At 64.8% G+C, this 230,001-nt stretch carries 207 protein-coding genes, 1 tRNA gene and 1 pseudogene; 112 read left to right on the top strand and 97 right to left on the bottom strand.

Translation table 11 applies throughout. The features are described from left to right. The first annotated feature begins 32 nt into the window (after positions 1-32). The 9 genes from FFS37_RS13465 (at position 33) to FFS37_RS13420 (ending at position 10,804) form a co-directional block, all read left to right on the top strand. Positions 33-2,168: a caspase family protein gene (locus tag FFS37_RS13465; protein WP_137931439.1), complete on the top strand. Its 2,136-nt coding sequence runs from the start codon at positions 33-35 to the stop codon at positions 2,166-2,168. Positions 2,169-2,329: 161 nt separating this feature from the next. Beyond that, positions 2,330-2,767, top strand: a complete 438-nt coding sequence (locus tag FFS37_RS13460) for a hypothetical protein (protein ID WP_137931438.1) — start codon at positions 2,330-2,332, stop codon at positions 2,765-2,767. A gap of 150 nt (positions 2,768-2,917) precedes the next feature. Beyond that, complete coding sequence (gene pncB, locus FFS37_RS13455) at positions 2,918-4,222, top strand: nicotinate phosphoribosyltransferase (RefSeq protein ID WP_137931437.1); 1,305 nt, start codon at positions 2,918-2,920, stop codon at positions 4,220-4,222. A gap of 181 nt (positions 4,223-4,403) precedes the next feature. Further along, positions 4,404-5,852 (top strand): hypothetical protein, encoded by a 1,449-nt coding sequence (locus FFS37_RS13450; protein WP_137931436.1) that lies wholly within the window; start codon positions 4,404-4,406, stop codon positions 5,850-5,852. A 153-nt stretch (positions 5,853-6,005) separates the two neighbouring features. Then, positions 6,006-7,307: an ABC transporter substrate-binding protein gene (locus FFS37_RS13445; RefSeq protein ID WP_137931435.1), complete on the top strand. Its 1,302-nt coding sequence runs from the start codon at positions 6,006-6,008 to the stop codon at positions 7,305-7,307. 218 nt (positions 7,308-7,525) lie between these two features. After that, entirely contained in the window at positions 7,526-8,407 is an 882-nt protein-coding gene (locus FFS37_RS13435) for a branched-chain amino acid ABC transporter permease (protein WP_137931434.1), read from the top strand. Beyond that, positions 8,404-9,366 carry a branched-chain amino acid ABC transporter permease gene (locus FFS37_RS13430; RefSeq protein WP_137931433.1) on the top strand — a complete coding sequence of 321 codons (963 nt, stop codon included), beginning with the start codon at positions 8,404-8,406 and terminating at the stop codon, positions 9,364-9,366. Before FFS37_RS13435 ends, FFS37_RS13430 begins: the two co-directional genes overlap by 4 nt. Further along, positions 9,363-10,088, top strand: a complete 726-nt coding sequence (locus FFS37_RS13425; protein WP_137931432.1) for an ABC transporter ATP-binding protein — start codon at positions 9,363-9,365, stop codon at positions 10,086-10,088. The genes FFS37_RS13430 and FFS37_RS13425 overlap by 4 nt, the downstream gene beginning before the upstream one ends. After that, positions 10,085-10,804, top strand: a complete 720-nt coding sequence (locus FFS37_RS13420) for an ABC transporter ATP-binding protein (protein WP_137931431.1) — start codon at positions 10,085-10,087, stop codon at positions 10,802-10,804. The genes FFS37_RS13425 and FFS37_RS13420 overlap by 4 nt, the downstream gene beginning before the upstream one ends. Before the next feature lie 249 nt (positions 10,805-11,053). Here FFS37_RS13420 and FFS37_RS13410 read toward each other — a convergent pair whose 3' ends face one another. Both FFS37_RS13410 and pncA read right to left on the bottom strand, forming a co-directional pair. Beyond that, positions 11,054-12,466, bottom strand: a complete 1,413-nt coding sequence (locus FFS37_RS13410; protein ID WP_137931538.1) for a sodium:proton antiporter — start codon at positions 12,464-12,466, stop codon at positions 11,054-11,056. 46 nt (positions 12,467-12,512) lie between these two features. Then, entirely contained in the window at positions 12,513-13,127 is a 615-nt protein-coding gene (pncA, locus tag FFS37_RS13405) for a bifunctional nicotinamidase/pyrazinamidase (protein ID WP_137931430.1), read from the bottom strand. A gap of 288 nt (positions 13,128-13,415) precedes the next feature. On the opposite strand from pncA, the gene FFS37_RS13400 reads away from it, so the two are divergent. From FFS37_RS13400 to FFS37_RS13360, 9 genes are all read left to right on the top strand, one after another. Further along, the gene (locus FFS37_RS13400; RefSeq protein ID WP_137931429.1) at positions 13,416-14,273 is read left to right on the top strand and encodes an FAD binding domain-containing protein; all 858 of its coding nucleotides are present in this window, start codon (positions 13,416-13,418) and stop codon (positions 14,271-14,273) included. Further along, positions 14,270-17,260 carry a molybdopterin-dependent oxidoreductase gene (locus FFS37_RS13395; RefSeq protein WP_232375643.1) on the top strand — a complete coding sequence of 997 codons (2,991 nt, stop codon included), beginning with the start codon at positions 14,270-14,272 and terminating at the stop codon, positions 17,258-17,260. Before FFS37_RS13400 ends, FFS37_RS13395 begins: the two co-directional genes overlap by 4 nt. After that, positions 17,257-18,801 (top strand): 6-hydroxynicotinate reductase, encoded by a 1,545-nt coding sequence (locus tag FFS37_RS13390; protein WP_137931428.1) that lies wholly within the window; start codon positions 17,257-17,259, stop codon positions 18,799-18,801. Before FFS37_RS13395 ends, FFS37_RS13390 begins: the two co-directional genes overlap by 4 nt. Next, positions 18,801-19,685, top strand: coding sequence for a UPF0280 family protein (locus FFS37_RS13385; protein ID WP_137931427.1), 885 nt, complete (start codon positions 18,801-18,803; stop codon positions 19,683-19,685). The genes FFS37_RS13390 and FFS37_RS13385 overlap by 1 nt, the downstream gene beginning before the upstream one ends. Beyond that, positions 19,678-20,262, top strand: coding sequence for an amino acid synthesis family protein (locus FFS37_RS13380; RefSeq protein ID WP_137931426.1), 585 nt, complete (start codon positions 19,678-19,680; stop codon positions 20,260-20,262). The genes FFS37_RS13385 and FFS37_RS13380 overlap by 8 nt, the downstream gene beginning before the upstream one ends. After that, entirely contained in the window at positions 20,259-20,720 is a 462-nt protein-coding gene (locus tag FFS37_RS13375) for a MarR family winged helix-turn-helix transcriptional regulator (protein ID WP_137931425.1), read from the top strand. The genes FFS37_RS13380 and FFS37_RS13375 overlap by 4 nt, the downstream gene beginning before the upstream one ends. Positions 20,721-20,934: 214 nt before the next feature. Beyond that, on the top strand, positions 20,935-21,747 hold the full coding sequence (locus FFS37_RS13370) for a basic amino acid ABC transporter substrate-binding protein (RefSeq protein ID WP_210240454.1): 813 nt from the start codon (positions 20,935-20,937) through the stop codon (positions 21,745-21,747). 97 nt (positions 21,748-21,844) lie between these two features. Beyond that, a complete protein-coding gene (locus FFS37_RS13365) occupies positions 21,845-22,513 on the top strand; it encodes an amino acid ABC transporter permease (protein ID WP_137931423.1) in 669 nt (222 codons plus the stop codon). Next, complete coding sequence (locus tag FFS37_RS13360; RefSeq protein WP_137931422.1) at positions 22,500-23,222, top strand: amino acid ABC transporter ATP-binding protein; 723 nt, start codon at positions 22,500-22,502, stop codon at positions 23,220-23,222. Before FFS37_RS13365 ends, FFS37_RS13360 begins: the two co-directional genes overlap by 14 nt. A gap of 72 nt (positions 23,223-23,294) precedes the next feature. Here the strand turns inward: FFS37_RS13360 and FFS37_RS13355 are convergent, their stop codons facing one another. The 3 genes from FFS37_RS13355 to FFS37_RS13345 are packed head-to-tail and all read right to left on the bottom strand — an operon-like array spanning position 23,295 to position 27,171. Then, positions 23,295-24,263, bottom strand: a complete 969-nt coding sequence (locus FFS37_RS13355; RefSeq protein ID WP_137931421.1) for a substrate-binding domain-containing protein — start codon at positions 24,261-24,263, stop codon at positions 23,295-23,297. Then, positions 24,260-25,585: an ABC transporter permease gene (locus FFS37_RS13350; protein ID WP_137931420.1), complete on the bottom strand. Its 1,326-nt coding sequence runs from the start codon at positions 25,583-25,585 to the stop codon at positions 24,260-24,262. The genes FFS37_RS13355 and FFS37_RS13350 overlap by 4 nt, the downstream gene beginning before the upstream one ends. Next, a complete protein-coding gene (locus tag FFS37_RS13345; RefSeq protein WP_137931419.1) occupies positions 25,582-27,171 on the bottom strand; it encodes a sugar ABC transporter ATP-binding protein in 1,590 nt (529 codons plus the stop codon). Before FFS37_RS13345 ends, FFS37_RS13350 begins: the two co-directional genes overlap by 4 nt. A 221-nt stretch (positions 27,172-27,392) precedes the next feature. Between FFS37_RS13345 and FFS37_RS13340 the strand changes: the two genes are divergently transcribed. After that, a complete protein-coding gene (locus FFS37_RS13340; RefSeq protein WP_137931418.1) occupies positions 27,393-28,412 on the top strand; it encodes a LacI family DNA-binding transcriptional regulator in 1,020 nt (339 codons plus the stop codon). On the opposite strand, the gene FFS37_RS13335 is transcribed toward FFS37_RS13340, so the two are convergent. The 5 genes from FFS37_RS13335 to FFS37_RS13315 all read right to left on the bottom strand — a co-directional run bounded on the left by FFS37_RS13335 (position 28,409) and on the right by FFS37_RS13315 (position 33,567). Continuing rightward, entirely contained in the window at positions 28,409-29,203 is a 795-nt protein-coding gene (locus FFS37_RS13335) for an inositol monophosphatase family protein (protein ID WP_137931417.1), read from the bottom strand. The genes FFS37_RS13340 and FFS37_RS13335 overlap by 4 nt on opposite strands. A 142-nt stretch (positions 29,204-29,345) precedes the next feature. Further along, the gene (locus FFS37_RS13330; RefSeq protein WP_137931416.1) at positions 29,346-30,347 is read right to left on the bottom strand and encodes an LLM class flavin-dependent oxidoreductase; all 1,002 of its coding nucleotides are present in this window, start codon (positions 30,345-30,347) and stop codon (positions 29,346-29,348) included. Continuing rightward, positions 30,344-31,177, bottom strand: a complete 834-nt coding sequence (locus FFS37_RS13325; RefSeq protein WP_137931415.1) for an arylamine N-acetyltransferase family protein — start codon at positions 31,175-31,177, stop codon at positions 30,344-30,346. Before FFS37_RS13325 ends, FFS37_RS13330 begins: the two co-directional genes overlap by 4 nt. Before the next feature lie 69 nt (positions 31,178-31,246). After that, complete coding sequence (locus FFS37_RS13320; RefSeq protein ID WP_137931414.1) at positions 31,247-32,413, bottom strand: AI-2E family transporter; 1,167 nt, start codon at positions 32,411-32,413, stop codon at positions 31,247-31,249. 101 nt (positions 32,414-32,514) lie between these two features. Next, positions 32,515-33,567 carry an LLM class flavin-dependent oxidoreductase gene (locus FFS37_RS13315; RefSeq protein ID WP_137931413.1) on the bottom strand — a complete coding sequence of 351 codons (1,053 nt, stop codon included), beginning with the start codon at positions 33,565-33,567 and terminating at the stop codon, positions 32,515-32,517. Between the two features lie 279 nt (positions 33,568-33,846). On the opposite strand from FFS37_RS13315, the gene FFS37_RS13310 reads away from it, so the two are divergent. Next, positions 33,847-34,275 (top strand): DUF6481 family protein, encoded by a 429-nt coding sequence (locus FFS37_RS13310; protein WP_137931412.1) that lies wholly within the window; start codon positions 33,847-33,849, stop codon positions 34,273-34,275. An 89-nt stretch (positions 34,276-34,364) separates the two neighbouring features. On the opposite strand, the gene sugE is transcribed toward FFS37_RS13310, so the two are convergent. Further along, entirely contained in the window at positions 34,365-34,679 is a 315-nt protein-coding gene (gene sugE / locus FFS37_RS13305; protein ID WP_137931411.1) for a quaternary ammonium compound efflux SMR transporter SugE, read from the bottom strand. Positions 34,680-34,888: 209 nt separating this feature from the next. Further along, positions 34,889-35,071, bottom strand: a complete 183-nt coding sequence (locus FFS37_RS13300; RefSeq protein WP_171026257.1) for a hypothetical protein — start codon at positions 35,069-35,071, stop codon at positions 34,889-34,891. A gap of 178 nt (positions 35,072-35,249) precedes the next feature. Here FFS37_RS13300 and FFS37_RS13295 point away from each other — a divergent pair, with 178 nt between their 5' ends. The 3 genes from FFS37_RS13295 to FFS37_RS13285 all read left to right on the top strand — a co-directional run bounded on the left by FFS37_RS13295 (position 35,250) and on the right by FFS37_RS13285 (position 37,560). Beyond that, positions 35,250-36,215, top strand: a complete 966-nt coding sequence (locus tag FFS37_RS13295) for a cation diffusion facilitator family transporter (protein WP_137931535.1) — start codon at positions 35,250-35,252, stop codon at positions 36,213-36,215. 67 nt (positions 36,216-36,282) lie between these two features. Further along, positions 36,283-36,687 (top strand): GFA family protein, encoded by a 405-nt coding sequence (locus FFS37_RS13290; protein ID WP_137931410.1) that lies wholly within the window; start codon positions 36,283-36,285, stop codon positions 36,685-36,687. Positions 36,688-36,747: 60 nt separating this feature from the next. Continuing rightward, a complete protein-coding gene (locus tag FFS37_RS13285) occupies positions 36,748-37,560 on the top strand; it encodes a class I SAM-dependent methyltransferase (RefSeq protein ID WP_137931409.1) in 813 nt (270 codons plus the stop codon). A gap of 18 nt (positions 37,561-37,578) precedes the next feature. Here the strand turns inward: FFS37_RS13285 and FFS37_RS13280 are convergent, their stop codons facing one another. Continuing rightward, a complete protein-coding gene (locus FFS37_RS13280; protein ID WP_137931408.1) occupies positions 37,579-38,844 on the bottom strand; it encodes a DNA recombination protein RmuC in 1,266 nt (421 codons plus the stop codon). A gap of 103 nt (positions 38,845-38,947) precedes the next feature. Between FFS37_RS13280 and def the strand changes: the two genes are divergently transcribed. Then, a complete protein-coding gene (def, locus tag FFS37_RS13275) occupies positions 38,948-39,478 on the top strand; it encodes a peptide deformylase (protein ID WP_137931407.1) in 531 nt (176 codons plus the stop codon). 3 nt (positions 39,479-39,481) lie between these two features. On the opposite strand, the gene FFS37_RS13270 is transcribed toward def, so the two are convergent. Further along, complete coding sequence (locus FFS37_RS13270) at positions 39,482-39,739, bottom strand: hypothetical protein (RefSeq protein WP_137931406.1); 258 nt, start codon at positions 39,737-39,739, stop codon at positions 39,482-39,484. A 119-nt stretch (positions 39,740-39,858) separates the two neighbouring features. Between FFS37_RS13270 and FFS37_RS13265 the strand changes: the two genes are divergently transcribed. From FFS37_RS13265 to truA, 5 genes are read left to right on the top strand one after another with little or no spacing between them, the layout of a single operon-like run. Beyond that, positions 39,859-40,146, top strand: coding sequence for a plasmid stabilization protein (locus tag FFS37_RS13265; protein WP_137931405.1), 288 nt, complete (start codon positions 39,859-39,861; stop codon positions 40,144-40,146). Beyond that, positions 40,143-40,568, top strand: a complete 426-nt coding sequence (locus FFS37_RS13260; protein WP_137931404.1) for a type II toxin-antitoxin system VapC family toxin — start codon at positions 40,143-40,145, stop codon at positions 40,566-40,568. Before FFS37_RS13265 ends, FFS37_RS13260 begins: the two co-directional genes overlap by 4 nt. 43 nt (positions 40,569-40,611) lie before the next feature. Continuing rightward, positions 40,612-41,565 (top strand): methionyl-tRNA formyltransferase, encoded by a 954-nt coding sequence (gene fmt / locus FFS37_RS13255; RefSeq protein ID WP_137931403.1) that lies wholly within the window; start codon positions 40,612-40,614, stop codon positions 41,563-41,565. Beyond that, a complete protein-coding gene (locus FFS37_RS13250) occupies positions 41,562-42,068 on the top strand; it encodes a GNAT family N-acetyltransferase (RefSeq protein WP_137931402.1) in 507 nt (168 codons plus the stop codon). The genes fmt and FFS37_RS13250 overlap by 4 nt, the downstream gene beginning before the upstream one ends. A gap of 23 nt (positions 42,069-42,091) precedes the next feature. After that, entirely contained in the window at positions 42,092-42,841 is a 750-nt protein-coding gene (truA, locus tag FFS37_RS13245; protein ID WP_137931401.1) for a tRNA pseudouridine(38-40) synthase TruA, read from the top strand. Between the two features lie 19 nt (positions 42,842-42,860). Here the strand turns inward: truA and FFS37_RS13240 are convergent, their stop codons facing one another. Together FFS37_RS13240 and dapE are read right to left on the bottom strand one after the other, a co-directional pair. Then, positions 42,861-43,493, bottom strand: coding sequence for a transporter (locus FFS37_RS13240; protein ID WP_137931400.1), 633 nt, complete (start codon positions 43,491-43,493; stop codon positions 42,861-42,863). A 5-nt stretch (positions 43,494-43,498) separates the two neighbouring features. Next, positions 43,499-44,692 carry a succinyl-diaminopimelate desuccinylase gene (dapE, locus tag FFS37_RS13235; RefSeq protein ID WP_137931399.1) on the bottom strand — a complete coding sequence of 398 codons (1,194 nt, stop codon included), beginning with the start codon at positions 44,690-44,692 and terminating at the stop codon, positions 43,499-43,501. A gap of 125 nt (positions 44,693-44,817) precedes the next feature. On the opposite strand from dapE, the gene FFS37_RS13230 reads away from it, so the two are divergent. Further along, positions 44,818-45,864, top strand: coding sequence for a 2-dehydropantoate 2-reductase (locus FFS37_RS13230; RefSeq protein ID WP_137931398.1), 1,047 nt, complete (start codon positions 44,818-44,820; stop codon positions 45,862-45,864). Here FFS37_RS13230 and FFS37_RS13225 read toward each other — a convergent pair. From FFS37_RS13225 to dapD, 4 genes are all read right to left on the bottom strand, one after another. Then, positions 45,861-46,562, bottom strand: coding sequence for a hypothetical protein (locus FFS37_RS13225; RefSeq protein WP_137931397.1), 702 nt, complete (start codon positions 46,560-46,562; stop codon positions 45,861-45,863). The genes FFS37_RS13230 and FFS37_RS13225 overlap by 4 nt on opposite strands. A 30-nt stretch (positions 46,563-46,592) precedes the next feature. Then, a complete protein-coding gene (locus FFS37_RS13220) occupies positions 46,593-46,970 on the bottom strand; it encodes a DUF805 domain-containing protein (protein ID WP_010912753.1) in 378 nt (125 codons plus the stop codon). Further along, positions 46,963-47,325: a DUF805 domain-containing protein gene (locus FFS37_RS13215; RefSeq protein WP_137931395.1), complete on the bottom strand. Its 363-nt coding sequence runs from the start codon at positions 47,323-47,325 to the stop codon at positions 46,963-46,965. Before FFS37_RS13215 ends, FFS37_RS13220 begins: the two co-directional genes overlap by 8 nt. 72 nt (positions 47,326-47,397) lie before the next feature. Beyond that, positions 47,398-48,252, bottom strand: coding sequence for a 2,3,4,5-tetrahydropyridine-2,6-dicarboxylate N-succinyltransferase (gene dapD, locus FFS37_RS13210; protein WP_137931394.1), 855 nt, complete (start codon positions 48,250-48,252; stop codon positions 47,398-47,400). 144 nt (positions 48,253-48,396) lie between these two features. On the opposite strand from dapD, the gene FFS37_RS13205 reads away from it, so the two are divergent. Continuing rightward, the gene (locus tag FFS37_RS13205; protein ID WP_137931393.1) at positions 48,397-49,242 is read left to right on the top strand and encodes an LOG family protein; all 846 of its coding nucleotides are present in this window, start codon (positions 48,397-48,399) and stop codon (positions 49,240-49,242) included. A 41-nt stretch (positions 49,243-49,283) separates the two neighbouring features. On the opposite strand, the gene FFS37_RS13200 is transcribed toward FFS37_RS13205, so the two are convergent. Next, entirely contained in the window at positions 49,284-49,988 is a 705-nt protein-coding gene (locus FFS37_RS13200; RefSeq protein ID WP_137931392.1) for a pyrimidine 5'-nucleotidase, read from the bottom strand. A gap of 162 nt (positions 49,989-50,150) precedes the next feature. Between FFS37_RS13200 and FFS37_RS13195 the strand changes: the two genes are divergently transcribed. The 3 genes from FFS37_RS13195 (at position 50,151) to FFS37_RS13185 (ending at position 52,712) form a co-directional block, all read left to right on the top strand. Beyond that, positions 50,151-50,912 carry a GGDEF domain-containing protein gene (locus tag FFS37_RS13195; RefSeq protein ID WP_137931391.1) on the top strand — a complete coding sequence of 254 codons (762 nt, stop codon included), beginning with the start codon at positions 50,151-50,153 and terminating at the stop codon, positions 50,910-50,912. A 181-nt stretch (positions 50,913-51,093) separates the two neighbouring features. Next, a complete protein-coding gene (locus FFS37_RS13190; protein ID WP_137931390.1) occupies positions 51,094-51,276 on the top strand; it encodes a hypothetical protein in 183 nt (60 codons plus the stop codon). Next, positions 51,273-52,712, top strand: coding sequence for a GMC oxidoreductase (locus tag FFS37_RS13185; RefSeq protein ID WP_137931389.1), 1,440 nt, complete (start codon positions 51,273-51,275; stop codon positions 52,710-52,712). Before FFS37_RS13190 ends, FFS37_RS13185 begins: the two co-directional genes overlap by 4 nt. Before the next feature lie 39 nt (positions 52,713-52,751). On the opposite strand, the gene FFS37_RS13180 is transcribed toward FFS37_RS13185, so the two are convergent. After that, the gene (locus tag FFS37_RS13180; RefSeq protein WP_137931388.1) at positions 52,752-53,963 is read right to left on the bottom strand and encodes an FAD-dependent oxidoreductase; all 1,212 of its coding nucleotides are present in this window, start codon (positions 53,961-53,963) and stop codon (positions 52,752-52,754) included. Positions 53,964-53,965: 2 nt separating this feature from the next. Next, a complete protein-coding gene (locus FFS37_RS35755) occupies positions 53,966-54,133 on the bottom strand; it encodes a hypothetical protein (protein ID WP_171026267.1) in 168 nt (55 codons plus the stop codon). Between the two features lie 95 nt (positions 54,134-54,228). Between FFS37_RS35755 and FFS37_RS13175 the strand changes: the two genes are divergently transcribed. Then, positions 54,229-54,726: a MarR family winged helix-turn-helix transcriptional regulator gene (locus tag FFS37_RS13175; protein ID WP_137931387.1), complete on the top strand. Its 498-nt coding sequence runs from the start codon at positions 54,229-54,231 to the stop codon at positions 54,724-54,726. Between the two features lie 51 nt (positions 54,727-54,777). Here FFS37_RS13175 and FFS37_RS13170 read toward each other — a convergent pair whose 3' ends face one another. Then, positions 54,778-55,410, bottom strand: a complete 633-nt coding sequence (locus tag FFS37_RS13170) for a TetR/AcrR family transcriptional regulator (RefSeq protein WP_137931386.1) — start codon at positions 55,408-55,410, stop codon at positions 54,778-54,780. 102 nt (positions 55,411-55,512) lie between these two features. Here FFS37_RS13170 and FFS37_RS13165 point away from each other — a divergent pair, with 102 nt between their 5' ends. Beyond that, on the top strand, positions 55,513-55,917 hold the full coding sequence (locus FFS37_RS13165) for a VOC family protein (protein WP_137931385.1): 405 nt from the start codon (positions 55,513-55,515) through the stop codon (positions 55,915-55,917). Positions 55,918-56,034: 117 nt separating this feature from the next. Here FFS37_RS13165 and phhA read toward each other — a convergent pair whose 3' ends face one another. Then, on the bottom strand, positions 56,035-56,871 hold the full coding sequence (gene phhA / locus FFS37_RS13160) for a phenylalanine 4-monooxygenase (RefSeq protein ID WP_137931384.1): 837 nt from the start codon (positions 56,869-56,871) through the stop codon (positions 56,035-56,037). A 138-nt stretch (positions 56,872-57,009) separates the two neighbouring features. Here phhA and FFS37_RS13155 point away from each other — a divergent pair, with 138 nt between their 5' ends. Next, positions 57,010-57,486 carry an Lrp/AsnC family transcriptional regulator gene (locus tag FFS37_RS13155; RefSeq protein WP_023810775.1) on the top strand — a complete coding sequence of 159 codons (477 nt, stop codon included), beginning with the start codon at positions 57,010-57,012 and terminating at the stop codon, positions 57,484-57,486. A 110-nt stretch (positions 57,487-57,596) separates the two neighbouring features. Beyond that, positions 57,597-59,165: a magnesium-protoporphyrin IX monomethyl ester anaerobic oxidative cyclase gene (bchE, locus tag FFS37_RS13150; protein ID WP_137931383.1), complete on the top strand. Its 1,569-nt coding sequence runs from the start codon at positions 57,597-57,599 to the stop codon at positions 59,163-59,165. 7 nt (positions 59,166-59,172) lie between these two features. Here bchE and argB read toward each other — a convergent pair whose 3' ends face one another. Together argB and FFS37_RS13140 are read right to left on the bottom strand one after the other, a co-directional pair. Beyond that, positions 59,173-60,066: an acetylglutamate kinase gene (argB, locus tag FFS37_RS13145; RefSeq protein WP_137931382.1), complete on the bottom strand. Its 894-nt coding sequence runs from the start codon at positions 60,064-60,066 to the stop codon at positions 59,173-59,175. 158 nt (positions 60,067-60,224) lie between these two features. Beyond that, on the bottom strand, positions 60,225-61,724 hold the full coding sequence (locus FFS37_RS13140) for an amidase (RefSeq protein ID WP_137931381.1): 1,500 nt from the start codon (positions 61,722-61,724) through the stop codon (positions 60,225-60,227). A gap of 144 nt (positions 61,725-61,868) precedes the next feature. On the opposite strand from FFS37_RS13140, the gene FFS37_RS13135 reads away from it, so the two are divergent. The 4 genes from FFS37_RS13135 (at position 61,869) to msrB (ending at position 64,633) form a co-directional block, all read left to right on the top strand. Next, the gene (locus tag FFS37_RS13135; protein ID WP_027040874.1) at positions 61,869-62,408 is read left to right on the top strand and encodes a sigma-70 family RNA polymerase sigma factor; all 540 of its coding nucleotides are present in this window, start codon (positions 61,869-61,871) and stop codon (positions 62,406-62,408) included. Continuing rightward, entirely contained in the window at positions 62,405-63,127 is a 723-nt protein-coding gene (locus FFS37_RS13130; protein ID WP_137931534.1) for an anti-sigma factor, read from the top strand. Before FFS37_RS13135 ends, FFS37_RS13130 begins: the two co-directional genes overlap by 4 nt. A gap of 225 nt (positions 63,128-63,352) precedes the next feature. Beyond that, entirely contained in the window at positions 63,353-63,910 is a 558-nt protein-coding gene (locus FFS37_RS13125; RefSeq protein WP_137931380.1) for a fasciclin domain-containing protein, read from the top strand. Positions 63,911-64,129: 219 nt separating this feature from the next. Continuing rightward, positions 64,130-64,633, top strand: a complete 504-nt coding sequence (msrB, locus tag FFS37_RS13120; RefSeq protein WP_137931379.1) for a peptide-methionine (R)-S-oxide reductase MsrB — start codon at positions 64,130-64,132, stop codon at positions 64,631-64,633. Positions 64,634-64,752: 119 nt separating this feature from the next. Here msrB and FFS37_RS13115 read toward each other — a convergent pair whose 3' ends face one another. Continuing rightward, on the bottom strand, positions 64,753-66,357 hold the full coding sequence (locus tag FFS37_RS13115) for a DHA2 family efflux MFS transporter permease subunit (RefSeq protein WP_137931378.1): 1,605 nt from the start codon (positions 66,355-66,357) through the stop codon (positions 64,753-64,755). Positions 66,358-66,430: 73 nt separating this feature from the next. Beyond that, entirely contained in the window at positions 66,431-67,621 is a 1,191-nt protein-coding gene (locus FFS37_RS13110; protein WP_137931377.1) for an HlyD family secretion protein, read from the bottom strand. A 127-nt stretch (positions 67,622-67,748) separates the two neighbouring features. Here FFS37_RS13110 and FFS37_RS13105 point away from each other — a divergent pair, with 127 nt between their 5' ends. Further along, positions 67,749-68,483 (top strand): TetR/AcrR family transcriptional regulator, encoded by a 735-nt coding sequence (locus tag FFS37_RS13105; protein ID WP_137931376.1) that lies wholly within the window; start codon positions 67,749-67,751, stop codon positions 68,481-68,483. Between the two features lie 40 nt (positions 68,484-68,523). Here FFS37_RS13105 and yihA read toward each other — a convergent pair whose 3' ends face one another. The 3 genes from yihA to FFS37_RS13090 all read right to left on the bottom strand — a co-directional run bounded on the left by yihA (position 68,524) and on the right by FFS37_RS13090 (position 70,312). Continuing rightward, a complete protein-coding gene (gene yihA / locus FFS37_RS13100) occupies positions 68,524-69,183 on the bottom strand; it encodes a ribosome biogenesis GTP-binding protein YihA/YsxC (RefSeq protein ID WP_137931375.1) in 660 nt (219 codons plus the stop codon). Next, a complete protein-coding gene (locus tag FFS37_RS13095) occupies positions 69,180-69,818 on the bottom strand; it encodes a CatB-related O-acetyltransferase (RefSeq protein WP_137931374.1) in 639 nt (212 codons plus the stop codon). The genes yihA and FFS37_RS13095 overlap by 4 nt, the downstream gene beginning before the upstream one ends. Before the next feature lie 119 nt (positions 69,819-69,937). Beyond that, positions 69,938-70,312 carry a hypothetical protein gene (locus FFS37_RS13090; RefSeq protein WP_232375642.1) on the bottom strand — a complete coding sequence of 125 codons (375 nt, stop codon included), beginning with the start codon at positions 70,310-70,312 and terminating at the stop codon, positions 69,938-69,940. A gap of 116 nt (positions 70,313-70,428) precedes the next feature. On the opposite strand from FFS37_RS13090, the gene FFS37_RS13085 reads away from it, so the two are divergent. From FFS37_RS13085 to FFS37_RS13075, 3 genes are read left to right on the top strand one after another with little or no spacing between them, the layout of a single operon-like run. Then, positions 70,429-70,893 (top strand): MarR family winged helix-turn-helix transcriptional regulator, encoded by a 465-nt coding sequence (locus tag FFS37_RS13085; protein WP_137931373.1) that lies wholly within the window; start codon positions 70,429-70,431, stop codon positions 70,891-70,893. Beyond that, positions 70,886-72,184: an HlyD family secretion protein gene (locus FFS37_RS13080; protein WP_137931372.1), complete on the top strand. Its 1,299-nt coding sequence runs from the start codon at positions 70,886-70,888 to the stop codon at positions 72,182-72,184. Before FFS37_RS13085 ends, FFS37_RS13080 begins: the two co-directional genes overlap by 8 nt. Further along, positions 72,181-73,728, top strand: a complete 1,548-nt coding sequence (locus FFS37_RS13075; RefSeq protein WP_137931371.1) for a DHA2 family efflux MFS transporter permease subunit — start codon at positions 72,181-72,183, stop codon at positions 73,726-73,728. Before FFS37_RS13080 ends, FFS37_RS13075 begins: the two co-directional genes overlap by 4 nt. A gap of 183 nt (positions 73,729-73,911) precedes the next feature. On the opposite strand, the gene FFS37_RS13070 is transcribed toward FFS37_RS13075, so the two are convergent. The 4 genes from FFS37_RS13070 to rpmH all read right to left on the bottom strand — a co-directional run bounded on the left by FFS37_RS13070 (position 73,912) and on the right by rpmH (position 76,962). Further along, positions 73,912-74,472, bottom strand: a complete 561-nt coding sequence (locus FFS37_RS13070; RefSeq protein ID WP_137931370.1) for a fasciclin domain-containing protein — start codon at positions 74,470-74,472, stop codon at positions 73,912-73,914. Positions 74,473-74,636: 164 nt separating this feature from the next. Beyond that, positions 74,637-76,445 (bottom strand): membrane protein insertase YidC, encoded by a 1,809-nt coding sequence (gene yidC / locus FFS37_RS13065; RefSeq protein ID WP_137931369.1) that lies wholly within the window; start codon positions 76,443-76,445, stop codon positions 74,637-74,639. Between the two features lie 14 nt (positions 76,446-76,459). Next, a complete protein-coding gene (gene rnpA, locus FFS37_RS13060) occupies positions 76,460-76,813 on the bottom strand; it encodes a ribonuclease P protein component (RefSeq protein ID WP_137931368.1) in 354 nt (117 codons plus the stop codon). 14 nt (positions 76,814-76,827) lie between these two features. Next, positions 76,828-76,962, bottom strand: coding sequence for a 50S ribosomal protein L34 (gene rpmH, locus FFS37_RS13055; RefSeq protein ID WP_008833937.1), 135 nt, complete (start codon positions 76,960-76,962; stop codon positions 76,828-76,830). A gap of 276 nt (positions 76,963-77,238) precedes the next feature. Here rpmH and FFS37_RS13045 point away from each other — a divergent pair, with 276 nt between their 5' ends. Together FFS37_RS13045 and FFS37_RS13040 are read left to right on the top strand one after the other, a co-directional pair. After that, positions 77,239-78,726, top strand: coding sequence for an ATP-binding protein (locus FFS37_RS13045; RefSeq protein WP_137931367.1), 1,488 nt, complete (start codon positions 77,239-77,241; stop codon positions 78,724-78,726). Positions 78,727-78,940: 214 nt separating this feature from the next. Then, positions 78,941-79,017: transfer RNA gene (locus FFS37_RS13040), tRNA-Arg, on the top strand. A gap of 105 nt (positions 79,018-79,122) precedes the next feature. On the opposite strand, the gene FFS37_RS13035 is transcribed toward FFS37_RS13040, so the two are convergent. After that, the gene (locus FFS37_RS13035) at positions 79,123-79,506 is read right to left on the bottom strand and encodes a VOC family protein (protein ID WP_171026266.1); all 384 of its coding nucleotides are present in this window, start codon (positions 79,504-79,506) and stop codon (positions 79,123-79,125) included. 189 nt (positions 79,507-79,695) lie between these two features. Next, positions 79,696-79,914 (bottom strand): hypothetical protein, encoded by a 219-nt coding sequence (locus FFS37_RS13030; protein ID WP_137931365.1) that lies wholly within the window; start codon positions 79,912-79,914, stop codon positions 79,696-79,698. 149 nt (positions 79,915-80,063) lie between these two features. Between FFS37_RS13030 and FFS37_RS13025 the strand changes: the two genes are divergently transcribed. Continuing rightward, complete coding sequence (locus FFS37_RS13025) at positions 80,064-81,551, top strand: winged helix-turn-helix domain-containing tetratricopeptide repeat protein (RefSeq protein WP_137931364.1); 1,488 nt, start codon at positions 80,064-80,066, stop codon at positions 81,549-81,551. 34 nt (positions 81,552-81,585) lie between these two features. Here FFS37_RS13025 and FFS37_RS13020 read toward each other — a convergent pair whose 3' ends face one another. The 3 genes from FFS37_RS13020 to FFS37_RS13010 are packed head-to-tail and all read right to left on the bottom strand — an operon-like array spanning position 81,586 to position 85,987. Next, positions 81,586-82,707, bottom strand: coding sequence for a siderophore-interacting protein (locus tag FFS37_RS13020; RefSeq protein ID WP_137931363.1), 1,122 nt, complete (start codon positions 82,705-82,707; stop codon positions 81,586-81,588). 2 nt (positions 82,708-82,709) lie between these two features. After that, complete coding sequence (locus FFS37_RS13015; RefSeq protein WP_137931362.1) at positions 82,710-83,849, bottom strand: ABC transporter substrate-binding protein; 1,140 nt, start codon at positions 83,847-83,849, stop codon at positions 82,710-82,712. After that, positions 83,843-85,987 (bottom strand): TonB-dependent siderophore receptor, encoded by a 2,145-nt coding sequence (locus FFS37_RS13010; RefSeq protein ID WP_137931361.1) that lies wholly within the window; start codon positions 85,985-85,987, stop codon positions 83,843-83,845. The genes FFS37_RS13015 and FFS37_RS13010 overlap by 7 nt, the downstream gene beginning before the upstream one ends. Before the next feature lie 274 nt (positions 85,988-86,261). Between FFS37_RS13010 and FFS37_RS13005 the strand changes: the two genes are divergently transcribed. After that, positions 86,262-86,906, top strand: coding sequence for a TetR/AcrR family transcriptional regulator (locus tag FFS37_RS13005; RefSeq protein ID WP_137931360.1), 645 nt, complete (start codon positions 86,262-86,264; stop codon positions 86,904-86,906). A gap of 151 nt (positions 86,907-87,057) precedes the next feature. Next, positions 87,058-87,816 carry an SDR family oxidoreductase gene (locus tag FFS37_RS13000; RefSeq protein WP_137931359.1) on the top strand — a complete coding sequence of 253 codons (759 nt, stop codon included), beginning with the start codon at positions 87,058-87,060 and terminating at the stop codon, positions 87,814-87,816. Positions 87,817-87,882: 66 nt separating this feature from the next. On the opposite strand, the gene FFS37_RS12995 is transcribed toward FFS37_RS13000, so the two are convergent. The 3 genes from FFS37_RS12995 to FFS37_RS12985 form a co-directional block, all read right to left on the bottom strand. Then, on the bottom strand, positions 87,883-88,674 hold the full coding sequence (locus FFS37_RS12995) for a hypothetical protein (protein WP_408631435.1): 792 nt from the start codon (positions 88,672-88,674) through the stop codon (positions 87,883-87,885). Continuing rightward, positions 88,671-89,987: a hypothetical protein gene (locus FFS37_RS12990; RefSeq protein ID WP_171026265.1), complete on the bottom strand. Its 1,317-nt coding sequence runs from the start codon at positions 89,985-89,987 to the stop codon at positions 88,671-88,673. The genes FFS37_RS12995 and FFS37_RS12990 overlap by 4 nt, the downstream gene beginning before the upstream one ends. A 223-nt stretch (positions 89,988-90,210) precedes the next feature. Further along, positions 90,211-90,999 carry a hypothetical protein gene (locus FFS37_RS12985; protein ID WP_137931357.1) on the bottom strand — a complete coding sequence of 263 codons (789 nt, stop codon included), beginning with the start codon at positions 90,997-90,999 and terminating at the stop codon, positions 90,211-90,213. Positions 91,000-91,225: 226 nt separating this feature from the next. Between FFS37_RS12985 and FFS37_RS12980 the strand changes: the two genes are divergently transcribed. The 3 genes from FFS37_RS12980 to FFS37_RS12970 all read left to right on the top strand — a co-directional run bounded on the left by FFS37_RS12980 (position 91,226) and on the right by FFS37_RS12970 (position 95,359). Then, positions 91,226-91,735, top strand: coding sequence for an RNA polymerase sigma factor (locus FFS37_RS12980; RefSeq protein WP_137931356.1), 510 nt, complete (start codon positions 91,226-91,228; stop codon positions 91,733-91,735). Positions 91,736-91,824: 89 nt separating this feature from the next. Then, a complete protein-coding gene (locus FFS37_RS12975; protein ID WP_137931355.1) occupies positions 91,825-92,760 on the top strand; it encodes a FecR family protein in 936 nt (311 codons plus the stop codon). A gap of 106 nt (positions 92,761-92,866) precedes the next feature. Next, a complete protein-coding gene (locus FFS37_RS12970) occupies positions 92,867-95,359 on the top strand; it encodes a TonB-dependent receptor (protein ID WP_137931354.1) in 2,493 nt (830 codons plus the stop codon). Positions 95,360-95,437: 78 nt separating this feature from the next. On the opposite strand, the gene FFS37_RS12965 is transcribed toward FFS37_RS12970, so the two are convergent. Further along, entirely contained in the window at positions 95,438-96,139 is a 702-nt protein-coding gene (locus tag FFS37_RS12965) for a GntR family transcriptional regulator (protein ID WP_171026264.1), read from the bottom strand. 240 nt (positions 96,140-96,379) lie between these two features. Here FFS37_RS12965 and FFS37_RS12960 point away from each other — a divergent pair, with 240 nt between their 5' ends. The 8 genes from FFS37_RS12960 (at position 96,380) to FFS37_RS12920 (ending at position 105,216) form a co-directional block, all read left to right on the top strand. Further along, a complete protein-coding gene (locus FFS37_RS12960) occupies positions 96,380-97,420 on the top strand; it encodes an ABC transporter substrate-binding protein (protein WP_137931352.1) in 1,041 nt (346 codons plus the stop codon). Between the two features lie 89 nt (positions 97,421-97,509). After that, on the top strand, positions 97,510-98,595 hold the full coding sequence (locus FFS37_RS12955; protein WP_137931351.1) for an ABC transporter ATP-binding protein: 1,086 nt from the start codon (positions 97,510-97,512) through the stop codon (positions 98,593-98,595). Further along, positions 98,592-99,518 (top strand): ABC transporter permease, encoded by a 927-nt coding sequence (locus FFS37_RS12950; RefSeq protein ID WP_137931350.1) that lies wholly within the window; start codon positions 98,592-98,594, stop codon positions 99,516-99,518. Before FFS37_RS12955 ends, FFS37_RS12950 begins: the two co-directional genes overlap by 4 nt. Continuing rightward, positions 99,515-100,315: an ABC transporter permease gene (locus tag FFS37_RS12945; protein ID WP_137931349.1), complete on the top strand. Its 801-nt coding sequence runs from the start codon at positions 99,515-99,517 to the stop codon at positions 100,313-100,315. The genes FFS37_RS12950 and FFS37_RS12945 overlap by 4 nt, the downstream gene beginning before the upstream one ends. Positions 100,316-100,346: 31 nt before the next feature. Beyond that, complete coding sequence (gene ggt / locus FFS37_RS12940) at positions 100,347-101,933, top strand: gamma-glutamyltransferase (protein ID WP_137931348.1); 1,587 nt, start codon at positions 100,347-100,349, stop codon at positions 101,931-101,933. A 273-nt stretch (positions 101,934-102,206) separates the two neighbouring features. Continuing rightward, a complete protein-coding gene (locus FFS37_RS12930; RefSeq protein ID WP_137931347.1) occupies positions 102,207-103,733 on the top strand; it encodes an acyl--CoA ligase in 1,527 nt (508 codons plus the stop codon). Positions 103,734-103,735: 2 nt separating this feature from the next. Continuing rightward, positions 103,736-104,716 carry a 2-dehydropantoate 2-reductase gene (locus FFS37_RS12925; RefSeq protein ID WP_137931346.1) on the top strand — a complete coding sequence of 327 codons (981 nt, stop codon included), beginning with the start codon at positions 103,736-103,738 and terminating at the stop codon, positions 104,714-104,716. A gap of 107 nt (positions 104,717-104,823) precedes the next feature. After that, entirely contained in the window at positions 104,824-105,216 is a 393-nt protein-coding gene (locus FFS37_RS12920; RefSeq protein WP_137931345.1) for a lysozyme inhibitor LprI family protein, read from the top strand. Positions 105,217-105,257: 41 nt separating this feature from the next. Here FFS37_RS12920 and FFS37_RS12915 read toward each other — a convergent pair whose 3' ends face one another. The 8 genes from FFS37_RS12915 to FFS37_RS12875 all read right to left on the bottom strand — a co-directional run bounded on the left by FFS37_RS12915 (position 105,258) and on the right by FFS37_RS12875 (position 114,393). After that, positions 105,258-107,033 (bottom strand): ABC transporter ATP-binding protein, encoded by a 1,776-nt coding sequence (locus tag FFS37_RS12915; protein WP_137931344.1) that lies wholly within the window; start codon positions 107,031-107,033, stop codon positions 105,258-105,260. A gap of 211 nt (positions 107,034-107,244) precedes the next feature. Further along, the gene (locus tag FFS37_RS12905; RefSeq protein ID WP_137931343.1) at positions 107,245-108,189 is read right to left on the bottom strand and encodes an acetamidase/formamidase family protein; all 945 of its coding nucleotides are present in this window, start codon (positions 108,187-108,189) and stop codon (positions 107,245-107,247) included. Continuing rightward, positions 108,179-109,822 (bottom strand): ABC transporter substrate-binding protein, encoded by a 1,644-nt coding sequence (locus FFS37_RS12900; RefSeq protein WP_137931342.1) that lies wholly within the window; start codon positions 109,820-109,822, stop codon positions 108,179-108,181. The genes FFS37_RS12905 and FFS37_RS12900 overlap by 11 nt, the downstream gene beginning before the upstream one ends. A 34-nt stretch (positions 109,823-109,856) precedes the next feature. Beyond that, entirely contained in the window at positions 109,857-110,777 is a 921-nt protein-coding gene (locus FFS37_RS12895) for an ABC transporter permease (protein ID WP_137931341.1), read from the bottom strand. Between the two features lie 13 nt (positions 110,778-110,790). Next, positions 110,791-111,696, bottom strand: coding sequence for an ABC transporter permease (locus tag FFS37_RS12890; protein WP_137931340.1), 906 nt, complete (start codon positions 111,694-111,696; stop codon positions 110,791-110,793). Then, a complete protein-coding gene (locus FFS37_RS12885; protein ID WP_137931339.1) occupies positions 111,674-112,285 on the bottom strand; it encodes an ANTAR domain-containing response regulator in 612 nt (203 codons plus the stop codon). The genes FFS37_RS12890 and FFS37_RS12885 overlap by 23 nt, the downstream gene beginning before the upstream one ends. Beyond that, a complete protein-coding gene (locus tag FFS37_RS12880) occupies positions 112,282-113,376 on the bottom strand; it encodes a transporter substrate-binding protein (protein ID WP_137931338.1) in 1,095 nt (364 codons plus the stop codon). The genes FFS37_RS12885 and FFS37_RS12880 overlap by 4 nt, the downstream gene beginning before the upstream one ends. Positions 113,377-113,523: 147 nt before the next feature. Continuing rightward, complete coding sequence (locus FFS37_RS12875; RefSeq protein ID WP_137931337.1) at positions 113,524-114,393, bottom strand: helix-turn-helix domain-containing protein; 870 nt, start codon at positions 114,391-114,393, stop codon at positions 113,524-113,526. Between the two features lie 92 nt (positions 114,394-114,485). Here FFS37_RS12875 and FFS37_RS12870 point away from each other — a divergent pair, with 92 nt between their 5' ends. Together FFS37_RS12870 and FFS37_RS12865 are read left to right on the top strand one after the other, a co-directional pair. Next, positions 114,486-116,030 carry a 4-hydroxyphenylacetate 3-hydroxylase N-terminal domain-containing protein gene (locus FFS37_RS12870; RefSeq protein WP_137931336.1) on the top strand — a complete coding sequence of 515 codons (1,545 nt, stop codon included), beginning with the start codon at positions 114,486-114,488 and terminating at the stop codon, positions 116,028-116,030. 5 nt (positions 116,031-116,035) lie between these two features. Further along, positions 116,036-116,545, top strand: a complete 510-nt coding sequence (locus FFS37_RS12865; protein WP_137931335.1) for a flavin reductase — start codon at positions 116,036-116,038, stop codon at positions 116,543-116,545. Positions 116,546-116,554: 9 nt separating this feature from the next. Here FFS37_RS12865 and hpaR read toward each other — a convergent pair whose 3' ends face one another. Continuing rightward, entirely contained in the window at positions 116,555-116,950 is a 396-nt protein-coding gene (gene hpaR / locus FFS37_RS12860; RefSeq protein ID WP_232375651.1) for a homoprotocatechuate degradation operon regulator HpaR, read from the bottom strand. A 213-nt stretch (positions 116,951-117,163) separates the two neighbouring features. Here hpaR and FFS37_RS12855 point away from each other — a divergent pair, with 213 nt between their 5' ends. The 5 genes from FFS37_RS12855 (at position 117,164) to hpaH (ending at position 121,997) form a co-directional block, all read left to right on the top strand. After that, positions 117,164-117,550, top strand: coding sequence for a 5-carboxymethyl-2-hydroxymuconate Delta-isomerase (locus FFS37_RS12855; RefSeq protein WP_137931333.1), 387 nt, complete (start codon positions 117,164-117,166; stop codon positions 117,548-117,550). 12 nt (positions 117,551-117,562) lie between these two features. Next, positions 117,563-119,080: a 5-carboxymethyl-2-hydroxymuconate semialdehyde dehydrogenase gene (hpaE, locus tag FFS37_RS12850; RefSeq protein ID WP_137931332.1), complete on the top strand. Its 1,518-nt coding sequence runs from the start codon at positions 117,563-117,565 to the stop codon at positions 119,078-119,080. 16 nt (positions 119,081-119,096) lie between these two features. Then, positions 119,097-120,077: a 3,4-dihydroxyphenylacetate 2,3-dioxygenase gene (gene hpaD / locus FFS37_RS12845; RefSeq protein ID WP_137931331.1), complete on the top strand. Its 981-nt coding sequence runs from the start codon at positions 119,097-119,099 to the stop codon at positions 120,075-120,077. A 244-nt stretch (positions 120,078-120,321) separates the two neighbouring features. After that, on the top strand, positions 120,322-121,194 hold the full coding sequence (locus FFS37_RS12835; protein WP_137931330.1) for a fumarylacetoacetate hydrolase family protein: 873 nt from the start codon (positions 120,322-120,324) through the stop codon (positions 121,192-121,194). After that, positions 121,191-121,997 carry a 2-oxo-hept-4-ene-1,7-dioate hydratase gene (gene hpaH / locus FFS37_RS12830; RefSeq protein ID WP_137931329.1) on the top strand — a complete coding sequence of 269 codons (807 nt, stop codon included), beginning with the start codon at positions 121,191-121,193 and terminating at the stop codon, positions 121,995-121,997. The genes FFS37_RS12835 and hpaH overlap by 4 nt, the downstream gene beginning before the upstream one ends. A gap of 30 nt (positions 121,998-122,027) precedes the next feature. Here hpaH and FFS37_RS12825 read toward each other — a convergent pair whose 3' ends face one another. Genes FFS37_RS12825 through FFS37_RS12800 form a run of 6 tightly spaced genes read right to left on the bottom strand, consistent with a single transcriptional unit; the run spans position 122,028 to position 128,487 of the window. Further along, positions 122,028-123,047 (bottom strand): phosphotransferase enzyme family protein, encoded by a 1,020-nt coding sequence (locus FFS37_RS12825; protein ID WP_137931328.1) that lies wholly within the window; start codon positions 123,045-123,047, stop codon positions 122,028-122,030. After that, positions 123,044-124,366 carry an aminotransferase class III-fold pyridoxal phosphate-dependent enzyme gene (locus FFS37_RS12820; RefSeq protein WP_137931327.1) on the bottom strand — a complete coding sequence of 441 codons (1,323 nt, stop codon included), beginning with the start codon at positions 124,364-124,366 and terminating at the stop codon, positions 123,044-123,046. Before FFS37_RS12820 ends, FFS37_RS12825 begins: the two co-directional genes overlap by 4 nt. A 35-nt stretch (positions 124,367-124,401) precedes the next feature. Then, positions 124,402-125,751: an aminotransferase class III-fold pyridoxal phosphate-dependent enzyme gene (locus FFS37_RS12815; protein ID WP_137931326.1), complete on the bottom strand. Its 1,350-nt coding sequence runs from the start codon at positions 125,749-125,751 to the stop codon at positions 124,402-124,404. A gap of 20 nt (positions 125,752-125,771) precedes the next feature. Further along, positions 125,772-126,440 carry an HAD family hydrolase gene (locus FFS37_RS12810; protein WP_137931325.1) on the bottom strand — a complete coding sequence of 223 codons (669 nt, stop codon included), beginning with the start codon at positions 126,438-126,440 and terminating at the stop codon, positions 125,772-125,774. Beyond that, positions 126,437-127,720 carry a Tm-1-like ATP-binding domain-containing protein gene (locus FFS37_RS12805; RefSeq protein ID WP_408631436.1) on the bottom strand — a complete coding sequence of 428 codons (1,284 nt, stop codon included), beginning with the start codon at positions 127,718-127,720 and terminating at the stop codon, positions 126,437-126,439. The genes FFS37_RS12810 and FFS37_RS12805 overlap by 4 nt, the downstream gene beginning before the upstream one ends. Further along, positions 127,717-128,487 carry an IclR family transcriptional regulator gene (locus FFS37_RS12800; protein WP_137931323.1) on the bottom strand — a complete coding sequence of 257 codons (771 nt, stop codon included), beginning with the start codon at positions 128,485-128,487 and terminating at the stop codon, positions 127,717-127,719. Before FFS37_RS12800 ends, FFS37_RS12805 begins: the two co-directional genes overlap by 4 nt. 171 nt (positions 128,488-128,658) lie before the next feature. On the opposite strand from FFS37_RS12800, the pseudogene FFS37_RS12795 reads away from it, so the two are divergent. The 6 genes and pseudogenes from FFS37_RS12795 to FFS37_RS12770 all read left to right on the top strand — a co-directional run bounded on the left by FFS37_RS12795 (position 128,659) and on the right by FFS37_RS12770 (position 135,781). Beyond that, a pseudogene (locus FFS37_RS12795) lies at positions 128,659-130,106 on the top strand (APC family permease). 75 nt (positions 130,107-130,181) lie between these two features. Beyond that, positions 130,182-131,381 carry a cytochrome P450 gene (locus tag FFS37_RS12790; RefSeq protein WP_137931322.1) on the top strand — a complete coding sequence of 400 codons (1,200 nt, stop codon included), beginning with the start codon at positions 130,182-130,184 and terminating at the stop codon, positions 131,379-131,381. Next, positions 131,378-132,865 (top strand): aldehyde dehydrogenase, encoded by a 1,488-nt coding sequence (locus tag FFS37_RS12785; RefSeq protein ID WP_137931321.1) that lies wholly within the window; start codon positions 131,378-131,380, stop codon positions 132,863-132,865. Before FFS37_RS12790 ends, FFS37_RS12785 begins: the two co-directional genes overlap by 4 nt. Before the next feature lie 243 nt (positions 132,866-133,108). Continuing rightward, positions 133,109-133,963, top strand: coding sequence for a MetQ/NlpA family lipoprotein (locus FFS37_RS12780; RefSeq protein ID WP_137931320.1), 855 nt, complete (start codon positions 133,109-133,111; stop codon positions 133,961-133,963). 83 nt (positions 133,964-134,046) lie between these two features. After that, positions 134,047-135,144 carry a methionine ABC transporter ATP-binding protein gene (locus tag FFS37_RS12775; protein WP_137931319.1) on the top strand — a complete coding sequence of 366 codons (1,098 nt, stop codon included), beginning with the start codon at positions 134,047-134,049 and terminating at the stop codon, positions 135,142-135,144. Continuing rightward, on the top strand, positions 135,125-135,781 hold the full coding sequence (locus FFS37_RS12770) for a methionine ABC transporter permease (RefSeq protein ID WP_137931318.1): 657 nt from the start codon (positions 135,125-135,127) through the stop codon (positions 135,779-135,781). The genes FFS37_RS12775 and FFS37_RS12770 overlap by 20 nt, the downstream gene beginning before the upstream one ends. 4 nt (positions 135,782-135,785) lie before the next feature. On the opposite strand, the gene FFS37_RS12765 is transcribed toward FFS37_RS12770, so the two are convergent. Beyond that, on the bottom strand, positions 135,786-136,901 hold the full coding sequence (locus FFS37_RS12765; RefSeq protein WP_232375640.1) for an aminomethyltransferase family protein: 1,116 nt from the start codon (positions 136,899-136,901) through the stop codon (positions 135,786-135,788). Positions 136,902-137,066: 165 nt separating this feature from the next. After that, positions 137,067-137,837 carry an ABC transporter substrate-binding protein gene (locus tag FFS37_RS12760; RefSeq protein WP_137931316.1) on the bottom strand — a complete coding sequence of 257 codons (771 nt, stop codon included), beginning with the start codon at positions 137,835-137,837 and terminating at the stop codon, positions 137,067-137,069. 278 nt (positions 137,838-138,115) lie between these two features. Between FFS37_RS12760 and FFS37_RS12755 the strand changes: the two genes are divergently transcribed. Next, positions 138,116-139,000: an SGNH/GDSL hydrolase family protein gene (locus FFS37_RS12755; RefSeq protein ID WP_137931315.1), complete on the top strand. Its 885-nt coding sequence runs from the start codon at positions 138,116-138,118 to the stop codon at positions 138,998-139,000. A 27-nt stretch (positions 139,001-139,027) separates the two neighbouring features. Here the strand turns inward: FFS37_RS12755 and FFS37_RS12750 are convergent, their stop codons facing one another. Both FFS37_RS12750 and FFS37_RS12745 read right to left on the bottom strand, forming a co-directional pair. After that, positions 139,028-140,710, bottom strand: coding sequence for a hydantoinase B/oxoprolinase family protein (locus tag FFS37_RS12750; protein ID WP_137931314.1), 1,683 nt, complete (start codon positions 140,708-140,710; stop codon positions 139,028-139,030). 1 nt (position 140,711) lies between these two features. Next, positions 140,712-142,796 carry a hydantoinase/oxoprolinase family protein gene (locus FFS37_RS12745; protein ID WP_137931313.1) on the bottom strand — a complete coding sequence of 695 codons (2,085 nt, stop codon included), beginning with the start codon at positions 142,794-142,796 and terminating at the stop codon, positions 140,712-140,714. A 220-nt stretch (positions 142,797-143,016) separates the two neighbouring features. Here FFS37_RS12745 and FFS37_RS12740 point away from each other — a divergent pair, with 220 nt between their 5' ends. From FFS37_RS12740 to FFS37_RS12710, 7 genes are all read left to right on the top strand, one after another. Continuing rightward, positions 143,017-143,844 (top strand): ferredoxin--NADP reductase, encoded by an 828-nt coding sequence (locus FFS37_RS12740; protein ID WP_137931312.1) that lies wholly within the window; start codon positions 143,017-143,019, stop codon positions 143,842-143,844. A gap of 572 nt (positions 143,845-144,416) precedes the next feature. Next, positions 144,417-145,640: an efflux RND transporter periplasmic adaptor subunit gene (locus tag FFS37_RS12735; RefSeq protein ID WP_137931311.1), complete on the top strand. Its 1,224-nt coding sequence runs from the start codon at positions 144,417-144,419 to the stop codon at positions 145,638-145,640. Next, positions 145,640-148,798, top strand: coding sequence for an efflux RND transporter permease subunit (locus FFS37_RS12730; protein ID WP_137931310.1), 3,159 nt, complete (start codon positions 145,640-145,642; stop codon positions 148,796-148,798). The genes FFS37_RS12735 and FFS37_RS12730 overlap by 1 nt, the downstream gene beginning before the upstream one ends. An 87-nt stretch (positions 148,799-148,885) precedes the next feature. Next, the gene (deoC, locus tag FFS37_RS12725) at positions 148,886-149,935 is read left to right on the top strand and encodes a deoxyribose-phosphate aldolase (protein WP_137931309.1); all 1,050 of its coding nucleotides are present in this window, start codon (positions 148,886-148,888) and stop codon (positions 149,933-149,935) included. 115 nt (positions 149,936-150,050) lie between these two features. Beyond that, a complete protein-coding gene (locus FFS37_RS12720; RefSeq protein WP_137931308.1) occupies positions 150,051-152,426 on the top strand; it encodes an aldehyde dehydrogenase family protein in 2,376 nt (791 codons plus the stop codon). A 185-nt stretch (positions 152,427-152,611) separates the two neighbouring features. Continuing rightward, on the top strand, positions 152,612-153,343 hold the full coding sequence (locus FFS37_RS12715; protein WP_137931307.1) for an SDR family oxidoreductase: 732 nt from the start codon (positions 152,612-152,614) through the stop codon (positions 153,341-153,343). A 174-nt stretch (positions 153,344-153,517) separates the two neighbouring features. Further along, the gene (locus FFS37_RS12710; RefSeq protein ID WP_137931306.1) at positions 153,518-154,363 is read left to right on the top strand and encodes a fumarylacetoacetate hydrolase family protein; all 846 of its coding nucleotides are present in this window, start codon (positions 153,518-153,520) and stop codon (positions 154,361-154,363) included. Between the two features lie 169 nt (positions 154,364-154,532). Here FFS37_RS12710 and FFS37_RS12705 read toward each other — a convergent pair whose 3' ends face one another. The 6 genes from FFS37_RS12705 to FFS37_RS12680 form a co-directional block, all read right to left on the bottom strand. After that, positions 154,533-155,531 carry an ABC transporter ATP-binding protein gene (locus FFS37_RS12705; RefSeq protein WP_137931305.1) on the bottom strand — a complete coding sequence of 333 codons (999 nt, stop codon included), beginning with the start codon at positions 155,529-155,531 and terminating at the stop codon, positions 154,533-154,535. Between the two features lie 15 nt (positions 155,532-155,546). Continuing rightward, positions 155,547-156,605 carry a Gfo/Idh/MocA family protein gene (locus FFS37_RS12700; RefSeq protein WP_137931304.1) on the bottom strand — a complete coding sequence of 353 codons (1,059 nt, stop codon included), beginning with the start codon at positions 156,603-156,605 and terminating at the stop codon, positions 155,547-155,549. A 250-nt stretch (positions 156,606-156,855) separates the two neighbouring features. Beyond that, positions 156,856-157,695 (bottom strand): carbohydrate ABC transporter permease, encoded by an 840-nt coding sequence (locus FFS37_RS12695; protein WP_137931303.1) that lies wholly within the window; start codon positions 157,693-157,695, stop codon positions 156,856-156,858. Positions 157,696-157,705: 10 nt separating this feature from the next. Then, the gene (locus FFS37_RS12690) at positions 157,706-158,635 is read right to left on the bottom strand and encodes a carbohydrate ABC transporter permease (protein ID WP_137931302.1); all 930 of its coding nucleotides are present in this window, start codon (positions 158,633-158,635) and stop codon (positions 157,706-157,708) included. Positions 158,636-158,881: 246 nt separating this feature from the next. Then, positions 158,882-160,141, bottom strand: coding sequence for an ABC transporter substrate-binding protein (locus FFS37_RS12685; protein WP_137931301.1), 1,260 nt, complete (start codon positions 160,139-160,141; stop codon positions 158,882-158,884). 116 nt (positions 160,142-160,257) lie between these two features. Beyond that, positions 160,258-161,208 (bottom strand): N-acetylmuramic acid 6-phosphate etherase, encoded by a 951-nt coding sequence (locus tag FFS37_RS12680; RefSeq protein WP_137931300.1) that lies wholly within the window; start codon positions 161,206-161,208, stop codon positions 160,258-160,260. A gap of 198 nt (positions 161,209-161,406) precedes the next feature. Between FFS37_RS12680 and FFS37_RS12675 the strand changes: the two genes are divergently transcribed. From FFS37_RS12675 to FFS37_RS12645, 7 genes are all read left to right on the top strand, one after another. Beyond that, a complete protein-coding gene (locus tag FFS37_RS12675; RefSeq protein WP_137931299.1) occupies positions 161,407-162,288 on the top strand; it encodes an N-acetylglucosamine kinase in 882 nt (293 codons plus the stop codon). Beyond that, positions 162,285-163,067, top strand: a complete 783-nt coding sequence (locus FFS37_RS12670; protein ID WP_137931298.1) for a GntR family transcriptional regulator — start codon at positions 162,285-162,287, stop codon at positions 163,065-163,067. Before FFS37_RS12675 ends, FFS37_RS12670 begins: the two co-directional genes overlap by 4 nt. Continuing rightward, on the top strand, positions 163,064-164,098 hold the full coding sequence (locus tag FFS37_RS12665) for an SIS domain-containing protein (protein WP_137931297.1): 1,035 nt from the start codon (positions 163,064-163,066) through the stop codon (positions 164,096-164,098). Before FFS37_RS12670 ends, FFS37_RS12665 begins: the two co-directional genes overlap by 4 nt. Further along, positions 164,095-165,261, top strand: coding sequence for an N-acetylglucosamine-6-phosphate deacetylase (gene nagA, locus FFS37_RS12660; protein WP_137931296.1), 1,167 nt, complete (start codon positions 164,095-164,097; stop codon positions 165,259-165,261). Before FFS37_RS12665 ends, nagA begins: the two co-directional genes overlap by 4 nt. Before the next feature lie 83 nt (positions 165,262-165,344). Beyond that, the gene (locus FFS37_RS12655) at positions 165,345-165,719 is read left to right on the top strand and encodes a VOC family protein (protein ID WP_137931295.1); all 375 of its coding nucleotides are present in this window, start codon (positions 165,345-165,347) and stop codon (positions 165,717-165,719) included. Positions 165,720-165,897: 178 nt separating this feature from the next. Further along, positions 165,898-167,010 (top strand): NAD(P)/FAD-dependent oxidoreductase, encoded by a 1,113-nt coding sequence (locus FFS37_RS12650; RefSeq protein ID WP_137931294.1) that lies wholly within the window; start codon positions 165,898-165,900, stop codon positions 167,008-167,010. Between the two features lie 85 nt (positions 167,011-167,095). Next, positions 167,096-169,174 carry an ABC transporter ATP-binding protein/permease gene (locus FFS37_RS12645; protein ID WP_137931293.1) on the top strand — a complete coding sequence of 693 codons (2,079 nt, stop codon included), beginning with the start codon at positions 167,096-167,098 and terminating at the stop codon, positions 169,172-169,174. Positions 169,175-169,188: 14 nt separating this feature from the next. Here FFS37_RS12645 and FFS37_RS12640 read toward each other — a convergent pair whose 3' ends face one another. The 5 genes from FFS37_RS12640 to FFS37_RS12620 form a co-directional block, all read right to left on the bottom strand. After that, a complete protein-coding gene (locus FFS37_RS12640) occupies positions 169,189-170,703 on the bottom strand; it encodes a malonate--CoA ligase (RefSeq protein ID WP_137931292.1) in 1,515 nt (504 codons plus the stop codon). A gap of 180 nt (positions 170,704-170,883) precedes the next feature. After that, positions 170,884-171,633 carry a GntR family transcriptional regulator gene (locus FFS37_RS12635; RefSeq protein WP_137931291.1) on the bottom strand — a complete coding sequence of 250 codons (750 nt, stop codon included), beginning with the start codon at positions 171,631-171,633 and terminating at the stop codon, positions 170,884-170,886. Between the two features lie 412 nt (positions 171,634-172,045). After that, a complete protein-coding gene (gene rpe / locus FFS37_RS12630; protein WP_137931290.1) occupies positions 172,046-172,723 on the bottom strand; it encodes a ribulose-phosphate 3-epimerase in 678 nt (225 codons plus the stop codon). A 211-nt stretch (positions 172,724-172,934) separates the two neighbouring features. Then, the gene (locus tag FFS37_RS12625) at positions 172,935-176,813 is read right to left on the bottom strand and encodes a DUF7929 domain-containing protein (RefSeq protein ID WP_137931289.1); all 3,879 of its coding nucleotides are present in this window, start codon (positions 176,811-176,813) and stop codon (positions 172,935-172,937) included. Between the two features lie 10 nt (positions 176,814-176,823). After that, on the bottom strand, positions 176,824-178,791 hold the full coding sequence (locus FFS37_RS12620) for an NHL repeat-containing protein (RefSeq protein ID WP_137931288.1): 1,968 nt from the start codon (positions 178,789-178,791) through the stop codon (positions 176,824-176,826). Between the two features lie 487 nt (positions 178,792-179,278). On the opposite strand from FFS37_RS12620, the gene dnaK reads away from it, so the two are divergent. The 6 genes from dnaK to FFS37_RS12590 all read left to right on the top strand — a co-directional run bounded on the left by dnaK (position 179,279) and on the right by FFS37_RS12590 (position 185,181). Then, complete coding sequence (gene dnaK, locus FFS37_RS12615) at positions 179,279-181,195, top strand: molecular chaperone DnaK (protein WP_137931287.1); 1,917 nt, start codon at positions 179,279-179,281, stop codon at positions 181,193-181,195. A gap of 202 nt (positions 181,196-181,397) precedes the next feature. Further along, positions 181,398-182,528, top strand: a complete 1,131-nt coding sequence (dnaJ, locus tag FFS37_RS12610; protein ID WP_137931286.1) for a molecular chaperone DnaJ — start codon at positions 181,398-181,400, stop codon at positions 182,526-182,528. 136 nt (positions 182,529-182,664) lie between these two features. Then, entirely contained in the window at positions 182,665-183,270 is a 606-nt protein-coding gene (gene pmtA / locus FFS37_RS12605) for a phospholipid N-methyltransferase PmtA (protein ID WP_137931285.1), read from the top strand. Between the two features lie 293 nt (positions 183,271-183,563). Further along, the gene (locus tag FFS37_RS12600) at positions 183,564-184,160 is read left to right on the top strand and encodes an NADPH-dependent FMN reductase (protein ID WP_137931284.1); all 597 of its coding nucleotides are present in this window, start codon (positions 183,564-183,566) and stop codon (positions 184,158-184,160) included. Beyond that, a complete protein-coding gene (gene pyrF / locus FFS37_RS12595; RefSeq protein WP_232375639.1) occupies positions 184,157-184,864 on the top strand; it encodes an orotidine-5'-phosphate decarboxylase in 708 nt (235 codons plus the stop codon). The genes FFS37_RS12600 and pyrF overlap by 4 nt, the downstream gene beginning before the upstream one ends. Positions 184,865-184,893: 29 nt before the next feature. Next, positions 184,894-185,181, top strand: coding sequence for a DUF1330 domain-containing protein (locus FFS37_RS12590; protein ID WP_137931283.1), 288 nt, complete (start codon positions 184,894-184,896; stop codon positions 185,179-185,181). Positions 185,182-185,275: 94 nt separating this feature from the next. Here FFS37_RS12590 and FFS37_RS12585 read toward each other — a convergent pair whose 3' ends face one another. From FFS37_RS12585 to FFS37_RS12550, 8 genes are all read right to left on the bottom strand, one after another. Beyond that, the gene (locus tag FFS37_RS12585; protein WP_210240453.1) at positions 185,276-186,538 is read right to left on the bottom strand and encodes a low temperature requirement protein A; all 1,263 of its coding nucleotides are present in this window, start codon (positions 186,536-186,538) and stop codon (positions 185,276-185,278) included. Positions 186,539-186,688: 150 nt separating this feature from the next. Further along, positions 186,689-187,744, bottom strand: coding sequence for a D-alanine--D-alanine ligase family protein (locus FFS37_RS12580; protein ID WP_137931282.1), 1,056 nt, complete (start codon positions 187,742-187,744; stop codon positions 186,689-186,691). A 131-nt stretch (positions 187,745-187,875) separates the two neighbouring features. Next, a complete protein-coding gene (locus FFS37_RS12575) occupies positions 187,876-188,757 on the bottom strand; it encodes an SMP-30/gluconolactonase/LRE family protein (RefSeq protein WP_137931281.1) in 882 nt (293 codons plus the stop codon). After that, a complete protein-coding gene (locus tag FFS37_RS12570; RefSeq protein ID WP_137931280.1) occupies positions 188,754-189,395 on the bottom strand; it encodes a 2-dehydro-3-deoxy-6-phosphogalactonate aldolase in 642 nt (213 codons plus the stop codon). The genes FFS37_RS12575 and FFS37_RS12570 overlap by 4 nt, the downstream gene beginning before the upstream one ends. Further along, positions 189,392-190,351 carry a 2-dehydro-3-deoxygalactonokinase gene (locus FFS37_RS12565; RefSeq protein WP_137931279.1) on the bottom strand — a complete coding sequence of 320 codons (960 nt, stop codon included), beginning with the start codon at positions 190,349-190,351 and terminating at the stop codon, positions 189,392-189,394. Before FFS37_RS12565 ends, FFS37_RS12570 begins: the two co-directional genes overlap by 4 nt. Beyond that, positions 190,348-191,115 carry an SDR family NAD(P)-dependent oxidoreductase gene (locus FFS37_RS12560; protein ID WP_137931278.1) on the bottom strand — a complete coding sequence of 256 codons (768 nt, stop codon included), beginning with the start codon at positions 191,113-191,115 and terminating at the stop codon, positions 190,348-190,350. Before FFS37_RS12560 ends, FFS37_RS12565 begins: the two co-directional genes overlap by 4 nt. Before the next feature lie 158 nt (positions 191,116-191,273). Continuing rightward, positions 191,274-192,623, bottom strand: a complete 1,350-nt coding sequence (locus FFS37_RS12555; protein ID WP_137931277.1) for a putative bifunctional diguanylate cyclase/phosphodiesterase — start codon at positions 192,621-192,623, stop codon at positions 191,274-191,276. A 206-nt stretch (positions 192,624-192,829) separates the two neighbouring features. Beyond that, positions 192,830-194,626, bottom strand: coding sequence for a GtrA family protein (locus tag FFS37_RS12550; protein ID WP_137931276.1), 1,797 nt, complete (start codon positions 194,624-194,626; stop codon positions 192,830-192,832). 162 nt (positions 194,627-194,788) lie between these two features. Here FFS37_RS12550 and FFS37_RS12545 point away from each other — a divergent pair, with 162 nt between their 5' ends. Next, the gene (locus FFS37_RS12545; protein ID WP_137931275.1) at positions 194,789-195,790 is read left to right on the top strand and encodes a glycosyltransferase; all 1,002 of its coding nucleotides are present in this window, start codon (positions 194,789-194,791) and stop codon (positions 195,788-195,790) included. A 3-nt stretch (positions 195,791-195,793) separates the two neighbouring features. Beyond that, positions 195,794-196,168, top strand: a complete 375-nt coding sequence (locus tag FFS37_RS12540; protein ID WP_137931274.1) for a GtrA family protein — start codon at positions 195,794-195,796, stop codon at positions 196,166-196,168. 21 nt (positions 196,169-196,189) lie between these two features. Here the strand turns inward: FFS37_RS12540 and FFS37_RS12535 are convergent, their stop codons facing one another. Further along, complete coding sequence (locus FFS37_RS12535; RefSeq protein ID WP_137931273.1) at positions 196,190-197,116, bottom strand: class I SAM-dependent methyltransferase; 927 nt, start codon at positions 197,114-197,116, stop codon at positions 196,190-196,192. Between the two features lie 236 nt (positions 197,117-197,352). Between FFS37_RS12535 and FFS37_RS12530 the strand changes: the two genes are divergently transcribed. Further along, positions 197,353-198,495, top strand: a complete 1,143-nt coding sequence (locus FFS37_RS12530) for a helix-turn-helix transcriptional regulator (RefSeq protein WP_137931272.1) — start codon at positions 197,353-197,355, stop codon at positions 198,493-198,495. Positions 198,496-198,587: 92 nt separating this feature from the next. Here FFS37_RS12530 and FFS37_RS12525 read toward each other — a convergent pair whose 3' ends face one another. From FFS37_RS12525 to FFS37_RS12515, 3 genes are all read right to left on the bottom strand, one after another. Further along, positions 198,588-199,097, bottom strand: coding sequence for a hypothetical protein (locus FFS37_RS12525; protein ID WP_171026260.1), 510 nt, complete (start codon positions 199,095-199,097; stop codon positions 198,588-198,590). Positions 199,098-199,219: 122 nt separating this feature from the next. Continuing rightward, positions 199,220-201,133, bottom strand: a complete 1,914-nt coding sequence (locus FFS37_RS12520; protein ID WP_137931270.1) for a sensor histidine kinase — start codon at positions 201,131-201,133, stop codon at positions 199,220-199,222. A gap of 68 nt (positions 201,134-201,201) precedes the next feature. Then, the gene (locus FFS37_RS12515) at positions 201,202-201,885 is read right to left on the bottom strand and encodes a response regulator (protein ID WP_137931269.1); all 684 of its coding nucleotides are present in this window, start codon (positions 201,883-201,885) and stop codon (positions 201,202-201,204) included. A 307-nt stretch (positions 201,886-202,192) separates the two neighbouring features. On the opposite strand from FFS37_RS12515, the gene FFS37_RS12510 reads away from it, so the two are divergent. Continuing rightward, positions 202,193-202,891, top strand: a complete 699-nt coding sequence (locus FFS37_RS12510; protein WP_137931268.1) for an outer membrane protein — start codon at positions 202,193-202,195, stop codon at positions 202,889-202,891. Positions 202,892-203,109: 218 nt separating this feature from the next. Continuing rightward, the gene (gene gshB / locus FFS37_RS12505; protein ID WP_137931267.1) at positions 203,110-204,051 is read left to right on the top strand and encodes a glutathione synthase; all 942 of its coding nucleotides are present in this window, start codon (positions 203,110-203,112) and stop codon (positions 204,049-204,051) included. Positions 204,052-204,107: 56 nt separating this feature from the next. Here the strand turns inward: gshB and FFS37_RS12500 are convergent, their stop codons facing one another. Next, a complete protein-coding gene (locus FFS37_RS12500) occupies positions 204,108-208,274 on the bottom strand; it encodes a beta strand repeat-containing protein (protein WP_456299323.1) in 4,167 nt (1,388 codons plus the stop codon). A gap of 228 nt (positions 208,275-208,502) precedes the next feature. Between FFS37_RS12500 and FFS37_RS12495 the strand changes: the two genes are divergently transcribed. From FFS37_RS12495 to FFS37_RS12480, 3 genes are all read left to right on the top strand, one after another. After that, on the top strand, positions 208,503-209,597 hold the full coding sequence (locus tag FFS37_RS12495) for a helix-turn-helix domain-containing protein (protein WP_137931265.1): 1,095 nt from the start codon (positions 208,503-208,505) through the stop codon (positions 209,595-209,597). A gap of 296 nt (positions 209,598-209,893) precedes the next feature. Beyond that, positions 209,894-211,426 carry a YifB family Mg chelatase-like AAA ATPase gene (locus FFS37_RS12485; protein ID WP_137931264.1) on the top strand — a complete coding sequence of 511 codons (1,533 nt, stop codon included), beginning with the start codon at positions 209,894-209,896 and terminating at the stop codon, positions 211,424-211,426. Between the two features lie 292 nt (positions 211,427-211,718). Beyond that, positions 211,719-213,110 (top strand): aldehyde dehydrogenase family protein, encoded by a 1,392-nt coding sequence (locus FFS37_RS12480; RefSeq protein WP_137931263.1) that lies wholly within the window; start codon positions 211,719-211,721, stop codon positions 213,108-213,110. A gap of 24 nt (positions 213,111-213,134) precedes the next feature. Here FFS37_RS12480 and FFS37_RS12475 read toward each other — a convergent pair whose 3' ends face one another. After that, complete coding sequence (locus FFS37_RS12475; RefSeq protein WP_137931262.1) at positions 213,135-213,722, bottom strand: TetR/AcrR family transcriptional regulator; 588 nt, start codon at positions 213,720-213,722, stop codon at positions 213,135-213,137. Positions 213,723-213,852: 130 nt separating this feature from the next. Continuing rightward, entirely contained in the window at positions 213,853-214,464 is a 612-nt protein-coding gene (locus FFS37_RS12470; protein ID WP_137931261.1) for a DUF308 domain-containing protein, read from the bottom strand. Positions 214,465-214,809: 345 nt separating this feature from the next. Between FFS37_RS12470 and FFS37_RS12465 the strand changes: the two genes are divergently transcribed. From FFS37_RS12465 to efeO (FFS37_RS12445), 5 genes are all read left to right on the top strand, one after another. After that, on the top strand, positions 214,810-215,727 hold the full coding sequence (locus FFS37_RS12465; RefSeq protein WP_137931260.1) for an NmrA family NAD(P)-binding protein: 918 nt from the start codon (positions 214,810-214,812) through the stop codon (positions 215,725-215,727). 149 nt (positions 215,728-215,876) lie between these two features. Beyond that, positions 215,877-216,722, top strand: coding sequence for an iron uptake transporter permease EfeU (gene efeU, locus FFS37_RS12460; protein WP_137931259.1), 846 nt, complete (start codon positions 215,877-215,879; stop codon positions 216,720-216,722). After that, the gene (gene efeO / locus FFS37_RS12455) at positions 216,719-217,894 is read left to right on the top strand and encodes an iron uptake system protein EfeO (protein WP_137931258.1); all 1,176 of its coding nucleotides are present in this window, start codon (positions 216,719-216,721) and stop codon (positions 217,892-217,894) included. Before efeU ends, efeO (FFS37_RS12455) begins: the two co-directional genes overlap by 4 nt. Further along, the gene (gene efeB, locus FFS37_RS12450) at positions 217,891-219,186 is read left to right on the top strand and encodes an iron uptake transporter deferrochelatase/peroxidase subunit (protein WP_137931257.1); all 1,296 of its coding nucleotides are present in this window, start codon (positions 217,891-217,893) and stop codon (positions 219,184-219,186) included. The genes efeO (FFS37_RS12455) and efeB overlap by 4 nt, the downstream gene beginning before the upstream one ends. 37 nt (positions 219,187-219,223) lie before the next feature. Continuing rightward, positions 219,224-220,045: an iron uptake system protein EfeO gene (efeO, locus tag FFS37_RS12445; protein ID WP_137931256.1), complete on the top strand. Its 822-nt coding sequence runs from the start codon at positions 219,224-219,226 to the stop codon at positions 220,043-220,045. Between the two features lie 82 nt (positions 220,046-220,127). Here efeO (FFS37_RS12445) and FFS37_RS12440 read toward each other — a convergent pair whose 3' ends face one another. From FFS37_RS12440 to FFS37_RS12415, 6 genes are all read right to left on the bottom strand, one after another. Next, positions 220,128-220,328, bottom strand: coding sequence for a hypothetical protein (locus FFS37_RS12440; RefSeq protein WP_137931255.1), 201 nt, complete (start codon positions 220,326-220,328; stop codon positions 220,128-220,130). Positions 220,329-220,756: 428 nt separating this feature from the next. Further along, a complete protein-coding gene (locus tag FFS37_RS12435; RefSeq protein WP_137931254.1) occupies positions 220,757-222,922 on the bottom strand; it encodes a malate synthase G in 2,166 nt (721 codons plus the stop codon). 267 nt (positions 222,923-223,189) lie between these two features. Beyond that, positions 223,190-225,232, bottom strand: coding sequence for a hydantoinase/oxoprolinase family protein (locus FFS37_RS12430; protein WP_137931253.1), 2,043 nt, complete (start codon positions 225,230-225,232; stop codon positions 223,190-223,192). A gap of 182 nt (positions 225,233-225,414) precedes the next feature. Then, positions 225,415-226,041: a CDGSH iron-sulfur domain-containing protein gene (locus FFS37_RS12425; protein ID WP_137931252.1), complete on the bottom strand. Its 627-nt coding sequence runs from the start codon at positions 226,039-226,041 to the stop codon at positions 225,415-225,417. A 105-nt stretch (positions 226,042-226,146) separates the two neighbouring features. After that, positions 226,147-226,518, bottom strand: a complete 372-nt coding sequence (locus FFS37_RS12420; RefSeq protein WP_137931251.1) for a hypothetical protein — start codon at positions 226,516-226,518, stop codon at positions 226,147-226,149. A 118-nt stretch (positions 226,519-226,636) separates the two neighbouring features. Beyond that, entirely contained in the window at positions 226,637-226,894 is a 258-nt protein-coding gene (locus tag FFS37_RS12415; RefSeq protein WP_408631434.1) for a DUF1127 domain-containing protein, read from the bottom strand. Positions 226,895-227,113: 219 nt separating this feature from the next. On the opposite strand from FFS37_RS12415, the gene FFS37_RS12410 reads away from it, so the two are divergent. Beyond that, the gene (locus tag FFS37_RS12410; protein WP_137931249.1) at positions 227,114-228,622 is read left to right on the top strand and encodes a winged helix-turn-helix domain-containing tetratricopeptide repeat protein; all 1,509 of its coding nucleotides are present in this window, start codon (positions 227,114-227,116) and stop codon (positions 228,620-228,622) included. A gap of 27 nt (positions 228,623-228,649) precedes the next feature. On the opposite strand, the gene FFS37_RS12405 is transcribed toward FFS37_RS12410, so the two are convergent. After that, a complete protein-coding gene (locus FFS37_RS12405) occupies positions 228,650-229,006 on the bottom strand; it encodes a hypothetical protein (protein WP_137931248.1) in 357 nt (118 codons plus the stop codon). A gap of 184 nt (positions 229,007-229,190) precedes the next feature. On the opposite strand from FFS37_RS12405, the gene FFS37_RS12400 reads away from it, so the two are divergent. Together FFS37_RS12400 and FFS37_RS35750 are read left to right on the top strand one after the other, a co-directional pair. Continuing rightward, a complete protein-coding gene (locus FFS37_RS12400) occupies positions 229,191-229,370 on the top strand; it encodes a hypothetical protein (RefSeq protein ID WP_171026258.1) in 180 nt (59 codons plus the stop codon). A 97-nt stretch (positions 229,371-229,467) separates the two neighbouring features. Further along, a complete protein-coding gene (locus FFS37_RS35750; protein WP_171026256.1) occupies positions 229,468-229,641 on the top strand; it encodes a hypothetical protein in 174 nt (57 codons plus the stop codon). Positions 229,642-230,001 lie beyond the last annotated feature (360 nt).

The following is a 230,001-nucleotide window of genomic DNA, read 5'->3' as shown; positions in this document are numbered from 1 at the left end:
AGCCGGGGCTAAAATAGCGGTGGGCGAGCGGCATGTTTGTGCGCTTGGGGCGGCTGTGTGTCTTTGCCGGTGTCTTTCTGTTTGGCTGTACACTGGTACATGCCGAAACCAGGGCGCTTGTGGTCGGCGTATCCGGCTATCCCAACCTCCCTGAAGCCATCCACCTTGTCGGACCGAAGAATGATGCGCGCGAAGTCGCCAACACGCTCGTTCGCCTTGGCGTCCCGGCGAAGAATGTCACCGTGCTCGCTGATGGCGTCAGGGACCTGGATGCCGGCATAGCCGCGCCTGGACCAGGCACGAGGGAGGCGGTCCTGACGGGGCTGGACCATCTCGCGGACACGGCGCGGGACGGCGACCTCATCATCTTCTATTTCTCGGGGCATGGCTCGCAGCAGCCCGACCTCAACGGCGACGAGGAAGGCGGTCTCGACCAGATTTTCCTCCCTTACGACATCGGCCGATGGAACGGCGAAAACGTCGACCGCGCCATCGTCGATGACGAGCTTGGGCAGCGCGTTCAGCGCATACTCGACAAGGGCGCCGACTTCTTCGGCGTCATCGACGCGTGCCACTCCGCCAGCGGCTTTCGCGATGTCTTCGGCGACGACGCCCGGGCCCGCGGCGTCGACCCGGTGGACCTTGGTGAACCCGCCGACAAGGTGTCATCGCAGCGATCCATCGCGCTGGAGCAGAAGCCGCCGCCCAAGGGGCGCGGACGCGCCGCCTTCTTCTATGCCGCGCAGACGACCGAGGTGGCGCTGGAGAAGACGCCAAAGGGAGCCGCGGACGGCGAAAGCTACGGCGTGTTCACCTACACGATGCTGAGCCGGCTCAACCAGACGCCGAACCTGACATACCGGACGCTGCACCAGGCCGTGGTCGCCGACATCAAGCGCAACACGCTGATGGCGACGCAGACACCGGACCTGGAGGGCACATTGATCGACGATCCGGTTCTGAGGCTGGGCAATGCGCCCGTCGTGCGGCAATGGCCGATCTATGCCGGAGACCTCCAGGCCGGCCAGCTTGCCGGCCTCAGCGACGGCACGATCGTGTCGCTCTACACGGACCCCGCCGCGCCCGATGCAGAAGCCGTCGCCCATGGCGTCATCGAAAGCGCCGGCGCGACCAGAAGCGTCGTGACCCAGATCGCATGGCCATGCCCGGTTGCCCTGAAGGACGGCTCCTGTCCCGCCGCGCCGGATGAGACAGCGTTCAGGAAAGGGCGCTTCGCGCGCGTCGTCGAACCCGGCGTCGATTTCTCCGTGACCTTGTCCAAGCCCGTCAGGCTCGACCCGGCGGACGGCAGGGACTACGCTCCGGCGATCGCCGCGCTGCGGGCGGCGTTGACGTCCGACGCGTTGTCCAGGCGCATATCGCTGCGGTCGAGTGGATACGACGTCGCGGTCGCGCTGGTCGACGGCAAGCTGGCCTTCTCCGCCACGGGCGGACAGATCGACCAGAACGGACCGGGCTCGTCGCCACGCCTGACATTGCCCGACAACCCGTCGGCCGCCGCCTCGACGGTGGCTGCGGCCATCAGCCGGATGGCACGCGCGCTGGCGCTGCAGCGCTTGGCTGGCAGCGCGGCGGGACAGGCGGTCGGATTGGAAACACGGATGCTGATCGCCAAGGCAAGGCCGCGGGCCGTTGCCGCCAAAACCTGTTCCGACGACCGCGCCGATTATGAGCCGCCGGCGGAGGCCGGACCGGCGCCGCGCCTTGGCGGCTGCGACATAATCTCAGTCAAAATGAGCAATGGCGGCCCCAAGCCCGTCGATGTCACGGTGCTTTTGATCGATCAGGATTTTTCGATCACCACGCTGTGGCCGGCCCAGGGCACGATCAACCGGATCGCCCCGGGCGACCAGAAGAATGCCGACATCGCCCAGATCGATCCCGGCTCGGCGGCCAGTGACCAACGCCTGGTCGTCATTGCCGTGCCTGGACTGGGCAAGGCCCATACGGTCTTCGACAACCTCGAACAGGAGGGTCTGCGCGATGCTGCCGTGGGCCAGGAGACGGCAGCGGAACTGTCCGACCTGCAGGATCTGGTTTCGACGGGGCTCAATGACATGACGCGAACGTCGGCAAGCAAATCGCCGCGCATCGACGAGGAAATGTCGATCGACATCCGGCCCTTCACGACCGTGGTGGGCAAATAGGCCGCCCGGGCGGCAGGAAGGAATAGGCGCCGGCATGGCCGGCGCCCGAGAGGTCCGCAACTGGTCTCGCTGCGAAGGGAGGCGGCATCGATTGGGGAAGCGCCGGCGGAACGATTGACCGCCGGTGGGGGTAATGAACCGACACAACAGAGGACTGACCAATGATGAAGAAACTGCTTCTTGCCGGCCTTCTGGCCGCCACCAGCCTGACCGCGGGCGCCTCGCTCGCGGAAGACAAGAAACCCGACATTTCGGCTGCCCAGCAGGCCGAAGGCCGCCAGATCCTGCAGACGGCGCGGGCTCTCGAAAGCTACGGCGAAGCCAAGGGCGACGCGCTCGCCCTGGTGACGGCGGCCAAGATGGTGGCCAGCGTTCCCGGCCGCGTGCTGGCCGACGGCCAGCAGGGCGACAAGGGCGCCAGCTTCGACATCGAGACGGTGCTGAAGAAGGCCGAAGGCCTTGCCCAGGGTGACGAGCTGATCACCAAGGTTGCCGGCGACGTGCGCACCATGGCGAAGGCCAATTCCAAGGCCGTCTGCTACTGGCAGTATTACTGCTACTGGAACGGCTACTGCGAATACGCCTACTACTGCTATTGATCGCAGCGTCATGAACGGGAACCCTGCGGCCGTTGCCGCAGGGTTTTCTTTTTGTCGGGCCAGCCGGAAAGCGGGCAGCGTTTTGGCCAATTCGATGCTATGAGGCCTGTCGCGATTGTGGAAGGCAGGCAGCGAAGGCGGTAACGAGACATGGCCAGGACCGATATTGCGCGGCGCGTCTACAACCACACCTGGAAGCTCGATCCGATCGTGCGCAGCCTGCTCGACACGGATTTCTACAAGCTCCTGATGCTGCAGATGATCTGGGGCATGTACCCCAAGGTCGATGCCACTTTCTCGCTGATCAACCGCACCACCTCGGTGCGGCTCGCAGATGACATCGACGAGGGCGAACTGCGCGAACAGCTCGACCATGCGCGTACGCTGCGCTTCTCCAAGAAGGAGATGATCTGGCTCGGCGGTAACAATTTCTACGGCCGCAAGCAGATCTTCGAGCCGGAGTTCCTCGCCTGGCTGGAAGGCTTCCGGCTACCCGACTACGAGCTGTCCAGGCGCGACGGGCAGTACGAGCTCTCCTTCGCCGGCCCCTGGATGTACACGACGCTATGGGAAATCCCGGCGCTCGCCATCATCAACGAACTGCGGTCCCGCGCCGCGATGCGGGCCTTCGGGCCGTTCGCGCTCGATGTGCTTTATGCCCGCGCCAAGGCCAAGATGTGGGCCAAGACCGAGCGGCTGAAAGCGCTGCCCGGCATCCGCATTTCCGATTTCGGCACGCGCAGGCGCCACTCCTTCCTGTGGCAGCGCTGGTGCGTCGAGGCGCTGAAGGAAGGCATCGGCGATGCCTTCACCGGTACGTCCAACGTGCTCCTGGCCATGGACAACGACCTCGAGGCGCTCGGCACCAACGCGCACGAGCTGCCGATGGTGTTCGCGGCGCTTGCCAATTCGGAAAAGGAATTGAAACAGGCGCCCTACAAGGTGCTGCAGGACTGGCAGCGCTATTACGGCGGCAACCTCCTGATCGTACTGCCCGATGCCTTCGGCACGGCGTCCTTCCTGCGCGACGCGCCGGACTGGGTGGCCGACTGGACCGGCTTCCGGCCCGACAGCGCGCCGCCGATCGAGGGCGGCGAGAAAATCCTGTCCTGGTGGCGCGAGAAGGGCAAGGACCCCAAGCAGAAGCTGCTGATCTTCTCCGACGGACTCGAGGTGGAAACGATCGAGGAGACCTACCGGCACTTCAAGGGCAAGGTGCGCATGTCCTTCGGCTGGGGCACCAACCTGACCAACGACTTCGAAGGCTGCGCGCCGATCGAAACCAACAGCCTCGACGCCATCTCGCTGGTCTGCAAGGTGACGGAGGCCAATGGCAGGCCGGCGGTGAAGCTTTCCGACAATCCGGCCAAGGCGACGGGAGACGACAAGGAGATCCAGCGTTATCTGCGCATCTTCGGCGAGAAGGACCGCGTGGAGCAACTGGTCAAGGTGTGAGGATAGTGTGGTCGCAAGGGACATGACCCCGAAGTCGCATTCTTTCACACCCCTCTCTGTCCTGCCGGACATCTCCCCCGCAAGGGGGGAGATCGGATGTCGCCGAGGCTTTCGCCAATTTTCAACGTCGAACAAAGAGGCGGGCTGGCAGACGCGGCCAATCTCCCCCCTTGCGGGGGAGATGTCCGGCAGGACAGAGGGGGGTGTGAAGGATCTCAGCGGCGAAGGCCGTCGCCTCTTAAAGACAAGCTTCACCTGCTTATTCGCATCCCTCCCCACTCCAGCCTTCGCCCACGCCTCCGACCGCGGCCATGTCCTGCTCCTTCCGACCGGCTACTATCTCGTCGGCGGCGCTTTTGCCGTCGCCGCCAGCTTCCTCGTACTGGCGCTGCTGCCGGCAGACCTGCTCGACCGTTTCTGGCGCCGGCGCCTGCCGCTCTTCACCTTCGGCGACAATGCCCGCACCACCATCAGCCTGATATCCTTTGCCGGCTTTGCAATTCTTGTGGTCGCCGGCTTTTTCGGCAGCCGCGACCCTCTGTCCAACCCACTGCCGCTGGTGGTGTGGACGCTGTTGTTGGCGGGCCTCACCCTGCTGCAGGGCGTCTTTGGCGACCTCTGGTCATGGCTGAACCCATGGTACGGACCGTGGCGCCTGATCTCGCGCCTGACCGGCAGGGGCGACGAGGCATGCCGGCGCCTTCCCCGATGGCTGGGCTGCTGGCCGGCCGTCGTCCTGTTCTTCGCCTTTGCCTGGTTCGAGCTCATCGATCCGGCGCCCGACGACCCGGCACGGCTGGCCCTTGCCGCCGGCTTCTACTTGCTGCTGACCTTCCTGGCCATGCTGCTGTTCGGCTATGACAGATGGAGCCGAAGCGGCGAATTCCTGAGCATCTTCTTTTCGATGGTCGCCCGTTTCGCGCCGGTCGAGCGCGACGAACATGGCCGGCTTGGCCTGTGCTGGCCAGGCGCCAAGCTGTTGGCGGCCGAGCCGCTGCCGCCCGGCGGCGTCGCCTTCCTGCTGCTTGCCCTGTCATCGGTCTCGTTCGACGGCCTGTCCAAAACCTTCTTCTGGCTCGGCCTGTTCGGGATAAACCCGCTCGAATTCCCCGGCCGCACGGCTGTGATCGGCAGCGGCACGCTCGGGCTCGTCGCAACCTTCGTGCTGCTTGCGGGCGTGTTCCTGCTTGCCGTCTGGCTCGGCCAGCGCCTTGCCGGAGGCAACCAGCCGCTCGCCCAAGCGGCGGGGCTGCTGGTATGGTCGATCGTGCCGATAGCGCTCGCCTACCATGTTGCCCATTACCTGACGGCGCTGCTGGTCGACGGCCAGTACGCGGCAGCCTCGCTCTCCGACCCGTTCGCGCTGGGCTGGAACCTGTTCGGCACCGCCGACATGCAGGTCGAGGCCGGAATCGTCGCCGGGGCCAGTTCCGCCTGGTGGCTGTGGAACATCCAGGCCGGCGCCATCATAGCGGGCCATGTGCTGGCCGTGCTCGTCGCGCACGGCTTTGCCTGGCGCTTGCATCCTCGGCCTGCCGGCGCCGCACTCAGCCAGCTTCCCCTTACCCTGCTGATGATCGCCTACACCGTCTTCGGCCTGTGGCTGCTGGCGACACCGACGGTCGGCTAGTCGGTTTGCACTGGAAAATAAACGTCACTTCCCCTAGGGAACCGGCATTGCCGTGTCCGGACTTTGGTGATTTAGTTTGTACACATGCAATTTTTCGACTTCCGGACATGAGCGGACTTCTGCGCTCCTAACGCTGAACAAGGGGAACGGCATATGGACAAGAGCAAGACCTTCAACCTCCAGAAAACCGGGCTCACCCGCCGCACGGCGCTGAAGGGCCTGGCCGCCGGCGCCGGCCTTGCCATGGCGCCTGGTTTCGTCCGCTACTCCCAGGCGCAAAGCTCGGCGCCGATCAGAATAGGCTTCCAGTCGCACCGCACCGGCATCGGCGCCGCCTATGGCCGCTGGTACGAGAAGACCACCGCGGCGGCGATCAAGGCGATCAACGATGCCGGCGGCATCAACGGCCGCCCGGTCGAAGTTATCATCGAGGACGACGGCACCGATCCCGGGCGCGGCGCCGAGGTGGTCGGCAAGTTCGCCACCCAGCACAAGACCGACATCGTCTTCGGCACGCTGTTCTCGCATGTCGTGATCGGCTCGGCCCCCGCCGCAGGCGAGGCCAAGATGCCTTATTTCGTGGTCAGCGAGGGCCACCACGTCGCCTCGACCAAGCTCAACCGTTACGTCTTCCAGCCGGGCATCACCGACGTGAAGAGCCAGATCCAGTCCATGGCGCCGTGGATCGCGGCCAATGCCGGCAAGAAGGTGACGCAGATCTTCCCCGATTTCGCCTTCGGCTACGATCACCGCGACTACCTGCCGCCGGCGCTGAAGGCACAGGGCGCCGATGTCATCGCGCAGATCGCCATCCCGCCGACGGAAAGCTCCTTCACCAAATACTTCCCGCAGATCCCGGCCGAGACGGAGGTGATCTATCACGTGATGGTCGGTCCGGCGGTGCTCACCTTCGTCAAGGAACTCGGCGAGTTCTACGGTTCGCAAAGGCCGCAGCTGTTCGGCTTCATCGATTCGCTGGAAGCCGTCGACATCAACAGCCCCGGGCTCGAATTTCTGGACGGCAGCCACTTCTGGGAAGGTTCGCCGCGCTATGCGCAGGCCGACGATTCCGCCGCGCAGAAGGCCTATCGCGCCGCCGTCGGCATCGACGACAATGGCGCTGCCGTCGGCGACCCCAAGGACGTCTCCACCGCTGCCCACATGTTCGGCTGCTGGGAAACGCTCTACGTCGTCAAGAAGGCGATGGAAGATGCCGGCTACAAAGGACCCGAAGACCGCGCCAAGCTGGTCGAGGCAACCGAGGCGCTGAAGGAATTCGCCGAAGGGCCGGAGCATCCGCAGGGGCCAAAAACCTTCAACGGCAAGATCCATCAATGCTTCGGCATCCAGAACATCTCCAAGGTCGAAGGCGGCAAGCTCAAGGTCGTCCACAAGACCAAGATCGAGGACGGGCTTTACGAGGCCGAAGGGGATTATACGACGCAGGCGCTTTAGACCCGGCTTTGCCTCTAAGCGTGGGAGCCAAGTCACCCCCCTTTGGCCTGCCGGCCATCTCCCCCGCAAGGGGGGAGATCGGCGGTTCGCGCGGCAGCGCCTATTTGCCGGGGCTGATGATTGGCGGACCCGGTGGCGACATCCAATCTCCCCCCTTGCGGGGGAGATGCCCGGCAGGGCAGAGGGGGGTGCCTCGCGCATCCCTCGGTGCATAGCCCATGCATTTCGGACCCCATCTCCTCCTTGCCACCCTCGAAGGTCTCGTCACCTCGGCCGTGCTGGCGCTGACGGCGCTTGGACTGTCGCTGGTGTTCGGCGTCATGCGGGTCGTCAATGTCGCGCATGGCGAGTTCTTCATGCTGGGCGCCGTGCTTGCCTGGGCGATCTCGACGGCGGTATCGGGCCATCCGGCGCTCGGCTTCCTGGCGGCGCTGGTGATTGCCCCGCTGATCGTCGGCGCCATAGCGCTGGTCGCCGAGCGGCTGGTGCTGCGCCGGCTCAACTACAATCCGGAAGCCACCATCGTCGCCACCATCGGCATGCTCTACATCATCCAGCAGCTGGCCCTGACCTTCTATGGTCCGGAGGCGCGGCCGGTCGAGCCGCCTTTCAGCTATCGCATCCTTTTGCCGTGGTTCGGCTATTCCGGCTACAAGCTGTCCATCATCGCCGCTTCCGCGCTGCTTTTGACGGCGACATGGCTGGTGCTCACCCGCACCAGGATCGGCCTGATCATGCGCGCGACGCAGTATGATGCCGAGACGGCCCAGGCTTTCGGGATACCCGTCGGCCGCGTCTATGGCGGCGTCTTCGCGCTCGGCGCGATGCTGGCCGCCATCGCAGCGGTGCTGATCGTGCCGATCAGCCAGGCGCACTACCTCATGGGGCAGGACCCGCTGCTGCTCTCCTTCATCGTCGTCATCATCGGTGGCCTCGGGTCGCTGCGCGGCACCGTGGTTGCCGCCGTGCTGATCGGCCTGTCCGACGGCATCATCTCGATGTTCTTCTCGCCGACACTGGCCAAGATCATCGCCACCCTGGTGGTCGCCATGGTGCTGGTCTTCCGCCCGCAAGGCCTGTTCGGAACGGCATCGCGATGAGCGAGGCTTCGCCGGCAAAGGCCTATGGCCTGCATCTCGGCGTTATTGCGCTGCTTTTTGGGCTGAGCTTCGTGCTGCCCGACTATTATCACGGCCTGCTCGCCCGCATCATGGTGCTGGCGGTCTTCGCCATGGGCTACAACATGCTGTTCGGCTATGTCGGCCTGCTCAGCCTCGGCCATGCCATGTTCTTCGGCGCCGGGCTCTACGGCGCCGGGCTTGCCATCATCCAGCTCGGCTGGAGCGTGCCGGCCGCCTTTGCCGCGGGGCTCGCCTGCGGCGTCGTTCTGTCCGCCATCATCGGGCTGCTGGCTCTGCGCACGACGGGTGTCGCCTTCATGATCGTCACCATGATGTTCGCCCAGGTCTTCTATCTGCTGATTCTCTATTTCGCGGCATGGACAGGGGGCGACCAGGGTCAGGTCGTGCCGCAGCCGGCGCGCGTCCTCACGTTCGGTGCGACCGTGCTCGATCTCACCAATCCGACCGTGCGCTATATGAGTGCGCTAGCGTTGTTTTCGGTCGCGCTGCTGATCACGCTGGCCATCGTCCGATCCCGATATGGCCGGGTGCTGGTCGCCATCCGCGAGAACGAGGAGCGCACGAAGATGCTGGGCTTCGACACCTTTTCGAACAAGCTCTCAGCGGTGGTGATCTCGGGAACCATCTGCGCGGCGTCCGGCGCCGCCTACGCGCTGCTGTTCGGCTATGTCGGCTCGAGTTTCGCCTCGGTGCAATATTCGATCCTGCCGCTGCTCTGGGTGCTGCTCGGCGGCGCCGCCACGACGCTTGGGCCGCTGATCGGCACGCTGTTCATGTACTATGTCATCGATATCACCAGCGGCTACACCTCGGCCTATCTGCTGATCGTCGGCGTGGCGCTGATCCTGCTGGTGCTGTTCTTTCCCAAGGGCATTCTCGGCACCATCCGCCAGCGCTGGCTCGGGTGGCTGCCATGACGCCGCTTTTGACCACCAAGGGCCTGTCGCGGAATTTCGGCGGCCTGCGCGCGGTCGACAATGTCGACTTCGCCCTGATGCCGGGCGAGATCCGCGCCGTGATCGGCCCGAACGGAGCGGGAAAGACCACCTTCGTCAGCCTGGTCAGCGGCCGTATCCAGCCTTCATCAGGCATGATCGTCTTCGACGGCGCCGACGTCACCGGCCTTCCGGCCTATGTCAGGGTCCGCCGGGGGATTGCCTACACGTTTCAGATCACCAGCATCTTCGCCAATCTCAGCGCCTACGACAATGTGGCGCTGCCGGCGCAGCGCACGCTGAGCGATGGCCGCTCGAAGGGAGCGGTCAAGGCCGGCGTGATGGCCGCGCTCGAACGCACCGGCCTGGCGGAACGCGCCCACACGCTGGCCGGGCAACTGTCCTACGGCCATCAGCGCCTGCTGGAAGTGGCGATGGGACTGGCGCTGAAGCCGCGACTGCTTATTCTCGACGAGCCCACGCAAGGATTGGCCGACAGCGAGATCGACAATTTCATCGCGCTGGTGCGCGAAATCGCTGCGAGTGCCACCGTGCTGCTCATCGAGCACAACATGCCGGTCGTCATGCAACTGGCCGACCGCATCACGGTCTTCAACGCCGGCAGGATCCTGGCCGAGGGCACGCCGGAGCAGGTCCGCGAGAACGCGGCGGTGCAGGAAGCCTATCTGGGGACGGCGCCATGACCGAGGCGGCATCCCCTGCACTTGCCATCTCGGGACTGGACTGCTCCTACGGCGAGGTCCAGGTGCTCTATGGCCTCGACCTCGTGCTGAACAAGGGCGAAGTGCTGTGCCTGTTCGGCCGCAACGGCGCCGGCAAGACGACAACGCTGAAGGCGATCATGGGCCTGGTTCGGGCGAGCTCGGGCTCGATCAAGCTAGAGGGCAAGGAACTGACCACCCTGCCCGCGCATGACGTGCCGAAGGCCGGAGTCGCCTATGTGCCGCAAGGAAGGCGGCTGTTTGCCGAAATGACCGTGGCCGAAAACATCGAGATTGGGCTGATGGCGCGCGGCAAGGGCAAGGCCGTGCGCGAAAACGTCCTCGACCTCTTCCCCCTGCTGCGCCAGCGGCTCAGGCAGCGCTCGGGAACGCTCTCCGGCGGCGAGCAGCAGATGCTGGCCATGGCGCGCGCGCTGTGTCTCGAGCCTCGGGTGCTTTTGCTCGACGAGCCGACTGAAGGGCTGATGCCGTCGATGATCGCGAAGATCCGCGAGACCGTCTCCAAGCTGCGCGAGATGGATGTCTCGACAATTCTGGTCGAGCAGCGGGTCGATGCCGTGCTGTCGGTCGCCGACCGTGTCTCGTTCATCGAGAACGGCCGCAACCGCGAGACGGTCAACGTCGAGGCGCTGCGCGCCGACCCGTCAGCGGTCAGGCGCTATGTCGGCGTTGGCTGAGACTGCTGCAATTGCAACGACAATGACAGTCTGCAGACGACAGCGCCGCCCCTCATCGCCCTACCGGGCACTTCTCCCCGTATAGTGACGGGGAGAAGGACGCCGTCACCGCTGGTTTCGCCAATCATGAACATTGCCGGAAGGGCATCGGCGTCGCGGCCATCTCCCTTCTCCCCGTCACTATACGGGGAGAAGGTGCCGGCAGGCGGATGAGGGGCAGCGCTGACGGTACATCATTGTTGCGCCGGCTCACCCGAAGAACAGCCAGCCTGCAACCAAAAATGTCGGGATCAGCACCAGACCGGACCACATCATGTAGCCGAAGAAGCCGGGCATGGTGACGCCGCGCTGGCGAGCGATGGCGTAGACCATGAAGTTGGGCGCATTGCCGATATAGGTGTTGGCGCCCATGAACACCGCGCCCGCCGAGATCGCCGCCAGCGTCGAGGCGAATTCGGTCATCAGATGGCGCGGATCGCCGCCCGCAAGCTCGAAGAACACCAGATAGGTGGGCGCATTGTCGAGGAAGGACGACAGCGCACCGGTCAGCCAGAAGTAGGCAAGGTCGTTGGGCGTGCCTTGCGCCGAGGTGACGAGCGCGACCAATGGCGCTAGCGCGCCGTCGTGGCCGGCCCTGAGGATGGCGACGACCGGGACGATGCAGATGAAAATGCCGGCAAACAATTTCGCCACTTCCGCGATCGGACCCCAGTTGAATCCATTTGCCTCACGGTACTCCTTGCGTGAAACAGCCAGCGAAACGAAGGCGAGCGCCAGGATGACGGCGTCACGCACAAGGTTCTGCAATTCCAGATTCACGCCGTGGATGGCAAGGCTGACCCCGGGCTTCCATGTCGCCGACAGCAGGATGGCGCCGATCACGCCGGCAAGCAGCGGCAGGTTGGGCAGGCCGCGGAGACGCACCTTCGAGTCGGGCGTCGGATCCTTGATCTTGGGCGCGCCGGCCTCGCGCCGATGCAGCATGATGTCGATGACAAGAAATATCGCCAGCACCGCACCGCCGGTGAACAGCGTCTCGCGCCAGAGATTGGTGGTGGTCCAGAAGAAGTCGACGCCGCGCAGGAAGCCGACGAACAGCGGCGGATCGCCGAGCGGCGTCAGCGAGCCGCCGATGTTGGACACCAGGAAGATGAAGAAGACCACCACATGGGCGTTGAACGGCCTGGCGTCGTTGGCGCGGATGACCGGGCGGATCAGGATCATCGACGCGCCCGTCGTGCCGATGACCGAAGCCAGCAGCGCGCCGATCAGCAGCAGCCCGGCATTGACCAGCGGCGTGCCGTGGATGTTGCCGGCGACAAGGATGCCGCCCGAAATGGTGAACAACGCGAACAAAAGGATGATGAAGGACATGTATTCGGTGAGCAGCGCGTGCAGCACCGCCTCGGTGGCGGAAGGCGCTCCAAAGGCCAGCGCCAGCGGCACGATGACCAGCGCGGCCCACAGCGTCGCGATCTTACCGTAGTGATGTTCCCAGACATGGTGGAACAGCAGCGGTCCGGTGGCGATCGACAGCAGCAGGCCGGCAAAGGGCAGCGCCCACCAGAGCGACATCGAGGCGCCGGGCAAAGCGTGGGCGTCGGCGGCGAAAGCCGGTTGCGCAAAAGCGGCAATGGCGGGGGCGATCACACCCGCCGCCAGTGTTTTCGTAAGCCCCGCAAGTCCCCCTCGACGCCTCACGGGCAGGTCAGTCCTCCGCGTGATCTTCGAGCGTCACGCCGGCATCGCGCATGCGCGCGATCATCGTCTCGAGCGATCCGTTGAGATCGATGCCGCGGCAGGCATCCAGCCGCACCGTTACCTTGAACCCCTGTTTGACCGCGTCGAGCGCCGAATAGGCGACGCAGTAATCTGTGGCGAGCCCGACCAGTGTGATGGCGCCGATGCCGCGCTCCCTGAGATAGCCGCCAAGGCCGGTCGGCGTCTTGTGATCGTTCTCGAAGAAAGCGGAGTAGCTGTCGATGGCGGGCCGAAAGCCCTTGCGGACGACCAGCTCGGCCTTGGTCCATGCCAGTCCCGAATGGAAGTCCGAACCGAGGCTGCCCTGGATGCAATGATCCGGCCACAGCGTCTGCGGGCCATAGGGCATGTCGATCGTGGTGAAGGGCTGCGCACCGGCGTGGCTGGAGGCGAAACTCGAATGGCCGGCGGGGTGCCAATCCTGTGTCAGCACGACATGGTCGGTCCGGCGGATCAGGTCGTTGACCAGCGGCACGATCTCGTCGCCGCCGGCGACCGCCAGGGCGCCGCCCGGGCAAAAGTCGTTTTGAAGGTCGATGACAACAAGCGCTTCGTCGGCCATTGGGCCTCCTTCTTCTCTGTCTTGGGCTCAGGCTCCAGTAGAAAGATGCCGCTGACGCGACCGGAGGCAGAAACTTGACCAGATGGACGGCCGCGTCAACCTCCGAAGACATAACAATCGCGTTGTGGCCTGGACAGCGGAGCCAACTCTGGCTTTGACAAATTCCACCAGCTTGATATCATTTGCATACGAATGAATTTCCGGTTCTCGCGCCGGCAAGATCATCCCGGGGCAAACACCTTGGGAGGGCCAATTTCGGGGAAGGCCCACTCTCTGGGAAGGCAAAGCGTGATCCGTTACGCGAAACCCACCACGGTCGAAGAGGCGCTCGCGCTGCTTGGCGAGGGTGCGTGGCGCATCCTTGCCGGCGGCACCGATTTCTATCCGGCCCAGGGCACCAGGCCGGTCCGCGAGAATGTGCTCGATATCAATGCTCTCGCCTCGCTGCGCGGCGTCGCCGAGACGGACGACCACTTTGTCATTGGCGCGCGCACGACATGGACGGACATTATCCGCCGTCCGCTGCCGCCAGCCTTCGACGCGCTGAAGCAGGCGGCGCGGGAAGTCGGGTCGCCGCAGATCCAGAACGTCGCTTCCGTCGCCGGCAATCTCTGCAACGCCTCGCCGGCAGCGGACGGCGTGCCTGGGCTGCTTGTGCTCGACGCCGAGGTCGAGTTGCGCTCTGCCGCGGCCACGCGCTATCTGCCCTTGTCCGGCTTCATTCTCGGTAACCGTCGCACGGCCCTGACGCCTGGCGAGATGGTGACGGCGATCCGGGTGCCGAAGCCCGCCGGCAGATCGGCTTTCGTCAAGCTTGGCGCGCGGCGCTATCTCGTGATTTCCATCGCCATGGTGGCGGCGCGCCTGGTGATCGAGGACGCGACTGTCAGGGATGCGGCTATCGCCGTTGGATCGTGCTCGGCCGTCGCCAGGCGACTTGCAGGTGTCGAGGCGAAACTGATCGGGTCGCCGGCTGATCGCGGGCTTGCCGCGATCGTTCAGTCCGCGCCGATGACGGAGCTGTCGCCGATCGCCGATGTGCGCGGCAGCGCCGAATACCGGCTGGATGCCGTGCGCGAGATCGTGGCCCGGGCCGTGCTGATGGCCGCCACGGAAACGAACGACCACATGGTGGCGGTGGCATGAGCAAGGTTCTGCCCGACATGAGCCAGGTTCTGCCTGAACTGGATGATGCTCCGCTCGGTCTGGACGCGGGCGGGCCCGACCTCGGACGGGCCGATATCGCCTTCGCGGTCAACGGCACCGCCGTCTCGGTCAACGTGCCGCCGCTGCGCCGGCTGTCCCTGGTTCTGCGCGACGAGTTGCGGCTTACCGGCACGAAGGTCGGCTGTGACGCCGGCGACTGCGGTGCCTGCACGGTGCTGGTCGACGGCGCTCCCGTCTGCGCCTGCCTGATGCCGGCGGCTTCCGTGTCCGGCGCTGCCGTGACGACCGTCGAAGGGCTCGCCAATGGCCGGCTGTCGGCGTTGCAGGCCTCCTTCCTCGCCCATGGCGCGGCGCAATGCGGCATCTGCACGCCGGCGCTGCTGGTGGCTGCGACCGCGCTGCTGGATGTGAAACCCAGGCCGACCGAGGCCGAGGTTCAGGATGCACTGGGCGGTATTCTGTGCCGCTGCACCGGCTACAGGAAAATCATCGCGGCGGTGATGGATGCGGACCGGTTCGAACCATCGACCGACGGCGCCGCCCCTCATCAGCCTGCCGGCACCTTCTCCCCGTATAGTGACGGGGAGAAGGGACAAGCTCCAGCGTCGACGCCCCCTCTCCCCGTCTCTATACGGGGAGAGGGTAAGGGTGAGGGGCAGCGCCAACGCCATTCATTTGACTTCGGTCTTGATCGTAGAATGCCACTTTCTGGCAGCGCCGTAGGCTCCTCACCGATCAGGCTCGACGGCATCCCAAAAGTTACCGGCGGCGAGAAATTCGGTGGCGACTCCTTCCCGGCCGACGCGCTTGGCGTGCTGGTGATTCGCTCGCCGCATTACCACGCCGGCTTCACTTTCGGCGATCTCGGCGGCTGGGCCAAGGCGCATCCCGGCATCGCCGGAATCTTCACGGCAGCCGATGTTCCCGGGAAGAACTGCTTCGGCGTCATCGGCCCGTTCGCCGACCAGCCGGCTCTGGCCGAAGGCTTCGTGCGGCTTCGGGGGGAGGCGGTGGCGCTGGTCGCGGGCGAGCGCGAGGCGATGCTCGATCTCGACCTGTCGGATTTCCCGATCCGCTGGAGCGAGCTACCGTATCTCCTTCACCCGACGGAGGCACAGGCCGAAGGAGCGTTGCTGGTCCATAACAGCCGTGCGGCCAACCTCCTGACGAAGGGCTTTGTCGAACGCGGCGACCCCGAGGCGGCGCTTGCCGGTGCCGCCGTCACCGTCTCCGGCGCCATCGACACCTCCTATGTCGAGCACGCCTATATCGAGCCGGAAGCCGGCCATGCCTATCTGGACGGCGACACGCTGGTGATCGTCGCCTGCACGCAGGCGCCCTATATGGACCGCGACGACACCGCCAAGGTGCTTGGGCTGCCCGTCGACAAGGTGCGCATCGTGCCGACAGCGACCGGCGGCGGCTTCGGTTCCAAGCTCGACGTCTCGCTGCAGCCGCTGATCGGACTTGTGGCGCTGAAGACGGGGCGGCCGGCCGCACTCGCTTACACGCGCAACGAATCGATGATGTCGACCACCAAGCGTCATCCAGCCGAGATGAAGGCCACCATCGGCGCCGATGCCGAAGGCCGTGTCACCGGCATGATCTTCGCGGGCGACTTCAACACCGGCGCCTATGCCAGTTGGGGCCCGACGGTCGCCAACCGCGTGCCGGTGCATGCCTCCGGACCCTATGCGACACCGAACTACCGCGCGGAGGGCCGTGCCATCCACACGCATGGACCGATTTCCGGCGCCTTCCGCGGCTTCGGCGTGCCGCAGGCGACCATCATGCAGGAAACGCTCTATGACGAGCTGGCCGGCAAGCTTGGCATAGACCGGCTCGATTTTCGCCTGAAGAACTGCCTTCGGAACGGCTCCGAAACGGTTACGGGGCAGCGTCTGGAATCCGGCGTCGGCATCGCCGAATGCCTCGAGGCGCTGAGGCCGCATTGGGCGCGCGCCAAGGCGGATGCGGACGGTTTCAACAGTGTCCACGCGGATACAAAGCGCGGCGTCGGCGTGGCCTCGTGCTGGTATGGCTGTGGCAACACCTCGCTGCCAAACCCCTCCACCATCCGGGTCGGCATCGCGGCCGACGGCACGGTCGTGCTGCACCAGGGCGCCGTCGATATCGGCCAGGGCTCCAACACCGTCATCACCCAGATTTGCGCCGATGCGCTCGGCCTGCCGCTGGCGAAATTCCGGCTTCGGAGCGCCGACACGGCGATCAGCCCCGACGCAGGCAAGACTTCGGCCTCGCGCCAGACTTTCGTGACCGGCAAGGCGGCGGAGAAGGCCGGGCGCGCCCTGCGCGAGAAAATCCTGCGCTTCGCCAACGTCTCCGAACAGGCCTCCCTCCAGCTGGACGGCACGGCGATCGTCATGCGTGAAGGCGATGCGACGCGCCGCATCGAGCTCACCGGGCTCGAGGCCGATGCCGATGGCCTGATCTTCCGCGCCGAGGAGACCTACGACCCGCCGACCCTGCCGCTCGACGCCAAGGGCCAGGGCAAGCCCTATGCCGTCTATGGCTATGGCGCGCAGATCGCGGAGCTCGAAGTCGACCTCAGGCTCGGCACGGTGAAGTTGTTGAAAATCACCGCCGCACATGATGTCGGCAAGGCGATCAACCCGCTGCTGGTCGAGGGCCAGATCGAAGGCGGCATCGCCCAGGGCATCGGCATGGCGCTGATGGAGGAATATATCCCCGGGCGCACGGAGAACCTGCACGACTACCTCATCCCGACCATCGGCGACGTGCCGCCGATCGAGACCATCCTGGTCGAGGTTCCCGACCCGGAAGGGCCGTTCGGCGCCAAGGGCCTGGGCGAGCATGTGCTGATCCCGACCGCCCCGGCGATCCTCAACGCCATCCGCCACGCCACCGGCGTGCTGGTCACCAAGGTGCCGGCGACGCCAAGCCGCATCCTGGCGGCGATCCGCGACAAGGAGGCACGCGCATGAGCGAGCTTGCCGAACGTTTCGAAACCCATGATCCCGGCGAGAAGCTGGTGGCGGAGAAGATCCGCTGCGATGCCTGCCCCGTCATGTGCTACATCGCGGATGGGCGCACCGGCGCCTGCGACCGCTATGGCAATGTCGGCGGCCGGATCGTGCGGATGGACCCGCTGACCATCCTCGACCACGCGGCCGAGACCGGCGCGGCGATGGTGCCTTTCGTCGCCGAGGGCGAAGCGTGGAACGGCGAACTGGTCAACACCGGCCGCCGTTTTGTCACCGCGATCGGCGCCGGCACCACATACCCCGACTACAAGCCAGCGCCGTTTATCGTCAGCCAGGAGGTCGAGGGCATCGACCTCGTCACCGTGGTCACCGAAGGCATTTTTTCGTATTGCGGCGTCAAGGTGAAGATCGATACCGACCGCCATATCGGACCGGAAACGGCGATCGTGCGCTCGCAGGGCGAGGCGATCGGCCATGTCACGACCGGTGAATACGGTTCTCAGATGCTCTCGCTGGGCGGGGTGCATCACCTGACGGGCGGTTCGAAGGCGGAAGGCCGGGCGACCTGCGATGCGCTGCTCGACCTGTGCAACCGCAAGCCGGTGGAACTGACCATCGATGGCGGCGCCACCATAACGGTCGAAGCCGGCAAAGCACCTGTCATAGATGGCAAGCAGGAACACCGCATGCGCGTCGGCTGCGGCTCGGCGACGATCGGCATGTTCGCCACGCAATGGCGAGGACTGGTCGATGAGGTTGTTGTGGTCGACGACCACATCACCGGCGTCGTTTCCGAGCACCAGGCCGGAAAGGTGCTGGGCTGGCAAGATACGGGAATAAAGATCATCGGGCGCCGTTCGACGCCGGGCCGCTATTTCAAGGTCTCCGAGCCCGGTCTCGGCTGGGGCGGCACCTCGATTTCCGACCCGCTCTCGATCCTTGGCGAGTGGAATGCCAAGAAGGGCGCCCGGCCCGGCCTGTCGCTGCTGATGGTTTCGACCACCGGTGAACAGTTCGCCTACTACGAGCTCGATGATGAATTGAAGCCCGTCGAAAAGCCGTTTCCGGCACGGTTGCAGAAGTCGGTCAATCTGATCGAGGACAATTGCGAGCCCGCCTTGTGCACCGTGCTGTTCATCGGCGGCGCCGGTGGTTCGCTGCGCGCCGGCGTCACCGAAAACCCGGTCAATCTCACCCGCTCGGTGCACGGCCTGAAGACCTATGTCACCGTCGGCGGCGCCCCGGTCTATGTATGGCCGGGCGGCGGCATCACGCTGATGGTCGATGTCACCAGGGTACCGGAAGGCGCTTTCGGCTATGTGCCCACGCCGGCGCTGGTCGCGCCGATCGAATTCACCTTGCGCCGCGACGATTACATCAGGCTTGGCGGTTACGAAGCCGAGATCCGCAGCGTGGCGGACATTGTCGCCAGGGGCGGTGAATACCTCAACGCGCGCCAGGGCACCCGCTCGCCGGACGGCAACCCGTGGCCGCCGCTGGCGCAGTTGCGGCGTGCCGCACCAAACGGGGCCGCCGGGTGATGGAGGGACCGCAAGCGCACTGGCTGGAGGACGGCAAGCGGCTGCATCTCAACCATGGGCCGATCGACCTGATCGTCGAGGCCTTTGGCGATGTGGATGAGTGTCGCATGGCCTATGAGCAGGCCGTCGCGCGCTTCCAGACGATCCTGATCGAACTTGTCAAGGAACTTCCCGAACTGCGGCTTCCGGCATTTTTCCTGGCGCCACGCACCTTCGCCGGCCCGACGGCGCGCCGCATGGAAGCCGCCGTCATGCCTCTGGCGGAATGTTTCATCACACCGATGGCCGCAGTTGCGGGATCGGTAGCCGACGAAATGCTCGCCGCGCTGCTTGCCGGCCGCAAACTCGATCGCGCCTATGTCAACAATGGCGGCGACAGCGCCCTCCACATCGGCAAGGGCCGGTCGATGGGGCTGGCGGTCGCCGGCACCGGCAATGGCATGGCGGACCGGATCACGATCCGCGCCGAGGATGGCGTAAGAGGCGTCGCCACCAGCGGCTGGCGCGGCCGCTCCTTCTCGCTGGGCATCGCCGACGCGGTCACCGTGCTCGCGCGCACCGGCGCCGAGGCCGATGCGGCGGCGACGCTCATCGCCAATGCGGTGGATCTGCCCGGTAATCCCGCCATCAACCGAATTCCGGCACGCGACCTGTCGCCGGACAGCGATCTCGGCGCGCGGCTGGTGACGCAAGGCGTCGGCACGCTTGCGCCTGGCGAAGTGGCGCGGGCGCTGGACAATGGCCTTGCCGTCGCCGAAGATTTCCGCCGGCGCGGCCTGATCGCCGCATCGGCGCTGTTTCTGGCCGGAGAGGCCCGCATCAGCGGCTCGATTTCAATCGCCGCGCCCAAGAAGAGTTCAAGGGAGGAAGTAGCACATGCCTGAGTTTCCGATCCGCAAAATCGCCGTGCTGAGCGAAGAGATCTTTCACGAGGGCGGTCCTGTTGCGACCGTACCGCGCCGGCGAGCGGCGGCGATGGCTGTGGTCAAGAACCTGTTCGCCGGGCGCTATGTCGAGGACCTGCAGAGCGCGATGGCGGATTTGAAGCCGCTCGGGCTGCTGCTCACCGACCGGCTGATCGCCGCCCTTGGCGGCGACGTGAAACAGATCGACGGCTACGGCAAGGGCGCCATTGTCGGCACGGCGGGCGAACTGGAGCACGGAGCGCTCTGGCATGTGCCCGGAGGCTACGCCATGCGCGAGCGGCTGGGCGACGCCAAGGCGATCGTGCCCTCGGCCAAGAAGGTCGGCGCCTTCGGCTCGAAGCTCGACGTCCCGATCGGCCACGTCAACGCCGCCTATGTGCGCAGCCATTTCGACGCCATGGAAGTGGGCGTCAGCGACGGCCCGCGCCCTGACGAAATCCTGTTCTGTCTGGCCATGACCTGCGGCCCACGCATCCATAACCGCATGGGTGGCCTCGCGGCCGACGAGATAAAAGCCTGGGACGGGCTGCGGTGAGCGGCGGGGACAATCTGCTCAAGCTGGTTGAGGCCGAAGGGCCGGACGATCAGGATTACCTGCTGCAGGAGCAGGTCGGCTTCATCCTGCGCAAGGCGCACCAGCGCCATGTCTCGATCTTCGCCGGCCGGATCGGCGACCTGACGCCGCCGCAATTCGCGGCGCTGGCCAAGCTGCGCGATGTCGGCGAGACCTCGCAGAACCAGCTCGGCACTATGATCGCCATGGACGCGGCGACGGTGAAGGGTGTCATCGACCGGCTCAAGGCGCGCGGCCTGGTCGAGCTTTCCAGACATGAGGTCGACAAGAGGCGGCTGCTGGTCAATCTGACCCCGGATGGCCGCGCGGCGATCGAACGGCTTATTCCGCTCGCAAGGGAGATCACGCAGGAAACGCTGGCGCCTCTCTCGGCCAAGGAAGTCGCAACCTTCATGAGGCTGCTGGCCAAGCTGGCGTAAGCGTCGACCACCGCACCGGCGGACCGGCCGCAAGGGAGCGAGCGCCCGCAGACCTGGCCCAATCCAAACGCGAATGTGAAGCATCTCCAAGCCTTGACTTGGAACTCTCTCGATCCAGATGGCTCTGGACGGGCCCGGAGGTCATGCACCCACGCATCTATCCTCATCGCCGCTTTGCTCGAAGCTGACGAATGCCCGCCGAAAGGAGACATCTGTGAAAAACAAGTCGCTCATCGTGCTGGTCACGTCATTGGCTTCCGGCCTTGCGCTGTCATTGGCAGCAACGTCGATGGCGGTCGCGCAGAGCGCCACGACCCTCATCGTAGGCGCCGATACGACCTTCCCGCCCTTCGAGACAGAAACGAACGGGCAAGTCACCGGCTTCGACATCGACATGATCAGCGCGATCGCCAAGGCTGAGAACATGACGCTCACGCTGAAGACGCTGCCATTCGACGGCATCATTCCAAGTCTGCAGGCCGGCTCGATCGATGCCGCGGTCGCGGGAATAACCATCAAGAAGAGCCGCATGCAGAATGTCGATTTCAGCGACGCCTACTATAAATCAGGCCTTTCGGTGCTGGTGAAGAAGGACTCCGAAATCAAGAGCTTTGATGACCTCAAAGGCCATGTGGTTGCCACCAAGAAGGCAACGTCGTCCGTGGACTATCTGACCGGCCACGGGATTGAGCAGGACTACATCAAGCAGTTCCAGAGCATCGATGCCGCCTATCAGGCGCTCGAGACCGGCGGGGCGGATGCCGTCATCTTCGACAACCCGGTCAACGTCAACTTCAAGGCCGCCCATGACGATGTCCAGACGGTGGGCCCGCTGCTGACCGGCGAGTATTACGGCATTGCCGTCAGCAAGCAGAAGCCGGAACTGGTCAAGCAGATCAATGACGGCCTCGCCAAGATCAAGCAGACCGGCGAATACCAGAAGCTGTTCGAGAAATATTTTGGCGGCGACACCAGCGGCGTTGTCAATGACGTGCAGAAACCGGACGCCGTGGCGATTTCGGGCTGAGGCCGGTTCCGATCATTTGAGCAATTGACCAATTGATCCATCGGCCTTCCCGGCGGTCTTGCGAAGATGGCCGGGAAGGCCAAACCAGGGCACGGTCATGGACCCAATCCGGCAAAACCTACCCGTCCTCCTCGACGGTCTGCGGCTGACCATCCAGTATTCGGTCGTCGCCATCATCCTGATGGTTGTCATTGGTCTGGTCGCGGCGCTGATGCGCCTGTCGAAAGTGGCCTTGCTGCGCTGGATCGCAACCGCCTATGTCGAGATTTTCCGATCGACGCCGCTTCTGGTGCAACTCTTCTTCATCGTGCTCGGCTTGCCGGCGATCCTGCCCGTCAACCGATGGTTCGGTCAGCTGACATATCCGATCCTTGCCGCAGCCTTCACGCTCAGCCTGAATGAAGGCGCCTACGTCACCGAGATCGTCCGCGCCGGCATTCTGGGCGTCGACCGGGGTCAGAAGGAGGCGGCGCAATCGATCGCCATGAACGGTTTCCAGACGATGCGCTATATCGTCCTGCCGCAGGCCTTCAAGCGCATGATCCCGCCGCTGGTCAACCAGGCGGCCCAGACGATCAAGGACACGTCGCTGCTCGCGCCTGTCGGCATCGTCGAGCTCGTCTACAAGGGCCAGATCGTGATCGCGCAGACTTTCGCGTCCTTCGCCATCTGGGGGCTGATCGCCGCCCTCTACTTCATTCTCATCTTCTCGCTGTCGAAGTTCTCGTCCTATCTGGAGAGGAGGCTCCAAGTTGATAAACGTTAAGGAGCTGCACAAATCCTTCGGCCACAACGAGATCCTCAAGGGGATCAGCACTCATGTGGAGGAAAAGGAAGTCGTCGTTGTCATCGGCCCTTCGGGCAGCGGCAAGAGCACGTTTCTGCGTTGCCTGAACGGGCTGGAGGCGGCAACCAGCGGCGAGATCGAAATCGCCGGCATGATGTTGACCGATCCGAAGACGAACATCCACAAGCTGCGCCAGCATGTCGGCATGGTGTTTCAGCAGTTCAACCTGTTCAAGCACCTGACCATTCTGGAGAACGTCACGATCGGGCCGCGCAAGGTCAAGAAGATCGCGACCGAAGAGGCCAACCGCGTCGCCCGCGAGCTGCTGGCCAAGGTCGGCCTGGTGGGAAAGGAAGCAAGCTACCCGGACGAGCTTTCGGGCGGCCAGCAGCAACGTGTGGCGATTGCCCGCTCTCTGGCCATGGGGCCCGACGTCATGCTCTTCGACGAACCGACCTCGGCACTCGATCCCGAAATGGTGGGTGAAGTGCTCCAGGTCATGAAGACGCTGGCGATCGAGGGCATGACGATGGTGGTCGTCACCCATGAGATGGGCTTTGCCCGCGAGGTCGGGCATAGGGTCATTTTCATGGACGACGGCCTGATCGTGGAGGAGGCGGCACCCAAGACGCTGTTCTCGAATCCACAAAGGGACCGCACGAAGAGTTTTCTGGCCAAGATTCTGTAGGCAGCGGAGCAGGAGGCTCGCAAACGAAGGGGCAAGGCCAGGCCCTGCCCCTTCGTTCTTATCGCAAATGTCTCAGAGGCCGTTGTCCTTCAGGATCTTGGCGGCATTTTCCTTGGTGACCTTCTCGGTCGGCAAGGTGATGGTCTTCTCGACCTTCTCGCCCTTGAGGAACTTGATGGCCTGGCGCAAGCCTTCCGCGCCGGGGGTAACATAGGTGAAGGTTGCGGTCAGCTCGCCCTTGTTCACCATCTGCACACCTTCATTGGGCAAGCCGTCGATGCCGATGAACTTGATGTCCTTCTCGCGGCCGACATCCTTGGCGGCGAGATAGGCGCCATAGGCCATCGGGTCGTTGTGGCCGTAGACGAGGTCGATCTTCTCGTTGGTCTTCAGCGCGTTGGCCATGATGTTGTAGGCCTGGTCCTGCTTCCAGTCGCCCGACTGCTTGTCGAGCAGGTACTTGATACCCGGTTCCTTGTCGGTGAATTCGTGGAAGCCGTCATGGCGGTCATGCGCCGGCTGGGTGCCCATGCCGCCCCATATCTCGACGACATTGCCCGCCGCCTTGCCCTTGCCGCCGAGCAGTTCGACGGCATATTCGCCGGCCGCGCGGCCGATCAGCGCGTTGTCGCCGCCGACGAACTGGGTGTAGTCCTTGGTGTCGACGTTGCGGTCGAGCACGAAGACCGGGATCTTGGCGTCTATCGCCTGCTGCACCACGCCGGTGAGACCCGCCGATTCCTTCGGCGACACCAGGAGCGCATCGACTTCCTGACGGATCAGGTTCTCGACGTCGGCGACCTGCTTTTCGGTCTTGTCCTCGCCGTCGGTGATGATCAGCTCGACATCGGGATGCTTGGCGGCTTCGGCGATGATGTCCTTGTTGAACTGGGCCCGCCAGGGCTCGATGGTGGTCACCTGCGAAAAGCCGATCTTCCACTTCTTGTCCTGGGCGTAGGCATGGCCGGTGGAGAGCAGCGCGGTGGTGGTCAGCAAGGCCGCGCCGAAGGCGGCAAGCTTGAGCATGTCACGTCGTTTCATTTCTTGTTTCCTCCGAGATTGAGAGACGGTGTCTCTTGTGACGGCCGTTTGGCCACAGCCGTTTCCTTGCGCGCCGCTTGCCCGCCCCAGACAGGCGCCAGGCGCAGATAGGCGAGAAGATCAGCCGCATTGCGCTCCTGGACGAGCACGGTGCCGATGATGATCATCCCCTTCAGCACCAGCTGAAGGTTCGAATTGATGTTGTGGAGCTGCAATATGTTGGAGAGCAGCCCGAAGATCAGCACACCGCAGAAGGTGCCGATGAGGCTGCCGCGCCCGCCCATCAGGCTGGTACCGCCGATGACAACGGCGGCGATGGCGTCGAGCTCCAGTCCGGCGCCGGCATCGGGCTTGCCTTGCCGATACTGCGCCACATAGAGCACCGCGGCGATGCCGGCGAGCAGGCCTGATATGGCGTAGGTGGCGATCTTGACGCGGCCGGCGGCGATGCCCGAGAGCCGGGCCGCCTCCTCATTGCCGCCGATGGCGTAGACATAGCGGCCGAACGGCGTGAAGCGCAGCACCGCGCCGTAGATGACGATGGCGCCAAGGAAGAACAGGCCAGGCATCGGGATGACGCCGAAGACAAGCGAGCGCAGTATCTCGAAATCGGCGGTGGCGTTGGAGCCGGTATAGACCGGCAGCACGGCGTTGTTCTGGCCGGCGGTGAGCCGGGCGATGCCGAGTGCGGTCACCATCATGGCCAGCGTGACGATGAAAGGCTGCAGCCGTCCGGCGACGATGATGAAACCGTTGATGGCGCCGAACAGCAGGCCGACGCAGGGCGCGACCAAAAGCACGCCGAGGACGCCGAATTTCGGCTCGATCTGCGGCAGCAGATACCAGAGCGACAGGCAGCACAGGACCACGCCGACGATCGCTGGCGTGACCAGCCCACGCACACCGTCCAGCCTGATGTCGCGCGCCGCATCGGCGCCGGCGCGCGCTTTCTCGACATTGAGGAAGACGAAGCGGGTGACCACGAAACCGAGGCAAAGCGCCACCAATGCAACGGTCGGCACGCCGAGCACGACGCCTGGCGTCACGCCAGGAACCGTCAGCAGCATGGCGCAGACCACCGAACAGATGGCCATCAGAGAGCCGACCGAAAGATCGATGCCGCCGGTGATGATGACAGCCGTCATGCCGGTGGCGATCAGGCCGGTGGTCGATACCTGGCGCAGCACGTCGAGCAGGTTGCCGTAGGACAGGAAGATGTTGTTGCCCTTCGAACTGACCGGCGAGCCCAGCACACCGATCAGGAAGATGGCGATCAGGCCCCAGTAGAGCTTGGTCCGGGACAGGAGTTTCAGGGCATTCATGCGGCTGGTCTCGACAGGGTCCGGCGGGGCGCGGCAAGGCGCATGATCGCCTCCTCGCTCGCCGCGTCGCGGGAAAGGATGCCAGTCTGGCGGCCGTCGGCCATCACCAGGATACGGTCCGAAAGATGCAGCAATTCCGGCAGTTCGGAGCTGATGACGGCGATGGCCAGACCCTCGCGCGCCAGGCTGAAGATGAGGTCGTAGATCTCACGCTTGGCGCCGACATCGATGCCGCGCGTCGGCTCGTCGAGCAGAAGCACGCGTGGCCTGGTCGCCAGCCACTTGCCGATGACGACCTTCTGCTGATTGCCGCCCGACAGCGTGCCGGCGGGCTGGCCGATGTCCTGGCAGCGGATGCCCAGTGCCTTGACCGCCTGCCGCGCCAGCCCCTCTTCGCCGGCCAGCGAGCGGATGCCGAAGCGCGCCAGCGATCCGACCAGCGGCAGCGCCACATTGTCCTTGATCGAGGCGTCGAGGTGCAGACCTTGCGTCTTGCGGTCCTCGGTGACGAGCGCGATGCCCAGCCGCCTGGCATCGCGCGGCGAACGGATGTCCACGAGCCGGCCGTCAAGCCGGATGTCGCCGCCGGAACGGCCGTCGCCGGAGCCGAAGATCGCTTCCATGATTTCGGTGCGGCCCGAGCCCAGCAGGCCGCCTATGCCGAGGATTTCACCTGATGCCAGGTCGAAGCTCACGCCTTCGATCACCGGGCGCCAGCCGTGGCGGTCGGGCTTCGACAGCGACAGGCCGCTGACCGAAAGCACCGTCCCGCCACCGGAAGCCCGCTCGCCTTGGGAGGATGCGAGCAGGTCCCGTCCGACCATCGCCGAAATGATGGCATTCTCGTCGAGTTCCCGCATCGGCCGAGTCAGCACATGGCGCCCGTCACGAAACACCGTGACGCGGCTGGCCAGATGCATCACCTCGTCGATCCGGTGCGAGATATAGACGATGGCGACACCGCTTTCGGAGAGCTGCCCGATGATGCGGAACAGCCGTTGGCATTCGGCGGGAGACAGCGCCGAGGTCGGCTCGTCCATGATCAGGATGCGCGCCGACATGGACAGCGCCTTGGCGATCTCGACGAGCTGCTGCTCGCCGACGCGCAGCGCCCCGACGCGCGCGTCGGGATCAAGCTCGATGCCGAGCCGCTGCAGAAGCGCGCTCGCCGCGCGGCTGCTCGCCTTGCGGTCGACGATCAGTCCGGCAATCAGCTTTTCGCGGCCGAGGAAAATGTTGTCGGCGACACTCAGCTCCGGAACCAGGTTGAGCTCCTGGTGGATGATGGCGATGCCGGCATCCTCGGCGTCGCGCACGCCGGCGAAGCTGACCGGCCGGCCGTCGACGCTGACCGTGCCTTCGTAACCGGTGTAGACGCCGGAGAGGATTTTCATCAGCGTCGACTTGCCGGCGCCGTTCTCGCCCATCAGGGCGTGGACCTCGCCGCGCCGCAGGTCGAAGCCGACATCGGTGAGCGCCGCGATGCCGCCGAAGCTCTTGGAAACGTGACGAGCGCTCAGAACGATGCCCGGCTCGTCCGGGGCCGCGCCTTCATGCCCTGAAAAGAGGGAATTGCTCTGTTCCATGACAATGGCGGCCTCCCTTCCGTCTCGTCAGGTTTCGATCAAACGCTAATCTAAACGTTTCGATCCTGTCAAGCCGATATGGGACGACACAACTTTGAGCCATTTCAATTCTTGCCTAAAATGCGGAGATTCCGTAGGTATTGGGAACAACGGGTGGCGAAACGTTTCGAAAAATGACCGCGTCAGGGCAGAAAAAGCAGAGAAAATCCAGCGCTCCCACCATGCTTCACGTTGCCGAGGCGGCGCGCGTCTCGGTCGCCACCGTTTCGGCCCTGATCAACGGCACCGCGACCGTCAGCCCCGAGCTCAGCGCCCGTATCGAGCAGGCGATCCGCGACATCGGCTACAAACGCAATGCGATCGCCCGCAGCCTCAAAATGGGCACGACGCGCACGATCGGCCTGACCGTGCCGCACATCACCAATCCGTTCTTCACCGACGTGGTTTCGGTGATCCAGCAGGCCTTCGACCGCGCCGGCTATGCCGTCATGCTGTGCTGCACGGACGAGGATCTCAACACCCAGGACGACCAGATCAAGCTGCTGCTCGACCGGATGGTCGACGGGCTGATCGTGGCGCGTGTCGGCGATGGCGCGCTGTTAAAGGGGATCGTCGAGGACGCCAACGTGCCGGTTGTGCTGCTCGATCGCATCTGCGAGGGCGTCGACACCGATGCGGTGGTGCTCGACAACCAGCGCGCCGTGTTCGACGCCATCACCTACCTGATCAATCTGGGCCACCGGCGCATCGGTTACATCACCGGCACATCTGACATCACACCCATGCATGACCGTATGACCGGATACCGCGAAGCGCTCCAGGCCGCCGGCCTGCCGGTCAGCGAGGAGCTGGTCCGCTCCGGCAACTTCCACGAGATCGACGGCTACAACGCCACCATGCAGCTGCTGTCGCTGCACGAGCGGCCAAGCGCGATCTTCTCGGCCAACAATCCGATGGTCATCGGCACGATGAAGGCGATCCGCGACATCGGCCTGTCCTGTCCGGAGGATATTTCGGTTGCCTGTTTCGACGACTTTCCCTGGTCGGACGTGTTCCAGCCGCAGCTGACCACCGTTGCGCAACCGGTGCAGGCGATCGGCGAGCAAGCCGCGAACCTGCTGCTCGACCGTCTCGCCGGCAACCGCGACGCGCCGCCGCGCAAGCTGGTGCTCAAGGGCCGGCTGATGATCCGCAATTCATGCCGGCCGCTTGGCACGGTCGCACAAAGCCTGAGCGCCTAAGCCGGGAACACGCCAGAGCAAAGCGCCTGCAGGTTCGAAAAGACGCCCTTGCCGCCCGATATGACCCGGGTGCCGTTCCGCAGCACCGTGCTGCGGTCCGCCTCGAGCACCGTGCCGCCGGCCTCCTCGATCAGGAGCATCCCGGCCAGGCAGTCCCAGGCGTTCATGTGTTCCTCCACATAGCCAAGCAGGCGGCCAGAGGCGACATAGGCGAGCATCAGCGCGCCTGACGCGTTGCGGAAGAAGACGCCGCCTTCGGCCAGGATCTTCTTGATCAGCACGGCGATGTTTTCCGCCTCCGCCCGGTTGGAGAAGCCGGTCCCCACCGAGCCCTCTTCCAGGCTGGTCGCCGCGCTTGCCCTGATCGGCCTGCCATTGACGAAAGCGCCGCCGCCGAGCCTGCCGTGGAACGTCTCGCCGGTCGACGGCTCATGAATGACGCCGACGACGGTTTCCCCGTCCCGCGCGCAAGCGATCACCACGCACCAGGCCGGAATGCCGCGCACGAAATTGGCGGTGCCGTCGATGGGATCGATGACCCAGTCATAGCCGGTCGAACCAGTGACCGACGCGTGTTCCTCGCCGACGATGCCGTCCTGCGGATAGTCGGCGGCGATGGCCGCGCGGATGAACAGTTCGACCTCGCGGTCGGCCTGCGAGACCAGGTCCTGATGGCCCTTGCTCTCGATGGTCAGGCTTTCCAGATCGCGGAAATATTTCAGGCCGAGGTCACCGGCACGCCGCGCCAGATCGATGGCAAACCGCTCGCGCGCTTCATGGTCATTTTTCAAGGGAAGTTTCCGATCGGTGGAGGGAAACCGCCCATAGCAAAACAGCGCTGCCTGCGACAGTACCCGCCAAGCAGGTTCCGCAAAAGTCTCCCGGGGCTTTGCGGCAGAACCTGCGGCGGAAACAAGCGGTCTGCCTGGACGATCAGGCCGCCCGCGACAGCGATTTGTGAGCGTCAGCCAGGATCTCGAAGGAGCGCACCCGCGCCGCATGATCAAAGATCTGAGCGGTGACCATCAGCTCATCGGCGCCGGTGCGGCGCACGAAGGCATCGATGCCCTGGCGGACCGTTTCCGGAGAGCCGACGACGGCGCAGGACAGCGCCTGGCCGAGCATGGTTTTGGCCATCGGGTCGAGATCCCTGTCGTAATTCTCCACCGGTGGCGGCAATCTGCCCGGCCTGCCGGTGCGCAGATTGACGAAGGCCTGCTGCAGCGAGGTGAACAGCAGCCGCGCTTCGGCATCGGTGGGCGCGGCGAAGACATTGAGGCCGAGCATGACATGCGGCTTGTCGAGTTGTTCGGATGGCTGGAAGCGCGAGCGGTAGATGTCGAGCGCGTGGTCGAGCTCCGCCGGTGCGAAATGCGAGGCGAAAGCGTAGGGCAGGCCGAGCATGGCGGCCAGCTGCGCGCCATAAAGACTGGAGCCGAGAATCCAGATCGGCACGGTCTGGCCCTCGCCGGGGACGGCCCTGAGACGCTGCCCCTCTTCCGCGGGCAGGAAATAGCCCATCAACTCGACGACATCCTGCGGGAAATTGTCGACGCCGGCCTCGAGGTTGCGGCGCAGGGCGCGCGCGGTGTTCATGTCGGTGCCGGGTGCGCGGCCCAAGCCCAGATCGATGCGGCCGGGAAACAGGGCGGCCAGCGTGCCGAACTGCTCGGCGATGACCAGCGGCGCGTGGTTGGGCAGCATGATGCCGCCGGCGCCGACTCGAATGGTTTTGGTGCCGCCGGCGACATGGGCGATGACCACGGATGTGGCGGCGCTCGCAATGCCCGGCATGTTGTGGTGCTCGGCCAGCCAGTAGCGCTTGTAGCCCAGGCGCTCGGCGTGGCGCGCGAGATCGAGCGAGTTGGCCAGCGACTGCGAGGCATCGCTGCCTTCGACGATCGGCGACAGGTCGAGAACGGACAGTTCGGTCATGTATTGGTCTCCACGATCTTCTTCTCACGCACCTTGGCCTCGAAGGCCGCGCGGTCGGGAATGATGATGCCGAGCTGGTCTTCCAGCGTGTCGGCAAGTTCGGCGGGGGTGGCTATTTCCATCTGCTCGGTGCGGCCGCCAAGGTGATGGATCGACAGCCTGGCGCCGCGCAACGCGTAACGCCGATCCGGCGCGGCGCGTGCCGCCACGATCGTGTTCAGGAAATGCGATGTCGGGCTGGTCGACAGGAAGTAGCTGGCGACGGAGTAGTCGACCTCGTATTGCGGCTGCAGATCGAAGCGGTAAAGCGAGCGCCAGTCACCACCGATCGACGCCTGCAGGCGGAAATGATCGTCGATCTCGACGATGCGGAATGTTTCGTGCGGCGTTTTCTGCTCCAGCTTGGACTCCAGCAGCAGCGGCGCCGTCAGGGTCAGCCCGCCGAAGCCGACATCGGTGATATAAGTGCGGTCATCGAGCCGGACATGCAGCAGCATGTGGCTGCGCGCGGTGATGGCGTCGTCCGGCTGGCCCCACAGCACGCGCGCCGCGAGCCCGCCGACCTCGAAACCGAGCGCCTTCAGCGCATGCATGAAGAGGATGTTGTGCTCGAAGCAATAGCCGCCGCGCCCGCCGGCGACGATCTTGTCCTGCAGCGACGCGAGGTCGAGCCGAACCGGTCGGCCAAGGAACGGATCGACGTTCTCGAATGCAATTGCCTGCGGGTGGAGGAAATGAAGCGTCTTCAGCGTGTCCAGCGAGATGTCCCGGGACCCGGCATGGCCGATGCGAGCGAAATAGGCGTCAAGGTCGAAGGAAGCATCGCTCATGTGGGGTACCGGGTGCTGATGCACCCGATATAGGCATGCGCCCCGCAAGCCGCAAATGCGGGCCAACGATCACGCCGAAGCGTTGCCGGCCTCTTCGGCGGTTTCCTCGTCGATGACCGAGGCATGTTGGGCCAGGAAGTTTCCGACATGGCTCAGGCCTTCGAAATGATCGCAAAACACCTTGACGACGACCAGTAGCGGCACGGCCATCAGGGCGCCGACGAATCCCCAGAGCCATGACCAGAAGGCGATGGCGATGAAGATCGCCACGGCATTGATCTCGAGCCGCCGGCCGACCACCATCGGCGTCACGAACTGGCCCTCGACGATATCGCACAAAAGCACAAAGCCGGGCGCAAGCAGCGCGTAGGAGATCGTGTCGAAGCTGATCAGCGCGATGACCGCGACCAGCATGATCGTCATCAGCGCGCCGACATAGGGCAGGAAATTCAACAGCGCCGCGGCGGCGCCCCAGACCAGTGGATTCGGCAGGCCAAGCGCCCACAAACCCAGGCCTATAACGGTGCCCAGACCGGCATTGATGACGGCGACCGTCAGCAGATAGTGCGAGATTTCCCGTTCCACGTCGTAGACGACACGCAACGCCCGTTTCTTCTGGCTCAGACTGGCAAAGGACTGGATGATCTTTTCGTAGAACAGCGTGCCGGACGCCAGCAGGAAAAGCGACAGCACGAAAACAATGGTTATGCTGGTGCCCGCCTCCAGCAGGTTGCTGGCGGCCGTCGACAGGATTCCGGATGGCGCTACCGCAACTTTTTGCACGCCGGGTTCTTGCGAGGTCTCGGTGAGCGCCTCCAGCTGGTGGGAGAGGTCCATGACCTTGGCAAGCGGCCGCTTGAATTGCGCCAGCCGTTCGGTCAGCTGCTGGCCGATGGACGACGTGTTGTTCATGAGGTCGATGACCGGCCCGCTGAGCAGGTAGCCGGCGCTGGCGAAGATGAAGGTGGACAGCAGCACCAGGAGCGTTGCCGACACCACTTCGGGAATGCCGCGCTTGCGCAGGAAGCGCACGATGGGCGTGAGCGTCAGCGTCAGCAGGAATGCAAGCATCACCGGCATGAAGAAGGCGCGTCCGAAATAGAGCGCCGCGGTTGCCATGAACAGAAAGATGCCGATCAGCAACGAGCGCACCAGCCGGATATCCGCGCGCGTGGTGTCGCGCGGGTCTGCAGTCGCTGCGACGGCAACGCCCGAAGCGTTCGTATCGGCTTTCATCTTTCCCTCAGGCACCACAAACGGGGGCAAATCCCGGGGAAAACGTCTTCGCCTCGTCAAAGTTCCGTCAGCTCGTGTGACGGAACTTTGACCAGACAGGATCAGGCAGCCGAGGCCGGTGCCGACTTCGCCGTTTCCCTGCGCACGATGGGCGCCACCCTGGTGCCGTAGAGCTCGATCGCCTTCATGATCTTGGCATGCGGCATGGTGCCGATCGCCATCTGCAGCAGGAAGCGGTCGTTGTTGAAGATCCGGTGCTGGGCGACGATCTTTTCGGCAACCTGCTCGGGATTGCCGACGAACAGCGCCCCGTGAGGGCCGCGCGACTGGTCGAAATGCGCCCGCGATGTCGGACCCCAGCCGCGTTCTCGGCCAATGCGATTCATCACCTCGGCCTGCGGGCCGTAGAAATCGTCGGCCGCCTGCTCAGTCGTCTCGGCGATGAAGCCGTGCACGTTGATGCTGGTGGCAAGGCCGGTCGGATCGGCACCTGCGCGCTTGGCCGCCTCACGGTAGAGATCGAAGAGCGGCGCAAACCGGGCCGGCTCTCCGCCGATGATGGCGAGCGCCAGCGGCAGGCCGAGCGCGCCGGCGCGCGCCGCCGATTGCGGCGTGCCGCCAATGGCGATCCAGACCGGCAGTTTTTCCTGGAGCGGCCGGGGATAGACGCCACGGTCGTTGATCGGCGCGCGCAGATTGCCCGACCAGGTGACCTTCACCTGGTCGCGGATGGCCAGCAGCAGGTCGAGTTTCTCGGCGAAGAGATCGTCATAGTCTTCCAGATTGTAGCCGAACAGCGGGAAGGATTCGATGAACGAACCGCGTCCGGCCATGATCTCGGCGCGCCCGCCGGACAGGAGGTCGAGCGTGGCGAATTGCTGGAAGACACGCACCGGGTCATCGGAAGACAGGACCGTGACCGCGCTCGTCAGCTTGATGCGTTTCGAGCGCTCGGCGCCGGCCGCCAGCGCCACGACGGGCGCTGACGCAGCGTAATCAGGCCGGTGATGCTCGCCCAGACCGAAGACATCGAGGCCGACCTGATCGGCCAGTTCGATCTCCTCGACCAGGTTGCGCAGTCGTTCGTGAGGGCCGATGGCACCCGGACCGGGCTGCGGGCTGACGTCGGCGAAGGTGTAGAGACCAAGTTCCATCTGATGCCATCCTGTTTCGGCGAATCACTGTTCGCGAAGGGGTCGAAGCAGCGCGGGGACAGGCCTGTTGCGCCAGCTTTCATGTCGCGTGAACAAGTAGCGATCCACCAGTCGCGCCGCCAGAGGCCGGACGGTGAACAGTGCATGCCGATTTTCGCGGGCGAGGCGTCTCCCGCGCGCAACAGCCCAGAATTTCATGGCTGGCATACCGTTTTGGCGCTTGAACTCCGGCTTTTCGCGCGTATGTAAGCGTCGCGAATTGACTTCAGGGAAGTGGACTTGGCTATCTACAGGGAAAAAGACATTTTCGAGCGGCGCAATGCCGCGAACGAAGCAAAGAAGGCGCTTCTGGCGCGCTTCAAGGCGAAACCGGCAGCGGACGATCCAGCCGTCCTGGCGCGTCAGGCCGAACGCAAGGCTATTCTTGAGGCCCGCGAAATACGCGAGGCCGAGAAAGCCAAGCTGAAGCAGGAGAAGCTGGCGCGCGAGGCAGCCGAGAAGGCTGAGCGCGACGCGGCCGCCGAGGCAGCACGCATCGCGGCTGAAGAGGCGGCGGCGGCCGAAGCCAAGCTCCGTGAGGCTGAGGAGACCGATCGCATCTCGCGCCTGCTGGCGGACGAGGCCGAGCGCAAGGCCAAGCGCGACGCGCGCTACGCGGCGCGCAAGGCGCGTGTCGGCCGCACACCGCCCGGCTTTACAGGCCGCTAAGCGTTTCGTTCGTTTCGGGATGATGAAACAGGGCTGCCTCCGCGGCCCTGCTTGCGTTTGCCTGCGCGAAGCGATGGCAATCGGGCGGCCTACGCCGCGAACTTCAGCCCCATGATGCCGCAGACGATCAGCGCGATGCATGCAAGCCTGATCGCGGTGGCGGGCTCGCCGAGCAGCCAGATGCCGAGCAGCGCCGTGCCAACAGTGCCGATACCAGTCCATACGGCATAGGCCGTGCCGACAGGCAGCGCCTTCAACGCCAGACCGAGCAGGGTGAGGCTGACCACCATCGAGGCGACGGTCAGAACCGTCGGCAGCGGTTTCGAGAAGCCATCGGTGTATTTGAGACCGATCGCCCAGCCGATCTCGAACAGGCCAGCGAAAAAAAGAAGAATCCACGACATCGAAACGCTCCATCAGAGCATCGCAACGGACAGTTGGGTCCCTGGATGCTCAATCAAACAATGGGCGGGTCGTCCCGGCCGGGATTTGGGAAAGCGCGGGGTCGTCCCCGCGCTTGAGATATAGGAGCGTCCGGACGCCCAATCAACACCATGCCGGCGGCATTGGCGAACGCCGCCGGTATGATCCTGCCATACAGGGTCGCCGTGGCCTACTTTTCCTTGAGGCGCATCGCCTTGACCGGCGCCGCCTTCAGCGCAGGAGCAGCCGCTGGCTTCTTGGCATCCTTTTTCGGTTTGCGGGCTTCCTTGCCTGCTTTCATCGCGCCTTTAGCCATGATTCGTTCCTCCGGTTGCGGGACATGAAGTGAAACAAGAGAAAGGTCCGTAAGCAAGGGGATGTTTCCCGCGATCCGGCGCTCAGGATGCCTGTCAACCGGTTTGGACGACGGGAAGCGCGTCGTCGGACGATATATGGCTGAACGGACATGCTTCTCATGCGTTCAGGATGGATATGGAGCTTCGGCGGGTCGGCGGCTAAGCTCCATGCAATCGGACACAGAGAGGAACCCGATGGCGGGGCATGGCGGCTCCAGAACGGTCATCTACGCGGCGCTGGCAGGCAATCTGGCCATCGCGCTGACGAAGTTCGCCGCCGCGTTCTTCACCGGCAGTTCGGCGATGCTGTCGGAAGGTGTGCATTCGCTGGTCGATACCGGCAATGGTGGGCTGCTGCTCTACGGCATGCACCGCGCCGCGCGCCCTGCCGACCGCACGCATCCGCTGGGGCATGGCCGTGAACTCTATTTCTGGAGCTTCATCGTCGCCCTGCTGGTCTTCGCGCTGGGCGCGGGCGTGTCGTTCTACGAGGGCATCATCCACATCATGGCGCCGGAACCTGTCGCCAACGTCAAGGTCAACTATATCGTTCTGGGCCTGTCCTTCCTGTTCGAAGGCAGCTCCTGGCTGGTGGCGCTGAAGGAATTCCGCCGCGAGAAAGGCAAGCAGGGCTGGCTGCAGGCGGTGCAATCGAGCAAGGACCCCAGCGTCTATACCGTGCTGTTCGAAGACAGTGCGGCACTTCTGGGCCTGATCGTCGCCTTTGCCGGCATATTGGCGGCGGAACTGCTGGAAATGCCGGAACTCGACGGCGCCGCATCGATCGGCATCGCGTTCATCCTCGGCGCCACGGCCATCTTCCTGGCACGCGAAAGCAAGGGCCTGCTGATCGGTGAGCCGGCCTCGCCGGAGGTGCAGAGGCGGGTGCTGGCGATCGCGCAACAGGACCCGGCGGTGCAGCGGGCGAATGGCGTGCTCACCGTCCACATGGGTCCGGAGGAAATCGTCGCCGGCCTCAGCATAGAATTCGAGGACCATCTGGCGGCGCCGGAGATCGAAGCCTGCGTCGAGCGCCTCGAGGCGCGGCTGAAGCAGGAGATGCCCGAGATCACACGGCTGTTCGTCAAGCCGCAGACATCGGGCACCTGGGAGCAGCGGCGCCGGATGATCGAGGCTGCTTCCGATCCGGTGGCGGAATAGCGTCACGGCTTTGCCTCGTTGCCCTTGGTCGTTAAGATCGGGAAATCGACTTTGAGAGGAGCAAGCCATGAAGATCGACGGCGGGTGCCATTGCGGCGCCATCACCTATGAGGCCGAGGTCGATCCGGAGAAGACCTCGATCTGCCACTGCACGGATTGCCAGCAACTGACCGGCACCGCGTTTCGCGTCACGGTTCCCGCGCCACAGGATCACTACCGGATCACAAGGGGCGAGCCGAGGGTCTACATCAAGACCGGCGGTAGCGGCGCCAAGCGCGCCCAGGCCTTCTGTGGTGATTGCGGTTCGCATCTCTATGCGACATCGGTCGGGGATGGCCCGAAAGTGTATGGCGTCAGGGTGGGAACCGCCCGGCAGCGTGAGGATCTGGTGCCGCGCCAGCAGAAATGGCACCGCTCGGCGCTGCATTGGCTGCCGGATTTCGAGATGACGACGGTCGAGGGAGAGCGCTGAGGCGCTCATTCTCGAACGGGCATATGGCAGCAGGCGCATCATGAAACGAAGGGGGTTGCGATGCTCGAAGCCGACAAGCTCTTTGCAGGCTCTATTCCGGAAAACTACGACCGCTACATGGTGCCTTTGATCTTCGCGCCTTACGCACGGGACATGGCGGAGCGGGTTGCCGCCTTTTCGCCGAACGCGGTACTGGAGATCGCGGCCGGCACCGGCGTCGTCACCCGAGAACTGGCGCCCGGACTTCTGCCCGGCACACGCTACGTCGTGACCGATCTCAACCAGCCGATGCTCGACTACGCGGCTTCGCGGCAGGCTGCCGACAGCCGTATCGAATGGCGCCAGGCGGACGCCATGGCGCTGCCGTTCGAGGACGCCGCCTTCGATGTCGTCTGCTGCCAGTTCGGCGCCATGTTCTTTCCCGACCGCGTCGCGGCCTACAAGGAAGCAAGGCGGGTGCTAAGACCAGGCGGACATTTCGTGTTCAACGTGTGGGATCGCATCGAGGACAACGTCTTCGCCGATGACGTGACAAAGGCCCTGGCAGAAATTTTCCCCGAAGATCCGCCGCGTTTCCTGGCCCGCACGCCGCACGGCTATCACGACACGGCGCTGATCCGCCGCGACCTTGCGGACGCTGGCTTCTCCGGCGTGACGATCGAAACGAAAGCGGAGCAGAGCCGCGCATCCTCGCCCGACCTGCCGGCCATGGCATTTTGCAGGGGCACGGTCCTTCGCACGGAGATCGAGGCGCGAAAGCCCGGTGGGCTGGATGCCGCAACGGGCTATGCGGCCGCCGCGATTGCCGAGAAGCACGGCAGCGGCGAGGTCGCCGCAAAGATCCAGGCCCATGTCATCGTGGCAGAGGTCTAGCCGCCTGGAGCCATACGCTCAGTCGTCGCCCTCGACGACCCTCAGCCTCAACTGCCCGGTCTTGGAATCAGCGGCGCGGGTTGCGTTGTCCACTCTGGCGGGCGGCACCCGCGCTGGCGTTTCGGCTTCGCCATCGGCCGGCGCGCCGAACTCAAGCGCCTCGATCTTCTGGCCACGCCTGGTCACTTTCGAGGTCGAGACGAGGATGTCCTCGATGTCCTTGGCCGACTGGCCGAAATGGCCCTGCAGTTTGCGCACCCGCTCGTCGACCCGCTGAACATCCTCCATCAGGCGGATCACCTCGCCCTGGATCAGGTGCGCCTGTTCGCGCATCCGGGCGTCCTTCAGGATCGCCTGGATGACCTGGATCGATAGCATCAGCAGCGACGGCGAGACGATGATGACGCGGGCGCGATGCGCCTTCTGCACCACGGCCTCGAAATTCTCGTGTATCTCGGCGAACACCGATTCCGAGGGCACGAACATGAAGGCGGTGTCCTGCGTCTCGCCCTGGATCAGGTATTTTTCGGCGATATCGCGAATATGCACCTCGATGTCGCGGCGGAAGGCCTGCGCGGCGCCGCGTTGCAGATCGGGACCATCCGAGGCGCGGATGGCGTTCCAGGCCTCTAGCGGAAACTTGGCGTCGATGGCGAGCGAGGGCGCACTGTTAGGCATTTTGACCAGGCAATCCGGCCGGCTGCCGTTCGACAGGGTGGCCTGAAATTCATAGGCGCCGTGCGGCAGGCCGTCGGCGACGATCGCCTCCATGCGCGACTGGCCAAAGGCGCCGCGCGTCTGCTTGTTGGAGAGGATCGCCTGCAACTGCACGACCTGGCCAGCGAGCGACTGGATGTTGCCCTGCGCGGTGTCGATGACGGCCAGACGCTCCTGCAGTTTGGCCAGGCTCTCATGCGTCGACTTCGTCTGTTCGGTCATGGTCTGGCCGATGCGGCCGGTCATGGCATCGAGGCGCTGGCCTATCGACTGCGTCAGCTCCGCCTGACGGGCGCCGAACACTTCGGCGATGGCGCCCATTCGGCCCTGCATTTCCGCCTGCGCCTGCAGGATGCCGGCCATGCGCGCCTCGGCGTCGCGGGCGTGGTCGGCGGCCTCGGCAGCCGCGACCGCGCGCGCCTTGCCCGACCGCCACAAGGCAATGACGAGCGCCGCGAACAGACCAAAGAACAGGAGCGCCCCGAAGGCCAGCGCATGACCGAGCGTTATGGTGGACGCGCCAAGGCGGGCGACGGGTTCCGAAAGGATGGTGCTCACGTCATTCATCGGGACAGCATAGCCGATTCGTCGGCCTGGCACAGATCAAAACGGGAACGCACCCCAGGCACCCCGGTTGACGCGTTTCGCTGGAGGTCTTAGGTGGGACGCCATGCCGATCAAGCCGCTCATCATTCTTCCCGACCCCATCCTGCGCCAGGTTTCCAAGCCGGTGGAGCGCGTCGATGTTCCCTTGCGCACCTTAGCCGACGACATGCTTGCGACGATGTATGACGCGCCTGGCATCGGGCTGGCGGCGATCCAGATCGGCGAGCCGCTGCGCATGCTGGTCATCGACCTCGCCAAGGAAGACGAGACGCCGGCGCCGCATGTGTTCATCAATCCTGAGATCCTGGAAAGCGCCGAGGCGCGGTCCGTCTACGAGGAAGGCTGCCTGTCTATCCCCGACTACTACGCCGAGGTCGAACGCCCCGCTTCGGTGCGGGTGAAATATCTCGACCGCGACGGCAAGCTGCAGGAGATGGAAGCCGAAGGGCTGATGGCGACCTGCCTGCAGCATGAGATCGACCATCTCAACGGGGTGCTGTTCATAGACCACATCTCGAAGCTGAAGCGCGACATGGTGGTGAAGAAGTTCAGGAAGCTGGCCAAGGACAAGGCGCCGGGCAAGCTGGTGGGATAGTATTTACTCCAGCAGGCCACGCAGAACCCGTTCTTTGCCTATCTCGATTGCTCTCGCGCCGATTTCAATTGCGAGCGCACGAGACTCTGGTGAGAAAATCAAGACTATGACGATCGCCCTTGCTACCAGAGGCGTGACATAGACGGCGAAATTGCTTTCCCTTCGCCTCGACAATTCGCCTTTCTCATAGAGCTCCTCGACCGATTTGAATTCGACGATTGGCGGACGATGTTTTACGGAATGCTGTTGATCGCGCTCCATATGAAGCTCCTTAGGCGAGACAAGCTTCACAGTTTATCGCGTTCGCGGAGGGGTAGACTTATCGCTCTTCTTGTATGCATAGGCCTCCAATGATATCGTTGATATCAACGGAGGTTCCGATGGGCGATATGTTGATCAGGGATATTCCCGAGCCGCTGAAGCATGAAATCGAGCAGGCGGCACGCAAGGGTGGTCAAAGCCTCTCGATCAAGGCGATCGATCTGCTGCGAAAAGGTATGGTTGCGGAAAAGGAGGGTAGGCTGGAGCCGAGCCTTTCGGCTTGGGATGCGATTCGCGCTGCCTTCGCATCGGAAAACGCAATCAGCGAAGAATTTGCTCAGATGATGGACGAGATCGAAGCAGAAAGAAAACGTGACTTTGGCCGCCCCGTTGAGGATTTCGGGTGATCGTCCTCGATACGAATGTCGTCTCAGAGGCGAGCCGGCCTGCACCTGATCCAAACGTTGTTGAGTGGTTTCGCAGACAGGATCTGCTCGATCTCTATCTGTGCGGCCCTGTCGTCATGGAGCAGTCTTTCGGGGCTGAGAGGTTTCTGAACAAGACCGGTTCAGATCGCCATGTTCGTGCTCTTGACCACCTGATCTCGAAGCAATTTTCGGGTCGCATCGTCGAATTCGTCGGCCCTGTTCCCCGTCTGGCAGGCAAGCTTCGGGCAACGCGGGAGAATATCGGCCGGCCGATAAGCTTTTCCGACGCCATGATCGCCGCGATCTGTCTCGCCCATGATGCGACGCTTGCAACGCGCAATGTCCGCGACTTCGACGGGCTTGACCTGAAGATCGTAAACCCGTTTGAAGCGAGCGCCTGAGCCAATTGGCGTTGCAGGCGCGGAAACAGGATTGCAGGACAGAATGCCCCTTCGCGTCATCTTCATGGGCACGCCGGAATTTTCGGTGCCGACGTTGCGCGCGATCGCCGGGGCCGGCCATGAGGTCGCGGCCATCTACACGCAGCCGCCACGCGCGGCCGGCCGGCGCGGACTGGAACTGACGCCGTCGCCGGTGCAAGGCGAGGCGGAACGGCTTGGCATCGAGGTGCGCACGCCGACATTGCTCAAGGGCGAGGCCGAGCAGGCTGCCTTTCGCGCGCTTGGCGCCGATGTCGCCGTGGTCGTCGCCTACGGCCTGCTCCTGCCGAAGGCCGTCCTGGATGCGCCCCGGCTGGCCTGCATCAACGGCCATGCATCGCTTCTGCCGCGCTGGCGCGGCGCCGCCCCCATACAGCGCGCCATCATGGCCGGAGACGCCGAGACCGGCATGATGGTGATGCGCATGGAGGAAGGCCTCGACACCGGACCGGTGGGACTGGTTGAAAAATGCGCCATCGACCCCGATATGACAGCTGGCGAACTGCATGATCGGCTGATGGGTATCGGTGCCGCGCTGATCGTGGAGGCACTGGCCGGACTGGAACGGAACACCCTGACATTTGCCCCGCAAACGGCGGAAGGGGTGACTTATGCCAGAAAAATCGATAAATCCGAGACGCGCGTGGATTGGACACGGCCTGCCGTCGAGGTCCACAACCACATTCGTGGCCTGTCGCCGTTTCCCGGCGCCTGGTGCGAAATTGACATTGGCGGCCGCCAGGAACGGCTGAAACTGCTTCGCTCGACACTATCGGATGACCTATCGCGTCCGGAAGATTTGGGCGAGTCGGGAGGAATTCTCGATGACCGGCTGACGGTCGCCTGCGGGGCGGGCGCGGTCAGGCTGGTCGAAGTTCAACGTGCGGGCGGAAAGCCTGCCGCCGCGTCGGAATTCCTGCGCGGAGCCAAGATCGAAAAAGGAATGAAATTGTCATGAGCATGATGTCGATACGCGCGGCGACGCCGCGGGATCGCGAGGCTATCCGCCTCGTCGAGGAACACGCTTTCGGCCAGCAGGCTGAGGCTGGCCTGGTCGACGCGTTGGTCACCGGCGGCGACGCCGTCGCCGAACTGGTCGCCGAAGAAGACGGACAGGTGGTCGGCCATATCCTGTTTTCGCGGCTGTTCGTCCAGAATGGCGGCAAGCGTTTCGCGGCCGTAGCACTCGCGCCGCTGGCGGTGGAACCCTCGTTCCATGGCAGCGGCATCGGCGGCGCTCTGATCCGCGAAGCTCACATCCGGCTCAAGGAGGCCGGCGAGACGCTTGCCGTGGTGCTGGGCGATCCGGCCTATTACGGCCGTTTCGGCTACAGCCATGAGCGCGCCGAGAAATTCGAGACCGAATATCAGGGCGAGGCGCTGCAGGCACTGGCCTGGGGCGACGCTCCGGAAGCCGGCAGGCTGGTCTACGCCTCCGCCTTCACCGCCCTCGCCGCTTAGGCGAAAGCATATAGCTGGCCGGCATGCCGCGTTTTCGTCTCGACATCGAATATGACGGCAGCCTGTTCGCCGGCTGGCAGCATCAGGCCGATCAGCCTTCGGTGCAGCAGGCGATCGAACAGGCGATCGAAAAATTCAGTGGCGAGGCGGTGCGGACACGTGCCGCCGGCCGCACCGACGCCGGCGTGCATGCAACCGCCCAGGTGGCGCATGCCGACCTCGCCAAGGCGTGGGCCGGCGACAAGGTGCGCGATGCCATCAACGCGCACCTGCAGGCTGCCGGCGCGCATGTCGCCATTCTCAAGGCCACGCCCGTCGCCGACGATTTCGACGCGCGCTTCTCGGCCACCGGCCGGCACTATCTCTACCGCATCCTCAACCGCCGCGCGCCCGCCGCGCTGGAAAAGGGCAAGGTGTGGTGGGTGCCGAAGCGGCTCGATGCCGACGCCATGCACGAGGCGGCGAAGGTGCTGCTCGGACGGCACGACTTCACCACCTTCCGTTCCACGCAGTGCCAGGCCAACAGCCCGGTCCGGACACTGGAACGTCTCGACGTGGAAAGGGTCGGCGACATGATCGAGGTCAGAGCCTCGGCACGCTCATTCCTGCACAATCAGGTCCGTTCCATGGTCGGCTCGCTTAAGCGTGTCGGCGACGGCGGCTGGAGCGCAGCCGACCTCAAGGCGGCACTCGAAGCGCACGATCGCGCCGCCTGCGGCCAGGTGGCGCCGCCCGACGGGCTTTTTCTTACCGGCGTCGACTATCCGGAATAGGACGGAACACAGGAAGGCCCTATCCGGGGAAGAACCCGGAAAGGCTTTGGGCGCCGACATCGTCCGGCACGGTGATGCCGAGCAGCATCTGCAGCCCGAACAGCACCAGCAGCGAAGCGATGAACATGCTGACGAAAACGGCTGTTCCGACCGCCGCTCCCTTGCCGATCGTCGCATTGGTCATGCGCCAGGTCAGCACCATCGACAGCGAAAACAACAGCAGCGACACGAGGCTCGAGACCTGGCTCGCCGACGACACGAAAAGCCTGATCAGCGCCGATGGCAGCATCAGCCAGGCGGTGATGGCCGAAGCCCAGTTGCTGGCGACGACATAATGAACGAAACGGCCGCCGATGCCCGCGCGCGGCGCGACCAGAGCGAGCGCTACCAACGGCAGCACCCAGGAGCCGATATCGACCGCTGCCAGGCGCAACAGCATGCTGAAGCGGCCCACGAACGCGTCGGGGTCACCGATCTCGTTGGCGATGCCGACCCAGCCGACGATCAGCGCCGGGGCGGCGACGATGATGGCGAAAAAGGAATTCCAGAAACCGTCAGCCGACAGGTCGAGCAGGCGCAGGCCGTCGGCCTTGCCGAGCATCAGCCGCCAGGCGCCGTTCAGCGAAGCTTGGGTATCGTCCGCCGAAAGCATTCTCTTCAGCCCTGCCCGAACCAGTCTTCGATGAAGCGCTGGTAGATCCGCGTCAGCGTTTCGAGATCGGCAAGCGCGACGCGCTCGTCGACCATGTGCATGGTCTTGCCGACCAGGCCGAACTCCACCACCGGGCAGTAATCCTTGATGAAACGTGCATCCGACGTGCCGCCGGAGGTCGACAGCGCCGGCTCCTTGCCGATGGCGGCCTTGATCGAGCCGGCAAGCGTGCCGATCAGCTTGTCGTCGCGGGTCAGGAAGACATGGCTGGGCCGGTCGCGCCAGACCAGGTCATAGTCGACGGGCGTCTTCTTGCCCGGCCGGTACTTCCTGCGCCTGGCCGCCTGGTCGAGGCGGTTGTGGATTTCGGCCTGCACGGTCTCGGCCGTCCAGCTGTCGTTGAAGCGGATGTTGAAGGTGGCGGTCGCCCTGGCCGCAATGACATTGGTGGCCGGGTTGCCGACATCGATGGAGGTCACTTCCAGATTGGTCGGCTGGAAGTCCTTCGTGCCCTTGTCGAAGACGGGATGCAGCAAGGCATCGACAAGGCTCATCAAGCCGCGCACCGGATTGTCGGCAAGGTGCGGATAGGCGGCATGGCCCTGGCGGCCATTGACCGTGACCGAGCCGGAGAGCGAACCGCGCCGGCCGATCTTGATCATGTCGCCGAGCGTATCGGGATTGGTCGGCTCGCCGACGATCGCGGCATCCCATTTCTCGCCCCTGGACGCGGCCCATTCGAGCAGCTTGACCGTGCCGTTGATGGCCGGGCCTTCCTCATCGCCGGTGATCAGCAGCGAGACCGAGCCCTTGGGGCCGCCGTTTGCCTCGACATGGCGCGCCAGCGCCGCGATGAAACAGGCGATGCCGCCCTTCATGTCGACGGCGCCACGACCATACATCTCGCCATGGGCGATCTCGGCGGCGAAAGGCGGATGCGTCCAGGCGGCCTCGTCGCCCACAGGCACCACGTCGGTATGACCGGCGAACATCAGATGCGGCCCGTTGCCGGAACGCCTCGCATAAAGGTTCTCGATGTCTGGCGTGCCGTCCTCGGAAAAAACCGGCCGGTCGACCAGGAAGCCAAGCGGCTTCAGCATCGTTTCCAGTGCGCCGAGCGCGCCCCCTTCAGCGGGGGTCACGGAGGCGCAACGGATAAGGGCGGCGAGGTTTTCGGCGGGATCGGTCGGCAGCGTCATGGCAAAAGCGATAATCGAAAGCTGAAGGCCTGTCACGGCCTGACATAAGGGCCAGTCCCATGGCGGACGATGACGCCGACATTATGGTTTTCATGTCGTATAGTCGGAACTGGCGGAGCCAAAGAATGAGAAACGGGGAAAACAGGATCGTCATTGCCGGCGCCGGCAGCATCGGCTGCTATGTCGGCGGCTGCCTGGCGCTTGCCGGGCGGCAGGTGGTTCTTCTCGCGCGGCCGCGCATCGAGGCGGCGGTGCGGCAAGGTGGTTTGCGCGTCAGCGACCTCGACGGTCGCGACCGCCTCGTCAAGGCGGACGCTTTCGAAATTGCCGCTGATCCCGCCGCCGCCCTGCCGGGCGCCGATGTGATCCTGGTGACGGTCAAGAGCGGCGCGACGCAGGAGATGGCCGCGCTCATCAAGGCGCATGCCGGCCCCGACGCTATCGTGATCAGTCTGCAGAACGGCGTCGACAATGCCGACAGGCTGCGCGCCGCGCTTGGCCAGCGGCAGGTGCTGGCCGGCATGGTGCCCTTCAACGTCGTGCAGTCCCCGGACGGCGACCTGCCGCTGCGCGTCCACCGCGCCAGCGAGGGCAAGGTGATGATCGAGGACGGCAGCGGCGATGTCGCGAGTTTTCTCAATGTCGAGGGGCTGGCCGTCGAAAGGCATGGCGACATGAAAGCCGTGCTGTGGGGCAAACTGTTGATGAACCTTAACAACGCGCTGGTGGCGCTGTCGGGCCTGCCGCTGGCGACGGAACTCGCCGACCGCCACTGGCGGCTGATCCTGGCCCGCCAGATCGACGAGGCGCTGCTGGCGATGAGGAAGGCAGGTATCGAGCCGGCGCGCATCGCCGGCCTGCGGCCGGCCCTGTTGCCGAAAGTGCTCAAACTGCCGGACTGGCTGTTCGGATTGCTGGCGCGACGCATGCTGGCGATCGACCCCGAGGCCCGTTCGTCGATGTGGGACGATCTGCAGCGCGGCAGGGCGACGGAGATCGACGACCTGCAGGGCGCCATCTTGCGCCTGGCGCAGGGAGCGGGTGCGCCCACGCCAATGATCGAACGCATCATCGCGCTGGTGGGCGAGGCGGAAGCAGCCGGACGAGGCTCGCCGCGGCTGGCGCCCGAACTGGTCGGCGCGGCGGGCATACCCGGAAGGAAGCTTAGTTAGGTCCGGCCGTCGATCAGGGTGATCTTCTGCCAGATCTTGCGCGACAGGTTGGAGCTCAGGTTCTCGATGTCGTTGACGCCGTCGATGACGACGTCGTCATTGACCGACTGGGCGAACAGGGCGGCGATCTTGCCGGTGATCGACAGCATTTCCGAGCAATAGTCGAGATAGCGCGCGAGATCGGCGGCATTGGTGAGACGGGCGGGTGAATGGGCCGTCGGCTTGAAATTGGCCGAAAGCGTCGCCGGATCCTTGGTCAGCTGGTGCATGTCGATGACATGGATCAGCGATCGCAGCCCATGCAGTTGCCGGAACACCTTCTTGCGCTTGATGCGCTCCTCGGTGCGGATGAGAGCCAGGAAGCCGAGCACGGCAAGGATGACGGTGTTGATCGAAGCCTCGATACCCTGCACCGATTGCACCGCATCGTCGGTTCCCGAAATGCGGTCGAGCGGCAGGATGGTGCCGACGAACAGGAAGATCAGCACGCCGGCGACGAAGGCCGCGACGATGACGCCGCGCAGCCACCAGATCGGTTCCTCCAGCGCCTTTGCCGCCTTCGCCAGATCGCGCGACAGGGACACCAGTTCTGCGGCGACACCACGCAGGCCGGCCTCGGGGAATCGGTCGGCCACGCGGCCCTCAAGCCGCTCGGCGGTCTCGACGATCAGTTTCGGATCAAGCGTGCGGTAGCGCATGGCGAGATATCCGGCCCATCGTGAAGGGCTTCAGGGTTGAGCCGGCTCGTTGGTGCGCCGGCCATAGCGATTGGGTCCAGGCTGCCCCGGAAACAGGCACAAGACAAGAAAAGCGACGATCGACACCACCGGGACGAACAGAATCAGCGCGGCAATGCCCGGCTTGTCGAGGTCGTGCAGCCGCTTCACCGCGAGCGCGATATTCGACCAGAGCGAAGCGATAAAGGCGATGAAAAAGATGAACGACCACATGTTGCTCTCGGCCGAGCCTTCCGGCACCAGCGTGAAGCGGTAGAGCGGAAAGGCCTGAATGATGGCGACGAGCAGCCCGCCAAGAAAATAGGCCGCGCGGCTGACGCGGCCCGATGTCTTGAAGAAAAGCCATGTGAGATTTGAACTGTCAGGCAAGCGGGTCCGGTCCATATTGATTGGCACCGCTGGTGCCCTGGAGGATGCCGAGTTCCACCAGCAGCCAGATGCCACCGATGACGGGTACGAGGCCGATGAGCGTCCACCAGCCCGATTTGTTGCGGTCGTGCCAGCGTTTGGCATAGAGGGCAAGCGCGAAATAGATCGACGCCAGTGCGACAAGGATGCCGATGATGCCGACCTGGGCGCCGCTGGCCGTGGTGAAACGCGTGCCGAGGATCGCATCGAGAATGAAGGCGACGATGCCTATCACGATGAAAATGCCGATGCCGGCCCAGAACTTGGCTCTGTTGATGCGACCGTCGAAGCTTGTGAGCAGATACTTCCAGTCCATGTCACCCCTCCATGTTGAACCAGCGCGACGGATTGCCGCGCCGGCGGAAGGTGCTCCCGCTTTTGGAAAAGATCAATCGCGCAGCAATTCGTTGATCGAGGTCTTGGAGCGGGTCTTGGCATCGACGCGCTTGACGATGACAGCGCAGTAGAGGCTAGGGCCGGGCTCACCGTTCGGGAAAGGCTTGCCCGGCATCGAGCCTGCGACCACCACCGAATTGGGCGGCACCTCGCCGTAGAAGACCTCACCGGTGGCGCGGTCGACGATCTTGGTCGACTGGCCGATGAAGACGCCCATGCCGAGCACCGAGCCTTCGCGCACGATGCAGCCCTCGACGACTTCGGAACGCGCGCCGATGAAGCAATTGTCCTCGATGATGGTGGGGCCGGCCTGCATCGGCTCCAGCACGCCGCCGATGCCGACGCCGCCCGAAAGGTGAACGTTCTTGCCGATCTGGGCACAGGAGCCGACCGAGGCCCAGGTGTCGACCATGGTGCCGGAATCGACATAGGCGCCGACATTGACGAAGGACGGCATCAGCACGGCGCCCGGGGCGACATAGGCCGAACGGCGCACGATCGACGACGGCACGGCGCGGAACCCGGCCTTTTCGAAATCGACGGCGCTCCAGCCGTCGAACTTGGACGGCACCTTGTCCCACCATACCGCCTGGCCGGGGCCGCCCTTGATGATCTCCATCGGGTTCAGCCGGAAGGAGAGCAGCACCGCCTTCTTCAGCCACTGGTTGACGTGCCACTTGCCATCGGGTTGGCGTTCGGCGACGCGGGCCGTGCCATGGTCGAGCAGGTCGAGCGCCGACTGGATAGCGTCGCGCGTTTCGCCGCGGGTGGCGGTCGAAATCGTATCGCGCTCCTCGAAGGCCTTGTCGATGGTCTTCTCGAGGCTCGCCAGATCAGGCTTCGACATGATTTCGCTCCATTACCAAGCTGTTAAGGGGCAACGCCTTAACCTGTTTCCAAAGTCGCGCGGACCCTATGTTAAGGTGCAATGGGGGTCAATCGTGGCTGCGTCACGGGACGACGCAAGTGAAGGAATGGACGGGTGGATTCAATGACTCCCATGGAAAAGGCGGGATGGACGCCGCTGCCGCATTCGGACGAGGATCTGGAGCGGTCGAAAAGCGTGCCGGACACGCCGCAGACGCGCGCCGAAACCTACCGGCTGGCCTGGAACGATCCCGACTTCATGACCCGGCGCGAACTGCGCGCGGTGCGGCTGCAGCTCGAACTCCTGAAACCGGAGATGATCCTGGCCGAGCGCGGCATACGCTCGACGGTGATCCTGTTTGGCGGTGCGCGCCTGCCCGAGCCCGGCGGCGAGGCCTGGGCGGCCAAGAACGAGACGCAGAAGAAGAACCTCGAGGAAAACAGCAAATATTACGAAGAGGCGCGCAAATTCGCCCGCCTCTGCTCGCAGCAATCGGCCACCTCGTACTACCGCGAGTATGTCGTGGTCACGGGCGGCGGCCCCGGCGTGATGGAGGCGGGAAACCGCGGCGCCGACGATGTCGGGGCGCCGTCGATCGGGCTCAACATCGTGTTGCCGCACGAACAGGCCCCGAACGCTTATGTGACGCCGGAGCTGTGCTTCAACTTCCACTATTTCGCCATCCGCAAGATGCACTTCGTCATGCGCGCCAAGGCGGTCGCCGTATTCCCCGGCGGCTTCGGCACGATGGACGAATTCTTCGAGACGCTGACGCTGATCCAGACCGGACGCATGGAGCGCGTGCCGGTGATCCTGTTCGGCAAGTCCTTCTGGAAGCGGGCGATCGACCTCGATTTCCTCGCCGAGCAAGGCACGATCAGTCCCGGCGACCAGGACATCATCGACTTCGTCGACACCGCCGACGAGGCGTGGGGGATCATCAGCAGGTTTTACAAATTGGGAGAGTAGGGAATAGGCAGTAGGGGGTAGAGCGCAGCCCCGACAGATACCTACTGCCTACTCACTATTCCAGTCAGAAATCCCGCCAGATCGTCAGTGACGTAATCGACGTCATCCTCCTGCGCGGGATCGCGCTCCCATATTTCGGAGAAGGTCGGCTCGAAATTCCGCGGCACGACAAGAACCGTGGTCATGCCCAGCGACTTCGGCACCTCGAGGTTGCGGGCGAGATCCTCGAACATCACCGCATTGTGGCCGGTGACGGCATGCAGTTCGGCGAACTTCTCGTAGGTCTGGCGCGCGGGCTTGGGATTGAGGTCCGCCGCGACGATATCGAAAATGTCGTCGAAGTGATCCAGGATGCCGAGCTGGCGCGCGGTGCGCTCGGCATGCCTGCGGTCGCCATTGGTGAAGATGAACTTGCGGCCGGGAAGCTGGCGGATGGCGGTGCCGAGAACCGGATCGGGCACCAGCCAGGAATAGTCGATGTCGTGCACCCTCTCGAGGAAATCGTCGGGGTCGATGCCATGGCGCGTCATGAGGCCGTTCAGCGTCGTGCCATATTCGAGATAAAGCTCCTTCTGCAGCTTTCGAGCGTCGTCGCGCGGCAGCGTCAGCAACTCGCCGATGTAGGCGGTCATCTTGGCGTCGATCTGCGAGAACAGATTCGAATGATGCGGATAGAGCGTGTTGTCGAGGTCGAACACCCAGTCGGTGACATGGGCGAAGCGGGCGGGATCCGGGAGCGTGGTCATGCGCTCCTTATGGCATGAAACGGGGATTCTGAAAGGCACTTTATCCACAACTTCCACGCGCCTTGAGTGGCAGAAATGGCCCGGCCATTCAAATTTTAAGCATCCGGGAAAGGTCGCCTTCAGGGCTTGCTGGCACACAGACAGTCCTGTGGGGAGCCAGCGATGAACGTCGTAATTCTGAAATCCGCCGCCATCGCTTTCGCATCCGTCGCCGCCTCTCTCCTGCTGACGCTGATCATCGTCCCGGCCATGGGCTTTCCCGTCACCCGCACGATCTGGCTGACCTCGACGCTCTGTCCGCTGGCGCTCGCCTGGGTGGCCTGCATCAGCACGTTCTGGCAAAGTGACAGGTTGAAAAACGCGCATCGCGAGCTCGCCCGGGCGCACGCGCAGCTCGCCGCCGCGCACCGCCGCCTTGCGGAAAAGGCGAGCCGCGACGACATGACCGGCATGCTCAACCGGGAGAGCTTCTTCGCCGCGCTCGACGGCTCGCGGCGAAAGTCCGACCGCGGCGCCCTGCTGATCATCGACGCCGACCACTTCAAGACGATCAACGACAATTTCGGCCACCTTACCGGCGACGACGCGCTGCTGTTGATCGCCAGCGCCATCGAGCGCGGCATACGCCATGGCGACGTGCTCGGCCGCATCGGCGGCGAGGAGTTCGGCGCCTTCCTGGTCGGCGCCACCGAACAAGAGGCCAAGCGCGTGGCCGAGCGCATCCGCCGCGAGGTCGAACTGATCCGCTTCCGGCCCGTCGACGAGCGGACCGTTCCCCTGACCGTCAGCATCGGCGGCACCGTTTGCGGCGAGGAAAGCAACGTTTCCGAGCTGATGCGCGCCGCCGACCGGCGCCTCTACCAAGCCAAGCATGCAGGCCGCAACCTGTCGATCCTCGATACCGACATCTCGGCTGCCGCGTGAGAACGCGGCCCTGTGGCCGCCGTTAAGAGAATTCTAACCGTGTTCGCATCCGGGCGCGCCATCGGCGGGTTTGAAAGGGCCTTGTGGCCAGATCTGGCACGAAACCGGCATCTCCACCGGTGCATGTCCCGTTCAGAGAAAACGCGCGTGAATTGTCGAGGCCCCCATCGAGAGACCAGTCATGAGTTTCTTCCGGAAAATGTCACGCCGCACGCTGGTGCGTGCGATGATCGCACTGCCTGCCCTGTCCCTGTTGCGTAAGCTGCCCGATGCCAATGCCGGCGAAACCGGACGGTCCCACGCCGACCCCGATGAGATCGTCGAGGTCAATGGCTGGATCCTGAAGCGGAGCGACCTGGCATGATCTTCGACAGCTACGAGGCTTATCGCGCCGCCGGCTTCAGGCCCAAGGTCTGCATCCTCGGTTCCGGCCCCGCCGGCACCACCATTGCCCGCAAGCTCGGTGCGGCCGGCATACCGGTCGTGGTGCTGGAGGCGGGCTCCAGGGAGTTCAGCGACGAGTCGCAGGATTTCTACCGGGGCACCACGGTCGGCGATTTCTATTTCGACCTGGACATCACCCGGCTGCGCTATTTGGGCGGCAGTTCCAACCATTGGGCAGGCTGGTGCCGCGTGCTCGACAAGCAGGATTTCGAACCGAAGGCCTGGGCGCCCGATACCGGCTGGCCGATCCGCCGCGCCGACATCGAGCCGTATCTGCCCGAGGTGCACGACATCCTCGAACTTCCCGATTTCCGGCCTGACGTGCCGGTCTCGGACGACATACGCTGGGTGCAGCTGATCAAGAGCCCGGCGGTGCGCTTCGGCGAGAAATATGCCGACGAGCTCGACAAGAGCAGAAACATCGCCGTCGTCCTCAACACCTACGCCACCGAACTCGCCGGCGACGGCAAACGGGTAACGGGCGCCCGGCTGTGGTCGAACGGCCAGGACGCCGGCACATTCAGCGCCGACTATTTCATCGTCTGCACCGGCGGTCTGGAGAATTCGCGGCTGCTTTTGTGGTCGAACCAGCGCTCCAATGGCGGCGTGGTGCCGAACGCGGCAGCCCTTGGCCGCTATTGGATGGAGCATCCGACCTTCGAAGGCGGCAATGCCATCCTCGCCAACTACAGCGAGTTCGAGGTCGATGCCGTGAACGAGGCCTTCTTCTCGCCGACGCTGGCGGCCATGGAGCGCCTGCAGATCATGAATTTCGGCATCCGGCTCATCGAGACGCCCTATGCCGGCGTCAAGCGTGTCATCGCCGATCTCGCCTGCACGGCGCCCGACATGGCCGAATGGGCCGCTTACCAGCTCAGCCAGAACCTGCGTTGCGCCGCGCAGCTCTATGTCGCCTGGGAGCAGGCGCCGCTGGCCTCCAACCAGATCGAGCTGTCGAAGACCGATGTCGACCATGCCGGCGTGCCGCGCATCGAGCTGCACTGGAAGAAATCGGACCTGGAGCGGCGCACGCTGGTCGAAGGCCTCAAGCTGTTCGGCACCACGCTGATCGAGAAGGATCTCGGCCGTGTCCGCCTCATGGACTGGATTGCCAATGGCGAGGACTATCCGACCAACGAGGAAACCGCCGGCCACCACCATATGGGCGGCACGCGCATGGGCACCGACGTGACCAGGAGCGTGGTGGACGCCAACTGCAAGGTGCACGGCATGGACAATCTCTATGTCGGCGGCTCCTCGGTGTTCTGTACCTCGGGCCAGGCCAATCCGACGACGACGATCACCGCGCTGGCCTGCCGGCTCGGGGACCATCTGAGCAAGGTGGTCTCGGTCTGACGACATGACGGGCCGCGCCCGCCTGTGGCGCGGCCCCGGTCAGATCGATGGCTTTTCGAGCGGTGCCAGGTCAGCCCGGTAACGCGTCACGGCGCGCGTGGTGCGTGAACCCAGGCGGATGAAGAACGGCAGCACCAGGTCGCGCAGGAACAGGGTGACGCGGCCTTTTGTCTGCTTCTGCGCGCCGATGCGCCTGGAGATTCTGACGATGTGCTCGACACGATCCTGGCGCAGAGCCTGAAACGCGGCGAAAGCCTGCGCCGGCAACGGTGTCGCGTCGAGACACGCGGCCAGCACCACGGCGTCCTCGATGGCCATCGACGCCCCTTGGCCGGCATGCGGCGAGACGGCATGCGCGGCATCGCCCAGCAGGACCACCCGGCCGCTGTGCCATTGCGGCAGATGCCGCATGTCGAAGACGGGATAGCCGCGCGGAATGTGGGTGAAGGTCTCGACGATCCGGCGAACCGCCGGGGGATCGCCGGCGTGCAGGCGGCGAACGGTCATGGCGAGCTGGACGGGATCGGGCTTTGCCATTGCCGCTGCCTCGTCGAGCGGAAAGGAATCGAACCAGAACACCGGCCCGTTATCCGATTTGATGTAGCCGAAGAAAGCCTGGTCGCCGAACACCATGTGCATCAGGCCATTGGTCGGCTCGACAAAGGGCAGGTCGACGACACCGCCAACGCCGGTCAAGCCGGTATAGACGGGATCGGGAGAGGCCGGGAAACAGAGCCGGCGAACGCGCGACCAGACACCATCGCAGCCGGCGAGCCAGGCCGCATCGACCGTGGCGCCGTTGCCGAAGGCCAGGCGCACGCTTTCGGCCTGGTTGTCTATCCCGGTGAGCGCGTGGCCAAAGCGGATGTCGGCACCAAGCGCCAGGGCTTCGTCAAGCAGCGCGTTGAGCAGGTCGGAGCGCTTGAGCGTGACGCTCTCGGCGCCGGCTTCTCGCATCGACCGCCGCTCATCGAGATGGACGAGACGGCGGCCGGCGGCATTCATGATCTCGAAGCCGAGCGTGCGGATGCCAAGCGCGCCGATGCGGTCGGCAAGGCCGAGCGCCCGCAAGGCATTGATGCCGTTGGGCGCCAAGGTGAGGAATGCGCCTTCGCTCAGCGCCTCTCGCGGCCTTGCCTCGAACAGGCTGACGCCGAGACCCTGCCGGCGCAGCATGACGGCAAGGGCGAGCCCTGCTACGCCGGCGCCGATGATGGCGACCGGCAATGCCCCGGTGGCGGCGGTGGCCATCGTCAGAAGCCGTAGATGGCGATGCGCACCAGCACGGCCGCCGCGGCGAGCGCCACCAGCAGGATGCCGAGGCCGATGGGGGAACCCCAGCCATACCACTCCATCGCCAGCTTGGCGTATTTGAATTCTTCCTCGTGCGAAAGCGGGACACGCTGTTGAGTGAGGCTCATTTTTCACGTCCTTGTCGGCGGCACGCTCTTGCCTTGTCGACGCCAGCGCCGCATATTGTTCAGATAGTCTAAATGTTAGACGGATTGATAGTTAGATGATCGAAATAAATTCGTCAAGCGGATATCGCGACGAAATGACGACCGCCATCGGTCTGGCCGTCATGCAATGGCAGGACGCGACGCAGGCCTATGACGAGGCGGTGGGGGCAAGGCTCGGGCTGAACATGGCGGAGCGCCATTGCATCGGACTGCTCTATGGCGGCCCGCAATCGGCCGGCGCGATCGCCACCGCGACAGGCCTGACGCCGGCCGCGGTGACGGCGCTGATCGACCGGCTGGAGGCGCGGGGCCTGCTGACGCGCACGCGCAGCCTGGAGGACAGGCGCAAGGTGGTGATCGAGGCGACCGAGGCGACGCGGGAGCTGTCGGCGCGCTACTACGGCGCCATAGCGCAGGAAGGAGAAAAGGTGATCGCGACCTTCAGCGACACCGAGCTCGCCACCATATCACGCTTCGTCAAAGCCGCGCTCGATCTGCAGCGCGCCCAGCTTGAGCGGCTGAAGGCCGAGGGGTCGGACACATCAGGGCGATAGGCCGGTGCCATGCGCTCGCGGCTTTGCCGCGAGGGCCGGCAGGGAGCGTGACTATTTCTGCCGGACCCCATAGGCGACAAGAAACGCCTCCACCGAGGCATCCGCGTGCCGTTCAAGTTCGGCCCTGGAGCGCGGGTTGCTTCCCGTGAACATAGCTTCGTTCATGGGAATCCAAAGAAGCATTCCAAAAAGATGGCTGGCCGCCAAGTGTGGGTCACTGGCTTGCATCAGGCCTCGATCGGTGAGCTTTTGAAAGCAGGACGCCATCGAGGCAAGCATGCGCTCAAAGCCTTTTTCGTACCAGCTGCGGCCAAGCTGCGGCATTCGATCCGCGTTGGCGATAATCAGGCGCCGCAGCTTCAACAGCTCTTCATCCATGAGAACAGCTATCAAACGCCGGGCAAGCTGTTGCAGGCCACCTTCCATGAACTTCGCTTCGGAAAGCAGCGTCGTCACGGACTCGATGATATCGTTGACCTGGGTCGCGGTTGACAGAACAACTTCGCCAAACAGCGTCTCCTTGTCCTTGAAATGCTTGTAGACGGTCTGCTTGGAAGCGCCCGCCCTGGTGGCGATTTCTTCCATGCTGGTTCCATCATAGCCCTTGCCGATAAACGCCGCCGTGGCCGCCTGGATGATTTCACGATCCTTGCGTGCCGATCTGGTCTCACCGTCGATTTCCATGGGCGCCCCTAACCAGTACTAGACGGTACCGTTCCCGTATGATAGTCACCCTGACAGTACTAGACTGGCTAGTACCCGTCAACAAAAGCAGGGCTTAAACCGATGAGCAAAATGATCTTCATCAATCTACCGGTGCGCGATCTGCAGGCAGCGACCACTTTCTATCTCGCGATCGGGGGCACACTGAATCCGCAGTTCTCGAACGACCAGGCGAGTTCGATCATGTTCTCCGACGCCATCGGGGTCATGTTGCTGACGCACCAGCACTACAGCCAGTTCACGGCGCGGCAGATCGGCGACCCCAGGCGTGACAGCCAGATGCTGATCGCCCTCACCACGGACAGCAAGGACGAGGTCAATGCCATAATCGAGAAGGGCGTGGCGGCAGGCGGCCGCGCCGATCCCAATCCGGCGCAGGATCTCGGCTTCATGTTCAACCGCCATATCGAAGACCCGGACGGCAACGTCTGGGAGCTCCTGTGGATGAACCCCGCCGCCATGCAATAGCCGGTCGCGTCAAACCAAAAGCGCGTCGCATTGGAGAGGCCTGATGCGACGCGCCCCAGGTCTTGTTCTTATAAATGCCGCTTTCCCAAAGCCGAGATCACTTCAGGGCGACATCCATCAGACCGTGGCCGGATCGAGAGCCGGCTGGCCTTTGCGGCGGGCGACGATCGCCGCGAAATCCGCGCTCTGGAAGGCATCGCGCAAAGCATCGAAAGACGGCAGCACGAAATAGGCGCGCTGGAACTTGTCGATCTCGTAGCCAGTGCGCATCACCGTTTCCAGATCGAAGGGCACATGATGCGCGTCCTTGCTCTCCACCGCGAACTGCAGTTCGGTGAAGGACGACATCAGCCCGGCGCCGAAGGCCTTCAGCGGCTGGCCTGCCTCCTGCATGAGACCGTATTCGGCGGTGTACCAATAAAGCCGGGTGATCATCTCGTCGCCGCCGAGGGCGATGATGTCTCCGGCCTTCTTGCCGTACATCTGCATGAAGTCGGCGAAGACCGGCTGCGACAGCACCGGCACATGGCCGAAGAAATCGTGGAACATGTCCGGCTCGACGATATAGTCGAGCTCCTGCTTCGTGCGCAGCCAGTTGGTGACCGGGAAGCGGCGGTTGGCGAGATGGTCGAAGAACGGGGCGGCCGGAATGAGCCCCGGCACGGCAACGATCTCCCAGCCGGTCAGCTTGCGCAGCCTGGCGCTGACGTCCTCGAAATCGGGAATGCGGTCGAGCAGGCCGAGTTTTTCGACACCGTCGAGATAGGAGTGGTGGGCGAGCTTGCGCGTCAGCTTGGTCTGGCGGTCGCACAAAGTGCGCCACACCGCCTGTTCCTCGGCGCTATAGTCGTAGCCCTGCGCCACGGTGAAATCGGCACGGCAGACCGAATAGTCGCCGCGCAGCCCTTGCGCCGCGCAGTCGCGGGCATATTCGGCAACGCTCATCGTCGTCATGGTTCTTCTCCTCGCAAATCATCAGGGCTGACGTGCGCGGAGCGTAACCGGATTTGCCGAGGCGATTTGGTTTTGATGATGGCCCGCCTGCAAGATTCGAGATAACATTCACTCACAACTCTCATCCGAGGAGTGAAAATGCCTCAATTCGACGATTTCGAGATCAAGATGCTCGATGTGCTGCAACGCGATGGACGCAAGCCCGTCTCCGAACTGGCGCAGGAGATCGGCCTGTCGACCACGCCCTGCGCGCGGCGCTTCGAGGCGTTGCAGGATGCCGGCATCATCAAGGGGTTCGCCGCCGTCATCAGCCGCCGTGCCGTCGGCTTGATGGTCGAGGTGTTCATACAGGTTCGCCTCGTCAGCCACAGCGACGGCTCGCCCGAAAGCTTCATTGCGGCGGTGCAGCGCATGGACGAGGTGTCGTCATGCTGGACGATGACCGGCGACCACGACTTCCTGCTGCATGTCATGGTGCCGTCGGTCGACGAGCTCAACGCCTTCGTCATGCACAGGCTGATGCGGCTCGACGGCGTGCGCGACGTCCACACACAGCTCGTGCTGCAGAACATCAAGGGACCTGGCCACGTGCCGCTGGCGCATCTCAGGCGGTGAGCGTACCGGCCGTTCCTGCGGAAAAGCTGCACGCGAACTGCTGAAACAGGCCAATCGACCGGCGTTATCGCCGGCCAGCATGCGCGGACCAACCCTCGAGGAGGTTCGCCATGAAAATCGTGCTGATCAACCCGCCGCATACCGCCATCGGCAGCCGTGTGCCCGACGATCACCTGCCGCCGCTCGGGCTGTTATCGATCGGCGGCCCGCTGATCGATGCCGGCCATGACGTGCGGCTCGTGGACGCCGAGTTCGGGCCGATGCCGCTCGATATGGCGGTCGCGCAAGCGCTGGAGGGCTGCCCGGATTTCGTGCTGATCGGCCATTCCGGATCGACCTCGGCGCATCCCACCGCCCTGCTGATCGCGGCGATGATCAAGGCGCGCGAACCGGCGACGATCATCATCTATGGCGGCGTCTTCCCGACCTACCACTGGCGAGACATCCTGGCCGGAACCGATGTCTTCGACTTCATCGTGCGCGGCGAGGGCGAGGCGACCGTCGTCGCTCTGGTCGAGGCGCTGGAGATGCGACAGCCGCCGGCGAGCGTGACCGGCATCGCCTTTCGCGACGATCTCGGCTGTCCCGTCGCGACACAGCCGGCCATGACCATCGCCGAACTGGACGCCTATCGCGTCGGCTGGGAGTTGATCGATCCCAGGAGATACAGTTACTGGGGCGGCAAGCGCGCCGTGGTCATGCAGTTTTCGCGCGGCTGTCCGCATCTGTGCAACTATTGCGGCCAGCGCGGTTTCTGGACGCGCTGGCGGCATCGCGATCCCGTGAAATTCGCCGGGGAGATCGCCTGGCTGCACCGCGAGCACGGTGTCGAACTGATCAACCTCGCCGACGAGAACCCGACGGTGTCGAAGAAGGCCTGGCGCGCCTTTCTCGATGCCCTGATCGCCGAGGACGTGCCGGTGCTGATCGTCGGCTCGACACGGGCCGACGACATCGTGCGCGATGCCGACATCCTCCACCTCTACAGAAAGGCGGGCGTCATCCGCTGGCTGCTCGGCATGGAGAACACCGACGAGCAGACGCTTCAATTGATCCGCAAGGGCGGCAGCACCTCGTCCGACCGCGAGGCGATAAGGCTGCTGCGCAAGCACGGTATCCTGTCCATGGCGACCTGGGTGGCCGGCTTCGAGGATGAAGGGTTTCGCGATCTGTGGCGCGGCTTTCGCCAGCTCCTCGCCTATGATCCCGACCAGATCCAGGCGCTCTATGTAACGCCGCATCGCTGGACGCCGTTCTTCCGGATCGCTGGGGAGCGCAAGGTGATCCAGAAGGACGCCCGGCTCTGGGACTACAAGCACCAGGTGCTGCACATGACCAGGCTGAAGCCCTGGATGCTGTTCTTCGCGGTCAAGCTCATCGAGCTTGCGGTGCAGTCGCGGCCCAGGGCGCTGGCGCGCATCCTGTTCCACCCCGACCCCGAACAGCGGCACTCCATGCGCTGGTACACGAAGATGGGACGAAGGGTCTGGTTCCGGGAGGTCTGGGGCTTCCTGGCCCGCGACGTCAGGGTGAAGGATGGGCCGACGCTCGCCGAATTCTGGGGCGCGCCGCAGGACACCGAGGAGGAGTCCATGGTTTTCCAGCGCCCGGCGCGCAAGCCACTCTCACCGGCTCCGACAGTCCGGGACGTATCCGGCCAGAAAAGATTAGCCGGCTGATCGCCGCTCAGGGGACGATCAGCGTGCCGGCGCCGTGTTCGGTGAACAGTTCGAGCAGCACCGAATGCGGCGTCTTGCCGTTGAGGATGACGACACCCTCGACGCCGCGCTCGATCGCCTCGATGCAGGTCTCGACCTTGGGGATCATGCCGCCCGAGACGGTGCCGTCCTTGATCAGCGCCCTGGCCTCGGCGACGGTCAGCTCGTCGATCAGCTTCTTGTTCTTGTCGAGCACGCCGGGCACGTCGGTCAGGAACAAAAGGCGCGAGGCCTTGCAAGCGCCAGCAATGGCACCCGCAAACGTGTCGGCGTTGATGTTGTAGGTGTGGCCGTCTCGGCCGGGCGCCACTGGCGCCAGCACCGGTATCATTTCGGAGCGCGCGAGCAGATCGAGCAGCGTGCGGTCGACCTCGACCGGCTCGCCGACGAAACCGAGATCGAGCACGCGCTCGATGTTGGAGTCGGGATCGATCATGGTCTTGCGGGCCTTTTCCGCGAAGACCATGTTGCCGTCCTTGCCGCACAGCCCGATCGCCCATTCGCCCTCGGCGTTGATCAGCGCCACGATCTCCTTGTTGATCGAACCGGCGAGAACCATCTCGACGATCTCGACCGTCTTCTGGTCGGTGACACGCAGGCCGCCCTCGAACTTGGATTCGATGCCCATCTTGGCCAGCATGGCGCCGATCTGCGGCCCGCCGCCATGGACGACGATCGGGTTGACGCCGGACTGTTTCAGAAGCGCGATGTCGCGGGCGAAGGCCTTGCCCAGCTCGATGTCGCCCATGGCGTGGCCGCCATATTTCACCACGACGGTCTTGTGCTCGTAGCGCTGCATGTAAGGCAGCGCCCGTGACAGCAGGGCGGCCTGCATTTCGGCGGTGGCGGTTATCTCCGTCATCGGGGCGGTTCCCTGGCTTTTGGTTTATGCATGTCGTTGCCCCAAACCGCTGGGCACTTTGGGGCGACATGCATCAGGTAAAGACGGCGGCGTCTTAGCGGGAATTGGCGCGGGCCGCAAATGGCATTGCTGTCATATTCGAACCGCTCACGGCCTCGTCATCGCAAAGGAACCATGAAGGGCGCCCTGCGGCCGAGCCATCCCGAAAGCTTTTCCATCTGCGCGGCGAAAGACAAAAGCGTCTCCTCGTCGCCCGGGCGGCCGGCGGCCTGGACGCCGAGCGGCAGGCCGGCATCGGTGACGTGGACCGGCAGCGCGATAGACGGCTGGCCGCTGACATTGTGGATCGCGGGCCAAGGAGTGAACCAGAGGCTTTTGTCCATCAGCTGGCCGAACAAGGATTTCACTTTCAGCAAGGGCGTCAGATGAAGCTTGTCGAGCAGATTCTCGATCAGCTCGTCGGCGCCCTTCGGATCCATTGCGCCGCAGGCGAGCGGCGGGTGTGCGATAACAGGCATCAGCACGGCATCGTATTGCGCGGTTTCCGCGATCATCCGCCGCGAAGCGGCGTGCATTCGCTGCAGGCCGGCATAGGTGTCGCCGGCCGAGACCATTTCGCCCAACCGGCCCAGCACCCGCGTGGCGCGTTCGATGTCGCCGGCAACGGAACGGCCAACACGCAACGCTTCCGCCCGCAGCGTGCCAGCGACCGCCGAAGCAATCGTCCTGCAGAAATCGGCGAAGAAGTCGCGCCCGATGAAAGGCAGGTCGATCTCCTCGACCGTATGGCCACCCTCGCGGGCGAGCGCCACAGCCGTGTCGAGCGCGGCGAGCGTCTCGGCCGAGACCGGCAGGCCAAGCGGCGATTTGCTGTAGACGGCGAGCCTGAGCCTGCCGGGATCGCGCGCCGCGGCGGCGGCAAATGAGCCTTTCGGCGCGGGCGCGGCGTAAGGAGCCAACGCATCGGGACCGTGGGTCAGATCGAGCAGCAGCGCGCAATCACGCACCGAGCGGGTGACGGCGTGATCGACCACCATGCCATACCAGCCTTCGCTGACCAGGGGCGACAGCGGAACGCGGCCGCGCGAGGTCTTCAGGCCGACAAGCCCGCTGCAGGCGGACGGAACGCGGATGGAACCGCCGCCATCGGAGGCGTGCGCCACCGGCACGACGCCGGCGGCGACAAGGGCGGCCGCGCCGCCGGATGAGCCGCCGGTGGTATGGCCGGTGTTCCAGGGATTGCGGGTGACGCCGAAGGCCTTCGATTCGGTCATCAGCCGCAGCCCATGCTCGGGCGATGTGGAGGTTGCGATGGGGATCAGCCCGGCCGCCAAGTAGCGTTCGGCCAGCACCGAACTGACATCCGGCACCCAGGCGGGAATGCGGCTGCCGCCATGCACGGGCACGCCCTTGATGGCGATGCCGAGGTCCTTGACGGCGAAAGGAACGCCGGCCAGCGGCAGCGAGCGGTCCATCGTCCTTGCCCGAGCCCGTGCCGCCTCGTAGAGCGGCTCGGCCGTGGCATTGATCTCAGGCCTCGTGGCCTCGGCGCGAGCGATCGCCGCGTCGGTCAGTTCGACGGGGGACAACTCACCCTTGCGCACCAGATCGGCGAGGCCGGTTGCGTCCTGTTCCCAGAGGATCCGTTCGACCGACATCAGCGCTCTCCGTTGGTATCGGCGAAGCTAGCCAGCGGCCATCCTCTTGGCAAATGGCGAGCGACCACGGACGCTTCCAAGCTTAGGCGTGCACAAGGCGATTTCCGCCGTTGCAAATACATTGCAATACCCTAATTTGCCTGCATGACGCCGCAGGACATCACCAAGCTGATCGTCCGGACTTCGATGAAGGATCGGGCCGCGTTCGATCTGCTGTACAGGCAGACCAGCGCGAAACTTTTCGGCGTCTGCCTTCGTGTATTGAACGACCGGGGAGATGCGGAAGAAGCCTTGCAGGAAGTCTTCGTCAAGATATGGACGAAGGCGGACCGTTTTGCTGTTTCCGATCTCAGTCCGATCTCCTGGCTGGTGGCGATCGCGCGCAATCACGCGATCGATCGCATCAGGGCGCGGCGCAAGCCGGCCGCCGACATCGATGCCGCGCTCGACGTGGCCGATCCGGCGCCGGGACCTGAAGCGATGGTGGTGGCGGGCGATGAGTCCGAACGCATCCACCATTGCCTCGACGAACTGGAAAAGGACCGGGCGGCGGCCGTCCGGGGCGCTTATCTCAAGGGCGAAAGTTATGCCGAACTGGCGGAACGCCACGGCGTGCCGTTGAACACGATGCGTACGTGGCTGCGCCGCAGCCTCATGAAACTCAGAGAATGTCTGGAAAGATGACGCTGGCAGAGGAAAACGGACCGGAACGTGGAGGCGACGACCTGTTCGCCGCCGAATACGTTCTGGGCGTGCTGCCGACGGACGAACGGCAGATCGCATCCAGGCGCATCGACACCGAGACCGGTTTCGCGCGGCTTGTCGATGGCTGGGAGGTTCACCTCTCGCCGCTGGCCGCAGGCTATCCGGAAATCGAGCCGCCGGCCACGGTAAAGCCCGCGATCGACCGCCGGTTGTTTTCATCCACCACGGCCGCTCCCGCCGGGCAGCGCGCCGGCCTGTGGTCCAGTCTCGCCTTCTGGCGCGGTCTCGCGGCTGCAGCCGTCGCGGCCCTCGCGATCTACATTGCCGTGCCCTACCTCAACCCGCCGGCCGTGCTGCCGCAGACGCGCCTTGTCGCTTCGCTGGCGGCCGATGGCAGCGATGTCAAATATCTCGCCGTCTACGATGCCGCGCATCACGAGGTTGCCCTGTCGCATGTTTCGGGCGAGCGCGCATCCGGCAAGGACTTCGAGCTCTGGATGATCGAAGGCAAGAACGCGCCGGTCTCGATGGGCGTCATCCCGGCAGGATCGACCGCGCGGATCGTCGTCTCGCCGGCGGCGCAGCAGAAACTGGCCCAGGGCGCCGTCCTGGCCGTCAGTCTCGAGCCGGCCGGCGGCTCGCCGACAGGCCAGCCCACCGGACCGGTTGTCGCCGCCGGCGATCTGAAGAGCATCTGAGCGCCCCGCCACACGCTAAATTACCCACAGAACAGATAAAGTATATCTGCGAGTGCATATGCTCGTATGAAACATACGCCGGCAAACCGTATCACGACAAACGAAATCGCCTTAGTGGATAAATAAAATACAAATCGGCGATATGTTCTGAAACTCACGCATTCGTGTTCCGTATCTTGTCCGTCCCCGAAGATGGGAAGAGAAAAACCCGAGGAGTCTGACATTATGCGCAAGTTCGCCACCCTTTTGCTCGCCGGTACGATCGCTGTCTCCGCGCTTGCCACGGCTGCCTATGCCGAAAACCCGATGGTCGGCGGTGCCGCCATGTATGCCAACAAGAACATCGTCGAGAATGCCGTCAACTCGAAGGACCACACGACGCTGGTGGCCGCGGTCAAGGCGGCAGGCCTGGTCGAGACCTTGCAGGGTCCTGGTCCGTTCACCGTCTTCGCGCCGACCAACGAGGCCTTTGCCGCACTGCCGGCCGGAACGGTCGACACGCTGCTCAAGCCCGAGAACAAGGACAAGCTGGTCAAGATCCTGACCTGCCATGTCATCGGCGCCAAGGCGATGGCCGCCGATGTCGCCGCGATGGCCAAGGCCGACGGCGGCACGCACAAGGTCAAGACGGTCGGCGGCTGCGAGCTGTCGCTGAAGGCCGATGGCGGCAAGGTCACGGTCACCGACGAGAACGGCAATGTCGCCAATGTGACGATCGCCGATGTCGAGCAGTCCAACGGCGTCATCCACGTCATCGACAAGGTCCTGCTCCCGAAGATGTGATAAGGCTGAAGGCGTAACAAAGCGCTTGCCGCATCCGAACCTGCAGCAAGAGCTCTGTCGGTTGCCTGGTCCCGCTCCCCGTGAACTTGCAATCGACACGCATGCTCCGCGCCGTCCATGGGGGACGGCGCGGAGCATCGTTTCAGGGCCACCGTCACCGGCTTTTGATTTTCGGGTGGCGGTCTGGTTTGGCAAAAGAGACGACAGGAGGAACCGGTTATGAACCGTCGTGACTTGCTTTTGAGCGGGGCCGCCGCGATCGGCGTTGTCGGGGCCGCCGCAATGATAATGCGCATGGGCGGCCCGCAGCCGGCGCAGGCCGCCGAAAAATTCGAGATCACCAAGACCGACGACGAGTGGAAGGCCATTCTGTCGCCGGCCGCCTTCGACGTGCTGCGCAAGGAGGGCACGGAATATCCCGGCACGAGCCCGCTGCTTAACGAACACCGCAAGGGCATATTCGCCTGCGCCGGATGCGATCTGCCGGTCTATCCCTCGGAGACGAAGTTCGATTCCGGCACCGGCTGGCCGAGTTTCTGGCAGGAGATCGCCAACGGCATCGGCAAGACCGAGGACCGCTCGCTGGGAATGACCCGCACCGAAGTGCATTGCCGTCGCTGCGGTGGCCATCTCGGCCACGTCTTCGACGATGGTCCGGCGCCTACCGGGCTGCGCCACTGCATCAACGGCGTGGCACTGACCTTCAAGCCCGCTACGGCCTGACAGCCTTAATCCCAATGAAAAACTCCGGGCCTTGCGGCCCGGAGTTTTTTGCGCGGTCAGCCTTTTTCGGGCGTGGACTGGAGGAGCTTCCCGAAACCGCTGCCCACGTATCCTTCGGATCAGTGGCCGCCGCCTCCGCCACCGGCTGGCGCTCCCGGCTTCTTGATCAGCATGGTGAAGAATCCCAGCGTGCCGAACAGCACGGTCAACAGGTAGAACACGTCCATGAAGGACAGCAGCGCCGCCTGCTGCTGGACCATGCCCGACAGCTTGGAGATGGCGGCGCTCGTGGCATCGAGACCGGTGGTCTGCTCGAAGTTCAACGTCATGTTCTGGAGCTTGGTCTGCGCGGCGGCGCTGCCCCACTGCACGTGCTCGGCGAGCCGGGCGTAGTGGAAGGCATTGCGGTCGATCAGCACCGTGTTGATGAGCGCCAGGCCAACGGCACCGCCGAGGTTGCGGGTGAGGTTGAACAGGCCCGACGCATTCTTCAACCGGTCGGGCGGCAGCGTGCCGAGCGCGATGTTGTTGATCGGCACCATGCACAGCATCATCGAACAGCCGCGCAGGATCTGCGGGATCAGCAACTCGTAGAAATCCCAGTCGGCGGTCAGATGCGTCATCCACCAGGTTCCGGTGGCGAAGCCGAACAGGCCGATCATCATCATCAGCCGCAGGTCCATCTTGCTCGACAGGATGCCCGAGATCGGCGCGGTGAGGAACATGGCCAGGCCGCTGACGAACAGCGCCTCGCCGATCATCATGGAATCGTAGCCGCGGATGCGCCCGAGGAACACCGGATAGAGATAGGTGAGGCCGTAGAGGCCGATGCCGATGACAAAGGAAAACAACGACCCGAAGGCGAAGTTGATGTTGCTGAAGGCCCTGAGGTCGACGATCGGCTCCTCGGCGGTGAAGACACGCCAGAAGAACAGCACCGCACCGACGGTCATGACGACGGCGCAGATGAACACGGCCTGATCCTGCAGCCAGTCATTGTTCGGGCCTTCCTCGAGCACATACTCCATGCAGCCCAGGAAGGCAGCCATGCCGGCAAGGCCCCACCAGTCGAACTTGTTGAACAGCTTGAGATTGGGCTTGTCGAAGTCGATCAGCGACCAGGCGGCGGTCGCCACCAGGATACCGGGCACGACATTGATCAGGAACAGCCAGTGCCATGAAAAGGCGTGGCTGATGTAGCCGCCGACCGTCGGGCCGATGGTCGGCGCCAGGGTCGCGACAAGGCCGATCATCGGCGAGACGACGGCGCGCTTCGAAGGCGGAAAAATGGTGAAGGCGGCGGCGAAGACGCTGGGGATCATGCCGCCACCGATGAAACCCTGGACGGCGCGGTAGACGATCATCTGGTCGATGTTGGTCGCCGTCGCGGCCAAAGCGGACGCGGCGGTGAAGCCGGCGGCGGCGATGGTGAACAACACGCGCGTGGAGAGCATCCGGCTGAGGAAGCCCGACAGCGGGATCATCACCACCTCGGCGATCAGATAGGCCGTCTGCACCCAGGGAATTTCATCCGAGCTGGCGCTGAGGCCGGCCTGGATCTCGGCCAGCGAGGCTGAGACAATCTGGATGTCCAGGATGGCCATGAACATGCCGAAAACCATCGCCAGGAAGGCGATGACGCGCCGGGTCGAGATCGTGTCCGGCGCGGCCGGCATCGCCGGCGCCTTGGGCGGCGATCCTGCTGTTATGGTGGCGGTTGCCATTTCATCGGCCTCCCTGAGGCAGGCTGGGCGGCACGGTGCTCAATCAGCCACCGCGCCGCCCCCCTTGAAACGCTTAGTTGCTCGTGGCGGCAGGCGCGGTGCGGCTGTCGACGGCGACGACGACGCTGAGACCCGCGCGCAGCTTGCCGGTCTTCAGCGCATCGGCCGGAACGTCGATGCGGACCGGGACGCGCTGCACCACCTTGGTGAAGTTGCCGGTGGCGTTTTCGGGCGGCAGCAGCGAGAACACCGCGCCCGAGGCCGGCGCCAGCGAGGAAACGGTTCCCTGGATGGGCTTGCCGTCGATGGCATCGACCGAGATGTCGACCTTTTCGCCAGGAACCAGCCGGGCAAGCTGCGTCTCCTTGAAGTTGGCGACGATGTAGAGCTTGTCCATCGGCACGACGACGGCGAGCTTCTGGCCGGGGCTGACGAGGTCGCCCTGCTCGACCGAACGGTTGCCGACGACACCATCGTAGGGCGCCTTGAGCACCGTGAAGGCGAGGTCGCGGGCAGCCTTGTCGCGGTTGAGCTGCAAAGAAGCCAGCGTGCTGGCGGATTCGGCGCGCTGGGCCTCGAGCACGCCGATATTGGCCTGCGCGGCGGCGATCTGGGCGTCGGCTCCGACGAGCGCGGCATTGGCCTGGTCGAGCGCCGTCTGGGCGTCGTCGAGCTGCGCCTGCGTGCCGACATGCGTCTTTACCAGCTGTGCCGCGCGCTGCTGGGCGCGGGCGGCATTGTCGGCCGCTGCCTGGTCGGCGACCTTCAGGGCCTGCGCCTGCTTCAGCGAAGCCTCCGCCGCCTTGGTCTGCGCGTCGATGCGGTCGAGCGTCTTCGCCAGCGTAGCGATCTGCGCCTCGGCCTGGGCGACGGCGATCTTGTAGTCGCCGGAATCGATGGTCAGCAGCGGATCGCCCGCCTTGACCTGCTGGTTCTCGCTGACCAGCACCTGGTCGACATAGCCGGAAATTTTTGGCGAGACGAACGCCATGTCGGCCTGGACATAGGCGTCGTCGGTCGAGATCATGAAGCGGCCAGTGGTCCAGTAGTCATAACCATACCAGGCAGCGCCGCCGAGCAAGGCAAGGCCGATGATCGGCAACAGGAAGGAGCGAACGGAACGCTTCTTCTTTGCCGGCGCCTCAGCCGCGGGCGGCGGCGCGACGACCGGCTGCACGGGAATCTCCGGCGCTTCCGTCGCCGGTGCGACCTTGGCGTTGGGGAAGGGGCGGACTTCTGCGGTGGTTGGCGCGTTCGAGGACATGACATCTCTCTAAAATTATAATACTGAACCGTTCGGTTCGATCCGGGCGTTGACATAGCGCGGAAAGAAGCCCATATCAAGAGCAATCGAACCGGTTGGTTCGAATTATTTTCGAGGTGTGACTTTCATGGCCGAGACGACGCCTGACACTGAAACCGACAAATGCAACGACTTGCTGGAGAGCCTGCGCCGCGGCCGCCCCGCGGCCGGACAGGACCCGGCCAAGCGCAGCCAGATCATCGACGGCGCCCGCCGCGTCTTCATCGACAAGGGCTTCGAGGCCGCCTCGATGAACGACATCACCCGCGAGGCCGGCGTGTCGAAGGGCACGATCTATGTCTACTTCGCCAACAAGGAAGAGCTGTTCGAAGCGCTGATCGAGGAAGAGCGCGGCACCATCTTCAAGAACATGTACGACATGCTGGACCGCGCCGACGACCTGCGCCAGACGCTGGTGAAGTTCGGCAAGGTGCTGTCCATGAAGATCACCTCGGCCAAGGTCATCCAGGCACAGCGCACGGTGATCGGCGCCTCCGACAGGATCCCCGACATGGGAGCCCGGTTTTACGAGCGCGGCCCGAAACGCGGCCACGACAAGGTGGTGACGTTCCTCAACGCCGCCATTGAACGCGGCATGCTGAAGATCGACGATGTCGATCTCGCCGCCTACCAGTTTACCGAACTTTGCCTGGCCGGCCTGTTCCGGCAGTGCATCTTCGCCTATCGCACCAAGGCTCCGACCCAGGACGAGATCGATCACATCGTGAGGTCGGGCGTCGACATGTTCCTGAAGGCCTACGGCACCGAAGCGCTCGCGGAGGAAGAACGCCACCAGATGATCGCGCTGGAGGCGAAGGCGTAGGCCTGGCTGGTCGAGGCCAGTTCAGCGCCGATGGCTGAATTCACCCGCCGTTGGCCGCCAGCACGATCGCGGCCCGCAACTCTTCGAGGCCATTGGCTTTTTCCGACGACGTCGCCAGGACGAAGGGAAACGCCGCCGGTCGCTTCTTGATCTTGGCCAGCGTCTCCTCGATCAGCCTCGGCACGCCGGCGGCCTTGATCTTGTCGGTCTTGGTCAGCACGATCTGGTAGGACACGGCCGCCTTGTCGAGCAGCGACAGCACTTCGTCGTCCTTGGCCTTGATGCCGTGACGGGCATCGATCAGCACATAGACGCGCTTCAGCGTGACGCGGCCCTTCAGATAGTCGAAGACCAGCTTCGTCCAATCGTCGACCTTTTCCTTGGGCGCGCTGGCGTAGCCGTAGCCCGGCATGTCGACCAGCGCCATCGGCGGCAGGTCGGCGCCCTCGCCCGAAAACCCGCCGGGCACGAAATAGTTGAGTTCCTGCGTCCGGCCGGGCGTGTTCGATGTGCGGGCAAGGCCGTTCTGGCCGACCAGCGCGTTGATGAGTGACGACTTGCCGACATTGGAACGACCGGCAAAGGCTATCTCCGGCGGTCCTTCCGGCGGCAGGAACTTCATGGCCGGCACGCCGCGGATGAAGATCCATCCGCGCGTGAAGAGATCGGTGCCGATCGCGGTGCTGTTGGGAACGTTCAAACTGCTGCCTCCAGAAGAGAGATGTCGGCGCCCCTGATGGCATCGAGATTGCGGCCTATCTTGTCCACCGGCCAGTCCCACCACGCAAGCGCCAGCAGCCGCCTGACCGTCCTGTCGTCGAAACGCGTCTTGACCACCTTGGCCGCGTTGCCGGCGACGATCGCGTAGGGCGGCACGTCGTGCGTCACCACCGATTTGGCGGCGACGATGGCGCCATGGCCGATCTCCACGCCCGGCAGGATCACCGCCTCCATGCCGATCCAGACATCATTGCCGACCACCGTGTCGCCGCGGACCTCCTTCGACCATGTCGCGGGATCAAAACCCTTCTCCCAGCCATGGCCGAAAATGTTGAACGGATAGGTCGAAAAGCCCGACATGGCGTGGTTGGCGCCGTTCATGATGAAGCGCGCGCCTTCGGCGATGGCGCAGAACTTGCCGATGACGAGCCTGTCGCCGATGAATTCATAATGATGCAGCACGCATTTTTCAGCGAATTTGTCCGGTCCATCCGGATCGTCATAATAGGTGAAATCGCCGATCTCGATATTCGGAGCGGTGACCAGCGGCTTCAGGAAGCCGACGCGCGGGTGCATCGGGATCGGGTGCTTGATGCCGGAGTTGGGTCCATCCATGTCGGTTCGTCCGAAAGTTGGTCGACAGGCGCATCCGTAACGGAGCTCCAGGTCAAAATAACGTGATCCGCCCTATAGCACCAATCGGCCGGTGAGCGAGCCTTTCCAGGCCGGCAAGCTCATTTGTTGCCGCGGCAGATCACGATCGGATTGGACAGCGCACTGTCGAACCCGCTGCCCTGATAGACCTGAACATTCGACGCTCCCGGCGGCAGCATGAAGGTGCCTTCGACGACCTTCTGATCTCCCGCAACCGTATGCAGATCCCAGCTAAACGTGCAGAATTGCGGCGGTGCCTTGGGTTCGACATGGCTGCAGTTGAGCTGCGCGCCACCCAGCATGGCAGCACCGCCGCAGCTGACGGCATCCTTCGCCACCGCCACGGCCGGGCATCCCGCGAGGGCGGTGACGACCGCGATCCTGATCCAGTTCATCGTCGAAATCCTTGCCGGCGGATAGACGCCCCGGGCCGCCTTCGCGGTGCCGTGGCCCATGCGATTTTTCGCCCATGCGACTTAAGCCGTCTTGCGCAAGCCGTCCAGCGGGATTATGTGCATGATGATAATAAGCATGCTCACGAAAAGTTGCTCCCAGATCCCGATCTCCCGCAATGCCCTCCTCCCCAAATATCAGCTTCGTGCTGCACGACGTCGCGCGCCTGCTTAGAAAGCGGTTCGAGCAAAGATCGCGCGCATCGGGACTGACCCGGGCCCAATGGCAGGCACTGGCCTATCTTGCGCTGCATGAAGGCATCCATCAGAACAAGCTCGCCGACCTGATCGAGATCATGCCGATCACGCTTGCCAGGCTGCTCGACAAGATGGAGGCGCGCGGCCTCATCGAACGCCGGCCCGACCCCGCCGACCGCAGGGCCTGGCTGCTTTACCTGACCCCGAAGGCCTATCCGCTGCTCGAGATCATGCGCGGCAATGGCAGCAAGACACGCGACGAGGCCTTCGCCGGCCTTTCGTCCGAAACACAGCAGCACCTGCTGCAGACCCTAAGCCTCATCAAATCCAATCTGCTCGCGGCCTGCACCCAGCCAGCCGTCGACCGGGAGAACATCCATGTCTGAATCAACCTCACCAAGAAAGCCCGGCGAGGACATTGCCGGCGAAAGAGCCAGCGACCAGGTCATCCGGCTGGACAGCGAACGCGAGCAGCGGCGGGCCAATGTCGTCATCGACAAGGACGAGCTGGAAACGCCGGTGGCGCCCGAGCCCGCGGGGCTCGAAGCCCCCACCAGGGAACCGCAGCCACTGCCGCCCCCCGCCGCCGTCGCCGCTCCCGCCGCGGCCCCGAGCAAGCCGAAGCGCAGTCTGGCGCGGCCGTTGCTGTTCGCCCTGCTTCCCGTCGCGCTGGTTGTCGGCGGCTACTACTATGTCATCGGCGGCCAGGTGATGACGACCGACAACGCCTACATCCAGGCCCAGTCGCTCGGCGTCTCCACGGATGTTTCCGGCACGGTGCAGGAAATCGACGTGCACGAGAACCAGGCGGTGAAGAAGGGCGACGTGCTGTTTCGCCTGCGGCCGGCCTCGTTCGAAACCGCTCTCGCGGCCGCCCAGGCCCAGCTCGGCACGGTGCGCAACCAGGTGCTGACCTTGCAGGCCAGCTACCAGCAGTCGCTGTCGCAGATCGAGCAGGCTGAGGCCGACATTCCCTATTACGAAGCCGCCTTCCAGCGGCAGCAGGACCTGCTCAAAACGTCGACCGCATCGAAGGCGACGTTCGACAGCGCCCAGCACGATCTTGTCGCCGCGCGCCAGAAAGTGTCCGTCGCCAAGGCACAGGCGCAGGCGATGCTGGCCCAGCTCGGCGGCGACGCCGACCAGCCGGTGGAGAAGAACCCGTTCTACCTGCAGGCGCAGTCGGGCGTCGACGATGCGCAGCGCAACCTTGCCGATTCCGTGGTCAAGGCGCCGTTCGACGGCATCGTGACCAATGTCGACGCCTTGCAGGTCGGCAAGTATCTGCCGGCCTCGCAACCGGCCTTCAGCCTGGTTTCGTCGACCGATCTATGGATCGCGGCGGAGCCGAAGGAAACCGAGCTCACCTATGTGCGGCCGGGACAGACGGCGACGATCAGCGTCGACACCTATCCCGGCGCCGTCTGGCACGGCACGGTTGCCTCGATCAGCCCCGCGTCCTCGTCGAGCTTCTCGCTGCTGCCGGCGCAGAACACCACCGGCAACTGGGTCAAGGTGGTGCAGCGCATCCCGATGCGCGTGACCATCGAGGACCCCGCGGGCAAGCCGCCGCTGCGCGGCGGCATGAGCGTCGTGGTCGACGTCGACACCGGACATGCGCGCGGTCTGCCGGACTTCATCACCAACCTCGTCAAGCGATTCGAGCAAAAGTCATGACCAGCGCGTCCGCGACAGGTGCCACAGCGGTGGTCGCCAATCGCGGCGCCATCACCGCCTGCGTGATCCTGGCCGTCATCATGCAGGCGCTGGACACCACCATCGCCAATGTCGCGCTGCCCTATATCCAGGGCAGCGTCTCGGCCAGCGCCGACCAGATCAACTGGGTGCTGACCTCCTACATCGTGGCGGCGGCGGTGATGACGCCTCCATCGGGCTACCTGGCCAATCGCTTCGGCCGCAAGCGCATCCTGTTGACCTCGATCACCGGCTTCGTCGTCGCCTCGGTGCTGTGCGGCTTCGCGCAATCGCTGCCGCAGATCGTCGGCTTCCGCCTGCTGCAAGGGCTGTTCGGCGCGGCGCTCGTGCCGCTGTCGCAGAGCATCCTGCTCGACATCTACAGTGTCGAGGAACGCGGCTCGGCGATGGCTTTGTTCGGCGTCTCGGTGATGGTCGGACCGGTGCTGGGGCCGGTCATCGGCGGCTGGCTGACGGAAAACGTCAGCTGGCGCTGGGTGTTCTACATCAACGTGCCGATCGGCGCGCTGGCTTTCGCCGGCGTGTCGCTTTACGTGCTGGAAACGAAGCTCGACTTCAAGGCGCGGCTGGACTGGCTGGGTTTCGGCATGCTCAGCATCACCATCGCGGCACTGCAGATGTTCCTCGATCGCGGCGAACAGCTCAACTGGTTCTCCTCATCCGAGATCATCGTCGAGGCGCTGATCTGCGCGTCGGCCTTCTACATCTTCCTCGTCCACACCTTCACCGCCAAGAACACCTTCGTGAATCCGCGGCTGTTCCTTGACCGGAATTTCGCTGTCGGCATGGTCTTCATCTTCATCATCGGCATCACCTATCTGGCCTCGCTGGCGCTGATGACGCCCTATCTGCAGACGCTGATGGGCTACCCGGTGGTGACGGCGGGCATCGTCATGGGCCCGCGCGGCCTCGGCACGATGGCCTGCATGTTCCTGGTCGGCAGGCTGGTCGGCAAGGTCGATACGCGCTGGCTGCTGCTGACCGGTCTGCTGGTCACCGCCTGGGCGATGTACGACATGACCGGCTGGACGCCCGATGTCTCGCAATGGACGATCATCTCAACCGGCTTCATCCAGGGCGCCGGGCTCGGCTTCCTGTTCGTGCCGCTAACCACCATAACCTTCGCCACGCTGGCGCCCGAGCGGCGCGCGGAAGGCACCGGGCTCTACAATCTGTCGCGCAACATCGGCTCCAGCGTCGGCATATCGGTGGTCACCGCGCTGCTGACGCAGAACGTGCAGATCAACCACGCCAACATCGCGGCCTATGTCACGCCCTTCAACCAGGCGTTTCACGATCCGGCGATCGCGCAGGCATTTAATCCCTACACCGCCGCCGGCCGCGCCGCGCTGGACGGCGTGGTGACGCTCCAGGCGACAATCATCAGCTACATGAACGACTTCAAGCTGATGATGATCCTGTCGCTGGCGGCGATCCCGCTGGTGCTGCTGCTGCGCAAGCCGGGCACGCCCGCCAAGGTCGACCACAGCGCCGTCATGGAGTGATGTACGGGCCGGGGCGGGAGCCCGGTCGAAGTACACATAAGGAAACCGGGGCCCTGTGAGGGACTACAGGACCCCGGCCTCGCCGGTACGGCTTCCCAAGAAACGTGGCACCTCGTCATGAGGCGGGGACGGCAGACCGAGAAAGCCCAACGGAATTGCCTTGTCCCCTTTCGCCGGAGGCCGTTACTTCGGCAACAGCACCTTGTTGACGACGTGGATGACGCCGTTCGACTGGTTGACGTCGGCGATCGTCACCCTGGCCTCGCCGCCGGACTCGTCCATGATGTAGAGCTTGCCCTTCTTGACCTCGGCGGTGAGCGTGTCGCCCGAGACGGTCTTCATCTCGTATTTGCCACCCATCGCCTTGGCCTTCTTCATCATCTCGGCGCCCGAGATCTTGCCAGCCACGACATGCGCGGTCAGCACCTTGGTGAGCTTGCCCTTGTTCTCGGGCTTCAGCAGCGTGTCGACGGTGCCCTTGGGCAGGGCCGCGAAGGCCTCGTTGGTCGGCGCGAACACCGTGAATGGCCCGGCGCCCTGCAGCGTGTCGACCAGGCCGGCGGCCTTGACGGCGGCGACGAGCGTCGTGTGGTCCTTCGAGTTGACGGCGTTCTGGATGATGTTCTTGCTGGCGTACATCGCCGCGCCGCCGACCATCGGGTCCTTGGCATAGGCTGGAGCGAGCGACGTCGCACCGGCGACGAGAGCGGAAATGGCAATGATCCTGAGCGAGGGCAAGCGCATGTGTTCTTCCTCCGGGTGAGGGCTGATCGGAATTGATAGCCTTTGGAAATGCACACGCAGTCACGCCACGCGGGCGCCGACAGTTTCGCCGATCACGGGAACGTGATCGGAAAATCCGGATAAAGAAAAAGCCCGGACAGGCCGGGCTTTCAATGAGGTCTAGTCTATTCCGCCGGTGACGGTTTCTTTCTAAACATCGCCACCAGATTGTCCCACAGTTCGATCTTGGCGCCCTGGCGCTTCATGATCACGCCCTGCTGGAGGATCGACAGCGTGTTGTTCCAGGCCCAGTAGATGACGAGGCCGGCGGGGAAGCTGCCCATCATGAAGGTAAAGATGACGGGCATCCAGGTGAAGATCGCGGCCTGAGTCGGATCCGGCGGCGCCGGGTTCATGCGCATCTGCAGGAACATGGTGATGCCCATGACCACCGCCCAGGCGCCCATATGCGGCAGGAAGGCGGGCGCGGCGAACGGCAGCAGACCGAACAGGTTGAAGATCGACGTCGGATCCGGCGCCGCGAGATCGTGGATCCAGCCGAAGAACGGCGCGTGCCGCATCTCGATGGTGATATAGAGCACCTTGTAGAGCGAGAAGAACACCGGGATCTGCAGCGCCACCGGCCAGCAGCCGGCCAGCGGATTGATCTTCTCGGTCTTGTACAGCTCCATCATCGCCTGTTGCTGCTTCATCTTGTCGTCCGCGTATTTCTCGCGGATTTCCAGCATTTTGGGCTGCACCTTCTTCATGTTCGCCATCGACGCGTAGGACTTGTTGGCGAGCGGGAAGAAGATGGCCTTGACGATGACGGTCGTGGCGAGGATCGCCAGGCCGAAATTGCCGAGGAATTTGTAGAGCGTGTCGATCAGCCAGAACATCGGCTTGGTGATGAAGTGGAACCAGCCCCAGTCGATCAGGAGGTCGAACCGCTTGATGTGGCGGTCCTCGGCATAGGCGTTGATCTTCGCGACTTCCTTGGCGCCGGCGAAGATTTCGGTCTCGACCGTCGCCGACTGGCCGGCATCGACATTGATGGCGTCGGTGAGGAAGTCGGACTGATAGCGGTGGCGGCCGTCCTCGAAATAGGCGTAACGCGGCTGGAAGGGCTGCTTCTCGGTCGGCACCAGCGTAACCGCCCAGTATTTGTCGGTGATGCCCAGCCAGCCGTCGGTCGACTTGCCGGGCTGGTACTGCTTGTCCTTCTCGACGGACGCGTATTTGTGCTCCTGCAGGCCTTCCGTGCCGGTGAAGCCGATCAGGCCTTCGTGCAGCACGTAGGTGCTGGCCACCGCCGGCTTGTCGTAGCGCGTGACGCGGCCGTAATTGAACAGCGACACCGCGCTGGAGCCTGAATTCTGCACGGTGTCGGAGACCGTGAACATGTAGTCGCTGTCGACCGAGAAGGTGCGCTTGAAGGTCAGGCCCTTGTCGTTGGTGTAGGTGAGCGTCACCGGCGTCGACGGGCTGAGCGTCGGGTTGCCATCCACGCTCCACACCGTTTCGGCGCCCGGCACCGTGCCGGTCTTGTCGTTGCCGACAAAGCCGATCTCGGCGAAATAGCCGGTGGGCAGCGCCTGCGGGTTGAGCAGTTCGATTTCGGGCGAATTCTTGTCGACGGTCTCGGTGTAGTGCTTGAGCTTGAGGTCGTCGAGCCTGGCACCAGTCAGGTTGATCGACCCTTCCAGGCTCGGCGTGTCGATCCTGACGCGCTTCGAGGCAGCCAGCGCCTGATCACGGCTGGCCGCGGTGACGGCATCGCCGCCAGGCGCGTTGGGAATGGTGCCCGGCGCCGGTGTTCCCGCGCCTGGATTGGCGGCATCGGCTGCCTTCTTCTGCTCCTCGACACGCTGCTGCTCGACCTTGGCGGCCTCGCGCTGCGCCTCGACGCGCGGGTTCATGTAGAAAACCTGCCACAAAGTCAGGATCAGCACCGACAGCGCGATGGTGATGAAGAAGTTCCGGTTGTTTTCCATCGAGAGCCCTTGGCCTATCGTGTTCCGCGAAGTCGGCGGGAGAGTTCGGCCTTCAACTGACCGAAGGGGGCGCGCAGCGCATCATCGCGCCCGACGATGACATAATCATTGCCGGGCATCATGTCATCGGCGGCATGGACGCGCACGGCTTCCTTCAGCCGCCGCCGGACGCGGTTGCGCACAACGGCGTTGCCGACCTTCTTGGTGACGGTGAAGCCGACGCGCGGCGACCCGCCGTCGCCGCGGTCGAGGACCTCGACGAGGAAAAACCGCCCGCGGCGCTTTTCACCACGGCGGACGGCCAGGAATTCCGCGCGTTTCAGAAGCCGTTCGGGAGCTTGACCCAATGGCTTGCCGGTTGCGGGCAACGATCTCGTCTCGCTTAGGCGCTGAGCCGCTTGCGGCCGCGATTGCGGCGAGCTGCGACGACACCACGACCACCCTTGGTGGCCATGCGGGCACGGAAACCGTGCCGGCGTTTGCGGACGAGTTTGGACGGTTGGTAGGTACGCTTCATTTGTTTTAATACCGCGGGGTGCGGCCCTTCTTGTGTCTGTCACTGTGTAACAGGAGCTTTGCCGGGCCGGCTTGGCGCGATCGAAACCGCGCCGGGACGAATGGCCCGAGCGTGAGCGGGCTTATAGAAAGAAGGTTTTTGGAAGTCAATCCGGCGCCGGCGCGGCTTTGGCGCGAACCTTTCCGCGAATTAATTTTTCCGACCAAGGATGAAATTGGCAAAAATGTCGTAATCGCCTAATGTTGGCCGATCAAGTGATTGTGAAGATCGAGTCGCATGAGCGAAGCCAGCCAAGCGGGTGAAGGAACCGGAACGGCGCCAGCCTCCGTGCGCTCGGTGCCGCTGTCGCGCGGCCTTTCGACAAAACTTCTGCTGCTGACCATCGTTTTCGTGCTGCTGGCCGAAGTGCTCATCTTCCTGCCTTGGATCGCCAGCTACAGGCTGAGCTGGCTCAAGGAACGGCTGAGCACCGCTGCCGCCGTGTCGATCGTGCTGGTGCAGGGCGAGTCCACCTCCTTGTCGCGCACGGCCCAGAACGACGTGCTGATGGCGATCGGCGCCAAGGCGATCGCGGTGCGCGACGGCGGCGTCTCGCGGCTGCTGGTGGTGGCCGACATGCCGCCGCAGGTCGACGAGCATATCGATCTGGCCAGCGTCGGCATGGTCAAGGGCATGACCGGGGCGCTCGACACGCTGTTTTTCGGCGGCGACAGGATGCTGCGCGTTTTCGGGCCGGTCGGCGACAGCGACAAGGAGTTCGAGCTGATCATGCCGGACTACAGTCTGCGCAAGGCGATGCTCATCTATTCGCGCAACGTCGCCTTCGTATCGCTGCTCATCTCGCTGTTCACCGCCATGCTGGTCTATGCGGCGATCGACCTGATCATGATCGGCCCTATCCGCACCATGACGCGGTCGATGCTGTCTTTCTCCGAGGCGCCGGACGATCCCGGCCGGATCATCCATCCTGCCGACCGCTCCGACGAGATCGGCGTTGCCGAACGCGAACTGTCGCAGATGCAGGAGCGGCTGCAGAAGATGCTCTCCGAACAGAAGCACCTTGCCGATCTCGGCCTGGCGGTCTCCAAGATCAATCACGACATGCGCAACATCCTGGCCTCCGCGCAGCTGATTTCGGACCGCCTTCGCCTGGTCAAGGATCCGACCGTGCAGGTCTTCGCGCCGAAGCTGCTGCGCGCGCTCGACCGGGCCGTCTCCTATTCGGAGGGCGTGCTTCATTACGGCCGCACGCAGGAGCCGCCGCCCTCGCGCCGCAGGGTGCGGCTGCGCCAGCTGGTCGAGGACGTGCACGGCCTGCTCGACATCGACGAGGGCATCGAGTTCATCAATGCCGTCGAGGCGGCTTTCGAGGTTGATGCCGATTCCGATCAGCTGTTCCGGGTGCTGACCAATCTGTGCCGCAACTCGGTTCAGGCGATGGCGGCGGACACCGAGAGCGCCGTGGTGCGGCGGCTGGCGGTGTCGGCTGAGCGCATGGGCAGCGTCAGCCGCGTCACCGTCACCGACACCGGTCCCGGCCTGCCGCCCAAGGCGCGCGAGAACCTGTTCGCGGCGTTCCGGGGCTCGGCGCGCAGCGGCGGCACCGGACTTGGCCTGGCGATCGCGCATGAGCTGATCCGTGCGCATGGCGGCACGGTGGAGCTGGTCGAATCGATCGGCGGGCGCACCACTTTCGCCGTCACCATTCCCGACCAGCCGGTGCGGCTCGACCAGGCCCGCGGCAGCCTGCGCCGCCCGGCCTGACGGCCTGGGCGTCCTGACGCCCCTTCATCGCGGACGGGCACCAAGCGCCTTCCCATTGGCCGGATTCGACACGATATCCCCGCGTGACACGCCGATGACAAAACTTTTGCGGGATTGGCTTGCTTTTCGCAAATTCAGTCGTTAGGGAACTGCACACATTCGCGGCCGGTCCTTCGGATCGGATCGCGGGGCTGTTGGAAACACGGCCTGATGCGCGCCCGTAGCTCAGCTGGATAGAGCACCAGACTACGAATCTGGGGGTCAGGAGTTCGAATCTCTTCGGGCGCGCCATTCCATCCGACTGATTTCCAAGCGGTTTTTGGTACTCCGGGCGAGTCGGCATCAACTCGGCTCCCCTGAGCCTGGTATTTGAACAGCTACTGAGCTGCCCACCATTTAATAGTCGCCATTGACCTCGATCCAGTAACCATCGGGATCCCTGAGATAGACGGATCTCTGTCCGTCCGCCCTCACGTGCTCCTTGCCGATCTCTCCGGCAAGGTTGCCGAACGGGATACCCTTGCTTCTTAAATGCTGCAAAGCCTGCGCGAAATCGGTGGTCGAGATGCAGAAATGCGTCGACATCGTCACGAAGGTCTTGCCGAAATCACCTTCGATCAGATGAAGCGACTGTCCCTCGCCAAGGCCGAACCAGCGGATGTTCGGCTTTCCTGCGCCACAAGCAATCTCCGGCAGTTGGAGTGCATCCTGATAGAACTTCGCGCTGGCAGCCAGATCGCGGACACGGAGGGAAACGTGATTGAGGCGCAGTGCCGCCACGACGGTCTCCTTCAGCCACCGAAAGTGAGGATCGTGCGTTGGCCGAGCCCTTGCGTCAATAGGACCATCGAGCGTCGATTCGCCAGGCGATCGCGCCGCAGGCGCTTTCGAGCCCGCGCGGCTTGATCGCAGCCGAGCGATGCGCCGGGGCATTCCGGGCGAAGCAGCTCGGCAAGCCTCTTGAGCAGCTCACCAGGTTGGATCGCGACCTTCGAGATCATCGTCTGGAAGCGCCCGCGGCCGGCGACCCTGACCGGTGTATGGCTCCACATAGGCCATTTTCAATGCGGCGCCGAGCACAGCTGACATGGCGATGAGCGATGCCGCGATTCTGTGCACCGGAACGCTCAGGCGCTGCAAGTTGGAATGGCGACTGGTGATCGGGGCGCTTGTGGGCATGTCGGTCATGGCGCTCTCCTGCAAGGTGAGGATGACGCCGCTTTACCCTCAGGTCCTTGGCCCGGGCCTGAAAAGCCCTCAACAACCCTGAACAGTCCTGAAGTTCGCCATCGGCACGGTCCTGGGTTATCCTGCCGGTGAGCGATGGGCTTTGGCACATGGACGTGGATTTCGGGAACTTTCGCCTGAAAGGCACCGAACGGCAGCTGCTTGGCCCCGACGGGCCGGTGGCGCTTTCGGCGCGATCCTTCGACATCCTCGCCATATTATTGGAGCGGCCGGACGAAGTGGTCGGCAAGACCGAACTCTTCGATGCGGTCTGGCCCGGCGTGGTGGTGGAGGAGAACACGCTCCAGGTCCACGTTTCGGCGCTGCGAAAACTGCTGCCGGCCGAGATGATCGTTACCGTGCACGGACGCGGCTACAAATATGCCGGCCCCAAGCCCGTTGCGGCGGCATCAGAAGCGCCTGCGGCGCTCCGGCCGTCCATCGCCATTCTTCCCCTCGACAATATGAGCGGCGACCCGGAACAGGACTATTTCAGCGACGGGATAACCGAAGACATCATCACCCAGCTTGGCAGGTTCAGGGAATTCCTGGTCATTGCGCGGAACTCCTCCTTCCGGTTCCGAGGCAAGGCGAATGATCTGGTCGAGGTGGCGAAGAAACTCGGCGTCCAGTATGTCGTCGAAGGCAGCGTGCGCAAGATCGGCAACCGGGTGCGGGTCACCGTGCAGCTGATCGACGCATCGTCGACAGCGCACATCTGGGGCGAGCACTACGACCGCGAACTCGACGACATTTTCGCCATCCAGGACGAAATCACCCAGATGATTGCGGCCCGCCTTGCCCGACAGGCCAGAACCGCGATTGCGTCGCGCGCCAGGGCCCGGCCGACCGACAACATGTCGGCCTATGAGTTCTATCTGCGAGCCCTGCAACTGGCAGCCGTCTATGACGCCGCGCAAGAAGCAGAACCGTTTCTGCGCCGGGCGGTAAAGCTCGATCCGCGGTTTGCCGCCGCCCACGCCATGCTCGGTGTTGTCGAGACCCTCAAATTCTTCTGGGTCTACTACAATCCGGATTATCTGCATCCCGCGCTGGAGATGGCAAAAACCGCGTTGCAGCTCGACCCCGACGAGGCGTACGGCCATCTCGCCACCGGCTTTGCTCTGTTGTATCTGCGCCAATTCAGGCAGGCTGAAATCAGTCTCGACCGTGCGGTTGCGCTCAATCCAAACGATCCGTTCATTCTCAGCATCCGTGCGCTTTTCCTCAACTACACGGACAGGCCAGATGAGGCGCTCGTCGAAATAAACGAAGCCCAGCGCCGCGACCCACACGCCGTGGGATGGTATGACGACTTTCGCGGCATCATCCTGACCACGGCTGGACGATACAGCGAGGCAATTGCCTGCTACGCGAAAATGGCTGCCGTGCCGCGATGGTCGCTCATCAGGCTCGCCATCTGCCATTTTGAACTCGGCGAAATCAGGCCCGCGAAAGACGCCCTGGCAAAAGCCAAAGCCCAATATCCCGGACTGCGTCTTGAGGAGATCGTTGCCGCGGAAGTGGACTTCTACAGGGATGCAGACGTGTGCGGCCGTTATCGCGCGATCCTGCAGCGCGTCGACGCCGAGGAATAGGCTTTACTATCGCCGCCGACCATCGGACCGCACGTCAATCCGGCAAATACGCCTCGGCGCCGGCAGCGACGATCTGTTCCTCGCTGAGCGAGCGATGCCAGTGCGAATAGAAGACCTGGCGCTCGCGCGGCAGGCGGATTTCGGTTCGAAGATGCCGATGGATCTGGCGAAATGCCGCGTGCTCGCAGCCGCCCCAGAAGAACGAGTGGCTGAGATCGGAAGGCCAGACGACAGAGCGGACCGCGTCGATGAGAAGCGTCGTCGTTCCAGGCTCGGCGCCGTTGCGGTCAAGCCAACGGACTTCGATACCAGTCGGGCGGACGAGCGGCAGTTTCTCTCCCGGTCCATCGATCTCGATAAAGGCAAAGCCGTGAACGCCACCGTCGAGCTTTTCGAGGATGCGGGCAATGCCCGGCAACCCCGTCTCGTCGCCCGCAAGCACGTAGAACCGCGCCGGCCTGGGGCCGTCGGCGGCGGGACCGACGATGCCGGCGAGGTCGCCGGGAGACGCATCGACAGCCCATCGCGTCGCGGGGCCGGCACGGCCATGCAAGGCAAAGTCTATGGTGATCTCGCCCTTGGCGGGATCGATGGCTCGAATGGTGTAGACCCGGGTGGCGAGTTTGCGTTGCCCCGGCCAGTGTATGTGGCCACGCTCATTGAGCGCGGGCCATTGTGGGGATGCCTCCCCCTTCGGCTGGAAGATTAGCCGGCAATGAAGCTGGTCGTCCCGGTCGAAACGGGAAAGATCCTCTCCCTCGAAGACGATCCGGCGTATGCAAGGCGTAAGGTGGGTCGTGTCCCTGACACGCAAGACGCGCAGATCCTCCAGCGGGGTGAGGCCGGTCTCGTCTCCCGTCCATGCGAACTCCAGCTTCTCGCTGGCGGCGATGAAGGAGATCGGTCCGACGAGCGCATGCTTCAGCCGGTTGAGCGCGTCCGGGCTGTCGGTCTCCACCGACAGGAGGAGCTGACGGGATCGCGCCTCGAGACGGGCGGTGCCGTATGGCGATCCGATCTCGAAACGGCCGCCCGAGCGCATAATGGTCATGTCATGCGTCGCGATCGACGCCAGGATGGGGTCGAGAAACGCATCGACCCCCGGGAAAGCGACCGCTGCACTTGCCGCATATCGCCTGATCTGACGGGGTGGCATGATTACTCCCGCAACGACGCCCAGAGCGGGCCCGGGATCGGTACACGCAGGAAGTGCTCGTTGATCTCCGCGAGCGTCGCTGCCGGGTCGATGTCCTGGCAGCGCTCCGGATGCAACCATTTCGACACGAGTTCGACGAACAGGATGTTGAGCGGCGGGACGGCGATCAGGCCGCTCCATATGCCGTGAACGCGCCCGTTGCGGACGCTGGGCATCTGGCTGAACCCGGTCCGTTCGATCAAGCGCTTCAAACCCTCCATGCCTTGCGCGGCAGTGAACCCCGGACCGATCGACGGACGCCCGCCCGCCGACCATCCGCCGCCGGAAGCGATGTAGACATCCGGCGGCGTCGCCACGAGATATTCCAGCTGAAGCTTCTGGTACCAGGGCGCGGTCACATCGGGCAGCGTTCTGCCGCCGGCCAGTTCGAGCAGTTCTCCCCAGACCCTGGTGCCCGCGGCCCAGCAACAATCGTCAACCGTGGATTGGACTTCCAGATAGGTGGTGACCGGGGCGGCGCCCGCCACGCATGACGCGACCCGCTGCAGATGCGTGTCGAAGAACGCGATGTACGCGGCCGCTCTGTCCCTGGCATCCAGCACTTCGCCCCACATGCGCATCTGGTCGCGAAAATCGCCAACGACGCCTTTGGCCGGCGTTTGGCTACCGGAAGCGTTGCTGGACAGATCGCTGAAGATGACGGGGACGCCGGCGGCTTCCAGCCGCTCGACCAGGAGATCCTTGCCGCCCTGTGGCGCCATGTAGAGATTGGCCACCACCAGATCGGGCGAGAGGCTGACCAGCCCCTCGAACGACAAGGTGTCGGGGGTTTGCTTGCCGACGACGGCGATATGGCCCTTGTGCTCAAACTGCTGTTGCAAGAGGCCGCTGTCGATGCGGTCGGCTGCTGCCCAACCCACGACAAGCGAGGCAGGGTCGGGATGCAGCAGCGACATCGCGACGATGTCGCGGGCTTCCAGAAGAACGATGCGCTTCGGCGCCGCCAGCAGCCGGATCGTGCGGCCGGCCATGTCGGCGACGACCGGCGCCGGCGCGGACCACGCGGGCAGGGCGGCGGTCAGTCCGGCCAGGGCAAGCGCACCGCAAAAGCAGCGCCGCTCAAGAATCACGCCGGCTACCATTTGAACCGCAGACCCGCCAGGACTTCGCGGCCATTGCCATACTGGCAATAGATGTTCGAACTGCAGCTCGAATAATACTGTTTGTTGAACAGGTTGGTGACGTTCAGCGTCCCCTCCAGTCCCTTGAGGGCCGGATTTTTCGCGCCAAAATCATAGCGCATGGCGACGTCGACGAGCGTGTAGCCGTCCGCCTTCACGGTGTTTGCATTGTCGGCGTAGCTGGAGCCGACGAAGCGGACGCCGCCGCCAACCGCCAGGCCCTCGGCGACGCCGCCGTGGAAGGTGTAGTTCACCCACAGCGAGCCGAAATAGTCCGGCACCGCCTGGGGTCGCTTGTCCAGATTGGCCGGGACGACGGTGTGGGTCACCCGGGTGTCGAGCAGGGTGAGGGCCGCGACCAGCTCGATATTGTCGGTCACGGAGCCCCTGCCCTCGAATTCGAGGCCGCGCGAGTGGATTTCGCCCGCCTGGACGTTGAAGCCGATCGTATCGGGCACCAGGGCGTTCTGCTGGCGGATATCGAAGGCGGACGCCGTGAACAGGGCGTCGATCCCCGGCGGCTGATACTTCAGCCCGACCTCGTACTGGCGCGCCTTGCTCGGCACGAAGGGGGCGCCGGAAGAATTGACGCCGGCGGTCGGCTCGAACGATGTCGAATAGCTCACATAAGGGGCAAGACCGTTGTCGAAGAGGTAGAGCAGGCCTGCCCGGTAGCTGGTGGCCTCGCTAGACTGGTCGGTCGACATGTTGGCAAGGCGGTTGTCGGTATCCTGCTTCGTCCAGTCATGGCGCACGCCGAGCAGGGCCCTGAAGCCGCCAAGGCTCATCTGGTCCTGCAGATAGGCGCCGGTCTGGCTGAGCTTCTGGCCGCTGTTGATGATCGTCGTCAGCGGGCCGATGGGCTGGCCATACACGGGATTGACCACATCGAGCGGCGGCGCGGCTCCGTAGCGGTATTCCCAGTCGCTGCTGCTGTTCTGGTGATCGATGCCGGCAAGCACGGTGTGCCGGACCGGTCCGGTGTCGACATGGAACTCCGCCTGATTGTCGAGGGAAACGCCGCCGACATCCTCGATCGAGCGCAAAGCCTGGCGCGGGATGAGCCCGTTCTGGTCCAGCGGCCCCGCCATCTGCAGGGACTGGAAATCCGTCGCGACATGCGAATAGCGCAAGCTGGAGCGGATGGTCACGTCATCGTCGAAGCGATGCTCGAAGCGGTAGCCGACGCCGTATTGCTTGCGTTCGAAGGAATCGAAGGAGGGATCGCCGATGTTGAGCTTGCTGTCGAGGTACGGCCGGTAATTGGCGGGTGCGAGAAAGTCCGGATAGAGCGAGTTGAAATAACCCCCTTCCGGATCGTTCTGGTAGTAGCCCGACACCGTCAAGGTGGTGTCGGCGTCCGGCTGCCAGGTGATGGCCGGCGCAATGCCGAAGCGCTTTTCGTCGACATCCTCGTAGCGGGTTCCCGACAGCCGCCCGATGGCGCTGATGCCGTATTGAAGGCTGCCGTCCTCGGTCAGGGCGCCGGTCGAGGCCAGCCCGGTTTGCACACGGCCATGGCTGCCGCCCTCGACGCGAACTTCGTTGGACGATTGCGCCGATGGCATCCGGCTGACCTGGTTGACGAGGCCGCCGGGGCTCACCTGGCCATAGAGAAGCGCCGACGGCCCCTTGAGCACGTCGATGCGGTCCAGGAGATACGGATCGATCGAGGGCTGGGCGAAGGCCTGGCCACGCGGCAGCTTCAGCCCGTCGAGATAGTTGACGTAGCTGGTGGCGGTGCCGAAGGCGCCGAAGCCGCGCAGGAAAATCGAATCGTAGCGCGCGTTGGAATCGCGATCCGACAATACGCCGGCCGTGTAGCGCAGGGCCTGGCTGACGGTCTGCGGGTTCTGCTCATCGATCTGCTTGCGGGTAATCGTGGTGATCGACTGCGGCGTCTCGGTCACCGGCGTGGCGGTCTTCGTCGCGGTTACAGTCTTTTTCTGAAGAATCCGATCGCCCGTGGCCGACGACGATCCGGCCTCTCCCTCCACGACGATCTTTTCCAGCTGTGCCGGCTCCTGGGCGACCGCCGGATTCAGGCCGACAACAAGAAAGGCCGTTCCGAAAAGCACCGCCCTGCACACACCAGCCATTTCCTGTCTCGCCCTTTTTAGCCCGTCTCTGTCGGGCTGGCAGATAGCAATAACGGGACACTGCCGTCCAGTTTAATTTTATGACTATCGCACTCATGTTTATTGCTGTTGCATTCCGGGAACGGAACGGTTGCGTTTGGTTTTTGGCTGAAGCTAAAGTAGGCTGAATGAACTTCCGCTGGCCACACCGACCCAAACAGGCAGGAACATGGCGTCCGACCAATCCGAGATGAACAAAGCCGGTGTGGCCGGATCGCCTCGCAGACCCGCCGCCATGGCCGGGCAATCGTCACAGGCTGGGAAATCCAAGGGCGGCCGTCCATCCCGGGAGGCCCTGGAGGCGCTCAACCGCCGGATTCTCGACACCGCGGCCGGGCTGTTCGCGTCGCAGGGTTTCGCGGCGACCACGATGGAACAGGTCGCCTCGGCCTGTGGGGCAGGCAAGGACACCATCTATCGCCGCTACCCCTCGAAATCGGCACTGTTCACGGCGCTGATGGAAGGGTTGCAGGACCAGATCCTCTCAGATCTCGATGCAAGGATGGCGGTCAACGCAAGCGCCGCGAACCGCCTCAAGCGTTTTGCCCGCGCCTTGTTGTCGATCAATCTGAGGCCGCAAATGATCGCCCTCAACCGCGTTGCCCTGGGTGAGGCCGTGGCCTTCGGAGGCGTAAAGCCGGCGCCAGCCATCGAAGATCCGATCATGATCCGGCTAACTGCCCTGGTGAGGCAGGCCCAGGCCGAGGATGCCCTCAGGGAAGGACCGCCCGCCTTCGTCGCCGAACAGCTTCTTTATGCGACATCCATCAAGCCGTTGATCTCGGCCATGTTGGGAGAGAGCCGCTTTTCCGATGCCGCCGAGGAGGAGCGCTATTTCAACCAGGCCTGGAAGCTGTTCCTGAACGGTGCGGCAGGATGAGCAGCGGAAGCTCGCAGGGAAGGGCATGGCGCAAGCGCTTGCGCTCGTCATGCAACACCGCGCGCCAAATCTCCCGATGACTTGTATTGTGCCGCGCCCGCGGCCGACACTGTGCGGTTGCGTGCGGCGGGCGCAGCCTATGGAGTAGACCATGACCCTTCCCAGCAACAAGCGTGCCCTGGTCACCGGCGCCGGAGCGGCCGACGGCATCGGCTTCGCCATTGCCCGGCAGCTTGGCCAAGCCGGCCATGCCGTGTTCCTCACCGGTGCCAGCGCGCGGGTGCTGGACCGTGCCGGGGAGCTTCGTGCCGACGGCATCGACGCCAGGGCCGCGGTCGCCGATCTCAGCGTGAGCTCTGAGGTCGCGCGGCTGCGGGCCGACGCGGGCGCCGTCGACATCCTGGTCAACAATGCCGGCATGGGCTCGCTGGCGGCGCCTTCGGTCGACAAGGCGTTTGTCGCCATGACCGAGGCCGAGTGGGATCGAGGCATCGAGGTCAGCCTGAAGACCGCGTTTTTGGTCACGCATGCGTTCCTGCCGGCGATGGTCGACGCTGGCTACGGGCGCATCGTCAATGTGGCGTCGGTTACCGGGCCGCTGGTGTCTTTCGAAGGCACATCGGCCTATTCCGCCGCCAAGGCCGGCATGGTCGGCCTGACGCGCGCGCTGGCGCTCGAAGTGGCCAGGAGCGGCATCACCGTCAACGCGGTGGCGCCCGGCTGGATCGAGACCGGCGCATCGAGCGAGATGGAGCGGACAGCGGCCCTGCACACGCCGCCGGGGCGGGCCGGGCGGCCCGATGAAGTGGCGGCCGCGGTGGTGTTCCTGGCCTCGCAGGGCGCCAGCTATGTCAACGGCAGCCTGCTGGTGGTCGACGGCGGCAACAGCCTTCAGGAGCACAAGGGCTGAAGCCTGCCGGTCAGGCGGAGCCTGCACGAACTGCCGGACATAAAAGAATCCAACCTGTCACCCGCTTCATCCCCCGCCATTCGGGATCTTCTTGGGATTGACGCTCGGCGTCGGCGCCTCGGGCGGCGGTTCGGTGGCCGGAGTGGCGGGCGCGGGTTCCGTCGCGGGCGCCTGGGGGGCGCCGTTGCTCAGATTGACGGAGAGGCCGAACAGCTTCCACTGCCGCTCATGCGGCGCGAAGAGCAGTTCGAAATTGACCTGCATCGGCACCGAGGGAAAGAAGCCCGCCATATGCAACATTCCGCTCGGCTCGATCTGCGGCAAAAGCGTCAGCTGCGGCTCCAGCACGGCGACGCCGCCAAGGTCGAGCGCCTGCTGGCGCTGCGAGGCGAAGATCTCGGCGAGCTTCGCCGCGGTGTTGGCCTGGAAGCTCGGCGCGCCGAGATCGCGCAGCACGCTGTAGTTGCCGGTCTTGTTGGCCTGGTCCAGCGCCAGAAGCGACGTCCGCACGAGGATCAGCACGCCGTTTCGGTCGATATTGGCGGGCTTGGGCGCGGCCGGCTTTGTGGTCCTCTGCGTCTTCTTCGTCGGCTGCTCCTGCGACTGGGCAAGGACCGGTTCGGCAACCGCCACTGCCGACAGCACAGCCAGAAGCATCGCCGGCAATGCATGCCGCCTGCGCATCAGGCTGCCCGCCCCCGGCGCCCTCATGCGCTTGCCCCCCGCCCGGTCATCGCCATGGGCCCGATCGTCACCATGGGCTTGAGCATGACCCTCGATTGCCGGCCGCACCGGGCGGCAAAGGGGCAGCCGGCCGGCCAGCCCGCGCCAGGCGGTCTCGACGGCTTGCGCGGTCAAAACTCGCCCGCCAGACCGATGCGGGCGGCGTGGCTGTCGCCGCCGCCATAGGCATAGCCGGCGGTCAGGGCGAAGGGTTCGTCGAAAAGATCCATCCGGTGCGCCAGCGAGGCGCCGAACGCCGTTTCGCCCTTGAAGTAGCCGACATTGGCGGCCCAACTGGTGCGGCCGGCCGCCGAAGGCATCGGCGCCGTCGTCATGGCGATGGCCGCGGCGATGCCCTGGCGGGCCTCCGTGCGGGCTTCGGACAATTCTCCGCTCAACCCGCCGAACCCGGCTTCTAGCGCACCGACACGGCTATCCAGCCCGGCGATCTGCGCGGTGTGCTGGCCGACTGTGGTGTTCAGCGAGTTGATCTGGGTGGTGTGGCTGGCGACGGTGGTGACCGTGTTCGCGATCTGGCCGATGTCCAGGCTCGACGTGGCGAGGTTGCCGGTGCTGTCGCTGGTGAGCAGATAGGCCGTGCCGCTCTGCGCGGCCTTGCTGGCGGCGCTGTTGACGCCGGCCAGAGTGTAAGTGGCGTCCGCGTCGCCAATTGCAACCTGGCCGGCCCGCGAGGTGGTGACGCCGGCGCCGATGGCGACGGAGTTGTCGAACCCGGCTTTGCTGTTGGCGCCGATCGAAATCGAATCGCTCATTTTCAATGGAATGAAAGCCGTGCCGCTGCCGGCACTCCGGCCGAACGCTACGTTGTTGTCGCCCGTCACATACTTGCCCGCCTCGGCGCCATAGGCGGCGTTGCCGTCGCCGTTGACATGGGCGCCCGAGGCGCGGCCGGCGGCGGTGTTTTTGTCGCCCTTTACGTCGGTGCCGGCGATGTAACCGCTGGCGATATTCTCGTCACCGGTCACGTTCACGCCGGCTCCATCGCCGATCGCGGTGTTCTCGTGGCCTTCGACGCCGTGACCGGCCGAGCGGCCGTTGGCGGTGTTTCCGCTCCCGACCACTGTCTGGCCGGCCCCGTAGCCACTGGCGGTGTTTCCGGTGCCTGTCACGCTACCGCCCGCACTTATGCCAAAGGCGGCGTTGTAGCTGCCTTTCACGTTCTGGCCGACTCCCGGGCCAACCGCAACGTTGTTTACGTTGAGCGGATCCTGGCCGGTTCCCGCCATGGTGCCGATCGAAAGTCCACCACCAATGGCTGCGGCCTCTATGCCGCAGGCAAACGAGTTCCCACCCGTCGCCGTCGAGCCAGCGCCGTTGTTGGGGTCGCCGCCGGTTGCGCTGACGCCGCACACCGCCTGCGCGGTGGCGGCCCCCGCCAGGGCCAGCAGAATCGCCGCCGTCGCCGCCGCAAGCCTGATTCCAACCATGCCCACCAACCTTCTTTCGATTCGGTCCGCCTTGGCGAAGATGCCGGGATGGGAGACGCGATGACCAGTCGTCATATGACGGGGGCCGGCGGATTCCGGAGCTGGAATGGCCAAATGCACCCATTCTTGTTGCCTCGCTGCAACAGGCGGCGCGCGCTCGCCCGAGCGGCGAACGCGTGCAGGCGGCGCAAAGCTTATCGAGCTCGCAGGTTTTCCGGCGTGCTCAGAAATGCCAGATATCGCGCTGCTTCCACAGATCGATGGGCGCCCGCCAGAGCCGGTAGGCCGCGGCCGCCTCGACCTGCCGGCTTATGCCGAACTGGCCATTGGCCGCGAAGAAGGCGTCGAGGCGCCTGCGGGCGAAAAGCTTCCTTCCCCTGGTGTTGTAGTTGCGGATGGGCAGCCAGTGGCCGCCGACCGTGCGCCCGTCCTGTGAAAGCGCCACGCCGATGCAGAACTGCTCGGCCGTGTGTGCCTTCACGATGCCGATCATCTGCTCGATGGCGCCATAGGCTTTCCTCAGCGCCGGAATGTTGGCGTTGTGGACGCCGAGCACGCCGCTGTTCCACATCGGCTCGTAGCCGTTGAGTTTCTGGCTGCCAAGCAGGAACCCCTTGTGCTCGATGGCGCGATAGGGCCGCTTCGGCGTTCCCTCGGCCTTTCTCATGATGGAATGCGACGGAGAAATCCGTGAAAAACAGCGCGAGATATCGCCAACCGGATACATGTCCGTGTCCATGAAGAACAGGCGATCGCAACGCTCCAGCAGATCGATGATGCCGGCGGCCTTGATGCCGAACCGGTAGCGGCCGCCAAACGACATTTCGGTCATCCGGCCGGGCGTCAGTTCCATCGTGCGGATCGGATAGCCCTCGAAAAGGCCGGGTCTGTCGGTGAGGACCGTGATCGCGGCGCCCGGACAGAAATGCAGGAGCCGCAACGCGCTGAAGAGTGCGCCGCGCGCATACAACTCGTCATTGCCAAAGGCAATGTATCCGAAACCGTCACCCATTCCCGCCCCTAAACAGCACCCCGAATACCACTTTGCCTGAATCTGCCGCGAAGTCCATTAGCGACCACTTACGTAGCAGGGCGGGTGAGACCGGATTTCGGCCCGTCGCCTAACGCCGATTGGCGGAATATAAAGATGACTTTTTTTATCAACTATTTTATATCAGCGGCCGACCGGCTGCCGCGGCGTGCAGATCGCCCATGACAGGCAGGCCGCGAGGACGAGGATGGCAGATTACGACGATGAGCTCGTGGCGGCGTTTTCCAGACATCAGTCCAGGCTGAAACGCTATCTCGCCGGCAGGACGCGGTCGCATCACGACGCCGAGGATCTGGCGCAGGAAGCCTGGATCAAGCTGGCCCGCAATGGCGCCGCCGCACTTGCCGCGCCAGTGCCCTACCTGATGCGTGTCGCGCGAACGCTCGCCGTCGATCACAGCCGGGGACAGAAGCATCGGCTCACCCAGCGCGAAATCGACGACCTGATCTCGGTTCCCGACCAGCGGCCCGGTCCGGACAGGGAGGTCGAGGACCGCGACCAGGTCCGCTGCCTGAGACGGGTCATCGACGAACTTCCGGAGCGGCAGCGCAGGATGCTGGTGGCGGCGCGGCTCGAGCAGCGCCGCCACGTCGACATCGCCAGGGAGTTCGGCGTGTCGGTCCGCACCGTCGAAATGGAGATCCGCAAGGCCATCGACTACTGCTCGAGCCGGCTCGAGACATTGAACCGGGCCTGAAATTTTCCGATTTTCAATTTTCAATCGTTGATGGCTATAGAGGTGGCGCGCGCGATCCGCCGCGCAGCGCCGTGCTTATGAGAGGAGCCATGTTGGACGAGGATTTCGAAGCTCTCAAACGAGAGGCGACGGCCTTGATCGTCCGCATCACATCCGGCGAGGCAACGGCGGAAGATGCCGACGCGCTGATGAAATGGCGCGCCCGAAGCCCGCAACATGAAAGCGCGTTCCAGCAGGCGGGCCGTGTCTGGAAAAGTCTCGGCCCGGCCCTTGGCGCCGACAGGCGGCGATCGCGCGCTGTCGTCTCGCGGCGCTCATTGCTGGCGGCCGGCGGCATGGCCGCGAGTGCGGCCGGCGTCGCGCTTGGCCTGTCGGCGTTGGGTTTCCTGCCGCCGATCGATGCGCTGCTTTCCGACTACGCAACCGGCATCGGCGAGCAGCGCACCGTCCAATTGCCCGACGGATCGACGATTACCCTCGATGGCGGCACGACGCTTTCCCTCGATTACTCGCCAGGCACAAGGCGCCTGTGGCTGACGTCCGGTGCCGCCGTCTTCGACGTGGTCCGCGACGAGACAAGGCCGTTCGTCGTGAGCGCGGGCGAAGGCAACACCACTGCGCTCGGGACCTCGTTTTCCGTCAAGCATGGCGTCGACGACATTGCCGTTGACTGCCTGCGGGGCCGCATCAAGGTCCAATGCCTGGCCAATGCCGAGCTCGGCGATGGCGAAGCGATCCGCTATTCGTCTTCCGGGCTCGGCGAGAAGACGCTGATGGATGCCGAGGAAGCAGCCGCCTGGCGCCAAGGCCTGCTGATCTTCAGGGACAGGCCGCTCGCCGAGGTCGTGGCGGACCTCAACCGCCATCGCAAGGGCAAGGTCGTGATCGCCGCGAGCGCGCTGCGGTCCCGTCGGGTTTCGGGCGTTTTCCATCTGGAGAGGCCGGACGAGGTTCTGGCGCAACTCGAAGACACGCTGCAGGTCCGCCCGATCAATCTGGCCGGCGGCATCGTGCTGCTGCGGTAGCGCGTCAAAAATCGACGGAAAAATTTGCGGGTCCGGCAGTCCGGATCGTCTCCATCAATAGAGGCCGCGCGGTGATCCTTGCGGCGACTTTGCTTGGGGACCTGGAATGGGGCAGTTTGCATTCGGATCGCGCGCGGCCGGATATCGTCGGGGGGCGCTGCTATCGGCATCGCTCGTTTTTTGCACCACGTGGGGCGCCGCGCTGGCGCAATCAGCCATAACCTATTCGATCCCGGCGGGAACGCTCGATAGCGCGCTGACCCGCTTCGGCGTCGCCAGCGGTGTCCAGGTCCTCTACGACAGCTCGGTCACGCGTGGGCTGCGCACATCGGGCGTCCGGGGGCAACTGGGCTCGAACGCCGCGCTTGCCAGGATCCTTGCCGGAACCGGTCTGAGCTATCGTTTCACGGGAACCAACAGCGTCACGATCGGCGACGGCTCAAGGCCCTCCGCATCCGGCACGGCAGCCGCCGACGGACCGGGGGTGCTTGGTCCGATCAATGTCACGGCAGGAGGTGGCGGCAATCCCCAGGACAAACCCTATGAGACGCCGGGATCGTCCAGCCACATCTCGGCCGAGCAGTTGAACCGGCTGCCGCCGACCACGGCCGGCGACGTGTTCGTCGGAACGCCTGGTGTCATCTCGGCGGGCAATCATGTCGGGACATCGATCAATCCCAACATCCGCGGCCTGCAGGGCATGGGCCGCGTCACCACCACGGTGGATGGAGCGCGGCAGGGAACATCGAGCTATCGCGGCTACATAGGCAATCGCGATGAGGTCTATGTCGATCCCGACATGCTGGGCGGCGTCGACATCTCGAAGGGGCCAAGTTCCGGCGCCGGTGTCGGCGGCATCGGCGGAACGATCAGTTTCAGGACGCTGGAAGCAAAGGATATCGTCAAGGAGGGCCATGATTATGGCCTGCGCCTGAAGACCGATATCGGCAGCAACACGATCAGCCCGCCGGCAATCGGCACGGCAGCCAGCGATGACAGGCCGGCATTCCTCAACGGCGATGCGTGGTCAGGCAGCATCGTGGCGGCGACGACGCAGGAAAACATCGATTTCATCGCCGCCTATTCGAAGCGGCAGAACGGCAATTACTTTGCCGGCACCAAGGTGCCCTATGGCGTTGTTTTCAGCACGATGCCAACCCAAGCCACCGCAGCCCCCCGCCCGGGTTCGGAAGTCTTCAACACGTCCCAGGACACAAGCTCGATCCTGGCGAAACTGACATTGCGCTTCGGCGACGACCAGTCGCTCGAACTGGGCTTCAACCGCTACGATTCCACCTATGGCGAGATCAACGAACTGAACTTCCAGCCGTGGGTTCCGGCAGGGCAAGTCCAGCACGACCTCTCGCAAACCAAGGTCGACACATACACCGCCAAATATCGCTATCGGCCGCAGGACAACCCGCTGGTCGACTTCAAGGCAAATGCCTGGCTGACCGATCTCAACGCCGACAGCGGTACGATCAAGGCCAACGGGTTTGGCGGATATGGAGATCTCTCGGCCGGCGGCGATGTCTCCAACACCTCCCGGTTCGACACGCCGCTGGGTGCGCTCACCTGGGAAAATGGCCTCGAAATCGTCAACGAGAACGCAAAGTCTTCCACCCTGGTGAGCGGCACCCTGTACACATCGCCGGCGCCAATCGGCGTGCGCACGATGGAAAGCGTCTACACCAAGGCGACACTCAAACCGCTCGATTGGGTGAGCCTGAGTGCCGGCGCCCGCTACGATCATTACGATTCAAAGGGCAAGGACTATCTGGCGGCCTACCCCGAACACAGCGGCCAACGCGTCAGCCCCAATATCGGCATCACGCTCGAACCCGCCGATGGCGTGCAATTATACGGGCTCTACACCGAAGGCTATCGCCCGCCGTCGCTGCGGGAATCCCATTGGAACTACGGCTGGCTGCTCGGCATCAACCCCGATCTGCAGCCGGAACTGGCCAAGAATACCGAATTCGGCGTCAACGTCCTGAAGGACAGCGTTTTCCTGCCGGGCGACTCGCTGCGCTTCAAGGCCGCGCTGTTCAGCAACGACTATGACAACTACATCGTGCGCGGGCCTGCCGATAACATCATAAACCGCTACAAATGGGATAACATCGCAGCCGCCCACTATCGCGGCGTCGAGCTTTCCGCGAGCTACGACAGCGGCACCTATTTCGTCGACGGCAACATCACCAATTACACGACCATCGAGTATTGCCCGACAAGCAACACCTGCACACCCTATGCGTCGGGCCTTGACTACGGCGGCAGCTACGTGCCTCCGACCTACGCCGGAAGCATCACGGCCGGCTTCCGTGCCTTTGACGATGCCTTGACCGTAGGGGCGAGGCTGCAATTCGCCTCCGAACGCTCGGGCGGAAAGATCGTCACCGGGGGCATCGCGGCGCCGCAGACATGGCCGCGCTACCAAATTGTCGACCTCTTCGGCAGCTACGATTTCGGCAACGACCTCAAGGCCAATGTCAGCGTCGAGAACCTGTTCGACCGTTATTACATCGGCGCCCTGTCCTCGATCGGCGTCGCCGCCCCAGGCCGCACCTTCAGGGCCAGCCTGGTCAAGACGTTTTGAGCCTGGCCAGACCGCAGCAGCACCGGCGTTCTCTTTCCAAGCCGCCGGTCAGAGAAGCCTGACGCAGGGGTCCGATCCTCAGGACGCCTTGGCGAAAAAGCTCTGATAATCCGATTTCGCCTGCAGCAGGCGCAGCACGTTTTCGCGTGATCCCCGCACGTGGACGCGGGCCAGGGCGCCCGCCCGGGCGGCGTCGCCGGCGCAGATCGCCTCGACGATCTCGGCATGCTCGTCGCGGGCCATCTTCCATTCGTCGAGCCACAAGAGTTCGGTCCAGACATAGTGCTGGCACTTGTCGAGGATGCCACACAGCATGCCGTGCAGCATGACATTGCCGCTGATTTCGGCGATGACACGGTGCAGGTCGATGCCAACTTCGAGTTCCTGGAATTTTTCCTTTGTGGTGCGGTCCGGAATGGCAGCCAACCGCTCGCACTCCGCCAGCATGGCGCGCAGCCTCGCCTTGTCCTTCTCAGTCGCCGTGGTCGCCGCCAGTTCGGTCGCATGGCCATCGAGCAGTTCGCGGATGTCGAAGGCCTCGCGAAACATGTTGATGTCGAATTCGGTGACGACATAGCCCTGGCGCGGCCGGCCGGTGACAAGGCCGTCGCGTTCGAGGCGGTTGAAGGCTTCGCGCACCGGCGTGCGGCTGACATTGAGTTTCGCGGCGATGTCGCTCTCGGTAACGCGCGAGCCCGGCGGAATCTGGCCGGTCACGATCATTGCCTTGAGTGCGGAATAGACCGAGTCCCGCAGCGTATCTTTGGTTTTCCTGGCCAAGTTCTGTTTCCAGTCCTCCGGTCTTTGTGCCGGAATTCGATGTGCTCCGACGCATAGCTGTATTCAAAGTCGGCGCGATTTGCCACGCCCCGGCGTCGCGTCCTCCCCCCGCCCTTGGTCGAAGGCTCCAGGCCGCGTCGAACGGTGTTGACATCGCCGATCGCCAAGCTACACTCAAAATTGTATACAAAATAGCATGCCAAATTAAAAATAATGGGAACACCGGTTGGAGAGCCGAAAATGAACAGGATCAGAAACGTTAGCATCGTCACGATCGCCGGCCTCATGGCCACGGTCGCGGTGCCCGCCATCGCCGCCGATACGATTACCGTCGCCTCGTGGGGCGGCACCTACCAGGAGGCTCAGACCAAGGCCTTCTTCGACCCGGCCGCCGCCGCGCTCGGCATCACCATCAAGCAGGACACCACCAACGGCCTCGACGATGTGCGTCTGCAAGTGACGGGCAATGCGGTGAAGTGGGACATCACGGAGCTCGGCGCCGACGAATGCGCGCGCGGCTCCAAGGAAGGGCTGTTCGAGAAGCTCGATTACGGTGTGATCGACAAGAGCGGCATCAACCCGAAGCTCGTCCATGACGACTGGGTCGGCATCTCCTACACCTCCGTCGTGCTCATCTACCGGACCGATGTGTTCGGCGACAAAGGGCCGAAGACCTGGGCCGATTTCTGGAACGTGGAAAAATTCCCGGGCCGGCGCGCGCTGAGCAGCAGCCAGTCGACGGAAACGCTGAGCGTGGCGGCACTGGCCTCGGGCCTGCCGATCGACAAGGTCTATCCCGTCGACATCGACGGGGCGCTGAAATCCGTCGACAAGATCCGCGGCCATGTCGATGCTTGGTGGACGTCAGGCGCGCAGGCCATGCAGCTGGTCAAGGATGGCGAGGTCGACATGGCCAGCATCTGGAACGGCCGCGCCGGCACGTTGAAGAAGGAAGGCGCGCCAGTCAGCTTCTCCTTCGACCAGGGTGTGCTGACCGCCGACTGCATGGTCATTCCCAAGGGCGCCAAGAACAAGGAAGCGGCGATGAAGGCGCTGGCCATGTTCGTCAGCCCGCAATTGCAGGCCAATCTGCCGCTCTATGTCGACAACGGGCCGGTGAACGAGAAGGCTTTCGAGACCGGCAAGATCCCGCCGGAGCGGATCAAGGACATCAACTCGGCGCCCGAAAACGTCAAGAAGCAGGTACTGCAGGATGCCGAATTCTGGCGCGACAATCTGGTCGAGGCGACGGAGAAGTTCAACAATCTGATCCAGCAATAGGCTGCTTGGCAGAGACTTCACGGCGGGGCGACGCAAGCCGCGACGGCACTTCGCCCCGCTCCTTATTGCCGGTTAGGGAGAATAGAACCTTGTCCATTGCGCTATCCGCGCTGCCGATCAGCATGCGCCGGATCGAAAAACGATTTGGCAGCGTGCCGGTGCTGCGTGACCTGAACCTCGATGTCGAGGCCGGTGAATTCCTGACCCTGCTCGGACCCTCCGGGTCGGGAAAGACGACGCTGCTGATGATCCTGGCGGGCTTCGTGCGGGCCAATGGCGGCTCGATCAAGGTCGGCGGCGACGAGATCATCGCCACACCGCCGCACAAGCGCAACATCGGCATGGTGTTCCAGAACTACGCGCTGTTTCCGCACATGAACGTCTCCCACAACATCGCCTTTGCGCTGAAGCAGCGACGCGTGCCGGCCAGGGAGACGGCCGAGCGGGTGGAAAAAGCGCTTGATATGGTGAAGCTCGGGGGCCTCGGTGAGCGCCGGGTCGATCAGCTTTCCGGCGGCCAGCGCCAGCGCGTGGCACTGGCGCGCGCCATCGTGTTCGAGCCGCGCATCGTGCTGATGGACGAGCCGCTGTCGGCGCTGGACAAAGGCCTGCGCGAGCACATGCAGATCGAATTGCGCGCGCTCCACCGGCGGCTCGGCATGACCACGGTCTATGTCACGCACGACCAGCGCGAGGCGATCACCATGTCGGATCGGATCGCGGTGATGAACGCCGGGCGCATCGAACAGCTCGACAAACCCGAAACGCTTTATGCCGCGCCGAAAACGCAATTCGTGGCCGGCTTCATCGGCGAGTCGAATTTCGTCCCGGTCGAAAGCCGTAACGGATCGGTCTGGTACGAGGACCGGAAGATCCGCACCGCCACACCTGCGCCCGCGGCCGGCCAACACCTGATGGTGGTGCGGCCGGAGACGCTGCGGCTGGTCGCGAATGACGAACCGGGCGACAGCGTGAACGTGCTCGACGCCACTGTCGGCGACATCATCTACCAGGGCGACAGCTTCGTCTGCTACGTCTCGCTGCGCGATGGCCGCCAGCTGACGCTACGCGATTATTGCCGCAGCGACGTGCTCGCCAGAATGCCGGCGCCGGGCCAGCCGATCCGTCTCGGTCTCGACGCGCGGGACACCATATTGGTGGCGGCCGAGGGATGAGCGCACAATCCACCCTCGTAAACGACACAGCCGATGCCACCGGCCGCGACCTCAACGCGCGAGCGCTGCGCGCCGATGCCCGGCGCGAAGAGCTCAGGCTGCTGGCGCTGCTTTCGCCCAGCCTGCTTCTGGTCTTCGCCATCATCATCGTACCGGTCGGCTGGCTGTTCTGGCTGTCGCTTTTCGACGAGACGGGCGCGCTCAGCGCCTCCAACTACGCGCGCTTCTTCGAGCAGGCGTCCTACGTCAGGACCTTCATCACCACCTTCAAGGTCGCCTTCATCGTCACCGGCGCCTGCGTGCTGCTCGGCTATCCCCTTGCCTATATGCTGTCGCAGCTGCCACGTCGCGCGGCGTCGATCTGCCTGATCTTCGTCATCCTGCCGTTCTGGACGTCGGTGCTGGTGCGCACCTATGCATGGCTGGTGATCCTGCAGCGCAAGGGCCTGATCAACAGCTGGCTGATCGACCTCGGCGTGATCAGCCAGCCGCTGCCGCTCGCCAACAACCTGTCCGGCGTCGTCATCGGCATGACGCACATATTGCTGCCCTTCCTGGTGCTGCCGCTCTATGCCTCGATGAAGACCATCGACACCGACTGCCTGCGCGCCGGCATGAATCTCGGCGCCGGGCCGGTCGCGACCTTCCGGCAGATCTTCTTCCCGCTGTCGCTGCCGGGCCTCGCCTCGGGCGTGGTCATCGTCTTCGTGCTCTGCCTCGGCTTCTTCGTCACGCCGGCCCTGATGGGCGGCGGCAAGGTGATCATGTGGGCGATGCGCATGGAGCAGACGACCAGCCTCTATTCCAACTGGGGCGCCGGTGCTGCGCTCGGCGTGGTGCTGCTGGCGGTGACGCTGGCGCTTCTCGGCCTGTTCCAGTGGCTGCTCGGCGCGCGCGCCACCGGCGTCTGGAGTTCGCGATGAGCGGAGAAGTCGGACTGCCCATCTCGCACCGGCAGCGCCTGTGGCTCTACGCGCTGGGCGGCCTGGTGCTTTTGTTCCTGATCGCGCCTTCGGTCATCATCGTCGTCATGTCGTTTTCGGATTCGACGCTGCTGCAGTTCCCGCCGCAGGAATGGTCGCTGCGCTGGTACCAAAGCTACTTCCAGTCTCTGGAATGGCGCGACGCCACCATCGTCTCGGTCAAGGTGGCGTTCATGACGGTGCTGGTGGCGACGCCGCTCGGCACGGCGGCCGCCTATGCGATCAACCGAGGCACGCTGCGCTTCAACGGCACCATCAACGCGCTGCTGACGGCATCCCTGATCATCCCGGTGATCCTGATCGGCATCGGCACCTTCTTCCTCTATGCGCGCGTCGGCCTCAACAACACCCTCACCGGCCTCGTCATCGCGCATACGGTGCAGGCGCTCCCGCTGGTGGTGCTGACGGTGCTGTCGGGCCTGCGTTCCTACGACATGAACCAGGAGCGGGTGGCGCGCAGCCTGGGCGCCGGACGCATCGCCGCCTTCTGGCAGGTGACCATGCCGCAGATCCGGTTCTCGATCGTCTCGGGCGCGCTGTTCGCCTTCATCACCTCCTTCGACGAGGTGGTGGTTTCGCTGTTCATCTCGGGCGGCGACACCACGACGCTGACGCGCCGCATGTTCAACGCGCTGCGCGATCAGATCGACCCGACCATCGCCGCTATTTCGACCTGCCTGATCGTGCTGTCGATCCTCCTGTTGTCGCTCGCGCAGATCTTCGGCCGGCGGCATTGATTTCGATCCATCATGGGATATCCAGATAACAATGCGTGATTTCCAGTTTCCCGGCCGCTCGCCGGTTCGTGCCACCGATGCGGTCGCCGCGACATCGCATCCGCTCTCGACGCTTGCCGCCATCGACATGCTGCGCGCCGGCGGCAATGCCATGGATGCCGCTGTCTGCGCCGCCGCCGTGCAAGGCGTGGTCGAGCCGCAGTCGACCGGCATAGGCGGCGACTGCTTCGTGCTCTACTGCCCCAAGGGACAAAGCGAGGTCCTGGCCTTCAACGGCTCCGGCCGGGCGCCGTCGGCGGCAACGGTGGACTGGTATCGCGACAAGGGGTTCGGCGAGTTGCCCAAACAAGGCCCGCACGCGGTGACCGTGCCGGGCGCCATAGACGCCTGGTGCCGGCTGCTGGAGGACCATGGCCGCAAGAGCCTTGCCGAGGTGCTGGCGCCCGCCATCCACTATGCCGAGAACGGCTATGTCGTGCATGACCGCGTCGCCTTCGACTGGGCCGAACCGGAGACGGACCTCTCAGCCGACGAACACTGCGCGCGCATCTTCCTGCCCGGCGGCAAGACGCCCAGGGCCGGGGACGTCCACCGGCAGCCGGAACTCGCCGCCACCTTGCGCATCATCGCCAGACAGGGCCGCGCCGGGTTTTACGAGGGCGCGGTCGCGGACGATCTGGTAAGCCGGCTCAGGGAATTGGGAGGGCTACACTCGCATGCGGATTTCGCGGCGACCAGAGGCGACTACGTGGCGCCCGTCAGCATCTCCTATGGCGGCTACGAGATCCACCAGATGCCGCCGAACAACCAGGGCTTGACGGCGCTGTTGATGCTGAATGTGCTGTCCGGCTTCAAGCTCGGGGAACTCGACCCCAACGGCGCCGAGCGGCTGCATCTGGAGATCGAGGCCGGGCGGCTCGCCTACCGCGACCGCGACCGCTACCTTGGCGACCAGGACCATGTGCCGGTGCCGGTGAAGGCGCTGCTATCCAGCCCCTATGCCGACCGGCTGCGCGCCGAGATCGACCGCGAGCGGGCCATGACACATCTGCCCGATGTCGAACTGCCCGGCAGCGACACGGTCTACATCACCGTCGTCGACCGCGACCGCAACGCCGTCTCGTTCATCAACTCGACCTATTATTCCTTCGGCAGCGGCGTCGTCGGCCCGAAGACGGGTGTGGTGCTGCAGAACCGCGGCTCGAGCTTCCGCCTCGACCCCGCGCACCCCAATGCCATCGCGCCGGGCAAGCGGCCGATGCACACGATCATGCCCGGCATGGCCACCAGGAACGGCCGCGTGGTCATGCCGTTCGGCGTCATGGGCGGCGGCTACCAGCCGTTCGGCCATGTCCACCTGCTCACCAACATGATCGATTTCGGCATGGACCCGCAACAGGCGCTGGACGCGCCGCGCGTGTTCTACAATGACGGCATGGTGGAGGCCGAGCGCAGCGTGCCCGCCGGGGCGCTCGACGGCCTGCGCCGGCGCGGCCATGACATCACCGAGCCGCATCATCCGCTTGGCGGCGGACAGGCGGTGCTGATCGACTGGGAGAAGGGAACGCTGACCGGCGCCTCGGACCCGCGCAAGGACGGGATGGCACTTGGGTACTAAGGTGACCGGACCGAGAGTGGAGCGATGGCCTGCGAGCGTCAGCGCTGCCCCTCACCTGCCTGCCGGCATCCTCTCTCCCCGTATAGTGACGGGGAGAGGGACGCTGTCGTTGGTGGTTTCGCCAATCGCCAGCGTTGCGAAGTTAGCACAAGGTTGCGTTCAGCTCTTTCTCCCCGTCACTATACGGGGAGAAATGCCCGGCAGGGCAATGAGGGGCGGCGCCAACCTCCGCTGGACATTCACAAGCAGCCGTTTGAAACATAGTCGGTGACCATGACCCAAGTTGAAGCTCAGGCAGACCTCACCCACCGTCTCGTCGCCGGCGCCGATGATGCCCCGGCGATTCTGGCGCCCGACAGGGCGACACTTAGCCATGGCGGACTGCGCGGCCTGATCGCGGCCACGGCCGATCGGCTGCATTCGCTCGGCATCGGCCGGGGCGACCGGGTGGCGATCGTGCTGCCGAACGGGCCCGAGATGGCGACGGCCTTCGTGGCGGTGGCCGCCGCCGCTTCGACGGCCCCCCTCAACCCCGCCTACCGGGCCGATGAACTCGATTTCTATCTCACCGACATCGGCGCCAAGGCCATCCTTGTCGCGGAAAGCGAGACTGGGCCAGCGGTGACCGTGGCCGAGCGGCTCGGCATCGGCGTGCTGCGGCTCGTCGTGCCGCCTGAGAGCCCCGCCGGCACCTTCACCATCGAAGGCAAGGCGGTTGGACCAGAAGCGGCGCCCGGGATGGCCGGCGATGGCGACATCGCGCTTTTGCTGCACACATCGGGCACCACCTCACGCCCCAAGCTGGTGCCGCTGAGCCATGCCAATGTCGCGGCCTCGGCCCGCCACATCGGCGCAACGCTCGGCCTGACCGCGCAGGACCGCTGCCTCAACATCATGCCGCTGTTCCACATCCATGGCCTGATCGCGGCGGTGCTGTCGTCGCTGGCCTCGGGCGGCAGCATCTACTGCACGCCGGGCTTCAACGCGCTGCGCTTCTTCCAGTGGCTGAGCGACGCAAAGCCAAGCTGGTACACGGCGGTGCCGACCATGCACCAGGCGATCCTGCCGCGCGCGGCGCGCAATGCCGAAGCTCTCGCCGAAGCGAGCCTGCGTTTCATCCGCTCGTCCTCGGCCTCGCTCCCGGCGCAGGTGATGGCCGAACTCGAAGCGACCTTCGGCTGCCCTGTCATCGAATCCTACGGCATGACCGAAGCCGCGCACCAGATGGCGTCGAACCGGTTGCCGCCGGGTCTGCGCAAGCCGGGCAGCGTCGGCGCGGCCGGCGGGCCCGAGGTCGCAGTCATGGCTCCGGACGGACGGCTGATGCAGGCCGGCGAGACCGGCGAGATCGTCATTCGCGGCCCCAATGTGACTGATGGCTACGAGAAGAACCCGGACGCCAATGCCACCGCTTTCGCGCATGGCTGGTTCCACACCGGCGACCAGGGCGTGCTCGACGAGGACGGCTATCTCAGGGTCACCGGCCGGCTGAAGGAGATCATCAACCGGGGCGGCGAGAAGATTTCGCCGCTGGAGGTCGACGACGTGCTGATGGACCATCCGGCGGTGGCGCAGGTCGTCACCTTCGCCATGCCGCACGACAAGCTGGGCGAAGAGGTGGCCGCCGCCGTCGTGCTGCGCGAGGGCATGAGCGCCACCGAAAGCGACATACGCAGCCATGCCGCGACGCGGCTCGCCGACTTCAAAGTGCCGCGCAAGGTGCTGATCCTGGACGAGATCCCGAAAGGCGCGACCGGCAAGCTGCAGCGCATCGGGCTTGCCGCCAAGCTCGGGCTTTGACGATGAAGATCACCATTTTCGGCGCCGGCGCGATCGGCGGTTATCTCGCCGCCAAGCTCGCGCTTGCCGGCCGCACCGAACTGTCGATCGTGGCGCGCGGCGCTCATCTCGAAGCGATCCAGGCCAATGGCCTGCGCCTGATCGAGGATGGCGGGGAATCCGTCGCTCCGGTCCGCACCGCCGCCCGGGCCGAGGAGCTTGGCGCGCAGGATTATGTCATCCTGGCGCTGAAGGCGCATTCCGTCGCGCCCGCGCTCGACCAGATCGCGCCGCTGCTCGGAGACGGCACGGCGGTCGTCACCATGCAGAACGGCGTGCCCTGGTGGTACTTTCACGGACTTGCCGTATCGCTCGAAGGCACCAGGCTGGAGACGGTCGACCCCGGCGGCGCCATCTGGCAGCGCATCGGGCCCGAGCGCGTCATCGGCTCCGTCGTCTACCCTGCCGTCGAGGTCGACGCGCCGGGTCTCATCCGCCATGTCGAGGGCAAGCGGTTTTCGCTGGGCGAACCCTCCGGCGAGAAGAGCGAACGGGTCACGAAACTGGCCGAGGAGATGGTCAAGGCCGGGCTGCAGGCGCCGGTGCGTGAGGATATCAGAAGCGAGATCTGGGTGAAGCTGTGGGGCAACCTCTCCTTCAACCCGATCTCGGCGCTGACCGGCTCCACGCTGGCGGCAATCGTCGCCGACGAAGGCACCCGCGCGCTCGCCAGGGCGATGATGCTGGAAGCGCAGGCGATCGGCGAGACCCTGGGGGTGCGATTCCCCATCGCGGTCGACCGCCGCATCAAGGGCGCCGGCGATGTCGGCGAGCACAAGACCTCAATGCTGCAGGACCTGGAGCGCGGCCGCCCGATGGAGATCGACGCGCTGGTGTGCGCCGTTCAGGAACTCGGCCGGCTGACCGGCAAGCCGACGCCGGCGATCGACGCGGTGTCGGCGCTGGTGCGGCGGCTGGCAAGGGAGCGGGGCTGCTACGAGTAAGGCGCGAATCCAGGTCTTGACGCGCCCGCAGCATGCCCAACATATCGTATCCGGGCGGGTGACGGCGTAGCGTAACTGACGCGTTCAAAGCTGCGAGGAACCGCCCCATGCGCCGATATGCCTGTCTGCTTGCCATCGTCGCCGTGACAACGGCGCGTCCCGCGATGGCGCAGAGCGACGCCGAAATGAAAGCCTGTATCGACCGCTCAGCCGGCGTCACCTCGGCGATGCTCGATTGCGGCAAGGCCGAGATCGACAAGTTCGACGCCCGGCTGAACGCGGCCTACGACACGCTGATACGGCGCGAGCATGGGGCCGAACGCGCGCGGCTGCAACGCGAGCAGCGCGCCTGGCTGAAGCATCACCTGCGGGAGACGCGGCGCCTTGCCGCCGACCCCAACAACGGATCGGCTGCCTTCCTCGACTCGCAAGGGTTCGAGCTTGAGGATATCAGCGCCCGCACCGCCGAACTCGAAAGGCGGGTACGGGATAACCTTTGATCCCCGGGACCTTCGTTGCCGGGATCGGCGCCGTGCGGATTTCAAGCCTCTGCGGCGACGAGATGGCCGCCGCCGACATCGCTGAGCGCCAGTTTCATCGGCGCTTCGCCGATCTTGCGGGTGGCGCTCGGGATTTCCTGGTCCAACCTGGCGAAGCGGCTTCTTCGCCTGGCCGGGTCGGGCACCGGCACCGCTTCGATCAGGCGCCTGGTGTAGGGATGGCGCGGGTTGGAGAAGACCTGGTCGCGCGTGCCCATTTCGACGATCTGGCCGAGATACATGACGGCGACGCGGTCGGAGATGTTTTCGACCACCGCCATGTCGTGCGAGATGAAGAGGTAGGCGACACCGAACTCGCGCTGCAGTTCCTTCAAGAGGCCGAGCACGCGCGCCTGCACCGAGACGTCGAGCGCCGAGACGCTTTCGTCGGCGATGATCAACTTGGGCCTGAGCGCCAGCGCGCGGGCGATGCAGACGCGCTGGCGCTGGCCGCCGGAGAATTCATGCGGATAGAGCTCCATCTGGGCGGCCGACAGGCCGACGCGCTCGAACAGCGCGGCGACGCGCGCATGGCGCTCCTCCTTCGAGGCGATGCCGTGAATCACCAGCGGCTCGGCGACGAGATCGCCGACGCGCATGCGCGGGTCGAGCGAGGCGAACGGATCCTGGAAGATCATCTGCACGTCGCGGCGCACCGCCTTGCGCTCCTCGCGGCCGAGGCCGGCAAGATTGCGCCCGCCGACGACGATGTCGCCGGTATAGGGCACCAGCCCGGCCAGCGCCTTGGCGGTGGTCGACTTGCCGCAGCCGGATTCGCCGACCAGGGCCAGCGTCTCGTTGGGGGCGATGGAAAAGCTGACGCCTTCGACGGCGTGGACGCGGCGGGTGACCCGGCCGAAGATGCCGCCATGCAGGTCGAAGCGGACATGCAGGTCTTTTATCTCGGCGACATTGGCCGATACGGCTTCGGCGTTCTTGGTGTGCTGGCGGCCGGCCCCGGAACCGATGCGGGGCACGGCCGCGAGCAGTTCACGCGTGTAGTCGGCCTGAGGCCGCGCGAAGATGTCGGCGGCCTTGCCTTCCTCGACCATGCGGCCATGGCGCATGATGATGACGCGGTCGGCCATCTCGGCGACCACGCCCATGTCATGGGTGATGAGAATGACGCTGGTGCCATGCTGGCGCTGCAGGTCGCGCAGCAGCTCCAGCACCTCGCCCTGCACGGTGACGTCAAGTGCCGTCGTAGGCTCATCGGCGATCAGCACGTCAGGCTCCAGCGCCAGCGCCATGGCGATCATCACGCGCTGGCGCATGCCACCGGAGAGCTCGTGCGGAAATTGATTTAGCCGGCTTTCGGCTTCCGAAATACGCACGGCCTTCAGCGCCTCGACAGCGCGCTGGCGGGCTTGCGCATGGGAGAGGCCGGTATGCGCCTCGATGGATTCGGTCAGTTGCCGGCCGATCGACAGCACCGGGTTGAGCGAGGTCATCGGCTCCTGGAAGATCATGGCGATGCGGTCGCCGCGAATGCGCCGCATCCGGCGCTCATCGAGCCCGGTCAGGTCGATTGCGCCTTTGTCGCCGTCATGAAGCCTGATCGTGCCCGACGAAATGCGGGCCGCCGGCTGCGGCAGGAGCTGCATGATCGCCAGCGACGTCATCGACTTGCCGGAGCCGGATTCGCCGGCGATGCAAAGCGTCTCGCCGCGCTTGAGCGTCAGCGACAGGTTGGAGACGACCTCACGCTCGCCCTCGTCGCCGCGCACGCTGACGGAAAGGTTGGCGATGTCGAGGATGGTTTCGGGGGTCGAGGTCATCGGCAGAGCAGTGTTCTGAGACGTTTATTGCGGCACGCCCCCCTCTGGCCTGCCGGCCATCTCCCCCTCAAGGGGGGAGATTGGCTATCACGCAGGGTTTCGCCACTTGCCACCGATTGAAGAAAGGCGGGACGACGAAGCTGCCGATCTCTCCCCTTGAGGGGGAGATGCCCGGCAGGGCAGAGGGGCGTGCCTTGGCGCTGACGCGAAATCATTCGAACACGCAGCGCGGGAAATAGAACGACACCACCCAGTTCGGCATGTCGACGATCTCGCTGATCCTGAGATCGCCGCACACCGAGGCCAGCATATAGGCCTCGACCGGGTCCATCTTGTAGCGCCCGGCGAGCAGGTCGACCATCTGGGCGACCGCCTCCTTCGCCCCGGTCATCAGGTCGGGCCCGATGCCGGTCGTCACCTCATAGCCCTTGGCGTCGAGATGGCGCGTCACCGGACCAGGCGTGGTGAAGCGCGGCGTCTTCAGCCTGGCGTCCTTGACCAGGTCGAGCTTGAGAACGACGTCCATCGGGCTCTCGATCGCCGTGCCGCAGACCTCGCCGTCGCCCTGTGCGGCATGGGTATCGCCGACCGAAAACAGCGCGCCGGCCACCTCCACCGGCAGATAGAGCGTGGTGCCGGCGGCAAGGTCGCGGATGTCGAGATTGCCGCCGACGCGGCGCGGCGGCACCACCGAGTGATGGCCCATTTCGGCTGGCGCATTGCCGATGGTGCCGGCGAACGGCTTCAGCGGGACGCGGCCTTGTCTGCCGAACAGCGCCGGCTCGAGCGAAGCGGCGTCGTATTTCCAGATGTTGAGCGCCGGCTCCTTGAAGTCGTCGGCGAGCAGGCCGAACCCGGGAATGTTCGCCGTCCAGCCGAAGCCGGACGGTTTGAACATCTCGATCGTGACCTTCAGCGCATCGCCGGGCTCGGCGCCCTCGACGAAGATCGGCCCGGTGACCGGGTTGATCCTAGCGAAGTCGAGCCTGGCGATGTCGGCGACCGTGCTGTCCGGCGTCAGCTGGCCGCCGGACGAGTCAAGGCACTGGAACTCAATGGTGGAGCCGGGCGCCACGCGCTCGGCCGGGGCAAACGAATTGTCCCAGCCGAAGTGATGATGGCGCCCGTGGATGGTGTAATCGCAGTTATTGCACATCTTTTACGTACACATTGTCGTAGTTGATCGGGATATGGACCGGGTCGACATAGAGGTTGTCGGCGCCGCCCATGCGGGCCGACTTCATGGTGAAGCGCTGCTCGTTGAACACCGGCGCCCAGGGCGCGTCTTCCATCACCTTCTCGTAGATGCCGCTCCACATCTTGTCGCGCTCGCCCGCCTTGGCCGGATCGACGATCGAGTCCGCTTCGGCCGCCTTGGCGTCGAGATCCTTGTTGCAATACCACGACCAGTTCCAGCCGCCCGGCACGGCGCCGGCGCAGCCGAGGATCGGGCCGTAGAAGTTGGACGGATCGGGGAAGTCGGCGATCCAGGCCATGCCGCCCGACCAGATCATCGGCGCGCCGGCCTTGTCGCCGCCAGCGGCGATGACGTTGGCCTGGGCCAGCGACTGGATGCTGGCCTTGATGCCGATCGCCGCCAGATCCTGCTGGATGGCCTGCGCGATGCGCGGGTTGGGGTCGGTGTTCATGACGAAGAGCTGCGTCTCGAAGCCGTCGGGATGGCCGGCCTCGGCAAGCAGCGCCTTGGCCTTGGCAACGTCATAGGGATAGCCCTTGTACTCCTTGTCGTAGCCCGGCATCGACGGCGGCAGCGGCTGGTTGGCCGGCACGGCGCGGCCGTTGATGATCTGGATGATGCGCGCCTTGTTGAGCGCCATGTTGACGGCCTGGCGCACCTTCACATTGTCGAAAGGCGCCATGGTGGTGTTCATGGTGACGTAGCCGGTATGCAGCTGGCCGCCCTCGACGACGCGCGCCTTCTGCTCGGGATCGGCCATGACCTCCTGGAACTTGGCCGGCGGGATGCCGTCGCCGGGCACGTCGATCTCGCCCTTCTGCAGGCGCAGCAGCGCCACGATCGGCTCCTGGCCGATCTCGAAGGTGATCTTGTCGAGATGCGGCAGCCCCTTGTGCCAATAGTCGGCGTTGCGCTCGAAGACGATGCGCTGGCCGAGCGTCCATTCGGCGAGCTTGAAGGCGCCGGTGCCGACCGGGTGCTTGCCGAAGTCGGCGCCGTATTTCTCGACCTCTTCCTTCGGCACCACATGCGAGAAGTTGATGGCCATGACATGCAGGAAGGTGGCGTCGGGGCGGGTCAGTTCGAACTTGACGGTATAGGGGTCGACGACGGTGACGCCCGACAGCGTCTCGGCCTTACCGGCGGCGACGTCGTCATAGCCCTTGATCGAGCCGAAGAAACCGGCGCCGGGGCTCTGGGTCTTCGGGTTGGTGACGCGGTCGAGCGAATATTTCACGTCGTCGGCGATCATCTCGCGGCCATTGTGAAACTTCACGCCATGGCGCAGCTTGAAGGTGAAGGTCTTGCCGTCGGGAGAGATCTCGTAGCTCTCGGCGAGATCGGGCTTCAGGGTGGTGGTGCCCGGCTCGTAGTCCATCAGCCCGTCGAACAGGCTCTTGATCATCGACCAGTTCTGCCAGTCGTAGCCGATCGCCGGATCGAGCGTCGCGACATCGTCCTTGTAGGTGATGGTGATGGCGCCGCCCTGCTTGGCGTTGGGATCGATCGTGTCCTCGGCGCGGGCGCTCGCCATGCCGAGCATCAGCGCAAGCGCCGATGCCGCGACCGTGGATGCCAGAAACTTTCTCATTGTCATGTTCCCTTTCTGTGTTTGTTTTCTGATTTCATCTGAGCTTGATGCGGGGATCGATGAAGGGCGCGACGATGTCGGCGAGCAGGTTGCCGAGCACGATGGCGAAGGCCGATACCAGCGTGACGCCCATGATGATGGGGATGTCGACGCGCTGGATGGCCTGCCAGGCAAGCTGGCCGATGCCGGGCCAGCCGAACACGCTTTCAACCACCACGATGCCGCCCATGAAGATGCCGATGTCGATGCCGATCATGGCGATGACGGGCAGGATGGCGTTGGGCAAAGCGTGGCGGAACAGGATGGCGCCGCGCGTCAGGCCTTTGGCGCGCGCGGTTCGCATGTAATCCTGGCGCAGCACGTCGATCATCGACGAGCGCATCATGCGCGCGTACCAGCCGGCGCCGAGTATGCCCATGGTGAGCGATGGCAGCACGAGATGGCGCCAGGTGCCGTAGCCGCCGATCGGGAACCAGCCCAGCCGCACCGCGAACACGTAGAGCAGCAGCAGGCCGACCACGAATTGCGGCGCCGAGACGCCGACGAAGGAAGCGACCATCAGGGTCTGGTCGGTGGCGGTGCCGCGCTTGACGGCCGCGACCAGCCCCATGGTCAAGCCGATCAGCAGTTCGCAAAGGATGGCGCCCAGCATCAGAAGCAGGCTCGCCGGCAGGCGCGAGACGATGAGTTCGGTGACTTCCGAACGCTGGATGTAGGATCGGCCGAGATCGCCGCTGAGGAGCTTCGTCAGATAGTGCCAGTACTGGACGATGAAAGGCTGGTCGAGGCCGAGCTGCTGGCGGATGTTCTCGACCGTCTGTGGCGTGGCGCTGCGGCCCGCGATCTGGCGCACCGGATCAGCCGGCAAGAGATAGAGCAGCGCGAAGGTGATCAGCGAGACGCCGAGCAGGATGAGGGCCGACTGGATCAGCCGGCGGCCGAGATATGCGATCATGACCGGCCCCCCATTATTCCCGGCCTCTTTGCGTGGGGTCGAGGATGTCGCGCAACGCGTCGCCGATCAGGTTGAAGGCCAGCGCCAGCGCGAGGATCGCCGCGCCCGGGAAGAACACCAGCCAGGGCGCGGCCTGGAAATAGGTCTGGTTCTCGAAGATGATGTTGCCCCACGACGCCGTCGGCGGCTGCACGCCGATGCCGAGGAAGGAAAGCGTCGCCTCGAGCAGCACCGTGGTGGAGATGCCGAGCGTGCCCCAGACGATGATGGTGGGCAACAGATGCGGCAGGATGTGGCGAAACAGGATGCGCGGCGCGCCGGCACCGATGGTGCGTTCGGCGTCGATGAACTCGCGCTCGGCCAGCGAGGATGTCTCGGTATAGATGACGCGCGCCGTCTGCACCCAGTTGACCAGGGCGATGACCATGGCGACGATCCACAGGCTGGGTTGGAAAACGGCGGCGAGGCAAATGGCGAGCAGCAGCGCGGGGAAAGCCATCATCAGATCGGTGAAGCGCATCAGCGCGTTGCCAATCCAGCCACGGAAATAGCCCGCGGTGACGCCAACCAGCGTGCCGATCAGCAGCGCCACGCCATTGGCGACGATGCCGATGATGAGAGAGGTGCGGGCGCCATAGAGGATGCGGGTCAACAGGTCGCGGCCGAGCAGGTCGGTGCCCAGCCAGAACTTGGCATCCGGCGGCAGCGGCGAACCCTCGATGGTCAGGCCGTCGAACATCTGCTCGTTGGGATCGTAGCCGGTCAGCCAGGGCGCGAACGCCGCGCCGGCGACGACGATGGCGACGATCACCAGGCCAAGCAGCGCCAGGCGGCGCCTGATCAGCCGGCGCCAGACGCCGGCGCGCGGCCTGGCCGGCATCTGGCCGGCGGAAAGATCAGGCGCGATGGGACTGGTCATCGCCGCCCCCTGCTGTCTCGTCGTCCGTCATCGCCACGATGCGGCGCGCCGCGTCCTCGACGCTGATCTGCCAGCTCATCGCCAGCGAGCGCAGCTGCGCGTAGGCGCGGCCGTCATCCGTGCCCTTCGACAGCGCCGCCACCGCGCGCACGATGGTCTGGCGCTCGGCGACGCGCTGGCGCAGCGCGGCGATCTCGCCGGCGAGATGCTTGCGCGCCTCGAAGCTCTGGCGCGCGATCAGCAAGGCGCTGTAGACGCCGGCATTGCCGACCGGCTTCAGCAGCTGGGCATCGGCCTTGTGCGACAGCGCCCATTCGATACGGCCCGGCGCCTCCGAGCCGATCAACGCCACCAGCGGCATCGGCGCTTCGCCCGGCTTCCAGGGAAACTGCTCGTCGAAACCGAGATCGGCGTCGAAGAAGACGAAGTCGGCGGCCAGCGCCTCGGGCGAAAGCTCCGGCCAGCAATCCACAGTGACCAGGCCGATGGCCGACAATTGCCGGGTGATCGCCTGCACCGTCGGATGCGGGCGATGCAGGACGAAGGCCCTGGCGCCGCCGAGATTGGGGATGCGCGGGATCCTGGTCACGACACCACCCTCAGGCGCGGCCGGCCGAAGGTTTTGGCGGGGTCGTAGCGCGACAGATAAGGGTCCGGCGCGACCTCGTCCTGCCGGCTGACCACCTCGAAGAAGCCATCGGCGATCCGGCCGATGATCACCGGCAGCGTCGCGTGCTGGGTGTGGGCGTCGATGGCGATCGGGCCGAGCCGGGTGGAGAAACGCGTCTGCGCGAACGCTTTGGAAAATTCCGCCGGGCCGGCATCGGGATCGCGCGACAGCACGTCGGCCATCACCTGCACCGAGGCATAGGCCGACGCCTCGAAGGACGAGGCGAAGGCAGCCGGCCTCGGCGCGAAATAGGGACCGACCGAGAGATGACCCTTCCCGGTTTCACCGATCGCCGGCAGTTCGCCCTCGGTGAGGTTGCAGGAGATGACCGGGCAGTTTTGCGGGCTGAAGGCAGGGTCCTCGCCTCCCAGGTCGCGATAGGCGGCCAGGAAGGCGTAGGAGGAGGTGCCGATCAGATTGTTGAGGATGAAGCTCGGGCGCGTGGCGCGGATTTCGCCGATCAGGCGCGACACATCCGTCTCGCCGATGCGCAGGTAGCGCTCGCCCAGCACCTTGCCGCCGGCGTCCGCGATCAGGTCGCGCGCCACCCGGTTCATCTCCCAGCCCCAGATGTAGTTGGAGCCAAGCAGGAAGCCGTTGGCGCCGAAGCGCGGCACGACATGGGCCATCAGCGGCACCAGATGCTGGTTGGGGCAGGCGTGCATGTAGACGACATGCTCGTTGGCCTCGAAGCCTTCATAGGGGCAGGCATACCAGAGCATGCCGCCCGCCTTCTCCAGCACCGGGATCGTCTCCTTGCGACTCCAGGAGGTGACGCAGCCGACGACATGACGCGCGCTGCTGGTCTTGAAAATGTCCTCGCACAGCGTCGCGTAGCGGTCGGCGTTGCTTTGCGGATCACGCTCGACCGGCACCAGTTCCAGGCCGTGGTCGCGGTCGGCATTGATGTCGGCGATGGCGCGCATGGCGCCGGTACGGCACGCGTCGGAGACGAGCTGGTAGCTCCCCGAGCGGGAATAGAGGATGCCGATCTCGATACGCCGTTTCAAAAAGAACCCCAGAAATGACAATGCCCCGCAGCCAGCGCCGCAAGGGCGAGGCATACGAGGCATTTTTGCCGCCCGGCGATCAGAGCCGGTATTTTGCCATAGGGTATTCGGTCCGGCCGGTCAGTCAAGCAGGAAAGTTGGGGCGGCTCAGCCGCGCAACAATTGCCCTCGCCGCCAGGCGGCGGGCGCCTCGCCTGTTCGCTCGCGGAAGAAGCGCGAGAAATAGGCGGGGTCGTCGAAGCCGATCTCGTAGGCGATGTCCTCGACGGTGCGCACGGTGAACAGCAGCAGCCGCTTGGCTTCCAGCAGCCGCCGTTCGCCGACCACGCGCTTGACGCCGCTGCCCAGCACCGCATGGGCAGCCTTGTCGAGCCGGTGCGGTGTCGTGGCCAGCGCCTCGACGTAACGATCGACCGGCCAGTTGTCGCGAAAATGCCTGTCGACCAGACGGCGCAGGCCGAGCGCAAGCAAGGCGTCGGGCGAGCCGGCCGGATCCTTCACCTCAGGGCTGAGCCGCGCGATCTCAGACAGGGCGACGGCGATCAGCGACGGCAGCACCTTGTCGCTGCCGGCCCGAGCCTCGGCATATTCGGCGGCGATCATCTCCAGCACCGCCGCCAGCCTTTTCCATGCGGTGCGATCCGGCAGGCCGTCGGCGAAGACCGGACGGTCGAGCGGCAGCAGGCTGTGGGCAGCAAGCGCTGCCAGCGCGTCGTCGGCGACCGAGACGACAATGGCGTCGGTGCCGGGGCCGATCGAGAAGCCGTGCACGATGGCGCTCGGCACGAAGCTGACGGCCGGCGCCGAAAAGTCCCAGGAACGATCCTCGATGCGGTACGTGCCGGAACCGCTCGTCCAGTAGGTGATCTGGCCCATCTGCGGATGCTTGTGCGCGGTCACCTGGCCATGGTGAATATTCGACCGCGCAAGCACTGTCTCGACATGCAGGAAGCCGACGTCGAGCGGCCTTGCCGGCTCGCCGTAGACGAAGAAGTCCGGAATGGAATTCTGGTTCATGGCGCCGGAAAAAGTCCAATCGGTTTTGCCGTTCCGTCCATAACCTATCGGCGGGCCAGGCGCTAGGATCGGGCGCTTAGTGGAGGAATATGATGCGGTCAGAAGATTTTCGCGCCGACAAGGCGCGTCCGTTCACCGGCGCCGAATATCTGGAGAGCCTGCGGGACGGCCGTGAGGTCTATATCAACGGCGAACGCGTCGCCGACGTCACCACGCATCCGGCGATGCGCAATTCTGCCCGCTCTCTGGCGCGGCTCTACGATGCGCTGCATGACCCCAAGCAGCGAGACGCGCTGACCTCGGCCACCGACACCGGCTCCGGCGGCTATACCCATAAGTATTTCCGCGTTGCCAAGTCGTCGGCCGAACTCGCCGCCCAGCAGACGGCGATCGCCCAGTGGTCGCGCATGTCCTATGGCTGGATGGGGCGCACGCCCGACTACAAGGCGGCGCTGATGAACACGCTCGGCGCCAATGCGCAGTGGTACGGGCCGTTCAGGGACAATGCGCTGGCCTGGCACAAACGCGCCCAGGAAGCGGCGCTGTTCATGAACCACGCCATCGTCAACCCGCCGATCGATCGCCACAAGCCGGCCGAACAGGTGAAGGACGTGTTCGTGCACATCACCGGAGAGACCGATGCCGGCATCACCGTTTCCGGCGCCAAGGTGGTGGCGACGTCCTCGGCGCTGACCCATTACAATTTCCTGGCGCAGGGCTCGGCGACGGTGACGGAGGATCCGTCGCTGTCGGTGATGTTCATCGTGCCGATGAACGCGCCGGGGATAAAGATGTTCTGCCGCGTCTCCTACGAGCAGACGGCCAACACTGTCGGCGCACCCTTCGACTATCCGCTGTCGTCGCGCTTCGACGAGAACGACGCCATCCTGGTGCTCGACAATGTCTTCATCCCCTGGGAGGACGTGCTGGTGCTGCGCGACGCGCAGAAGATCCTGTCCTTCCACCCGGCGTCGGGCTTCATGCACGGCTATTGTTTCCAGGGCTGCACGCGCTTCGCCGTCAAGCTCGACTTTCTCGCCGGCCTGCTGGCCAAGGCGCTGCGCGCCACCGGCGGCGACGCTTTCCGTGGCAACCAGGCGGCACTTGGCGAAGTCATCGCGCTGAGGCACATGTTCTGGAGTTTTTCCAACGCCATGGCGCACAACCCGATCCCGTGGGCGAACGGCGCGGTGCTGCCCAACCTCGAAGCAGCCCTCGCCTACCGCACCTTCATGTCGGAAGCCTATCCGCGGGTCATCGACACGGTGCGCCGGGTGATCGCCTCGGGGCTGATCTACCTGCCGTCGTCGGTGCGCGACTTCAACAACCCTGAGATCGACAAATACCTCGCCCAATATGTCCGCGGCTCCAACGACATGGGCCATGTCGAGCGCATCAAGATCATGAAGCTTTTGTGGGACGCGACCGGCACCGAATTCGGCGGCCGTCACGCGCTTTACGAGCTGAACTATGCCGGCGCGCCGGAAGAGGTGCGGCTGCAGGTGCTGAAGGGCGCCGAGCGCGGCGGCCGCCTGAAGGCGATGGAGGAACTGGTCGACACCTGCATGGCCGACTATGACGAGCATGGCTGGACAGGCGATACCTGGCTGCCGCCGCTCAACCCGACGGCGGGATGACGCCGATGGCCGCGCAGATTTCGAAGACCGATTTCCGCGACGCCATGGCAAGGGTCTGCGCGCCCGTCAACATCATCACCACCGACGGGCAGGCGGGACGCGGCGGCTTCACCGCCACCGCCATGTGCAGCGTTTCCGACGAGCCGCCGACACTGCTTGTCTGCATGAACGGGCGTTCGGCGCAAGCCGCCATGTTCCTCGCCAACCGGCGCTTCTGCGTCAACGTGCTGACGCATGACCATATGCACCTGGCGGGAAAGTTCGCCGGCGCGATCCGCGACATGGAGACCCGCTATGCCTCGGCGCGCTGGCAGACGCTGGCCTCGGGCACGCCGGCGCTGTCGGACGCGATCGTCAATTTCGACTGCGAGATCGAGGACGTGCATGTGGTCGGCACGCACAATGTGATGATCGGGCGCGTCATCGACGTCCGGCACGGCAGCAGCGGCTCGGCGCTGCTCTATGTCGACCGCGACTACACGCAGCCGACACGGCTGGGCAGCTTTGGCGGATGAGATGAGGCCTCAGCCTTCCCCGTCGATCAGGCTCTCCAGCAGGTCGAGCAACTGCTCAAGCCTTTCCTGGCCGAACCGCCGCTCGATGTCGTCGTAGATGATGCGCCGCTCGGGCGAGAGCGCGTCGATCAGCGCCGCGCCGGCCGGCGCGATGGTGAGCACGACACGGCGGCCATCGCCTTCGGCCTTGTTGCGGGTGATGAATTTGCGGCCTTCGAGCGCCTTGATGATGCGGGTCAGGCTTGGCGGCAGCACCGAGGCGCGATCGGCGAGTTCGGTGGCTTCCACCGATCCGGCCTCGCTCAGCACGCGCAGCACGCGCCATTGCTGTTCGGTGACGTCATGCGCGGCGAGCATCGGCCGGAACCGCGCCATCACCGCTTCGCGGGCATGAAGCAGGGCCATTGGCAGGGAACGACGGGTGTTTTCCGGCAGCAAGACGACGTTTCCCCGAGATTGCGATTGTTAGTCGGATTCGACCTATAACAACAACGCCAGAACCCGACCTTTTCATCCCGTAGCGTCGCCTCAAGGCCGATGCAAGACTTGACTTTGGCGACACCACATGTAATTAACGCGTTAACTACAACAATGCAACGGTCCAGGGAACGAGACGCCGTGCCTCACTTCTCCATCGAGTATTCGGCCAATCTCGACACCGGGGTCGACATGGACGAATTGTGCGCGCTGGTGTTGCGCACCGTGCTCGATACCGGGCTGTTCGAAACCGGCGCGGTGCGGGTGAGGGCTTTTCGCGCCGAGGCCTATGCCATTGCCGACAATCTGCCGGAAAACGCTTTCCTCGACATGTCGTTCAGGATCGGCACCGGCCGTAGCGCCGAGGACAAGAAGCGTACCGGCGAAGCCGTTTTCGCCGCGGTGAGCGACTATCTCGCCAGCCTGTTCGAGACCCCGCATTTCGCCCTGTCGCTGGAGATCAGGGAAATCGATCCGGCGCTGAGCTGGAAGAAGAATGCAATCCACCCGCGACTGCGCGGCAAGTGACGGAAGACTGACATGTCCGATCTCGAAGGCAATCTCAAAAAGGCCGAGGCCTATCTCGCCCGCTTCAAGCGCGATGGCGTGCTGAACCAGATCGGCGGCGAAGCGGTGCCCGCCGCCGATGGCTCAACGTTCGAAACCCTGTCTCCGGTCGACCTCAAGCCGCTGGCCAAGGTCGCGCGCGGTGGCGTTTCCGACATCGACCGCGCGGCAAAGGCTGCAAAGGCGGCGTTTCCGGCGTGGGCGGCCATGACGGGCGAAGCACGAAAGAAGCTGCTGCATAAAATCGCCGACGCGGTCGAGGCGCGCGCCGAGGAGATCGCCTTCGTCGAATGCATGGATACCGGCCAGGCGCTGAAGTTCATGGCCAAGGCCGCTTTGCGGGGTGCCGAGAATTTCCGCTTCTTCGCCGACCGCGCGCCGGAAGCGCGCGACGGCGAGACACTGCGCACCACGGGACAGATCAACCTGACCACCCGGGTGCCGATCGGGCCGGTGGGCATCATCACGCCGTGGAACACGCCGTTCATGCTGTCGACCTGGAAGATCGCGCCGGCGCTGGCCGCGGGCTGCACCGTCGTTCATAAGCCGGCTGAGTTCTCGCCGCTGACCGCGCGGCTGCTGATCGAGATTGCCGAGGAGGCTGGCCTGCCGAAGGGCGTCTGGAACCTGGTCAACGGCTTAGGCGAGCATGCCGGCAAGGCGCTGACCGAGCATCCCGACATCAAGGCGATCGGTTTCGTCGGCGAAAGCCGCACGGGCTCCATGATCATGAAGCAGGGCGCCGACACGCTGAAGCGCGTGCATTTCGAGCTCGGCGGCAAGAACCCGGTGATCGTGTTCGCCGATGCCGATCTTGAACGCGCCGCGGATGCGGCCGTGTTCATGATCTACTCGCTCAACGGCGAGCGCTGCACCTCGTCGTCGCGCCTGCTGGTCGAGGCCTCGATCTACGACAAGTTCACCGATCTGGTGGCCGAGAAGGCAAAGCGGATCAAGATAGGCCATCCGCTTGATCCGAAGACCGTGGTCGGGCCCCTGATCCATCCGGTGCACGAGGAGAAAGTGCTGTCCTATATCGAGGTCGGCAAATCGGAGGGTGCGGTGATCGCCGCCGGCGGCGGCAAGTTCGACGGCCCGGGCGGCGGCTGCTATGTCAGCCCGACGCTGTTCACCGGCGCCACCAACAGGATGCGCATCGCCCAGGAGGAGATTTTCGGACCGGTGCTGACGGCAATCGCCTTCAAGGACGAGGCGGAAGCGCTGGCGCTCGCCAACGATACGAAGTACGGCCTCACCGGCTATCTCTGGACCTCGGACGTGATGCGTGCGTTCCGCTTCACCGATGCGCTCGAGGCCGGCATGATCTGGGTCAATTCGGAGAATGTGCGGCATCTGCCGACGCCGTTCGGCGGCGTCAAGAACTCCGGCATCGGCCGTGACGGCGGCGACCATTCCTTCGATTTCTACATGGAGACGAAGAACATCGCCTTCGCAACGGCCGCGCACGCGATCCAGAAACTCGGCGGCTGACCGGAGGAAACCAGAAATGCCCTTGCCCAAACCCAACCTCTATCCCGCCTTCAACATCGTACGGCTAAGCCATGTCGAACTGGCGGTGACCGACCTCGCCAAGTCCCGCGCCTTCTATGTCGACACGCTCGGCCTGCAGGTGACCGACGAGACATCGGGCGCCATCTATCTCAGGGCGATGGAGGAGCGCGGCCATCACTGCATCGTGCTCAAGAAGGCCGGCACGGCGGAAGCGCGCGACCTCGGCTTCAAGGTCTTTTCCGACGAAGACCTCGACAAGGCCGCGCACTTCTTCAAGGCCAAGGGCCTGCCGGTGGAGTGGGTGGAGCGCCCCTACCAGTCGCGCACCTTCCGCACGCGTGACCCGCACGGCATTCCGCTGGAGTTCTATGCCGAGATGACGCGGCTGCCGCCGATCCACCAGAAATACGCGCTCTACAAGGGCGTGAAGCCGCTGCGCATCGATCATTTCAACTGCTTCTCGCCCAATGTCGACGAGTCCGTCGCCTTCTACAACGAGCTCGGCTTCCGCGTCACCGAATACACGGAGGACGCGACCAGCGGAAAGCTGTGGGCGGCCTGGACGCATCGCAAGGGTGGCGTGCACGACATCGCCTTCACCAATGGCGTCGGGCCGCGCCTGCATCATGTCGCCTTCTGGGTGCCGACGCCGCTCAACATCATCGACCTGCTCGACCTGATGGCGACCACGGGCTATCTGCCCAACATCGAGCGCGGGCCCGGCCGGCACGGCATTTCCAACGCCTTCTTCCTCTACGTCCGGGATCCGGACAACCATCGCATCGAGATCTACTGCTCCGACTACCAGACCGTCGATCCGGACCTCGAACCGATCAAATGGGACCTCAAGGACCCGCAGCGCCAGACATTGTGGGGCGCGCCGGCGCCGAAAAGCTGGTTCGAGGAAGGGAGCACCTTCGCCGGCGCCACGGCACGCCAACCGGATCTGGCGGCTTCGCCGATCGTGGCGCCGTGATGGGCTATGGGGAGATGTCGGCGTTCCTTCTCGCCCCCCTCTGTCCTGCCGGACATCTCCCCCACTTGGGGGGAGATTGGCTGTCATCACCGCCTTCGCCAATTTTCAACGTTGCTAGTGGGGCGCCGACGGCGCGGCCGGCTGATCTCCCCCCTTGTGGGGGAGATGTCCGGCAGGACAGAGGGGGGCGCCGTAGAGCTCGACGCTTCCAAGTCACCAGAAGCGACGACCATGGAGTATCAGCATGAGCGCGGGACGCCTCGCCACCTTCACCGTTAACGGCAAGACGCGCTATGGCGCGGTCACAGGCAAGGGCGTCATCGACCTTTCGGCGCGCCATCCCGAATGGCCGACGCTGCGCGAGGTGATCGAGGCTGGTGCGCTGAGACAGCTGGCCGAAGAAGCGAACAGCTGTCCAGCAGATTTCGCGCTCGACGCCATCGCCTACGACATCCCGATCCCGGCGCCGGAGAAGATCATCTGTGTCGGCGTCAACTACCCGGACCGCAACGAGGAGTACAAGGACGGGCAGGCCGCCCCTTCGAACCCCTCGCTGTTCATCCGTTTTGTCAGCTCCTTCGTCGGTCATGGCGCGGCGCTGGTGCGGCCGCCGGAATCGCCGCAGCTCGACTATGAGGGCGAGATCGTCATCGTCATCGGCAAGGGCGGCCGCCGCATCGCCGAAACCGATGCGCTCGGCCATATCGCGGCCCTGTCGCTGTGCAACGAAGGCACCATCCGCGACTGGGTGCGGCACGCCAAGTTCAACGTCACGCAAGGCAAGAATTTCGACCGTACCGGCTCTATCGGACCCTGGCTGGTGCCGTTCACCGACGAAGCCCAGATCGCCGACATCGCGCTCACCACCCGCGTCAATGGCGAGGTACGCCAGCAGGACCGCACCGGCCGGATGATCTTTTCCTTCCGCAAGATCATCAACTACATCTCGACCTTCACCACGCTGGTGCCGGGCGACATCATCGTCACCGGCACGCCGACCGGCGCCGGCGCCCGTTTCGACCCGCCGGTCTGGCTGAAGCCGGGCGATGTGATAGAGGTCGAGGCCGATGGCATCGGCGTCCTGAGAAACGGCGTTATCGACGAGGCCGCGCAATGACCCCGGAGAATGTGGAAGACGCCGCCAACCGGTTGTTCGAGGCCGAGCGGTCGCGCCGCCAGATCCGGCTGCTCAGCCTCGATTACCCGCAAGCGACGATGGAGGACGCCTATCGCGTCCAGGCGGCGCTGGTGAAGCGCAAGATCGACGCCGGCCTGAGGCCGAAGGGCTGGAAGATCGGCCTCACCTCCAAGGCCATGCAATATGCGCTGGCGATCGACACGCCGGATTCCGGCGTGCTGTTCGACGACATGTTCTTCAACGACGGGGCGACGATCCCAGCCGGCCGCTTCATCCAGCCGCGCGTCGAAGCAGAGATCGCGTTCGTCATGAAGGCGCCGCTCAAAGGACCTGGCGTCACCATCTTCGATGTGCTGAACGCCACCGACTACATCACACCGGCACTGGAAATCCTCGACACACGCATCGAGCGCGTCAATGCCGAGACGAAGAAGGTCCGCACTTTCTTCGACACCATCTCCGACAATGCCGCCAATGCCGGCATCGTCATCGGCGGCCGCCCGCAGCGGCCCGACGAGGCCGACATGCGCTGGATCGGCGCCATAGTCTCGCGCAATGCCGAGGTCGAGGAGACTGGGCTCGGCGCCGGCGTGCTCAACCATCCGGCGATGGGCATCGCCTGGCTGGCGGACCGGCTTGCAAGCTACGGCCTGTCGATCGCGGCCGGCGAAGTGGTACTGTCGGGTTCCTTCGTGCGACCGGTCGAAGCGCGGCCCGGCGACACGATCGTCGCCGATTTCGGCGGTTCGGGCACGGTCAGCATCCATTTCGCCAAGGGCTGACCGGCCGGGGCAACAATCGCGGCTGAGCCTTCACGGCCGATGCAGATAATCCGCCACCACCCCGGCGGCGATGGCGGAAATGCGCATGCCGGCTTGCCGGTTGGTATCGCCTTCGACGCGGCTCTGCACCCAGCCCAGGAACGCAAAGGCGCGCAGGGCCGAAAACAGCGGCAGGGCCGCGATGTCGTCTTCCGTGAGCTCGCGTTCGCGCCGGTAGCCGTCGATCAGCGACGCCTCGATCAGCGGATAGATCGCCTCGTCGCGGTTCTGGTAGAGGGCGACCGCCAGATCGTAGACGTGCCAGCCATGGCCGCAATCGTCGAAGTCGATGATCTCCACGGTCTCGCCGTCGACCAGCACGTTCTCGCGCACCAGATCGGCATGGATCAGGCCGAAATTGCGCGCGCTGCGCTCATGGTGCGACAGCGCTGCGACGGCCTTCTTATGGGCACGGTGGACCAGTTCTCGGTTATCGTCGTCGAGAAACGGGCAGGTCTCGAAGCGGCCCCATATCGGCTTCGGGCCGAAGAAGCCGTCGAAATCCCAGGCATGGCGGGCAAAGCCCGGCGGCGGTGTCCACCCGGCGGCGGCATTGTGCATGCGCGCTATGGTTCGGCCGATGGCTGTGAAGACCTGCGTTGCCCGCTCGGCCGTGTAGCCGAGCGGCACGCCGCGCGCGCCGACGGCGCGGCCCTCGAGCCAACTCAGGCAATCCACCTGGCGCGGAGGTGCCGAGCCGATGCCAACCGGCACGAACAGATCGCCCGTTCTGGTCGGCACCGGGGACGGCGTGGCGACACCGGCGGATTGCAGGAAGCCCATCCATTGCAGTTCCGAGCGCAAGGCGGCATCCGTGTGATAGCCAAGCCGATGAATGCGCAGGGCCGCTGGCCGCCCATCGGCCAGCCGGACCCGGAAAACCGCGTTTTCGCGGTATTTCAGCAATTCGGGCTCGCCGTCATGGACGCCCCAGTGGGTGAGTGCATGACGGGCAAGCTCGGTGACGTCGGCCGCTGTCTCGGGCTCGGATCGCGCGACGCTCGCGTTCACGCCGAAACTCCGGCGACGTCATCGAGCACTTGTCCTAATGTGTCGATCAGAAGGTCGGCATTGTCGCGGGAAAACGGCATGGGTGGCCGGATCTTCAGCACGTTGCCGTGGATGCCGGTCTTGCCCATCAGCACGCCGCGATCGCGCATGGCATTGATGACGCGCCCGGCAATGTCGGGCGCCGGTTCGCGGGTCTCGCGGTCGCGAACCAGTTCGGCGCCGAAGAACAGCCCGGCGCCCCTGACCTCACCGACACAGGCATGACGATCGGCCAGCGGCCGCAGCCGGTCGAGCGCGTAGGCGCCGACATCGCGCGCATTGGCGACGAGGTCTTCGTCTTCCAGCACATCGAGAACCGCGTTGGCGACCGCGCAGGAAACCGGATTGCCGCCAAAGGTGTTGAAGTAGCGGAAAGCGTCGCGGAAGGTCGCCAGGATTTTTCCTGTGGTGACCACGGCGGCGACCGGATGGCCGTTGCCCATCGGCTTGCCCATGGTGACGATGTCGGGGACGAAGCCGGCGCGCTGATGGCCCCAGAAATGGCTGCCGGTACGGCCGAAGCCGGGCTGCACTTCGTCGGCTATTATCAGGCCGCCCGCCTCGCGCACTGCCGATATGGCGTCATCGAAAAAGCCGCCGGGCAGTGTCGGGAACCCCTCATTGGCCAGCATCGGGCACAGGATCATGCCGGAAAGGCCGATGCCGTCCCTGGCCAGCGAGGCGATCGCTTCGCGAACCGCATCGCCAAAGGCCTTGCCATCGGCCATCGCCTCGGGATGGCGGAAGCTGTCTGGCGCCGGCACCAGCCTGACATGGGGCGCGCGGCCGCCGACCGGCGGCATGCGGGTCGAGAGCTGCGACACCGCGGTGGTGTTGCCGTGGTAGGTGGCGTCGGTCGCGATGATGCCCATCTGGCCCGAGGCGGCCTGCGCCATGCGCAGCGCGATGTCGTTCGCCTCGCTGCCGGTGCAGGTCAGGATGGCTGTCGACAGGCTGGCGTCGAAGGTCGCGGTCAGGCGCTCGACATAGTCGAGAATGGCGGTATGCAGGTAGCGCGTATGGGTGTTGAGCAGGCTCGCCTGCCGGCACAGCGCCTCGACCACATGCGGGTGGCAATGGCCGACATGAGCGACATTGTTGTAGGCGTCGAGATATTTGCGGCCATCGGCATCGTAGAGCCAGACGCCCTCGCCGCGCACCAGGTGGACCGGCTCGTCATAGAACAGTTGCGATTTCGCGCCGAGCAGGCGGGAACGCCGGCTCATCAACGCCGCTTCGGTCTTCGTTCCATGCTCCGGATTCTTCTGCGGATTTGCCATCTTTGTCTCGAAACTCCGTTGCCTCAATCGCTTCGTCAGACCTTCGACAGGCCGGCGTCGAGCGCTTCGCCGATCTTCGCGACATCGGCGGCGCTGATGATCAGGGGTGGCGACAGGATGATGTTGTTGCCGGAGACGCGCAGCATGACGCCGGCTTCGTAGGCGGCCTCTGAAACCACGGCCATGGTCTTCTTGTCGGCAGGCTTCTTGGTGGCGCGGTCGGAGACCAGCTCCAGCGCGGCCATCAACCCCTTGTACCTGACGTCGCCGAGAATCGCATGCTTGGCCTTCAGCCCCTCCAGCACAGCGCCCAGTTCGACGCCGCGTGCGGCCGCGTTTTCGTTCAGGCGCAGCCGCTTGGTCTCGGCCAGTGCCGCCAGCCCGGCGGCGCAGCCGACCGGGTGGCCGGAATAGGTGTAGCCATGGCCGATGGCGCCAAAACTTGTCTTGTCGGCCTCGAACATTTCAGCAACCTTGGCGCCGATCAGCGTCGCGCCGAGCGGGAAATAGCCAGAGGTGATGGCCTTGGCGATGGTCATGAAATCCGGCTTCACCCCGGACAGCCGCGAACCCGACCATTCTCCAGTGCGGCCGAACCCGGTGACGACCTCGTCGGCGATGAGCAGGATTTCGTGGCGATCGCAGATCTCGCGCACCAGCGGCATGAAGCTCTCATGCGGGACGATGACGCCGCCGGCGCCGAGCACCGGCTCCATGATGAAGGCGGCGATGGTGTCGCCGCCCTGGAAGGCGATTTCGTCCTCCAGCGCCTTGGCGCACAGTTTCGCCAGCCGCACCGGGTCGGTCTCGTCGAAGGGATTGCGGAAGGTCCAGGGCGCCGGGATGTGGAAGACGCCGGGCAGCAGCGGTTCGTAGTTACGGCGGAAATTGGCATTGCCGTTGACCGAAGCGCCGCCGAAATGCGTGCCGTGATAGCCCTTCTTCAAAGCGAGGAATTTGGTGCGGTCGCCCTGGCCCCGGATCTTCCAGTATTGCCGCGCCAGCCGCAGCGCCGTTTCGACCGAATCCGAGCCACCCGAGGTGAAGAAGGCGCGCACCATGCCCTCCGGCGCGAACCATTCGGAGAGTTCGTAGGCGAGCTCGATAGACGGCCCGGTCGAGGTGCCGCGAAAGCCGGAATAGTAGGGCAGCGCGCCGAGCTGGTCGGCGATCGCCTTCTTGATGGGATCGCAGCTGTAGCCGAGATTGACGTTCCACAGGCCGCCGACGGCGTCGAGCACCGTATTGCCGGCGATGTCGGTGACCATCACGCCTTCGCCCTTCATGATCACCTTGGGCGGATTGGCCCGCATCTCGGCCGGATGCGCCATCGGATGCCAGATCGGCTTGGCGTTGGTTTCGGTGAGGAAATTGATGTCGCGCATCAGAAAGCTCCGCAAATGTCTCAGGCAGCTGGAACGAGGTCGAAATGGCTAAGCGCCTCGGCATAGGACTGAGCCGGCCGGGCAACGTCGAAATGAACCGTGCGCATGCCGGCGGCCCGGCCGCCCTCGACATTGCGCAGCTGGTCGTCAACGAAAACGCAGGCGCCCGCCGGCAGGCCGAGCGCCTCGGTGACGAACCCATAGGCGCGCGGATCGGGCTTGAGGATGCCGGTGTAAGTGGCGTCGACGATCACTTCGAACAGACCGAGCAGCGGCAGCCTGCGGCGAAAGTCGGCGCCGTAGAAAAGGTCGAGCTCGTTGGACAGGATCGCCAGGCGAAATCCGGCCGCATGGACGGCGCGGATGGCGCGGTCGGCCTCGGGCCGCACGACCTTCTCCGGCTCGGCGCCCCGCGCGCGCCGGACGAAGGTCTCCATCGCTTGCCAGTCCTCGCCGACAAGCCGGCCGACCTCTTTGGTGCGCGTGCGCCAATAGTCGCGCTCGCTGATCCGGTCGGCCTGCATCGAGCGCCACAGCGGATCGCTGTCGGGTTCGAACGGCCCGCGCCATTGCAACGTGCCCGGCTTCAGGCCGAGCGCCTGCTCGGTCAAGTCATGGGTCTCGAACAGAGTGCGGGTGACGACACCGCCGAAGTCGAGGACCAGGGCCTGGGCGGCGGAAGTGCTCACGCGGCCACTCCCTTGGCCGGAACACCGCGCGGGATGATGCCTTCCTCGACCCAGCGGTCGAATATCTCAAGCGCCTTGGTGACAAAGCCGTCGCTGTTGATATGAGCGTCGATCTCATGGAATTCGACCCCACCGGGGATGGAATTGCGCATCTCGTCGACAAAGGCCGCCAGCGCCTCGGGCTCATAAAGCGGCTCGCCCTGCATGTCCCACTCCTGGATGCCGGCCGACGGCAGGATGAAGGCGGAGCGGCCTTTCGAGGCCGCAAGCTTGGCCGCGATGGTCCTGGCAACCTCGCGGCGATCATCGGCGTCGACGGTGACCGAGGCGATCAGCCTGTTGTGGGCATGAAACGGGCGGCTGGAGAACTTAGCCGGCAAATCCTGCCAGGTCGGCAGGTCCACCATGTCGACGGCACCGGGCGCGGCGATCTGCGGAATGCCGCGGGCACCGGCATTCTCCATCCTGTCCCTGCCAGAGCTGACGACGGAGCCGGCCAGATGGTTGGTGATCTCCTGCAGGCTGAAGTCGAACACCGCGCAGAAATGATCCTGGCCGGCGATCGATTCGAAGGCGCGGCCGCCCATCCCGGTGGTGTGGAAGACGGCGACATCGTAGCCGCGCCGCTCCAGCGCCGGCTTCAGCGTCTTCATGTAACGCAGGCAGGAACTGCCAAGCGAGGTCATGCCGATGGTCGGACCGGTTGCCGGCTCGGAAGCGCGGGATGCGAGCACGATTTTCGCCGCGCCGACAACGGCGCCGCAGGCCTGCGACAGGACCAGCTTGCAAATGGCGTTAAGGCCGTAGAGGCCGCCCGCCCAGAGAATCATCATCAGGTCGGGCGCGACCCGCTCGGGCGGGATCAGGTGCGAATAGGCGATGGTGGAGACGACGAATTTCGGCACGCCGAGCGGCAGGCTGAGCGCCACGTCGAGCGCCAGGTCGGTGCCCATGGAGCCGCCAATGGCGATGAAGGCGTCGATCTCGCCGGCCTGATGGAGCCTGCGCACCAGCTGCACGGCGCCGCCGGCCATCAGCGTCATGGCGGTGTTCTCGTCGCCGCTGGCGACGATCTCGTCGATGGTCACGTCGACGGCGCGCGCGACGGCGTGCTTGTCGTGGTCGGGACTGTAGGGCGGATTGCCGAGCACGCTGACATCCATCATCACGGCGCTGCCGCCCGACGCCTCGATGCAGGCTTTCATGAACAGCAGTTCGTCGGCCTTGGTATCGCCGGTGCCGATGACCAGGATGCGGGGCTTTGGCGTTGCAGACATCAGGCCTGCCTCCTCAGGATTTGCAGGTTGTCGCCATTGAGGCGCATGGAAATCTCGCGTGCCGCGGCCATGACGGCAAGGCCGCGCTGCGCGATATCGGCCGCCGCCGTTCTTGCCTTCGGCGCCGCCACCGCGATGGTGCCGAGCGCGAAACCATCCGCCGTCAGGATTGCCGCCGCGACCGATATGACGCCTTCTTCCAGGCCCTGATCGCAGATCGAATAGCCGCGCTCGCGCGCTTCATCCATGGAGCGGGAGATCGCGGCCGGCTCTACCAGCGTATGCGCCGTGAAGGCGTCGAGCGGGCCGGCCAGGCAGGCCTTGACCGTCTCGTCCCTGGCAAAGGCCATATAGGCGATACCTGACGCGGTCGAATGCAGGGGCAGAAGCTGGCCGATATCGACATTGACCCGGTTCGCCCAGCTGGGGTGCTCGACATGGACGGTGACCAGCCTGTCGATGCCGAATTCCGACAGATGCACGGTCTCGGCGGTGGCGGTTGCCAGTTCCCGCACCAGCGGCACCGCCGTCTGCAGAAAGGGAAAGCGGGCCTCGCGGATGCGCGCCAGCCGCGACAGGCCGGCCCCAAGCCGGTAATGGCGCGTGCCGGCATCCTGCTCGACGAAACCATGGCCGGTCAGGGCAACCAGCAGACGCCGGGTCGTCGCCTTATCGAAGCCCGACCGCCGCGACAGGTCGGACAGGCCGAGCTCCGGCTCGGCCACGCTGAACAGTTCCAGAAGTGAAATCGCCTTGCCGACCGTACCCAATGCATCCTCCCGGCATTTGCCTCTCAGCAGGGGCAATCATTTAACGTGTGAATTAACTTGACAGGAAGCGGCATTGTTTGCAAGTCTATATTCAAAATAATGGTTCAAATAATGAACCGGATATCCAGAGCGCATGGGACAGGCCATTCGGCCGGTAAACAGGAGGGACCAATGTCAGCAGTTTCGGAACAGGCGCCGGCCAACAGGCTGCGCAAGAACAGTCTCGGTGTCGGCGCCATCACCTTCATGGTGATCTCGGCGGCGGCGCCCCTTACAGCGGTCGCCGGCGGCACGCCGCTCGGCATGCTGATGGGCAATGGCGCGGGCTTTGCCGGCACCTACCTGATCGTGACGGTGCTGCTTTTGCTGTTCGCGGTCGGCTATGTCGCCATGTCGCGCCATGTCGGCAATGCCGGCGCCTTCTATGCCTACGCCGCGCGCGGCCTGGGCGGCCTTGCCGGCGGCGCCACCGCGCTGATCGCCATCCTGTCCTACAATGCCATGCAGATTGGCGTCATGGGCCTGCTGGGGGCCGCGACATCAGGCCTGTTCGCCGGCTGGGGCATCAACCTGCCCTGGTGGGTGTGGAGCTTCCTCGCCATCGCCATCGTCGCCGTACTCGGCTACCGCCAGGTCGACCTGTCGGCCAAAATCCTGACCGTGCTGGTTCTCTGCGAATATGCCGTGGTGCTGATCCTCGACCTCACCATTCTCAAGACGGGCGGCGACAGCGGCCTTTCGGCGGCTCCCTTCAGTTGGAGCCAGATCACGTCGGGCGCGCCGGCCATCGCCATCCTGTTCTGCTTTGCCGCCTTCATCGGCTTCGAGGCGACGACGATCTATGCCGAGGAGGCCCGCGACCCGAAGGTCACTATTCCGCGCGCGACCTATTTCTCGGTGCTGCTGATCGGCCTCTTCTACATGATCACGGCCTGGCTGATGGCGGTCGGCGCCGGCGTCGACAAGCTGCTGCCTGCCCTGCAGGGCCTGCAGGACCCGACCACATTCCTGTTCGGCCTGTCCGACCGCTACGCCGGAACGGTGCTGACCCACGCCATGAGCATCCTGTTCGTGTCGAGCCTGTTCGCCGGTGTGCTGGCGTTCCACAATGCGGTCGCCCGCTACATCTATGTCTCGGGCCGCGAGAAGCTGCTGCCCAAGTCGATCGGCGTGACGCATTCGGCGCACCAGAGCCCGCATGTCGCCTCGGTGATCCAGAGCGTGCTGGCGGCCGTCGTCGTCGGCCTGTTCGCCGTGCTCGGTCTCGATCCGGTGCTGGCGCTGTTCTCGTGGCTGACCAATGTCGCGACGCTCGGCGTCATCGTGATGATGGCGGTCGCTTCGCTGGCGGTGGTGATGTACTTCCGTGCCAATCCGTCGGCGCAGGAAAATGCTGTGAAGACGACCATCCTGCCCGGCCTGACCTTCATTGCCTTCGTCATCATCATCTACCTGATCGTCATCAATTTCGGCAGCCTGTCGGGCGCCGGCGGGTTCCTCGGCGTGTTCCTGCCCGGGCTGGTGCTGATAGCGGCGGTGATCGCCTGCTGCTCGCCGCTGCCCTGAAGGGACGGGACCAGGCGGCTTTCGAGAGCCTCGGCCTGCCACTGAAGGACTGAGCCAAGCACAGGATCGAGAGACCTATCGGGGCGGCGTGCCACGCCGCCCCTCTCACCGTTAAGGGAGTGGCGGCCTTGAGCTATGCCGAAAACATCACCGTCGAGGCGCTGGAGGCGGATCCGTATCCGATCTACGCTGAACTGAGGCGCAGCGCGCCGGTCGCCTTCGTGCCCTCGGTCAATCTCTGGTTCGTCACCCGCTGGAAGGATGTCGAACTGGTGGCGAAGTCGCCGGACATCTTCTCGGCGATCGTGCGCGCCGGCGTGTCGCCCGTGGAACGTTCTTTCGGCAAGCCGACCATCCTGACCAGCGACGGCGAGGTCCACAAGGACCTGCGCCAGGGCGTCGATCCGAAGTACCGGCCGCGCACCGTCGCATCCTATGCCGGCGATCTCGTGCGCTCGATCGCCGAGCCCTATCTCGACGCGATCGCCAGCCGTGGCTCGGCCGAACTGATGGCCGACTATTTCGAACCGGTATCCACGCTCAGCCTGGCCCGCTCGCTCGGACTTGCCGACATCGACATGCCGACCTTGCGCCGCTGGTTCTACGGGCTCGCCCAAGGCGCGATCAATTTCGAGAACGACCCGAAGCGGCAGGAAATCGCCGACGCGATCGGCGCCGAGGTCGGCGATGCAGTGTCCCCGACGCTGCGCAGGCTCGCCCGCCAGCGTGACGGCTCGGCGCTCTCCCATATGCTGCATGACGGCATGCCGGAGGGCCAGACCCGCCCGATCGACCTCTTGATGCCCACCATCAAGGTGATCCTGCTCGGCGGCATGCAGGAGCCAGGCCACGGCGCCGGCTCGATCCTTGTCGGCCTGTTGAGGAATTCCGGCCAGTTGCGGCAGGTGCTCGACGATCCCGACACTTTCGTGCCCAAGGCCGTCGACGAGGGCCTGCGCTGGGTAGCGCCCATCGGCACACAGACGCGCGAGACGACGCGCGCTGTCGAACTCGGTGGAACAACCATCCCCGCCGGCGCGCCGATCGCGGCACTCGTCTCCTCGGCCAGCCGCGACGAGAGCCGCTTCAGCGACCCGGACCGTTTCGACATCAACCGCGACGAAGGCAACCATGCCGCCTTCGGCTTCGGCCATCATTTCTGTTCCGGCCGGTTTTTCGCGCGCGAGCAGATGTGCCTTGCGGTAAGGCTTCTGCTGGAGCGATTCCCCGATCTCAGGCTCGTGCCCGGCAAGGAGCCGGTGTTCCGCGGCTGGGAGTTCCGGGCGCCCACCACATTGCATGTCAGTTTCGGAGCCGGTTCCCCATGATCAGTCAGACTTCCATCGATACGCTGCGCAAGGCCGAGATCGGCGCGCGCGGCCTCTTCATCGACGGCGCGCAAACGGCGGGAACAAGCGGCGAGAGCTTGGCGGTAACCTCGCCGATCGATGGCCGCGCCTTCGCCAGCATCGCCGACGGCAATGCCGCCGACGTCGATCGCGCGGTGAAATCGGCGCGCAAGGCATTCGAGAAAGGCTCGTGGTCGCGCGCAGCGCCCGCCTTGCGCAAGAAGGTGCTGACGAGGTTCGCCGAATTGATCGAAAAGCATGTCGACGAACTGGCCGTGCTGGGCGTGCGCGACAACGGCACCGAGATCGGCATGGCCTACAAGGCCGAGCCGCTGTCAGCGGCCGGCACCTTCCGCTACTACGCCGAAGCCATCGACAAGGTCTATGGCGAGATCGCGCCGACGGCGGACAATGTGCTGGGGCTGATCCACAAGGAGCCGCTCGGCGTCGTCGGCGTCATCGTGCCGTGGAATTTTCCGCTGATGATCGGCGCCTGGAAGATCGCCCCGGCGCTGGCCGCCGGCAATTGCGTGGTGGTCAAGCCGCCGGAGATCGCGTCGCTGACGCTGCTGAGGCTGGCGGAACTGGCCGCCGAAGCCGGGCTGCCCGCCGGCGTGCTCAACGTCGTCACCGGTCGTGGCTCGGTCACCGGCGAGGCGCTCGGCCTGCACATGGATGTCGACGCCATCGCCTTCACCGGCTCCGGGCCGGTCGGCCGCCGGCTGCTCGACTATTCGGCCCGCTCCAACCTGAAGCGTGTCTTTCTCGAGCTTGGCGGCAAGTCGCCCAACATCGTCTTCGCCGACGCGCCGGACCTGAAGCAGGCGGCGGTGGTGTCGGCCAACGGCATCTTCCGCAACTCCGGCCAGGTCTGCGTCGCCGGTTCGCGCCTGCTCGTCCAGGCGTCAGTCTACGACCGCTTCATGGAGGAGCTCCTGTCGGCAACCACGCGGCTGAAGGTCGGCGACCCGCTCAACCTCGGCAGCGATGTCGGTGCCGTATCGAGCGCGGAACAGCTGGACAAGAATCTCGGCTTCGTCGCCAAGGCCAGCGAAGAAGGCGCAAGGCTGGTCACCGGCGGCGAGCGGATCCTCGCCGAGACCGGCGGCAGCTACATGGCGCCGACGATCTTCGAAAATGTGACCGAGCATATGCAGCTTGCCCGCGAAGAGGTGTTCGGGCCGGTGCTCGGCGTCACGCGCTTCGAGACGGAAGAGGAGGCGGTGCGGCTTGCCAACGCAACCGTCTACGGGCTTGCCTCGGCGGTGTGGACATCGAACCTGTCCACCGCGCACCGCATGGTGCGGTCCATCAATGCCGGCGTCGTGCACGTCAACACCTATGGCGGCGCCGACATCACCGTGCCGCTCGGCGGCGTCAAGCAGTCCGGCTTCGGCCGAGACAAGTCGATGCACGCGCTGGAGAAATATCTGGAGTTGAAGACCGCCTGGATCGCGCTCTGAGCCTCCAGGCTCACCGAGGAATCCGGCCATCGCCACGCGCTATCGGACCGTCACGCGGCCTCGCCGCGGACGGTCCGGCGACGTCTTGTGCTCCCGATCCCGAAATTTTTGAGAGAATATTCCCGGCTGCGATCAGGCCGGCGAAAGCGGTTCTTTGATAAAATCGATAGAGTTTCTGATGATGTGACCAAGGCTAGGCAGTCCGCCTTGCCGCCATGACTTCACAACCGCAGAGATTCCGCCATGTCCGACATCAACAACACTTCATCTTCTTCCCCTGGGTCAACCATCAACCGGCGCAACGGCCTTGCTCTGCTGTTTGCATCCGCCGTCGCGGTCGGCAGCCTGATGGCGCCGCATGCCTCTTTTGCCGACGACAAGAAGGCGATCAAGGTCGGCATCATCAGCGGCGAGGACGAAGACGTCTGGCGTGTCGTCGTGGCCCAGGCAGCCGAGAAGGGCCTCACGATCGAACCCGTCGTCTTCAACGATTACACCCAGCCCAACGAGGCGCTGGAGCGCGGCGAGATCGACGCCAACGCCTTCCAGCATCAGCCCTATCTCGACAACCAGATCAAGACGCAGGGCTATCACATCGTGCGTGTCGGCTATACCGGCGTCTGGCCGATCGGCCTCTACTCCAAGAAGTACAAGGCGATCGCCGACCTGCCGGAAGGCGCCGTCATCGGCGTGCCGAACGACCCGTCCAACGAGGGCCGGGCGCTGCGCGTGCTGCAGAACGAGGGCGTGATCAAGCTCAAGGACGGTACCGGCATCCTGGCCACCACCGCCGACATCGCGGAAAACCCGAAGAAGGTTGAGATCAAGGAACTGGACGCCGGCATCGTCGGCCGCTCGGTCGAGGACCTCGACGCCGCCGTGGTCAACACCGACTGGGCGCTGAAAAGCGGCCTGACCCCGGAAAACCGCATCGCGCAGGAGCCCATCGCCGACAATCCGTACCGCAACTTCATCGCGGTGAAGGTCGGCAACGAGAACGAGGCCTGGGTGAAGACGCTGGTCGCATCCTACCAGAACGACGCGGTCAAGGCCGAGTTCGACAAGGTCTACAAGGGCACCGGCCTCAGCGCCTATTGAGCCGCCCAGATCGAGAGCAAATGCGGTCCGCGCCTGAGCGCGGACCGCAATTGCTTTTTGCGACGGCGAGAGCAGGGAACCGCATGAACCAGCATATAACGGCATCCCAGGAGATCGCCGAACCGACCCGCGCCCGGTCCGATGCGGCACAGGACGTGGTGCGCCTTGTCGACGTGAAGCGCCGCTTCGGCGCGACGGCGGCGCTCGACGGCATTTCTCTGACGGTACGCAAGGGCGAGATCCTTGGCATTATCGGCCGCAGCGGCGCCGGCAAATCGACGCTGATCCGCTGCCTCAACGGGCTGGAACGCCCGGATTCCGGCGAGGTGGTCATCGAGGGCCGTGACATCAGCCGGCTAAGCGAGCGCGATCTGCAGCCGCTGCGCCGGCGTATCGGCATGATCTTCCAGCACTTCAATCTGCTGTCTGCCAAGACCGTCGAGGACAATGTGGCGCTGCCGCTGAAGATCGAGGGCCAGCCCAAGGCGGAACGGCTGAAGCGAGCGGCCGAACTCCTTGAACTCGTCGGCCTGGCGGACAAGGCCAAGGCCTATCCGGCATCGCTGTCGGGCGGGCAGAAGCAGCGTGTCGGCATCGCCCGGGCGCTTGCCGCGCGCCCGGCTCTGCTTCTGTCCGACGAAGCGACCTCGGCGCTCGATCCGGAGACGACACGGTCCATCCTTGCCTTGCTGAAAGACATCAACCGGCGGCTTGGTCTGACCATCCTTCTGATCACGCATGAGATGGAAGTGATCCGCTCGATCGCCAACCGCGTGGCGGTGATCGACGCCGGGCGCATCGTCGAGCAAGGCCCGGTCTGGTCGGTGTTCGCCGATCCGCAATCGGGCATCACGAAAAGCCTGCTCGGCACCATCCGGCCACAGCTGCCAGCCGAGCTGGCTGAACGATTGCTGCCAGGCGGCGGCGCGCAGACGATCCTGCGTGTCGACGTGGCCGGCGAGGCCGCGCGACGCCCGCTTCTGTCCGAGCTCTCGGCGGCCGTGCCAGGTCCCTTCCGCCTCGTCCATGGCGGCATCGACCATATCCAGCAGGAGCCGGTTGGAACACTGTTCCTCTGCGTGCCAGGCGAGGATGCAACCCATCTCGCCGGGGTGATCGCGTTTCTAGACTCCCGCCGCGCGCGGGTGGAGGTGCTTGGCCATGTCGCCGATCCTGTTTGAACTTTTGCTGCGGTCGATCTGGGAGACGATGCTGATGACGGCCGCCTCCGGCCTGATCTCGCTGGTCTTCGGCCTGCCGCTGGGGCTCGCCTTGATATCGACCGAGCGCGGCGGCATCGCCGAGAACCTCTGGGTCAACCGCGTGCTCGGCGCCGTCATCAACGGCTTCCGCTCGGTGCCCTTCATCATCCTCCTGGTGGCGCTGATCCCGGTGACGCGGCTGATCGTCGGCACCTCGATCGGCACATGGGCGGCCATCGTGCCGCTTTCGATCGCCGCCACGCCCTATTATGCGCGCATCGCCGAAGTGTCGCTGCGCGAGGTCGACCACGGTCTGATCGAGGCGGCGCGCGCCATGGGCGGCAACCGCTGGACGATTATCCGCGAGGTGCTGGTGCCGGAGGCACTGCCTGGCATCGTCGCCGGCTTCACCGTCACGCTGGTGACATTGGTCGGCGCTTCGGCGATGGCCGGCGCCATCGGCGCCGGCGGCCTGGGCGACCTTGCCATCCGCTACGGCTATCAACGGTTCGAGACCAGCGTGATGATCGCGGTCGTCGTGGTGCTGATCGTCCTCGTCTGCGGCATCCAGTGGGTGGGGGACAGGCTGGTGGCGAGGCTGGATCGGCGGGGGTGAGCCGCTAGGCCCGCAACCTCGTCCCTTCCGGATCGAAGAACGGCATCGGCGCCACCACCGCGCGCACCGGCTTGCCGTCGATGGCGATGCTGAGCTCGGTGCCGAGAGCCGTGGCCGGAAGCTTGAGATGCGCCGTCGCCAGCACCTTGCCGAGGGAATAGCCATGGTCGCTGTAGGTGACGATGCCGACATCCTCGCCGTTGGCCAGCACCCTGGCATCGGTCGCGGCGGGCCGGTCGCCGTCGAGAACGAGACCTGTCCAGCGTTCGTCGAGACCCTTGTCGCTGACCTTGAGCAGGGCCTCGCGGCCGATGAAATCGCCCTTGTCGAACCTGATCCAGCGGTCGAGCCCGACATGGAAGGGCGTGCGGCTCTCGTCCATGTCGATGCCATGCGCCGGATAGGCTTTTTCCAGCCCAAGCGTGAACATGGCCAGCACGCCATAGGGCTTCAGGCCGAAGTCCGCCCCTGCCTTCATCAGCACATCCCAGACGGAGGCCGCCTCGTCGGCCGGCACGAAGAGTTCGAAGCCGAGTTCGCCGGTGACGCCGGTGCGTGAGATCAGCACCCTGGTGTCGCCGACAACACCCGAGGTGAACGCCCAGCGCTTCAACCCGTCGAGGTCGGCATCCCTGACCATTGCCTTCAACAGGTCGCGCGAGCGCGGACCCTGGATGGTCGGGAAGGCGATCGCGGCGGTGATGTCGGTGACATAGGCCTTCCGGCCTTGCGCATGATGCTGCAGCCAGGGCAGCATCTTCAGCCTGTTGACCGAGCCGGTCACCAGCATGAAGTGCTCGGGACCCAGCCGGAACACGGTGAGGTCGTCCATGATGCCGCCATCCTCGCGGCAGACCGTGGAGTAGCGCACCTGGCCGGGCTTCATCGCGGCGGCATCGTTGACGATGACATGATTGACCAGCGCTTCGGCCTGCGGGCCCTTGATGTCCATCTTGCCCATGGTGCTGAGGTCCTGGACCCCGACATTGGCGCGCGTGTTCAGATGCTCGTCGGCGATGCCGGAATAGGTCTTGGCCGAGATGAAATTCCCGCCGACCCGGCCCATGGTGGCGCCCAGCCCGACGATGTTGCTGTAAAAGGGGGAACGCCGTTCAGCCAAGATAGTCTCCATTGTTCATGCGACCCGAGACCGCTTCGAAACTCGCTCTGGTGAGTCATATGATGGTGGTTTCGAGAACCGTAGCGCAGCGGACATTGGTCCGCGGGCAACGGAAGCGCAGAAACCGCCTTCAGATGACCGCCAGAGTGGAGTTTCCAAGAGGTCTCAGCTGCCGTAGACGTCGAACGAAAAGTATTTGTCGTTGATTTCCTTGTACTTGCCGTTGGCGCGCAGCGCGTCGATGGCCGCATTGAACTTTTCGGCAAGCGCCTTGTTGCCCTTCTGCAGCGCGATGCCGACGCCGGGGCCGTGAATGGCCGGATCGGCCGTCAGCGTGCCGAGCAGCTTGCAGCACGCGCCATCCGGCTTCTTCAGCCATTCGGTCAGGATGATCGATCCATCCATCATTGCGTCGAGCCGGCCGTTGGCCATGTCGGTGCGGGCATCGTCGCCGGTCGGGTAGGCCTTGATGGTCGAACCCTGGTATTTCTGCTCGGCGAAGTTCTGGTGGATGGTCGCATTCTGCACGCCCAGCACCTTGCCCTTGAGGTCGTCCGGAGTCGTGCCGGCGATTGAAGAATCCTTCGGCACGGCGATGGCGGGCGGCGTCTGGTAGTATTTGTGGGTGAACTCGACCTTCTCGGCCCGTTCCGGCGTGATGGTGATGTTGATGATGGCGTCGAACTTGCCCGCCTGCAACGCCGGTATCGAGCCGTCGAAATCCTGCACGATGAATTCGCAGTCGGCTTTCATCTCAGCGCACAGCGCCTTGCCGAGGTCGATGTCGAAGCCGCCCAGCGTGCCGTCGGAATTGGCATAGTTGAAGGGCGGATAGGCACCCTCCGTGCCGATGCGCAACTTGTCCTGCGCGGAGGCACCCGAGGCGAGCGTGAAGGCGACGGAAGCGGCAAGCACGAAACGACCGAAAAGACGCATGTTCCAGATCTCCGTTGACAGCACAAATCTACGGGCTTTCGTGCGGCCGGCGGAGACGGAAGCGACACGTCATATGGCGATCGCGGCGCGGCAACCTCAGCAATATGCCAAGCTCCGATCTATCCGAATCGGCTTTATTTCTTCCTGTATCTTCCCCGGATCGGAGAGCCCGTGTTAAATACCGCCATCCGCTAAAGTAATCATTGCTGCTGACTTGAAGACTATTGATTTCACTTGGATATCTGCTGCCCGCAAGGTCAGCGGCCGGGAGGACGACGATGGACCAGCCGGAATTCGTACAGCAAGCCGTGCAGCGCCGCATCGATGACGACATCGCCAAGCGCGTGCGTGTCCACCAGGCCAACATCCAGCGGCTGGCCGCGGCGCGCGACAGCGCGCATACGCTGAAGGCGGCGGTCAGCAACCGTCCGCCGGTGATGCTCGCACAGGGCGATTCCTGGTTCGACTATCCGCTGACCGGCAACGGCCTGCCGCTCTCCGACACCGATGTCATCGCGCAACTGCGCCGCATCGGCAGCGCGCCGCCGACGATCCTCAACCTCGCCCATCACGGCGACGCGGCAACCGACGAGATGTCGCTGCCCAAGCAGGAACGGATGATCGCGGCGCTGCGCAACAAGGCCAACTGGCTGGACGGCAAGCCGGACGCCATCCTGTTTTCGGCCGGCGGCAACGACATTGCCGGCGACCAGTTCTGCATCTTCCTCGACTTCAATGACGGTCACGCCACCGGCCTGAACAAGAACCGCTTCACCAAGGCGCTCGGCATGATCGAGGCCTGCTATCTCGACCTGTTCGCGCTGCGCGACCGCGTGGCGCCAGGTGTGCCGATCTTCGGGCACTGCTATGATTTTCCGATCCCGAACGGCGTCCATCCCGCCTGCGCCGGACCGTGGCTCAAGCCTTCGCTCGACTTCTGCAACTGGACGGTGGCGCAAGGCACGACCATCGTCCATGCCACGCTGGCGGCGTTCCGCGACCTGGTGAAGGGGCTGGCCGGCGTGCCCGCCAACAACTTCCACCTCGTCGACACACAGGGGACGCTGAAACCCGCCGACTGGGCGAACGAATTGCATCCCACGCCAGCGGGTTTCACCAAGATCGCGCAGAAATTCGCGGATGCGCTGAAGGCCGGCGTATAGAACAGCCGTCCCAAAGCACGCGGCCTGCTACGACCCGAACAGCTTCCGGGCCTGGTCGGCGGTGTAGTAGCCAAGCTGGACATCCCTGGCGACCAGGTCCGGATCGCGGTCGCGCGGATCGCCGTAGCCGCCGCCGCCCGGCGTGCCGACGCGCACGCGGTCGCCGGCCTTGAGCGGGATGTCCTGTTCCTTGGACAGGTGCGGCGGCACATGTTGCTCGCCATTGCGGAAGACGGTAACGCTGTTGGGCTGGCCGTCCTTGCCGCCAAGAGCGCCCTGCGGCCCGAAACGGCCATGGTCCATGACGAAGGAGGCGCGCGCCTCGCCGCGCAGGATCTCGACCTCATAGGCGAGGCCGAAGCCGCCGCGATGCTTGCCGGCGCCGCCAGAGCCTTCGCGCAAGGCATAGTGGCGGTAGAGCACGGGAAAAGCCTGTTCCATGATTTCGACCGGCGGCGATTTTGAAATGCCGATGGTTGAACACCCATTGGTCAAACCGTCATGGCCGGAGTTGCCGCCATATCCGCCACCAGAGATCTGGTACATGACGTAGTCGCGACCACGCGCCGGATCGCTGCCGCCAAGCGCGAAATTGCCACTCGAACCGGCTGGAGCCGCCGTCACCTTGTCCGGCAGGGCCTGGACCATGGCCGCGAACACCGCCTCGGCGATGCGCTGTGACACTTCGGCCGCGCAGCCCGAGACGGGTCTGGGATATCTGGCGTCGAGGAAGGTGCCTTCCGGCCGTTTGACTTCCAGCGGCTCGAAGGCGCCGGCGCTGATCGGCACATCGGGGAAGATATGGCGCATGGCGAGGTAGACCGACGACAGGGTCGTCGCCAGAACGCTGTTCATCGGCCCGGCGCAGGGTTTCGACGACCCTGAAAAATCGAAGGTCAGCGTCTCGCCCTTCTTGTCAACAGCGAGCGCGATGGTCAGCGGCTCGTTCACCACTCCGTCAGAATCGACGAAGGCCTGCGAACGGTAGGTGCCGTCGGGGATGGCTGATATGTTGGCGCGCATCTGCTCGGCGGCGCGGCGACGCAATTCAGCGATCGCATCGGTGACCGTTTCATCTCCGTAACGATCCAGGATTCCATTGAGGCGATCCTGCCCGATCAGCAGCGCCGCCGCCTGCGCCCTGATGTCGCCGATGCGCTGGTCGGCGACCCGGATGTTGGAGCAGATGATGGCGTAGATTTCGGGATCGAGCACGCCTTTCTTGAACAGTTTTACCGGCGGCAGCCGCAGGCCCTCCTGCTCGACGGCGGTGGCCGAGGCCGAGAAGCCGCCGGGCACGGAGCCGCCAATGTCGGGCCAATGGCCGGTGTTGGACAGCCAGCAGAAGATTTTTCCGGCCCGGTAGACCGGCATGACGAAGCGCACATCCATCAGATGCGTGCCGCCGAGATAGGGGTCGTTGACGATGTAGATGTCGCCCGGCGCCGGCGGCAGACAGCGGCCGTCGGCGATCATCTCGATCACCGTTTTCGTCGAGTACTGCATGACGCCGACGAACACCGGCAGGCCTTGGCTGCCCTGTGCGATCAATGAACCGTCGACGGCCGAATAGATGCCATCGGAACGGTCGTTCGCCTCGGCGATGACGGGCGAGAAGGCGGCGCGCGAAAAGGTCAGATCCATCTCGTCGCAGACCTGCTGCAGGGCGGCCTGCAGGACCGAAAGCGTGATGGCGTCGAGCGTGCTCATCTTAGGCCTCGCCAATATCGATGATGATGTTGCCGTCGGCGTCCGAGCGGGCGCGGTCGCCGGGCTCGAGAACGGTGGTGGCGTCCATCTGTTCGAGGATCGCCGGCCCTTCGATGACTGCGTCGAGCGGCAGTTTTTCCCTGATATAGACCGGCGTGTCGTGCCAGCGCCCGGCGTACCACACGGGCCGGATTTCGCGCCGCGCCTCGTCGAGCGTTTTCGCGCGCCCGGCCGGATCGATCAACCGCGACAGGTCGATCGCGGGGCGCACGCCGGTGACCGAAGTGTTGAGGTTGACGAGGTTGGCGCGGATCTCGGGCAGTTCGACCTTGAAGCGGGCGAAATAGGCCTTCTCGAACAACGCCTGCAATTCGTCTCGGGTCACCGACGAGGACGGCAGCGGCACGTTGATGATATGCGTCTGGCCGACGAATTGCATGTCGGCGGAATGGGTGACGCGGATGGCCTCCGGCTTCACCGCTTCCTTCGCGATCAGCTCCTTGCCTTCGTTTCGGTGCCGTTCCAATACTTGATGAAGCTGGCTTTCATCGAGCATCGCGACCGGTTGGTTGACGGTGTTGACGAAGTCGTGGCGCAGATCGGCGACAACGCAGCCGAGCGCGTTGGTGATGCCGGGCCGCGCCGGGACGAGCACGCGCGGCAGGCCGAGTTCGCGGGCAAGCGCGGTCGCGTGCAGCGGCCCGGCGCCACCGAAGGCGAACAGCGCGAAATCGCGCGGATCATGCCCCCGCGACACGGAAACCATGCGGATGGCGCCGGCCATCTTCATGTTGCCGAGCCTGAGCACCGCGCCCGCGGCCTCGACGCCCGACAGGCCGGTCGCCTTGCCGATCCTGTCCTCGAAGATGCCGGTGACGCGCTCCGTCGTGACCGGATGATCGACAGCCAGCAGCTTCTTCGGCGCCAGCCGGCCGAGCACGAGATTGGCGTCGGTTATGGTCGGCTCGAGGCCGCCGCGCCCGTAGCAGATCGGGCCGGGATTGGCGCCGGCACTTTCCGGCCCGATCTGGATCAGGCCGGCCGCGTCGACGCGCGCGATCGAGCCGCCGCCGGCGCCGACCGTGTGCACGGCAACCATCGGCACGTGGATGGGCATGGCGTATTCGATCTCGATCTCGTTCGAGACAGCCGGCTCGGCGTTGCGGATCAGCGCCACGTCGGTGGACGTGCCGCCCATGTCGTAGGTGACGAGGTTCTCGAAGCCGGCGCGCCTGCCCGTATAGGCGGCGGCGATGACGCCCGAGGCCGGACCGGACATCACGGTCTTGGCCGATTCACGTGTGACGAAGCGGGCGGAGATCATGCCGCCATTGCCGTTCATGATCAGGAAGTCCCTGACATAGCCCTTGTCGGCCAATTCCTTGCGCAACCGCCCGACATAGCGCTCCAGGATCGGCTGCACCGATGCGTTGACCGAAGCGGTGACGCCGCGCTCGAATTCGCGCGCTTCCGACAGCAGCGCGTGGCCCGTGGTGATGTAGCCGTTCGGCCAGAGTTCCGCCGCGATTTCGGCCGCGCGCCGCTCATGCGCGGGGTTGGCGTAGGAATGCAGGAAATGGATGACCAGGGATTCGCAGCCGGCGGCGACGAGCGTCCCGACCGCCTCGCGCATTTCGGCCTCGTCGAGCGGGGTGCGAATGGCACCCGAGGCCTCGACGCGCTCGGACACTTCCAGCCTCAGATTGCGTGGAATGACCGGGACGAAGGTTCCGGTCATGCCATAGGGCTGCGGCCTTGTGCGCCGGCCAAGCTCGATCACATCGCGGAAACCGCGCGTGGTGATCATGCCGGTTTTTGCCAGCCGGCGCTCCAGAACGGCATTGGTGGTGGTGGTCGTGCCATGCACGATCAGGTCGATGCCGCCTATGGCAAAGCCGGTGGCGCCGAGCGCCGCAACCACGCCAAAGGCCTGGTTCTCGACGGTCGTCGGCGTCTTGGCGATGTGGACCCTGCCGCCATTCCCGCCGTCGATCAGAAGCAGATCGGTAAATGTTCCCCCGACATCGATACCGGCAACGACACTGCCGGGGGGAACAGGCGGCTCGGCCGAAAAATTCTCTTCCATTGTCGAAATCCGAAATGCCGGAACTACGGACATGTCTCAGTTTGGAAAGGTGTTTTACGACGGCACCTTGACGCAAATATCGTTTGTATACTAATAAATCTCCGACACAAGAGCTTACCGTCTCGCAGTGTGTGCAAGGCACGCCGGAACCTGAATGGTTCGGGCGTGCACGGGAAGGTTTGGCGCCCGCGTCGGAAAATGGGCGAGAAGGTTGCATTAGATGAACACCACACCCGCGTTCAACGCCGACGGCGCCCGCTCGCTGCAATTCCCGATTCCAGCCAATGTCTACGCCGAAACCGTCGTCTCGGTGAAGCACTATACCGACCGGCTGTTCTCCTTCCGCATCACGCGTCCGCAGTCGCTGCGCTTCCGCTCCGGCGAGTTCGTCATGATCGGCCTGCCCAATGCCGAGAAGCCGGTGTTCCGCGCCTATTCGGTGGCGAGCCCGGCCTGGGACGAAGAGCTGGAGTTCTTCTCGATCAAGGTGCCGGACGGCCCGCTGACCTCGGAACTGCAGAAAATCCAGGTAGGCGACACCGTCATCATGCGCCAGAAGTCGACCGGCACGCTGGTCGTCGACGCGCTGACCCCGGCCAAGCGGCTGTTCATGATCTCGACCGGCACCGGCATCGCGCCCTTCGCCAGCCTGCTGCGCGATCCCGACACCTATGAAAAGTTCGATCAGCTGATCCTGACCCATACCTGCCGCGACAATGCCGAGCTGACCTATGGCCAGGAGCTGGTCGCGGCGCTGGAAAGCGACCCGCTGATCGGCGAACTGACCGCCGGCCGCGTCACGCTTTACAATTCGACGACCCGCGAGGAATCGGCGCGCATGGGCCGCATCACCGCGCTGATCGGGTCGGGCAAGTTCTACAGCGATCTCGGCATCGGGACGCTGAATCCGGAAACCGACCGCATCATGATCTGCGGCTCGATGCACATGCTGAAGGACGTCAAGGAACTCGCCGAAAGCCTCGGCTTCCAGGAAGGGTCGCTCAGCCATCCGGCCAGCTTCGTCGTCGAGCGCGCCTTCGTCGGCTAAAGCACGGCCGACTGGCGGATTTTCAGGTCTTTCGGGCGAACATTCAGGCCCGGCCTTGTGTGGCTGATAAACCATAGGCTTGATTGCGATGTGGTTCCCCCAATCCGTCGCTGCTTCGCAGCGCCACCTTTCCCCCCTCCGGAGGGAAAGGAAGGGAGCTTTTCTGGAAGAGCGCTGAGCGCAAAAAGCCTGGCGCCTTCCTCTCCCCCGTCGATCGGGGGAGAGGTGTTTCGGCGAAGCCGAGACGGAGTGGGGGTCGACCTGCACCGCATACGACAAATACATGCGCCAAGCGGCCGCGAACGCTGCCGCCGAAGACCATCCGCTTGGAAATGTGTGCCTGCCGTAGCGCGTTCCGGAAGGCTTGCGGCCCCCCATCGAAGTCACTTTGCCGCGACGGCGGGTTCAATCCGGCCTCACGCATCCTTGAATGCCGCAGCGCAACATGACCGACTTGTAACCTGACAGCGCCGGGTCATCGGGACTACTGTCCCGCCGATCGACCCCGTCGATCCAGACCTCCAACCATCCTGAAAAGGCTTGATAATCTTGCCTGCTAGGTGGACGGCACCATGACGACTTCCACACCTCAGCAAGCCGCGCGAAGGCGGCCCTCACGCTCAAGGGGTACCGCCCTTCTGGTCGTGCTCGTCCTGCTGGCCGGCGGCTACATCGTATGGCGCGGCCACGCCGCCGGGCTGGCAAAGGCTGCCGCGGCCACGCAGTCGGCGCCCGCGCCCAAGGTCCCGGTCACCGTTGCCACGGTACAGAAAAACGACTTCCCGCTTTATCTCTATGGGCTGGGAACGGTCACGCCGCCAAACAGCGTCAGCATCTCGAGCCGCGTCACCGGCGTCGTCACGCGGGTTCCGGTCGAAGAGGGCCAGATGGTCAAGCAGGGCGACCTGCTCGCCGAGATCGACCCCCGTCCCTACCAGGCGGTGCTCGACCAGGCGAAGGCCAAGCAGGCCGAGGACGAAGCGACGCTCAAGAACGCGCAGGTGGTGCTCGACCGCCTTTCCACGCTTCTGAAAAAGACCTTCGAGACCCAGCAGGATGTCGATAACCAGCAGGCAGTGGTCAACACCACCGCGGCCACGATCGAAGCCGACAAGGCGGCCATCGAAGCGGCCCAGCTCAACCTCGATTTCACCAGCATCACGGCGCCGCTGACGGGCAAGACAAGCTTCCGCACCATCGACCCCGGCAACATCGTGCAGGCCGGCCAGAGCCCCGGCCTTTTCACGGTCGTCCAGCTTCAGCCGATCTATGTGTCGTTCACCGAGCCCCAGGACGAGGTCTCGACCATCAACAAGGTTTTCGCGGCCGGCCCGGTTGCGATCGACACACTCGGCACGGATATGAAGACCGTGCTGGCGAGCGGGACGCTGGAGGCGATCCAGAACCAGGTCGACCAGGCTTCCGGCACGATTTCGCTCAGGGCGACGTTCGCGAACCAGGACAATGCGCTGTGGCCCGGCCTGTCGGTAAACACCCGCATCCGCATCGGCACGATGGCGGCCGCGATCACCGTTCCGGACGAGGCCGTCCAGCATGGCCCCGACGGGCTCTTTGCCTATGTGGTGGGCGACGACGGCAAGGTGCATCGCCAGACGATCAAGACAGGTCCGTCTGATGGCGGCAACACCGTCGTCACCGACGGGCTGAGCCCCGGGCAGCGCGTGGTGGTCGGCGGACAGTACCGGGTGGTCGACGGCGCCAGCGTCGACGCCGCCCCGGCTGCCCCGACCGGGCAGACGCAGGACACCGCCGCACAGGCGAAAGGGGCGAGCTGATGGCTTCCGTCGGTGTCTCCACGCCCTTCATCCGCTATCCGATCGCCACATCGCTGCTGATGGTCGGCGTGCTGTTCGTCGGCATTGTCGCCTATTTCAACCTGCCGGTCGCGCCAATGCCGAGCGTCGACTTTCCGACGATCCAGGTTTCGACAACCCTGCCCGGCGCCGATCCGGTCACGATGGCGTCGTCGGTCACCCAGCCGCTCGAGACGCAGTTCGCCCAGATTCCGGGCATTGCCGAAATGACGTCGAGCAGCCTGTCCGGGTCGAGCCAGATCACGCTGCAGTTCGCTCTGAATGTCGACATCGCCTCGGCCGCCGGACTGGTGCAGTCGGCCATCAACGCCGCCGGCGGACAGCTGCCGAAGACCCTTCCCAACCCACCCACCTACAGGGAGGTCAACCCGACCGATTCGCCCATCATGCTGATCGGCGCGAGCTCGACCGACCTGGCGCTGACGACGGTGAGCGACGACGTCTACACCAAGCTCGCCCAGGTGATCAGCCATGTCGACGGCGTCGGCCAGGTGCTGGTCGGCGGCCAGCAGACACCCTCGATCCGTGTCCAGCTCGACCCGGCCAAGCTCGCGGCGAGAGGCCTGTCGCTGGAGACGGTGCGCACGCCGCTGTCGATCGGCACGGTCGACCTGCCCAAGGGCAACATCCAGGGCGCGGTGCGCTCCTTCACCATCTTCTCCAACGACCAGATGACGGCCGCCGACGACTGGAACAACGCCATCATCGCCTATCGCGACGGGGCGCCAGTGCGGGTCAAGGATGTCGGCCGCGCCGTGCTCGACGCGCAGGACTACACCCAGGCCGGCTGGACCGACACGACGCGCGGCGTCGTCCTGGTCATCTTCAAGGAACCGGGCGCCAACATCATCGAGACGGTCGACAAGATCAAGGCGGAGCTGCCGATGCTGACCGCCTCGATGCCGGCCTCGCTGAAGCTGCAGGTGCTGTCCGACCGGACCCAGACGATCCGCGCCTCGGTGACCGACGTGGAGTTCACGTTGCTGCTCACCATCGGGCTGGTGGTGATGGTGATCTTCCTGTTCCTGCGCAATGTCTGGGCGACGGCCATCCCGGCCTTCACCGTGCCGCTGGCCTTGCTCGGCGCCTGCGGCCTGATGTGGGTTGCCGGCTACAGCATCGACAATCTGTCACTGATGGCGCTGACGATCTCGATCGGCTTCGTCGTCGACGACGCGATCGTCATGCTGGAGAACATCGTGCGCTACATCGAGCATGGCGAGAAGCCGATGCAGGCGGCGATCCGCGGCGCCAGCGAGATCGGCTTCACCATCATGTCGATCTCGATTTCGCTGGTGGCGGTGCTGATCCCGCTGCTTCTGATGAGCGGCATCATCGGACGCCTGTTCAAGGAATTCGCCGTGACGCTGGCGATGACGATCCTGGTTTCCGCCTGCGTTTCGCTGACACTGACCCCGATGCTGGCCTCGCGTTTCATCAAGCCGGCGGCCGAGGAGCATCACGGCAAGCTCTACCGGTGGAGCGAGCGGGTGTTCGACGGGATGCTGCGCGCCTATGAACGCGGCCTCGACAAGGCGCTCGGGCATCGCTTCGTCACCCTGCTCGTCTTCCTCGCCTGCGTGGGGCTGACGGGCTATTTCTTCACTCTCGTTCCGAGCGGCTTCTTCCCGCAGCAGGACACCGGCCTGATCTTCGGCCAGGTGATCGCGGGACAGGATGTCTCGATCGACCAGATGAAATCCTACATGACGCAATTCGCCGGGATCGTTTCCAAGGATCCGGCCGTCGCGCATTTCGCAGCATCGACGGGTGGCGGCGGAAACACGCAGAACACCGGCCGCATGTTCGTCCAGCTGAAGCCGCGCGACGATCGCGATGCCTCCGCCGACCAGGTGATCCGGCGTTTGCAGCCCAAGCTCGCGGTCGTTCAGGGCGCACGCTTGTTCATGCAGGCGTCACAGGACGTGCGCGTCGGAGCCAGGCTGTCCGCGTCGCAGTATCAATATGTGCTGGAGAGCGGCGACCTCGAAACGCTGGATCAGTGGGCGCCCCAACTGCTGACCGCCTTGCAGCGTCTTCCGCAGTTGCGGGACGTCTCGACCGATCAGATGAGTTCCGGCACGACGCTGACGCTCAAGGTCGACCGCGACCAGGCCGCCCGTTACGGCCTCACCGCGAATGACGTCGACAACACGCTCAACGATGCCTTCGGGCAGCGCCAGATCGCCCAGTATTTCACGCAGCTTTCAACCTATGACGTGATCCTGGAGGTGCTGCCGTCGCTGCGCGGCAACCTCAAGGCGCTCGACGAGATCTATCTGACGACGTCGAGCGGTTCGCAGGTGCCGCTCTCGGCGATCGCCAAATGGACGACGGCGCCCGTGCAGCCGCTGGTCATCAACCATGAAGGCCAGTTCCCGTCGGTGACGATCAGTTTCAACCTGGCGCCCGGCGTGGCGCTGGGCCAGGCCACCGCCGCGATCGACAAGGCTGCCGTCGACATGCGGCTGCCCGCCACCATCCAGACCAGCTATACGGGAACGGCGCAGGCCTTCCAGCAATCGCTTTCCTCGATACCGCTGTTGATCTTCGGCGCCCTGGTGGTGGTCTACCTGATCCTCGGCATCCTCTATGAGAGCTACATCCACCCTCTGACCATTCTGTCCACGCTGCCCTCCGCCGGGCTTGGCGCGCTCGGCACGCTGCTGGTCTTCCACATGGAGTTCAACCTCATCGGCCTGATCGGCATCATCCTGCTCATCGGCATCGTCAAGAAGAACGGGATCATGATGGTCGACTTCGCCATCGCGGCCGAGAGGGACCAGCATATGAGCTCGCTCGAATCCATCCGCCAGGCCTGCCTGCTCAGGTTCCGGCCGATCATGATGACCACCATGGTCTCGATGCTGGGCGCGCTGCCGCTGATGCTCGGCAACGGCACCGGCTCGGAGATCCGCCAGCCGCTGGGCTACACGATGTTCGGCGGCCTGCTTGTCAGCCAGGCGCTGACGCTGTTCACCACGCCGGTGATCTATCTCTATCTCGACGATCTCTCTCGTTGGCTCACTTCCTGGCGCGCGGATGAGCAGGAGCACGAGGAACCCGCCCTCGAAGCGGTCGAAATCAGCCGGCCTCGCGACAGGCTGGCGGCAGAGTAGGCCGACGTCCGGCACTACCTCCCTCAGGCTTGTGGCTTCGATCCAAACGATCGTGTAAGTATCGCCCGAAACGAGAAAGGGCAGGAGATGAGCAACACGATCCGCGAGGCGGGCACGGGCGCGTCCAGGGTGATGCCGCTGCCGGCGCGCGCCGCCGCCAACACGCCGGTTCCCTCGGACCATCGCATAGCCCGCAACCCCGGCATGAAGCTCGACCTCGGATTCCTGGAATCGGTTCGCAGCGTCAACCGTTCGGCACTGGAGCGCCGTGTCGCCACCTTGACCAAACGGCGCTCGATCAAGGCCGACAACCAGGCCGCCTGGCTGCTGCGGGCGATCGCCTGCATGGATCTGACCACGCTCAACTCCAACGACACCGAGGAGCGCGTGCGCCGGCTCTGCGCCAAGGCGATCAACCCGCTGCGCCGCGACATCGTCGAGGGGCTGGGCATTTCGGGCGAGACGATCCGGCCGGCCGCGGTCTGCGTCTACCATCCCTTCGTCGCCACGGCGGTCGACGCCGTACGCGGCACCGGCATCCATGTCGCCGCGGTCTCCACCGCCTTCCCGCATGGGCTGGCGCCGCTTTCGACCCGCCTGCAGGAGATCGAGGCCTCGGTGAAGGACGGCGCCGACGAGATCGACGTCGTCATTCCGCGCGGCCTGGTGTTCGGCGCCAAATGGCGCGAGCTCTACAACGAGATCGTCTCGATGCGCGCCGCCTGCGGCGAGGCGCATCTGAAGGTCATCCTCGGCACCGGCGACCTCGCCACGCTGCGCAATGTGATGCTCGCCTCGATGGTGGCGATGATGGCTGGCGCCGATTTCATCAAGACCTCGACCGGCAAGGAAAGCGTCAACGCCACGCTGCCCGTTGGGCTGGCCATGGTGCGTGCCATCAGGGCCTATTTCGAGGAGACCGGCCATCTTATCGGCTTCAAGCCGGCCGGCGGCATTTCGACCGCCAAGGTGTCGCTCGACTGGCTGGTGCTGATGAAGGAAGAGCTCGGCCGGCCGTGGCTGGAACCCGACCTGTTCCGCTTCGGCGCGTCGAGCCTGCTCACTGACATCGAACGCCAGCTCGAGCATCACCTGACCGGGCACTATTCGGCCAATCACCGCCACGCGATGGCTTAGGCGAGTGAAGGTCTTGAACGCCGAGTTCCTTCGCGCCCCCCTCTGTCCGGCAGGACAGAGGGGGGCGCCGTAGAACGCCCACTTATCCAGAAATCTCCCTCGGGAGGAGCATCCCATGAACATCCTCGACCGCTATCATGCCATGGAATACGGCCCGGCGCCGGAAGCCCGCAACGAGGCCGACGCCTGGCTGGCGGGGCGCGATTTCTCCAAGGCGCTGTTCATCGATGGCGCCTGGAAGGCAGCGGCAAGCGGCAAGACGTTCGAGACCAGCGAGCCGTCTTCTGGAAAGCTGCTGGCCAAGGTCTCCGACGCCTCGGCCGCCGACATTGACGCGGCAGTCGCCGCCGCCAACAAGGCGCTGCCGAAATGGTCGGCCGCCTCCGGTTACCAGCGTGCCAAAGTGCTTTACGCCATCGGCCGCGCCATGCAGCGCCACCAGCGCCTGTTCGCGGTGCTGGAGACGATCGACAATGGCAAGCCGATCCGCGAGAGCCGCGACATCGACGTGCCGCTGGCGATCCGCCATTTCATCCACCATGCCGGCTGGGCGCAGACGCTCGATAAGGATTTTCCGGATCACAAGCCGGTCGGTGTCGTCGGCCAGGTCATCCCGTGGAATTTTCCGCTGCTGATGCTGGCCTGGAAGATCGCGCCTGCCCTTGCAGCCGGCTGCACGGTGGTGCTGAAGCCGGCCGAATTCACGCCGCTGACATCGATCCTGTTCGCGGAAATCTGCGAACGCGCCGGTGTGCCCAAAGGCGTCGTCAACATCGTGCAGGGCGGCCCGGAAGCGGGCGCGGCCATCGTCAACCATCCCGGCATCCAGAAGATCGCCTTCACCGGTTCTTCGGAAGTCGGCAAGATCATCCGCAAGGCGACTGCCGGATCGGGTAAGAAACTGTCGCTGGAGCTTGGCGGCAAGTCGGCCTTCATCGTCTTCGAAGACGCCGACCTCGACAGCGCCGTCGAGGGGCTGGTCGACGGCATCTGGTTCAACCAGGGACAGGTCTGCTGCGCCGGCTCGCGGCTCCTGGTGCAGGAGGGCATCGCGGACGCCCTCATCGCCAAGGTCAAGGTCAGGATGAGCCGCCTGCGCGTCGGCAGCCCGCTCGACAAGAACACCGATATCGGCCCGCTGGTCGACCGCACCCAGCTCGACCGCGTCAAGGGACTGGTGGCCGAGGGCGCGAAACAAGGCGCGGTGTGCTGGCAGCCGGATGCGGCGCTGCCTTCTTCCGGCTATTACCATCTGCCGACGCTGGCTACCGGCGTTTCGCCGGCTAACATCCTTGCGCAGGAAGAGGTTTTCGGCCCGGTTCTGGCGACCATGACCTTCCGCAACACGGAAGAGGCGATCGAACTTGCCAACAACACACGCTACGGGCTGGCGGCCTCGGTGTGGAGCGAGAACGTCAACCTCGCCTTGCATGTCGCGCCGCAACTGAAAGCCGGCGTCGTGTGGGTCAACGGCACCAACATGTTCGATGCCGCCTGCGGCTTCGGCGGCTACCGCGAGAGCGGCTTCGGCCGGGAAGGCGGGCGCGAAGGCATGTTCGAATATCTCGCCGCCAAGCTGCCGCTCGGGCCCGTCATCAAGCCGGCCGCGGCTGGCTCGGCCCAGCCGGTCGAGCAGGCCGACGGCGTGGCGATCGACCGCACGGCAAAGCTGTTCATCGGCGGCAAGCAGGTACGGCCGGACGGCAATTATTCGCTGGGCATCGCCACCGCCAAGGGCAAGCTGGCCGGCGAAGTCGGGCTCGGGAGCCGCAAGGACATACGCGACGCCGTTTCGGCGGCCCGCGCCTGCAGGGCCTGGCCGGAGGCGACGGCCTACAACCGCTCGCAGGTGCTTTATTACCTGGCCGAGAACCTTTCGGGCCGTGCGGACGAATTCGCCGCGCGCCTCGTCCAGCTCACGGGCACCCCGGCCAAGGCAGCGCGGGAAGAAGTCGAGCAGTCGATCGAGCGGCTGTTCCTCTATGCCGGACTTGCCGACAAGTTCGAGGGCCGCGTGCACCAGCCGCCGGCGCGTGCCGTCACGCTGGCGCTGCATGAGCCGGTCGGCGTGCTGGGCATCGTCGCGCCGGACAACAATCCGCTGCTCGGCTTCATCTCGCTGGTCGCGCCGGCGCTGGCCATGGGCAATACGGTGGTCGCCGTTCCCTCGGAGCGCCATCCGCTGCTGGCCACCGATCTCTATCAGGTGATCGAGTATTCCGATGTGCCGGCCGGCGCCATCAACATCGTCACCGGCCGCACGGCGGAGCTTGCCGGCGTGCTGGCCAAGCATGACGATGTCGACGGGCTCTGGCTTTTCGCGGACGCCGAGACCTGCGCCAAGGCGGAGGCCGAGTCCATCGGCAACCTCAAGCGCGTCTGGAGCGGTCATGGCCGCAGCCTGGAGTGGGCGTCGGAGGAAGCCGCCGGCGAGGCCGTGCTGCGCCGGGCGGTCGAGGTGAAGAACGTATGGGTGCCTTACGGCGACTGACATTTCCTGTCGCAATGGTGATCGTGTTCGGGCTTGACGCCCGGGCGCATGTTCTTTAACGAGAAAAAACATCTTTACCTGTGAAAGGATGGGGTTCCAGGAGGCATCGTGTCGCCTGACTGGCCCATGACGCTGACGCAGGGTAACGATAGAGATATTTTGACGCGAGCAGGTGAGGAGAAGACATGGCGGATCTGGCAGGCAAGGTCGTTGTCGTCACGGCGGCGGCGCAAGGCATCGGCAAGGCAAGCGCACTGGCCTTCGCCAAGGCGGGCGCCGTGGTCCACGCCACCGACATCAATGAAGCGCTCCTGGCCGAGCTCGCCAAGACGTCCGATATCAAGACCCGCAAGCTGGACGTGCTGAACGACGAAGCGGTGAATGCCGCGTTTGCCGCGATCGGCCGCGTCGATGTGCTGTTCAACTGCGCGGGCTTCGTCCATGCCGGCTCGATCCTGGAGATGAAGGACGCGGACCTCGATTTCGCGCTGAACCTCAATGTCCGCGCCATGGTGCGCACCATCAGGGCGGTGCTGCCCGGCATGCTGGAGCGCGGCGACGGCTCGATCATCAACATGGCCTCGCTGGCGAGCTCGCAGAAGGGCGTGCCGAACCGGTTCGCCTATGGCGTCTCCAAGGCGGCCGTCATCGGCCTGACCAAGGCGATCGCGGCGGACTATGTCGGCAAGGGCATACGCTGCAACGCCATCTGCCCCGGCACGGTCGAGAGCCCGTCGTTGCAGGACCGCATGCATGCGCAAGGCGACTACGAAGCCGCCCGCGCCGCCTTCATCGCGCGCCAGCCGATGGGCCGGCTCGGCACGGCAGAAGAGATCGCCGACCTTGCCGTCTATCTGGCCGGCGCCACCTACACATCCGGGCAGGCCTATAATATCGACGGCGGCTGGTCGATCTGAACGAGGCCGTGTGCCGGGAGATCGAGAAGTCTGAAAATCCGGGCCGCCGATCCGTCTATCGCCGCGCTTGCGCTTGCCGGGAATGCGGCCGGTGGGTACGGTCCGCCCGGGCCGGTCGCGCCGGTGGAGAGTTTTGCTAAAGGCCGATAGGCCGCAAACAGGAGAAGGATCTAGATGAAACTGCTGCGCTATGGCGAGGTGGGGAGCGAACGTCCCGGCCTGCTCGATGCGGATGGGACGATCCGCGACCTCTCCGCCCATGTCGCCGACATTGCCGGCACGGTGCTGCATCCGGCCTCGCTGGAAATGCTGGGCAAGCTCGATCCGAAATCGCTGCCGGCGGTTGCCGGCAAGCCTCGCCTCGGCCCCTGCGTTGCCGGCACGGGAAAATTCATCTGCATCGGCCTCAACTATTCCGACCATGCCGCCGAAACCGGCGCCACCGTGCCGCCGGAACCGATCATCTTCATGAAGGCAAGCTCGGCCATTGTCGGGCCTGACGACGACGTGCTGATCCCGCGTGGTTCGGAAAAGACCGACTGGGAAGTCGAACTCGCCGTGGTGATCGGCAAGACGGCGAAATATGTCAGCGAGGCCGACGCGCTCGACTATGTCGCCGGCTATGCCGTCGCGCATGACGTGTCCGAGCGCGCCTTCCAGGCCGAGCGCCAGGGCCAGTGGACGAAGGGCAAGAGCTGCGACACGTTCGGCCCGACAGGCCCGTGGCTGGTTACCAAGGACGAGATATCAGACCCGCAGAACCTCAAGATGTGGCTGACCGTCAACGGCAAGACCATGCAGAACGGCTCGACCAAGACCATGGTCTACGGCGTTGCGTTCCTCGTTTCCTATCTCAGCCAGTTCATGTCGCTGCATCCCGGCGACATCATCTCGACGGGCACACCGCCCGGCGTCGGCCTCGGCATGAAGCCGCCGGTGTTCCTGAAGGCAGGCGACGTGGTGGAGCTCGGCATCGAAGGGCTCGGCCAGCAGAAGCAGACGTTCAAGGCCGACGTGTAAGCGCGGCAGTTCTTCCCTTCTCCCCTTGTGGGAGAAGGTGTCGCCGAAGGCGACGGATGAGGGGTGTTCCAGCGGAGTGAGACGTAGGCGTTCCCTGGAACACCCCTCATCCGTCTTGCCGCTTCGCGGCAATCCACCTTCCCCCACAAGGGGGGAAGGGAGGTAGTCCCTACTTCAGCACCTTCCCATCCGCGCCAAACCGATAGGTCTTCGCCGGATCGGGTGTCGCATAAAGCGTCGCGCCGGGTTCCGCGTCGTACACCCCGAAAATCCGCACGGTGATCAGCCCGGCCTTTTCGCAGTCGAGATAGAGGTTGGTGTCGGCGCCGAGATGCTCGGCATGCACCACCGTGCCTTTCCAGGCGCCCGATTTCGGGTCGACCGTCAGATGCTCCGGCCGCACGCCGATGGTCTTGGCGGTTTCGCCCAGACGCGCACCATCGATGAAGTTCATCTTGGGCGAGCCTATGAAGCCGGCGACGAACTCGTTTGCCGGCGAATTGTAGAGTTCCATCGGGCCGCCGATCTGCTCGATCTTGCCGGCGTTGAGCACCACGATCTTGTCGGCCAGCGTCATCGCCTCGACCTGGTCGTGGGTGACGTAGATCATCGTTGCCTTCAGCCGGCGGTGGAGCTGCGCGATCTCCAGCCGCGTGTTGACGCGCAATGCCGCGTCGAGGTTGGAGAGCGGCTCGTCGAACAGGAAAAGCTTGGGCTCGCGCACGACGGCGCGGCCGATGGCGACGCGCTGGCGCTGGCCGCCGGAAAGTTCTGCCGGGCGGCGCTCCAGATAGGGTTCCAGCGACAGCATGGACGAGGCGATGCCGATGCGGCGGTCGATCTCGGCCGCCGGCGTGCCGGCCTGCTTCAGCCCGAGACCCATATTGTTCTTCACCGTCAGATGCGGGTAGAGCGCATAGGTCTGGAACACCATGGCGATGCCGCGTTTGGCCGGCGGCGTGACGGAAACATCCTCGCCGTCGATCAGCACCCTGCCGGAGGTCGAATCCTCCAGCCCGGCGATGACGCGGAGCAGGGTCGACTTGCCGCAGCCCGAAGGGCCGACGAAGACGACGAATTCGCCGTCGGTCACTTCGAGGTCGATGCCCTTCAGCACCTCGACCGGCCCGAAGGCCTTCTTCACATTCTCGATCTTCAGCGAGCCCACGGCGTCGTTCCTGTTCTAGAGTTTCACGGCGGCGCCGCTGCGCACGCTTTCGTCGGCGGCCAGGCAGACGGCGAGCGACTTCACCGCGTCGTCCATGTGTTTGGTGAGATCCAGATCCTCGCGGATCGCCTTCAGCACGAAGGCCTGTTCGAGATCGCAGAGATCCTGGTGGCCGGGCTCGCCTGCCATAGACAGCATTTCATCCTGCTTGACGAACTTGCCGTCCGGCCCGGTTTCAGCGCTGTGCAGGCGGATGGTCGAGGTCTTGGTGTGGGTGTCGATGTCGTCGGACTTCACGCCTTCCTTCATGACGATCGAGACGCAGCCTTTCGGCGAGATGACATCCTTCACGAAAAAGGCTGTTTCCGAAATCATCGGCCCCCAGCCGGCCTCGTACCAGCCGACCGATCCGTCATCGAACAGCACCTGCAGATGGCCGTAATTGTACATGGAGGGTGCGACCTCGTCGGTCAGGCGAACGCCCATGCCGCGCACCTCGACCGGCCGGGCGTCGGTGATCTGCAGCATGACGTCGAGATAGTGCACGCCGCAATCGACGATCGGCGAGGTCGTCTGCATCAGCTGCTTGTGCGTCTCCCATGTATGACCTGACGATTGCTGGTTGAGGTTCATGCGGAAGACGTAGGGGCCGCCGAGCTTGCGCGCCTCGGCGATCAGACGGATCCAGGACGGGTGATGGCGCAGGATGTAACCGATCACCAGCTTCCTGCCGTTTGCCTTGGCGGCCGCGACGACGCGTTTGGCGTCGGCCACCGTCGTCGCCAGCGGCTTTTCGACGAAGACGTGGCAGCCGGCCTCGAAGGCCCTCACCGCATAGTCGGCATGGCTGTCGGAATAGGTGGCGATGCAGGCGACATCGGGTTTTTCCTCGCGCAGAGCATCGTCGAAGGAACGCCTGATGCCATATCCGGACAGCCCTTCCGGCAACGGAACATCGGACCGGTTGACCAGCGCGGCGATCTCGAAGCCGGGGTTGGTGTGATAGGCCAGCGCGTGGCTGCGCCCCATATTTCCAAGGCCGGCGACGACGACGCGAAGGGGTTGAGAGTTCACCTGGCTACTCCAGCTATTCCAGTTGTTCCTTCTGGGAGGGTGTCACCCCACCCGGCGCTTCGCGCCGACCTCCCCATCGAGGGGAGGTAGGGCGTCGGCGCGAACGCCCCCAGTGCCAACAAAGCTTCTCGGAAAAGCGTTCCTTGACGGTCGTAAGTGGAGCCGCGACCCTCTACCTCCCCTTGATGGGGAGGTCGGCGCGCAGCGCCGGGTGGGGTGAAGGCGCCGACAGAGATTTGTAGAGCTCCGCTCACTTGACGGCTCCGGAAGTGATGCCGCGGATCAGCTGCCGCGAGAAGATGACGTAGAGGATGAGCACCGGCAGGATCGCCAGCGAGAGCGCCGCAAGGATCGCATTCCAGTTGGTGACGAACTGGCCAAGGAAGAGCTGCGCGCCGAGCGTCACCGTCTTGGTCTCCTCCGACGGCGCCAGGATCAGCGGGAACCAGAGGTCGTTCCAGATCGGGATCATGGTGAAGACGGCGACCGTCGCCATCGACGGGCGCACCAGGGGCAGCACCAGCCGGAAGAAGATCGTGTATTCCGACAGCCCGTCGATGCGCCCGGCGTTCTTCAGGTCGTCGGACACCTGCTTCATGAATTCAGAAAGGATGAAGACGGCGAGCGGCAGGCCTTGCGCGGTGTAGACCAGGATCAGCGCGGTCAGCGTGTTGACGAGACCGCTTGCCACCATCAATTGCAGGATGGCGACGGTGGCGAGGCGGATCGGGATCATGATGCCGAGCGCCAGATAAAGGCCCATCAGCGTGTTGCCGCGGAAGCGGTATTCCGACAGCGCGAAGGCGGCCATGGCGCCGAACAAAAGCACGAAGAACAGCGAGCCGACGGTGACCACGAGGCTGTTCTGGAAGTAGTGGAAGAAGTCGCCCTGGCCGATCACCGTGGTGTAGCCGATCAGGTCGAAGGTCTTCGGTGTCGGCGGCGTCAGCGGCTCGCTGAAGATACCGGCGCGGGATTTAAACGAGTTCATGATCACCAGGATCACCGGGAACAGCGCGATCGCCGTATAGGTCAGGAGGATCGCGTGGGCGCCGATGGTGCGGGGAAGCGATCGGGTGGCGGTGCTCATCGCTTGCTCCTCAGAACTGATAGCGACGCAGGCGCGTCTGGATGAGGAACAGGTAGACGCAGACGCCGCCGAGGATGATCAGGAACATGATCGTGGCGATGGTCGCGCCCATATTGGGGTCGCCGACCTGCAGCTGGAAGCCGAAGAAGGCGCGGTAGAGGAAGGTGCCCAATATGTCGGTCGAATAGTTCGGCCCGGCGAGCGCGCCCTGCGCCGTGTAGATCAGGTCGAAGGCGTTGAAATTGCCGACGAAGGTGAGGATCGAGATGATGCCGATCGACGGCAGGATCAGCGGCAGCTTGATCTTCCAGAACTGCGACATACCCGTGATGCCGTCGCACTCGGCCGCCTCGATCACCTCGTCCGGGATCGACAGCAAGGCGGCATAGATCAGCATCATCGGAATGCCGATGAACTGCCAGACCGAGACCAGGCTGAGTGCGGTCAGCGCGTACTGCTCCTTGCCCAGCCAGGGCGTGAACAGGCTTTTCAGGCCGACGAAGTCGAGCAGATGCGGCGCCACGCCCCAGAGCGGCGACAGGATCAGCTTCCAGGCGAAGCCGACGATGACGAAGGACAGGATGGTCGGCACGAAGATCGCCGTGCGGTAAAAGGCTGAGAACCGGAGCTTCGGGCTGGACAGCAGCGCCGCCAGCAGCACACCGATCGGATTCTGCACCAGCATGTGGATGATGAAGAACCAGACATTGTTACGCAGCGCGTTCCAGAAGTTCACCGACCAGTTTGGATCGCCGAACAGGGTGCGAAAATTGCCCAGCCCGACGAAGACTTGGTGCTGGTCGATGTTGCGGAACAGAGAAAGCTGCAATGTGCCGGCCAGCGGCAGGATCATGATCGCCGTGTAGACGAGCACCGCCGGCGCCAGGAAGATGGCGATGTGCCAGCGAAACGGTCTTTTCGGTCTGATATCTGCGGCCATGAGTTCGGTCCCCGCCGTCTCTCGGTTCCAATGGGTGATGATGCCAGTTGATGCCTCGAAGCATGGCCGAGCGTTCCTGCTGTTGACGGCAAGAACAAAGGCCTGCGACCGGTCAGCCAGCCTTCCCGGGAACAAGGGTAAGGCCGTGAGGCGGTGCCGACAATCGCTATCTGAGCAGTTGCTGTTTCAAAGAGCCGGTCCGAAGCCGGCCAGGCATGGGCCCGGCCGGCTTCGTTGCCTGAGTTCTTACTTGGCCGGGTGATACCAGCTGTCGAGACCGGTCTGCAGCTTCTTGGCCGCGGCCTCGGGCGTGTCGGTGCCGTTGATGACGTTGGCCGATTCAACCCAGGTCTCGTTTTCGAGGTTCGGCGTGCCGCGCGACAGGATCTGATAGGTCGAGCGGATCGTCGACTTGCACTTGCCGCGCCAGGAGACGAATTCCTGCGCCAGCGGGTCCGCCATCTTCACCGGCGCGGAGTTCAGGCTGAAGAAGCCCGGCAGCGCGTTGGCGTAGATGGTGGCGAAGTCGGCCGAGGCTACCCAGGACAGGAAGGTCTTGGCCGCGTCGGCATGCTTGGAGGCCGCGTTCAGGCCCATGCCGATGTCGGTGTGGTCCGAGATGTAGCAGGTGTCGCCCGCCTTCTCGACCGGCGGCGGGAAGGCGCCCATCTTGAACTGGGCCTGGGTGTTGAACAGGCCGATCTCCCACGAGCCGGCCGGATAGATGGCGGCGCGGCCGAGCGTGAACAGGTTCTGGCTGTCCGGGTAGGTCTGGGCTTCGAAGCCGTCGCCGAGATAGGGCTTCCACTTGGCCAGTTCCTCATAGGGAGCGACCCAGTCCTTGTCGGTCAGCTTCTGCTCGCCCTTGATCAGGGCGGCGCGGCCGTCCTCGCCCTTCCAGTAGTTGGGGCCGATGTTCTGATAGCCCATGGTCGCGGCTTCCCAGAGATCCTTGGTGCCCATGGCCATGGGGATGTACGTGCCATCGGCCTTGATCTTGTCGAGCGCGGCGAAGAACTCGTCGCGGGTCTCCGGCACCTTGATGCCGAGCTTGTCGAAGGCGTCCTTGTTGTAGATGAAGCCGTGGATGACGGACGCCATCGGCACGCAGAAGCTCGACTTGCCGTCATCGGTCTGCCAGGCGGACTTGGCGACCGGCGAGAAATTCTCCATGCCGGGCAGCGAGGAGAGATCGGCGAGGTTGCCCTTCTTGAACAGTTCGAGCGACTTGTCGAAGGGGCGGCAGGTGATCAGGTCGCCCGCCGAGCCGGCGGCGAGCTTGGCGCCGAGGGCCGCGTCATATTCGGTCGGAGCCGATGGCGCGAACACCACCTTGATGCCCGGATTCTTGGCTTCGAAGGCCGGGATCAGCTTGTCCTTCCAGATGGACAGGTCGTCGCCGCGCCAGCTCTCGATGTTGAGCGTTACGTCCTCGGCGTAGGCCACCCCGGCGGTGCCGAGGATGCTGGTGCCCAGAAGCAGTGCCGTCAGAAGTTTGGTTTTCATGCTCAGTCTCCCTGTTGACCTTTTTCAGGTTCGGTTTTGATGAGAACAGAGGCTTTTGACCCTTGCTCCCCTCGCAAGCCCGTTTCACCCCGATGGAAATCGGGATCAAACAGGCCCTACTTCTTTGTTCGGGCATGATCTTTTCCGAAAAGCGGGTTCCACTTTTCGGGATCATGCCCCAGCGCCGAAAGCGCCGGCCGCAGCCTTTGGCCTGCTCCTTCCAGCAGTTTCTCGGCCGCATCGGCGGTATCCACGCCGGCGGCAAGCAGAATGGCGGTCTTGACCGCGCCGCCCGTCTTCTCGAGCAGACGAGCCGCGTCGTCCGTGCTGCGGCCGCTGACGGCCGCGACGATGCGCGCCGCGCGGTCGCGCAGCTTGATGTTGTCGGCCGTGAGGTTGACCATGTAGCCGTCATGGACATGGCCCAGATGCACGGCGGTGAGCGTCGACAGCATGTTGAGCGCGATCTTCTGCGCGGTGCCGGCGCCCATGCGCGTCGAACCGGCGATCACTTCCGGCGGCGTTTCGAGCAGGATGGCGGTGCCTGCCCTGTCGAGCAGGGCCGTGTTGCCGTTGTTGGCAATGCCGATGGTGGCGGCGCCGCGGCGGGCGGCCTCTTCCATGGCGCGCACCGCGTATGGCGTCGTGCCGCTGGCCGAGATGGCGATCAGGCAATCGCCGGGGCCGATGCCGGCATTGGCGACAGCCGTCGCCGCTTCCTCGGTATCGTCTTCCGGGCCGCCGGCCAGCGTCTTGAAAGCCTCGTCGCCGCCGGCGATCAGGATGGCGATGCGGTCGCGCCGGATGCCGAACGTGCCCGGCAGTTCCAGCGCGTCGGCCAGCGCCATCAGACCCGAACTGCCGGCGGCCGCATAGGCGAGCTTGCCGCCATCGGCCAGCCGGCCGGCAATGATTTCGGCTGCCCTGGCGATCGACGGAATGGCGTTGCGGACGACCTTGGCGGCCTCGACCTGCGCATCGGCGAGCGACGCAAGGATGATTTCCGGGGCCTGGATGTCCAGACCCTCGGCATTCCTGTGCAGCGCTTCGGTGCGCGTTTCCGCCATCCCTGTTCCTCCGATGCGGGAACAATACCAAAAAAATACCACTTGTCCACATGCATTAACGAATTCGAGGATCGGAAATCGCTGAGCCGGCGAAATGTGCAAGATTTTCAATAAAATATGGCTTAATCTTTTTTGAACGGAAATTAATCCTTGGCTATTGGTATTTTATTGGTATTATCCGTCCGGAGGAGAACCCGCGTGAAATTCGTGCTCGGCATCGATGGCGGCGGCACCAGCTGCAGGGCCGCCCTGGCAACGGCGGACGGCATTGTCGTCGGCCGCGCCAAAAGCGGCGCCGCCAACATCCGCACCGATCTTACAGGCGCCCGCTCCAACATTGTCGAGGCCGCGCGCCAGGCCTTCGTCGCCGCCGGCCAGGACGCCGGGCTCATTCCGCAGACCCCGGCCATTCTCGGCCTTGCCGGCGCCAATGTCGGCACCTATCGCCAGCAGCTGGAAGCGATCCTGCCGTTCAGCACCAGCCGTGTCGAGACCGACGCCGAGATCGCGCTCGAAGGAGCCGTCGGCTCTGGCGACGGCGCCATGGCGATCCTCGGCACTGGCACCGCCTATATGGCGCGCAGGAACGGCGTGTCGCGCGCCATCGGCGGCTGGGGGTTCCAGGTCGGCGACCAGGGCAGCGGCGCCCGCATCGGACGCGACCTGCTGGAGCAGACATTGCTTGCTCATGACGGTGTCCGCCAGGCCTCGCCGCTGACGCGCAGCATGATGGCCGTTTTCCGCGACAATCCCGAAGACGTGGTCGAGTTCACCACCAACGCCAAGCCCGGCGATTTCGGCGGCTTCGCGCCAAAAGTGTTCGAACACGCGCAAAAGGGCGACGCCGTTGCCAACTGGATTCTCGACAAGGCGGTCGCCGATGTCGAGGCTTCGCTCGGCGCGCTCGATCTGGCGGCCGATGCTCCGCTCTGCCTGCTCGGCGGGCTGGCGCCGCTCTATGCGCCGCGCCTGTCGGCGCGCTACCGCGCGCTGTTGCGCGAACCGCTCGACGACGCGCTGGGCGGTGCCGTGCAGATGGCGGCGCGTCTTTTCGCCGGCAAGACGGAGGCGGCCCGATGAGCGACGCCGCCGACCAGATCTTCGCCACGCTGAAGCAATCCGCGCAGAGCGGCGCGCCGCTCTACCTGCAGCTGAGGAAGAGCATCGAGGACGCCGTCAATCGCGGGCTGATCGGCCCGGGCGATGCACTGCCCTCCGAACGCGACATCGCCACCAAGGCGGACATTTCGCGCGTTACCGTGCGCAAGGCGGTGCAGGACCTGGTGAAGGGCGGCATCCTCGTCCAGCGCCATGGTTCGGGCACGTTCGTGGCGCCGCGCATGGAGCGCGTCGAGCAATCGCTGTCGCGGCTCACCTCCTTCACCGAGGACATGGCGCGGCGTGGCATGGCGGTGCGTTCGGCCTGGCTCGACCGCGGCCTCTACGCGCCCTCGCCCGACGAGATGATGGTGCTCGGCCTGTCGTCCAGCGAACTGGTGGCGCGCGTGGCGCGCCTGCGCATCGCCAACGACACGCCGCTGGCGATCGAGCGCGCCTCGCTGTCGGCCAGCGTGCTGCCCGACCCGGCCGGCATCGGCTCGTCGCTCTACGCGGCGCTCGGATTGACCGGCAACCGCCCGGTGCGGGCGGTGCAACGCATTTCGGCCGCCAACCTCGGCGAGACCGACGCACGCCTGCTCGAAGTGCCGCCTGGCATTGCCGGCCTGCACATCGAGCGCATCTCCTATCTGGCGAGCGGCAAGGTGATCGAATTTACCCGCTCCATCTACCGGGGCGACGCCTATGATTTCGTCGCCGAACTGCGGCTGACAGGGCCGAGCGAAGAGGGCCGACCATGATCGCGAACACCACTCACATGCAGCGCGAGATCGAGGAGATCCCTGAAGCCGTGGCGCGGCTGCTCGACGGTTCCGGCGCGGTGCTGGCGCAAGCCGGGCGCGGCATCCGCGAGCGCGACCCGCATTTCGTCGTCACCGTAGCGCGCGGCTCTTCCGACCATGCCGCCACCTTCATGAAATATGCCGTGGAACTGACGGCGGGGCTCGCCGTCGCCTCGGTCGGGCCTTCCATCGCTTCGATCTACGGCCGCAAGCTCAAGCTCGCCGGTTCGGCCTGCCTGGCTATCTCGCAGTCCGGCAAGAGCCCCGACATCGTCGCCATGGCCGAAACGGCGCGGGCCGGCGGCGCGCTGACCATCGCCGTCACCAACACCGCCGATTCGCCGCTGGCGCGCGCCTCGGACCATGCGATCGATATCCTGGCCGGGCCCGAGCGTAGCGTGGCGGCAACCAAGACCTTCATCAACTCGGCTGTCGCCGGTCTCGCTTTGATGGCGCATTCGACCGGCGACGAGGCGCTGCTGGCGGCGCTCGCCCGCCTGCCCGAACATTTCGGCAAGGCGATCGCCTGCGACTGGATGAGCGTGCTGGCCGAGACGATCGAGAAGCAGAAATCGCTGTTCATCCTTGGCCGTGGTCCGTCCGCGGCGATGGCCAACGAGGCGGCGCTGAAATTCAAGGAGACCTGCGGCATGCATGCGGAGGCCTACAGCGCGGCGGAGGTCATGCATGGGCCGCTGGCGCTGGTCGGCCCCGATTTCCCGGTGCTGGCGCTCGCCGCGCGCGACGCATCGGAACCCTCCGTGGCGGAGGCCGCCGACAGCCTGGCCGCCAAGGGCGCACCCGTTTTCGTCACCTCGGCGCTCGCCAATCGCGCCACGCGGCTGCCGCATGTCGCCACCGGCCATCCGCTGACCGATCCGCTGACGCTGATCGTTTCCTTCTACATGTTCGTCGAGGCCTTTGCCCGCCACCGCGGCCTCGACCCCGACACGCCACCCAATCTTCGCAAGGTGACGGAGACCGTATGAGCGACCGTTTTGCCCTGACTGGCGCCCGCATTTTCGACGGTGACCGCTGGCACGAAGGCCATGCCCTCGTGGTGCGCGACGGCCGCGTCGAGGCCATTGTGCCCAGCGGCGCGCTTGCCTCTGACATCCGCGCCGTCGAGACGGGCGGCGGCATGCTGGCGCCGGGCTTCGTCGACATCCAGGTCAATGGCGGCGGCGGCGTCATGCTCAACGACCATCCCGACGTCGCTTCGATCGAAACCATCTGCCGGGCGCACGTGCCGTTCGGCACGACGGCGCTGTTGCCGACGCTGATCACCGACACACCGCAGATTACCGCCGCCGCCATTGCCGCCGGCGAGGCCGCGACGCTGCAAAAGGTGCCAGGCTTCCTCGGGCTCCATCTCGAAGGCCCGCATCTGTCGGTCGCACGCAAGGGGGCGCATGACCCGGCGCTGATCCGGCCAATGACGGATGCCGACCAGGCGCTGCTGATGGAAGCGCGGCGCAAGCTGCCGGTGCTGCTCACCACGATCGCGCCGGAATCGGTCGAGCCGGCCCGGGTGGCGGCGTTGGCCAAGGCCGGCGTCGTCGTCAGCCTCGGCCATTCCGACACCGGCTATGCGACGGCCCAGGCCTTCGCCGAAGCCGGCGCCAGCGTGGTCACCCATCTGTTCAACGCGATGAGCCAGATCGGCAACCGCGAACCGGGGCTGGCGGGCGCGGCCATCGACATCGGCGCCTTGTCCGCCGGGCTGATCGCCGACGGCATCCATGTCCATCCCGCCACGATCAGGATCGCGCTGGATGCCAAGCAGGGGCCGGGTAGGATCGTGCTGGTAACCGATGCCATGGCGACGATCGGCACCGACATGACCTCCTTCACCCTCAACGGGCGCATGATCTACCGCAAGGACGGCAGCCTGCGCCTTGCCGACGGCACGCTGGCGGGCGCGGATCTCGACATGATCTCGGCCATCCGCTTCATCCACCAGGTGGTCGGTGTCGAGCTCTCCGAAGCCCTGCGCATGGCCTCACTCTATCCAGCCCAGGCGGTCGGCCAGGCACACCGGCTCGGGCGATTTGCCCACGGCACGGCGGCGGATGTCGTTGCGCTGTCGGACGGCCTCGATGTCAAGCGTGTGTGGATCGACGGCACCAGCGTTTTCCAGGCGGGCGTGTAGGCCTGGCGGCAGACGCAAGGGCGCCCCCCTTGAGCACCTGGTGCCGATGACCGACATTGCGCTTGCGGGTCGAGAGGAAGCGAATGGTCAATCACGTGCCGGAAGGCCGTCACACCGTAACGCCGCGCTTGATTGCGTCCGATGTTGCCGGGCTCGTCGAATTTATTCGCGTCGTGTTCGGCGCTCAAGGCGACCATGTACCGGACCGGCCGGTCGAGCTGAAAGTGGGCGATTCGATCATAATGGTCAGTGATGGCGGGGGACTGAGACCGTCCATGCCCGGAATGCTCTACGTCTATGTCGCCGATACCGATGCGACATTCCAATCGGCGATCAGATCGGGAGCCCGCATTATCGAACCCCCAAGCGACATGCCGTGGGGAGATCGTCGCGCAACGGTCGCCGACAATTGGGGAAACATCTGGCAGATCGCCACCTATCTCGGGGCCGGCCACTGACCCGACCGCCAGCAGTTCGACGTCCGCCCGCGGTTGTCGTTCGAAACGGGGGAAAGTCGCCGCAGCGCCGGATATCCGGATATCCGGCGTGTGATTGTTTCCGCTGGAACTGGCCGCAACCTCGTGTTGCCTGCTTGCCGGATTCGTGTGACACGATCCCGTCCCAAGGAACAAATTCATGCATGAAATCGACTGCGTTGTGGCCGGGGCGGGTGTCGTCGGGCTTGCCATCGCCAGGGCGCTTGCCTTGTCGGGTCGCGAAGTGGTGGTCATCGAGCCGGCCGATGCGATCGGCACCGTCACCAGTTCCCGCAATTCGGAAGTCATCCATGCCGGGCTCTACTACGCGCCCGGCAGCCTGAAGGCCCGGCTTTGCGTCGAAGGCCGCCGGCTTCTCTACGCCTACTGCGCGACGCACGGCATCGCCCATCGACGCACAGGCAAGCTGATCGTCGCCACGGAACCCGGCCAGAGCGACGGGCTGCGGGCGATCGAGGCCAATGCGCGACGCTGCGGCGTCGACGATCTCGAATTCCTGACGAGAAGCGAGGCGGTGAGCCTGGAGCCGGCGCTGAAATGCGCCGGGGCGCTCTTGTCGCCATCGACAGGCATTGTCGACAGCCATGCGCTGATGCTGTCGCTGCGCGGCGATGCCGAGGCGTCAGGCGCGTCCTTCGCTTTCCTGACCTCTGTCGCCGGGGCGGTGATCGAAAGCGGCGGCATCCGGATCGAGACGCGCGACGCCGATGGCGAGCGTTTTACCCTTGAAGCCGATGTGTTCGTCAACGCAGCCGGTCTCGACGCGCAGGCCGTCGCCGGCCGCATCGCAGGCTTTCCCGGGGATTTCATCCCGCGCCAGTGGCTGGCGCGCGGCAACTACTTCGCGTTGCCGGGACGGTCGCCGTTTTCGCGGCTGATCTATCCGGTTCCGGTCGAAGGCGGGCTTGGCGTCCATCTGACGCTCGACCTTGGCGGCGGCGCGCGCTTCGGCCCCGATGTCGAATGGATCGAGCAAGCGGACTATGCGGTCGATCCCGGCCGAAGCGCTGTCTTCTACGAGGCGATCCGGCGCTATTGGCCCGATCTTGCCGATGGCGCCCTGCAGCCGGCCTATGCCGGCATCAGACCGAAACTTTCAGGCCCCGGCCAGCCGGCCGCCGACTTCCTGGTGCAGGGTCCGGCGGATCATGGCGCGGGCCGGATCGTCAACCTGTTCGGCATCGAGAGCCCCGGCCTGACCGCGAGCCTGGCGATCGCCGACCATGTCGCCGAAATGCTTTACCCGCGCTGACGGGCTCGCGCGGGGCACCAGTATCGCGCATCAATATCGCGCGATGCCATGAAACCTTTCGGTTTCATGGCCGTTTTCGCTGCGCATGTCCGAGGCGAAATCCAGACCCAAACCGGCCGACGGCAGCAAGCCGCGCGGCGCCGCCAAGCCAAGTCGGGGGAAACCGCGACGGCAGCGGGCTCGCGAGCAACGATCGTCGGATGAAGCCGCGCGCGAAACAGATAAGCCCCGGAAGCCGCGCAGAAAACAGACCGACATCGTCGAGGCCGCGGCTTCCGATGCCGCCATCGAGGCTCCGCCGCCGGAAAACGCGGAACCCGATCCCGAGCTGACGGCAAAGGAAGCGGAAAAGGCGCGCAAGAAATACCTGCTGCGGCGGTTCTGGATCAGCGGCCGGGGCTACTGGGGCCGGCACGGCGACAAGCTTGCGTGGCCGCTGGCTGTCGGACTCGTGGTGCTGATCGGCGTCAATGTCGGTTTCCAGTACGGAATCAATGTGTGGAACCGCTGGATCTTCGACGCCATCGAGAAGCGTGACGCTCACACCGTCTATTTCCTGAGCGCGGTCTTCGTGCCACTGGTGCTGGGCAGCATCAGCCTCGTCGTTACCCAGGTCTATCTGCGCATGACCATGCAGCGGCGCTGGCGATCCTGGCTGACGACCTCGGTCATCGCACGCTGGCTGGCCAGCGGCCGCTACTACCAGCTCAACCTGGTGAAGGGCGACCACCAGAACCCGGAGGCCCGCCTCTCGGAGGATTTGCGGGTCGCCACCGAGTCGCCCGTCGATTTCGTCGCCGGCGTCCTATCAGCCTTCCTGTCGGCATCGACCTTCATCGTGGTGCTGTGGACCATCGGCGGAGCGCTGAGCTTCACCTTCGGCGGCTCGACCATCACGGTTCCCGGCTTTCTGGTGATCACGGCGGTCGTCTACGCCGCGGTCACCTCGACCTCGATGTTCATCATCGGCCGCGATTTCGTGCAGCTCTCCGAAGAGAAGAACCAGGCGGAAGCGGAATTCCGCTACGTGCTGACGCGCGTGCGCGAGAACGGCGAGAGCATTGCGCTTCTTGGCGGCGAGGAGGAAGAAAACGCCGGCATCGACAGGACCTTCGCCGGCGTGCTCAAGCGGTGGGCGAAGTTGACCGGCCAGCACATGCGCACGGCCCTGGTGTCGCAGGGATCGAGCCTGTTCGCGCCGGTCGTGCCGGTGCTGCTGTGCGCGCCGAAATTCCTCGACGGCTCGATGTCGCTCGGGCAGGTCATGCAGGCGGCTTCCGCCTTCGCCATCGTGCAGGGTGCCTTCGGATGGCTGGTCGACAATTATCCGCGGCTCGCCGACTGGAACGCCTCGGCGCGCCGCATCGCCTCGCTGATGATGTCGCTCGACGGGCTGGAACGGGCCGAGCAGAGCGACGAGCTCGGGCGCATCGAGCATGGCGAGACCAAGGGCGATACGATGCTCTCCCTCGACGATCTCTCCGTGACGCTCGACGACGGCACGTCCGTGGTCAAGGAAACGGAAGTGGTGGTCGAACCGGGAGAACGGGTGCTGGTGTCAGGCGAATCCGGCTCGGGCAAGTCGACGCTGGTGCGGGCGATCGCCGGCCTATGGCCGTGGGGAAGCGGCAGCGTCAATTTCCACCCCGGCAAGCGATTGTTCATGTTGCCGCAGCGGCCCTACATCCCCTCGGGCACCCTGCGCCGCGTGGTCGCCTACCCCGCGGCCGCCGACAACTGGAAGATGGATGAGATCAAGGCCACCCTCGGCAAGGTCGGCCTCGGGCACCTTGCCGGCCGGATCAAGGAGGAAGCGCCCTGGGACCAGACCCTGTCGGGCGGTGAAAAACAGCGCGTCGCCTTCGCGCGGCTTCTGCTGCACCGGCCCGACATCGTCGTGCTAGACGAGGCGACTTCGGCGCTCGACGAGAAGAGCCAGGAGCAGATGATGGGGACGGTGATCCACGAACTGCCAGGAGTGACCATCGTCAGCGTCGCGCACCGCGCCGAGCTCGAGGCCTTCCACACCCGCAAGATCACGCTCGAACGGCGCAAGGGCGGCGCGAAACTGGTTGGGGATGTCGACCTTGCGCCCCGCGGGCGCAAACGCGGGCTGCTGCAGCGCGCGCTATGGGGTTCAGGCGGCCGGACCGAGAAGACGTAAAAGGCAGGCGTCGGTCACGACCTGTAGAGATCCTTGTAGGCGTCGCGCAGCAGGTTCTTCTGCACCTTGCCCATCGTGTTGCGCGGCAGTTCCTCGACGAAAACCACCTGCTTTGGGTGCTTGTACCTGGCAACGCGCCCGGCGATGGCGCCGAGGATCTCAGCCGCGGTGATGCGCGATGCGGGCGTGCGCACGACCACGGCCGTGACGCCTTCGCCGAAATCCGGATGGGCAACGCCGATGACGGCGCTTTCCGCGACCCCGTCCAGCGCGTCGATCTCGCTTTCGAGCTCTTTCGGATAGATGTTGTAGCCGCCGGAGATGATCAGGTCCTTGCCGCGCCCGACAATGTGGACATAGCCGTCGGCGTCGATGATGCCGAGATCACCCGTGATGAAGAAGCCGTCGGCGCGGAATTCCGCACTGGTCTTTTCCGGCATGCGCCAGTAGCCGCCAAACACATTCGGGCCCCTGACCTCGATCATGCCGACCTCGCCCTGGGGGAGCGGCTTGCCATTGTCGGGGTCGGCGATGCGCAGCGATACGCCCGGCAGGGGGAAGCCGACCGTGCCGGCGCGCCGTTCGCCCTCATAGGGGTTCGACGTGTTCATGTTGGTCTCGGTCATGCCGTAGCGCTCGAGGATCGCGTGACCGGTACACTCGCGCCAGGCCTTGTGCGTCTCGGCCAGCAGCGGCGCCGAGCCGGACACGAACAGGCGGATGTTCCCTGCCGCCTCACGGTCCAGCCCGTCCTGCTGCAGCAGCCTGACGTAGAAGGTCGGCACGCCCATCAGTGTGGTGGCGCGCGGCAGCAGCGAGACGATGCGGCCGGCATCGAATTTCTGTTCGAACAGCATCGAGGCGCCGGCCATCAGGACGACGTTGGTGGCGACGAACAGGCCGTGCGTATGGAATATGGGCAGCGCGTGGATCAGCACATCGTCCGATGTGAAACGCCACTGACCGACCAGCACCCGCGCGTTCGAGGCGAGGTTCTCGTGGCTGAGCATGGCGCCTTTCGAGCGGCCGGTGGTTCCCGACGTATAAAGGATCGCGGCGAGGTCGCCGGGGCCACGCTCGACATCGTGGAAATCTGTCGCCTGCCGCGATGCCTGGTCCGTCAGCGATCCCTGGCCGTTGCGGTCGAGCGTCACCACGACGGCACCGGCCGCCTCGGCCATGTTCCCGATATCGGCCGACCTTGCGGGATCACAGACGATGACGCGCGGCTCGGCGTCGCCGAAGAAATAGCCGAGTTCGGTCAGCGTGTAGGCGGTGTTGAGCGGCAGGAAGACAGCGCCGGCGCGCACGCAGGCAAGATAGAGCAGCACCGCTTCCGGGCTCTTCTCGACCTGCACGGCAACCCGGTCGCCGGGCTCGACATCCAATTGCAGGAGCGCGTGCGCCAGCTGCGCCGACCGCGCCAGCATGTCGCCATAGGTGAGCGAGCGCCCATCATCGGTCTCCATCAAGAGACGCGCCGGCGCCGGCATGCTGGACCGGAACGCGTCGAACAGATGATTGCCCATGAAGACTTCCTGCGGTAGTGGCATTGGCGAGGCCGGCCACGCTCGTCAGGCGGCATGCTTCGACCGTGAAGACTTCGCGGCTCGCGGCCACCGCGTCAAGACCGTAAACCACGGGCAGCCAAATCCAGCCTGCCGAAAAGACGCCTGGGACAGGAAAAGGCCAGGCGGCCGAAGCCGCGTTTAACGGCGCGCGCGCTGGCCTGGAGCAGAGGAGGTGACCTTTGCGTCCTCGCCTTGCCTGAAGCGCTCCATGCACATGGCCGCCGTCAGTTCGTAGTGATCGACAAGCGCCTGCACGGCACCGTCGGCATTTCCATCCAGCGCGCACTCGGTGATGAGCCGGTGTTCGGCGAAGTCGTCGCGCTCCATGCTTTGGCGGTCATTGGCCATCTGCCGGTAGCGGTAGGCATGGTCGGAAAGCTGATCGCAGAACCCGACCAGCCAGTGCGACCGGCAGGCCGAAATCAGCGCGCGATGGAAGGTCCGGTGCAGTTTCTCCCAATCCGGATTGAGCGACGCGAGGTTCTGCGGCGAAAGACGCGAGGCGCGACCCAGGCGATGCAGCGCCAGAACCAGTTGTTCTTCCCATTCGGCGGTGCGGTGGGCGATGGATTCGCGAAGCGCCCGTTCCTCGAGCCAGCAGCGGGTGCGTGTCAGCTCCTCGAGTTCCGCCGCGCTGACCGGCATGATGAAAAAACCGCGCTGGTCGTGGCGCCCCAGAAGGCCCTCGGAGGCGAGGCGGTTGAGCGCCTCGCGAACCGGCGACGCGCCGGCGCCATACTTGGACACAACCCATTCGACACGAAGCTTGCTTTCCGTCTCGAGAACACCGCCGAGAAGATCATCGCGAAGTTGATGATAGACCGTGCTGGCAAGCGTACTCTTTGCACCCGTGCCGTCGTCGTTCAGATTGGCAGCGCCGTATGTCAAGATCGACTCCTTGTCCCCAACTCTTGTCTTGGGCAATTCGAGTCCGAAAACAGTCCCTTTCCGTACACGTACCATATAGCGCCGGCTGCCAGACCCTCAAGCACAAGATCGTGTTATTGTACTTTAGGACAAAGAAAAGTACGGCAAACCGCAGTTTGACAGCACCGCTTCGCGCGTCTCTACAACCAGTAGAAACTTAACATGTTTGGTATGCACGCAGGATCATCTGTTTCCGTATGGGCGTGCGAGCATCTTTTCTGTCGCGCGCAAAGATAACGGGCACGGCACCCGAATCAGACGCTCGGACGAGCCTGATTCGGCTGGATCCCGGCTCGCTGGACCGTCCCGGCACGACGATGCTTAGCCGGCCGTTTCTGGATGTCGGATCTGGCGACTGCGCGCACTTGCCGAATTAGCCGGCTGCCTTGTCGGCCGCTGTCCTGATCGCCTCGATGTTGGCGCGATAAGCCTCGACGCTGCCGCCCTTGAAGATGGCCGCGCCGGCCACCAGCACGTTGGCGCCTGCCGAGGTGACCAGCGGCGCGGTCTCGGGCGAAACGCCGCCGTCGATCTCGATGCGGATGGGCCGGCCGCCGATCAGCGCCTTGACCCGTCTCACCTTGTCGACAATGGCGGGAATGAAGGCCTGGCCGCCGAAACCCGGATTGACCGTCATGATCAGGATCAGGTCGAGCCGATCGAGCACATATTCGACAGCGCTTTCGGGCGTTGCCGGGTTGAGGGAGACACCGGCCTTCTTGCCGAGGTTCCTGATCGTCTGCAGCGAGCGGTCGAGATGCGGCCCGGCTTCGGCATGCACGGTCATCCCGTCGCAGCCAGCCTCGGCGAAAGCGGCAAGATAGGGATCGGCGGGCGCGATCATCAGATGGCAGTCGAAGAAGGCCTTGGTGCGGTTGCGGATCGCCTTGATGACCGGCGGGCCGAAGGTGATGTTGGGGACGAAATGACCATCCATGACGTCGAGATGGATCCAGTCGGCGCCGGCCGCGGCCACCGCCTCGACCTCGTCGCCGAGCTTCGAAAAATCCGACGCCAGCACCGATGGCGCGATCAAGGTCTTTTTGCTCATGCGAGGGCCTTTCCGGCGTGGCTTTTCATCTGGGAACGCCAACCGACTGCCTAAAGCGCTGCCGGTGACTTGTCGAGGGCGCAAGCACACCAGTTCCACAGGCCGAAACGGTGCAACGGCATCGGCCATCGTGCTGCCGACCGCTCCGTGGCCCAAGAAGAAACCCGCCGGATCGCTCCGGCGGGTTCGTGGTCTGGTTTCCGGCAGCCGGCTATTGCTGCTGGAGCTTGAGGATCCTGTTTGGAGCAGGATCCTGCTGCTCTTCGACCTGCGGCCTGCGCCGTGGCAGCACCTGCTGCAGCAGCAGGCCCGGGTTGACCTCCAACGACGGCTGTCCGCGCATCGGCCGGCAGTTCGGATACCGCCCGACCGTGCCTTCCGGACAGCGCCGCCTGAGGATCGGCTGGCACTGGCCATTGATCATCTGCGAGCCCGGTGCGCATTCGCTCTGCTGCCTGGACCGGCGGCAGGCACCGTCGATCACCTCGGTCCCGCGCGGACAGACACAGTCGCCGCGCTTGTTGTGGATCTGGCCGCGTATGTCGCACTGCTGGACCACCGGGCCAGGCCGACGGCAGGCATTGCCCTGCACCTCGGTACCCCTTGGGCAGACGCAATTGCCGTTGGCGTCGTGGACCTGGCCGCGGATGGTGCACTGCTCGGGCTTCGGCCGGACCGGACGACAGGCTCCGTTGCGCACCTCCGTGCCTTGCGGGCAGACGCAATCGCCATCGGCATTGCGGATCTGGCCGGGGATGCGGCACTGCTGAGGCTTCGGCCCCACCTGGCGGCAGGCGCCGCCGCGCACCTCGGTGCCCTGCGGACAGACACAATCGCCATCGGCGTCATGGATCTGGCCGCGTATGGTGCACTGCTGCGGCCTCTGCCGGTCAGGAACACAGGCATTGGCCTTCCTGTCGAGATGCGTGCCATCCGGGCAATAGCAGCCATTGCCGTCCGATGTCGGCACCGAACCGGGTATGGTGCAGCCGGGCCGGTCCGTCTTGACGCAGACGCCATTCTCCAGATCCGTGCCGCGCGGGCAGACGCAGCGTCCGTCCTCGGTGCGGATCTGGCCTTCGAGCAGCACGCAGCGCGGCGGCGGCGGCACGGGAAGCGGCAGAAGGTGGGTACCGCCGCCATCGGACGTGCATTGGCCATTGCGGAAGGTGGTGCCTTCGGGGCAGACGCATCTGCCGGCCGAATTCATCACCAGCCCATTCGAGCACTGGTTCTTCACCTCATGCGTGATGGTGAAGGGGTGGCACGCATAGGCCTTGCCGCGATCGCCCTGCACGTTGGTCTGGTCGCCGGCGAGCACGTCGCCGCCGCCCTGCACCCGCGTGTCGGGAGACAGGACGCCGACGCAGTTCTGGCCGTTGACATTGCCCTGCAGGTTGCCCAGGCGGCCATCGTCGGGGATGACGACCGTGACATGGTGCGACTGGCTTTCGCCGGCGCCGAGCGTCAGGTTGGCGATGCAGGACGCCGGCAAGGTCGCCGGTTCGGGCGAGCAGCCGAAGGGTGGGTCGATCGAGGTGATCGCAACCCCGTCCAGCCGGCCGAGACCTTCCACGCCGATCGCATCGCCGATGCGGACCGGGCCTGAGAAGGGGCTCGTCCCGTCATTCGATATGGTGATGTCGAACGAGCAGGGCTGGCCGAGCCTGCATTCGCGGTCGCCGGTCTTCTCGACGCGGATGGTCGAGGAGCCGCCGCCCTTGGCGCAGGCCTGGCCGATCGGATGGACGACATCGTCACCCTGCGCCGGACCATAGGAGCCGCGCGCGCAGTTCTCGAACTCGCCATTGGCCGAGACCGTGACGTCGAAGTGCCTGGAGGTTCCGGGCGCCATGGCGGAACCCGGGATCTGGCACGACAACGTGTTGGCCGGGACCGGACCGCAAGCCCATTCTGCGCCGTCGGGGGTGACGGTCTGGATCTGGACGGGCGCTCCTCCCGAGACCAGCGTGGCGGCGTCGTCCACGCGCACCGGGCCGGTCGGGGCGGCCGTGCCGGCATTGCTGACGGTGATGCGGCAGGAGACGGCCGCAGCACCGGCCAGCGAGCCGCTGCACACCTTGGTGATGCGCAGGCCTGGCTGGCCGCCATTGGGATGGCGGACGCGTTCGGTGGCGCAGGCCTTGTTGTTGGTGAGGTCGGTCTCACCGGGGATCGGCTTCACCTCGGCGCAGTTCTGAACCGTGTCCGAGCGATAGCTGGCCGGCACCACCGCCTTGACGAAGATCGGCGTCGAGCCGCCCGGAGGCAGCGAGATGCCGGCATTGTCGCAGCGGAACTGGCCGGGGCCGTTCGGGCCGCAAGTCCAGGGCGGGCTCGGGCCGAAGGTCGAGGAGGTGGGCGCGCCGCGGGGGTAGTTGTCGATCACCGTCAACGGCCCGTTATAGGTCACGGTGCTGTTGTTGATGATATCGATCACGAAGGTGCAGACGCCGTCGGCGGTGCAGACTTCGGTGCGCGCGCGCTTCTTCAGGATCAGGTCGACCTTTTTCTCGACCGGCGGCTGGCAGTCGCGGTCACGATCGCCACGGCGGCAGATCGGGATCGAGGCGCAGCCGCGGTCGTTGGCCTGGCTGCCGAACAGCGGCTTGCCGCTGGCGGCGTAGTTGTAGGCGGCGCAGTTGCGCAGCACGCTGCCTTGCCAGCCGGCCGCCGGCTTGAAGCCGAGCTTGAGGTCGACGAAGGCGCCCGGATTGAGCGTGGTCACCGGATAGGTGCACGTCATCGGGGTGGCGCCGGGCACGCAGACCCAGGGCGGATTGGGCCCCGAGCTCAGCGTCGAACCGGCTGGCAGCGTCACCTCGTCGAGCACGATCTTGCCGTTATAGGGCGCGTCGCCGACATTGGTGACCCGGATGGTGAAGTCGCAACCGCCGGCCATGGTGCAGCGCGGCACGTCGGCATGCTTCTCGACCTTGAGATCCGGCTCCTTGTCCCTGGGCGGGCACTTCTGGTCACGCGGAATGACGATGTCGATCGTCTGCGTGCAGCACAGGCCCCAGCCTTCCTTCGGGCCGGCATAGGTGTTGATGCCGGTGACGATGATGTGGATGGTCTCGCCGGGCGTCGCGCCGATGATCTTCCAGTTGAGCACGCCGCCGCCCGCCGGCACCTGCTGGGTGTCGGGGATGATGGTGATGCCGGGGGTCGTGGTCGAAAGCTGCACCCACTTGCCGCCCATCTCCGGGCCGACAGGCATGTGGTAGATGAAGGCACCGCCGCCGGGCACGCAGTCGACCGTGCCGCGCTCCACCTTGAAGCATTCATGATCGGTTGGAGGCGGCGGTGGCGGTTCGCACTTGGTGACGTCGATCCGGATCGACGTCTTTTCGCCGGTCAGGACGTTGCCGTCGTCCGGCTTGGCCGGATCCTGCGACGGGATGATGGTGCCCGTGCCGGCGCCGATGGTGACCTTGATGAGGCCCTGATTGTCGACCGTGGCCGGCGCGGGAAACGCAGCATGGTCGATCCTGGCCGTGATCTGGAAGGTGATGACGCGTTCGTTCGGTGCGCCCGAGCCGTCGAGATCGGAAGCGGAGATCCGGAAGTCGGACACCGTGGCCGTATCGTCGGGACCCGCCGAACTGCTGATGACGGCGGACGGCAGCGGGCCGCCGCCGGCATCGGTGCCGTCACCGGCGACCTGCACGCTGACGATCGAGAGACCATGCGGCAGCTGGTCCTTGAAGTCGAGCCTGGCTGCCTTCAACGCCGCCGCCAGGCTCGGATTGGCAAAGACCTGCGGATCGCCGCGCAGGCCGAAGCTCAGGAAGTACTCGACATAATCGCAGCTGCGCTGGCCGCCCTTCTTGGTGAAGAAGGGCACGGCGCGTCCCGGCTCGGGATTGACGATACGCTGATTGTCGAACTGCAGGGGTTGTACATCCGGGCTGGCGGCCTGGATGTTCTGGGTGGCGGCCGCCGGCAGAGCGGGCGCGAGGGCGACCGCGATACCGGCCGCCATCAGCCAGCGCGCAGCGCGCCTGGCGTATGACAGGGGTTTCATGATCGTCTCCATGACGGTTCTTTGAGTGTTCGTCGCGAGTGAGGACTGGGCAAGAATGGTCATCTTTGCCTCCTCAACGTTCGCAGCTGACGGCTGGGGTACGGAGCGGCAAGGTCATCTTGCAGCAAGGGTAGTAACCACCCTTGTCCTTGTCGGACTTCCTGTAGAAGCAGAGCCCGACATCAACCCTGTCGCCCGGATAGTGGCCGGTGATGTTGATCGTGTAAGGCGCGCCGGGCGCATGCGTCATGGGTGTCGTCACCCCGACGCCTGGCGTCCTCGACTGAGCCTTGATCGAATCGCCGCCGAAGCCTGAATGGTCATGGAGATAGAGATCGGCCTCGAGCCCGCGCGGCGTGCAGAAATACTGCACGTCCTGGACATCGAGACAGGGAGGCAGATTGCCGGGGGGCGGGAAATCAGGCGGATAGAAGGGAGGCAGGTAGCCGCCCGGGATTTCCTCGTAGTAGCCGGCGCGGCCCTCGCAGGGATGCCAGACCCTGACATCGCCGACATGACCTTCCACTTCCGGATCCTCGAAGTACCCGTCGAAATCGACGAACCAGGAGCCGAAAGGCGGGACGTTGGCCGGCTTGACCAGGTCCTTGGGCGTGATCTGAACGCCATGCACGGCGAGCGGGCCGCCAGCCGCAAGCTTGTCGGCGAGTTCAGGATTGTCGCGCAGTTTGTCGCCGGTGTTGACCACTGTCTGGGTGCAGACGGAGGTGTCGAGATTGCCGTCGGCGTCATAGCCATATTGCAGGTCGACGCCGCCGGCCGACTGCCGGTTGCCTTGCGGGAAGCCGACCGCATATTCCTGCGGCACCTGCACCCAGGCCGATTCCGTCGCCGGATCGTCGGGATTCTCGTGCCAGTAGCGGATCAGCTCGCCTTTGCCGGAATCGGCGAAACGGCTGTAATCATAGCGGTTTTCGAGCGGGCCGCGCTGGGCGAGATACATGAAGCCGCTGTTGTCGAAGGCGATGTCGGTGACAGCGTAGTCCTTGTCGGCCTTGACCGTCAGCTCCCAGCGCGGATCGCCGGCGAAGCTGCCGTCGCGGGCAATGCCTACCGACCAGATCTCGGCCTTTTCGCCGACCGAATAATAGAGCCGGCCGCCATGGTAGGAGACGGCCCAGACGCGGCGCTCGTCCTGGGTGTAACCCCAGGTCTCGGGGTCTTCGGTGTCGAAGGCGGCGCCTTTGATGTCCATGACGGCGCCGTCGTCGGCGACGGGAGCGAGCCCATGCGCCGGGCGCCCGGCAACGCCATGATCGAACGTGTCGATCAGCTTGCCGCCGGCGTCGATGCGATGGACCAGCCCGGTGTCGAGATCGGAGGCGAAGAACTGGCGGTGGACGGGATCGAAGGTGATGTTGCCGATGCCGGGACCGCTGTTGGTGTCGATGTCGGCGAATTTGGAAACGGCGCCGGTGATGCCGTCGATCTTCCAGATGGTGCCCGGGCCGCCGCCGTTCTCAGTGCCGAACTGGCCTTCCATGAACGTCGCGTTGGCCGCGCCGCGGCGCAGCCGTTCCGGCCTGCCGTCATTGTCATTGTCGGGTGCGACGATCTCGACGCCGTGCAGCGAGGTCGCCGCGGCATAGAGATTGGGAACGCCCGACGCGACACCGTCGCGCACGCCATCGTCATAGGTGAGGCCGAAGACCTCGCCGATCTGGCCTGCCGTCACCTCGAAAGGAGGCGGCGTGAAGACGAGCTGGCCGGACGCCGGGCCGCCCAGGTTGGAAACGTCGAAGACGCGCAGGCTGGCGCGCGAGGTGTCGATGAAGGTCTCGTCGACCGGATCGACGCCGGGCGGCAAGCCCTGATCGAAATTGGGGATGACGGTGCCGGGAAAGCCGGTGACCGCCATCGAACCGGGATAGATGATCTGGGTCTGGCTGTCCTGCGCATTGGCAGCGCCGCCAAGCCACAGGCCGGCGGTGAGCGCCAGCGCCAGCAATCCGCCTCCGGCGGACGCCGCATGCCGGATGCCGCCGCTGAAAGAAGATACGACAGTGCCGCGGACGCGAGACATGAAGCCACCCCCGTTAGCCACGGGAGGACCGGCCGGCGTCGCCGCGCAAATCAGGGCAAGGCGCGGTGTTCCGGCACGTTCTTCCCTGATCGAATTGTCTGCTTTCCTCACTTTCACGATACGCCTGCTCTTGTGCAGGGTCAACGGAATCAACGGGAAGCCCAGCGCATCGACACCGTCCCGAAGGCGATGGCCGCGCCGAACTCCCGTCATTCCCGGAGACCTGAGCGTCTCTGGGTTCCTGGTCATGGGGCTTCCTTTCCGGCCCGCACCATGCGGCGCCTGGACCTCAGTCGCCGACAGCGGTGGAAAGGTTCACGGAAGCCTTGCGCAGAATGCTTGCGCCCGATGCCGCCTGTTCTTATATACGCGCCAAGCCGTGCGGCGCCGGAACCCCGGTCGCCGTACGGGATTTCTTGTGAACAGGGGCTTTCGACGGAACGCCTTCACGGGTCCTGAAAGCCTGCTTAGCGGAGAGACTAGAACAATGGCAAAAGTAATCGGTATCGACCTCGGCACCACAAATTCCTGCATCGCCATCATGGATGGCAAGGAACCCAAGGTGATCGAGAATGCGGAAGGCGCGCGCACGACGCCTTCCATCGTCGCCATTTCGGGCGACGGCGAACGTCTCGTCGGCCAGCCGGCCAAGCGCCAGGCTGTCACCAACCCTGAAAACACCATCTTCGCGGTCAAGCGCCTGATCGGCCGCCGCTATGACGATCCGGTGACGGAGAAGGACAAGAAGCTTGTCCCCTACAAGATCGTCAAGGGCGACAATGGCGATGCCTGGGTCGAGGCCGGCGGCAAGAAGCAGTCGCCCAGCCAGATCTCGGCCATGATCCTGCAGAAGATGAAGGAAACGGCTGAAGCCTATCTCGGCGAAAAGGTCGAGAAGGCCGTCATCACCGTTCCGGCCTATTTCAACGACGCCCAGCGCCAGGCCACCAAGGACGCCGGCAAGATCGCCGGCCTGGAAGTGCTGCGCATCATCAACGAGCCGACGGCCGCGGCACTCGCCTACGGCCTCGACAAGAAGGACGGCAAGACCATCGCCGTCTATGACCTTGGCGGCGGCACGTTCGACATTTCGGTGCTGGAAATCGGCGACGGCGTGTTCGAGGTGAAGTCGACCAACGGCGACACCTTCCTCGGCGGCGAGGATTTCGACATGCGCCTGGTCGAATACCTGGCGGCCGAGTTCAAGAAGGAACAGGGCATCGACCTGAAGAACGACAAGCTTGCCCTGCAGCGCCTCAAGGAAGCGGCTGAGAAGGCCAAGATCGAACTGTCGTCGACGACGCAGACCGAAATCAACCTGCCCTTCATCACCGCCGACGCGACCGGCCCGAAGCACCTGACGCTGAAGCTGACGCGCGCCAAGTTCGAAAGCCTGGTCGAGGATCTCGTCCAGCGCACCATCGAGCCCTGCAAGGCGGCGCTCAAGGATGCGGGCCTGAAGGCCGGCGAGATCGACGAGGTCGTCCTGGTCGGCGGCATGACCCGCATGCCCAAGATCCAGGAGATCGTGAAGCAGTTCTTCGGCAAGGAGCCGCACAAGGGCGTCAACCCGGATGAGGTCGTCGCGCTCGGCGCCGCCATCCAGGCCGGCGTGCTGCAGGGCGACGTCAAGGACGTGCTGCTGCTCGACGTGACGCCGCTGTCGCTCGGCATCGAGACGCTGGGCGGCGTGTTCACCCGGCTGATCGAACGCAACACGACGATCCCGACCAAGAAGAGCCAGGTGTTCTCGACCGCTGAAGACAGTCAGTCGGCCGTGACCATCCGCGTCTTCCAGGGCGAGCGCGAAATGGCCGCCGACAACAAGGCGCTCGGCCAGTTCGACCTGGTCGGCATCCCGCCGGCGCCGCGCGGCGTGCCGCAGATCGAGGTCACCTTCGACATCGACGCCAACGGCATCGTCAACGTTTCGGCCAAGGACAAGGGCACCGGCAAGGAGCACCAGATCCGCATCCAGGCTTCTGGCGGCCTTTCGGACGCCGACATCGAGAAGATGGTCAAGGACGCCGAGGCCAATGCCGAGACCGACAAGAAGCGGCGTGGCCTTGTCGAAGCCCGCAACCAGGCCGAGGCTCTGGTGCATTCTTCCGAGAAGTCGCTGAAGGAATATGGCGACAAGGTTTCGGAAGCCGACCGTAAGGCAATCGCCGACGCGATCGCGGCGCTGAAGACCGCTGCCGAAGGCGACGACGCGGCCGATATCGAAGCCAAGTCCCAGGCGCTCGCCGAAGCTTCGATGAAGCTCGGCCAGGCCATGTACGAGGCCTCGCAGAAAGAAGCGGCGGAAGCCGACGCCAAGGCCGATGCCGCCAAGGATTCCGACGTGGTCGACGCCGATTTCGAGGAAATCGACGAGGACGACGACAAGAAGAAGTCGGCCTGAGCCACTTGTTGGCAAGATAAAGCAAGAAGCCCGGCGCAAAGCCGGGCTTTTTTGCAACCCGGCCGAAAAAAATGACAGAAAAACCCGGACAGACGCACGCCAGCACTGGCATCCGGCCGGCACCGATCCTAAATCGAAACGACGTGCCGGCAAACGACGCGACAATGCACCAAGACGTTGAGCATCCGGACAGCGGGAAAAAATGAAAGCTGATTTCTACGAAACGCTGGGCGTCCAGAAGGGCGCCGACGACAAGGAGCTCAAGAGTGCTTTCCGCAAGCTCGCCATGCAGTTCCATCCCGACCGCAACCCCGGCGATCATTCCTGCGAGCACAAGTTCAAGGAAATCAACGAAGCCTACGAGACGCTGAAGGACCCGCAGAAGCGCGCGGCCTATGACCGTTTCGGCCACGCCGCCTTCGAGCAGGGCGGCATGAATGGCGGCGCGCAAGGCTTTGGCGCCGGCGGCTTCGCCGATATCTTCGAGGACATTTTCGGCGACATGATGGGCGGGCGGCAGCGCCGCTCCTCGGGTGGTCGCGAGCGTGGCGCCGACCTGCGCTACAACATGGAAATCTCGCTGGAAGAGGCCTTCGCGGGAAAGACCGCGCAAATCCGCGTGCCGGCATCGATCTCCTGCTCGGAATGCTCGGGGACCGGCGCCAAGCCAGGCACCCAGCCCGCCACCTGCTCGATGTGCAACGGCCACGGCAAGGTGCGCGCCACGCAGGGCTTCTTCTCGATCGAGCGAACCTGCCCGCAATGCCAGGGCCGCGGCCAGACCATCAAGGATCCGTGCCCGAAATGCGCCGGCCAGGGCCGCGTCACCGAGGAACGCTCGCTGTCGGTCAACATTCCGGCCGGCATTGAGGACGGCACCCGCATCCGGCTTGCCAATGAGGGCGAGGCCGGCTTGCGCGGCGGGCCATCGGGCGACCTCTATATCTTCCTGGCGGTGAAGCCGCATGAATTCTTCCAGCGCGATGGCGCCGATCTCTACTGCAAGGTGCCGATCTCGATGACGACGGCGGCCCTTGGCGGCTCGTTCGAAGTGACGACGCTCGACGGCACCCAGACCAAGGTGAAAGTGACCGAGGGCACGCAGAACGGCCGCCAGTTCCGCCTCAAGGGCAAGGGCATGCCGGTGCTGCGCCAGCCCAATGTCGGCGATCTCTACATCCAGACCGCGGTCGAAACGCCGCAGAATCTGTCGCGCCGCCAGCGCGAACTGCTGGAGGAGTTCGAACAGCTCTCCTCGCAGGACAATTCGCCCCAATCGAGCGGGTTCTTCGCGCGCATGAAGGACTTCTTCGAATCCTTCGGCGAGCGCTGACCCATCGCTTCGGTCTTGGAGCAACGCTTTTTAGGCGCGACGAAATCTGTCTTATCCACGACATCGGCAGGGCCGCTCCTTGCCTTGCGTCAAGCAGGTGTTAAGTAGTTTGCGGGGAGCGTTGAGGAGAGCTTGCATGACACGTGGTCACGGACTGCGGAAGACGCTCGCCGAGAGATTCGACGACGAACTCAAATTCTTCCGGGGCTGGATCGACAAGCCCAAGACCGTCGGTTCGATCGTTCCGACCAGTTCGGTCACCGCCCGCAAGATGGCCTCGATCGTCAATCCGAAGTCCGGCCTGCCCGTGCTCGAGGTCGGCCCCGGCACCGGCGTCATCACCCGCGCCATCCTGGCCCAGGGCGTGCGGCCCGAGAACCTCTACGCGGTCGAATATTCCACGGATTTCGTGCGCCATCTGCGCCGCCTCTATCCAGGCGTCAATGTCATCGAGGGTGACGCCTTCAACCTCAATGCCACGCTCGGCGAGCGGCGCGGGATGGTGTTCGATTCCGTCGTTTCGGGCGTTCCGCTGCTCAATTTCCCGGTCGCCCAGCGCATCGCCTATATCGAGAGCCTGCTCGACCGCATTCCGGCCGGGCGCCCGATCGTGCAGCTCACCTACGGCCCGATGTCGCCAATCCCGCCCGGGCGCGGCGACTACACGGTCGAGCATTTCGACTTCATCATCCGCAACATCCCGCCGACCCGGCTTTGGATCTACCGGCGCGGAGCGCATTAGTTTCTCGCGCGGCGCCGTTCGCCCACCATTTCGTCATCCACGGGCGGAGCGAGGAGCGAAGCGACGCGGCGCAGACCCCTGGAGCTGCTCTGCAGCCCAAGGGATCCATGCGGGGACCTCTGGGCCGCCACTGCGGTGCAGAATTCTGCCCCACGGCACCCCACCGCCAAGGTCACGGAATGGATCCCAGGGTCTCCGCGACGGAGCTTCGCTCCTGCTTCGCCCAGGGATGACGAAGTTGGCGTTGATTTGAGCCGCCCTTGGCTGTACCTGTCCGGGAACAAGGTTGGCCAATGGCAGTGATCCCGAGAATCCTCGTCTTTGCCGGATCGATCCGGGCCGGCGCCTATAGCGGCAGGACCGCCGACGCCGCGCTTAAGGAACTGGCGCTGCAAGGCGCCGAGGCGACCCGCATTTCGCTCGCCGACTATCCCTTGCCGATCCTGGACGAGGACCTCGAACGGGAAAAGGGTGTTCCCGAAAACGCGGTGAAGCTCGGCCGCCTGATTTCAGCCTATGACGGGGTGCTGATCGCCACGCCGGAATATAACGGCTCGATCCCACCGCTGCTCAAGAACACGATCGACTGGGTGAGCCGCGTGCGCCGGGATGGCGGCAGGCCGGTCCGGCCGCTGGCCGGCAAGGTCGCCGGGCTCTGCTCGTCCTCCAACGGCCATTTCGCCGGCATACGTTGCATCAACCATCTGCGCGCCGTGCTGGTGCGTTGCCAGATGGAGGTGGTGACGGCGGAGTGCTCGGTGCCGGACGGCGGCGACGCCTTCGACGGCGATGGCAATTTCCGTGACGAAAGACTGCACACATCGATGGAGCACCTATGCCGCACGCTGATCGAAACCTCGCGCATGCTGTCGACCCGGATCGAAGCGTGATCGGCATCCAGGCCCAGTCCATCCAGGAAAGGCTGATCGTGGGTCTCGACGTGCCCACGGTGAAGGAGGCCGAGCAAGCGGTGCGCCAGCTCGATGGCCTCGTCTCCTTCTACAAGATCGGCTATCAGCTGGCCTTCGCCGGCGGGCTCGACTTCGCCAGGGAACTGGCCAGCGGCGGCACGAAGATCTTCCTCGACATGAAGCTGCTCGACATCGACCACACGGTGGCCAAGGGCGTCGAGAACATCGTCAGGATGGGCATGACCATGCTCACCGTCCATGCCTATCCCAAGGCGATGCGCGCGGCGGTGGAAGCGGCCCGGGGCAGCGACCTTTGCCTGCTCGCCGTCAGCGTGCTGACCTCGATGGACGAGCAGGACATGATCGATGTCGGCTATGAATACGACCCGCACACGCTGGTGCTCAGGCGCTCCGAACAGGCGCTGCATGCCGGCATGGGCGGCATTGTCTGCTCTGCGGCGGAAGCCGAGGCGGTGCGCCGCATCGTCGGGCCCGACATGGCGGTGGTGACGCCGGGCATCCGGCCGGCGGGCAGCGACCATGGCGACCAGAAGCGCGTGGTGGCGCCGGCGCAGGCGATCCGCAACGGTTCCAGCCATCTCGTCGTCGGCCGTCCGATCGTGGCCGCCGCGAACAGGCGGGCAGCGGCTGAAGCCATCCTCGATGAGATGCGTTCGGCATAATTTCCAGACAACGATTTCGGAGACAGAAAATGCCCAAGGGATACTGGATCGCCCGCGTCGATGTACGCGACGCCGAAGGCTACAAGGATTATGTTGCTGCCGCCAAACCCGCCTTCGAACGCTTCGGCGCCAAGTTCCTGGCGCGCGGCGGCGAGCATGAGAAGGCCGAAGGGCCCGGTCGCGCCCGCAACGTCGTCATCGAGTTTCCGTCGCTGGCCGCGGCGCATGACTGCTACCACTCGCCGGAATATCAGCACGCGGTGACGATTCGCCAGAAGGTCGCCGACGGCGAGATCGTGCTGGTGGAAGGCATTTAGATCCGTTCAACGCTTCACGGAATCGGCGAACGGCTCCATCCCTCTGTTTTGGCGCATTTCCCGGGGAAAGCGCCGCGCGCTTTCCCCGATGAAATCATGCCGGACGCTCGTCAGTCGCCAGCGCTTGCGCCTGGTGGCGGTGCCCGAGCGCTTCATAGCCGACCACGGTGACGGCCGGCGCCAGCATCAGGATGACCAGGCAGATGGCCATGTCGACACCGGCGACCGCGGCGAAAATGGCAAGGACGACCACCGCCGCCGTCGCCAGCAGCAGCCAGATGTGGAACGGGTCGAAGCGCCGGACCAGGTAGGTATAGAGCGCATAGACCGCCGCCAGGAAAACGGCGACGGGAATTGCGGTGGCAAGCAGCGTCGCCAGCGGGCCGATATGGGCCTTGTGCTCGATGAAATAGGCCGCGACATGCAGGCCCGCGCCGGTCGCCACGATGGCAGCGACGATCAGCATCTGGCCATAGCCCCAGACGAAGGCCCGGTTGCGGTGGGCATGAAGCACCGGCGCCGAGGGCAGCATGTAGTACACCCACCACATGCCGAAGGTGAGCCCGGTGCCGGCAATGCAGACCAGGGCGGCGTCGAGCGACCAGCCTTGCTCCTCGACCACGGCCGACAGGCTCGCCAGCGTGCCGACGACGCCTTCGCCGAGCGCGATGATGGCAAACAGGCTGTAGCGCTCGGCCATGTGGTGGGCATGCCATGGCGTGCCGCCATGCCTGCGTTCGGCGATCACCGGTCCGGCCAGCTCGATCAGAAGCAGGATGATGGCCAGAACGATGCTGGTCCCCACCGGGAAGTCGAAAAGGATCTGCACCACCCAGCCGATCTGGGCGATGGCAATGGCCACGACATAGGTCAGGCAAATGCCGCGCCGGGAAGGATCCTGCCGTGCCGCGCGCAGCCATTGGACGATCATGGCGACGCGCATGATGACGTAGCCGAACACCATCACCGAATTGTCGAGGTGTTCGCCATGCTCGATGGAGGCGAACATGCGCGGCAGGCCGACAGCCAGCACCAGCACGCCGATCATCTGCACCATGGTGATGAGCCGGAAGACCCAGTCGTCGGTGTCGTAGGCGGAAGAGAACCAGGAAAAGTTGATCCAGGCCCAGCAGATGGCGAAGCTGGCGAAGGCAAAGCCGAGCAGCGCTGCCGTGTAATGCCCCTCGGCCAGCGCATGGGCAAGTTGCGAGGAGGCGAAGCTGAAGGCGGTGACGAAGGTCAGGTCAAACAGGAGTTCGAGCGGCGTTGCGACGCGATGCGCTTCATGCGGATCGCGCCCGGCCATGCGCCTGATGTGGTGGTGGAGGGTTTCAGGATTGACTAGCGTCGTGTTCATCGCGCGGCCTTCGCTGGGGTCGATGGCCGATACTAAAGCAGTTCCAGGGGAAGTGTGAACCGGTTTTCCCTCCGGGAACCGCGTCAAAACAAGGGGTTAGGCCAACCGCCGGCGGGGCCGGCAATGGCGCGGAGCCTGGCAGCGATGGTGTCAGCCGGCAAGGCGGCTGGCTGCGGTTTCGGCCATTGCCTCGGCAAGGGTCAGGTCCCATTGCTGCCGGCAATAGGCACGGAAATCGAAGCACGGCAGGCCGGGGCAGACCTCGAATTCGATGAGATGGACCGTGTCGTCGGGCTCGACACGCAGGTCGATCGAAAACACGTCGCGCAAGCCGAGCCCGCTCATCAGCCGCGATGCGATCTCCCTGATCCTTGCATCGGCGGCCGGCTGGCTGTCCGCCACCGGCACAAGGTCCGGCTCGGCATACTGTCCCGTGGCTTTGGCTGCCTCGCCGGTTTCACCGTAGAGCGCCAGGCTGTCGGCCATGGTCTGGAAATCGCCGCCGGAATCAACGAAGGCGACGCCGAGTGCCTCGACGCCGGTCCTCGGTGTCAGTCCCAGGAAACTGGCGCGCACATTGCGGCCGGCGACATAGGGCTGGACGACGACATCGTCGCGATAGGCGGCAAAGACCCGCCGGCTGAGTTCGAGCGCGTGGTCGAGATCCGCGACGCGCGAATCCGGCCAGATGCCGATCTTGGCGCCGAGCCGGTTCGGCTTGACGAACCAGCCCTTGGCCGAGGCCGGCGGCTCGACCAGCCATTTTCCGTCGCGGGCAAGGCCGGCCTGCGGCACCGGCAGGCCGAGCGCGCCGAGCACGGCGCCGGAGCGGAACTTGTCCTGGCACAGCGCGAACAGGGAATCGTCGGCGCCAACCGTGTCGAATCCGCCAAGTCTCGCCAAGGCCGGTGCCGCGCCGCCGCGGAAATAGGCGATGCCGTCGGTCAGCGTCCAGACCAGGACCGCTTCGGGATCCTCGCCGGCAAGGACGCCGGCGGCATCGTCGAGCATCACCGGCGCGAAGGACAGGCCGCGCGCCCGGCAAGCCTCGGCGATCGCATCGAATTCAGGAGCGAGATCGGTCGACTGCGCCAGGTATGACGAGATTTCGAGCGCGCGTGCGCTTGGATAACCCGCAGCGATCAGCCGCTCGAGGCAGGCTTTCTCCGGTTCGTGGACGAGGATGAGCTTTCTGGGGCTGGGCATGAGACGACCGGTTTCCGAACTTTGCGAGGCGCCCACCATCGCATGGCTCAGGGCTCAGGCTTTCGGGAAACCGACTTGCGCCGGACGCCTGCGCGACAGCGCGGCATGCGGGCCGAAATGACGCTCCCAATTCAGGCGATCAGCACGCGCGGCTCGAGGCGGCCGTTGACGGGAATGTCGAGCAGGAAGGTCATGCCGCCCTGCAGGTCGAGCAGGCGCTGCTTCTCGTTCTTGCCCGACCAGGCCGAGGTGACCGCCAGCCGGTCGGCCTTGGCGCCGACGAAGGCCGGACAGGAGGGCTGCGTCACCGGCATGGCGACGGTGCGCACGAGCTTGCCGTCAGGGCCATAGGCCTCGATGACGCTGCCGCCCCAGACGGCATTCCACAAAATGCCGTCGCGGTCGAGCACCGAGCCGTCGACATAGCCCTTGGCCGCGCGGTGATCGACGAAGACTTTCGGTTCGCCGGCGGGCAGGCCGGTGGCGGGGTCGCAGGCGACGCGCATCAGCAATCCGGTCGAAGTGTCGGTGTAGTAGGCGAGCGCGCCATCCTCGGAAAAACAGATGGAGTTGGTCACTGTGATGTCGGAAAACAGGCGACGCAGTTCGCCCTTGAAAAACCAGTAGATCGAGCCCGCGCCCTTTTCCTCGCCCTTGCCCATGGTGCCGACCCAGAAGGCACCGCAGGGATGAACACGGGCATCATTGGAGCGGGTGACCCGATTGTCGGCTTCGATCTGTGTGTGCAGCGTCATCTTGCCGGTCGCGACGTCGCGGACAAAAAGCCCGGTTTCGGTGGCGATCAGCTGGCGCTTGTCGTCGATGACGGCGATGGCGCTGGCCATCTGGCCGAGCTCATGGACCTTGGTGGCACCGCCCGACAGCTGCTTTTCCAGAAGCTGGCCGTTGACGATGTCGAACCAGAACAGCGCATCGGTGGCGGGATCGTAGCTCGGCCCCTCACCGAGCTGGCAGACATGATCGGAAAAAACCGAAACGAGCGCTTCATTCATCCTGCGTCTCCGAACACCGCATCCCAGGTAGCGACGGCCGCCTGCGCGCGCGCGGCCACGTCGTCGACGCTCATGCCCGGCTTGAACAGGCTGGAGCCAAGCCCGAAGACCGTGACGCCAACCGCCTTGTAGGCAGCGAAATCCTTTTCCGAAACGCCGCCGACGGCGCCAACCAGCGTCTGCGCCGGCAGCACCGCGCGGATGGCTGATATGCCTGATGCACCGAGCGCGCTCGCCGGAAAGAATTTCAGCGCCGAGGCGCCCAGCCGGATCGCCTGGAAGGCCTCGGTCGGGGTGAACACGCCGGGCATGGTCACCATGCCGTAATGCCTGGCGCGCGCCATCACTTCGGCATCGATGTTGGGGCTGACCAGGAGCCGCCCGCCGGCCTTGTGCAGGCCGTCGACATCGGCGGCCGTCAGCACCGTGCCGGCGCCGACCAAGGCCGTTTTCGGCAGCACTTCGACAATCCTGGCGATCGACGAGAAGGGTTGGGGCGAGTTGAGCGGCACTTCGATGGCCTCGATACCGGCATCGAACAACGCCTGCCCCATGGCGATCGCATCGGCGGCTTTCAGGCCGCGCAAGATGGCGACCAGCCCGCGCTTGAGCTTTGGAAAGGCTGCGGTCTCGGTCATGCCAAGGCTCCGGTTCTGGGGATCATGCCGTTCTCGCGCGCTGCCTCGATCAAGCCGGCGCGCACCGCTTCATCCGCGTCGACGGCGCGCAAGGCAAGCCCTGCAAGGTCGAGCGCGGCCGCATAGAGCGAGGCGAGAGCGCCCGAGGCGATCAGCACGACCGGAGCATCGCCGGCGCCATAACGGCGCTTGGCCGAAGCGATCTCGCCGCCGATAAGAAGCCCCGACAGGCAGGCCGCTGCGTCCTGCGCCTTCAGGTCCTGCAGGAGCCCGGCGGCGCGGATGGCAAACAGTTTCGAGGTGACGTCGCCGCCCTCGCCGAGCGCCCGCTCGCACCATTGCCGGAAGAATGGGCTATCCGCCGTCACCGGAGCAGGGTGCTCACCCAGCGAATGCTTGAGGATCGAATGCGAGGCGAGCACCGAGAACAGTTCGCCGGTCGGCCATGTGCCGAAGCCGGCGACAACGCCGTCCTCGACCACGACCCATTTCGAATGCGTGCCCGGCATACAGGCGAGATGCCGGCCCTTTGCCGGCAAACCGGCGCCGGCGAGCTGTGTTTCCTCGCCCCGCATCACGTCAGGCGCGTCGGCCAGGCGCTGGGCGAGGCCCGGCACGATGCGGATGTCGCGGCGCTCGCCCTCGATACGCGCCGCGCCGCGCAGGATGGCGCCGATCGGCGACGGCACGCCGACATAGGGCGCCTCGATCCAGCCCTGGCGCGAGCCGGCCATGCCGCAAATGATGACGGGCAGCGTCTCGGGCGCACCCATGGCCGCCAAATGGCCCTCCAGCACGGTCGAAAAGCCCTTTTCGCGCGCTGTGATCAGGCCGTCGTCGCCGCGACGCTCGGCCAGCACCTTGCCGCCGGCGTCGATCAGCCAGGCCCGGAGCCGGGTCGTGCCCCAGTCCAGCGCCGCGACGGCGGGAACGCTGCCGGCAAGTCCCGGGCTCACAGGAAGCCCCCATCGACGATCAGCATCTGCGCGGTCAGCATGCGCGAGGCGTCCGAGGCCAGGAACAGCACGGTGCCGACCATGTCGTCGGGCCGCATCACGTCCTTGATGCATTGCTTGGCGACATGCGCCTCAAGCGCGCCTTCGGTCACCCAGCGTTCCTGCTGCCGCTCGGTGATCACCCAGCCCGGCGCCACGGCGTTGACGCGGACGCGGTCCGGACCGAGCTTGCCGGCCAGACCCTTGGTGAGACCGAGGATGCCGGCCTTGGCGGCGGTATAGGCCGGCATGTCGGGGTGGTTGATCAGGTAGGAGGTCGAGGTGAAGTTGATGATCGAGCCACCTCCGGCCCGTTTCATGCCCGGCGCCACCGCCTGCGCGGTGAAGAAATGCGGCCGCAGGTTGATGGCGAGGTTGTTGTCCCAGAATTCTGCGGTGACGTCGGCCACCTCGTGGCGTTCGTCCCAGGCGGCGTTGTTGATCAGCACGGTGACGTCGCCATGCGCCTCGGCCGCCTTCGCCGCGGCCGCCCGCAGCGCCTCGATGTCACGCAAATCCGCCTTGAGGTAAAGTGGCCGGCGGCCGAGTTCCTTCTCGATGCGGTCGGCAAGTTCGGTGCTGGGTTTTTCAGCGATGTCGATGAAGGCGACCTTGGCGCCCTGGCGGACAAAACCCTCGGTCAGCGCCGCGCCGATGCCGGAGCCGCCGCCGGTGATCAGCACCGAGGCGCCTTCGAGGTCGGCAAAACGCGCCGATGGCATCATGATTTCCGTCTCCCGGATTGACCGGCGCGCATCCTAGCCAGACACGCCTCGCGGGCAAGGGCGAAAAGACGGATTTGTCGGCTTATGTCTGACAAAAAGTCGGGATCGCCGGCCAAAGGCGCGACCGGCAGCCCTGGTCCGGACCGTGAGGCCGCTTGTCAGATCGCCTTGGCGCGCAAGGCGCCGCGGAACGAATCGCGGAGATAGCCGAGCGTGGCGTCGGCATCGGCCGGCCTGCCGAACAGATAGCCCTGCCCGCCGGCACAGCCGAACTGAACCAGGCGGTCCGCCTGCGCTTCCTCCTCGATGCCTTCGGCGACCACATCCATGCCGAGCCCCTCGCACATTGCGAGAATGGCGCGGATGATGTGTTCGGAGGGCCGGTCGTCGAGAATGGAGGAGACGAAGGCGCGATCGATCTTGAGCTTGTCGAAATGGAATTCGCGCAGGCGGCCGAGCGAGGACTGGCCGGTGCCGAAATCGTCGAGCGAGACGCGGATGCCGACGCGGCGCAGGTCTTCGACGATCTGCGCGGCCGAAGCCGGATCGTTCATCAGGCCGGTCTCGGTGATCTCGATCTCCAGCCGGCGCGGATCGAAGCCGGTGCGGTCGAGGATCGCCAGTATATGCAGGCCGGTGTTCTGGTCGACGAGCTGCGAGGGCGACAGGTTGAAGGACAGAAACAGATCCGCCGGCCAACTCTTGGCGGCTTCCGTCGCCTTGCGCAGCACCAGCTGCGACAGTGGGCCGATGATGCCGCGCTCCTCGGCGATGGGGATGAAGACGGTCGGCGGCACCGCGCCGAGATCGCGGTCGGTCCAGCGCGCCAGCGTCTCGAAGCCGATGGTGCGGCGCGTGTTGAGGTCGACGATGGGCTGGAAATGCGGCTCGACCTCTCCGGCGGAGACGGCGCGGCGCAAGGCCTGCTCGATGCGGGTGACGCGCTTGGCCGCCTCCTCCATCTCCCTGGTATAGACGACGACCCGGCCACGGCCGGAGCGCTTGGCATGGTAAAGAGCGGTTTCGGCCTTGTTGATGAGGATCTCGGTGGTCTCGTCGCCGGAATAGAACAGCGAGCAGCCGACCGAGGCCGACAGCCTGGCGGTGCGTTCGCCGACATCATAGGGCGCCGACAGGATCTCGATCAGCATGCGGGATTTCTCCGCCGCGGCCTCTTCCGAGAACACCAGCGGATAGAGGAAGGCGAATTCGTCGGCACCGATGCGGCAGACGGTCGAATGTCCGTCCATCGAGGCGCGCAGCCGCATGGCGACCTGGATCAGGATGTCGTCGCCGGCCTTGTGGCCGAACAGGTCGTTGATCGGCTTGAAGCCGTCGAGATCGAGAATGCCGACGGTGAAGGGCGCGGGATCGTCGGCGCGGTCGCTGATCAGGCGATCCACCTTGTCGAAAAAGCGGCGATGGTTGCCAAGCCCGGTTAACGGATCGGTGAAGGCCAGATCCGTGCTTTCCCTGTTTGCCTGACCGGTGCCAAACGGAGTTTGCATCGGTGTCCCTGTTTCTTGACGTCGGAATTTATTTTCGAGACTGGCAGCAAACCCTTTAGGAAACGTATCTCGGAAATCGATTTTTCGAAGCCGGATACAATTGCGTCAGCGCAATCCTGTCCGGACCGCGAACAATGCTCCCGGAGAACGCAGAATACCTGCGGAAGGCCCGCGTAAACTGTATCAAACCTCTATTGTCGCGCCGATCAGCCGCCGGTTAACCGGACGCGATAGAGCTCGAGCGGAGCGTCACGGGTCTGTGCCACCGGCTCCAGCCATTCCGGCACATCACCGCGCATCAGCCCGGCCAGGAAGCCGTCCGGCGCGCTCGCAGCGAACAGCCGGCTTTCTGGATTGCCGGCGCAAAGCGCGACGAGCCCGACATGGTGGCTTTCAACGACGGCTTTGGCGTCGGCGGCCGAGCCCAGCAAGGCATCGAACACCAGCAGGTTTCCGGCCACGTTGCGGTGATAGGGTCCGGCAAGCGCGCGATGGCCAGTGAAGGCGAGGATGGGCGATCCCAGATTGGAGATGGCAAGGACGGTGGTGGGGCTCATCGCTGCAAGCGTGGAAAACGACGCCTTGCTGTTGCAGGGCGCGTCGATGCCCGCGGTCGCGGCGGGCGCGCCGGTTTCGAAGGCGTTCGAGGCGGCCTCGGCGGCCCCCGACCAGATGGCGTTCACCGAAATCAGCCAGGCCGCGGCCATCCTGAGCATGGTGGCGCCGGAAGGGCTGCTCTCGGCCCGCTGCCGCCACCTGGCGATCCATGCCGAGAGCGGGATGACCGCGAAGACAATGGAGAAGGTCGAGCCGCGCACTTCCCAGGCGCTGACCAGGAACGCCACCACCAGCAGCGCGCCGACCAGGCTATCCTGCCGCCGCCAGCCGCCCTGACGGAAGCGAAGCGCCATCAGGATGATCGCCACCAGCGGCGTGGCGAAGCGGGCCACCGCCCGGGCAGGGTCGTCCAGGACCAGCCGGAAGATCGATTGCGCCTCCTCGATATGGCCGAGCCACATTTGTTGCAGACGCGGGTCGAGGTTGGCGTAAGGCGCCGCAAGGCATTGCGGAAACAGAAAGATCATGACGGCGCCCAGGGCAACTGCAAGCAGGCCGAGCGAGGCGAGGCGACGCGTCAACGTCGCATTGGCCATATCAAGGCAAGCGATCGCCGCGAGCCCGACGCCGGCAAGCATGGCGAGCGCGAATTGCGCCACCGAGAAGGTGTCGCACTGGGCCTGGCCCCAGGCAGAGGCGGGAACCGTGGCGACGAAGACGGCGGCCGAGACGCTGGCGACGCCGAGGCCGAAATCCCTGGCGATCGGCCTTTCGCTGTTGCCGCCGCCAAGAAACAGAAGGGCGACGACCGCGCCCAGCGTAGCGGCATAGGGCGCGCTTTCCATGCCGATGGCCAATGTCAGCGTGGCGCAGACGCCGGCGACGAAGGCCGCCGCACGGCGGCCGGGCGCCTCGAGCAGCAGCGCGAGGCTGGCCAGTGTCAGCATCAGCTGAATGTTGTGGTGGTCGAGCGCGCCGGGCGAAAAGATGCCAATGTAATAGAGCGCCGCTCCGCCGACGACGGCGGCCGGCAGCACCGCACGCTCACCGGCGAAGGCGCGCGCCGCGCGCAGGATGAAGAAAAGCGCGAGCCAGAACTGCAGGGTGGGCCAGACGATCTGTACGATCCTCTCGGCCAGAACGGTGCTGCCGGTCAGCGTCGATACGCCAAGGATGCCCAGCGCCAGCGGTGCGTCGAGCAGGCGCGACCAGTGCATGACGAAGCCGCCTTCCGGGCCCATCCTGTACTGGTGCAGGTCGAACCAGCCCTGGCCGGCCAGCAGGTCGCGGGCCTCGACCAGTTGCAGGAGGCTGTCATTGTCGCCGGCCGGATTTGCAAGCTGCGGGAACCCGGCATGGGCATTGAGCGCCAGCAGCAGCAAGGCGGCCAGCAACGCGAACGCGACATCGGACTTCCCGGTGGAAGTCGCCCTTGCTGTGCCCATCCCGATCGCCCCTGGCGGAATGCCGGGCCTTTTCCAGGCCGACCGGCACTCATGAAGTCGGCCTTAAACCTAGCCTTAACGGCTTCAATAAATAGTAAAACCGCCTGAACGGACCGGTTTGCGGCGCGCAGCCGCGCGGCCGCCAGGCAATCGGAGACGAAAATGCCGCAAGACGTCCGCCATGAGCCCGTCATCGCCGTGCTCCTGCCCTGCTACAATGAGGAGCTTACCATCGCCGAGGTGGTGCGCCGGTTCCGCGAAACGCTGCCGGCGGCGACCATCTACGTCTACGACAACAATTCGCGCGACCTGACGGCGCTGAGAGCCCGCGCCGCGGGTGCGATCGTCGTTCGCGAGCCGCGCCAGGGCAAGGGCAATGTGGTGCGGCGCATGTTCGCCGATATCGACGCCGACATCTACCTGATGGCCGATGGCGACGGCACCTATGCGCCCGAGGATGCGCCACAGCTGATCAACACGCTCCTGACCGAGCGCTGCGACATGGTGGTGGGCACAAGGCGCGGCGTCACCGATGACGCGGGCAGGGCAGGGCACGCCTTCGGCAACCGGATTTTCAACGGCCTCTACAAATCGCTGTTCGGCAGCGACTTCACCGACATCTTCTCGGGCTACCGCGCCTTCACCAGGCGCTTCGTCAAGAGTTTCCCCGCCGTCTCCGGCGGCTTCGAGATCGAGACCGAAATGTCGGTGCATGCCTCGCAGCTCAAACTGCCGGTCAGCGAGATCGCGCTCGACTACGGCCGCCGCCCCGAGGGCTCGTCGTCGAAACTGTCGACCTTCCGCGATGGCGCCAGGATCCTGTGGATGTTCGCCATGCTGATGAAGGAAACCCAGCCGCTGCGCTTCTTCGGAGCGTTCTCGCTGTTCTTCCTCGGCTCGAGCCTGTTCCTGATGGCGCCGGTGCTGCTCGAATTCGCCGAGACGGGCCTCGTGCCGCGCATGCCGACCTGGGTGCTGTCGGTTGGCCTGCTGCTGCTGTCCATGCTGGCGGCGGTGACCGGGCTGATCCTCGATTCCGTGTCGCGCGGCCGCGCCGAACAGAAGCGCATTTTTTATCTCTCCATGCCTTCGGGCCGCGCCGAGCGCCGCACCGACGACATCGTTCAGAAGCCGCAGCCGGGCAAGACCCCGCGCGCGGCCTGAGAAATGCTGCGCCTCATGCGGTTCGCGTTCGCGGGCGGCATCGGTTTCGCCGCCGATGCCGGCGCGCTCTGGCTGCTGATGGCCGTCACCCCGCTCGGACCTTTTGTCGCCCGCATCCTGTCAATCGGCTTCGCGCTCTGCGTCACCTGGCAGATCAACCGGCATCTGACCTTCTCGCCGTCGCGCCGCGGCGTGGCGCAAGAAGGCGCCCGCTATGGCGGCGTCGGCATCGCCACCAGCGTCATCAACTATCTCGTCTATTCCGCGATCCTGCTCGCGCTGCCGGCGGCACCGCCGCTCGCGGCTCTCGCCGCCGCCTCGCTGGCCGCGATGGCGCTGTCCTTCCTGGGTTACTCACGGCTGGTCTTCGACCGCTGAGGGGCTGCCCCCGGATGTTGCTTAGGCACACAGCGCAAAGAGGTTCAGGCCGGTGTCATCCGCCTGGCAGCGGAAGCGCGAGCGGGCGATGTCCGCCGCCGTCGCCAGCTTCTCCAGATCCCTCGGCGCGCGATGACGAAGGAACCACTCGCCGATGATTTCCATATACGGGCGGGAACGGTTCTCATGGCCGAAATTGCCGAAGCATATGGCGCCGTTGTCAGCCATCATCCCGGTCAGCCGCTTCAGCAGGAAAACAGCGGTTTTGTCGTTGAGGTAGTCGAACAGGCCCGAGGACCAGATGAGGTCGAACTTTTCATCGGTGCGATAGCGCAGTGCATTCTTGTGCACGAAATGCGCCGTGATCTGGGGCATGGAGCCCAGATTGACCGCGGCGCGCGCCAGGGCGGCGGAGTCGGTGTCTAGGAAGGTGATCTCGATCGGTTCGCCGAGGCCCGCCGTCGCCTGGAGGATATCGAGGCTCGGGCCGCAGCCGACGGTCAGTATCTTGCGCGGCCTCGTCTCGCCGATGATCTGCCGCAGCACGCTTGCGCGATTGCGCACGGCGCGCGCGGCGTCGCCGGCATGAAAGAAGCGGTCCCATGCCGAAAGGTCGGCCAGGGCCGAGCACGCCATGTTGTAAATGCGCTCGATGATCTCGAAGTCGCCGGCATAGCCGTGCGGCTTGCAACGGGCAAACCCTTGCATGGTCGCGGTGCCGTGGAAGACGCGCGGACACCCGGCCAGGAACAGTTCAAGCCGCTTGTTCGAACTCCTGCGGTGGCTGACGCCATCCTGGATGACGAACTGCCGGCCATGCTCGCTGGCCAGCGCCCCGACAAGCTCAGGCCAGTCGCCCTCGGCCGGCCCGCCGCGCTCGACAAGCGCCTGCAGGAGCTCGATAAGCTCATCCCCTGTCGTGGTAACCTTGGCGATCCGCGTTTTCATCGATCCCTGCCATCACATTCACCCGCGGCTTTCTTTTTCCAGCCGGACTGAGCGCAATCTGCCGGTTGCCGATCTCTTTACATCCCTCAATTGAGGTATGGGCCAATCAGGCCCGGGCCCGGTAGCGTCAAGCAAATTCCCGGGTCGCCGCGACGCCAGCAGGCTCCAGCCAGGCGCCTTGGATTTCCATCATCGTGCTCGACCGGCGTCGAGGCATTCGTGGTCGTTGAACAGAGATGGATCAGCATAGCAGACGGATTACTGGCGAGCTCGGCGAGATTGTCATGGGAGCCGCCACCGATACGGCCCAGTGGCAGCACTTTTCGGATCGGTTCTGCGAATTGATCCCGGGGACGAAGGCCCTTTTCCTGGTCAATGACCGAAAGGCCTCCCGTGACATGCCGCTCGTCCAGTCAGGGTTCGAGGAAGGCGCCATACGGGATTTCGCGAATTACTACGGAGGCATCAACGGCTGGATGCCATTCAACCTCTCGCTGCCGCTCATGAAGCCGCGCCGGACCGAGGATTTCCTTCCATCGGCATCGTTCAGGGATACGGAGTTCTACACCGACTTCCTGCGGCATCTGCCGGAAAGCGACGCCGCGACGGCCATAAGGCTGCTGGAGGATCGCGACAGAAGTGCTGAATTGGCCGTTCACTATTCGGCTCGGGACACCGAACGGATCAACCTCGTCATCGAGCCTGTGGTCCAGGGGTTGGCACCCGCGATGGGTCTGGCACTTTCGATGCTGCGCGAGCGCCTGACGAATGCGTCTTCACCAGCCCGCTCCGGCATCGTTCACGCGATGGCGGATGCGGCTTTCATGGTGTCGGCCACAGGCCGCGTCGTGGCGGCCAACCAACCCGGGGAGGCGCTTGCGCGCGAGGCGCGCCTGGTGCGGATCGGTGTCGGCGACAGGCTGGAAATCCTCGACAGACAGGCGGCGGCCGAGATCGCCAGGGTCATCGGTCAAACCGCCCGGCGTGAGACATTCGTCGCCGGACGCGAAACGATCCGCCTGCAAAATTCCGATGGCTCGTTCTCCGTTGCGCTCTACCCGCTCGTCTTCCATCCGCCCGATGACAATTTCCGTTTGCTGTTGTCGCCGCAGACATGTTGCCTGCTCGTCATCCGCCCGCTCGCAAATGGCGGCGCCGGCCATGTCGAAATCTTGCGCGAACGCTTCGGATTGACCACGGCGGAGGCGCGGCTTGCGCTCAAGATAGCGGGGGGCGCCTCCCTGCCCGCGGCGTCGCTGGCGTTGCGGATCAGCTATCAAACGGGACGTACGCAGCTCAAGACGGTTTTCGCCAAGCTGAACGTACGCCGGCAGGCCGAGCTGGTCGCCCTGCTCCTGCCGCTTGTCGGGTCACTGTAGAGCGGTTCCAGGAAGAGAGTGAAACGGTTTTCCCGGGAGAAGCGCGAAGCGCTTCCCCCTTGGGAATTGCGCACACAACGAGTTGCCGCCATTCACCAGTTCTGATCGTAGCATCCAATGACGGTTACGCTTCCCAAAGCCAACGGCTCGCTGCATGTGGGCATATTGGAGCCTTGCTTATAGCACCTGCAGTCGCAAAGACTGAGAAACGTATAACCCAACGGACAACATGTATCCTCGGCCTGGCACCTAGAGTGACCGCAGTTCATCCGGCCGGAGCAGGGATTCTCGGCGAATGCCCTGCCTGCGAAACTCGACACGGAGAAGATGAGGATCAAGCCGCCCAAGGCCGCCGAAAGAAACTGTCTGCGTTCAGGATGAATGTCTTCCCGGGTGCTTCGATAGGTGTACACGCAGAGATGAAGCAGCGACACCAGGGAAAAGACGGCGAGGACGGCGAGGCTGTACCTCTCGCGCAGGAGACAGAACAGCAGCAGGGACGCCAGCGTGGCGTAACCGGATTGGCGCATGCAGCGCGGGCACCTTCCGATCCTGGTCAGAAATGACCAGGCGCGAATTTTCAGCGGTCTGACCGAATCCATCATGCGCCTCCTTCTGCGGTTTGGCTGCCACTCGAGGAGTCATGCGGTAAAGGATCGATAGCCGCATGCCGCATTTGAGGTATTGCCCGGCCCTTCGAGAAACCCGTCCGGGCTTCGGCCGGCTATTTCGCGCCCACACGCACACGTCCGGCTTCCAGGCCGGGAACGGATCCATGGCCGAGGGCAAGACGCGCGGTCGTCCCGGAAGCGTCGGAGCGCAAGGTGAAGGTGGCGCCGATCGCATCGGCTCGCGCCTTGATGTTGGCAAGACCGCGCCCGCCCCCTTTGGTGGCGGCGGCGGCATTACCGATGCCGATGCCGTCATCGATGACAAGGACCTCGAACGGCGGCACGGCGGCGCCCTGCCCGTCGCGCGGCGGGACCTCATCCGGGCATTCGAGCTTGAGCGTGACGACCTTTGCCTGGCCGTGACGTACCGAATTTGCAATGCACTCCTGAATAATGCGCAGCACATCCAGCGTCATTTCCGCCGACAAAGCGAGGGACTCCGCGCCGGGGCCGATTTCCCAGCGTGTTTCCACCCCGAGTGCCGTCAGGCGCGGCTCGAGCCGATAGCGGAGATTGGCCAGCGCATCCATCAACGTAGCCGTGTTGGGTCCGCGGGCGTCGAGGAGCAGGTGCAGCTCCTCCAGGGAACCTTGCACCGCGTGCGTGACCTCCTTGATGGAAAGATCGCCGCGGGCAAGGCCGCTGAGCAACAGGGAGAGCCGTGTTCCGACGCCGTCATGCATGTCGCGCATCAACCGGAGCCGTTCCTCGGCGCCGATCGCTTCGCGTTCGGTCCTGCGCCGGCTTTCGTAGAGCGACTCCAGCTCCTGGCGCGCGACCGTGATGCGCGCCTCGAGAATCCTGTTCATGCCGCCGAGCGCCGCCCTGGTCCGGGCCACGTCGTCGGCGAGAAGCGCGCTCGTCAGGACAAGTAGCAGGGGAAAGCTCACCGCCATCCACAGCATGCTCGAAAAGGCCCCCGCGCCTTCTATCCAGAGGATGTCATGAAGCGCCGGCACGACCTGGGCCAGCACGCCGATCATGAGGATGACACGATGCGGCGTCGGTTCCGCGATCGCGCGACGCGTGAAGGCCGCGACGCAGAAAAGGCCGACGGCGGCTTGGGGAACGTACCAGAGCCAGGGGGAGAGCGCCATGAACCGGCTGGTCGGCACCATGAACAAGGCAATCGATCCAGCGAGGGTGAACACTGCCAGTGCGGCCTCGAACCTGGGCCAGCGATGATCGGAAAAACGCAGCAGAAAAACCCAGATGAAACCCAGCGACCAGCCAAGGCTCGCGCTGACCAGCGGCCACCAGTATTCGACCGGCATGGGAAGGAAATCGACCGAGCCGTGAAAGTTGCGCAGCCCGAACAGGATCGCGCCGGCGCTGAATATTCCATAGTTGGCGGAGCCGACGGGGTCACGCAACCAGCTGAACAGCAATGGAAGGGCGAGAACGATGACGCTGAGATTGGCAATCCACAGCAGGTCGACCTGGAAGAACCAACGCAGGCGATAGGAATTGTAGAGCGGCAGGCGGGGCCCGAAGAAACTCTCCGAGAGCCCCGCCCTGCTGTTTACCTCCCCTGTCACCGAGACGGTCACGTCGTTGTCGCCGGGATGAAGCTTGTCGGCGGGGATCACAAGATAGAGCGGGCGGTTCCACAGCCATGGGGTGCTGTCGGACCCCGTCGGCTGGGTGATCTTGACGCCGTTGACCTCGACGACGCAGCGGTTGCTGACACGGGGGATATAGAGAGCCCGATCGCCGAGAGCGTCGGAAGCCATGGCGACGGTGAAGCGGTAGCGCCCGACCCCGCCAAACCCCGGATGCGCCTTGTTCCACGCATCGGGCAATGTGACCGGGCGCTCCGCCGGCACCGCCTGACCGCGTTCGGCCGCCCCGCCGGGAACGAGCGTAAGCTGGGCTTCCCCCAGCCTCCACGGATCCAGCGACTGGGACGACACCAGCCGGGCAATGGCGAATGGAGCCATCGTCGCGGCGACGATGATGCCCGCCATCAGTGCCAGACGCCAGCCGCCGTGGCGCCGGATGGGTGAGCTCGTCGCGGCTTCCACCTTGGGCCTCGTCAGATAAGCCCACGCACGGACGCCTCGAAGACGGCCTCACCGCGCGTGCTGACTTCGAGCTTCCGATAGATGGCCTTGGCATGCGTGCGTGTCGTGTGCGGCGAGACCTTGAGAAACCTGGCGACCTCGATCATGGTGAACCCCTTGGCGACAAGCTGGAGCACTTCGATTTCACGCGGTGACAGTTTCAGGCCGGCTTCGTCGTCTGCTCCGCCATGCGCGTTCGGCGAACTGAGGCTCCAACTGGGCTGCATGAGGGATCGGCTGCGCTGCTGGACGGCGCCGAGGATGTGGCGGGCGATCTTCGGGTCTATCGGGGAATGTCCGGCCCGCAGCCCATCGATCGCAGCGCTCCATTGTTCCGGCGTGGCCTCCTTGACCAGGTACCCCGTGGCTCCGGCATAGATCGCCGCGACCACGTTTTCCTCGTCCGCGAAAACTGTCGCCACCAGAATTTCAGCATCGGGATGCCGTCGCCGGGAGGCACGAATGACATCGATGCCAGACCCGTCGGGAAGTCCGAGATCGACGATCATCAGATCGAAGCTCTCCGTTTGGACTGCCTCCAGTCCCTGGCGAAGATTGCTGCACATCGCCACGATCCGGTAGTCCGGCCGATGCTCGACGATCGCCCGAATCGCCTGCTGCCAGTACGGATCGTCTTCGACGACGAAGAGTCGCATGCACAACCACCCCTGTTCCGATCATTAGCGGGATCGGGACATCACGCCAGCCTCGAAGGCGCACAACAAACGAATGTGATCCAGATGGAAGGCCGCCGTCCGGTCTCGATGGATCAGGGTGTTGTCCCGTTGCGACGCCGTCGGCGACGGCGCGGCTGCCCGGGGTCGGCAGCGAGACATGCCCGTATCCGGCTCCCACGTCGCACGCTGCCGGAAACAATCGCCATACCCCAAATGCGGGATGCCGATGCCCGCGCGCGTCGCCATAAGTGCCTGAGCCTCAGTCAAGTCCACAGGTGCTTCGAACATGAAATCCGCCATCCTCGCGCTTGCCGCACTGCTTTCTTCGCCGGCCGCCTTCGCGGCCGATCTGTCGCCCCAGGATGCCCCTCCAGCGCCACCGCCGGCCGCGGCCTTCAATTGGGGCGGCGCCTATGTCGGCGGTTACGCCGGGGGAGCGTTCGGCAAGAACCGTCTGATCAACCTCAGCGGCTCGAGCGACGTATCGCTTTCGCCGGCTGGCGGAACTCTCGGCGGTCTCGCGGGTGTCAACTATCAGACCGGATCACTGGTTTTCGGCGCCGAGGGCGAATTCGGCTACGACGGCTGGAAAGAGGGCGCCGACTATCTCAACTCCCGCGGCGGCACGCGCCACGCGGAGTCCGAAGGCTCATATATGGGCCGTTTGCGCGGCCGGATCGGCTATGCCGCCGGCAACCTGCTGTTCTATTCCGCCGGTGGCGTCTCCTTCACCAACGACAAGGTGACCCAGTCCAATCCTGTCTCGGGAAATTCCGATTCCATCGACAAGGGCCTTACCGGCTGGAACATTGGTGTCGGCGCCGAATACGCATTCAATCCCAAATGGATCGGGCGCCTGGAGTATATCCACGACTCCTTCGGCAAGAAAACCTACGATTTCCAGTCGCTGCCCGGCGGCTTCGCCGACCGCGAAGTGCATCTCGAGCAGAATACGATCAGGCTTGCCCTGGCGTATAAATTCTAAGGCTTTCCGGGTTCGCCTTTTCGCGGGGCCGCGGCTATCCCTGCCGCGGCCATCGCTCACCTATTTCAGGCTGGTCTTCGACCGCTGATGCATGTCGCCCAAAAGTGGCTTCCCGGTTTTGGGGCAACGACATGCATCAAAGGAAAGGCTGCTGGCCCGATTGGCAGACGGCGTCGCGACCCTTATATCGCTTGCACCGATAGCGCCGGGGACCCGCCATGAAGCTGAAAATCGCCGTCCAGATGGACCATGTCTCCACCGTGTCGATCGCCGGCGACACCTCGTTCGCGCTGTCGCTGGAGGCGCAGCGGCGCGGCCATCAGCTTTTCCACTACACGCCCGACCGGCTGTCGCTTCGCGACGGCAAGGTTTTCGCCCGCATCGAGGAGATGCAGGTGCGCGACGAGAAGGGCAACCACTATTCGCTGGGCGAGAAGGTGCGCACCGACCTGTCGGAGATGGACGTCATCCTGCTGCGCCAGGATCCGCCCTTCGACATGAACTACATCACCACCACGCACATCCTGGAACGCATTCACCCCAAGACGCTGGTCGTCAACGACCCGGCCTGGGTGCGCAACAGCCCGGAAAAGATCTTCGTCACCGAGTTTCCGGACCTGATGCCGGAGACGCTGATCACCAAGGATCCACTCGAGGTGGCAGCCTTCCGCAAGGAGTTCGGCGACATCATCGTCAAGCCGCTCTATGGCAATGGCGGCGCCGGCATCTTCCACCTCAAGGAAGACGACCGCAACCTCGCCTCGCTGCTCGAAATGTTCGGCCAGCTGTCGCGCGAACCCTACATCGTGCAGCGCTACCTGAAGGACGTGCGCAAGGGCGACAAGCGCATCATCCTCATCGACGGCGAGCCGGTCGGCGCCATCAACCGCGTGCCGGCGGAGCACGATTCCCGCTCCAACATGCATGTCGGCGGCCGCGCCGAGAAGACCGAGCTGACGCCCCGCGAGCGCGAGATCTGCGCCCGCATCGGACCCTCGCTGAAAGAGCGCGGCTTCATCCTGGTCGGCATCGACGTGATCGGCGACTACATGACCGAGATCAACGTGACCTCGCCCACCGGCGTGCGCGAGGTCAAGCGCTTCGGCGGCGCCGACATCGCCGGCCTGTTCTGGGACGCGGTCGAGGGCAAGCGGACGTAGCCCGTTTTCAGGTCGAGCTACAATCCCGCTTCTTCAAGCGCACGTCATCCGCTCTGTCAGTTCAGCGGCACATTGATCCGCGCCTGACCCGCAATGGCGGAGTAGCCGGACGCGCCGATGCCGTCATAGGAAGCGGTGGCCGAAAATGCCACGCCCTGCGGGGTGCGGAAATTGAGGCCGGCCTTGATGCGGCCGCGCAAGCCTGTCGGGCCGGTCGCCGTATCGGACAGCGCACCAGAGCCATCCACATTGGTGGAGGCGAAGTTCCAGATCAGTTCCGGCGCGAATGAGGGCTCGACCCACAATCCGCCGTCGGTCGCAAAGCCGTAGGACAGTTCGGGAGAGAATTTGAGCTGGCCCAGCTCGGTCTTCACGCCCGGAATGGTGACGCCAAAAGTGTCCTGATAGGCGTCGGTCGTGTCCTGGAAGTAGATGAAGCCCAGATTGGGCGTGAAGGTCACGCCCTGCCCGAGATTCCACTTGCCCGCGACTTCCGTGGAGGCCAGCCACCGCGTGGAGGTGAAGTCGCCGGAGTCCGAAAGGCTGTTGCTGGAGCGGCCCCAGCCGGCCCGCGACGTCCAGAACAGCCGGTCGGTGAGGCGCACAGTGGCGTAAGGCCCCGCCATCCATCCGGTTCCGGAGACGGCCGTACCGGATGTCTGGTTCATCGTGTCGACCTGCGTGAACGCGCCAACCAGCAAACCGGGATTGACCACATAATCCGCACCCGCGGTGAACAGGCCAAACTGGCCACTGCGTTCGCCACTGTAACCGGCATAGGTGCCCTCTACCCACAGGTCGAAGGGCGAGTAGGAATGCGAGCCGCCCTGCGAGCCGTTGAGGCCAAGTGCAGCTTCCTGCCACTTGGTGAACTGCGACAGCGAGCCGTGGAAGGAAGCCGCAAAGCCGTCATGGGCATTGACCGTGGCATCGAAGGCGCCGGAATAGCTGAGCCGGTCCATCGATCCTGACTGGCCAGCATTCTGCACGGCGCCCAGCAGCATCGCCTGCAGACCGTAGGGATCCTGCCGGCCGGCGGCAGCTTGATAAGCCGGTGCGGCAGTTGGGGTGAATGGACCGACTGCTCCCGCACGCGATTCGAAAGCCGCAAGCGGCAGGTCAGATTTCAGCCCCGCTGCCTGTTGGTTCGTGAGATCGGAAGAACCACCGCCGCCACCTTGGCCCGCGGCCTCGTTCAGACGGTCCATGCCGTGACTGCCGTAGTCAGGCTGGTTGCTCACGATCTGGTTGGCACGGTCGGAGATGAAGCCGCCGATCGCCTCGGTCACCGCGCCGACGTCCGTCGTGACGACCGAGATGGTCTGCTGTGCCTGCGGAGCTGCCGCGTACTGAGCATTGCCGGCCTGGTTGGCGTTGACCACGCAGATGCCCGCCACGGAAAGGAAGGACACGGTGCTGCCGGAAATGCTGCACACGCCCGCGCCGCTCGAAGCGTCGATCGAGAACAGAACCGGCTCGCCGGAACCGCCGCCAGTGGCCGAAACCACATAGTCCGGCGAATGGATGTGGACGGGACTGGGCGGGGTCGAGGTGAAGGTGATAGTCTGCCCTAGGCTCTCGACCTTCAGGCTGAAGCTGTTCGTCGCCGTCGCACCGTTGGCGTCTGTCACGGTCACCGTATAGCTGGCCGCCGCGCTGGCGACGGTTGGGGTGCCGCTGACCTGCCCGTCGGCAGTGCCAAAACTCAGGCCTGCCGGAAGGGCGGGTGAGACGGCATAGGACAGGGGGTTGGTTCCACCGCCGCCGGTGACCGGCGTGAACGGCGTCACTGCCGTGGTCACGGTGAGAGACTTCGTGGCCACCGCTTGTGTCGCCGTCACGGCGCTTCCTACGGCAAGCGAGAAAATATTGGATGCCGTGGCGCCATTGGTGTCGGTCACCGTCACGGTGTAGCTCGTGGCGGCTGACGTGACGCTGGGCACGCCGGTGACTTGCCCGTTTGCCGCATTGAAGTTCAGTCCGGCGGGCAGGCTCGGCGACACGCCGTAAGTGAGGCCTCCTGCGCCACCCGCTCCGGTGACGGGTGTGAATGATGGGGCCGCATGGCTCTGAGTCAATATTGTCGTCGCGATCGCCTGCGTGGCGGTGACCGCGCCGTTGACGGTGAGGCTGAAGGTGGCGGCTGCCGCTACGCCCTTGGTGTCGGTCACCGTCACGGTGTAGGTGCCAGCCGCTGCGGTGGATGGCGTACCGGTGATCTGCCCATTCGAGCTGTCGAAGCTCAATCCGGCAGGCAGGGCCGGCGACACGCCGTAGGACAGCGGGCTGGTTCCACCGCCACCGCTGACGGGCGTGAACGGAATGACCGCATGGTTCTGGGTCAATACCGCCGTCGGCACCGCCTGTGTGGCGGTGACCGCATCGTTGACGGCAAGCAAGAACGTGTTGGAGGCGCTGGCACCGTTGGCGTCGGTCACGGTCACGGTATAGGTCGTGGCAGCTGATGTAACAGTTGGCGAGCCAGTGATTTCGCCGGTCGACGCACTGAGGGACAGGCCGGCGGGCAATGAGGGGCTGATGCCGTAGCTGAGCGCGCCGCTGCCGCCGCTGCCCGTCACCGGCGTGAACGACGTCGCCGGTTGGCCCTTGGTCAGGGCTACAGAGGCCACAGCCTGGGTGGCCACCACCGGGCCGGTGACCGTCAAATCGAATGTCTTGGACGATGTTTGCGGCGGACTGGCCTGATCGGTCGCCGTCACTGTGTAGGTGGTTGTCGGCGAAGTGCTGGCGGCCGTTCCGGTGATGGCCCCGGTTGCGGTGTCGAATTGCAGGCCTGCCGGCAAAGCCGGCGATATGCCGAGCGTGATCGCAGGTGCCCCACCACCTGCCGTGACGGGCGTGGCGGAATTGATGGCCACGCCTTGGTAGACGTTCAACTGGCCGACAGCCTGGGTGGTTGTGAGCAGATTATAGAATATGAGGACCGCATAGCCCGTGCTTCCAAAGGCGCCACCGGACTCAGTGGCCGAAGGCGCCTGCAGTGTGGTGATGGATGTATAGCCGGCAGACGATGGAAGCCGGATATCGACCGTAAGGGTACAACTGCCGAGGCCTGGAAGACTTGCGCCCGAGAGAACAAGGCCACCGGGCCCATTGCTGACGTTGACACTGCCGCCACACCCGTTGACCAGATTGTCTGGTGAGGGAAAGCTGGCGCCATTGCTGTTGCTGATACTGACGGAAATGCCTGTCAGCCCCACCGGATTGGGGTTTGTCAGAACCAATTGCCCCTTCACCAGCTGGCCGGCAATCGGCGTGCCTGAATAGACATAAGACAGTGCGGCGTTCGGTGGGGACACAGCCGTCACGGTCAACGGCGTGGCTGTCGTGGCCTTGGTTCCAGTGAGGGTTAGCGGTCCAGTGGCCGAAACAACGCCGGTCGTATGGCTGTAACCCGCAGGTACGGACGAAGTCACCTGCACGGTCACCGTGCAGCTTGCATTGGCATCCAGCGTAGCGCCGCTCAGGCTGAGAGACGCTGCGTTGAACGTGCCGTTGGTGCAGGAGTTGGTGGCATTGCCGCCGGCGGCCAAACTGAGATTGGCGGGCAACGCCGAAGCCGCAAGGGCAACCCCGGTCAACTGATCAACGCCGGTGTACTGATTGGGATTGGTTATGGTCAGGGTCAGCGTTGAAGTCTGCCCCGCGGTGATGGAGGTGGGATTGAACGCTGCCGCCACCGATGGAGGAGCAGAAATGGAGAGTCCCAAATAAGCGGTGTTTCCACCTGCGCCTCCAGATTCGTTGGCTGTGGCACCACTGGAGTTGCGGCTGTAGAGTGAAGTCGATCCGGGGTTGGGCGGTAGCTGCACATCGACATCGATTGTACAATTTGCGCCGCTTGCCAAACCCACGCCCGAGACGCTTACGATAGAACCTCCCGAATTTGCAACAACGCTGCCGCCGCACCCGTTGGACAAGTTGGCCGGCGAAGCGAATGTCGCGCCGTTGGAAATGGCGAATTGTGTGGTCACCCCTGTGAGGTTTGTCGCGGCGTTGGGATTTGACAGGGCCATTCTTGCGGTAACGACCTGGCCAGCCAGACCATGTGCGACATTGAACGAGACCGCGGAGTTGGGTGGCAATGGATCGGCGCTAGCGCTCGTGGTCCACGGGCCAGCGCCCGTCAATCCCAGGAAAAGGATAGCCACGCCAAACAGAACACGGGCCAGAACGGCCCAACGCACAAACTGATTTCCCATAGCCCCCGGACGCCCTGCAGCCTCGTGAAAGGTGCCGGAAAACCATGTCCGCAGGCACCTCTCGCCCCACCAAGGGACTGTTCCGACGGCCTTGCTTTGCATTCAAGCCGAATGTGACCGCTTGGGACGCTGGGTTTAAAAAATGGGACGGCGGGTAAAGCGTCGGATCGTTTGAGGTTTTAGAAGCCGTGTGACAATCTCTCAGGCAACGACAAAGAGTGCGTTTTCATGAATTCGCCTAAAGACGAGCAGACAGCCTACATCGATTGCTACCAGGCGGCGTTTCCTGAAAGTGACCCTCAAAGTGTTGTATCTTTCGCAAGAATGCTGTCGCCGGTCTTCGATTTCGAGGTGCCGTCTTTCGCGAAAGGTGCCCCGTTCTTCGCGACATCGGAAATCTACAGCTTGCCCCAGGTGACCGTTTCGCGGGCAAAGAGCGGCGCGGGCCGCTTCACCCGCACGATCAGGACCATGGCGCGACACGGCACGGATCAGATCCTGGTCGTCTGCTACACGCGCGGCCATTTCGACCTGACAATCGCCGGCAAGACCAGGCGCGTCGAGGCCGGGGATTTCGCGTTTCTCGACCTTTCGCAGGAAATGGCGATCGAAGCGCCCGTCGTCGAGAATGTAAGCCTGGCGGTGTCACGCCGCAGGCTCGAGCCCATGGTGCCGTTCCTCGACGACGCTCACGGTTTCGTGCGCCGGCAAGGACCCCTGACGACCATTCTGCGCGGCGTGATGGAAAACGTCATCGCGGTCGGACCGGACCTTCCGGTTTCGGAGGCCGGCGCCGTTGCCGACACGATCATCCAGCTGGCCACGGCATGTCTCGAACCTCTATCAAGCCAGCAGAACGAAGCGCGATCCGGCCGCAGGGCGGTTTCACTGGCCGCGATCAGGGCCGCCATCGAGCAGCGGCTTTCCGGTTCCGAGCTGACGCTTCACACGCTGATCGACGAGTTCGGCATTACCCGCTCGACGCTCTACCGGATGTTCGAGCCGCTCGGGGGAGTCAGCGCCTATATCAACGAACGACGGCTTCGCTTCGCCTTTCGCCGCATGGCCGACGCGGCGGAGGCTGAAGTGCGTGTTTCGCAGTTGGCCTTCGAACTCGGGTTCAGCCACGCCTCAGCGTTCACCCGCGCCTTCAAGAAGCTCTTCGGCATGTCGCCGAAAGACGTGCGCAGTCTCGCCTCGCAATCAAAAATGGAAGAAATGGAATTGTTAACGTCCCGCGACCTCCTGCAATATCTCAGACCGATCGAAAGGCAATCGAGCGCGCGATTTGCGCCCGTATCGGGCCATCCGGCTTCCTCCTAGTCGGCATCGACGACGACATGATCTCCCCGACCGGCGCGCGCGACGTCAAGTGCTTTGGCGGCGCAGACATTGCCGGCCTGTTTCGGGACGCGGTCGAAGCCAAGCGGACGTAGGGCGTTTTCATTTCGTATTAACCATGTTCCGTTTTTTCAATCCGCCACAACCCGGCTGCAACCGGCGCGGCTGGGTGTTCCTGTAATGTTCTTGATTTGATCAAGAAATTGTGATTGTCTTTCCAGCGGGCCTTTCAGGGCCGATCGCGTGGGCCGGGGCAAGCCCATATCCGGGGACAAGACATGGTGGCGCGGGTTCGCACGGTCGCTTTCCAGGGCATCGAGGCCGTGCCGGTCGACGTGCAGGTGATGATCGCGCCCGGCAAGGTCGGCATGCAGATCGTCGGCCTGCCCGACAAGGCGGTGGCCGAAAGCCGCGAACGCGTGCAGGCGGCGCTGCATGCGTCGGGCCTGTCGATGCCGTCGAAGAAGGTGACGGTCAATCTGGCGCCCGCCGACCTGCCCAAGGAAGGCAGCCATTACGACCTGCCCATCGCACTCGGCCTGATGGCGGCGCTCGGCGCTATTCCGGGCGACATGCTGGCCGGCTATGTCGTGCTCGGCGAGTTGTCGCTCGACGGCACGATAACAGCGGTCGCCGGTGCGCTGCCGGCGGCGATCGGCGCCAATGCCGAGGGCAAGGGGCTGATCTGTCCGTTCGCCTGCGGCCCGGAAGCGGCCTGGGCCGGCAAGGAGTTCGACATACTGGCGCCGCGCAGCCTGATTGCCATCGCCAATCATTTCCGCGGCACGCAGGTGCTGTCGCGGCCGGAAGCCGGCATCCACGCCACGGCGCGCGACCTGCCCGACCTCGCCGACATCAAGGGCCAGGAGACGGCCAAGCGGGCGCTGGAAGTGGCGGCCGCCGGCGGGCACAATCTGCTGATGGTTGGGCCGCCCGGTTCGGGCAAGTCGATGCTGGCGCAGCGGCTGCCGTCGATCCTGCCGCCGCTGGCGCCGAAGGAATTGCTCGAAGTATCGATGATCGCCTCGGTCGCTGGCGAACTCGGCGAGGGCAAGCTGACCGACCGGCGGCCGTTCCGCGCGCCGCATCATTCGGCCTCGATGGCGGCGATGGTGGGCGGCGGCCTGCGCGCGCGGCCGGGCGAAGTGTCGCTTGCCCACCACGGCGTGCTGTTCCTCGATGAATTCCCCGAATTCACGCCGCAGACGCTCGATGCGCTGCGCCAGCCGCTGGAGACAGGCGACTGCATGATCGCGCGCGCCAACCACCGGGTCACCTATCCGGCGCGCATCCAGCTGGTGGCGGCGATGAACCCGTGCCGCTGCGGCATGGCCGGCGAGCCTGGCTATCGCTGCGTGCGCGGCGAGCGCTGCCGCACCGATTACCAGGCGCGCATCTCCGGCCCGCTGCTCGACCGCATCGATCTCAGGATCGAAGTGCCGGCGGTCTCGGCCAGCGACCTCATCCGGCCCGACCAGGCCGAGAAGAGCGCCGCCGTTGCCTTGCGCGTGGCGCGCGCCCGCACCCTCCAGCGCGAGCGTTTCGAGCGGCTCGGCGTCAACAGCGCCACCACCAACGCCCATTGTGCGCCGGCCGTCATCGAGGCCATCGCCGCGCCTGACGCGGCCGGCCTGTCGCTGCTCAGGGATGCCAGCGAGAAGCTCGCCTTCTCCGCCCGTGCCTACCATCGCGTGCTCAAGGTGGCGCGCACGCTGGCCGATCTCGACGCCAGCGAGACGGTCGGCCGCATCCATCTGGCCGAGGCGATCTCTTATCGCATGAGTTCGGAGCGGGTGGCACAGGCGGCCTAGAGGTCGATCCCTGCCGGTCCGCCGGCGGGCCGCCGGCAAGACATCACGGCACGGACAGCCGGAGCCCGACAGCTCGGGGCGCTGCTGAGCGTCTCGCCCTGCGATTGCGGGAAGCGTCGCGAAACAATCCAGAAACAACGTTCAATAGAGCGGAAAAACTCGCGAAAAGAAGGGGTCGCATAGTCATCCATGGCGGTGAGGGTCGCCACGGGTGCCCTGGTCCGGGCACCGAAGGTCATGCCGAAGGGGGAATCCGTCGGCGACTGGCATTTCGATCGTGGCCGGAGGGACGATGAAAACCCATGCCTATGGCAACACCTTGCTGCACATCAACGGCCGCTGGCGCGATGGGCATCTGCCGGCCCTGCCTGTCCACGACCCCGCCACGGAGACCGCTATCGGCGCCGTCGCCACGGCCGGCGTAACGGATTTGGACGAGGCTACGGCCGGCGCAGAGCGCGCGTTGTGGACATGGCGGCGGATGCGCGCGGTCGAGCGTGGCCGGATCCTGATGCGGGCGGCCGAGCTGTTGCGCAAGCGGGTGGAGCCCATCGCGTACGGGATGACGATGGAGCAAGGCAAGCCCCTGGCCGAGGCGCGCGCGGAGACTGCCGCGGCCGCCGCCTTGCTCGACTGGTTCGCCAATGCGGGACGCGGCCATGGCGAGGGGGCCGCGCCCGATGAACCGATCGGCCCGGTGGCGGCATTCGCGGCGTGGAGCTTTCCGCTCGGGCAAGCGGCGCGCAAGGTGGCCGCGGCGCTGGCCGGCGGCTCATCCGTCGTGCTTGCGGGACCGCCATCGGCGCCGGCCAGCTGCGCGGCCCTGGTGGTTGCCCTCGCCGACGCCGGCCTGCCGGCGGGGGTGCTGAACCTGGTGTATGGCCCGCAGGCCGACATCGCGCCCTATCTCATCGGGCATCCCGCAATCGCCCGGGGTTCCTATAGCGGCCCGGCGCTGCTTGGCGCGCGGCTGGCGGCCCTGGCCACGACCCGCGGCAAGCGGCTGGCCCTGGAACTCAGCGGGCCCGCGCCAGCAATCGTCTTCAGCGACGCCGATATCGGCCTTGCGGTCAACGCGCTCTGCCGGGCCAAGTTCAGGAATGCCGGACAAGCACGGTTCGCGCCGACATGCATCCTTGCCGAAAGCTCCATCCACGGGCGGTTCCTCGACGATTTCATCGAGGCCACGAGACGGATCACGATCGACAACGGGCTCCAGCACGGCGTCGAGATGGGACCGCTGGCAAGCGGAGCGCGCGTCGCGAAGATGGAAGCCCTGGTGGCGGACGCCGTGGCCGGCTCGGCCACCGTGGCGGCCGGAGGCCATCGCAGGGGCAATCTCGGCTGCTTCTTCTGGCCTACCGTGGTGACCGATGTCCCGGGAGAGGCTCTCCTGATGAACGCCGAGCCGTTCGGGCCGATCGCGGTGGTCAACCGTTTCGACCGCTACGAGAACGGGATCGCCGAGGTGAACCGCCTTCGCCCGATCCTGGCGCTGCATGCCTTCACTACGTCGCGGACGACCATGGATCGGCTCAGCCGCGACTTCGCCGGCGACATGCTGCTCCTCAACCAGCGCGACGGCCGGGCGCTGAGCCTGCCATACGGCGATATCGGCAACGGTGACGGCGACGACAGTCTGGAAGGCTACGCCCAGTCCCGGTTGATCAGCCAGTCGGCCTGATGGCGCCGATCCTCTTTGCCCGGATCAATCGACCCCGGGGATCAACTTGTGAAGCGTCGGCGTCAGGATCATGCCGAAGGTCAGGACATCGCCATAGGCGCGCGCGGAGAGCATCGCGCCATGAACGGTCGCCATGAAAGCCTCGGCCTCGACGCGCGGCGAAGCGGAAATGGACAGCGTGCCTGTCTCCGCGCCGCGCCCGATGACGCCCGTCAGCCATTTCGAGAGAAACTGAAAATACGCCCGCACTTCCAGGCCAACCTCCGGCGGAAGGGCCGGCAGTTCGCTGGCGAGCAGCGCGCAGACGCAGAACGGCATGCTAGAATCCTCGATGCATCGAGCCCAGATGCCGGCATAGGCTCGCAGCAACTCGGGCGGCTCGGGGATATTGCGCTCGAGCCCCCCCAGCCCCGTGACGGCATCGTCGAGGTAACGCTTGAGCAAGGTCTGTACGAGGTCGACCTTGCTGGGGAAATGGTGATGGATGCTGGCTTTGCGGATGCCGATCACTTCGGAGATATCGGCGTAGCTGAAGCCATTGTAACCGCCGGCGACGATGAAGGTTCGCGCGGCGGCCAGGATCTCGTCGGCGGTGTTCGAAGGCTTGCTCATGACTTGCTCCGGCGGAGGGCTCCTTTGTCCTTAGCGGGTTGCCGTTTTCACGCAAACGGCAACCCGCTCCAGGTCTCTGCTTTGATGCAATTGCGAACGCAGACTTCGCTGAACTCGCCAGACCCGGCCGTCACATTTTTCCGGAATTGCCACGGCTTGCGGCCGGCCGCGACTTGCGAAGGGCGTCGCCGACCGACAGCCATAGTGCGGAGACGAGAAAGTAGAAGGCGCCGAACGCAGCATAGGGAGCGACGTTGACGATGCCGATGACCTGCGTGCCACCGGCCATCTTGACGAAGAACAGACCTGCCAGCGCCGATTGGGCGCCGCTCAGGATCATCGCCCATTGCGCACCGTTGGTCTTCCAGCGCCGCACCGCCGTCAGGAGCTGAAACACGCCCGCGACAACGGCCCAGACGCCATAGACCGAGAGCACCGCGTTCATACCGTGACCGAGCGCGATGGCGACCGCAATCGCGGCTGCGATGCTGACGGCGAAGTTGAGCAGTTGCGACCTGTTGCGGCCGAGGCCGCCGGTGCGCCGGGCGTCGATGTAGTTGGCGAGCGCGTCCCATGCGGGATAGGCAACCAGCATGGCGGCAGCGACTGGCGGGCTGCTTTTCGCGATGGTGAAAGCCGCCGCAACCCAGGCCGCCGATACGGCAAACCGCAGATAGTAATAGCTTCTCAGCCAATCGTTCGATGAAGGAGCGCGGCTCTGATCGCTCATGTGTCCAGGCATGATGGGGGACCTCTCGTTTGAATTGCCTACCAACTAGTAGGTAGATTAGTAATCGTCAAGACATCTGGAGCCCATTGCCCGTCGGCTCGACATCTCATTCGCGTGATCGGCGCTCGTTTCTCGCGGATGACGATGATGGACATTTCCACCCGGCCTCCGTAATTTCCCTTCGTCGAAAATGGCTGGCTTGGTCTGGGTAGGCCCAAGCCCTTCTTCTCGCGAAGAAGTTCTGTTCCCGCGCTCTGCACGGGAACCCCCGACAGTCCCGGCGCCAGCGCGCCTCGGGTCTGTTGGGCGCTGTCATGGTGATGCCGCTCCAGGGACCCGGTCCAAAAGGAGCAGAGCATGTCCAGATCCGAACGTATCCTTGTCACCCTGGCCAATGGCGTGCAGGGCGGCGCCGTCGCCCGCGAGGCCGCGCGGCGCGGTTTTTCCGTCACGGCACTGGTGCGCGATCCGGCCAGGAGCACGGCGCTGGCGCGCCTGGGCATCGAGCTCGCGCAAGGCGATCTGGCGGATCCGGCCTCGCTCCAGGCGGCCCATGCCGGCGTCAGCGCTGTTGTGCTGCAGGTGCCGATCGGACCACCCGACATGGTTTGCCGCCTCGCCGAGAACGCCGTCGCTGCGGCTAAGGATGCCAAGGCCGGCGTAATCCTGAAGCTCGCCAGCGCAAGCCGTCCCGCGCCCTGCGAGGAGCCGAGCTTCGTCGCCAACGCCGCGATCGAGACCATGGTCAGATCATCCGGCCTGTGCTGCGCCATCCTGCGCCCGACCATGTACCTCGACAATCTGCTCAAGCCCGGGGTCCGGCAGGAGGTCGCCAACGGCATGTTCCAGGTGCCGATCGATGCCTCGCAGCGGATCGCCTGGACTTCCGCAGGTGATTGCGCGGCTGCGACCATCACGCTGATCGAAAACAAGGCCTATGGCGGCAATCATCTGATATCGGGGCCGGACAGCGTCACCGGCGCCGAGCTCGTCCGGGCGCTGTCCCGCGGCCTTGGGCGCAGCATCGTCTATCGCAGCGAACCCCTGGACGCGTTCGAGAGCGCGGTGGACGCCGCCATGGGGTCCGGCATGGGCAAACGCGTGGCGTCGAAATTCCGGTTCTTCCAGGCCCACAGGGACGAGGCCGATGCCATCCTCGCGCCGGCCTATGTCGATCAGCCCGGCCTCGAAGGCTTTCGCCCGACCTCCATCGAAGACTGGGCAAGAACGCATGCCCGCGCCTTTGACGAGGCGATCACGCCGACATCTCGGTGATGTGATCGCGGCTCCCTTGTGTGGCCGGAATGGTCGCGAATAAAAGCTGACAGCTCCGCACAGGTTTTCCGTGCCGCCTTCAAATGGCGCGGAACCCGGGCGGGCGCAGCCTTCAAAGACCCCCCTTGGCCGCACGGCTGGACGAAAAAATGCTGGTACCGTTCCTGATCATGTTCCGCGAGGGCGTCGAGGCGGCGCTGATCGTCGGCATCATCGCCAGCTACCTCGATCGAACCGGGCGCGGCGCCTGGATGCCGGTGGTGTGGATCGGCATTTTCCTGGCGCTCGCCTTCTCGCTCGGCGTCGGCGCCATCCTGCAGTTCGCCAGCGTCGAGTTCCCGCAGAAGACGCAGGAACTGTTCGAGGCGGTCATCGGGCTGATCGCCGTCTGCGTGCTGACCTCGATGGTGTTCTGGATGCGCAAGGCAGCGCGCTCGATCAAGGCGGAGCTGCACAATTCCATCGACGCGGCTTTCGAGACGCCGGCGCACAAGGGCTTCGGCCTGATCGCCATGGTGTTCCTGGCCGTGGCACGCGAAGGCGTCGAATCGGTGTTCTTCCTGCTCGCCGCCTTCCAGCAGGAAAACAGTTTCGCGCCGCTGGCGGCACTGGCCGGCGTGCTTTTGGCTGCGGCCGTGGGTTACGGCATCTATGCCGGCGCGGTGCGGCTCAACCTCAGGCGGTTCTTCCGCTGGACCGGCGCCTTCATCCTGATCGTCGCCGCCGGCCTGCTCGCCAATTCGGTCAACGCACTGCACGAGGCGGGCCTCTGGAACCATGGCCAGCAGATCGTCTTCGACATCAGCGGCGTGCTGCCGATGGACAGCCCGCTCGGTTCTGTCCTGTCAGGCATTTTCGGCTACATCGACGCGCCGACGGCGAGCGAGATCGTCGTTTATCTCGGCTTCCTGTTGCCGTCGCTCTGGCTCTTCCTGGCGGACCGCCCGGGTGCGCAGGCAGCCGTGGCAGCAAAGCAGGGGCGGCCTGCGACATGAGCGCGAACCCGCAAACTCCCGCACTGCCGCGCGCCGCAGTCCGCGCCGGCCTTGCGGTTTCGATCGCGCTCCTGCTGGCGGCCGGTGCGGCCTTCACCTACGCCACGCAGGTCGCGCAGAAAGGCCGCCGCGACGCCGCGTCGGCGACGACCGTGGCAATCACCGGCAAATCCTGCGAGCCCAATGCGCTGACGGTGCAGGCTGGCCGGCATGTGTTCCAGATCGAAAATCGCTCCGACCGCGCGGTCGAATGGGAGATCCTCGATGGCGTGATGGTGCTCGAGGAGCGCGAGAACATCGCGCCCGGCTTCACCCAGACGCTTGCCACGCGGCTCGAGCCCGGCGACTACGCCATCACCTGCGGCCTGCTCTCGAACCCGCGCGGCACGCTGCATGTCCTGCCGGCCGCCGATGCCGGCGCCACCCGCAAGCCCGATCTCGCCGCCTATATCGGCGCGCTTGCCGAATACAAGGTGTTCCTGTCGACCCAGGCCGACGCCTTCGAAACCGCGGCCGCCGCTTTTGCAGGCGCGGTGAAGGCAGGCGATGTGGCGTCGGCAAAAGCCCTCTATCCGGCGGCCGAGGCCGGCTATGCGCACATGGCGCCGGTGTCGCCGCTGTTTTCGGACCTGGATGCGGCCATCGACGCGCGCGCCGAGGCGTTCGGCCAGAGCGAGGCCGACCCTGGTTTCGGCGGCCTGCACCGTCTCGAATACGGGCTATTCGAACAGGGCAGCACCAATGGGCTGGCTCCCGTCGCCGACAAGCTCAGGAGTGACGCAGCCTCGCTCAAGGCGCGTATCCACGACCTGCGCATCATGCCGGAGAGCATGGTCAGCGGATCGGGCGCCATCCTGCAGCGGCTTGCCGCGCCGGGTCCGGGTTTCGGCGACAGCCCTTACGCGCATGGCGACCTCACCTCTTTCGAGGCGGCGTTCGCCGGTGTCCGCAAGGTCTTCGACCTGCTGCGTCCCATCGCCGTCAGGACCGCGCCCGACATCGTCGCGGCACTCGACCGGGATTTCACCGTGCTCGGCGACATGATCGCGACACGCCGCACCGAGGCCTCCGACGCCTTGCCCGATTCCGCCAAGGCCGGCCTTGGCAAGGCCGCGACCGTGCTCGCCGCAGACCTCTCCCGATTGCGCGAAACCATGGATCTCACCCAATGAGCGCCTGCGAAAAACCCCAGGGGCCGAACGCCGGCCTCACCCCCTCGCGCCGCTCGGTGCTGATCGGCGCTGTCGCCGGAGCGCTGGCGCCGCAGATGGCGGTGGCCGCGGGCGCTGGCAGCGTGACCAATGCGCCGGAAAGCGACACGCTCGATCAGCGGCGACCCTTCCATGGCGAACATCAGCCGGGCATCGTCACGCCCCGCCCGGCCGCGGGACTGGTCGCCGCGTTCGACGTGCTCGCCCAGAACCGGGCCGGCCTGCAAAGGCTGCTGCGCACGCTGACGGAACGCTCGGCCTTCCTGATGGCGGGCGGAACGCCGCCGGCGCTCGACCCCAAATTTCCCGCGGCCGATTCCGGCATTCTCGGGCCGGTGGTGACGCCGGACAATCTGACGATCACCACCTCGTTCGGCGCCTCGCTGTTCGATGAGCGGTTCGGCCTGCAGGATCTGAAACCAAGGCACCTGACGCGCATGGCGTCGTTCCCCAACGACGCGCTGAAGGAAGAGTTCTGCCATGGCGACCTGCTGCTGCAATTCTCCTCGAATACGCCCGATACCAACATCCACGCCTTGCGCGACATCGTGAAGAACACGCCCGACTCGCTGCTCCTGCGCTGGAAGCAGGAAGGTTCGGTGCCGGTGCGGCAGCCCGATCCCGGCAAGCCCAAGCAGAGCGCCCGCAACTTCCTCGGTTTTCGCGACGGCTCGGCCAATCCGGATGCCAGCGACGCCGAACTGATGAAGCGCATCGTCTGGGTGCAGCCCGGTGGCGGCGAACACGCCTGGGCGACGGGCGGCTCCTATCAGGTGGTGCGCCTCATCAGGAACTTCGTCGAGCGCTGGGACCGCACGCCGCTGCAGGAACAGCAGACGATCATCGGCCGCCAGAAGGCCAGCGGCGCGCCGCTGGAAGGCGGCGAGGGCGAGGCCGATGTCCCCCACTTCGCCAACGACCCCGAGGGCAAGACCACGCCGCTCGACGCGCATATCCGGCTTGCCAATCCGCGCGACGCCGAGGCGCAGAAACACCTGATCCTGCGCCGGCCGTTCAACTATTCGAACGGGGTCAGCAAATCCAACCAGATGGATATGGGGTTGCTGTTCATCGCCTATCAGGCCGATCTCGAACAGGGCTTCATCGCCGTTCAGAACCGCCTCAATGGCGAGTCGCTGGAGGAATACATCAAGCCCTTCGGCGGCGGCTATTTCTTCGCCCTGCCGGGCGTCAAGGACGACCAGGATTATCTCGGCCGCGCGCTGCTCGACATGGCCGCCACGCATGCCTGACGCCCCAACCCGATCTGTCACAGTGAGAGGATATCCCATGAACAACCATCGCCTGCTTGCCGCCGCCACGCTCGCCCTGCTGACCAGCCTCGCGCCGGCCCGCGCCGCCGTCTCGCCGCTGGACCTCGTCCAGCCGATCGCCGACTACAAGCTCTACGTCCAGGGCAAGATCGACACGCTGGTGACCAGCACCAAGGCCTTCACCGACGCGGTCAAGGCGGGCGATCTCGCCAAGGCCAAGGCGCTCTATGCGCCGGCCCGCGTCAATTACGAGACGATCGAGCCTATCGCCGAACTGTTCTCGGACCTCGACGGCGCCATCGATTCGCGCGCCGACGACCATGAGCAGAAGGAGAAGTCGGCGGACTTCTACGGCTTCCATCGCATCGAATACGGCCTGTTCAGCCAGAACACGACGGATGGCCTGGGCCCGCTGGCCGACAAGCTGAATGGCGACGTGCTCGACCTGCAAAAGCGCGTCGCCGGCCTCACCGTTCCGCCGGAGAAGGCGATCGACGGCGCCGCCGGGCTGCTCGAGGAGGTGGCCTCCAGCAAGATCTCCGGCGAGGAAGACCGCTACAGCCACACGGACCTGTGGGACTTCCAGGCCAATATCGATGGCGCCCAGAAGATCGTCGCGCTGGTCCATCCGCTGGTCGAGAAGGAAAACCCGACCTTGATCAAGACCGTCGACGACAATTTCGCCACCGTCGACGCGATCCTCGCCAAGTACAAGACATCAGACGGCTTCGAGACCTACGACAAGCTGTCGGATGCCGACCGCAAGGCGCTGGCCGGCCCGGTGACGGCGCTGGCGGAGGACCTGTCGAAGCTGAGAGGGACGCTGGGGTTGAACTGAGACATACCGGACGAGAGCGTTTCGGCGTTTCTGTGAAACGTCGGACCGCTCTGGCCTCACCGATCCCGGTTGGCTGGATTTGCTACCTAACCGTCAGGTAGATTGTGGTGAACGTCGCATTGCCGGCCGGATCGACCGCATAGAAGACGGCTTCATCCTTGCCTTTGTAGCCGGCGTTGGGCCGATAGAGGGCCCTAATGCCGTTGGGCACCGCGCGGGAGCATTTGGACTGAAGCGTGGCTTTGCTGTAAGTATTTTCCACTGTGCCCGTTAATATCTGCAAGGATCCATGCTCCGGTTGAGTCCGTACTTGCACCTTGACGTGCGCAAGCGTGCAATCCGGATTCAGTTCGTCGACTTTATATATATGATTACTGACGTCTGACCTCACGTGCTCGTGAAGGAAGTCGCGCCGGACATGAGCCTCTGCTGGTGAATATGTAAGGGATGCCAATATCAGAGTAGGAATTGCCCAATGTATACGTTTTGACACAAGTATCCCTAGCATTCCTGCCCCCCAAATCCAAACATTCGCCTAGAATTATCATGGGATTTTCTGCGGTGATACGGATTTGGTATGCGACCCGTCCTCTTAGGCCGGCGCTTCTCATCAAAACCACGTGAAATGGGCAGGCCGCGAGCAACCACCAACACGCCGACGGATCGGCGCGCCCGCAGTATCACCTCAACAAGGTGCGGTCTTAGCGAACCTCAGCCCTGCGCCTTCAACTCCAGCCGCCGCTTATGCAGCACCGGTTCCGTATAGCCGTTGGGCTGGCTGGTGCCCTTGAACACGAGGTCGCAGGCGGCCTGGAAGGCAATGGAATTGTCGAAGTCCGGAGCCATCGGGCGGTAGAGCGGGTCGCCGACATTCTGGCGGTCGACGATTGCCGCCATGCGCTGCAGCGAATCGCGCACCTGGATTTCCGAGCACACTTTGTGGCGCAGCCAGTTGGCGATGTGCTGCGAGGAGATGCGCAGCGTGGCGCGGTCTTCCATCAGGCCGACATCGTTGATGTCGGGCACTTTCGAACAGCCGACGCCCTGGTCGATCCAGCGCACGACGTAGCCGAGTATGCCTTGCGCATTGTTGTCGAGCTCGCGCTGGATCTCGTCCGGCGTCCAGTTCGGCCGCACCGCGACCGGCACGGAAAGAATGTCGTCGAGCTTCGCCTTCGGCCGGCTCTTCAGCGCCGCCTGCACGGCATGCACGTCGACCTTATGATAGTGCGTGGCGTGCAGGGTCGCCGCCGTCGGCGACGGCACCCAGGCGGTGTTGGCGCCGGCCTTTGGGTGCGCGATCTTCTCGACCAGCATCGCCGCCATGAGGTCGGGCATCGCCCACATGCCCTTGCCGATCTGCGCGTGGCCGGCGAGACCGCATTCCAGGCCGGTGTCGACGTTCCAGGCTTCATAGGCTGAGATCCATGCGGCCTGCTTCATGTCGCCCTTGCGGATCATCGGGCCGGCTTCCATCGAGGTGTGTATCTCGTCGCCGGTGCGGTCCAGGAAGCCGGTGTTGATGAACACCACGCGCTCGCGCGCCGCGCGGATCGCTTCCTTGAGGTTGACGGTGGTACGCCGCTCCTCGTCCATGATGCCCATCTTGATGGTGTTCTTCGCCATGCCGAGCAGCGCTTCGACCCGGTCGAAGATCTCGACGGCGAAGGCGACTTCCTCCGGGCCGTGCATCTTCGGCTTGACGACATACATCGAGCCTGCCCGGGAATTGGCGCGGCGGCCGTTTTCGCCGACATCATGCAGCGCGATCAATGCGGTGACGGCGGCATCCATGATGCCTTCCGGCACTTCGTGGCCGTCGCGATCCAGGATCGCCGGATTGGTCATGAGGTGACCGACATTCCTGACCAGCATCAGCGAACGGCCGGGCACGGTGAGCGTGCCGCCGGCCGGCGCGGTGTAGGCGCGGTCGGGGTTGAGCTTGCGCACGAAACTCTTGCCGCCCTTGGTGATCTCCTCCGCGAGATCGCCTTTCATCAGGCCGAGCCAGTTGCGGTAGACGACGACCTTGTCCTGCGCATCCACCGCCGCGACCGAATCCTCGCAATCCTGGATCGTGGTCAGCGCCGATTCCAGGATGACGTCGGCAATGCCGGCCGGATCGGTGCGGCCGATCTGGTTGTCGCGGTCGATGACGATTTCGATGTGCAGCCCGTTCTTCACCAGCAGCACGGCCTGCGGGTTGGCGGCGTCACCGCGATAACCGGCGAACTGCCTGGGGTCGGCCAGCGTCGTCGAACCGGCGCCGGCGCTGAGCTTCAGCGCGCCATTGGCAACCGAAAGGCCGTTCACCCCGGCCCATTTGCCGGAGGTCAACGGGACCGACTGGTCGAGAAAGTCCTTGGCCCAGGCGATCACCCTGGCGCCGCGCGCCGGATTGAACCCCTTGCCCTTTTCCGCGCCGCCGGTCTCGGGAATGGCGTCGGTGCCGTAGAGCGCGTCATAGAGCGAGCCCCAGCGGGCGTTGGCGGCGTTGAGCGCATAGCGCGCATTCATCACCGGCACGACGAGCTGCGGCCCGGCCACGACGGCGATCTCGGGATCGACATTTTCGGTGCTGACCGAGAAGGCGAGGCCTTCGGGCACGAGATAGCCGATCTGCCTCAGGAAAGCCTTGTAGGTCTCCATGTCGATCGGCGCGCCGTTGGCGCGGTACCAGCCATCGAGCTTTTCCTGCATGGCGTCGCGCTTAGCGAGCAGCGCCCGGTTCTTCGGCGCGAGGTCATGCACGATGGCGGAGAAGCCGGTCCAGAATTTTTCCGGATCGATGCCGGTGCCGGGCAAAGCTTCGTCGGCGACGAAGTCATTGAGCTCGCGGGCAATCCGCAATCCGGCGATCTCGACGCGATCGGTCATCAGGGTTTCTCCAGATCAAAGGCTTTGCCGGGCCTTTGGCATGTTTGGGGTTGCCGGGTCAATTCGGCTTAGGGTGAACGATGCCTTCTCCCCGTTCACGGGGAGAAGGTGGCGGCAGCCGGATGAGGGGCGGCGCAGCGCTCACAATTAGCACGCGTCGATCTGTCGATAGACCATCGAAAGAGACCAGAACATATGTCGGCGCCGCCCCTCATCCGCCCTTCGGGCACCTTTTCCCCGTGAAACGGGGAGAAGGAATGGGGGGCGCTACACCGCGATCCTCGGCCGTCCCGAGGCGACGGCCACGACATGCGCCTCGATGAACATGCGCTGGGCTTCGACGGTCGAGACCCGGAACTCGGTCGCGACATCGATCTCGGCGCTGTCGGTGCCGGCATCGCGGGCGCGCTGGGCGGCGATCGCCCGCACATCGGCCTCGGCGGCCGCGATCGCCGCCGCCTCGTCGAGGAAATCACGCACCGTTTCGCCCGAGGCAAGCCGGAACAGCCCCTCCTTGGGCTGGCTGACCCGCGCCTCGGCCGAGACCCGGACCTGGCCGACGACGGCGCCGAGCGCGTTGGCGACATCGGTGTCGCGAGGCACCACGCACTCATTGCCAACCAGCGGCGCGAGACCGGCATAGTGCAGCGGCGCCGAAGCGCCCAGCCCGATGACCGGGCGATCGAGCGCGACGCTAAGCCGGGCGATGCCGGGATGGGCATCGACGGCGCGCTGCACCAGCGCATGCGCCACCGTCGCGGCGCCGTCCAGCCCGTCCTCGGCGAAGGCGGTTTCCAATATGTATTCGGCCGACCAGCGCGTCAGCGTCACCAGCACGCGCTCGCAGATCGCCTCTGGCGAGGACGCTATCGCCTGGCCGCGGCCATCGCGCTTGCGGGCGAAGAGTTCAGCGCCGAGCCGGGCTGTTGCGGCGTCCCAGTTCGCCTGCTTGCCCAGCACATGCGCTGCGTCCGACGGGGTGAAACCCGAGATATGCACCAGACCGCGCGACACCAGGCGGTTCAAGGTGGCGTTCTGGGCGTTCGACGTCAGCAGCCTGTCCAGCGCCAGCGGTATCGCGCCGATCGCCTCGTAGAGTTTCGCCTCCGGCGCGGTCAGGCCGGCGGCGAGCCTGTCCGGCACGCCGGTGCGCACCGCGAAACGGCCATCCATGCGGCCGGGGTTGGGCGCCCTGAGCTGGCGTTCGAGCTCGGATCTGACGGCCTCGCCATGCACCATGCCTGCCAGCGCCAACGGCACCAGGCGGCGCGGGCCAAGCAGGATCTTCGGGTTGAGCGCGCCATCTTCCAGCGTCACTTCGGAATCGCCGCCAAGGCCGAAGGTGCGCATGGCCACGGCTTCGACCATGGTGCGGAAGCCGCCGACGGTGGCGCCTTCGGGATCGAGCCGGGGACGGCCCCCGTCTAGCACGGCAACGTCTGTCGTGGTGCCGCCAATGTCGGAGACCATGGCATTGTCGAGCCCGGTCATGTGGCGGGCGCCGACCAGGCTAGCCGCGGGGCCCGAGAGGATCGTCTCGATCGGCCTCTGGCGGGCAAACGCCGCCGACACCAGCGCGCCGTCGCCGCGCACCACCATCAGCGGGGCGGCTATGTTCCGCTCCGCCAGAAAGCCCTCGGTGGCCGCGACCAGCCGGTCGATCATCGAGATCAGCCGCGCGTTGAGCAGCGTCGTCAGCGCCCGGCGCGGGCCGCCGAGCTTGGCCGACAGCTCATGGCTTGCGGTGACCGGCAGACCGGTCTTCTCGCGGATCAGTTCACGCGCCGCGATCTCGTGCGCGGGATTGCGGGTGGCGAAATAGGCGCAGACGGCAAAGCCGGACACCGACGCGCCGAGTTCGGGCAGCACCGCCTCCAGTCCGGACAGGTCGAGCTTCGCCGCATTGCCGTGCACGTCGTGACCGCCGGGGCAGAACACCACCGGGTCGGTGCCGAGCGCGGTCTTCAGTCCGTCGCGGGCGAGGTCGGCCTCGGAAAAGCCGATCATCACCAGCGCCACGCGGCCGCCCTGGCCTTCGACCAGCGCATTGGTGGCAAGCGTCGTCGACATGGAAACCAGCTTTATGGCCGCCGGATCGGTGCCGGCCTTCTCCAGCACCGCGTCGACGGCGCCCGAAATGCCGACAGCCAGGTCATGCCGGGTCGTCAGCGCCTTGGCCTTGGCCAGCACCTTGCCCTTGTTCGGTCCCTCCTGCGGGCCTTCGGTCTCGGACCACAGCACGGCATCCGTGTAGGTGCCGCCGGTGTCGATGCCGAGGAAGAGTGGTTTTGGCTTGGTCTTGGCGGTCATTTCTTGTGGCGGTCCGATTTATCTGCCCTGCCCTTAGCCGATACGGGCCGGTCGATAAAGCCGCGAGCGCTGGGCCACGATGGCGTGGTTGTCGTGGCGCACGAGGCAAGGCTGGCGGGACAGCACCCCCCTCTGCCCTGTAGGACAGAGGGGGGTGAAGGAACGCCAACCTTCGCTACTGCTTAGCCCTCAAACCCAGCCTTCTTGTGGCTGCCGTCACAAAACGGCTTGTTGGCCGAATGGCCGCAGCGGCACAGGAAAGCGGTCCGTGTGCGCTCGACCGTGTGGCCGGTGCCGGTGACGATTTCGAGGTTGCCTTCCAGCTTCAGCGGGCCGTTCCTTGTCGGCGTCACTTTCAGCGGCCCGTTGCGGGCTTCCAGGGCCGGCGTGTCCTTCAGCGCCGGTTCGCCGGTGGCGGTGAAGCCGGCCTTGATATGGCTGTTGTCGCAGAACGGCTTGTTTTCAGAGGCGCCGCAGCGGCAGAGCGTGGCGCGGAAGAACGTCTCGTCGCCGAGCACGATCTCGGCATGGACCGCGAGCGGACCGTTTTCGCGCACGCGCACCGTGTTGACCACCGGCGGCTTTTCCTGCGGGCCGCCATCCTTGCGCTGGTAGGTGATGGCGCCCGAGGGGCAGTTTTCGGCGAGGGCGACGACCTTCTCGACACTGGCCGCGTCGGGGTGGATCCATTGCCCCGGCGCGTTCGGCACGAAGACGTGCGGGTCGCCGAGCACGCAATTGCGCGAATGGATGCAGCGCTTGCCGGAAAACCCGACGTCGATCTTGTCGCTCTCGACCATTCCGGCCATGACTGTGCTCCTGTTGCCTGGGGCACGTCGCGTCCACCGCGGCGTGCCTTGGGTAGGCAAGCAGGCTAAGGCCGCCTGACGAAGACCGTCAAGCTGGCAAACCGGTCAGGGTACCAGATCGATCTCTTCGGTCTGCCCGCCGCTGCAGGTGTAGCAGCAGTCCTCGCACTTTTCCTTGTTGCCGGGGCCGACACCCCAATAGGTGCCTTCGTCGCCGTCGACCCAGGCGCCGTAGCAGATCGATTCACCCTCGTTGCAGGAGATCGGCAGCTGCTTGGTCTCGCCGTCATCGATATAGAAATCCTTGCCATTGCCCGGCCAGACATAGTCGCGGTCCTGGCTGTAGAGCTCGATGCGCATGGCGTTGGGATGGCTGTTCTTGATCTGGAAGGTGACGTCGCCGGCATGGGCGGAAGACACGGACAGGACGGCGAGCGAAATGGCAGCGGCAAGCCGGCGCGCTGATAGGATAGACATGGAAACCCCCGATGAAGAATCGGCCCCCACGGCCGATCCGGGGATCATGGCATGGCGCGGGCGCGCGCTAAAGGGAGGACGGCAAAAATCCTTCCCCTGTCCAGCGCGCGATTTCGCCTCATCGCTGCCAGAAGGGCAGCTTGGCAATCTCGGCCTCGGCCTGTTGCCGGGTCAGTCCGATGTCGTCGATCAGATGCGGGCTGGTCTGCGCCATCTGCTTCAGCTGCCAGCGGAAGCGTGTCCGTTCACGCCAGGCGACCAAGCGGTTGCGCAAGGCCGCGAGACCGTAGTCCTGGCGCGGCGCCGGGACGCAGCTGGCCGGCATTCCCGCCCGCACGGCGTTGCAGGGAGCCGATGCAATCATCATATCGTTCATCTCAACCTCCATGGGTTGGGGCCGAAGGCCCTGGACCTGAAAGAGATGGCATTCTGCGCGATGGAGGCGGCGCCGTAATTAAGGCCGCCCAAATAGTTCTCAAAAGTTCCAAAAGGCACCGCGCGGCGACCCGGCCGGCTGGCCTAACCCCCTGTTTTGGCGCGGTTCCGGGCGCGGAGTGCTTCACAGGTTTCGCGAAATTGCTCTATAGATGCGCCGATGCAGGGATCGCGCTTTGCCTTTGGTCCGTTCGTGCTTGATCCGGATGCGGGAACCCTGCTTCGGAACGATGATCCCGTCGCCGTCGGCTATCGCGGGCTGAAGCTGCTTTCCGCGCTCGTCGGGCGGCCGGGCGAGATCCTCGGCAAGAGCGAATTGATGGACGCGGCATGGCCGGGCACGGCGGTCGAGGAAGGCAACCTCACCGTGCAGATCGCGCAGTTGCGCAAGCTGCTCGGCGCGCCGGCCGGGGGCGGCGAATGGATCACCACGGTTCCGCGCGTCGGCTATCGCTTCACGGGCGCCATCGAAGAGCTCGCGGGCGCCGGCCGGCAAGCCTTGCCGCTGCCCGACAAGCCGTCCATAGCCGTGCTGCCCTTCGTCAATCTCAGCGACGATCCCGGGCAGGATTCCTTCGTCGACGGCCTGACCGAAGACCTGATCACCGACCTGTCGCGGGCTTCGGGCCTGTTCGTCATCGCCCGCAACTCGACCTTTGCCTACAAGGGCAAGGCGACGGACGTGCGCGAGATAGCGCGCGACCTCGGCGTGCGCTATCTGCTGGAAGGCAGTGCAAGGCGGGCCGCGGGGCGCGTGCGCGTCAACGCGCAGCTGATCGATGCGCTGAGCGGACAGCATCTGTGGGCGGATCGCTTCGACCGCGGGCTGGAAGATATCTTCGCCGTGCAGGACGAGGTGACGGCCAGGATCGTGGAGGCGCTGCTCGGCCGGCTGCGGGCGCCACCGGCCCGCAACAGGCCCACCAATCTGGAGGCTTACGATTTGTGCGTGCGGGCGCGCAAGCTGATCGACGAATCGCCGCAGGCGGCGCGTAAAGCGCATCTGATGCTGACGCGCGCGATCGCGTTCGACCCGGACTATGCCGAGGCCTATCGCTGGCTTGCCATGAACCACTGGATGGGATGGGTGCATTGGGGCGAGCCGATCGACCCCAACCGCCGCATCGCCCTGGAACTGGCGCGCAAGGCGGTGGCGATCGACCCCAACGATGCCGGCTGCCGCTGGGTGCTCGGCAACCTTCTCGCCTATGAGCGCAGTTTCGACGAGGCGGACGCCGAATTCGCCAGGGCCTTCGCGCTCGATCCGAACGAGGCCGACGCCTGGGCGACGCTGTCCGACATCACCACCCTGGCCGGACATGTCGAGGAGGCCCTCGAACAGATCCGCAAGGCGTTCCGGCTCAATCCCTATCCGGCGAGCTGGTATTTTCTGACACTCGGCCAGGCGCAGTACGCGGCACGCGACTATGAGGCCGCGGTGGTGACGCTGCGCCGCGACGAGACCTACCGTACCAGTTCACGCCGCTTCCTGGCGGCAAGCCTTGCGCAGCTCGGCCGGCTCGACGAGGCGCGCGCGGAGGTCGAATTCTTCCTCGTCGGAAATCCGCATTTCACGACCAGCCACTGGGTGATGACGGAACCGTTTCGCGACGAGGCGACGTGCGAGCATTTCGTGGACGGTTTTCTGAAGGCCGGGCTGCCGGACTGACGCGCCGGCACTGCCGTCAGGCCTTCATCACGGCACCAGATCGATGGTTTCGGTCGAATGTTCCACGCAGGTGAAACAGCAGGTGTCGCAAGGCTGATCGTTGTCAGGGCCGACGCCAGCGGAGATCTGGTCGTTGCCGTCGACCCAGGCGCCATAGCAGATGCGCTCGCCCTGATTGCAGGTGATCGGTATCGACTTGCGGGAAGACGGATCGATCAGGAACACTTTGTCGTTGCCCGGCCAGACGGTTTCGCGGTCGCGGCTGAAAAGTTCGATGGCGACCGCTTCCTTGCGCATGTTCTTGACGAAGAAGGCCATATCCGTGGCCTGGGCCGAAGTGGCGCAGACAAGCCCCGCCAACGCGACCGTGCGAAACAGCGTCACCGTCCGACCTCCCCGAATCATGGGATCAGAATCGCACGACCACCGGGAACTAGGAAGGGAGGTGTCGGCCGAGACACGCGGCTTGGCACCATCGCCCATCGCGTCGCCGTTAACGAATACGGAAGGAGTTGTTTAACGGTTCACGGCTATGTGAGGTCCGGGGGGCCAAATCAAAGTGAGTATGATGAGCGACAGCCCCGACAAGCGCAGCAGCGAATGGCGTGCCATTCTCCATGTACAGGCCCGCGTCGCCGTCCTGTTCGTCCCCGTCGTGGCAAGCCTGCTGATCATCGCGGCGCTGGCTGGCAACGACCGCAAATCCGTTCCTGATGTAGACCGCACGATCACCGGGTCGGTGCGCTAGACCCTACGGGCAGCGGTGCGCGACGCCGGCCTGTCGAGCGCCTCGCCGGCGGAACCCCGCGCCCGATCGAACATTGTCTCCCCGACAGGAGGCCATGATGACCCGAGCGTTCGACATCAACGACAACAGCAAAGACAATCCGAAGCGCCCACCGCAGCCCAAGACCGGCGACGCGCTGAAGAAAAAGAAGGTCGAAGGCAAGGCCTTCGAGGTGAATGAGAACAGCGTGGACAATCCGACGCCCAAGACGGTGACGCCGAAGCGGGATTGAGCGGCAATGCTGTTCGCGAATCGACGAAGCCCCCGACGTCGTCATCCTAGGGCGCAGCAGGAGCGAAGCTCCGTCGCGGAGACCCTAGGATCCATGCCGGGGGCGTCGGTTAAAAAGCGCCACGGATCAATATGTTACGCTGATTTATGAGCTCGCCAGCAGCGGTCAGTCTCGGCTGTTGGAGCACGGCCGCCAACTCACGGCATGGATCCTAGGGTCTCCGCGACGTCGCTTCGCGACTGCTCCACCCTAGGATTGTTTGAGCAGGATCGGGTAGTTTGGCGGCCGGGACTGCGGCCCATCACAGCCAGCAGTCCCGGCGGCAGGCGACCGCCCTTAGGACCGGGTAACACCCGACGT

Source organism: Mesorhizobium comanense, from assembly GCF_005503535.1.
Classification (GTDB): Bacteria; Pseudomonadota; Alphaproteobacteria; order Rhizobiales; family Rhizobiaceae; genus Mesorhizobium; species Mesorhizobium comanense.
The sequence above is the reverse complement of the archived record's forward strand: the minus strand, read 5'-3'. Positions and strand labels throughout refer to the sequence as shown.

Coding starts and splice junctions, on each gene's coding strand:
- FFS37_RS13465 (WP_137931439.1), top strand. CDS start 33: ATGTTTGTGCGCTTGGGGCGGCTGTGTGTCTTTGCCGGTGTCTTTCTG.
- FFS37_RS13460 (WP_137931438.1), top strand. CDS start 2,330: ATGATGAAGAAACTGCTTCTTGCCGGCCTTCTGGCCGCCACCAGCCTG.
- pncB (WP_137931437.1), top strand. CDS start 2,918: ATGGCCAGGACCGATATTGCGCGGCGCGTCTACAACCACACCTGGAAG.
- FFS37_RS13450 (WP_137931436.1), top strand. CDS start 4,404: ATGTCCGGCAGGACAGAGGGGGGTGTGAAGGATCTCAGCGGCGAAGGC.
- FFS37_RS13445 (WP_137931435.1), top strand. CDS start 6,006: ATGGACAAGAGCAAGACCTTCAACCTCCAGAAAACCGGGCTCACCCGC.
- FFS37_RS13435 (WP_137931434.1), top strand. CDS start 7,526: ATGCATTTCGGACCCCATCTCCTCCTTGCCACCCTCGAAGGTCTCGTC.
- FFS37_RS13430 (WP_137931433.1), top strand. CDS start 8,404: ATGAGCGAGGCTTCGCCGGCAAAGGCCTATGGCCTGCATCTCGGCGTT.
- FFS37_RS13425 (WP_137931432.1), top strand. CDS start 9,363: ATGACGCCGCTTTTGACCACCAAGGGCCTGTCGCGGAATTTCGGCGGC.
- FFS37_RS13420 (WP_137931431.1), top strand. CDS start 10,085: ATGACCGAGGCGGCATCCCCTGCACTTGCCATCTCGGGACTGGACTGC.
- pncA (WP_137931430.1), bottom strand. CDS start 13,127: ATGGCCGACGAAGCGCTTGTTGTCATCGACCTTCAAAACGACTTTTGC.
- FFS37_RS13395 (WP_232375643.1), top strand. CDS start 14,270: ATGAGCAAGGTTCTGCCCGACATGAGCCAGGTTCTGCCTGAACTGGAT.
- FFS37_RS13390 (WP_137931428.1), top strand. CDS start 17,257: ATGAGCGAGCTTGCCGAACGTTTCGAAACCCATGATCCCGGCGAGAAG.
- FFS37_RS13385 (WP_137931427.1), top strand. CDS start 18,801: ATGGAGGGACCGCAAGCGCACTGGCTGGAGGACGGCAAGCGGCTGCAT.
- FFS37_RS13380 (WP_137931426.1), top strand. CDS start 19,678: ATGCCTGAGTTTCCGATCCGCAAAATCGCCGTGCTGAGCGAAGAGATC.
- FFS37_RS13365 (WP_137931423.1), top strand. CDS start 21,845: ATGGACCCAATCCGGCAAAACCTACCCGTCCTCCTCGACGGTCTGCGG.
- FFS37_RS13355 (WP_137931421.1), bottom strand. CDS start 24,263: ATGAAACGACGTGACATGCTCAAGCTTGCCGCCTTCGGCGCGGCCTTG.
- FFS37_RS13350 (WP_137931420.1), bottom strand. CDS start 25,585: ATGAATGCCCTGAAACTCCTGTCCCGGACCAAGCTCTACTGGGGCCTG.
- FFS37_RS13345 (WP_137931419.1), bottom strand. CDS start 27,171: ATGGAACAGAGCAATTCCCTCTTTTCAGGGCATGAAGGCGCGGCCCCG.
- FFS37_RS13340 (WP_137931418.1), top strand. CDS start 27,393: ATGCTTCACGTTGCCGAGGCGGCGCGCGTCTCGGTCGCCACCGTTTCG.
- FFS37_RS13330 (WP_137931416.1), bottom strand. CDS start 30,347: ATGACCGAACTGTCCGTTCTCGACCTGTCGCCGATCGTCGAAGGCAGC.
- FFS37_RS13325 (WP_137931415.1), bottom strand. CDS start 31,177: ATGAGCGATGCTTCCTTCGACCTTGACGCCTATTTCGCTCGCATCGGC.
- FFS37_RS13320 (WP_137931414.1), bottom strand. CDS start 32,413: ATGAAAGCCGATACGAACGCTTCGGGCGTTGCCGTCGCAGCGACTGCA.
- FFS37_RS13315 (WP_137931413.1), bottom strand. CDS start 33,567: ATGGAACTTGGTCTCTACACCTTCGCCGACGTCAGCCCGCAGCCCGGT.
- sugE (WP_137931411.1), bottom strand. CDS start 34,679: ATGTCGTGGATTCTTCTTTTTTTCGCTGGCCTGTTCGAGATCGGCTGG.
- FFS37_RS13295 (WP_137931535.1), top strand. CDS start 35,250: ATGGCGGGGCATGGCGGCTCCAGAACGGTCATCTACGCGGCGCTGGCA.
- FFS37_RS13290 (WP_137931410.1), top strand. CDS start 36,283: ATGAAGATCGACGGCGGGTGCCATTGCGGCGCCATCACCTATGAGGCC.
- FFS37_RS13285 (WP_137931409.1), top strand. CDS start 36,748: ATGCTCGAAGCCGACAAGCTCTTTGCAGGCTCTATTCCGGAAAACTAC.
- FFS37_RS13280 (WP_137931408.1), bottom strand. CDS start 38,844: ATGAATGACGTGAGCACCATCCTTTCGGAACCCGTCGCCCGCCTTGGC.
- def (WP_137931407.1), top strand. CDS start 38,948: ATGCCGATCAAGCCGCTCATCATTCTTCCCGACCCCATCCTGCGCCAG.
- FFS37_RS13270 (WP_137931406.1), bottom strand. CDS start 39,739: ATGGAGCGCGATCAACAGCATTCCGTAAAACATCGTCCGCCAATCGTC.
- FFS37_RS13265 (WP_137931405.1), top strand. CDS start 39,859: ATGGGCGATATGTTGATCAGGGATATTCCCGAGCCGCTGAAGCATGAA.
- fmt (WP_137931403.1), top strand. CDS start 40,612: ATGCCCCTTCGCGTCATCTTCATGGGCACGCCGGAATTTTCGGTGCCG.
- FFS37_RS13250 (WP_137931402.1), top strand. CDS start 41,562: ATGAGCATGATGTCGATACGCGCGGCGACGCCGCGGGATCGCGAGGCT.
- truA (WP_137931401.1), top strand. CDS start 42,092: ATGCCGCGTTTTCGTCTCGACATCGAATATGACGGCAGCCTGTTCGCC.
- FFS37_RS13240 (WP_137931400.1), bottom strand. CDS start 43,493: ATGCTTTCGGCGGACGATACCCAAGCTTCGCTGAACGGCGCCTGGCGG.
- dapE (WP_137931399.1), bottom strand. CDS start 44,692: ATGACGCTGCCGACCGATCCCGCCGAAAACCTCGCCGCCCTTATCCGT.
- FFS37_RS13230 (WP_137931398.1), top strand. CDS start 44,818: ATGAGAAACGGGGAAAACAGGATCGTCATTGCCGGCGCCGGCAGCATC.
- FFS37_RS13225 (WP_137931397.1), bottom strand. CDS start 46,562: ATGCGCTACCGCACGCTTGATCCGAAACTGATCGTCGAGACCGCCGAG.
- FFS37_RS13215 (WP_137931395.1), bottom strand. CDS start 47,325: ATGGACTGGAAGTATCTGCTCACAAGCTTCGACGGTCGCATCAACAGA.
- dapD (WP_137931394.1), bottom strand. CDS start 48,252: ATGTCGAAGCCTGATCTGGCGAGCCTCGAGAAGACCATCGACAAGGCC.
- FFS37_RS13205 (WP_137931393.1), top strand. CDS start 48,397: ATGACTCCCATGGAAAAGGCGGGATGGACGCCGCTGCCGCATTCGGAC.
- FFS37_RS13200 (WP_137931392.1), bottom strand. CDS start 49,988: ATGACCACGCTCCCGGATCCCGCCCGCTTCGCCCATGTCACCGACTGG.
- FFS37_RS13195 (WP_137931391.1), top strand. CDS start 50,151: ATGAACGTCGTAATTCTGAAATCCGCCGCCATCGCTTTCGCATCCGTC.
- FFS37_RS13190 (WP_137931390.1), top strand. CDS start 51,094: ATGAGTTTCTTCCGGAAAATGTCACGCCGCACGCTGGTGCGTGCGATG.
- FFS37_RS13185 (WP_137931389.1), top strand. CDS start 51,273: ATGATCTTCGACAGCTACGAGGCTTATCGCGCCGCCGGCTTCAGGCCC.
- FFS37_RS13180 (WP_137931388.1), bottom strand. CDS start 53,963: ATGGCCACCGCCGCCACCGGGGCATTGCCGGTCGCCATCATCGGCGCC.
- FFS37_RS35755 (WP_171026267.1), bottom strand. CDS start 54,133: ATGAGCCTCACTCAACAGCGTGTCCCGCTTTCGCACGAGGAAGAATTC.
- FFS37_RS13175 (WP_137931387.1), top strand. CDS start 54,229: ATGATCGAAATAAATTCGTCAAGCGGATATCGCGACGAAATGACGACC.
- FFS37_RS13170 (WP_137931386.1), bottom strand. CDS start 55,410: ATGGAAATCGACGGTGAGACCAGATCGGCACGCAAGGATCGTGAAATC.
- FFS37_RS13165 (WP_137931385.1), top strand. CDS start 55,513: ATGAGCAAAATGATCTTCATCAATCTACCGGTGCGCGATCTGCAGGCA.
- phhA (WP_137931384.1), bottom strand. CDS start 56,871: ATGACGACGATGAGCGTTGCCGAATATGCCCGCGACTGCGCGGCGCAA.
- FFS37_RS13155 (WP_023810775.1), top strand. CDS start 57,010: ATGCCTCAATTCGACGATTTCGAGATCAAGATGCTCGATGTGCTGCAA.
- bchE (WP_137931383.1), top strand. CDS start 57,597: ATGAAAATCGTGCTGATCAACCCGCCGCATACCGCCATCGGCAGCCGT.
- argB (WP_137931382.1), bottom strand. CDS start 60,066: ATGACGGAGATAACCGCCACCGCCGAAATGCAGGCCGCCCTGCTGTCA.
- FFS37_RS13140 (WP_137931381.1), bottom strand. CDS start 61,724: ATGTCGGTCGAACGGATCCTCTGGGAACAGGACGCAACCGGCCTCGCC.
- FFS37_RS13135 (WP_027040874.1), top strand. CDS start 61,869: ATGACGCCGCAGGACATCACCAAGCTGATCGTCCGGACTTCGATGAAG.
- FFS37_RS13130 (WP_137931534.1), top strand. CDS start 62,405: ATGACGCTGGCAGAGGAAAACGGACCGGAACGTGGAGGCGACGACCTG.
- FFS37_RS13125 (WP_137931380.1), top strand. CDS start 63,353: ATGCGCAAGTTCGCCACCCTTTTGCTCGCCGGTACGATCGCTGTCTCC.
- msrB (WP_137931379.1), top strand. CDS start 64,130: ATGAACCGTCGTGACTTGCTTTTGAGCGGGGCCGCCGCGATCGGCGTT.
- FFS37_RS13115 (WP_137931378.1), bottom strand. CDS start 66,357: ATGGCAACCGCCACCATAACAGCAGGATCGCCGCCCAAGGCGCCGGCG.
- FFS37_RS13110 (WP_137931377.1), bottom strand. CDS start 67,621: ATGTCCTCGAACGCGCCAACCACCGCAGAAGTCCGCCCCTTCCCCAAC.
- FFS37_RS13105 (WP_137931376.1), top strand. CDS start 67,749: ATGGCCGAGACGACGCCTGACACTGAAACCGACAAATGCAACGACTTG.
- FFS37_RS13095 (WP_137931374.1), bottom strand. CDS start 69,818: ATGGATGGACCCAACTCCGGCATCAAGCACCCGATCCCGATGCACCCG.
- FFS37_RS13090 (WP_232375642.1), bottom strand. CDS start 70,312: ATGGGCCACGGCACCGCGAAGGCGGCCCGGGGCGTCTATCCGCCGGCA.
- FFS37_RS13085 (WP_137931373.1), top strand. CDS start 70,429: ATGCCCTCCTCCCCAAATATCAGCTTCGTGCTGCACGACGTCGCGCGC.
- FFS37_RS13080 (WP_137931372.1), top strand. CDS start 70,886: ATGTCTGAATCAACCTCACCAAGAAAGCCCGGCGAGGACATTGCCGGC.
- FFS37_RS13075 (WP_137931371.1), top strand. CDS start 72,181: ATGACCAGCGCGTCCGCGACAGGTGCCACAGCGGTGGTCGCCAATCGC.
- FFS37_RS13070 (WP_137931370.1), bottom strand. CDS start 74,472: ATGCGCTTGCCCTCGCTCAGGATCATTGCCATTTCCGCTCTCGTCGCC.
- yidC (WP_137931369.1), bottom strand. CDS start 76,445: ATGGAAAACAACCGGAACTTCTTCATCACCATCGCGCTGTCGGTGCTG.
- rpmH (WP_008833937.1), bottom strand. CDS start 76,962: ATGAAGCGTACCTACCAACCGTCCAAACTCGTCCGCAAACGCCGGCAC.
- FFS37_RS13045 (WP_137931367.1), top strand. CDS start 77,239: ATGAGCGAAGCCAGCCAAGCGGGTGAAGGAACCGGAACGGCGCCAGCC.
- FFS37_RS13030 (WP_137931365.1), bottom strand. CDS start 79,914: ATGACCGACATGCCCACAAGCGCCCCGATCACCAGTCGCCATTCCAAC.
- FFS37_RS13025 (WP_137931364.1), top strand. CDS start 80,064: ATGGACGTGGATTTCGGGAACTTTCGCCTGAAAGGCACCGAACGGCAG.
- FFS37_RS13020 (WP_137931363.1), bottom strand. CDS start 82,707: ATGCCACCCCGTCAGATCAGGCGATATGCGGCAAGTGCAGCGGTCGCT.
- FFS37_RS13015 (WP_137931362.1), bottom strand. CDS start 83,849: ATGGTAGCCGGCGTGATTCTTGAGCGGCGCTGCTTTTGCGGTGCGCTT.
- FFS37_RS13010 (WP_137931361.1), bottom strand. CDS start 85,987: ATGGCTGGTGTGTGCAGGGCGGTGCTTTTCGGAACGGCCTTTCTTGTT.
- FFS37_RS13005 (WP_137931360.1), top strand. CDS start 86,262: ATGGCCGGGCAATCGTCACAGGCTGGGAAATCCAAGGGCGGCCGTCCA.
- FFS37_RS13000 (WP_137931359.1), top strand. CDS start 87,058: ATGACCCTTCCCAGCAACAAGCGTGCCCTGGTCACCGGCGCCGGAGCG.
- FFS37_RS12990 (WP_171026265.1), bottom strand. CDS start 89,987: ATGGTTGGAATCAGGCTTGCGGCGGCGACGGCGGCGATTCTGCTGGCC.
- FFS37_RS12985 (WP_137931357.1), bottom strand. CDS start 90,999: ATGGGTGACGGTTTCGGATACATTGCCTTTGGCAATGACGAGTTGTAT.
- FFS37_RS12980 (WP_137931356.1), top strand. CDS start 91,226: ATGGCAGATTACGACGATGAGCTCGTGGCGGCGTTTTCCAGACATCAG.
- FFS37_RS12975 (WP_137931355.1), top strand. CDS start 91,825: ATGTTGGACGAGGATTTCGAAGCTCTCAAACGAGAGGCGACGGCCTTG.
- FFS37_RS12970 (WP_137931354.1), top strand. CDS start 92,867: ATGGGGCAGTTTGCATTCGGATCGCGCGCGGCCGGATATCGTCGGGGG.
- FFS37_RS12960 (WP_137931352.1), top strand. CDS start 96,380: ATGAACAGGATCAGAAACGTTAGCATCGTCACGATCGCCGGCCTCATG.
- FFS37_RS12950 (WP_137931350.1), top strand. CDS start 98,592: ATGAGCGCACAATCCACCCTCGTAAACGACACAGCCGATGCCACCGGC.
- FFS37_RS12945 (WP_137931349.1), top strand. CDS start 99,515: ATGAGCGGAGAAGTCGGACTGCCCATCTCGCACCGGCAGCGCCTGTGG.
- ggt (WP_137931348.1), top strand. CDS start 100,347: ATGCGTGATTTCCAGTTTCCCGGCCGCTCGCCGGTTCGTGCCACCGAT.
- FFS37_RS12930 (WP_137931347.1), top strand. CDS start 102,207: ATGACCCAAGTTGAAGCTCAGGCAGACCTCACCCACCGTCTCGTCGCC.
- FFS37_RS12925 (WP_137931346.1), top strand. CDS start 103,736: ATGAAGATCACCATTTTCGGCGCCGGCGCGATCGGCGGTTATCTCGCC.
- FFS37_RS12920 (WP_137931345.1), top strand. CDS start 104,824: ATGCGCCGATATGCCTGTCTGCTTGCCATCGTCGCCGTGACAACGGCG.
- FFS37_RS12915 (WP_137931344.1), bottom strand. CDS start 107,033: ATGACCTCGACCCCCGAAACCATCCTCGACATCGCCAACCTTTCCGTC.
- FFS37_RS12905 (WP_137931343.1), bottom strand. CDS start 108,189: ATGTGCAATAACTGCGATTACACCATCCACGGGCGCCATCATCACTTC.
- FFS37_RS12900 (WP_137931342.1), bottom strand. CDS start 109,822: ATGAGAAAGTTTCTGGCATCCACGGTCGCGGCATCGGCGCTTGCGCTG.
- FFS37_RS12895 (WP_137931341.1), bottom strand. CDS start 110,777: ATGATCGCATATCTCGGCCGCCGGCTGATCCAGTCGGCCCTCATCCTG.
- FFS37_RS12890 (WP_137931340.1), bottom strand. CDS start 111,696: ATGACCAGTCCCATCGCGCCTGATCTTTCCGCCGGCCAGATGCCGGCC.
- FFS37_RS12875 (WP_137931337.1), bottom strand. CDS start 114,393: ATGAACCAGAATTCCATTCCGGACTTCTTCGTCTACGGCGAGCCGGCA.
- FFS37_RS12870 (WP_137931336.1), top strand. CDS start 114,486: ATGCGGTCAGAAGATTTTCGCGCCGACAAGGCGCGTCCGTTCACCGGC.
- FFS37_RS12865 (WP_137931335.1), top strand. CDS start 116,036: ATGGCCGCGCAGATTTCGAAGACCGATTTCCGCGACGCCATGGCAAGG.
- hpaR (WP_232375651.1), bottom strand. CDS start 116,950: ATGGCCCTGCTTCATGCCCGCGAAGCGGTGATGGCGCGGTTCCGGCCG.
- hpaE (WP_137931332.1), top strand. CDS start 117,563: ATGTCCGATCTCGAAGGCAATCTCAAAAAGGCCGAGGCCTATCTCGCC.
- hpaD (WP_137931331.1), top strand. CDS start 119,097: ATGCCCTTGCCCAAACCCAACCTCTATCCCGCCTTCAACATCGTACGG.
- FFS37_RS12835 (WP_137931330.1), top strand. CDS start 120,322: ATGAGCGCGGGACGCCTCGCCACCTTCACCGTTAACGGCAAGACGCGC.
- hpaH (WP_137931329.1), top strand. CDS start 121,191: ATGACCCCGGAGAATGTGGAAGACGCCGCCAACCGGTTGTTCGAGGCC.
- FFS37_RS12820 (WP_137931327.1), bottom strand. CDS start 124,366: ATGGCAAATCCGCAGAAGAATCCGGAGCATGGAACGAAGACCGAAGCG.
- FFS37_RS12815 (WP_137931326.1), bottom strand. CDS start 125,751: ATGCGCGACATCAATTTCCTCACCGAAACCAACGCCAAGCCGATCTGG.
- FFS37_RS12785 (WP_137931321.1), top strand. CDS start 131,378: ATGATCAGTCAGACTTCCATCGATACGCTGCGCAAGGCCGAGATCGGC.
- FFS37_RS12780 (WP_137931320.1), top strand. CDS start 133,109: ATGTCCGACATCAACAACACTTCATCTTCTTCCCCTGGGTCAACCATC.
- FFS37_RS12775 (WP_137931319.1), top strand. CDS start 134,047: ATGAACCAGCATATAACGGCATCCCAGGAGATCGCCGAACCGACCCGC.
- FFS37_RS12770 (WP_137931318.1), top strand. CDS start 135,125: ATGTCGCCGATCCTGTTTGAACTTTTGCTGCGGTCGATCTGGGAGACG.
- FFS37_RS12760 (WP_137931316.1), bottom strand. CDS start 137,837: ATGCGTCTTTTCGGTCGTTTCGTGCTTGCCGCTTCCGTCGCCTTCACG.
- FFS37_RS12755 (WP_137931315.1), top strand. CDS start 138,116: ATGGACCAGCCGGAATTCGTACAGCAAGCCGTGCAGCGCCGCATCGAT.
- FFS37_RS12750 (WP_137931314.1), bottom strand. CDS start 140,710: ATGAGCACGCTCGACGCCATCACGCTTTCGGTCCTGCAGGCCGCCCTG.
- FFS37_RS12745 (WP_137931313.1), bottom strand. CDS start 142,796: ATGGAAGAGAATTTTTCGGCCGAGCCGCCTGTTCCCCCCGGCAGTGTC.
- FFS37_RS12740 (WP_137931312.1), top strand. CDS start 143,017: ATGAACACCACACCCGCGTTCAACGCCGACGGCGCCCGCTCGCTGCAA.
- FFS37_RS12735 (WP_137931311.1), top strand. CDS start 144,417: ATGACGACTTCCACACCTCAGCAAGCCGCGCGAAGGCGGCCCTCACGC.
- FFS37_RS12730 (WP_137931310.1), top strand. CDS start 145,640: ATGGCTTCCGTCGGTGTCTCCACGCCCTTCATCCGCTATCCGATCGCC.
- deoC (WP_137931309.1), top strand. CDS start 148,886: ATGAGCAACACGATCCGCGAGGCGGGCACGGGCGCGTCCAGGGTGATG.
- FFS37_RS12720 (WP_137931308.1), top strand. CDS start 150,051: ATGAACATCCTCGACCGCTATCATGCCATGGAATACGGCCCGGCGCCG.
- FFS37_RS12715 (WP_137931307.1), top strand. CDS start 152,612: ATGGCGGATCTGGCAGGCAAGGTCGTTGTCGTCACGGCGGCGGCGCAA.
- FFS37_RS12710 (WP_137931306.1), top strand. CDS start 153,518: ATGAAACTGCTGCGCTATGGCGAGGTGGGGAGCGAACGTCCCGGCCTG.
- FFS37_RS12695 (WP_137931303.1), bottom strand. CDS start 157,695: ATGAGCACCGCCACCCGATCGCTTCCCCGCACCATCGGCGCCCACGCG.
- FFS37_RS12690 (WP_137931302.1), bottom strand. CDS start 158,635: ATGGCCGCAGATATCAGACCGAAAAGACCGTTTCGCTGGCACATCGCC.
- FFS37_RS12685 (WP_137931301.1), bottom strand. CDS start 160,141: ATGAAAACCAAACTTCTGACGGCACTGCTTCTGGGCACCAGCATCCTC.
- FFS37_RS12680 (WP_137931300.1), bottom strand. CDS start 161,208: ATGGCGGAAACGCGCACCGAAGCGCTGCACAGGAATGCCGAGGGTCTG.
- FFS37_RS12670 (WP_137931298.1), top strand. CDS start 162,285: ATGAGCGACGCCGCCGACCAGATCTTCGCCACGCTGAAGCAATCCGCG.
- FFS37_RS12665 (WP_137931297.1), top strand. CDS start 163,064: ATGATCGCGAACACCACTCACATGCAGCGCGAGATCGAGGAGATCCCT.
- nagA (WP_137931296.1), top strand. CDS start 164,095: ATGAGCGACCGTTTTGCCCTGACTGGCGCCCGCATTTTCGACGGTGAC.
- FFS37_RS12655 (WP_137931295.1), top strand. CDS start 165,345: ATGGTCAATCACGTGCCGGAAGGCCGTCACACCGTAACGCCGCGCTTG.
- FFS37_RS12650 (WP_137931294.1), top strand. CDS start 165,898: ATGCATGAAATCGACTGCGTTGTGGCCGGGGCGGGTGTCGTCGGGCTT.
- FFS37_RS12645 (WP_137931293.1), top strand. CDS start 167,096: ATGTCCGAGGCGAAATCCAGACCCAAACCGGCCGACGGCAGCAAGCCG.
- FFS37_RS12640 (WP_137931292.1), bottom strand. CDS start 170,703: ATGGGCAATCATCTGTTCGACGCGTTCCGGTCCAGCATGCCGGCGCCG.
- rpe (WP_137931290.1), bottom strand. CDS start 172,723: ATGAGCAAAAAGACCTTGATCGCGCCATCGGTGCTGGCGTCGGATTTT.
- FFS37_RS12625 (WP_137931289.1), bottom strand. CDS start 176,813: ATGACCATTCTTGCCCAGTCCTCACTCGCGACGAACACTCAAAGAACC.
- FFS37_RS12620 (WP_137931288.1), bottom strand. CDS start 178,791: ATGTCTCGCGTCCGCGGCACTGTCGTATCTTCTTTCAGCGGCGGCATC.
- dnaK (WP_137931287.1), top strand. CDS start 179,279: ATGGCAAAAGTAATCGGTATCGACCTCGGCACCACAAATTCCTGCATC.
- dnaJ (WP_137931286.1), top strand. CDS start 181,398: ATGAAAGCTGATTTCTACGAAACGCTGGGCGTCCAGAAGGGCGCCGAC.
- pmtA (WP_137931285.1), top strand. CDS start 182,665: ATGACACGTGGTCACGGACTGCGGAAGACGCTCGCCGAGAGATTCGAC.
- FFS37_RS12600 (WP_137931284.1), top strand. CDS start 183,564: ATGGCAGTGATCCCGAGAATCCTCGTCTTTGCCGGATCGATCCGGGCC.
- FFS37_RS12590 (WP_137931283.1), top strand. CDS start 184,894: ATGCCCAAGGGATACTGGATCGCCCGCGTCGATGTACGCGACGCCGAA.
- FFS37_RS12585 (WP_210240453.1), bottom strand. CDS start 186,538: ATGAACACGACGCTAGTCAATCCTGAAACCCTCCACCACCACATCAGG.
- FFS37_RS12580 (WP_137931282.1), bottom strand. CDS start 187,744: ATGCCCAGCCCCAGAAAGCTCATCCTCGTCCACGAACCGGAGAAAGCC.
- FFS37_RS12575 (WP_137931281.1), bottom strand. CDS start 188,757: ATGAATGAAGCGCTCGTTTCGGTTTTTTCCGATCATGTCTGCCAGCTC.
- FFS37_RS12570 (WP_137931280.1), bottom strand. CDS start 189,395: ATGACCGAGACCGCAGCCTTTCCAAAGCTCAAGCGCGGGCTGGTCGCC.
- FFS37_RS12560 (WP_137931278.1), bottom strand. CDS start 191,115: ATGATGCCATCGGCGCGTTTTGCCGACCTCGAAGGCGCCTCGGTGCTG.
- FFS37_RS12555 (WP_137931277.1), bottom strand. CDS start 192,623: ATGCAAACTCCGTTTGGCACCGGTCAGGCAAACAGGGAAAGCACGGAT.
- FFS37_RS12550 (WP_137931276.1), bottom strand. CDS start 194,626: ATGGGCACAGCAAGGGCGACTTCCACCGGGAAGTCCGATGTCGCGTTC.
- FFS37_RS12545 (WP_137931275.1), top strand. CDS start 194,789: ATGCCGCAAGACGTCCGCCATGAGCCCGTCATCGCCGTGCTCCTGCCC.
- FFS37_RS12540 (WP_137931274.1), top strand. CDS start 195,794: ATGCTGCGCCTCATGCGGTTCGCGTTCGCGGGCGGCATCGGTTTCGCC.
- FFS37_RS12535 (WP_137931273.1), bottom strand. CDS start 197,116: ATGAAAACGCGGATCGCCAAGGTTACCACGACAGGGGATGAGCTTATC.
- FFS37_RS12530 (WP_137931272.1), top strand. CDS start 197,353: ATGGATCAGCATAGCAGACGGATTACTGGCGAGCTCGGCGAGATTGTC.
- FFS37_RS12525 (WP_171026260.1), bottom strand. CDS start 199,097: ATGGATTCGGTCAGACCGCTGAAAATTCGCGCCTGGTCATTTCTGACC.
- FFS37_RS12520 (WP_137931270.1), bottom strand. CDS start 201,133: ATGGCGGGCATCATCGTCGCCGCGACGATGGCTCCATTCGCCATTGCC.
- FFS37_RS12515 (WP_137931269.1), bottom strand. CDS start 201,885: ATGCGACTCTTCGTCGTCGAAGACGATCCGTACTGGCAGCAGGCGATT.
- FFS37_RS12510 (WP_137931268.1), top strand. CDS start 202,193: ATGAAATCCGCCATCCTCGCGCTTGCCGCACTGCTTTCTTCGCCGGCC.
- gshB (WP_137931267.1), top strand. CDS start 203,110: ATGAAGCTGAAAATCGCCGTCCAGATGGACCATGTCTCCACCGTGTCG.
- FFS37_RS12500 (WP_456299323.1), bottom strand. CDS start 208,274: ATGGGAAATCAGTTTGTGCGTTGGGCCGTTCTGGCCCGTGTTCTGTTT.
- FFS37_RS12495 (WP_137931265.1), top strand. CDS start 208,503: ATGAATTCGCCTAAAGACGAGCAGACAGCCTACATCGATTGCTACCAG.
- FFS37_RS12485 (WP_137931264.1), top strand. CDS start 209,894: ATGGTGGCGCGGGTTCGCACGGTCGCTTTCCAGGGCATCGAGGCCGTG.
- FFS37_RS12480 (WP_137931263.1), top strand. CDS start 211,719: ATGAAAACCCATGCCTATGGCAACACCTTGCTGCACATCAACGGCCGC.
- FFS37_RS12475 (WP_137931262.1), bottom strand. CDS start 213,722: ATGAGCAAGCCTTCGAACACCGCCGACGAGATCCTGGCCGCCGCGCGA.
- FFS37_RS12470 (WP_137931261.1), bottom strand. CDS start 214,464: ATGCCTGGACACATGAGCGATCAGAGCCGCGCTCCTTCATCGAACGAT.
- FFS37_RS12465 (WP_137931260.1), top strand. CDS start 214,810: ATGTCCAGATCCGAACGTATCCTTGTCACCCTGGCCAATGGCGTGCAG.
- efeU (WP_137931259.1), top strand. CDS start 215,877: ATGCTGGTACCGTTCCTGATCATGTTCCGCGAGGGCGTCGAGGCGGCG.
- efeO (WP_137931258.1), top strand. CDS start 216,719: ATGAGCGCGAACCCGCAAACTCCCGCACTGCCGCGCGCCGCAGTCCGC.
- efeB (WP_137931257.1), top strand. CDS start 217,891: ATGAGCGCCTGCGAAAAACCCCAGGGGCCGAACGCCGGCCTCACCCCC.
- efeO (WP_137931256.1), top strand. CDS start 219,224: ATGAACAACCATCGCCTGCTTGCCGCCGCCACGCTCGCCCTGCTGACC.
- FFS37_RS12435 (WP_137931254.1), bottom strand. CDS start 222,922: ATGACCGATCGCGTCGAGATCGCCGGATTGCGGATTGCCCGCGAGCTC.
- FFS37_RS12430 (WP_137931253.1), bottom strand. CDS start 225,232: ATGACCGCCAAGACCAAGCCAAAACCACTCTTCCTCGGCATCGACACC.
- FFS37_RS12425 (WP_137931252.1), bottom strand. CDS start 226,041: ATGGCCGGAATGGTCGAGAGCGACAAGATCGACGTCGGGTTTTCCGGC.
- FFS37_RS12420 (WP_137931251.1), bottom strand. CDS start 226,518: ATGTCTATCCTATCAGCGCGCCGGCTTGCCGCTGCCATTTCGCTCGCC.
- FFS37_RS12415 (WP_408631434.1), bottom strand. CDS start 226,894: ATGAACGATATGATGATTGCATCGGCTCCCTGCAACGCCGTGCGGGCG.
- FFS37_RS12410 (WP_137931249.1), top strand. CDS start 227,114: ATGCAGGGATCGCGCTTTGCCTTTGGTCCGTTCGTGCTTGATCCGGAT.
- FFS37_RS12400 (WP_171026258.1), top strand. CDS start 229,191: ATGAGCGACAGCCCCGACAAGCGCAGCAGCGAATGGCGTGCCATTCTC.
- FFS37_RS35750 (WP_171026256.1), top strand. CDS start 229,468: ATGACCCGAGCGTTCGACATCAACGACAACAGCAAAGACAATCCGAAG.